The sequence below is a fragment of the Streptomyces justiciae genome, from assembly GCF_015163075.1.
GTDB classification, from domain to species: domain Bacteria; phylum Actinomycetota; class Actinomycetes; order Streptomycetales; family Streptomycetaceae; genus Streptomyces; species Streptomyces justiciae.
In genome coordinates this window covers 1-225,193 of record NZ_JADDXU010000005.1, presented here as the reverse complement: position 1 = coordinate 225,193, position 225,193 = coordinate 1, and the positions used below count along the sequence as shown (strand labels likewise).

The window sequence follows — 225,193 nt, the reverse complement described above, 5'->3', positions numbered from 1 at the left end:
CTCGTCCTCCTCTTGCTTGAGCACGATCCGCAGGTAGTACGCGGTGATGGCCAGCAGGATCAGGATGGTCAGGACGGCGATCGCGGCGCCCATGCCGTAGTGCTGGTTGCCGACGCCCTCGATGTAGGCGTAGACGGGCAGGATCTCGGTGAGCCGGTCGGGGCCGCCGCCGTTGATGGTGAAGACCTGCACGAACGCCTTGAAGATCCAGATGACCTCCAGGAAGGTCGTGGCGTAGAGGAAGGGGCGCAGGAACGGGAGCGTCACGGTGGTGAAGCTCTTCCAGGCGCCCGCGCCGTCCAGGGCCGCGGCCTCGTACAGCTCGCCGGGGATCGTGGTCGTGGCGGCGTACAGGTTGATCGCGACGAAGGGGATCGACTGCCAGACGATCAGCACGGTCACGACGAAGAACGTCGACAGCTGGCTGCTGGTCCAGCTGTAGTCGGCCATGGAGTGCCAACCGAGCTTGTCCAGGACCCAGTTGACGACGCCGAAGCGCTGGGCGAAGAGCCACTGGTAGACGGTGGTCGCGGCGACCACGGGCATCGCCCAGGCCAGCACGAGCCCGACCATCAGGGTGACCCGCATCCGCTTGCCGAGGCGGGCCAGCAGCAGGCCGACCAGGGCGCCGAGGAGCATGGTCAGGACGACGTTGACGGCCGTGAACAGGATCGAGCGGCCGGTGACGCGCCAGAAGTCCTCGCCGGTCAGGGCCTGCTTGTAGTTCTCGATGCCGTTCCACTCGGTGACATGCTGGATCAGCTGTCCCATGTTGAGGTTCTGGAACGACAGCAGAAGGTCCTTCAGCAGCGGCCAGCCGAGCAGCAGCACGGTGGCCGCGCAGGCCGGCAGCAGCAGGAGGTACGGGGCGAGCGCGCCCGCGCGGGACGCCGGTCGCTGCTCACCGGGCCCTCGCTGGTCCGGTTTCGTCACGTCCACCGGACCGGAGGGCGGCCGTTCGGTCTGCACGGTCATGCTCGCGTCTCTCTACTCGACCTACCGGAAAGCGGGGCGGGGACCGTCGGCCGGCCCCCGCCCCGTCGCCCTTACTGCTGCTGGGCGAGGCGCTTGTTGAACTCGCTCTCGACCTGCTTGGCGGCCTCGGCCGGCGTCTTGCCGTTGAGGACGGCGGTCATGTACGTCTTGACCGGGTTGGGGGCGTTCTCGACCGCGGCCCACTCCGGGATCAGCGGCGTCGTGCCACCGCCGGCGGCGGCCGGCGCGGCGGCCTCGGCGACGGCGTTGCCCGTCAGGTTGGTCTGCAGCGACTCCTTGTTCGGGATGACGCCGTTGAGCTTGGCCAGCTCGCCCTCGTACTTGTCGGACAGGGCGATCTTCAGGAACTCGTTGGCGAGCGCCTGCTTCTTGCTGCCCGCGGCGACCGCGAGGTTGGAGCCGCCGAGGAAGACACCCTCGGGCTTGTCGGCCGTGGCACCGGGGATGGTGAAGTAGCCGATGTCCGACTCGATCTTCTTGTTGGCGGCGATCGCCGTGCCGGCCTCCCAGCCCATGCCGATGAAGGCACCGACGTTGCCCTTGGCGAAGACCTCGGCCTGCTGCGGGGTGGCCTCGTCCTTGTCCTTGGGGGCCTTGGACAGGGCCTGGAACTTCTTGTAGGTCTCCATGGCGGCGGCGACCTTCGGGTCGTCGAGGTTGGAGACGTACTTGTCGCCGTCCTTCTTCACCAGCTCGGCGCCCTCACCGATGGTGAGACCGACGAAGTGGTACCAGTTCTGGCCGGGCAGGTAGATCGGCTCGGCCTTGGTCTTCTCGCCGATCTGCTTGAGGTCGGCGTAGAACTCGTCCCGGGTCTTCGGGGTGTCCTTGATGCCGGCGTCGGCCCAGACCTTCTTGTTGTAGATGACGACGCGGTTGGCGAAGTACCAGGGCGCCGCGTACTGCTTGCCGTCGTAGATGGAGGACTTGTTCAGGGACTCGGTCCAGTCGGCGCCGATCGACGACTTGAGGTCGGCGAGGTCGGCGAGGCCGCCGGTCTTGGCGTAGGCCGGGGTCTGGGTGTTGCCGATCTCGAAGACGTCCGGCGGGTTCTCCTCGGACAGGGCGGTGGTCAGCTTCTGCTGGATGCCGTTCCACTGCTGGATCTCGAACTTGACCTTGGCCTTGGTCTTCTTCTCGAAGGCGGCCTGCACGTCCTTCTGCCACTGGTCCGGCGAGGAGCCGTCCATGACCCAGACGGTGAGGGTCTGGCCGGCGTAACCGTCCGCCCCCGCCTTGTCACCACTGTCGCCGTCGTCGCCCCCACACGCCGCGACGGAGACCAACATGGCCGCGACACCGATCGCGGTAATCAGCTTGCGCTTCACGCCATCCTCCTCAGGATGCCCACACCCCCCGCCCACGAAGCTGGGGCCCTGGACCAATGGTGTAGACCAGTACCGGGAGCTTGGACCAGACCACGGGGCCTGTCAAGGGTGTCCGAACCGGCTCTGACCAGCCGTTATCCGACCTACATATGCAGGAACCTTTAAGTAAGAAGCCAGCGAAAACAGTGCTGTCGGAGTACTGTCTTCCACTAGACCACTTGAGGCTATGGACTAGACCAAAAGAGTCGGCGACGGTATACAGAGGGGATCACGATGTGATCCGCATCCGGAGCCGGGAAGGCAGAGGCATGAGCACCGAGGTCAGCAGCGCGGAGAACGAGGGTGGGGCGACCGTCCGTACCGCGCGCGTGCCCAAGTACTACCGCCTGAAGAAGCACCTGCTCGACATGACCGAGACCCAGGCGCCCGGCACCCCCGTCCCGCCCGAGCGCACGCTCGCGGCCGAGTTCGACACCTCGCGCACCACCGTGCGCCAGGCCCTCCAGGAACTCGTCGTCGAGGGCCGCCTCGAACGCATCCAGGGCAAGGGCACGTTCGTCGCCAAGCCCAAGGTCTCGCAGGCGCTGCAACTCACCTCTTACACCGAGGACATGCGCGCCCAGGGCCTCGAACCCACCTCCCAGCTCCTCGACATCGGCTACATCACCGCCGACGACCGCCTCGCCGAACTCCTCGACATCACCGCCGGCGGCCGGGTGCTGCGCATCGAGCGGCTGCGCATGGCGAACGGCGAGCCGATGGCCATCGAGACGACGCACCTCAGCGCCAAGCGCTTCCCGGCCCTGCGCCGCTCCCTGGTCAAGTACACGTCCCTCTACACGGCGTTGGCCGAGGTCTACGACGTCCATCTCGCCGAGGCCGAGGAGACCATCGAGACCTCGCTGGCCACCCCGCGCGAGGCCGGCCTGCTCGGCACCGACGTGGGCCTGCCGATGCTGATGCTCTCCCGCCACTCCTTCGACAAGGACGGGGAGCCGGTGGAATGGGTGCGGTCGGTGTACCGGGGGGACCGGTACAAGTTCGTGGCGCGGCTCAAGAGGCCCGTGGACTGAGGGCCTTGCACTGGTGCACGCGGTGTAGCGCAACCGCGCATCCTGCTCTACGTTCCTCCCGTCTCCGTATGGACGGGAGGACCGCCCTGTGCGTACCGCGAACGTCCGAACCACCGTCATCTGGACCCTCGTCGCGCTGGTCGGAGCCACCGGCTGGGCCGTGCTCGCGCTCGCCCGCGGCGAGGACGTCTCCGCCGCCTGGATGGTCGCGGCCGCCCTCGGCTCGTACGCCATCGCCTACCGCTTCTACGCGAAGTTCATCGCGTACAAGGTCCTCAAGGTCGACCGGACCAGGGCCACCCCGGCCGAGCGCCTGAACAACGGCATCGACTTCCACCCCACCGACCGACGGGTCCTCCTCGGCCACCACTTCGCGGCGATCGCCGGCGCCGGACCGCTCGTCGGCCCCGTACTGGCCGCGCAGATGGGCTACTTGCCCGGCACGATCTGGATCATCGCGGGCGTCGTCTTCGCCGGCGCCGTCCAGGACATGGTGGTGCTGTTCTTCTCCACCCGCCGCGACGGACGCTCCCTCGGCCAGATGGCCCGCGAGGAGATCGGCCCGTTCGGCGGCGCGGCGGCCCTCATCGCCGCCTTCGCCATCATGATCATCCTGCTCGGGGTGCTGGCGCTCGTCATCGTCAACGCCCTCGCCCAGTCGCCCTGGGGCACCTTCTCCATCGCGATGACGATCCCGATCGCCCTGCTCATGGGCTTCTATCTGCGCGTCCTGCGGCCCGGCCGGGTCAGCGAGGTCTCGCTCATCGGCGTGGCCCTGCTGCTGCTCGCACTGATCGCCGGGCGCTGGGTGGCGGAGTCGTCCTGGGCCGACACCTTCACGCTCGCGCCCTCGACGCTGGTCGTCTGGCTGGTGGCGTACGGCTTCATCGCGTCGATCCTGCCGGTGTGGATGCTCCTGGCGCCCCGCGACTACCTCTCCACCTTCATGAAGATCGGCACGATCCTCCTGCTGGCGCTGGGGGTCGTGATCGCGCTGCCCACGCTGAAGATGGACGCGGTGACGGACTTCGCCTCGCGCGGCAACGGCCCTGTCTTCGCGGGGTCGTTGTTCCCCTTCGTCTTCATCACCATCGCCTGCGGAGCTCTGTCCGGCTTCCACTCGCTCATTTCGAGTGGCACCACGCCGAAGATGATCCAGAAGGAGACGCAGGTCCGCATGATCGGCTACGGCTCCATGCTGATGGAGTCGTCGGTGGCGATCATGGCCCTGGTCGCGGCGAGCATCATCGACCCGGGCCTGTACTTCGCGATGAACGCGCCCTCGGGAGCCATCGGCACCACCGTGCAGGAGGCGTCCCGGGTGGTGTCCGGCTGGGGCTACTCGATCTCCCCCGACGACCTGGCCCGCGCCGCCGAACGCGTCGAGGAATCAAGCCTGTTGTCCCGCACCGGCGGTGCGCCCACGCTCGCCATCGGCGTCTCGGAGATCTTCTCCAAGGTCACCGGCGGGAGCCTGCGCGCCTTCTGGTACCACTTCGCGATCATGTTCGAGGCGCTGTTCATCCTGACCGCGCTGGACGCCGGCACCCGCGTGGGCCGGTTCATGCTCCAGGACATGCTGGGCAATGTCATCAAGCCCTTCAAGAACATCAGTTGGAAGCCCGGCCTGGTCATCACCAGCGCGCTCGTGTGCGGACTGTGGGGGTACTTCCTCTGGGTGGGCGTCCACGAACCGCTCGGCGGGATCAACCAGCTCTTCCCGATCTTCGGCATCTCCAACCAGCTGCTCGCCGCCGTCGCCCTGGCCGTCTGCACCACGCTGCTGGTGAAGTCCGGACGCCTCAAGTGGGCCTGGATCACCGGCATCCCGCTCGTCTGGGACGCCACCGTCACGCTGACCGCGAGCTGGCAGAAGGTGTTCTCCAGCGACCCCAAGGTCGGCTTCTTCAAGCAGCGGTCGGTCTTCCAGGACGCCATCGACCGGGGTGAAGTCCTGCCGCCCGCCAAGAACATGGACGACATGCACACCGTGGTCACCAACTCCACGGTCGACGGCGTCCTCACCGCGGTCCTCGCCCTGCTGATCGTGGTGGTGATCGCCGACGCGCTGCGGGTCTGCGTACGGCATGTACGGCGCCCGGCCCTCTCGACGCTGAGCGAGGCGCCGTACGTCGAGTCGAAACTCGTCGCCCCGGCCGGGCTGTTCCCGACCCGGGAGGAGAAGGAGGAGGCACGCCATGAGGTCGGCACTCCGGCGGGCGGTTAGGGGTGTGCGCTGGTACGTGCGGGAGCTGACCGACGAGTCGGCGTACGACCGCTATGTCACGCACGTCCGCCGGGACCACCCGCAGGCGGACGTGCCGACCCGGCGGGAGTTCGAGCGGATGCGGACGGACCGGCAGGAAGAGGATCCACGGCAGGGCTTCCGCTGCTGCTGACCCCTGCTGTTGACACCGATGTCGGACCTTCACCGAATCGACATACCGATATGCGGACGAGGTCTTCCACTCCTGTCACACCGTGACCTAGATTGCCTGCGCGTTACACGGTGATCAGTGATGAGGGGATCGGAGCCGCCGCATGTCATCAGATTCGCCCGAGGCCAGACCACCGGTGGTGACACCCGTCCGCGTGGTCATCGCCCTCTGCCTCTTCGCGCCCTTCGTGGCGATGCTGTGGGTGGGGTCGTACGCGAAGGTCGACCCGGCCTTCATCGGCATCCCGTTCTTCTACTGGTACCAGATGCTGTGGGTGCTCATCTCCACCGCGCTGACGATGACCGCGTACAAGCTCTGGCAGCGTGACCAGCGCGCCCGTCGTGGAGGTGCCAAGTGAACGACGGCGTGAACGGCGTCGCGCTCGGCGTCTTCATCTTCTTCTTCCTGGCCGTCACGGTCATGGGCTTCCTGGCCGCGCGCTGGCGCAAGGCCGAGAACGAGCACAGCCTCGACGAATGGGGCCTGGGCGGACGGTCGTTCGGCACCTGGGTCACCTGGTTCCTGCTCGGCGGCGACCTCTACACCGCGTACACCTTCGTCGCCGTTCCGGCGGCGATCTACGCGGCGGGCGCGGCCGGCTTCTTCGCGGTGCCGTACACGATCCTGGTGTACCCGCTGATCTTCACCTTCCTGCCCCGCCTGTGGTCGGTCTCGCACAAGCACGGCTATGTGACGACCTCCGACTTCGTGCGCGGCCGCTTCGGCTCCAAGGGCCTGTCGCTTGCGGTCGCCGTCACCGGCATCCTCGCGACCATGCCGTACATCGCCCTCCAACTCGTGGGCATCCAGGCGGTCCTGGACGTCATGGGCGTCGGCGGCGGCGAGGACACCAACTGGTTCGTGAAGGACCTGCCGCTGCTGATCGCGTTCGGTGTGCTCGCGGCGTACACCTACTCGTCCGGCCTCCGCGCCCCCGCGCTGATCGCCTTCGTGAAGGACACGCTGATCTACATCGTCATCGCGGTGGCGATCATCTACATCCCCATCAAGCTGGGCGGGTTCGACGAGATCTTCGCCAAGGCGGGCGAGGCGTACAGCCAGACCAACCCGGCGACGGGCGCGCCACGCGGTGCGCTGGTGCCGGGCGAGCCGGGCCAATGGACGTACGCCACACTGGCGTTGGGCTCCGCGCTCGCGCTCTTCATGTACCCGCACTCCATCACCGCGACGCTCTCCTCCAAGAGCCGTGAGGTGATCCGCCGCAACACCACGATCCTGCCGCTGTACTCGCTGATGCTGGGTCTGCTGGCGCTGCTGGGCTTCATGGCGATCGCGGCCGGAGTCAAGGTCACCAACGGCCAGTTGGCGATCCCGCAGCTCTTCGAGAACATGTTCCCGGCGTGGTTCGCGGGCGTGGCGTTCGCGGCCATCGGCATCGGCGCGCTGGTCCCGGCGGCGATCATGTCCATCGCGGCGGCGAACCTCTTCACCCGCAACATCTACAAGGACTTCATCAAGCCGGACGCGACGCCCGAGCAGGAGACCAAGGTCTCCAAGCTGGTGTCCCTGCTGGTGAAGGTCGGCGCGCTGGTCTTCGTCCTCACCATGGACAAGACGGTCGCCATCAACTTCCAGCTCCTGGGCGGCATCTGGATCCTCCAGACCTTCCCGGCCCTGGTCGGCGGCCTGTTCACCCGCTGGTTCCACCGCTGGGCACTGCTCGCCGGCTGGGCGGTCGGCATGGTCTACGGCACGATCGCGGCGTACGGCGTCGCCTCGCCCACGCAGAAGCACTTCGGCGGCTCGTCGAAGGAGATCCCCGGCATCGGCGAGATCGGCTACATCGGCCTGACGGCGTTCGTCCTGAACGTGGTCGTGACGGTGGTCCTGACGTTCGTCCTGAAGGCCTTCAAGGCCCCGGAGGGCGTGGACGAGACCAAGCCCGAGGACTACACGGCGGACGCGGGAGACCCGGGAGTTCAGGTCGAGCTTCCCCCGGCAACTGCTGGCGCCGCTCACTAGAGGCGCCTAAGGGGCGCGGGGCTGTATCAATTTGCGGCTCCGCCGCGTGGGCGCGACCAGCCACAGCGAACCCGCAGCGGGCCGCCGACAGCAACACCAACGGCGGCCCGCTTTTCGTGCACACTCACCCGCATGGACATACTGATCCGCCCGGCCGACCCCACCGAGTACGAAGAACTCGGCGAGATCACCGCCCAGGCCTACCTCCAGGACGGCCTCCTCACCTTCGGCGAGAGCGACTGGTACCTCGGCGAACTCAGAGACGTGGCCAAGCGAGCGTCGACCTCCGAGGTCCTGGTGGCCACCCAGGGCGATGAACTCCTCGGCGGCGTCACGTACGTCCCCTCCCCCGGCCCCATGACCGACCTGGCCCGCACGGGCGAGGCCGAGATCCGCATGCTGGCCGTCGGCCGCGCCGCCCGCGGCAGAGGCGCCGGCGAGGCCCTCGTCCGCGCCTGCATCGACCGCGCGAGAAACGCGGAACGCACCGGCATCGTTCTGTCGACCCAGCCGAGCATGCACGGCGCCCACCGGATCTACGAACGCCTCGGTTTCCGCCGCGCCCCGGAACGCGACTGGCACCCGATTCCGGAGGACCCCGACTTCACTCTCCTCACCTATGAGTTGACGCTCTGAAGTCGCCGCGACACAACATCTAGGGGTGCCACCCGAACCCGGCACAAGATGTATGCTCATGCTCGCTGTCGTCGCAGGGGAATCCGGTGCGAATCCGGAACTGTCCCGCAACGGTGTACTTGTGCGTGCCTTGTGCGTGTACGGGAGTCAGTCCGAGGACCTGCCGACAGCGTGCCCAGGCCACCGTGGCCCGGGTGCCATGACGTCCGGGCCTCGTGGAGTGGGCCGGTGGACGCGACGCCGCGTGCGCTCGTGCTGCCCCCCGCTCTCCGCCAGGCCCCCGTGCCGAGCGAGGGAGAGCCCCCACGTGACCATCGCGCCAGCCGATCCGGCTTCAGCGGTCCAGGCGGAGAACGACGGTCCCGGTACCGCCCTGTTGCGGACCCTGACCGAGCTGACCGCCGACCTGCCCGACGCCGACCCCGGACGGGTCGCCGCCGCCGCGCTGCGCGGCCGGTCCGGCCGGGCGGACTCCGATGGCGGCGCGGAGCTGCGCGAGCTGGCGACGGAGGCCGCCGCCGGGCTCATCTCCGAGGACCCCGCCTACTCCCGGCTGGCCGCCCGGCTGCTGACCATCAGCATCGCCGCCGAGGCCGCCTCGCAGGGCGTCACGTCCTTCACGGAGTCGGTCGAGGTCGGCCACCGCGAGGGCCTGATCGCCGACCGTACGGCGGAGTTCGTACGGGTGCACGCTGCAAGGCTCGACGCCCTGATCGACCCGGCCGGTGACGACCGCTTCGGCTACTTCGGCCTGCGTACGCTCCACAGCCGCTACCTCCTCCGGCACCCGATCACCCGCCAGGTCATCGAGACGCCCCAGCACTTCATGCTGCGCGTGGCGGCGGGCCTCGCCGAGGACGACACGACCCGCGCCCTGGACGAAGTCGCCGCGCTCTACGGGCTCATGAGCCGCCTCGACTACCTGCCGTCCTCCCCCACGCTCTTCAACTCCGGCACCCGGCACCCCCAGATGTCGTCCTGCTACCTCCTCGACTCCCCGCTGGACGAGCTGGACTCCATCTACGACCGGTACCACCAGGTGGCGCGGCTGTCGAAGCACGCCGGTGGCATCGGACTGTCGTACAGCAGGATTCGTTCGCGCGGCTCCCTCATCCGGGGCACGAACGGGCACTCCAACGGCATCGTGCCGTTCCTGAAGACGCTGGACGCGAGCGTCGCCGCCGTGAACCAGGGCGGCCGGCGCAAGGGTGCCGCCGCCGTCTACCTGGAGACCTGGCACTCCGACATCGAGGAGTTCCTGGAGCTGCGCGACAACACCGGTGAGGACGCCCGGCGTACGCACAACCTCAACCTCGCGCACTGGATCCCGGACGAGTTCATGCGCCGCGTGAACGCCGACGCCGAGTGGTCGCTGTTCTCCCCGGCCGACGTGCCCGAGCTGGTCGACCTGTGGGGCGCGGAGTTCGACGCGGCGTACCGCAAGGCGGAGGCGGCCGGTCTCGCGAAGAAGACCATCCCGGCCCGTGACCTCTACGGCCGCATGATGCGCACCCTCGCGCAGACCGGCAACGGCTGGATGACCTTCAAGGACGCCGCCAACCGCACCGCCAACCAGACGGCGCTGCCCGGCAATGTCGTCCACTCCTCCAACCTCTGCACGGAGATCCTGGAGGTCACGGACGACGGCGAGACGGCGGTCTGCAACCTGGGGTCGGTGAACCTGGGCGCGTTCGTGGTCGGTCAGGAGATCGACTGGGAACGGCTGGACGCCACCGTCCGTACCGCCGTGACCTTCCTCGACCGCGTGGTGGACATCAACTTCTACCCGACCGAGCAGGCGGGCCGCTCCAACGCCAAGTGGCGTCCCGTGGGCCTCGGCGCGATGGGGCTCCAGGACGTCTTCTTCAAGCTGCGGCTGCCCTTCGACTCGCCCGAGGCCAAGGCCCTCTCCACGCGGATCGCAGAGCGCATCATGCTCGCCGCGTACGAGGCCTCCACCGACCTCGCCGAGCGCAACGGCCCGCTCCCGGCGTGGGAGAAGACCCGTACCGCCCAGGGTGTCCTGCACCCCGACCACTACGACGTGGAGCTCTCCTGGCCGGAGCGCTGGGCGGCGCTGCGGGAGCGGATGGCCACCACGGGCCTGCGCAACTCCCTGCTCCTCGCCATCGCGCCCACCGCCACGATCGCCTCGATCGCGGGCGTCTACGAGTGCATCGAGCCGCAGGTCTCGAACCTCTTCAAGCGCGAGACCCTGTCCGGCGAGTTCCTCCAGGTCAACTCCTACCTGGTGGCCGAGTTGAAGAAGCTCGGTGTGTGGGACGCGCAGACCCGGGAGGCGCTGCGCGAGTCCAACGGCTCGGTGCAGGGCTTCACCTGGGTCCCGCAGGACGTCCGTGACCTGTACCGCACGGCGTGGGAGATCCCGCAGCGCGGCCTCATCGACATGGCCGCCGCCCGGACCCCGTTCCTGGACCAGTCGCAGTCCCTGAACCTGTTCCTGGAGACGCCGACCATCGGCAAGCTCTCCTCGATGTACGCGTACGCCTGGAAGCAGGGCCTGAAGACGACGTACTACCTGCGCTCGCGCCCGGCGACGAGGATCGCCCGCGCGGCCCAGGCCCAAGCAACTGTCCCCGTCCAGCAGGTGACTTCGGAAGAAGCGATCGCCTGCTCCCTTGAGAACCCCGAGTCCTGCGAGGCCTGCCAGTAATGAGTTCCACCGAGAAGAACCTGCTCGACCCGGGCTTCGAGCTGACTCTGCGTCCCATGCGCTACCCGGACTTCTACGAGCGCTACCGGGACGCGATCAAGAACACCTGGACCGTCGAGGAGGTCGACCTCCACTCGGACGTCGCCGACCTGGCGAAGCTGTCCCCGGAGGAGCAGCACCTGATCGGCCGGCTGGTCGCGTTCTTCGCGACGGGCGACTCGATCGTGGCGAACAACCTGGTGCTGACGCTCTACAAGCACATCAACTCCCCCGAGGCGCGCCTGTATCTCTCCAGGCAGCTCTTCGAGGAAGCGGTGCACGTCCAGTTCTATCTGACGCTTCTCGACACCTACCTCCCCGACCCGGAGGACCGGGCGGCGGCGTTCGCGGCGGTGGAGAACATCCCGTCCATCCGCGAGAAGGCCGAGTTCTGCTTCAAGTGGATCAACGAGGTCGAGAAGCTGGACCGCCTGGAGTCACAGGCCGACCGCCGCCGCTTCCTGCTCAACCTGATCTGCTTCGCCGCGTGCATCGAGGGCCTGTTCTTCTACGGTGCCTTCGCGTACGTCTACTGGTTCCGCAGCCGGGGTCTGCTGCACGGTCTCGCCACCGGCACCAACTGGGTGTTCCGCGACGAGACCATGCACATGAGCTTCGCGTTCGACGTGGTCGACACCGTCCGCAAGGAGGAGCCGGAGCTCTTCGACGACCGGCTCCAGCAGCAGGTCACGGACATGATGCGGGAGGCGGTCGAGGCGGAGCTCCAGTTCGGCCGCGACCTGTGCGGTGACGGCCTGCCAGGCATGAACACCGACTCGATGCGCCAGTACCTGGAGTGCGTCGCCGACCAGCGCCTGACCCGCCTGGGCTTCGCCCCGGTGTACGGCTCGGAGAACCCCTTCTCCTTCATGGAGCTCCAGGGCGTCCAGGAACTGACGAACTTCTTCGAGCGCCGCCCGTCCGCGTACCAGGTCGCCGTGGAGGGCACGGTCGACCTGGACGAGGACTTCTAGGACGGGATCCGTAAGGGCGCGTGGTACGTCTCATCGCTGAGGAGGCCATGCCATGCGCCGTTCGACCTTCGCACCTGCCGCACTGCTGACGTTCGTGCTGGCCGGGTGCGGCAGCCAGGCCGGAAGTGACGGGAGCGACGGCAGCGACACGATGTCGCCGTCGCCGCCCTCGTCCTCCTGTACGACCGCGTCGGAGCTGAACGCCTCCGACAGCGGCGACACGGTGTGCCTGGCGGTCGGCGACACGGTCCGGGTCGGCCTGGACGGCACCAAGTCGCGCCCCTGGAAGCCGGTCACCACCGAGGGCACCGGCCTGGAGGCCGGCAACAGCGGCATCGTGTTGCTGCCGGGCGACGCGAACGCCGCGTACCAGGCGGTCTCGGCGGGCACGGTACGGCTCACTTCGTCCCGCCCGCTGTGCGCCACCGAGACCGGCAAGGTGTCCTGCAAGGGCGTTCAGGACTGGTCGGTCACCGTGGTGATCACTTCAGGGTGACCGCGTCCCCGGTCGACACGATCCGAGCGGTCGTCGTCGTGCCGGGGAAGTACCAACGCCAGCTGCCCGCCGAGGTGACGGTGACCTTGGTGCTGAGCTTGCCTGCGTCGCCCGTCTTCACGGTCTTGACCGTGCTGTAGTGGGCGGCGCCGGCCGGCCGGTACTGGAGTTTGACGTCCTGCCCGGTGAAGCCGTGGTACTCCAGGTTCTCCCAGTTGGCGCGCGTCAGCTTGCCGTTGATGGTGAGCTTGGCGCCCTTGGCGACGGGCTCGGGCGTGGCGTCCGTGGTGAGCTTCGAGGCGCGCTTGACCTTGTACTGGGCGATGTTGTCGGAGATCCAGTAGTCGCCGTCGTTGGCCTTGACCGTGGCGTTGACCTGCCAGACGCCCGCGACCTTGTTGCTGTCGATGTCGTCGCTGTCGGCGATCCAGCCGGGGTCGACCGTCATCGTGCCCGTGCACACCGAGGTCGTCGCGCTCTTCTTCACACAGGACGAGTCGCCGTCCCAGGTGATGAAGCCGTAGCCGTTGGACCTGTTGAACGTGCTGAGATCCGTGATCTTCTTGACGCCCGAGTCGTCCTTGATGGTGATCGCGATCGGGTACTTGACGGTCCTCGCCACCCCGATGATCACGTTGCCGCCGCCGTTGACGACCGTCTTCGTGACCCGGATGTCACCCCGCCCCTCGGCGTGTGCCCCGGTGGCCGCGACCAGCACGAGCGCTGCCGCCCCGCCCGCCACGGCCCATGTTCTGTGTCTCATGATCCTCCCCTGTTGGTGCAGGAGAGGTTATGCCTCCTTGAGCTGGCGGTCGATCCGGCGCTCGTGGGCCCATCCCACGAGGCCCGGGGCCGCGAGGAGGGCGAAGACGATCAGCAGGGTCAGGTATCCGATGAATGCGTCCATGAAGTAAGCATCATGGATGGCTGATGCCCCTGACAGTGGCAGGACTGCCGTACTACCTCGATTTACTGCCACTTCCGAGGCACACTGGAAGCATGCTGAAGAACGTGGCCGCTGTCCTGCTCGACGGAGTGCATCCCTTCGAACTCGGGGTCGTCTGCGAGGTGTTCGGTATCGATCGCAGTGACGAGGGGCTCCCGACGTACGACTTCGCCGTCGCCTCGGCCGAGGGGCCGACGCTCGGTACCCATGTCGGCGGGCTCAGCGTCTCCACGCCGTACGGCCTGGAGCGGCTGGAGGAGGCCGACCTCATCGCCGTACCGGCGGGGGCGGACTACGTCGTACGGGACTATCCGCCCGAGCTGCTCGACGCCCTGCTCCGGGCCGCCGACCGGGGCGCCCGGGTCCTCAGCGTCTGTTCCGGCGTCTTCGTGCTCGGTGCCGCCGGGCTGCTCGACGGGCGGCGGTGCAGCGTGCACTGGAAGCAGGCCCGCGAGCTCGCCCTGCGCTGCCCCCGGGCGGTCATCGAACCCGACGTGCTGTACGTCGACGAGGACCCGGTGATCACCTCCGCCGGCACCGCCGCCGGCATCGACGCCTGTCTGCACATCGTGCGGAAGGAACAGGGCACCGAGGTCGCCAACAAGATCGCCCGGCGGATGGTCGTACCGCCGCACCGGGACGGCGGACAGGCGCAGTACATCGAGCGGCCGTTGCCGAAGGACCCCTGCGACACCGTCGGCGAGGTCCTCGTGTGGATGGAGCAGCACCTCGACGAGGAGGTCACCGTCGAGCAGCTCGCCGAGCGCGCGCACATGTCGCCGCGCACCTTCGCCCGCCGCTTCCAGCAGGAGACCGGGACCACGCCCTACCGCTGGGTCCTGCGGCAACGCGTGCTGCTCGCCCAGCGGTTGCTGGAAGGGACGGACGAGACGGTGGACGCGGTCGCGGGCCGAACGGGGTTCGGCACCGCGGCCGCACTGCGCCACCAGTTCGTACGGGCGCTCGGGACCACCCCGAACGCCTATCGCAGGACGTTCAGGGGCCCGGAAGCGGCCTGATCACCTGAGGACCGGCCGCAGCAGCAGCTTGTGCGGACGGAGCGTGATGCCGACCCGGGTCCCGTCGTTCGACCCCGCCACCTGCTCGAAGCGGTACTTCGTGGCGAGCGCCGCCGTGATCAGGCTCAGCTGCGCCATCGAGAAGTGGTCGCTCGGGCACTTGCGGTTGCCGACGCTGAAGGGGCTCATGGCGTATTTCGGCACCTCCTTGACCCGTTCCGGAAGCCAGCGGTCGGGGTCGAAGTCCAGGCTGCCCTTGTACGACTTCGGATCGCGCTGGACCGCGTACGGGCTGTAGACGATGTCCGCACCGGCCGGAATGCGGTAGCCACCGAGTTCGGTGTCGGTGACCGCGCGGCGCGTCAATATCCACACCGCGGGACGCAAACGCATCGCCTCGACGACGACATTGTTGGTGTGCCGCAGCGAGCGAACATCGTCGAATGCGACGGGACGGCCGCCGGTTACGGATTCGACCTCGTCGCGCACCCTGTCCGCGTGTTCCGGATGTTCCGCGAGGACTTGGAGCAGCCACATGATCGTGGACGCCACCGTTTCGCTGCCCGGGGTGACTATGGCGACGACCTGGTCGTGGATCTCCTGTTCCCCGATGGGGTCGCCATTGTCGTCCTTCGCCTCCAGCAATGCTGTCAGCAAATCGTCCGGCTTTTGACCAGATGCACGGCGCTCGGCGATGATCTCGTCGACCAGGAGATGCAAATCGGCCAGGGCCGCGTTGAATTTCCGGTTGGGCGGCAGCGGCAGGTTGTACAGCGGCCCGAGAGGGACGACCATCCGCCGGTACATCCCGCGGAAGACGGTGGCGAGGGCGACGCAGAGCCGCTCCGCGCGTTCGTCCATGAAGTCGCCGCGCAGCAGACAGCGGGCGGCGATGCGGACGGCGACCCGGAAGGACTCGGTGGTGCAGTCGATGGTCTCGCCGGGCTGCCAGCGCTCGGTGAGCGCGTGCGCCTCCTCCTCCATGATCGGACCGTACCCGGGGATCGCGTCGAGCCGGAAGGCGGGCTGGATGGTGCGCCGCTGACGCCGGTGCCGCGGGCCGTTGGCGGTGGCCACGCCCTCCTTGCCGAGCAGGGCCTCCAGGGACTCCCACAGCGGCCCGGCGATGACGAAGTCGGGGTTGAGCGCGAGGGCTCCGGTGAGGTCCGGCGTGGTGGGCGCGTACACCTCCTTGGGGCCCAGTTTGAGGCGTACGACGTCGCCGTGGTCGCGCAGCTGGGACATGAAGGCCAGCGGGTCGCGCAGCAGCTTCAGGCCGTGTCCCAGGAGGGGGACGCCACCGCCCGCGAGGGGTGCTTCACGCAGCGCGGACTCCGGGGTCGCCGGCGCTTCGGGGCGTACGGACTCGACGGTCATTTCTCACCTGCCGCTTCGTTGTTGACGTACGGGGGCGTGGACCGGTCGTCCCAGCTGTCGACCGTGTAGCGGCCGGACTCGTGGTGGAACCAGTAGACGGTGCTGAACCAGTTGCGCATATTGCCGACGCAGGCCCGCACGGTGTGGCTCAGCTCTTTTCCGCGGACCGTTCCGTCGACGAGCGAGTCTGCGAACCTCAGTGCGTCGTTCTCGGCGACGAGGAAATCGTCGATGCATTCCTCGACGCGTCGCCTGACTTCCCGGACCGCCTGTTTGAGGCTCAGCCCCTCGTGTTTGATGAGGCTTATCCCGAGATTGTGGACCTCGTCGCCCGCTATTTCCTTGGGGAGTGAGCAGAGGTCGTTGTACCAGGCGGCGAATTCCTGGCTCAGCAGCGCCGCCCGCTGATAGGCCGGGTGTTTCCGTACCCGGTCCGGGAGTTCCTGGCCCGCGCACGGCTCCAGGAGATCCGTCCAGATCCAGTGCGCGAAAGTGAGGCGGCGCAGTGCGAGGTATTCCTCGACGGTCGGCACGACGCCTTCGGTGCGGTTGTGGAATTCCCGGTCGTACGCCTCGATCACCTCGTGGAAGTGCCGGGCGAACCGCGTGTTCCACGACCCCGGCAGGAACGAGTAGAGCCGGACCATGCTGTCCGCGAACCCGGCGACCAGCGGATCCTCGTGGTGCAGATGGTCCTCGGGGGAGTCGAGGGCCGCGTGCAGCCGGAACCTGAGCTGCCGCCAGGCCTCGGTCCGGCCGTGGACGATGTCGCGGTCGTGCCGGTCGTCCCAGACGAAGAACCACGCGCTGTAGTCCGCTATCGCCTGGAGGACCTCGTCGGGGGCGCCCAGGTAGTAGCCCGCCATGAGGTCGGTGTAGCAAAGACCGTCGGCATATTCCTCCACCTTGTCCGCCGGCATGAGCCGCTTTTCCAGCAGCCAGGTGCGTGTCTTCTCCTGGAGCTGGGGCCAATACGGGTGGAGTTGCCGGGGAAACGCCGCCTCGATCACCGGGAGTTGGAGCGAGGGTGGGACCGCGACCGCTGTCGGTGTCGATGTGGTGCCGTGTGAGAAAGCATGCACGAACTAACCCCTCTCAGCCGCCAGTTGCGCACGCCCCTCCCGCTGTACCGGGCGTGCGCCGTTGCGTATCCCCGCACTTCCCATTCAGCACCACAACTGACCGATCTGGGAACGGATTTGCACCATTCACTACCCCACAGTGCCGAGAATCTCCCCTTGTGTGACTGATTCTGGATCAGTAAGGGAGCACAAGCGATCGAACGTGCGACGGACAGACGAACGGCGCCTGTTCGGGAAGGGGTTCCTGAACAGGCGCCGTACGGAGGGGACTTGTGGGGCCCCAGTCGGTCTCAGTCGTTCGCGACGACAGGGTAGCGAGGCTCGTTCTCGGCCATCTGCCGCAGCGCGTCCTTGCGTTCACGCTTGGAGAGCCGGTCGATGTAGAGGTACCCGTACAGATGATCGGTCTCGTGCTGCAAACACCGAGCGAAGTAGCCGGTGCCGCGCACCTTGATCGGGTTGCCCTTCTCGTCCTGCCCGGTCACCTCGGCGTAGTCGGGGCGCGCGAGCGGCGCGTACGCGGTCGGCACCGACAGACAGCCCTCGTTGCTGTCGTCCAGGCGGCGCTTCTCGGCAGGCAGGTCGACGAGCTTGGGGTTGCAGACGACACCGACGTGCCGGGTGCCCTCGTCGTCCATGCAGTCGTAGACGAAGACCTTCAGATCGACACCGATCTGGTTGGCGGCCAGGCCCACGCCCTCGGCGGTGCGCTGCGAGGCGAACATGTCCGCGACCAGCTGGTCCAGCTCGGCGCCGAAGTCGGTGACGTCCTTGCACTCCTTGTGCAGGACGGGGTTCCCGACGACGGTGATGGGCCGCGAGGTGCCGCGCTCACGCCAGCCGTTCTCGCGCTCCTCGGCGTCCTGGGTGTCGATGACGAAACCCTCGTCGTCCACGGGAAGCACGCCCACGTGCTGCTGATCGGTGTCCTGCTGCGCCATGACCGACGATGCCTTCCTAAACCAAAACAGGGGGTTGATGCTGATACAGGGTAAGGGGAGCTGGCTTTTAGGGGCGCGGGGAACTGCGCGACCAGCCACAACGGACCCGCAGCCGAAAGAAGTCAGCACACCTCTTCAAGATCACGCCAGTCCCGAGAGTCAGGGCTGTCGGCAACCCACCCGTCCAACAACCCCCGCACCAGCGAAGCCGGCGCAGCCACCCCGCACTCCCGCTCCGGCACCCACAGCTGCCCGTCCGTCCGATGCCCCAGCGGCCCCGGATGCCCCGGCTCACTGTGATCGTGCGGGTCGAGATGCTCACCGTCGCCCTCATCGGACGGCATCCGGGACTCCGAGCACATCCGGCACAGCAGCCGCACCGAGGACGACCAGTCCTCCGCCGCGAACCCGGCGTCAGCCGCGAGCTGCTCCAGCGCGTCCCGATCCGCCTCCGTGGCGGCCTCCAGCAGCACCACCCACGTCGGCACCGGCGAAGGCGCCCACAGCTCGATCTCGTCGAAGACGGGATAGGAGTGCCCGGCGGCGGTCGTCCGCTCCCCGTGCGGCACCCCGTCGTGCAGCACGACCTCACCCCACCGCCGCCCGGACGACGGCAGCGGGATCGACAGCACCTCGACGCGCGCGGGGTCGAGACGGCGGCCCCAGACCACTTCCGCCTCACCCTCCGGCGACAGCCGTACGGCCGCACTGCCGAGGTCCATGCCGACCGGCTCACCGGAGTCGGCCGCCCCGCCCGGCACCCGCAGCCCGTACGCCTGCCAGGCCCGCCGGGCCAGCGGCCAGTCCTGGAGCGCGGTCGCCGCGATGCCGACGTTCCACCAGTCGGGTGCGCCCGCCTCCCGGTCGAGGAGGGCGACGGCACGCAGCCCCGCCGCCCGCGCCTGCTCCCAGTCGTGCCGGAACTTGTGCAGCAGGGCGAGGTTGAACCAGGACTCGGACAGCCACGGTTCCAGATCGGCGGCGCGCGTCAGCAGCGCGCCCGCGTCCTCGTACCGACCGTCGCCGATCAGCGTGAACGCGCGGTCGGTGGCCTGCCGCCAGGAGGCGGAGGGCCGGTGCCGTCCTTTGCCGAAGATCCTCACGATTCCCGCCTGCCAGTTGCCCTCAGTGACCTCGCCACTGCCCCCGGAATCCCTCTCCTTCGCATCCAACCACGTGCGGCTGGAAGGGCGCTCATTACCCATGGGTTACCCAGCCCGGGGCAGGGTCAGACAGTCTCTCGCCAGCACCCTGGCCAGCGCCTCCACCACGTCGGGCGCATGGTCCCCCGCGGTGGCCAGCCGTAGTTCCTCCAGTGCGGTGAGCGGCCCGCCGGGCCCGGCGTCCCGCGCCTTCTCCTCGTACGCGTTCACCGTCCGTACGATCCGGGCGGCGACCGGCTGCTGCCGGTACGGGTCGGCCTGCCGCTCCACGACCACGGCGACGGCCCCGTCCACCCCGGTCTGCCGTACGACGGCCCCGCCGAGCAGCGCGATGCGCCGCTGCTCCTCGGCGGGCAGGTCGGCGGTGGCCCCTGCCGGTACCGGGTCGACGAGGCTGAGCTGTCCGATGTCGTGCATCAGGGCCGCGTACTCCAGGACGGTGAGGTCCCGCCCGGACAGCCCCAGGTCCCGGCCGACGGCCCGGCTGAGGGCGGCGACGCGGCGGGCGTGTCCGGCGGGGGTGTATCCGGCGATCTCGGTGGCGCGGGCGAGGGAGGCGATCGTCTGCCGGTAGGTGGCGCGGACGGCGGCGTACCGCCGGAAGGACAGCTGGGTGAGCAGCAGCGGCACGCAGAAGACCGGCAGCGCCCACAGGCCCACGACGGCGACCGCGAGCGCCATGACCGCGCCGGTCGCGCAGACGGCGGAGCCGATGCCGAGCAGCGCCCGCAGCTCGTCCCGGAGCAGCGGGCCGAAGGGCCAGCGCGTGCGGGAGTGCCGCAGGGCCGCGGCGAGCACGGCGTCGCACAGCGCGGTGAGGGCCAGCAGCGCGATCAGCAGCAGCGCGTACGCCGGTCCGTCCCAGGCGGTGAACACACCCTGGTTGTAAAGGGGTTGGAAGCAGACGGCGGCGAAGCCGGTGCTGAGCACGCGCCGCGAGAGATGGTCCAGCGTCCGTCCGCCGCCCCGCCAGATGTGCGGCACGCTGCCCAGCAGCCCGGCCGCGACGACGACGGCGACCACCTGGGCCACCCCGTGCTGCGTGGCCCGCCCGGCGTCCGCCCCGAGCAGCGCGTACGACAGCGCCCCCGCGGCCCCGAGCGGCGCGGCCTCCCTGACCTGGGCGCCGGTCCACCGGGTCAGCTCACCGACGACGATCAGCACCCCGAAGGCGACCGCGACGCCACGCTCCTCCAGGCCGGTCCAGAGGGTGACGCCGAGGGAGACGGCGGCGAGGAGGGCGGCGGAGGTGTGGACGAGGGTCAGCAGGAGCGGCGGCCGGGTCACTCGCGTCGGCGCGGCGGCCGAGGCAGGCCTTGTTGCCGTACCCGACGCGGAGGCGCTCATCGCCGTACCCGGCACATCAGGCACACCCGGCACCGACCCGCTCATCGCCGCACCCCTGGCCGACTGCCCTCCGGCCGCCGCGGTCCCGGCAGCCGTGTCGCCTCGTCCGCGGTCACCGCGGGATGCCAGCCGTGCCGCCCCAGCGCCCGGACGAGTGCCGTCACCATCCGCGGGTCGAACTGCGTCCCCGCACACCGCTCCAGCTCCTCCAGCGCCGTGCCCACGGGCCGCGCCCTGCTGTAGGACCGGGTGGACGTCATCGCGTCGAAGGCGTCGGCGACCGCCACCACCCGAGCCGACTCCGGGATCTGCGCCCCGACCAGCCCGTACGGGTACCCGCTGCCGTCCAGCCGTTCGTGATGGTGGAGTACGGCGGCCCGCGCCTCCCCGAGGAAGGAGATGCCCCGCACCATCTCGTGCCCGTACTCGGGGTGCAGTTCGATGATCCGGCGTTCCTCGGGCGTCAGCGGCCCGTCCTTGCGCAGCAGCCGTGTCGGGACGCCCAGCTTGCCCACGTCGTGCAGGATGCCGGCGAAGCGGAGGACCTCGATGCGGCCCTCGTCCATGCCCAGCTCGCGGGCGATCATCATGGAGGCCTGGCCGACGCGTTCGCTGTGCCCGCGCGTGTACTCGTCCTTGATGTCGACGGCCTGGACCAGCGCGCGGATGGTCGCCTGGTGGGCGGCCCGCTCCCGGTGGTACTGCGCGAACGCCCACCAGGACACGCACATCGGCAGCAGCACGAGCAGCGCGGCGACGGGCCCGAAGGGGCTGCGCCACAGGACGGCCATCATGAGCCCGGCGAGCCCGTGCACGGCGATCGGCGCGAGGGATCGTACGAACAACCCCTGCCAGGCCAGCCGTGCCGGCACTCCTTCGGCGAGCGTCAGGATGCCGCCGTCGAGCACGGTCAGCACCACGCAGAAGACGACGACGGCCGCCCCCGCCGGGACGAGCGCGTAGGGGAAGTCGGAGCTGACGACGGCGTCGCGGCCGCCCAGCGCCCAGTGCACCCGGGACGCGGCCCAGGCGGCGACGGCGAGTTGGGAGGCCCGCCAGATCCGCCGCAGCAGGCGGGGCCGGCGCGCGACCGGGGCGAGCAGCGCCCCCGGCACCGCGACGAGCGCGGCGGCGGGCGGCGGCAGCAGGAAGGCCCCGGCGAGCAGCACGGGATAGAACGAGCCGGAGAGCCGCTCGCCGCCGGCGTAGAGGACGGCGAGCAGGGCCACCACCCACCACGGGGCGCGTACCGACGGCAGCAGATGCAGGCAGTAGAGGGCGGCGAGGGCCACACCACCGACGTACACACGTGCCCGTGCGGGTACCGCCTCCATACACCCCTCCCCGGGCACGCGCTTCCAGCAGGGGAGCCTAGGGCGGTGAGGGGGAGGTCCGCGGGCTTATGACCCGCGGATTAGCACGTTCGAGTGACGACCGTGCGTTCAGGATTCCTGCGGGGCGGCCGGTGCGGCGGCGACGTCGTGGTCCGGCACGGACTGCCCGGAGCGGATCAGGTCGAGCCGCCCGAGGACCTTGGCGCGCAGGTCGGTGGGGACGTCGTCATGGCCGCAGCAGCGCTTGACCAGCTTCTTCACGGCCTCTTCGAGCCCGTACTTCTCCAGGCACGGCGAGCACTCCGTGAAGTGCTGCTTGAACTTGTCGCGGTCGACGTCCGGCATCTCGCTGTCGAGGAACTCGTAGAGATGGTCGAGTACCTCACTGCAGTCCGTCTCGTGCGGCTCTCCGCAGCTCATGAGCCCGAACCTTTCGCTTCGTTCGACTCTCCGGCGCCGGCCGGGACCAGTCCGCGCTCACGCGCGTAGTCCTCGAGCATGCCGCGCAGTTGACGGCGGCCCCGGTGCAGCCGGGACATCACCGTACCGATGGGTGTCCCCATGATGTCCGCGATCTCCTTGTAGGCAAAGCCCTCAACGTCCGCCAGATAGACGGCGATGCGGAATTCCTCGGGGATCGCCTGGAGTGCTTCCTTCACGTCCGAGTCGGGCAGGTGGTCCAGCGCCTGCGACTCGGCGGAGCGCAGACCGGTCGACATGTGCGACTCGGCGCGCGCCAGCTGCCAGTCCTCGATCTCCTCGGCCGCGGAGCGCTGGGGTTCACGCTGCTTCTTGCGGTACGAGTTGATGAACGTGTTGGTCAGGATCCGGTACAGCCAGGCCTTCAGGTTGGTGCCCTCGCGGAACTGGTGGAAGGACGCGTACGCCTTGGCGTAGGTCTCCTGCACCAGGTCCTCGGCGTCGGCCGGGTTGCGCGTCATGCGCAGGGCGGCCGAGTACATCTGGTCGAGGAATTCGAGCGCGTCCCGCTCGAAGCGCGCGCTGCGCTCCGCCGTGGACTCCGTGCTCGTGCCCTGGCCCTCGGGCTGCTCCGCCTGGCCGTGTTCGGTCCCTGCGTCGGTACCGGGAACCGGACCCACCTCCTCAAGTTTCTGGGCAGCATCGAAGCCGATGCCACCAGAATCGGAGGATAGACGACTACCCGTGCCCGCCGCGCCTCGAATAGGCGTGGTCTTGCCCGCGTGCAGCACCGTCCAGTCCAGGTCAGCGCGGCTGCTGCGGGTCGGGCAGAAGGTCGAACCCATGCGGCGGACTTCCTCTCCTCAGACGTGTGAGCACTTCTGTCCCGCTCAACAGAGGTCCGCCGCGCAACATTCCCGGCCCTTTACCCGAGTGACTGGACCCACTTCAAGACCGCGTCCGTGATGACCGTCACGGCCTCGTCCTGACCGATCTCCGCCCGCTTCGGCACCGCGAATCCATGATCGCCGGACGGCACCTCGACCAGCTCGTAAGCGCCACCGGCCGGGAACTCGTCGGGCTTCCCGAAGGGGTCGTTCCCTCCCTGTACGACGAGAGTGGGCACCCCCGAGCCCAGCAGCTCCTCGGCACGCGACTTCTCCGGCTTGCCCGGCGGATGCAGCGGGAAGCTGAGGGCGAGCACCGCGGCGGCGCCCAGCTCCACGGCCGTACGGCAGGCGACCCGGGCCCCGGCACTGCGCCCGCCGGAGATGACGGGCAGCCCAGGCTTCGCGACCGCGGGCCAGATCCCGCGCCAGCCGATGTCGAGGGTCTTGGGCGCGGGCGCCAGCTTCTTGCCCGCCACCCGCCAGGGCTGCTCGACAAGGGCGACGGTCACGCCGTGGCCGGGAAGGGCGTGCGCGAGGGCCTGCAAGTCCCGCGCCTCGATCCCACCGCCCGCCCCATGGCTGACGGCGAGCACGAACCGCGCCTTCTTCGTGGCCTTGTGCCAGGTGATGCGGGCGTCCCCGGCGTCGGTGCTGACGATCTCAGTGGTGGTCACGTCAGAAGAGTGTGCCCTCCTCGGGCCCCTCCAGCTCCTTCAGCAGCTCCGGCCCGTTGTTGCGGACATTGCTGACGGCGGTGGAGACGGGGTAGGCGCGCATGAGGCCGGGCGGGGGCGGCGCGAGGAGAGAACGCAGGTCCTCGACATCGGTACGGGACGGGTCCAGCCAGGAGTCCCAGCGGTCCGGCGTCAGCATCAGCGGCATCCGGGGGTGGATGTCGGCGAGGGCGCGCGGCCCGTCGGCGGGGGCCACGGCGAGCGGGCCGGTCTCGGCCTCGGTCGTGATCACCGAGCAGGTCACCCACCAGGCCTGCGGATGGTCGTCGGGCAGCGTCTTGTCCCGCCAGAACTCGTACAGCCCGGCCATCGCGAACACCGACCCGTCGGCCGGCAGCACGAAGTACGGCTGCTTGCGCGGCCGCTTCTTCTTCCCCTCTACCTCCAGCTCCCGCTCGGCGGCGGCGGTGACCCACTCGTAGTAGCCGTCGGCGGGGATGATGCACCGGCGCGAGGAGAAGGCCCGCTTGTACGACGGCTTCTCGTGGACGGTCTCGGCGCGCGCGTTGATCATCCGGGCGCCGCCCTCGGGGGTCTTGGACCAGCTCGGCACCAGTCCCCACTTCAGCTTGCGCAGCTGCCGAACCGGGCGCCCCGTGACGGAGGAACTAGTAGATGCAGCGTCGGCGTCCTTAAGAGGACGGTCGAGGACGGCGTAGACCTCCTTGGTCGGGGCCACGTTGTAGTCGGGGGCGAGGGTCTCCTCGGGTTCCCACTGCTCGATCTCAAAGATTCCTGCGAGATCCTCGGGCCTACGACTCGCTGCATACCGTCCGCACATACGTGCCACACTGCCAGACTCCGTACGACGAGAGGGAGCCACCGCCGAACATGGACACCAGTACCGCGTCCTCTCTCTGGGACGAGCTGATCGGCACCCAGCCCGACCCCGACCTGTGGGTGGTTCTGGCCACCATGGTCGCGGCGCTCGCCATAGTCGTCCCGCACGCCCTGTGGCGTATCTCGCGCAACGCCATCACCATCGCCCACGAGGGCGGCCACGGCCTGGTCGCCCTGCTCACGGGCCGCACGCTGACCGGCATCCGCCTGCACTCCGACACCAGCGGCCTGACCGTCAGCAAGGGCAAGCCGTACGGCATCGGCATGATCCTCACCGCCTCCGCCGGCTACACCGCTCCCCCGCTGCTCGGCCTCGGCGGCGCCGCCCTCCTGGCCGCCGGCCGCATCACCCTCCTCCTCTGGGTGGCCACGGCCCTCCTGGTGGCGATGCTGGTGATGATCCGCAACGCGTACGGCGCCCTGACGGTGGTCCTCACGGGCGGCACGTTCGTGGTGGTGTCGTGGCTGGCGGGCCCTCAGGTGCAGGCGGCGTTCGCGTACGCGGTGGTGTGGTTCCTGCTGCTGGGCGGGGTCCGTCCCGCTTTCGAGTTGCAGGCGAAGCGAGCGAGGGGCGGCGCGGGCGACTCGGACGCGGACCAGCTGTCGAGGCTGACGCATGTGCCGGCGGGGTTGTGGTTGTTCCTGTTCCACGCGGTGAGCCTGTGTTCATTGATAGGCGGCGGCAGGTGGTTGCTGGAGGTGTGATGCAGGCCCGAAGGGCCGCATCACAGGGGCGCGGGGCTGTATCTAATAGCGGCTCCGCCGCGGGGCGCGACCAGCCACTACGGCGGCGCACCCGAAAGACCACCCCCCACTAAAGTGGACCCCATGGCTTTGAACCCCGCAGAAACCGCCCTCTGGCCCGCCCCCCACGCGCGCGGAGCCGTCGACGCAACGGTCCACGTCCCGGGGTCGAAGTCCGTCACCAACCGCGCCCTGGTCCTCGCGGCCCTCGCCTCAGAGCCCGGCTGGCTCCGCCGCCCCCTCCGCTCCCGCGACACCCTCCTCATGGCAGCCGCCCTCCGCGAGATGGGCGTGGGCATCGAGGAGGGCGTGGGCCCCGACGGCACCGGAGAGACCTGGCGCGTCCTGCCGGCAGGCCTCCGCGGCCCGGCCACCGTGAACGTCGGCAACGCCGGCACCGTCATGCGCTTCCTGCCTCCCGTCGCCGCCCTCGCCGACGGCCCCGTCCGTTTCGACGGTGACCCGCGGTCGTACGAGCGCCCCCTGAACGGCGTCATCGACGCCCTCCGCGTCCTCGGCGCCCGTATCGACGACGACGGCCGTGGCGCGCTGCCGTTGACGGTCCACGGCGGAGGCGCGCTGGACGGCGGCCCGGTGGAGATCGACGCGTCGAGCTCGTCCCAGTTCGTGAGCGCGCTGCTGCTCTCCGGCCCCCGCTTCAACCAGGGCGTCGAGGTCCGCCACGTCGGTGCCAGCCTCCCCTCCCTCCCCCACATCCGGATGACCGTCGACATGCTGCGCGCGGTCGGCGCCCAGGTGGACACCCCGGAGTCGGGCGGCGAGCCGAACGTCTGGCGGGTGACGCCGGGCGCGCTGCTCGGCCGGGACCTGACCATCGAGCCGGACCTCTCCAACGCCCAGCCGTTCCTGGCGGCGGCCCTGGTGACCGGCGGCAAGGTCGTGATCCCGGACTGGCCGGCCCGCACCACGCAGCCCGGTGACAGGCTGCGGGAGATCTTCACCGAGATGGGCGGTTCCTGCGAACTCACCGAGTACGGGCTGGTGTTCACCGGTTCGGGTGCGATCCACGGCATCGACGTCGACCTGAGCGAGGTCGGCGAGCTGACCCCGGGCATCGCGGCGGTCGCCGCCCTCGCTGACTCCCCCTCGACCCTGCGCGGCGTCGCGCATCTGCGGCTGCACGAGACGGACCGGCTGGCCGCGCTCACCAAGGAGATCAACGAACTCGGCGGTGACGTCACCGAGACCGCCGACGGCCTCCACATCCGCCCGCGCACCCTGCACGGCGGCACCTTCCACACCTACGAGGACCACCGCATGGCGACGGCCGGAGCGATCATCGGCCTCGCGGTCGAGGGCGTCCAGATCGAGAACGTGGCGACGACGGCCAAGACGCTGCCGGACTTCCCCGAGCTGTGGACCGGGATGCTCGGGGCTTAGGGACCACCGCCATGCGCCGCTACGGCAAGCACACCGACGAGGACGACATCCGCTCCCGCCCCAATCGCAAGGGCAACCGGCCGCGTACGAACATCCGCCCGAAGCACGAGGACGCGTCCGAGGGCATGGTCCTCACCGTCGACCGGGGCCGGCTGACCTGTCTGGTCGAGGACCGGATCGTGATGGCGATGAAGGCCCGCGAACTGGGCCGCAAGGCCGCGATCGTCGGTGACCGGGTCGCCATCGTCGGTGATCTCTCCGGTCAGAAGGACACCTTGGCCCGGATCGTCCGCATCGAGCCGCGCACCTCGGTCCTGCGCCGCACGGCGGACGACGACGACCCGTACGAGCGGGTGGTCGTCGCCAACGCCGACCAGCTCGCCATCGTCACCGCCCTCGCCGACCCCGAGCCCCGCCCGCGCCTCATCGACCGCTGCCTGGTCGCGGCGTACGACGGCGGCCTGGAACCGCTCCTGGTCCTGACGAAGTCGGACCTCGCCCCGCCGGACAAGCTCCTGGAGCTGTACGGCGATCTCGACATTCCCTACGTCGTCACCAGCCGCGAGGAGTTGGAGAACGGCGACGCGGCGGACCGGGTGCGCGAGCAGCTCGACGGCAAGATCACCGCGTTCGTCGGCCACTCCGGCGTCGGCAAGACGACCCTGGTGAACGCGCTGGTCCCGGTGGAGCGGCGACGACTGACCGGTCATGTGAACGCCGTGACCGGCCGAGGCAGGCACACGACGACGTCGGCACTGGCCCTGCCCCTGGCGGGGGACGACGGCTGGGTGATCGACACCCCGGGCGTACGGTCGTTCGGCCTGCACCACGTCGATCCGTCCCGGGTGATCCACGCGTTCCCGGACCTGGAACCGGGAACCGAGGGCTGCCCGCGCGCGTGCAGTCATGACGAGCCGGACTGCGCGCTCGACCAGTGGGTGGCGGACGGCCACGCGGACCCCGCCCGCCTCTACTCACTGCGCCGGCTGCTGGCCACGCGGGAGCGGAAGGAAGGCGACTGACCTCCGCGTTGTTTGTGGGCCCGCGAGTCCGGTAAGTGCATAATCGCACCGAGCCGGACCGGCCGGACATACGGGAGGACAGCACATGGCGTGGCTGCTGGTGGTGGTGGCCGGGTTGCTCGAGACCGGATTCGCCGTGTGTCTGAAGCTCTCCCACGGCTTCACCCGGCTCTGGCCCACGGTCGCGTTCTGCATCTTCGCCCTCGGCAGCTTCGGTCTGCTGACCCTGTCCCTGAAGAAGCTCGACGTGGGCCCGGCGTACGCGGTGTGGACGGGCATCGGCGCGGCGGGCACCGCCATCTACGGCATGATCTTCCTCGGTGACCTGGTCTCGACCTTGAAGCTCGTCTCGATCAGCTTCGTCATCGTCGGCGTGATCGGCCTCCAGCTGTCGGGCTCGGCGCACTAGACCACCGGCTGCCGGTGCAGCGCGGCGCGCACCAGGTCGGTGACGCCACCCTCCCCCGGCGGTGCCGACACGCAGGAGATGGCGAGCCGTACGGCGAGTTCGCAGGAGCGGGCCAGTTCGGCGGTGTCCGGCTTGGCGGCGCCGGGTCCGCCCAGCACCGCCACGGCGCGGTCACGCACCAGCGCCACGAAGTCGCCGGGTGAGGGCAGCGGGCCGTCGGCCCGGCGCTGTGCCGGTACCGCGGATGAGGACGGGACCGCGGTCAGCGTCGGCGTGGGCAGCCGCTCGCTCCAGCAGCCGGTGAGCATGGCCCGTACGAGCGCGTTCTCGCGGGCGGTGGCGGCCGTCCACTCGGCGGTGGCGGTCAGCCGCTCACGGGGGTCGGTGTGGGTGGCGAGGGCGCGTTCGACGCCGGCGAGATACCCGTCGGCCTCCCTTCTCACGAGCGCGCGAGCCAGCCCGTCCTTGCTCCCGAACTCGTTGTACAGCGTCTGCCGGGACACTCCGGCCGCCGCGGCGACGTCCACCATCCGCACGGCGGACCACGGCCGGCGCGCCAGCGCCGTGTACGCGGCGTCCAGCAGAGATTCCCTCGCTGCAGGCATCATCGCCTCCTAGGGGAGCGGCTCTGCGCCCAGATTTGACGCGCGTGGGGGCACTGTCAAGGGTTCGCGGACGCGCCGGGGGGCGCGCACACGGTCACCTGCCTACCCGGCTGTCCACACTCCGGCCCCTGTAGCCCCGTACCACCCCCGGCAGATACCGTTCGTCGCATGCCGGACTACCTCGACGACCTCCGCTTCGCCCATGTCCTCGCCGACGCGGCCGACGCAGCCACCATGGACCGCTTCAAGGCCCTCGACCTCAAGGTCGAGACGAAGCCGGACATGACCCCGGTGAGCGAAGCGGACAAGGCCGCGGAGGACTTGATCCGCACCCAGCTCCAGCGCGCCCGCCCGCGCGACGCGATCCTGGGCGAGGAGTACGGCGTCCAGGGCACCGGCCCCCGCCGCTGGGTCGTCGACCCGATCGACGGCACCAAGAACTACGTCCGCGGCGTCCCCGTATGGGCCACCCTGATCTCCCTGATGGAGGCGGGCGAAGGCGGCTTCCAGCCCGTCGTCGGCGTGGTCTCCGCGCCCGCACTCGGCCGCCGCTGGTGGGCCGCGAAGGGTTACGGCGCCTTCACCGGCCGCAGCCTCTCCTCGGCCTCCCGGCTGCGCGTCTCCCAGGTCGGCAAGCTGTCCGACGCCTCCTTCGCGTACTCCTCGCTGAGCGGCTGGGAGGAGCAGGGCCGGCTGAACGGCTTCCTGGACCTGACCCGCGAGGTGTGGCGCACGCGCGCGTACGGCGACTTCTGGCCCTACATGCTGGTCGCCGAGGGCGCCGTCGACATCTGCGCCGAGCCCGAGCTGTCCCTGTGGGACATGGCCGCCAACGCGATCATCGTCACCGAGGCGGGCGGCAGCTTCACCGGCCTGGACGGCCGCCCGGGCCCGCACAGCGGCAACGCGGCCGCGTCGAACGGGCTCCTCCACGACGAGTTGCTGGGATATCTCAACCAGCGGTACTGATCGCCGGCGCCCTCCCCAGCGAAAAGCGCAGATGAGCGCGTGCGCCCTCAATTGGCCGCACGCGCCCCCTTGTTGACCCGCGCTTTACCTGCGACTCTGAGAGGACCCTCATTTGTGAACTTGTGAACCACTGAACAAACCCGGTGGTTCCTCAGGAGGTGACTCCGCACCCATGCTCGTCCGCGACGCCATGAGCACAGTCGTCCTCACCATCGGCCCCACCCACACCCTGCGCCAGGCAGCCGCCCTGATGTCCGCCCGCCGCGTCGGCGCGGCCGTGGTCCTCGACCCCGACGGCACCGGCATCGGCATCCTCACCGAACGCGACGTCCTCAACGCCGTGGGCCTGGGCCAGAACCCGGACACCGAGCCCACCCACGCCCACACCACCACCGACGTCGTCTTCGCGGCGCCGTCCTGGACCCTGGAGGAGGCGGCGCGGGCGATGGCCCACGGCGGCTTCCGCCACCTCATCGTCCTGGACCGGGGCGAGCCCATCGGCATCGTCTCGGTGCGCGACATCATCCGCTGCTGGGCACCGGTACGACAGCAGATGACCCTCTCCCACTGAGCGCCAGATTAGACAAGGTCTAAAATCACACCCATTCGCGACCTGGTCCCCTTCTGTTAGGCTGGCGCGTATGAGTGACCTTCTGGAACGGCTGCGCGGACGTGGATGGCGGATGACCGCGCAGCGGCGCGTCGTGGCCGAGGTCCTCGACGGCGAACACGTCCACCTGACGGCCGACGAGGTCCACTCCCGGGCCGTCGCCAAGCTGCCCGAGATCTCCCGGGCCACCGTCTACAACACGCTGGGCGAGCTGGTCTCGCTCGGCGAGGTCCTCGAGGTCGCCACCGACAAGCGCGCCAAGCGCTACGACCCCAACGCGCACCGTCCACACCACCACCTGGTCTGCGCCCAGTGCGGCGCGATCAAGGACGTCCACCCCAGCGGCAACCCGCTGGCCGACCTCCCCGACTCCGAGCGCTTCGGCTTCAAGGTCTCGGACGTCGAGGTGACGTACCGCGGCATCTGCCCCAACTGCGCGGCGGCGTAAGCAAGCCCGCACAAAGCCCCGGCGCCCTCTGTGGCACCGGGGCTTTGTGCTGCCTACAGGCTTCCTGAATCTGACGGACCGTCATATCGTCGTGCGACACCCCCACTCCGCGCCACACAAGGAGCACCCGTGGGAGATCCGCACCCAGAACCCGCCGCCGAGAACCGGCACTCACCGCATCCGAAGCTCCACGCCACCGCCCTCACCCGCACCTTCGGCCGCCCGCCGCGCACGGTCGACGCCCTCGGCCCGCTGGACCTCACCGTCGCCCCCGGCGAGTTCGTCTGCCTGGTCGGCCCCTCGGGCTGCGGCAAGTCGACGCTGCTGCGCATCGCCGCGGGCCTGCTGCGCCCGAGCACGGGCACCCTGGAGATCCGCACGTCCACGGCCCGCCCGGCCGCCATGATCTTCCAGGACTACGGCATCTACGACTGGAAGACGGTCCGCGCCAACGTCCGCTTCGGCCTCGACATCCAACGCGTCCCCCGCCGGGAGGCGAACGCCCGCGCCGACTCCTGGCTGGCCCGCCTGGGCCTGGCCGACTTCGCCGACGCCTACCCGGCCACCCTGTCGGGCGGCATGCGGCAGCGCGTGGCGATCGCCAGGGCGCTGGCCGTGGAACCCGAACTCCTGCTGATGGACGAGCCGTTCGCGGCGCTCGACGCCCAACTCCGCGTGATCCTCCAGGACGAGCTGCTGGAACTCACCCAAGCCCTGCGCACGACCACCCTGTTCATCACGCACAGCCTGGAGGAGGCGATCGTCCTCGGCGACCGGGTCCTGGTGATGTCCGCCCGCCCGGGCCGCGTCATCGCCGAGCACCGCCCGCCGTTCCCCCGCCCCCGCACCGGCGACATCCGCGACAGCCCCGCATTCACGTCCCTGAAGAGCGAGTTGTGGGACCTGCTGCGCAAGGAGGCGGTACCGGCATGACGACGCTCGCCCCCGACCGTGAGTCGGTACTCGTCCGCGCCCCGGGCCCGCGGGAACTCCACCCCGTACGAACCCACCGCCGCCGAAGGGCCGTTGAACTGTCCCTCGCGGCGGCCGTCCCCCTGCTCCTGATCCTCCTCTGGCAACTGGCCGCCACCCAGTCCTGGATCGACGCCCGCGTCTACCCGGCCCCGTCCACGATCTTCGCCGACGGCTGGGACCGGGCAGCGGCGGGCGACCTGTGGCCGGATGTCTGGGCCACTCTGAAACGCGTCCTCGCCGGCTACGCACTGGGCACCGCGGCCGGCTATCTGCTGGGCCTCCTGATGGGCTCACTCTCCCTGATCCGGGCGGCCCTCGAACCCCTCCTGGACGCCCTGTACGTGGTCCCGAAACTCGCTCTGCTGCCGATCTTCCTGAACATGTTCGGCCTCGGCGAGGGCCCGCAGGTCGCCCTGGTGGCGACGACCGTCTTCTTCTTCGTCTGGATCTCGACGATGTCCGCGGTCATGGCGATCCCCTCCGGCCACCGCGACGCCGGCCAGGTCTTCGGCGCCTCCCCCTGGCAGATGTTCCGCCACGTCCTGCTCCCCGCCTCCCTCCCGGCCGTCCTGGTGGGCGCGCGGATCGCGGCGGGCGTGGCGGTCCTGGTGATCGTCGCCTCGGAGCAGATCGCGGCGACGAACGGCCTGGGCCATCTGATCTTCGACTCACGGGCGCTGTTCCAGAACGACGTGATGTTCGTGGGCATCGTGTGCGTGGCCGTGCTCGGTGTCGTCTTCTCCGAACTGGTGCGGGCGGTGGGCCGGTTGCTCACACCGTGGGCACCGCGGGACCGCGGACGGGGGCAGTCATGAGGAAACGTACGTGTACGGCGGTGGTGGCGGCGCTCCTCATGGCGTCGGCCTGCGGAGGATCGCCGTACGACTCGGACACGAAGCCGAAGACCAACGCGGGCAACCGCACGATCGGCCCGGTCGAGGGCTGCGGTGACACGGCGTGGACGGACCCCGCCGACCTCTCCCCGACCCGGGAACCGGCCCGCTGCCAGCAGGGCGCGCCGCCCGCACAGCCTCTCGCCGAGCCGCGCAAGGTGACCATCGCGACGGGCACGCTGAGCGCGGAGTACGTGGCGCCGCTGCAAGTGGCCCTCGAAAAGGGCGAGTTCAAGAAGGAGGGCCTGGACGTCACCCTCAAGGTCCTCCCCACGCCGGACGCGCTCCCCCTCCTCGCCAAGGGCGACATCGACGCGGTCTGGGCGGCGCCCGAGGCGGCCGTGATGAACGGCATCCGCGGCGGCTTCGACATCAAATGGGTCGCGGGGAACTTCTCACCCGACCCGGAGTCCAAGAGCGGCCTGTGGGTGCGCCTCAAGGACGGTGAGACCGCGGACAGCGTGTCGATGGCCGACCGCAAGCTGGGCACGATGATCGGCAAGGGCTCCGTCATCGCGTACCCCATGGAGAAGGCCCTGGAGCGGCACGGCGGCGCCCTCGACGAGATCACCTACCAGCAGCTCGGCTCCGCCGACGTCCTCACCGCCCTCCAGAACGGCGGCGTCGACTCCGCCTGGCTCCTCGACCCGGTGTGGCGTAAGGTCGACGACAAGCCGGACTACGCGTTCCTGGGCGGCCAGCCCGCCGGTGAGCCGCTGGGCGGCATGCTGTACGGCCGCAGCCTGCTCCAGGACGACGTGGACGCGGGGGTGGCGGTGCTGCGGGCGTACATCCGCACGGTGAACTCGTACTTCGCCACGGACTACAAACACGACGAGGCGTTCGTCACATACCTGGCGAAGCTCCTGAAGACGGACCGCAAGATCCTGGAGTCCACCCCACCCCTGCGCATGGACTGGGAGATCCGCAAGGGCACGACGGACCGCCTCCAGGCCGCGTACAAGGCCCAGGGCGTGATGGAGGGCGAAGCGCTACCGGAGTCGAGGACGGTGGACCGGTCCCTGTACGAGGAAGCGGTGGGCCACACTCCGTGAAAACACCTAGGGCCGGAACCCTTTCGGATTCCGGCCCTAGGCCTTCAGTAGCGGGGACAGGATTTGAACCTGCGACCTCTGGGTTATGAGCCCAGCGAGCTACCGAGCTGCTCCACCCCGCGTCGGTGAAATGAACACTACGTCAACGGCGAGGAGAGAGGCAAATCGGTTATCGACCGCCAGCGGTCCTTCCGCCGGCGGCGCCCACCCAGCAGCGGCCGTCAGCTGCCGTAGCTGCGGGCAGTCGTGCCGCTGGGGCGGCACGGGTGGGCGCAGCGGCACCCCGCCAGCGCGGGCAAGCGAAACGCCTCCGACAGCAACCCCCACCCAGCCGCACCCGTCACGCCGACAGCTCCTCCCGCAACGCGTCCCGCAATCTCGCCGCCCGCTCCGAAACCTCCCCCGGCCCCAACGACACGGCCCGATCAGCCCACCGCTGCCCCTCCGCCAGCTCCCCCCGACGCGCGTAGACCAGGGCCAACCGCAACGCCGCCCGCCCATGCCCCGCATCAGCGGCCCGCGTCCACCACACGGCAGCCTCCGGCTCACTCCCCTCCCGAGCCAACAGCAGCCCCAGATTGAACGCCCCGTTCCGCGACCCCGCCTCCGCCGCCTCCCGGTACCACCGAGCCGCCTCCACGACATCGCCCCGAGCCGCCGCGAGCATCCCCACCCGCACCTGCGCCCGCCGATGCCCCTGAGAGGCCGCCCGCTCGTACCACTCCTCGCACTCGCTCTTGGTCAGGTGCACGGACTCCCCCAGCTCGTGCGCCGGCGCGGGCGGCCGCCGCGCGTCGAGCACGGTCGCCAGCCGGTACGCCGCCTCCGCGCTGCCCCCGCCTGCCGCGCACCGCAGATGCCGTTCCGCCTCCGGCTCGTCCCCGTCCCGCAGCCGCGCGATCCCGACCTGGAGCGCGGCCTCGGTGTGCCCGGCGGCGGCGGCCCGCTCGTACCAGCGCAGCGCGACGGCGTCCTCGCCCCGCCCGGCGAAGAGGATGCCCAGGTTGAACGCGGCGTCCACGCTCCCGGCCTCGGCCGCCTTGGAGAACCACGGCTCGGCTCCGGTCGCGTCGCCGACCTGGAGCAGCAGGATCGCCAGCGCGTTCGCCGCCTCGCGGTGCCCGGCGTACGCGGCCCGCCGGTACCACTGCTCGGCCTGCGCGGTCCGCCCCTGCTCGGCGCAGAGCAGCCCGAGGTTGTACGCGCCGTTCACGTCCCCGGCGTCCATCGCGGCCCGGTACCAGCGCTCGGCGGTCTGTGTCTCGCCCCGCTCGGCGTGCAGCGCGCCCAGCGCGTTGGCGGCGTTGCCGTCGCCGTCCTGCGCGGCCCGCAGCCACCACACGGCGGCGCTCTCGGTGTCCCCAGCGTCGCGCAGCAGGAACCCGAGCGCGCAGGCGGCCCGGGCCTCGCCGTCCTTGGCGGAGGTCAGGTACCAGCGCCCGGCCTCCTTGAGCTCGCCGCGCTTCTCGAGGATCGCGCCGAGGTACAGCGCGGCCCGCTGGTGTCCGCGCGCGGCGGCCTGCCGGTACCACTGCTCGGCCTCCGCGGCCTGCGCGACACCGTTGTCAGCCCCGTCGTCCCCCTCGTCCGCCACCTGTCGGTCGAGAGCGCGCGCGAGCCGGTACGCCGCCTCGCGGTGCCCCCGCTCGGCCGCGGCCCGCATCCAGTGGCCGGCCCCGGCGTCCCCGCGGTGCTCCAGCAGGTCGGCGAGCGCGTACGCGCCCAGCGCGTGGCCCTGTTCGGCGGACTGCTGGAGCCAGTACTCGGCGGCGGGTTCGTCGCCCCGCTCGCGGTGGTGGCGGCCGAGCGCGTGCGCGGCCGCGGCGGAGCCGGCGACGGCGGCGATCCGCCACCAGCCGGCCGCTTCGTCGGCGTAACCGCGCTGGTGGAGAAGGACACCCAGGTTGTTGGCGGCGGCGCGGTCGCCGGCGGCGGTGGCGGCACGCAGTTGGGGTTCGGCTCCGTCGAGATCACCGCGGCGCAGCAGCATGGCCCCGAGGACGCTCATCGCCTCGACGTCGCCGGCTTCGGCGGCGAGCCGCTGACGTACTTCCTCGGCAGCCTCTTCGGCGCCCTCCACCGCCCCGTCACGGTCGGAGGGCTGCACAAATCGCCCTGTCTCGTACAGAGTTGCCTTGTCCCCCATAACATCCATCGTCGCACCACCTGCAACCTGGGTACACCTGGTATACCGCAGCCAGTGAGGTCACTTCAGCGTTTTGTCGACATGCCCACAGAGAGACAAGTCAAACACAGTTCCCCCAACTCCCCACGGCGGCACGTCCATCACTCCCTCCGGCACACGCGTTCGTAGACCGTTCGCACATCACGAAGGCCCGGATCCTTGATCAGGATCCGGGCCTTCGTCTTCAGTAGCGGGGACAGGATTTGAACCTGCGACCTCTGGGTTATGAGCCCAGCGAGCTACCGAGCTGCTCCACCCCGCGCCGTTGTGCGGCAACCGTACCACGGCGCGGGGGCGGTCATTCGATCAGCTGTTGATCAGCCGTCGACGGACCGTTGTCCAGCGGTTGTTCAGCCGCTGGGACTGCTGCTCGGACTCGGACTGGAGCTCGGCTTGGAACTCGGACCGGAGCTCGGACTCGCGCTGGGCTTCGGGGTCGTCTTGTCCGCCTTGGACTGCGCGTCCTCGGCCCGCTGGAGCGCGTCCTCCAGATCCTTCTGCGCCACGCCGTACGCCTCCCAGTCGCCCTTCTTCAGGGCTTCCTGGCCGTCCTCGAAGGCCTTCTGGGCGTCGTCCAGGGCCTGTTGGACCGTCGGGTTGTCGGAGGTGGGCGGATTCGTGGTGCCCCCGCCCTCGTCCTCCGGTGGCGTGGTGGTCTGGCCCTCCGCTCCGAAGACCTTGTTGAGCGCCTCGTCGAGGGTGTCCTCGAAGGCGGTGTTGCCTCCGTAGGTCACCAACACCTTGCGCAGCAGCGGGTACTTCAGTCCACCACCGCGTACGTAGACCGGCTCCACGTAGAGCAGTCCTCCGTCGAGCGGCACCGTCAGCAGGTTGCCGTACTCCACCTTGGAATCGCCTCTGTTGAGGAGGCTGATGGTCTCGGCGATGTTCTGTTCGGAGTTGAACTGGGCCTGCACCTGTTTGGGACCGCTGACGGTGGTGTTCGTCGGCAGTTTCAGGATTCTGATCTTGCCGTAGTCGCTGGTGCCCGCCTCGGCGTCGACCGCCATGAACGCACTGAGCTGGTCCCGGCCGTTGGGCGTGAACGTCGTCGTGAGCGAGAACGCCTGTGCCTTCTGGTCCGGCATCTTCATGCTCAGGTAGTACGGCGGCACCGCGTCGCCCGAGGTGTTGGTCGGGTCGTCCGGCACCTGCCACACCTCGGAGCCGGACAGGAACGTCGTCGCGTCCTTCACGTGGTACCGGCTGAGCAGCTCGCGCTGGACCTTGAACAGGTCCTGCGGGTAACGCAGATGGGCCATGAGCGACTGCGAGATCTCGCTCTTGTCCTTCACCGTGCCCGGGAACGCCTTCATCCAGGTCTTCAGGACCGGGTCCTTGGTGTCCCACTGATAGAGCTTGACCTGGCCGGTGTACGCGTCGACGGTCGCCTTCACCGAGTTGCGGATGTAGTTGACCTGGTTCTGCTGGGCCACCACCGCGCGCGAGTTGTTCGTCGCGGTCAGCGAGTCGGCCGTGGTGTCACCGAGGGTCGTACGCGAGGAGTACGGGTAGCCGTTCGTCGTCGTGTACGCGTCGACGATCCACTGGATCCTGCCGTCGACGACCGCCGGGTAGGCGTCGCCGTCGATGGTCAGCCAGGGGGCGACCGCCTCGACGCGCTCCTTCGGCGTGCGGTTGTACAGAATCCGCGAGCCCTCGCCGATCGCGCCGGAGTAGAGGATCTGCGGCTCGCTGAACGCCACCGCGTACGCGGCCCGGTTGATCGGGTTGGAGAGGTTGACCCCGCTCTTGCCGGTGTAGGTGAAGGTCTTCTCACCGCTGTCGTCGGAGTAGTCGATCTCCTTCTGGGGACCGCCGACGATCGAGTACTCGGTCGTCTTCTCGCCGTAGTAGATCCGCTGCTCGTACGTCCCGAGGTCACCCTCGGAGGGCAGGTCGGACTCGGTGAAGACCGGGCGGCCCTCGGAGTCGGCGTCGGTGCCCTTGGCGGCGACCACGCCGTAGCCGTGGGTGTAGCGGAAGTGGTCGTTGATCCAGTTGTTCTTCGGAATGCCGTTGAGGTTCAGCTCACGCAGACCGATGACCGTGTCCTGGTCCTTGCCGTCCTTGCTGTAGCGGTCGACGTCCAGGTTGGTCGGGAACGCGTAGTAGTTTCGGATCTGCTGGAGCTGCTGGAACGTCGGGGAGACGACGTTCGGGTCGACGACACGGATGCTGGCCGCGTCGGCGACGTCGTCGCGCAGCTTGGTCTTGTCCTGCGTCTTCGACGTGCCCTCGTACTCGTTGACCTGGGCGTCGTCGATGCCGTAGGCCTCACGGGTCGCCTTGAGGTTCTTCGTGACGTACGGCGCTTCCTTGGCCTGCTCGTTCGGCTGGACCTGGAACTTCTGGACGATCGCCGGGTACAGGCCGCCGATGAGGATCGCGGAGAGCACCATCAGGCCGAAGCCGATGACCGGCAGCTGCCAGGTGCGCCGCCACAGGGTGGCGAAGAACAGCAGGGCGCAGATGACGGCGATGCAGAACAGGATCGTCTTGGCCGGCAGATAGGCGTTGGCGTCGACGTACCTCAGGCCGGTCCAGTTGTCGGTCGCCTTGAAGTCGCTGGACTTCACCGCCAGGCCGTACCGGTCCAGCCAGTAGGCCACCGCCTTCAGGGCGACGAAGATGCCGAGCAGCACCGACAGATGCCCGGTCGCGGCGGCCGTGGCACGCGCGCCCGGGGAGGTGATCCTCAGCCCGCCGTACAGGTAGTGGGTCAGCGCGGCGGCGATCACGGACAGGATCGCGGCGGCGAAGCCGAAGCCGAGCAGGAACCGGTACCAGGGCAGGTCGAAGGTGTAGAAGGAGATGTCGAGCTTGAACTGCGGGTCCTTCTCGTGGAAGGAGACGCCGTTGACCCACATCAGCCAGGTCCGCCACTGGCTGGACGCCGAGGCGCCGGCGATGAGGCCGACCAGGGCCGTGATCCCGAGCAGCAGCCACTTCTTGTACGGCGCGATGCCCATGCGGTAGCGGTCGAGGTTCTGCTGCTCCATCGACATGGCGCTCAGCGGCGGCCGCAGCCGGTGCGCCAGCCAGATGTTGAACCCGACCGCCAGGGCCATGAGCAGACCGAAGACGAAGAACAGCCCGATCTTGGTCCACAGGGTGGTCGTGAACACGGACGAGTAGTTCACCGACCGATACCAGAGCCAGTCGGTCCAGAACCCGGCGAACATGGTGAACGCCATGCCGAGTACGGCAAGGACGCCCAGCGTCATGAGCAGGGTCCGGACACGCCGGGACGGGCGGCCCACTCTCATCCGCGGCCCCGTGGGGCCTCCGCCGCGGTCCGGCATCTGGAAAGCCAAGGTGCGCACCTCGAAGTTCGCTGTTGGTCCGTCAGGCCCGCGTGTTCACGGGCCGTCCGTGGGCCACGTGATCGTAGGCCCTCACCTATGCAACTTACTCACGCTTTACTCGGTTCCCGATTCCGGCCATGAACGAGGCAGGATTGTGACCATGTCCAACACTCCTATGGCAGCGAGCCCCCTGACCCGGGCCGTACTCGAGATCGACGAGTACGTCTCCGGCCTCGGCTGGGACCAGCCCGCTCGCCTCTTCGCCCTCGTAGACACCGCGCGACTGCGAGCCCAGGAACCTGCCCTCGCGGCCCAGCTCGGCCTGGAGGACGAGCAGGAGTCCTCCGGTCTCACCCCGATCGAGCAGGAGGAGATCCCGGCGGGCAAGCCGCTCGACGAGTTCCTCGGCACCATCGCCTGGCCCGACGCGGTGGCCGGCTGCGCCCTGACGGTGGAGCGCCTCATGCTGCCCCCGTCCGCCGAGGCACAGGTCCCCGAGGGCCTGAGCGACAAGAAGCTCGCCCAGTGGGTCGCCAAGCACCCCGACCGCCAGGAGGTCCGGATGACGGTCGCGGTCCTGCGCGACGGCACCCGCGACTCGGCCCTGCGCCTGCGCGAGAAGGACTCCCCGACGGAGGTCCTCACGGGCGGCGCCCTGGTCCCGGGCCTGGCGGAGGCACTGTCGGCGACGTTCGAGGACTGAGGTCCTTCGGTACGACGACGAGGGCGCCCCCGCGGTGGGGGCGCCCTCGTTCACGTACGCGCGTGTGCCGGTGCCGTCAGCCCTTGGTGGTGCACTTGGGAAGGTCGGCGGTGTCTCCGGACCGGATGTCCTTCAGCGCGCCGAGGGCGTCCTCGATGGTGTTCACCTTCACCAGGGTGAGCCCGCTGGGGGTGTCCTTGGCGGCGGAGGCGCAGTTCTCGGCGGGCGTCAGGAAGTACTGCGCGCCCTTGTCGCGGGCGCCGACGGTCTTCATCTCGATGCCACCGATGGGGCCGACCTTGCCGTCGTCGTCGATGGTCCCGGTGCCGGCCACGAACTTGCCGCCGGTGAGGCTGCCCGGGGTGAGCTTGTCGTAGATGCCGAGGGAGAACATCAGACCGGCGCTCGGGCCGCCGACGTCGGCGAGCTTGATGTCGATGGTGAACGGGAAGGTGTGGTCGGTCCCGGCGGTGATGCCGACGATGGCGCGCTTCTCGAGCTCGTCGTCGGACTCCTTGGTCGTGATGGTCACGTCCTGGGTCTCCGTCGCCGTCTTGTTCTCCTTCTCCGCGGCGGCCTGCTCCTTGGCGGGCACGATCGTGAAGGTGACCTTCTCGCCGGGCTTGTGCTTGGTGACCAGCTCGGCGACGTCGGTGGGCTCCTTGACGGCGGTTCCGTCGACGGCCTTGATGACGTCACCGGCGTGCAGGACGCCCTCGGACGGGGAGTCCTTGGCGACCGTGGAGACGATCACGAACGACTTCACCGGGATGTCCAGCTCCTTCAGGGCGGCGACCTTGGCGCTCTCCTGGGACTGGCTGAACTCCTCGGCGTTCTCCTGGGTGGACTGCTCCTCGGTCTTGCCGTCCGGGTAGAGGGTGTCGTGCGGCACGACCTTGTTGTCGTGCGCCAGCCAGCCGTAGACGGCCTCGACGAGGTTCATCTTGTAGTCGGCGCTGGTGACCCGGACGGTGGTCATGTTGAGGTGCCCGCTCGTGGCGTACGTCTTGCGCCCGGAGATCTGCAGCACCGGCTCGCCGTCGTGCTCGCCCAGGGTGTTCACCGTCGGCCCCGGGGACATCTCCGAGTAGGGAACGGGGATGAAGACTCCCGCGCAGAGAAGCGCGATCAGCATCAGGGTGGAGGCGAGCATCGTCGCGGTGCGGCGTGGCATGGAACGACAGTACGGGACGCCCCTGTCAGCGTCCCGTCAGGGCTGCTTCTCCATGGCCCTGCGGAACCGGGCGTACCCGTCCAGCTCGGGCCCGTCGCTGCGCACCTTCCGGGTGCGGTTGGCCCAGCTTCCCCACAGACCGGCACCGATCGCAGCCACAAGCGGAATCAGCAACCAGGCGAGCGCCGCCATGCCGACCTCCCAACCCCAGATGAGCGACCGCAACTGACTGATCAGCAGATTAACCATCCGCACTGACAACGCTCACGTGCGGGGGGCGGTTACGCAACTGGAGGGAGTGGCAGGTGGGATGAGCGAGGGCTCAGCAGGCGCCGACCCATTCCTCGGTGCCGTCGGAGAACTTCTGGTGCTTCCAGATGGGCACTTCGTGCTTGAGGTCGTCGATCAGCTTCCGACAGGCCTCGAAGGCCTCACCCCGGTGCGGACAGGAGACCGCGACGACGACGGCGAGGTCCCCGACGGACAGATCCCCGATCCGGTGCACCGCTGCCAGTGCCCGCACCGGATACTCCGCGACGACCTTCTCCGCGATCCGCCGCATCTCGGCCTCGGCGCTGGGGTGGCACGAGTACCCGAGCTGATCGACGTCCGCTCCCCCGTCGTGATTGCGCACGGTCCCCACGAACAGCGCGGTACCGCCGGCGGCCTCGTCCCCGACGGCCTTGAAGACCTCGTCCAGAGAGAGGGACGTCTCACGAATGGCGATGAGCTTGATCGGCTCCTCGCCGGCCTGCTCACCGGGATGGTCGTAGGTGGTTCCCATGACCCCATCGTGCCTCACGGGCGGGAACAGGGGGAATAGCGCTATCGCCCGGCACGCGCGTGTACGGCTTTGGAGCCTTCTACAGGGGCCGCCCTCAGATCCGCCGCCGCGCCTTCCGAGCCCGCCGCACCACAGCCGCCGCGCCGAGCAGGGCCACCGTCGCGCCCGCCGCACCCGCGGCCGTCGCGTCCTTGCGCCCCAGTCGCCGCCCGGCCACCGTGTGCCGCCCGGAGACCTCCTCCAGCAGCTCCGCGAGAACCTCCTCGTTGGTCCACTGCGGCCGCCACCCGGCGTCATGCAGCCGGCTCCCGCTGACCACCCACGGGTACATCGTGTACGCGAGATCCCCGGCAGGCGACGGCGTCAGCCCGATCCGGTGCAGCCGAGCCGCCGCCCCCAGCGCGACCGCCGACGGCAGCTCCATCCGCCGGATCCCGCTGAGCTCCTCGACCTCCTCCTGCTCCAGCCACCCGTCGCAGCCGACCGCGAGTTCACCCTCGACCTTCTCGAGAACGGCGTACTCCAGGGCACTGCACAGATCCTCGACATGGCAGAACTGCCAGGCGGGCCGCGACCCGGCGACGACAAGCAGCCGAGGCGACTCGAAGTACCTGGTCAGCGCGGTGTCGGTGCCTCCCACCAGCACAGCGGGCCGCACCACGGTGACATTGAGACCGGGGTGCGCCCGAGGCGCCCTCCGCGCGAGCCGCTCGATCTCCAGCAGGTCCCCGACGCCGGTCGCCTCCGCGGTCGCCCGCAGCTCCGCGTCCTCCGACAGGGGCAGCTCGTTGTCGTCCAGCGCCCCGTAGACCATGGCGGACGTGCACAGCACGACCCGGTGCACCCCGGCCGCCGCGGCCGCGGTCAGCACGGTCTGTGTCCCCCGCACGTTGTACGCCGTACGCGCCGCCGCGTCCGTCTCCAGGTCGAGATCCAGCGCCAGATGCACGACCACGTCCGCGCCGCGCAGCTTGTCGGCGATCGCCGGGTCCCGCACGTCGAGGATGTGCCACTGCGCCGCGGCGCACTCGCCGCGCCGCTCGTCGATGGCGATGACCTGCTTGATCTCGCCCGAGGCGGCGAGCCGCTCGGTGAGCAGCGCGCCGATGCCGGCCGCGGCACCGGTCACGGCGACGACCGGCCCGCGCACACCGGGATTGGTTGACTGGTTTCGCGCTGCGCGAACCTGTGGATCAGGGGAACTCACCGGGCGTCTCCAGCGGTTGTCTTCAGTACGAGCGCGAGTGACGCGTACGTACCAGGTGGCATCCATCCTGCCGCAGGCCGCGAGTCGGCGGAGCACCGAGGCCCGAACCGCCGGCGGTGTCTACGCTGGGTGGTGTTATCGGGCAGTCGCGCCGCCGGGACACCGGTGGCCTTACCAGCCGAGGAATCCCGTGAGTGACACCCCATTCGGATTCGGCCTTCCGCCGGAGGAGCCGGAAGACGGCGACGAGGGCAAGAAGAAGGACCAGCAGAGCGGTGGTGGTCAGGGCCCGGCCAACCCGTTCGGTTTCGGCGGGCTGCCCGGAGCCGGTGGCTTCGGTGGCCCCGGCGGTCCTGGTGCCGACAATCCGTTCGCTGCCATGTTCGGTTCACTGAACCCCAACGACCTGGGGGCCGCATTCCAGCAGCTGGGCCAGATGCTCTCGTACGAGGGCGGTCCGGTGAACTGGGACATGGCCAAGCAGATCGCCCGCCAGACGGTCTCCCAGGGCACCGCTGACGGCACCAAGGACGCGAGCGTCGGCCCCGCCGAGCGCACCGCGGTCGAGGAGGCCGTCCGCCTGGCCGACCTGTGGCTCGACGACGCCACGTCCCTGCCGTCCGGCGCGGGCTCCGCCGTGGCCTGGTCCCGCGCGGAGTGGGTCGAGGCGACCCTGCCCGCGTGGAAGGAGCTCGTCGACCCGGTCGCCGAGCGTGTCGGCACCGCCATGGGCGATGTCCTGCCGGAGGAGATGCAGGCCATGGCCGGCCCGCTGATCGGCATGATGCGCTCGATGGGCGGCGCCATGTTCGGCACGCAGATCGGGCAGGCCGTCGGCGTGCTCGCGGGCGAGGTCGTCGGCTCGACCGACATCGGCCTGCCGCTCGGCCCGGCCGGCAAGGCCGCGCTGCTGCCGATCAACATCGGGGCGTTCGGCAAGGACCTGGGCGTACCGCAGGACGAGGTGCGGCTGTACCTCGCCCTGCGCGAGGCCGCTCACCAGCGTCTCTTCGCGCATGTGCCGTGGCTGCGCTCGCATCTGTTCGGCGCGGTCGACGGCTACGCGCGCGGGATCAAGGTCGACACCGCCAAGCTGGAGGACGTGGTCGGCCAGTTCGACCCGCAGAACCCCGAGCAGCTTCAGGACGCGCTCCAGCAGGGCATGTTCCAGCCGGAGGACACCCCGGAGCAGAAGGCGGCCCTGGCCCGTCTGGAGACGGCTCTGGCGCTCGTGGAGGGCTGGGTCGACGCGGTGGTCCACGCGGCCGCGAAGCCCCGGCTGTCGTCGGCGGACGCGCTGCGCGAGACGCTGCGCCGCCGTCGCGCCTCCGGCGGCCCGGCCGAGCAGACGTTCGCCACGCTGATCGGCCTGGAGCTGCGCCCGCGCCGACTGCGGGACGCCTCCCGTCTGTGGGCCTCGCTCACGGACGCGCGCGGTGTCGACGGCCGGGACGGCCTGTGGGCCCACCCGGACATGCTGCCGACCGCCTCCGACCTGGACGACCCGGACGGCTTCGTGCACCGCGAGCAGCTGGACTTCTCCGAGCTGGACAAGATGCTCGGCGAGGCCGCGGAGAAGCCCGACCTGCGCAAGAAGGACGAGGACGAAAAGGGCGACGACACCGAGTGAGCCTGTACGACGACGCGGTCCTCGTACTGAAGAGCTACGAGGACCAGGCCGAGCTGCGCCAGACCTATCTGGACCATCTGGCGTCCCACCCGGACGGCATGTGGAAGGCCTGCGGGGACGGGCACATCACGGCGAGCGCGCTGGTGATCGACCCGTCACGCGGGCGTGTGCTGCTCACCCTTCACAAGAAGTTGCGGATGTGGCTCCAGATGGGCGGCCACTGCGAGCCGGCGGACGACACGCTGGAGGCGGCGGCACTCCGCGAGGGCACCGAGGAATCCGGCATCCCGGGTCTGACCCTGCTGCCGGGCGGCCCGGTCCGTCTGGACCGCCACCACACGCCGTGCGCGTGGCACCTCGACGTCCAGTACGCGGCCCTGGCCCCGGCCGATGCCGTGGCGGCGATCAGCGACGAGTCCCTGGACCTGCGCTGGTTCGCCTACGACGAGGTCGCGGACGTGGCGGACGAGTCGGTCGTACGACTGCTGGAAGCGACGCGCGCGAGGCTGTGACGCCGGGACATGCGTAAGGGGCGCCCGTAATGGCGGGCGCCCCTTACGTCTGCTTTCCGGACGGTCAGCTCCAGACGTTGCCCTGGTTCTGGCCGCGTGCCCCCTGCTGCCCCATCCCGTACTGGGCGGCGAGACCGGAGCCGATCTGGGCGTTCTGCGGCGGCAGCAGCTCGCTGGGCTGGACGATCGCGTAACCGCTGCCCATGAAGCTGAGCTCCCAGCCCTCACCGGTGTTGCCGCGGCGCCGGAACACCCCGGTGGAGTGCGTCTGGGCCTGCATCTGGACACGCAGCGAGGTCGACCAGGCGACGATCGCGTCGGCGTCGCAGTTGACGTACTTGTCCGGGGTGACCTGCATCATCAGCGGCATGCCGGAGGTCATGAGGGCGACCTTGCCGCGGCCGGTGATGTTGAGCTGGTACTTCCCGGAGCCGGAGATGCCGTAGAGGCTGTCGACGGCGATGACCTCGTGGTGCAGCGAGGAGTCCATGGCGAGGACGTAGGAGCTGTCGACGGTGAGGCCGTCCTGCTCCACGTCCACGAGGTGGACGTGCTGCTTGAGGTTGGCGAGGTAGACCGTGCCCTGCCCGTGGCAGCGCATGAGGTCCAGGCCCTCGCCGGTACGCGCACGCGCGCGTCCCTGCTGGTTGGACTGGTACTCGGCGTCGAACTCCATCAGCCCCTGGTAGGCGACCATCGTGCCCTTGCGGGCGAGGATGTCGTCGTGCCCCTCCAGGGTGACGCGGAGCATCTGCTTGTTCTGCAGACTCCAGCGGTCCTGGGTCTGCTGGTCGTTGTAGGTGAAGATCGGGCTCTGCATGGCGTTTCTGGCTCCCCCTCAGCCCCGGACCCGGAGACGGTCGGTGCTGTCCTCGCTGGGCTGGACGACGACGATGCCCTGGCCGGAGAAGGCCATCTGGTAGGCCTCACCGCTGCCCCGGCCGATGAGCGACTGCGCCTTGAAGCTGCGCTTGCCCTTGACCTTGAGGTTCGGCGACCAGGCGACGAGCGCGTCGGGGTCGACGTACGTCTCGTCCTCGCCACCGCCGCAGTCGACGACGATCGGCTTGCCCCGGGAGGTCAGCGCGACCCAGCCCTGCCCGGAGATCTTGGTGTTCCACAGGCCCTGTCCGGCGAACTTGGCCAGGCCCTTGACCCGCTCCACGCCCCACTGGAGGTGCGCGTCGAAGGCGAGCAGGTTGGTGGCGTTGACGGAGATGCCGTCGCCGTTGAGGTTGATGACGACGACGTTGGCGCCGTAGTCGGCGAGGTAGAGCAGTCCGTCGCCGGTGCACTTCATCAGGGGGGCGCCCTCGCCGGTCATCCAGTCCTTGGCGATCTGGCGGACGGCCGGCGGGTTGGGCTCGTACTGGACGAAGCCCTCGTAGGCGACCATCGAGCCCACGCGCGCGAAGAGGTCGTTGCCGGTCTGCATGGCGACCTTCAGCATGTGGTTGCCGTGGTTCTCCATGCGGGCGGTGACGGGTGCGGGGGCGTAGCCCGCGAGCGGCTGGTTCATGACGGGCTCCCTCAGATCTCGTACGGCTGGACGACGATGAAGTTGCCGGGAGCGGCCCGGAACTGGAGATTGACGCTCTCTCCGGTGTCGCCGGGGTAGGCGTTGCGGCGCATCCGCACCTGGCTGGAGACGATCACCTGCGCGGCGGACGACCAGGCGACCACGGCGTTGGCGTCGGCGAACGTCGTGGGCGTGACCGGGAGGACCACGGGCGTGCCGTGGGTCTTCACGACGATCGTGCCGGTGCCGGTGAACTGCATCGTGAACAGCGCGCCGCCGGGGATGCCGTGGCCCTCGATGCGACGGACCTCGTACTGGAGGCTCTCGTCGAAGGCGAGGACGTTCTCGGCGGAGACGCAGATGCCGTCGCCCTGGAGTTCGATGGGGTGCAGCATCGTGGAGTTCTCGGCGAGGAACACCTGGCCCTGGCCGGTGCAGCGCATCAGCTGCATCTCCTGGCCGGTCGCGTTGCCCACGATCCGGCCGGCGAAGCCGGCGCCCTTGTAGCTGAAGTCGACCTTGCCCTGGTAGAGCACCATGCTGCCCTGCCGGGCGAGGACGGGCTGGCCGCCGATGCCGAGGTCGACGCGGACCATCTTCTTGTTCTGCTGCGTCCAGCGCTGCCCGGTCGGCGTCTCCTTGAACTGCTGGAGCGCGGCGGCGACTCCGGGCGCCTGGGGCGCACCCTGCGGGACGCCCTGAGGGGCGCCGTAGGGGGCCTGCTGGCCCGGGACCTGGCCGTACGGGGGCTGCTGACCGTAGCCGGGCGGCGGGGCCGGCTGGCCGTAGCCGGGCGGCGGGGCCGGAGCGTGCGGCGCCTGCGGGGCCTGGGGCTGGCCGCCGTAGCCGGGGGGCAGGGGAGCGGTCTGGCCGGGGGCACCCTGGCCGTACGGCTGCTGCGGCTGGCCGTAGGGCGCGGCGGGCGCGGGCGGCGGGGGCGGCACCGGGGCGGCGCCGGGCGGGGTCATGGGCGCGACGATGGTGGGCTGGGCGTGCACGTTCGGCGCGGGCGCCGGGGGCGGGGTGGCGCCGGGCGGGGGCGCGTATCCCTGCGCCGGCTGCGGGGCCGGGGCGGGCGCCGGGGGCGGGGTCGCTCCGGGCGGCGGCGCGAAGCCCTGGGCGGGCTGCGGGGCCGGGGCGGGCGCCGGGGCGCCGAAGGCGGGCGCGGCGGCGGCCTGGGGCGGCGGGGCGAACCCGGGCGCGGCACCGGCCTGCGGCTGCTGCGGGGCGGGAGCGGGGGCCGCGGGGGCCTCCTCCTCCATCACCTCGCCGCCGAAGTTCTTCAGCAGCGCTTCCAGGCCGCCGTCGAAGCCCTGTCCGACCGCGGCGAAGCGCCAGACGTCCTTCAGGTAGAAGTCGCCCAGCATCACGGCGCGTTCGGTGGAGAACTCCGAGCCGTTGAAGGAGTAGCGGGCCACCTCCTCGCCGCCGGCCACGATCCGGAGGTATCCGGGGGCGACCTGCGACATCTGCCCGGCGCCGTCGATCGTCGCGGTGAACGACAGCTTCTGGATCTGCGCCGGGATCCGGTCGAGGGTGACCCGGAAGGACTCCGTGTCGCCCGCCTGGGCGCCCAGGAGCTGAATGGACTCCTCGGGGGACTTCGGCTGGTTGAAGAAGACGAAGTACCGGTCGTCCGAGAGCCGTTCGTCGGCGTCGAGACCGAAGCAGCTGATGTCGAAGCTCAGTCCGGGGCCGGTGATCTGCACACCTACGTACAGATCGGTGCCCGCGGTGAGGTCACTGACCTTGGCCTTGTGGCCGCGTTGGAATTCCCTGGCCATGCGTAACGACCGTCCCCCATCCAAGTGCGAGTGCGTCGCGCCAGGCTAACGGCAAACTCTGGGAGTGGACGAAGTCGGTACAGACCCGGTACACAATCCCTCGCCCGGGCGCGCTCAGGGACGCGGATCACTCCCCGCGCGCGCCCGGCACATGCGGCAGCCGCTCGGCGGCCACCACCCCTTCGAGGTAGCCCCGGGCCCGCTCGGTCCGCGGGTACGCCTCCAGGAGCCGCCAGAAACGCGGGCCGTGTCCCGGCACGAGCAGATGCGCCAGCTCGTGGAGCAGGACGTAATCGACGACGTACTCGGGCATGCCCTGGAGCCGGTGCGAGAGACGGATGCTGCCCTCGGAAGGGGTGCACGAGCCCCAGCGCGTGTTCTGGTTGGTGACCCAGCGCACCGACTTGGGCCTGGCGCGGCCGCCGAAGTACTGCGCCGACAGCCGCTCGGCACGCTCGGCCAGCTCGTCGTCGCCGAGCAGCCGCTTGCTCTCCTGGGCGGCGAGTTTGTCGAGCATGACGCTCACCCAGCGTTGCTCCTCCGCCTCGGACATCCGGGCAGGGATCAGCACGACGGTGCGATCGCCCTCGCGGTACGCGGAGACCGTCCGGCGTCGACGAGCGCTCCTGCGCACCTCGATCGCGGTCGCCCCCGAGCCGCTCGGCGGCTGGCTCGTCGTGCTGCGCTGTGGTGTTCCGGCACGGTGCAGTGGGTCGGCGGACACGCCCCGACGTTACCCGCTGTACATGGCGGAAGTCCCGACTCCGGGACGGTTCGGTTCCGATCCCCCACCATGCGTCTGATTTGTACGACGAATATCCCCCGCCTGTGGACAACTTTCGGCACGGTCCGTCGCGTCCGGGCATGCTGGCACTCGCCGCCGGAGCCGTGGCCGACCACCGCAGGGCTCCGGACGGTGCACGGGTTTTTCGGGATTGCTCATATCCATCCGTTTCTGTTCCACGAGGGCTACGGGGGCCTGTCATGCAGTCGAGGACTTCGCCGGTTCCGATGTCGAAGAAGGCGCCGGTACGGGCCGCGGAGAGCGCGGCGGTTCCTGAGGCGGGGCCGCCGCCCGTGCGGATCCCGCTGGTGCCGCTCCTGAAGCCCGCGCTGCGCCGCGGCTGGCGTGACCTCAACACCGTGCAGTTCGGCATGACTCCGGCGCACGCGATGACGCTGGGCCCGATGGACACGGCGACGGGCAGCTTCCTCGAACTGCTCAACGGCACCCGCGGCCCGGCGCTGCTGCGCGAGGAGGGGCGGCGGCTCGATCTGCCGGAGAGTCATGTCGACGGGCTGCTGGAGCGGCTGGCGCGTGCCGGGCTCCTCGACGACGCGCGGGGCGGCAGCCCGGCCGTGGAGAGCCTGCGGCGGAAGAAGAAGCTCCTCGACCGGCTCCGCCCCGACCTGGCCTCGCTGTCCCTGACCACGTCCGAACCGGGCGAGGCGATGGAACTGCTGGCCATCCGCCGCACGCTGCGCGTCCAGGTGCGGGGCGCGGGCCGGGTCGGCGCGGTGCTGGCCTCCCTGTTGTCGGCCGCCGGGATCGGCGAGGTCGACGTGCGCGACGGCGGCCATGTCGAGCCGTGGGACGTCGCACCGGGCGGGCTGCCCGCCGAATCCGTCGGCGCCCGCAGGGACGAGGCCGCCCGGCGCGCCGTACGCCACTGCGCACCGGACAACCCGCTGCGCCGCGGTCCGCAGTCACCGCCCGAAGACGGTGACCCCGGCTTCTCCCTGGTGATCCTCGCCCCGCGCGACGACGTCTCCGTCCACGCACCGCCGGCGGCCGACACGTTCGTCGGCTCCGGTACGCCCCACCTGTACACCGGTGTCGTGGAGGGAACCGGTGTCGTGGGCCCGCTCGTCCTGCCCGGCGAGACGAGTTGCGCGGGCTGCCTCCACGAGTGGCGCACCGACCGGGACCCGGCGTGGCCCCGGCTGGTCGCCCAGTGGCGGTCGGGTGCGCGGCGGGTGCGCCGAGTGCCGCCCTGCGACCTGGCGCTGGCCACCACGGTCGCCGGGCTGGCGGCGGCGCACGCACTCGCCTTCCTGGACGGCCGGGTACCGTCCAGTGCCGGTGCCCGGTGGGAGGTTTCGCTGCCCGCCCTCAACTGGCACGCGCGGCCGGTCTGGGCGCATCCCGCATGCCCGTGCGGGGCCGCGGAGAAAGGTAAGGGAGAACACACCTCCACTGCCGGGGAGTCGCACGAGACAATGACGGAACAAGGGCCGTCGAAGGAGTCACGCCGCAAGGCAGCCGCGGCACGGCCGGCTGGGACCTGGAGGGCGCATGTCTGATCTTCCCCGGAAGGCGGTCACTCGGACCGCCAAGCTCGCCGCGCTCCCGCTCGGCTTCGCCGGCCGGGCGACCTGGGGGCTCGGCAAGAGAATCGTCGGGGAGTCCGCGGAGATCGTCGGCCGTGAGCTTCAGCAGCGCACCGCCGAGCAACTGTTCAAGGTGCTCGGCGAGCTCAAGGGCGGCGCGATGAAGTTCGGCCAGGCCCTGTCCGTCTTCGAGTCGGCGCTGCCCGAGGAGGTCGCCGGCCCCTACCGGGCGGCCCTGACGAAGCTCCAGGAGGCCGCGCCTCCGATGCCGACGCGCACCGTGCACGGGGTGCTGGAGGAGCGGCTCGGCGAGAACTGGCAGGAGCTGTTCCTGGAGTTCGAGGACAAGCCGTCCGCGGCGGCGTCGATCGGCCAGGTGCACCGGGGCGTGTGGCACGACGGCCGGGAGGTCGCGGTCAAGGTGCAGTACCCGGGCGCCGGCGACGCGCTGCTGTCCGACCTGAACCAGCTGAGCCGTTTCGCCCGTCTGCTGGGACCACTGATTCCGGGCATGGACATCAAGCCGCTGATCGCGGAGCTCAGGGACCGGGTCTCGGAGGAACTGGACTACGGCCTGGAGGCACAGGCCCAGCAGGTGCACGCCGAGGAGTTCGCGGACGACCCGGACGTGGTGGTGCCGGCGGTGGTCCACCAGTGCGACCAGGTCCTGGTCACCGAGTGGATCGACGGTGTCCCCCTGTCCGAGATCATCTCGGACGGCACCCAGGAGCAGCGCGACCGCGCCGGCCAGCTCCTGGCCCGGTTCCTGTTCTCCGGCCCGGCCCGCACCGGCCTGCTCCACGCCGACCCGCATCCCGGCAACTTCCGTCTGCTGCCCGGCGGCCCGGACGGCGAGGAGGACTGGCGGCTGGGAGTGCTGGACTTCGGGACCGTCGACCGCCTGCCGGGCGGCCTGCCCACACCCATCGGGGACTCGCTGCGCATGACGCTCGACGACGAGGCGGAGGCCGTCTACGAGCTGCTGCGCGAGGAGGGTTTCGTCAAGGACTCCATAGACCTGGACCCCGACGCCGTCCTCGACTACCTCCGGCCGATCATCGAGCCGGCCCTGGTGGACGAGTTCACCTTCACCCGCGGCTGGATGCGCAGTCAGGCGGCCCGCATCGCCGACATCCGCTCCCCCGCCTACCAGTTGGGCAAGCAGCTCAACCTCCCGCCGGCGTATCTGCTCATCCACCGTGTGACGCTCAGCACGATCGGTGTCCTGTGCCAGCTGGGTGCGACGGTCCGGCTGCGCGAGGAACTGGAGGCGTGGCTGCCGGGATTCGTGCCGGAGGAGGACGCTGCCGAGGAGCCGGCGGCGGAGGCGTGAGCGGGGCTACCACCAGGCCGAGTCCAGCCGCCCCTCGATCGCCCTGAGGTTCTCCCGCGAGCAGGCGTCGCAGAAGTACTGGCGGACGCCGTTCTCCACGGAGCAGGTCCAGGTGGGCCGGGGGCCCTCGGCGGTGGCGCCGCAGCGGGCGCACACGAGGGTCTCGGGCTCCGGGGCGGAGCCGCCCTGGTCACTTCCGCAGGGATGACTCGTCACGCGGCGACGATAGCGCCGTGCCGGGGAAGGCCGGGCGCAACGCACCGTCCCCGTCGGAACCCGGGCGCAACGCGCCGCGGGGGCCGGTCCGTTCGGACGGACCGGCCCCCGCGGGGAGCATTCGCCTCCCGGAGTCGGGGGAGGCCACCGCTTCAGGTGGTGGTGGTTACTGCATGACCGCGATGGCCAGCGCACGGCGGGCACGCATCGAGGCGCGCTCTGCCCTGCGCTGCATCCGGCGCGCGGCCGCCAGGCTCACGGCCCGGCGCTCCTGCTGCGCGGCGTGCAGTCGCTCGTGCATATGCGCACGTGCCAGGGCTTCTGGTTGGAGTTGCATCTCTCGGGTCCTGTTCTGGCGCAAGTCGGTCGCGCCAACGGTGGTGAAGTCTGGAATCGCGGAGCCGGCGGGCTCGGTGGTGGACGGCTTCATCGGGGCCTGCTTCTTGGGGTCGTGCGTGAGGGGGCGGTCGATCGTTCCTGCGGTGTTCATGCTGTGACCGGGTTCTTGCGCGGGCGGCCACGCGGCCGCTTCCGGGCGACGACGACGCCCTGGACGAACAGCTCGCCACCCCAGACACCCCAGGGCTCACGCCGCTCCTTGGCGCCGGCGAGGCAGGCCTCCATCAGCGGGCAGGTGCGGCAGAGGGACTTGGCGTACTCGACGTCGGCCGGCGACTCGGCGAAGAAGACCTCCGGGTCGTAGGAGCGGCAGGGGACGGGTACGCCGAGGTTCTCGATGGCGTCGTCGAGCGCGGTGAGCGCGGTGAGCGGGGTCAAGGTGGAGTCCTCCGTGAGGCCGGGCTTGGGGATCGCTTCTGAGGGCGGTACGGACGGGGCGTGCGCTTCGAGTTGCACGGTTGGTCTTCCTCGTCTGGTCGGTCCGGCCCTGTTGGACCGGTAGTCGGCTTGGTACCGGGTTCTTTTCTTGTCCCGAGGCCCCTTCGCTCCGTCATCCCCGTTGGGGGAAAACAGAAGGGCCGCGGATCCCGGATGGGGTTCCGCGGCCCTGAAGGCGCCGGCCTGAGTCGATCAGGCTGGATCACTCCAGGGTTCTGGCCCACGGAAGGCCCACATCAGGTGGTGCTGCGTTGCCTGCTTCCGGCTTCCGGCACCGGCCGCCGTAAAGGCATAGGCGTGCGCCTGTCCCTCTACTGCTTCCAGTGCCTTCGTCGGTCGCTCATTGCGCTCACGAACGGGGAGACCCGCGAGAGACACGGAGGACGCCGGGCCGGCGACACGAATGCCGGACAGACCGGTGCCCTGGTTCGAGACGGCGAGCATGCACAGGGAGGCGACGACCGAGCGATCGGTCATTTTCGCGGTGAAGCTGGCGTTGATGCTGGTCACTGGACTCGCCTCCTCTCGGCGTCTCGGGGGGACTGGGGTGAACCAGTCCTACGGATATGTAAGTACAGCATGGAAGAGGGCCCTCAGAGAAGGCCTCCGTTCCAATGCCTAAGAACCTATGGGGATTGCCGGGGCATGCGCAAACTATTTTTTCGACGAGTTCGCCTCAGTCCCCAACTTCTTCCGTCGCGGGGTCCTGGCCTGCGCAGATGGCCAGAACATCGGCTCCGTAGCGGTCGAGCTTGCGCTTGAGGACGCCGGGAATCCGCGACAGCTCAACCGGACTGCTCGGCTCCGTCTCGGCGATGGCCATCAGGGTCCGGTCCGTGAAGACACAGAAGTCCGGCTGGCCGCTGAGCCGGGCCTGGATACCGCGCCACTCGCGCAACCGCTCGTAAAGACCCTCGTCCATGTCGGAGGGGCAGTCCTCGCAGCGCATCAGCTTCATCTCGCCGGCGTCGGTGAGCGTGCGTCCGCAGACCCGGCAGCGGGCGGGGGTGCGCTGGGTCCGGCGCGGCACGACGTCCGCCCCCGCGCCGCCCGTGAAGCCCCGCTCGACGCCCCCGGAGCCCGCGGTGGTGATCCGCCCTGCCGTCATGACCGAGCCGGGGCGCAGTCCGTCGAGGAAGCGGCTGGGGCGGCGGTTGGGGCGACCGCCGGGCGACCGGGACAGCGCCCAGGAGACATGGAGGTGTTCGCGGGCGCGGGTGACGCCGACATAGAGGAGGCGGCGTTCCTCCTCGATCTGCTCGTCGGTCTTTGCGTAGGTGATCGGCATCATGCCCTCGGCGACGCCGACCAGGAAGACGACGTCCCACTCCAGGCCCTTGGCCGAGTGCAGGGAGGCGAGGGTGACGCCCTGGACGGTCGGGGCGTGCTGGGCGCCCGCACGCTCGTCGAGTTCGGCGACGAGGTCGGTGAGCGTGGCGTCGGATCTCGCGGCGGCGAAGTCCTGCGCCAGGTTCACCAGCGCGGCGAGCGACTCCCAGCGTTCTCTGACCGCACCGGAGCCCGCGGGGGGCTCGGACGTCCAGCCTTCGCCGGAGAGGACGGCACGGACCTGGGAGGGCAGGTCGGGGGCGTCGTCCAGCCGCGCGTCGTTGCCGCCGAAGCGGGCCGCGCCACGCAGGTTGACGATGGCTCTGCGCACTTCGGGGCGGTCGAAGAACCGCTCGGCACCGCGCAGCTGGTAGGGGACGCCTGCGTCGGCGAGGGCCTGTTCGTAGGTCTCGGACTGGGCGTTGGTGCGGAACAGCACGGCGATCTCGGCGGCCTGGACGCCGGCGGCCAGCAGTTCGCGGATACGGCGGGCGGCGCCCTCGGCCTCGGTGGGCTCGTCGGTGTACTCGGTGTAGACGGGCTCGGGGCCGGGGGCGCGCTGGGAGACCAGCTCCAGCCGGTGGTCGGCGGCACGGCCGCTGGCCTGGGCGAGCAGGCCGTTGGCGAGATGGACGACCTGGGGGGTGGAGCGGTAGTCGCGGACCAGCTTGACGACGGTCGCACCGGGGTGGCGGGTACGGAAGTCCAGAAGGTGGTCGGGAGTTGCTCCTGTGAACGAGTAGATCGTCTGGCTGGCGTCGCCGACGACGCAGAGGCTGTCGCGGTCGCCGAGCCAGAGTTCCAGCAGCCGCTGCTGGAGGGGGCTGACGTCCTGGTACTCGTCGACGACGAAGTGCTGGTACTGGGCGCGGACCTGGTCGGCGATGTCGTGCCGGTCCTGGAGGACGGCGACCGTGAGCAGCAGGACGTCCTCGAAGTCGATGACGGCGCGCTCGCGCTTGAGGTCCTCGTAGGCGGTGTAGAGCTGGGCGATCTCGGCGGGGTTGCGGGGGGCCTCGCGGCCGGCCTTGGCGGCGGCGAGGGCGTAGTCACCGGGGACGGTCTGGGTGACCTTGGACCACTCGATCTCCGCGGTGACGTCCCGCAGCTCTCCGCGGTCGAGGCGGATGCGGCAGGCGGCGGCCGCGTCGGCGACGAGCTGGATCTTGCGGTCGACGAGCCGGGGCATGGAGCCGCCGACGGCCTTCGGCCAGAAGTACTGGAGCTGGCGCAGGGCGGCCGAGTGGAAGGTCCGGGCCTGGACCCCGGCGGCGCCGAGCTGGCGCAGTCGGCCGCGCATCTCGCCGGCGGCGCGGTTGGTGAAGGTGACGGCCAGCACACTGGAGGGCTGGAGGATGCCGGCGCGCACTCCGTAGGCGATGCGGTGGGTGATCGCCCGGGTCTTGCCGGTCCCGGCGCCGGCCAGCACGCACACCGGGCCGTGCAGGGCGGTGGCCACCTCGCGCTGCTCGGGGTCGAGCCCTTCGAGCACCGCGTCGGCCGAGTCCGGTACCTGCGGGAAGAGGGTGGAGTGCGTTGCTGCTGTCACACCGCCATGCTGCCAGGTCGGCGGAGACGGCTGTGCCGGTTGTCCACAGGGAGGGGCTCGCAGTCGTACTAATGCGGCAGGCGTCACGTGCGGGCATACCCCGGGTGGGAATGGTGACCCGGTCGCGTACGTTTCCCCACTGGACGACCTCTCCCCCCGAGCCACCAGAGGAGCGCGCGAGACATGCAGGGCACTGTGACGATGTACAGCACGACGTGGTGCGGTTACTGCCAGCGGCTGAAGAAGCAGCTGGACCGCGAAGGCATCGCGTACACCGAGATCAACATCGAGCAGGACCCGGCGTCCGCCGCGTTCGTGGAGAAGGCGAACGGCGGAAACCAGACGGTTCCGACCGTGCTGTTCGCCGACGGTTCGACGCTCACGAACCCGTCGCTGGCCCAGGTGAAGCAGAAGATCGCCGCCTGAGCGGACGGACGACGAAGGGGCCGCTCCCCGGCTGGGAGCGGCCCCTTTCGCATGCTCAGACGCTGCGCGTCGGCAGCGGCTTGCCGTACCAGAGCTCGATCAGACGGGCCGCGATCGAGATGCCGTACGGCGGCAGGACCTCGCCGGAGTCGAAGGCGGCGCCCAGCTCGTCGCGGGAGAACCAGCGGGCCTCGCTGATCTCGTCCCCGTCGACGTTGACCTCGGTGGAGGTGGCGCGGGCCAGGAAGCCGAGCATCAAGCTGGACGGGAACGGCCAGGGCTGGCTGGCGACGTACTCGACCTGGCCGACGGTGATGCCGGCCTCCTCGAAGACCTCCCGGCGCACCGCCTGCTCGATGGACTCGCCGGGTTCGACGAAGCCGGCGAGCGTCGAGAAGCGGCCCTCGGGCCAGTGGACCTGGCGGCCGAGCAGGATGCGGTCCTCCTCGTCGGTGACGGCCATGATCACGGCGGGGTCGGTGCGGGGGTAGTGCTCGGCGCCGCAGGCCTGGCAGCGGCGGATGTGTCCGGCGGCGGCGATGACGGTGCGCTCGCCGCAGCGGGAGCAGAAGCGGTGGGTGCGCTGCCAGTTCTCCAGGCCGACCGCGTGCACCATGAGCCCGGCGTCGCGCGGGGACAGCAGCAGGCCGGCCTCGCGCAGGCCCGCCGCCCGCGCGGACTGGTCGATACGGCCGGGCAGGGTGTCCTTCTGCAGGGCGAAGTAGCGGACGCCGTCCTCGTCGATGCCGAGGAAGTAGCGGTGGGCCTCGGTGAGCGGGGCCTCGAAGGCGGGCGTCATGACGAGTTCGGTGCGCCCGTCAGGCGTCTCGTCGATGAGGACCTGACCGCCGGAGACCACGAAACAGCGGGTCGTGGGGTGGCTCCAGGCCGCCGCGAGCCAGGCCTCGTCGAGCCGGTGGTGGGCGGCCCGGTCGATGCCGCTGGGGGCGGTGAGCGAGATGGGTCGGTCGGCGGTGTGGTCGGTCCAGGTGGTCACGGGTGCTTCCAACTCCCCCGGTGGAACGGATTGTTTCGGCGGGCGGTTCGGCGGGACGGACGGGGTTCAGGGCACATGGCGCCAGTGCTCCGCCAGGTCGCCCCACAGGTACGCGGTGGTCTCGACGCCTTTGAGGAGGAGGTCCAGCTCGACCTTCTCGTCGGGCGCGTGCCAGCCGTCGGACGGGACGGAGATGCCGAGGAAGAGCACGGGAGTGCCGAGGACCTCCTGGAGGTCGGCGGCCGGCCCCGAGCCTCCCTCGCGGGTGAAGCGGACGGGCTTGTCGAAGGCGCGGCCCATGGCGCGGACGACGGACCGCAGGGCCGGGTGGTCGAGCGGGGTCAGGCACGGGCGCGTGCCCCCGCTGAACGTGATCTCGCACCGGATTCCGGCGGGCACCTGCTGGGCCGCCCACGCACGGACGAGCTTCTCGATGTGGTCGGGTTCCTGCCCGGCGACGAGCCGGAAGGACAGCTTCACCATCGCGGAGGACGGGATGACCGTCTTGCTGCCGGCGCCCTGGTAGCCGCCGCCGATGCCGTTGACCTCGGCGGTGGGGCGGGCCCAGATGCGCTCCAGCGTGGTGTGCCCGGCCTCGCCGTGGGTGGCGTACGACTTGGCGGTGCGCAGCCACTGCTCCTCGTCGAAGGGCAGTTCGGCGAAGAGGGCGCGCTCGCGGTCGGTGAGTTCGACGATGCCGTCGTAGAAGCCGGGGACGGCCACGCGTGCGTGCTCGTCGTGGAGGGCGGCGACCAGGCGGGCGGCTGCGGTCGCCGGGTTGGGCACGGCGCCACCGAAGGAGCCGGAGTGGATGTCCTGGTCGGGGCCGTACAGCTGGATCTCGCACTCGGCGAGGCCGCGCATGCCGGTGCAGACGGTGGGGGTGTCCTCGGACCACATGCCGGTGTCGGAGACGATCAGGGCGTCGGCGACGAGCCGCTCCGCGCGCTCCTCGACGAGGGCGCGGAAGTGCGGGGAGCCGGACTCCTCCTCGCCTTCGATGAGCAGCTTGAGGTTGACCGCGGGGGTCGTACGGCCGGTGGCGGCGAGGTGGGCGCAGACGCCGAGTGTGTGGAAGAACACCTGGCCCTTGTCGTCGGCCGCCCCGCGCGCGTAGAGGCGGTTGTCGCGGACGACGGGCTCGAAGGGTTCGCTGTTCCAGCCGTCGGCCAGGGCGGCCGGCTGCACGTCGTGGTGGCCGTAGACGAGGACCGTGGGCGCTCCGGGGACGTCGGAGGGCCACTCCGCGAAGACGGCGGGGGCGCCCGGGGTCTCCCAGACCTCGGTGGTCGGGAAGCCGGTCTCGGTCAGCTTGGCGGCGAGCCAGTCGGCGCTGCGGCGCACGTCCGAGGCGTGGTCGGGCTGGGCCGACACGGAAGGGATGCGCAGCCACTCGGCGAGGTCGTCGAGGAAGACGGCGCGGTGCTGCTCGATGTACGCACGGACGGCGCTGACGACGCTGTCAACGGGATGGCTCATGGTCACGAGCCTATCGGCCCGCACCGACATCCTCGGTGGGCGGTTCCTCACAGTTTGCTTGCGCGGAGGGCTCGTCCAGCAGCAGTCGCTCGAGCGTTCCCCGCGCGGGAAGGTCGTCCGGCCGTACGACCTCGCCGCTGCGGACGTACACGAACGCGGCCGAGACCGACTCCAGGGGCACGTCCTGCTGCTCGGCCCAGGCGAGCCGGTACAGGGCGAGCTGGAGGGGGTCGGCGCTGTGGTCGCGGCCGGTCTTCCAGTCGACGATCTCGTACGTCGTCCGCCCGCCGTCGACCGACTTGTAGACGGCGTCGATACGGCCGCGCACCACGCGTCCGGCGATGGCGAGCTGGAAGGGGGCCTCCACGCGGTGGGGGGTGCGGTGGGCGTACTCGGTGCGTTCGAAGGCGTCCTTGAGGGCTTCCAGGTCGCGTTCGTCGTCGATGTCGGTCTCGTCGCCGCCCGGCAGTTCCTCCGGTCCCAGCATGGGCAGCGTCAGCTCCTCGAAGCGGGCTTCCACCCAGGCGTGGAACCGGGTGCCCCGGCGCGCGGCCGGTTGCGGGGGGCGCGGCATGGGGCGCGCGAGTTCCTGCGCGAACCCGTCCGGGTCCTCGGCCATCCGCAGGAGCTGCGAGACGGTGAGCGACGCGGGCAGGGGTACGTCAGTGACGGCCTCCCGCGCGCGCAGGAGCTCGCCGGTGAGGGCGTCGAGGTCGCGGTCCCAGGAGGCGAGGGTGCGGGCCTCTTCCGGGGTGAAGGGGTCCGGTTCGGGCTCGGCCGGGTGCGGCAGCGCCTGCGGGGCCTCGGCCGGGGGTTCCGGGGCGGTCGCCTGGTGCGGGACCGTGGGGCGGTCCGTGGTCCAGGAGTCCCAGTCGTCCGGGTCGTCCGCCGCCAAGGGGGCCTCTTCGTCGGGGACTTCGTCGTCCTCGGGCGGTGGCGGCCAGTCCGGGTCCTCGTAGTCGTCCGGGTCGGGCGCGTGCCCGTCCGCGCGGGAGGCGAGGCGCTCCAGGTGGGCGAGGACCGTCTCGGCGGCGGCGCGGCGGCGGGCCAGGGACGTGTCGTCCAGGGGCAGCGGCCACACCTGGTCGACGGTGGCCTGGCTCAGGGCCGGGTTCTCCTCGTCCTCGGCGGGCTCGTCGGCCCAGGCCTCGATCTCGCCGAATCCGGCCTCGCAGTGGTCGTGGAGGGCCTGGAGGAAGTCGGACGGGCCGCGGGGCTTCTTCTGGGCCGGGCCCCACCAGTGGCCGGAGCCGAGGAGCAGGGAGCGGGGGCGGGTGAAGGTGACGTAGCCGAGGCGGAGCTCCTCGGTGTGCTGGTGGTCCTTCATGGCCTCCTGGAAGGCCTTCAGCCCCCGGGAGTCCCAGGCCTCGACGTCGGGCAGGGTGGCGGCGTCGCCGCGCAGGTCGTGCGGCAGCACCTTGCCCTGGGCGGTCCACTTCTCGCGGCCCTGGGTGCTGGGGAAGGTGCCGGTGACCAGGCCGGGGACGGCGACGACGTCCCATTCCAGGCCCTTGGACTTGTGCGCGGTGAGCACCTTGACGGTGTTCTCGCCGCCGGGGAGGGCGTTGTCGAGGCCCTTCTCGTACTGGGCGGCGGTGCGCAGGAAGCCGAGGAAGGCCAGCAGGGTGGCCTCGCCGTCGCCCGCGGCGAAGGACGCGGCGACGTCAAGGAAGTTGGAGAGGGTCTCGCGGCGGCGGGCGGCCAGGGCGTGCGGGGACGCCGACAGCTCGACTTCCAGGCCGGTGACGGCGAGGACGCGGTGCAGGACGTCCATCAGCGGGTCCGCGAGCGAACGGCGCAGGTCGCGCAGTTCGGTGGCGAGCCGCGCGAACCGCACGCGCGCGTCGGGCGAGAAGGGCAGGCCGTCGTCCTCGTGCTCGGTGTCGAACGGCAGCTCCAGGAAGGTGTCCAGGGCGTCCGCGAGCGATATCACCTCGGCCGGGTCGACCCCCTCGACGGCCTCCGCGAGCCGCCGGTCCCGGTCGTCGCCGGCGTCCACGCGCGCGTGGGAGACCAGCATGCGGGCGCGGCGTCCCAGGAGGGCGAGGTCGCGCGGGCCGATGCGCCAGCGCGGGCCGGTCAGCAGCCGGACCAGGGAGGCGTTGGCGCCGGGGTCCTGGAGCACTTCGCAGACGGCGACGAGATCGGCGACCTCGGGCAGGTGCAGCAGGCCGGAGAGGCCGACGACCTCGACGGGCACGTCCCGCGCGACCAACGCGCCCTGGATCTCGGCGAAGTCGGTCGCCGTGCGGCACAGGACGGCGATCTCACCGGGCGCCTTGCCGGTGTTCACCAGGTGGGCGACGGAGTCGGCGATCCAGTCGATCTCCTCGGCATGGGTGCGCAGCAGGGCGCAGCGCACCAGGCCGTCGCGTTCTGCGCCGGGGGCCGGGCGGAGGGCCTCCACGCCCGCGTGCATGGCGCGCAGGGGTTCGGCGAGGCCGTTGGCGAGGTCGAGGAGGCGGCCGCCGCTGCGGCGGTTCTCGCTGAGCGCCTGGCGGGTGGCGGGGCGGCCGTCGGCGTGGGCGAAGTGCTCGGGGAAGTCGTCGAGGTTGGCGACGGAGGCGCCGCGCCAGCCGTAGATCGCCTGGCAGGGGTCGCCGACTGCGGTCACGGGGTGTCCGGTGCCGCCGCCGAAGAGGCCCGCCAGGAGGATGCGCTGGGCGACCGAGGTGTCCTGGTACTCGTCGAGCAGCACGACCCGGAACTCGTCGCGCAGCACGCGCCCCACCTCGGGGATCTGGGCGAGTTCGGCGGACAGGGCGATCTGGTCGCCGAAGTCGAGCAGGTCCCGCTCGCGTTTCGCGGCCCGGTAACGGCCCACCAGTTCGGCCAGTTCGCGGCGGGCCGCGGCCGCCTCGGGGACCTTGCGCAGGTCCGCGTTGGTGAGCTTGGCGCCCTGGAGGGCGAGCAGCAGCTCGGCGTCGTACGCCCGCAGCGCCTCCGGTCGTACGAGGTGCTCGGAGAGCTCGGCGTCGAGGGTGAGGAGGTCGCCGACGAGGTCCGGGAAGGAGCGGGTCAGCGCCGGGTAGGGGCCGGGGGCTTCGCGCAGCACGCGCGCGGCGAGCTGGTAGCGGGTGGCGTCGGCGAGGAGCCGGGAGGTCGGTTCGAGGCCGATGCGCAGGCCGTGGTCGGTCAGGAGGCGGCCGGCGAAGGCGTGGTACGTCGAGATCACCGGCTCGCCCGGTGGGTTGTCCGGGTCGATGACGTCGGGGTCGGTGACACCCGCCTTGATGAGCGCCTTGCGGACGCGCTCGGCGAGTTCGCCGGCGGCCTTGTTGGTGAACGTGAGGCCGAGGACCTGTTCGGGGGCGACCTGGCCGGTGCCGACCAGCCACACCACGCGGGCCGCCATCACCGTCGTCTTGCCCGAGCCGGCACCGGCCACGATCACCTGCGGGGCGGGCGGCGCGATGATGCAGGCCGTCTGCTCCGGGGTGAACGGGATGCCGAGGAGCTCCTTGAGCTGATCGGGATCGGTGATACGGGCGGGCATGTCGGAGAGGCTAGCGGCGGCCACTGACAGTCGAGGACGAATCGCCCCTCGGTTCGGAAGACGCGCAGGTCAGCACGTGTGGTGCGACTCGTCACAGCCGTAGGGTCACTCGACCACGTGGCGCCCTTCGGGCCGTGCGCTGCACGACGCCTGGAAGGCGCAGTGGGTGCAGTGCTGGCCGGTGGTCGGGGTGAAGCGCTCGTCGAGGACCTTCCCGGCCGCCGTGGCGAGCAGGTCGCCGACCCACTCCCCCGCCGTGCCTTCGATGGGGTCCTGAGCTTGCACCTTGGGCAGCGTCTCGCCGCCGTCCCGCTTGGCGGCGCCCTGGCGCAGCTGGACGAGTTCGGCGCCGCCCGGCTCGGGGCGCACTCCGTCGAAGGCCTCGTCGACGGCGCCCTCGCGGACGGCGAGCTGGTAGACGGCGAGCTGCGGGTGGTGCTCCACCTCGCGCGCGGTGGGCGCCTGTTTGCCGGTCTTGAAGTCGACGACATAGGCGCGGCCTTCGCCGTCCGCCTCGACGCGGTCCATCTGGCCGCGGATGCGCACCTCGTAGTCGCCGGCTTCGAGGGTGACGTCGAAGTCGTGCTCGCTGGCGACCGGGGTGCGGCCGGTGCGGTCCATGACGTGCCACTTCAGGAAGCGTTCGAGCGCCACGCGCGCGTTCTCCTTCTCCTGCGCCGACTTCCAGGGCGCGTCGAAGGCGAGGGCGTTCCACACGGAGTCGAGGCGCTCCATGAGGACGGCGAGGTCGGCCGGGGTGTGTCCGGAGGCGACCTCGTCGGCGAGGACGTGCACGACGTTGCCGAAGCCCTGGGCGACCGTGGCGGGCGCGTCGGCCTTCACCTCGCGGCCCAGGAACCATTGCAGGGCGCAGGTGTTGGCGAGTTGGTCGAGGGCGCTGCCGGAGAGCACGACGGGCTGGTCGCGGTTGCGCAGCGGCACCTTGGACTCGGTCGGCTCGAACATGCCCCACCAGCGGTAGGGGTGGGCGGAGGGGACGAGCGGGCGGCCGTCCTCGTCGGTGAGGGCGGCGAGCCGGGCCAGGCGGCGGGCGGCGGCCTCCCTGAGGGCGTCCGACACGCGCGGGTCGACGGTCGTGGCGCGGAGTTCGGCGACGAGCGCGGCGACGGACAGGGGGCGGCGTGGGCGGCCGGTGACGTCCTTGGGTTCGACGCCGAGCTCGGTCAGGAAGCGGGAGGGCTGGTCGCCGTCGTCAGCCGGGGCCTTCACCGCGGTGACGACGAGGCGCTCACGCGCGCGTGTGGCGGCGACGTAGAACAGGCGGCGTTCCTCCGCCAGGAGCGCTCCCGGAGTGAGTGGTTCGGCGAGGCCGTCGCGGCCGATACGGTCGGCCTCCAGGAGGGAGCCGCGGCGGCGCAGATCGGGCCACAGACCCTCCTGGACGCCCGCTACGACGACCAGGCGCCACTCCAGTCCCTTGGAGCGGTGCGCGGTCATCAGGCGGACGGCGTCGGGCCGTACGGCACGCCGCGTGAGGGTGTCGGCGGCGATGTCCTCGGCGTCGATCTCCTCCAGGAAGTTGAGCGCGCCCCGGCCCCCGCTGCGCTCCTCCGCGCGGGCGGCGGTGGCGAACAGCGCGCATACGGCGTCCAGGTCGCGGTCGGCGTTGCGGCCGGCCGCGCCGCCGCGCCGGGCGGCCCGCTCCAGGCGGCTGGGCCAGGGGGTGCCGTTCCACAGGTCCCACAGCGCCTGCTCGGCGCTGCCGCCGCCCGCGAGGCGCTCACGGGCCTTGCGCAACAGCGCGCCCAGGCGCTGGGCGCCGCGCGCGTAGGCGGGGTCCTGCACGGCCAGCCGCTCCGGCTCCGCCAGCGCCCGCGCGAGCAGCTCGTCGGAGGGCGGCGGAAGGGGGTTGCCGGCGGCGCGCTCCTCGTCGCGCAGCGCACGGCCGAGACGGCGCAGGTCGGCGGCGTCCATGCCGGCGAGGGGGGAGGTGAGGAGGGCGAGGGCGGTCTCGGTGTCGAGCCAGCAGGGTCCGGGCACCTCCGGACGGGCCTCGTCGTCCTCAGGACGGGCCTCGTCCTCCTCGTCCTCGGAAAGAGTCCCGTCGGGCCGCGTCCCGGCTTCCGCCGTCGCCACCGCCCGCAGTGCCGTCAGCAGCGGCGCCACCGCCGGTTCGTGGCGCAGGGGCAGGTCGTCGCCGTCGATGTCCAGCGGCACGCCTGCCGCCGTGAGCGCCCGGCGCACCGTGGGGATCGTGCGCGACCCGGCACGTACCAGGACGGCCATCTCGCCCCAGGGCACGCCGTCCTCCAGGTGCGCCCGGCGCAGGATGTCGGCGATGTTGTCCAGCTCCGTACCAGGCGTCGGATACGTGAAGACCTCGACGCGGCCGCCCTCCCGGACCGGGGCGAGCTCGCGATGGGCGCGGACCTTCTCCGCGGGCAGCCGGGTCAGCGGCATGCGCTGGGTCAGCAGACGGGTGGCGGTCAGCAGGTCGGCGCCGGAGCGGCGTGAGGTGCGCAGGACCTCGACGGGCGCGGGGCGGCCGTCCGCGCGCGGGAAGGCGTGCGGGAAGTCCAGGATGCCGTTCACGTCGGCGCCCCGGAAGGCGTAGATCGACTGGTCGGGGTCGCCGAGGGCGACCAGGGTGCGGCCACCGCCGGCGAGGGCGTGCAGGAGCCGCACCTGGGCCGGGTCGGTGTCCTGGTACTCGTCGACGTACACGGCGTCGTACTGGGCGGCGAGCCGCCCGGCGACCTCGGGGCTGTGGGCGAGGAGCACCGCGCGGTGGACGAGTTCGGCGTAGTCGAGGACGCCCTGGAGGTCGAGGACGTCGAGGTACTCGGCGAGGAAGGCCGCGGCGGCACGCCAGTCGGGGCGGCCGATGCGGTGGGCGAAGGCGTCCAGGGCGCCCGGGTCCAGGCCCAGCTCGCGGCTGCGGGCGAGGACCGCGCGGACCTCGTCGGCGAAGCCGCGGGCGGTCAGGCAGGCGCGCAGTTCGTCGGGCCAGCGCACGTGCGCGAGGCCGAGGCGCTCCAGGTCGGGCTGGCCCGCCAGGAGTTCGCGTACGGCCACGTCCTGCTCGGGGCCGGACAGCAGCCGCAGCGGCTCCACGAACAGGTCGCTGTCCTGGTGGGCGCGGACCAGGGCGTAGCAGAACGAGTGGAACGTGGTCGCCTGCGGCGCTCGGGCGGCTCCTATCCGCAGCGCCATGCGGTCGCGCAGCTCGACGGCCGCCTTGCGGCTGAACGTCAGCACCAGCACGCGCGCGGGGTCACCGCCACGGGCGATCCTCGCGGCCACGGACTCGACGAGGGTGGTGGTCTTGCCGGTGCCCGGACCTGCGAGGACGAGCAACGGGCCGCCCTTGTGCTCAACCACGGAGCGCTGTGCGGCGTCCAGAGGAGGGGGATCCACTCGGGCCGGCGGGGTACGCACCAGTCGGTAAGCGCCACGGTTCCCCTGGCGCACCTGGGGGTGCGGCAGGCGCCTGGTGGAGGAAGAGGAGCTCACGTGGTTCGCCGGTCCTGGTGGGTGTGCTGGTTGGCTGTCCGCCGTGCGTGCAGGGCGGTGATCGCGGGGTGAGCGGGGCGCGTGCAGCCGACGCTACGCCGACGAACGGATCGGAAGCAGGGCTTCCGCTTCTTCCCTCGGGGCACTCGCGGCACTCGCGACACGTACGTCCCTCGCCCCACGAACGTACGTCATGCCACGGACGTGCCCCTGTTCCCCCGTACGGATCACAGGCTCCCCCTGGGCCGGTCCGATGGCGGAAGCTGTCAGGTGTGACCCTCCGCGCGTTCGCCGCCGTCCCAGCGCGCCCGTTTCATGTCCAGGCGCGGCATGTGGCCCTCGGCGGCCCTGCTCGCCGTCTTCAGGGGCGTGCCCTCGTCGCGGTAGTGGCCGAGGGCCCGCTGCTCGTGGCCGGGCAGAAGCACGCCGTCCGAGCGGACGACACGCCACCACGGGACGGCTCCTCCGTAGAGCGCCATCACACGGCCGACCTGGCGCGGGCCGCCCTCCTCCAGCCACTCCGCGACATCGCCGTACGTCATGACGCGCCCGGGCGGGATCAGTTCCGCGACCTCCAGGACCCGCTCGGCGTACTCCGGCAGCGCGTCCGGCGGGACGTCCTGCGGCAGGCTCTCGTCACTCATCCGCCCCATCCTGCCCCACCCCACCGACAATGTGACGCGCTGGCCACCGCGGGTGACCCTCGCCCTGGGGCGGCGCTTCCGGCAGACTGTGCGCCCCCGCGTTTGCACCCTGATGCCCCCGTGTGTCGGTGGAGCATGCCACCATCGTGCGGGCGGTGACCGGTGATACGAGATCAAGAAGAGACGATGAAGCAACAGGGTGTGCACCCGGAGGGCGCGGAGAGCACCTCTGACGCTTCGTCGCGTCCGGGCACCAGGGACGCGGACGACGCGTCCACGACCAGCGACGGTTTCGACGACGAGGTCCACGCCGACGAGGTCGAGGGCGACGAACCCCTCCTCCCCGCGCGCGTGCACCGTCCGTCGGACCTCATGCGGCTGCTGGTGGGCGTACTCGCGGTCGCCGTGCTGCTGGCGATCGCCGCGTTCGCGCACGGCACGACCTCGGGCCTCGAACAGGACATCAACAAGGGCACCGGGCAGGCGCCCGACCTGCTCATCAAGATCGCCGGGCTGGCCTCCAGCATCGCGATCCTGCTGGTGCCGGTCGCCTTCGCGATCGAACGGCTGATCAAACGCGACGGACTGCGCATCGCCGACGGCGTGCTCGCGGCGGTCCTCGCCCACGGTGTGACTCTCGCCACCGACCTCTGGGTCGCCAAGGCCGCCCCCGACTCGATCCAGGAGGCGCTGACCCAGCCCTCCCCCGGCGACATCCACGCCCTCACCGACCCGGTGCACGGCTATCTCGCCCCGGTCATCGCGTACATGACCGCAGTCGGCATGTCCCGGCGGCCCCGCTGGCGCGCGGTGCTGTGGATCGTGCTGATGCTCGACGCCTTCTCGATGCTCGTCACCGGCTACACGACGCCGTTCTCGATCATCCTGACGGTGCTGATCGGCTGGACCGTCGCCTACGGCACGCTGTACGCGGTCGGCTCGCCCAACGTCCGCCCCACCGGGCGCACGCTGATGGCGGGCCTCCGGCACGTCGGCTTCCACCCGGTGAGCGCGGCCCGCGAGGAGGCCGCGGAGACGCCGGAGACCGGCGACCGCGGCCGACGGTACTTCGTCACGCTGGAGGACGGGCCGCCGCTGGATGTCACGGTGGTCGACCGGGAGCAGCAGGCCCAGGGATTCTTCTACCGCGCGTGGCGCAATCTGACGCTGCGCGGCTTCGCCACCCGCAGCAGCCTGCCCTCCCTGCGCCAGGCCCTGGAGCAGGAGGCCCTGCTCGCCTACGCGGCGATCGCGGCCGGCGCCAACGCGCCCAAGCTGATCGCCACCTCCGAGCTCGGCCCCGACGCCGTGATGCTCGTCTACGAGCACACCGGCGGGCGCACCCTCGACTCGCTGGCGGACGACGAGATCACCGACGACCTGCTGCGGGACACCTGGCACCAGGTCCGCGCCCTGCAGTCCCGGCGGATCGCGCACCGCAGGCTGGTGGGTGACGCGATTCTGGTGGATCGTTCCGGCACGGTGATCCTCACCGATCTGCGCGTCGGCGAGATCGCCGCCGGTGACCTGCTGCTGCGCATGGACATCTCCCAGCTGCTGGTGACGCTCGGCCTGCGCGTGGGCGCCGAACGCGCGGTGGCCGCCGCGGTGAACGTGCTCGGCCCCGACGCCGTCGCCGACTGCCTGCCGATGCTCCAGCCCATCGCGCTCAGCCGCTCCACGCGCGCGACGCTGCGCACCCTGGCCCGGGAACGCGCCCAGCGCGAGCGCGACGCGATCCTGGAGGCCTCCCGGCAGGCCAAGCAGGCCAAGCTCGAAGAGGCCCACGAGGACGCCAAGCCGGTCCTCGACAAGCCCGACAAGAAGGCCGTACGCGCGGAGGCGCGGGCCGAGAAGCGGGCCATCGACGAGGCCCTGGAGGAAGCCCGCGAGGACGACCTGCTCACGCTGATCCGCCACGAGGTGCTGCTGATCAGGCCGCAGGCGCCCGTCGAACCGGCCCGTCTGGAGCGGGTGCGGCCGCGCACGCTCATCAGCTTCATCGCCGGTGCCATCGGCGCGTACTTCCTGCTGACGCAGCTCACCCACATCGAGTTCGGTCCGCTCATCCAGAACGCCGAGTGGGGCTGGGTCGCCGCGGCCGTGCTGTTCTCGGCGGCGAGTTACTTCGCGGCGGCGATGTCGTTGCTGGGGTTCGTGCCGGAGCGGGTGCCGTTCCTGCGGACCGTCGGGGCGCAGGTCGCCGGGTCGTTCGTGAAGATCGTCGCGCCGGCCGCGGTGGGCGGGGTCGCCCTCAACACGCGCTTCCTGCAACGCGCGGGTGTGCGGCCCGGCCTGGCGGTGGCCAGTGTCGGCGCCTCGCAGCTCTTCGGGCTCGGCTGCCACATCCTGATGCTGCTGTCCTTCGGCTATCTGACCGGCACCGAGAAGACGCCGTCGCTGTCGCCGTCCCGGACGGTGATCGCGGGTCTGCTGACGGTGGCGGTGCTCGTTCTTGTCGTCACCTCGGTGCCGTTCCTGCGGAAGTTCGTCGTCACGCGCGTGCGCTCGCTCTTCGCGGGTGTAGTGCCGCGCATGCTCGACGTGCTGCAGCGGCCGCAGAAGCTCTTCACCGGCATCGGCGGCATGCTCCTGCTGACCGCGTGCTTCGTGATGTGTCTGGACGCCTCGATCCGGGCCTTCGGCACCGAGGGCTCCTCGATCAGCATCGCCAGCGTCGCCGTCGTCTTCCTCGCCGGCAACGCGCTCGGTTCCGCGGCTCCGACGCCGGGCGGCGTGGGCGCGGTGGAGGCGACCCTGACGGTCGGTCTGATCGCCGTGGGCCTGCCCAGCGAGGTTGCGGCACCCGCCGTGCTCCTCTACCGGCTGCTGACGCTGTGGCTGCCGGTGCTGCCGGGCTGGCTGGCCTTCAACCACCTGTCCCGCAAGGGAGCGCTGTAGGTACGCGCGCGTGTCTCGTACGAGGGGCCACGCGCGCGTACCTCGTACGGCCCGTGCCCCGAGCGGGTCGCCCAGCTCGACCGCAGGATGGGAAGCATGCCGAACCCTCCCCGCCTGCGGGCCGCTGCCCTGACCGCCTCCGCCGTCCTGCTGTCCGCCGTCCTGGCGGGCTGTGGTGACGACTCCAAGGATCAGGATCTGACGGCCCAGAAGCTGAGCTGGAAGGACTGCCCGGCCCCGTCCACGGCGGAGGGCGGCGGTGACGCCCCGTCACCTCTGCCCAACGGCGACGAATGGCAGTGCGCCACCCTCAAGGCCCCCCGCGACTGGGCCGAACCCAAGGGCGACACCATCGATCTGGCGCTGATCCGGGCCAGGGCGAGCGGCGACGAGAGCAGGCGGATCGGCTCCCTGATCTTCAACTTCGGCGGCCCCGGCGGCTCGGGCGTGACCACGCTGCCCGCCTTCGGCGAGGACTACGCGAAACTGCGCACCCGCTACGACCTGGTGAGCTTCGACCCGCGCGGGGTGGGCCGCAGCGCCCCCGTCGAGTGCCTCGACGACCTCCAGCTCGACGCGTACTTCCAACAGGACGCCACCCCCGACGACGCCACCGAGCGCACCAAGCTCCTGGACAACACCAAGGAGTTCAACGCGGCCTGCGAGGACAACTCCAAGAAGGTGCTGCCGCATGTGCGCACCACGGACGCGGCCCGCGACATGGACCTGATGCGCCAGGTCCTGGGGGACGACAAGCTGCACTACTTCGGCATCTCGTACGGCACCGAACTCGGCGGCGTCTACGCCCACTTGTTCCCCAAGCGGGTGGGCCGGGCCGTCTTCGACGCCGTCGTCGACCCGACCGAGGACTCCGAACAGGGCTCGCTCGGGCAGGCGAAGGGCTTCCAGCTCGCGCTCGACAACTTCGCCGAGGACTGTGTGTCGAAGACCGAGGACTGCCCGATCGGTGACACCGCCCAGGACGTCAAGAACCGGATCGCCAAGCTGCTCAAGGACCTCGACCGCACGCCGATCCCCGGCGTCGGCCTGCGCAAGCTGACCCAGACCGCGGCGACCAGCGGCATCGCGCAGTCGCTGTACTCGCAGGACTTCTGGGAGTACCTCACCGAGGGCCTGGACCAGGCGTACGACGGTGACGGCAGGATCCTGATGCTGCTGGCCGACTCCATGAACGGGCGCAACGAGGACGGCACGTACAGCAACCTCACCGCGGCGAACATCGCCATCAACTGCGCCGACGACAAGGCCCGGTACACCGAGGACTACGTCGAGCAGAAGCTCCCCGAGTTCCGGTCCGCCTCCCCGATCTTCGGCGACTATCTGGCCTGGGGGATGGTCAGCTGCACCGACTGGGCCGTGGCGGGCGCCGCCGACCACCCCGACGTGAGCGCGGCCGGTTCGGCGCCGATCCTCGTGGTCGGCAACACCGGCGACCCGGCCACGCCGTACGCGGGGGCACGGAGGATGGTGGACGCGCTGGGCGCGGGCGTCGGCGTCGAGCTCACGTACAAGGGCCAGGGGCACGGTGCGTACGACAGCAAGAACAAGTGCGTGCAGGGCGCGGTGAACGGATATCTGCTGGACGGGAAGGTGCCGGCGGCGGGGACCGTCTGCTCCTGACCTCGCGCACCCTGACTTCCGCGCACCCGGCTCTCCTGCCCCGCGACTCCCTCACACCGGGAAAAGTGCAGGTCAGAACGTTATCCACAGGCCTCGGCGGTCGTCGTGTGATCCGCCTACCATGGCAGGACCGCCATCCGCGGCACGGTGCGGACGGCCTGCAAGGGGGGACCTCGATGACGCGTTTCGTACGGTGGACGGCCCTGGCCGCCGCCGCGGCACTGCTGGTGGGGGGCTGTAGCGGTGGCTCGTCCGACGACGGCAAGGGCGACGGGGAGACCGGCGCGGCCAGTCCGTCGTCGAGTTCCTCCGGCACCGCGGCCGCCGCACCGCTGCCCTCCTCACTGACGTCGCAGAAGCTCGACTGGAAAGGCTGCGAGGGCACCTCCGACTCCCCCGCGCCGAGCAGCGAGTGGCGGTGCGCGACCCTCAGGGTGCCGTTGGACTGGGCGAAGCCGGAGGGGAAGACGATCGGCCTCGCGCTGATCCGCGCCAAGGCCCGCGGCGACGACCGGATCGGCTCGCTGCTGTTCAACTTCGGCGGCCCGGGCGGCTCCGGCGTGTCGATGATGCCGCTGTACGGCGCGACGGTGTCCGCGCTGCGCGAGCGGTACGACCTGGTGAGCTGGGACCCGCGCGGAGTCGGTGGCAGCGAGGGCGTCCGCTGCCGCAGCGACAAGGACATCGAGTCTGCCGAGTCGATCGACGCCACGCCCGACACCGCGGCCGAGGAAGCGGCCTACTTCCAGGACGCCACCGCCTTCGGCAAGGGCTGCCAGCGGACGGCCGGCGAGCTGATGGCACACGTCTCCACCACGGACACGGCTCGCGACATGGACCTGATGCGCCAGGTGCTGGGCGACCGGAAGATGCACTACTTCGGCATCTCGTACGGCACCGAACTCGGCGGCGTCTACGCCCATCTGTTCCCGAAGAACGTGGGGCGGCTGATCCTCGACGCGGTCGTCGACCCGAGCGCCGACACGGTCGGCCACGCCGAGAACCAGACCCGTGGCTTCCAGCGCGCGCTGGACGACTACCTCAAGTCGACCGGTCAGGACCCGAAGCAGGGCACACAGAAGATCGCCGCGCTGCTGAAGGACCTCGACGCGAACCCGCTGCCGACGGGGACCTCGCGCAAGCTGACCCAGACGCTCGCGGTCACCGGCATCGTGCTGCCGCTGTACAGCAAGGCCAGTTGGCCAACCCTGACCAGCGCCCTGGAGGCGGCTGAGGACGGCGACGGCTCGGAGCTGCTGACGCTCGCCGACGGCTACAACGAGCGGGACGCCTCGGGCCACTACGGCACGACCACCCACTCCCAGCGGGTCATATCGTGCTTGGACGACAAGCAGCGGCCGACCGCCGCGGAGACGAAGAAGCTGCTGCCGAGCTTCGAGAAGCTCTCGCCCGTCTTCGGGGCGTTCCTGGGCTGGGACACGGCGGGCTGGTGCCACGACTGGCCGGTGGCCGGGCAGTGGGACACCCCCGAGGTGAGCGCGCCCGGCGCGGCACCGGTCCTCGTGGTCGGCAACACCGGCGACCCGGCCACCCCCTACGAGGGCGCCCGGAAGATGGCGGACGAACTGGGCAAGGACGTCGGTGTGGTCCTCACCTGGAAGGGCGAGGGACACGGGGCGTACGGCAGCGGGAGCGACTGCGTCGACTCGACGGTGAACGCGTACCTGCTCAAGGGCACGGTGCCGAAGGACGGCAAGGTCTGCTCATGACGACGGCGGGGGCCGCGCGCACCTGTGGTGCAAGCGGCCCCCGCCGTACGGCAGACCTTCGGTCAGTAGACCGGCTTGTGCGGCTCGATCTGGTTGACCCAGCCGATCACGCCGCCGCCGACGTGCACGGCGTCCGCGAAGCCCGCGGACTTCAGCACGGCGAGGACTTCCGCACTGCGGACACCCGTCTTGCAGTGCAGGACGATCTTCTTGTCCTGCGGCAGGCCCTCCAGGGCGGTGCCCATGAGGAACTCGTTCTTCGGGATCAGCTTGGCGCCGGGGATCGAGACGATCTCGTACTCGTTGATCTCGCGGACGTCGATGATCTCGATGTTCTCGCCGTCGTCGATCCACTCCTTGAGCTGCTTCGGAGTGATCGTCGAGCCGGCGGCCGCCTCCTGGGCCTCCTCGGAGACGACGCCGCAGAAGGCCTCGTAGTCGATGAGCTCGGTGACGGTCGGGTTCTCGCCGCAGACCGCGCAGTTGGGGTCCTTGCGGACCTTGACCTGGCGGTACTGCATCTCCAGGGCGTCGTAGATCATCAGGCGGCCGACCAGGGGCTCGCCGATGCCCGCGAGGAGCTTGATGGCCTCGTTGACCTGGATGGAGCCGATGGACGCGCACAGCACGCCGAGCACGCCGCCCTCGGCGCAGGAGGGGACCATGCCCGGCGGCGGGGGCTCCGGGTAGAGGCAGCGGTAGCAGGGACCGTGCTCGGACCAGAAGACCGAGGCCTGGCCGTCGAAGCGGTAGATCGAGCCCCAGACGTACGGCTTGTTCAGCAGCACGCAGGCGTCGTTGACCAGGTAGCGGGTCGCGAAGTTGTCCGTGCCGTCGACGATCAGGTCGTACTGGCTGAAGATGTCCATCACGTTGTCGGCCTCGAGCCGCTCCTCGTGAAGGACCACGTTCACGTACGGGTTGATGCCGAGGACGGAGTCGCGCGCGGACTCGGCCTTGGAGCGGCCGATGTCGGCCTGGCTGTGGATGATCTGGCGCTGCAGGTTCGACTCGTCGACCTCGTCGAACTCCACGATGCCGAGCGTGCCGACGCCCGCCGCGGCCAGGTACATCAGCGCCGGCGAGCCCAGGCCGCCGGCGCCCACACAGAGCACCTTGGCGTTCTTCAGCCGCTTCTGCCCGTCCATCCCGACGTCGGGGATGATCAGGTGGCGGGAGTACCTGCGGACCTCGTCTACGGTGAGCTCGGCAGCGGGCTCGACCAGGGGTGGCAGCGACACGGGGACTCCGTTGGTCGGTCAATCATTACGGTTGTTCTCCCCGTAACACTGCCATGGCCTTTTTCATTCCGAGACACCCGTCCCGATCCGCGAGACGATTTCGTCCCAGTAGCCGGGCATCGTCTCCCATGGGTCGGTGCGGCCGCCGCGGTCCGTGCGGTCGGTGAAGTAGATCGTGGCCGCGCCCTGCCAGCGCGCGATGCGCAGGGCCTCGTCGAGGTGCGGTCCCGGCACGCCGTGGACGAAGTGGCAGAAGCGGTCGGGCGGATAGTCGGCGGTCCACTCCGCCACCTGCGACCAGCGGTAGTCGCTCCACGGGCCGGAGAAGGTGACCAGCTGGTCCGCGCTCTCGGCGTAGCCCGGGTAGGGGTGGGTGCCGTGGCCGAGGACGACATGGGCGTCGTCGCGGATCGCGCGGAGCGTGGTGACCGTGCGACGGATCTCGGGGAGCGAGGTGCGTTCGGTCGGGCAGCGGTCCAGGAGGAAGCCGTCGACCTTGTACCAGTCGAGGTAGCGCTGCGCGTCGGAGACCATCTCGCCGAACGACCGGGCTCCGTACGTGGCGTCGATGTGACCGAGCACACGGATGCCCGCGTTGCGCAGGCGCCCGGCCGCCGCCAGACAGTGCGGGTCGGGGCGGCTGCCCGGGCCGTCGGCGACGTTGAGGACGACCCAGTGCAGAGGCGCGGTGCGGGGCCGGGTGAGTTCGGCCCACTCGGCGGGGGCGACGAGGGGGTGGGCGAAGCCCGGGATGCCGAAGCCGGTGTGGAGGCCGGTGGCGTGGGTGGTGGTGTGCGTACTGGTCAGATGCGGCATGCCGCCTCCATCCAGATGTCCGCGAGGGACTCTTCGAGGTTGATACGGGGGCGCCAGCCGAGGCGGTCGCGGGCGGTGCGGACGTCGGCCTGCTGCCAGCTGCCGCAGCCGTCGGGGTACGGGTAGGCGACCGGGGCCGCGTGGTCCGGCTCGGAGCGGGGGTGGCCGATGGTGGCCCGCAGGGGCGGACCGGGCGGGCCGTCGAGTTCGTGGAGGGCACCGCCGTAGCCGGCCACGCGCGCGAGGATCGCGGCGGCGTCACGGAGGCGGACGGCACGGCCGGAGCCGATGTTGATGACGCCCTGCGCGGCGGACAGGCTCGCGGCGTGCACGGCGCGGGCGACGTCCCGGACGTCGATGAAGTCGCGCTGGGCGCCGAGGCCGCCGAGCTTCAGCTCGCCGTCGCCGGACTGCATCGCGCGGCGCATGGCCTCGGCGAGGCGGCCGAGGGGGGAACCGGCGGGGGTGCCGGGGCCTGCCGGCGAGAAGACGCGGAGGACCACCGCGTCCAGGCCGGAGCCGAGGACGAGTTCCGTGGCGGCGAGTTTGCTGACGCCGTAGGGGCCGCCGGGGCGGGGGACGGCGTCCTCGGCGGTGGAGCTGCCGGGTTGGCTGGGGCCGTACTCCGCGCCGCAGCCGATCTGGACGAGCCGCGCGCCGCAGCCGCTGCGGCGCAGCGCCTCGCAGACGGTTGCCACGGCGACCGTGTTGTGGCGGGTGAGTTCGCGGGCGCCGCCCCTTGTGGCGCCGGCGCAGTTGACGACGACGCCGGGGTGGACCGCGTCGAGGAAGCGGGTGAGTGCGCCGGGGCTGCCGGACGCGAGGTCGAACCGGACGTCCGCGTCGTCGCCGCGGCCGAGCGCGGTGAGCTGGACGGCCGGGTCGGCGAGGAGGCGGTCGGCCACGAAGCGGCCGAGGTAGCCGTTGGCTCCGATCAACAGGACCCTCATCGTGCTGCTCCCGGGGCCTCGTGGTCGGGTCGGGAGGTGATCATCTGGTGCTCTCCTTCAGCGAGGGGGGCGGCCTCCGGGCTCCGGTGGGGGGCGGGGGTGTCTGCGGGGGCCTGGGCGGGTGGATGGGAGTGCGGGGGCGCGGGGCGTGTTGTGCGGTGCCGGTCCGCGCTGGATCGCGTTGTGCGGTGTCGGTTCGTTGTGGGTCGGGGCCGCGCCGGGGGGTGTCCGTCCTCGGAACGGCGCGGAATCGGGCGTTCAGATAAGGCGCCCGTGTTGACGCGCCAACCGCTGCGGGCGGACACCCCCCGACACGTCCCCTTCCCGCCGTCGCGCGCTGCGGGTCCGCGGGGGTGCGCGTTCGGTCCCGGCGCTGTGTGCACGGCCGGCTCACCACTGGAGGTCCGTCGTGGCGTGGGCCGAGGCTCGGGTGAGTCTGCGGGTTGCGTGGAGGAGGAGGGTTGCCGCTCCGACACCGCATGCGAGGGTCGGGACGGCGCCCGGGCCCCAGGTGTCCACGAGGGTGGTCACCGGCGTGCCCAGGGCGTCGCAGCCGGGGAGGCGGGACGCGAACGTCGTGGCCAGGGCTGTTGCTTGGGCCGTGGCGGTGACCGTGAGGACCAGGGCGGGGGCGTGGGTGAAGCCGTGGGTCGTGAGGAGGCGGGAGAGGTAGAGGAGGGCGCCCAGGGTCATCGTCTGGGCGTACGGGGCCGGTTCGTCCAGGGCCGTCGCCGTCAGGGCCAGTAGGGCCGCCAGCGTGGACAGGTAGAGGGCGAACGCGCCCAGGAGGAGCGGGTGTACGGCTGCGGCGAAGTCCTCCAGGCCTCGGCTGGCCGTCAGTTTGCGGCGGGCCCGGGTGGTGAGGAGGTGGGCGGTCCAGGCCGCGGGCGCCAGGGACAGGGCGAGGGCCAGGGCGGGGGCGCCCGCGGTGGGCCAGGTGGCGTCCGTGGTGCCGGTCGGGAGTGTGTCGGGGCCGCCGGTGATGGCTTGTCGGAGCAGGCCGTCGCCGAGGAGGGCGTAGGCGATCAGCCAGCAGGTGAGGGTGCGGGTTCGGGGGTGGGTGGGGTGGGTGGTGCTCAGGGGGCCTCTCGTCAGTGCCGCGCGTAAGGCCAAGGCCACGGCGAGGGTGCCGACGGCCGCTGTGATCAGGCGGGGTCGGCCGTCGGTGAAGTGGATGCCGGTGAGTGTCGCCGCGGACAATGCGCCCGGCAGGAGGGTGAGCAGCGCCCAGTCGGCGCGAGTTCGGGGTGGCTCCGGGGGTGCGGCCGGCGCCGGGGAATCGCCGTCCCGGGAGGCGCGTGCGTACATCTCCTCAGCGAGTGAGAAGACGTCGCGGTGGCGGAAGCGGGTCGCGGTGCGGTCGGTGACGCCGTGGGCCTCCAGGCCCGCCGCGATCTCCAAGGGGTCAACGGCTCGTTCGCACAGTTCGCGGTGACGGTGCATCAGGGCCTTGACCGGGTCCGCGGCTGTTCGGCGTGGGGTGGGGGTGCCTTGTGACCTGCGGGGCGTGGTCCGGGGAGGGGTGGCGGTCGTGGTTCGGTGGGCGGCTGCGGGTGCCGGCTTGTCGGCCGGGGATGCTTCGTCGACCGCCGGCGTGCGGGCCGCGGGTCGTCCCGGCTCCGACGTCAGCCATTCCTCCGACCGCGCGTCCCACGCCCCAGGGCTGCCCGGAGTGCCCGGCCGGTCCAGTTCGCCCAAGTCGCCCACGCCACCCAGGTCGTCCAGTTCGCTCATCGCGCCGCCTCCGTCGCGGGCAGCGGCGTGTTGGCGCGGACCGGTGGGCCCGCCGCCCAGCCGGGGCCGCCGCGGGCCACCACGCGGGCGGCGGGGCCGGTCCAGCGGCCGGGCATGTGGGCCTCGGCGGGGACGGCGAACGGGCGGGGTTCTCCCGTGGTGTCGTCGAGGACGACCCGGCGGACCGGGTGGCGCGAGACGATCTCCAGGTAAATGCTGTGAAATGCCGTGATGTTCTGTTCGACGGTGAACAGCTCGAGGGCGCGGGCGCGCGCCGCGGCGCCCAGGCGCGCACGGCGCTCGGGGTCGCGCAGCAGCGCCACGCACGCCTCGGCGAGCGCCCGTGGATTGCGCGGCGGTACGACGAGCCCGGTGCCGCCGATCACCTCGACCACCGCGCCGACGTCGGTGGACACCGTCGCGCGGCCGCAGAACATGGACTCGACCAGGCTGATCGGAAAGCCCTCGACCACGCTCGACAGGACGGTCACCGCGCCGGACGCGTACGCCTCGGCCGGGCTCGGGATGTCCGGGCCGCCGATCTCCTCGAAGGACACCGGGTTGTCCCCGACGGCGTGCAGCCCGTCCGCCTCGTCGGGGAAGAGCTGCGCGGCGAGCGCCTTGCAGTGGCCGAGGTAGGCCGCGCCCTCGCTGCCCGCGGGGACGCCGATGATCCGCAGCCGGGTCTTCGGCTCCTCCTTGCGGACCTCCGCGAAGGCGTGGAGGAGGGAGATCAGGTCCTTCGTCGGTTCCACGCGGCCGACCCAGGCGAGCGTGTCCGGGTCCGCGCACTCCGGGGACTCGCCGACCTCCGCGAAGCGGGTGGCGTCCATGCCGGGGTAGACCGTACGGATCTTGTCGCGGTCGGCGCCGCAGCGTTCCTGCCAGCGGCGGGCGTGCGCGTTGCCGGGGGTGATGACGGCGGCCCGGGCGTAGACCTCCGCGGCGAGCCTGCCGTGGAAGGCGGCGAGCAGGGCCCGTACCGAGGGAGAGGCCTCGGTGGCGGACAGGTGGTGGGTGCGCAGCTGGACGCCGTACTCGGTCACCAGCAGCGGTACGCCGGAGAAGTGCCGGGCGAGCAGGCCGGGGAGCGCCGCCGGGCCGCCCGAGGCGGCGTGGCAGAGGTCGACCGAGCCGAGGCCGTCGTCCTCGTACCAGTCGAGGGTGAGGGGGCGCAGGGCGCGCTCCAGATGTCCGGCGACGGCGAGCAGGTCGGGGACGCGCGCCGCGCGGGCCGCGCGAGGGGCGCCCGGCGTACGGCAGGCGCGCTCCAGGGCGCGTACGGCGGTCTCGGAGCGGAGCGCCCCGCTCAGGCCGCCCTCGTCGCGGGCGAGTTCGGCGAGGCCGTACAGCGCGCTGCCGAAACGGTCCGCCTCAGCGGTGGACGCCTCCTCGGAGGGGCCCGCGCAGAGGACGGCCGCCAACTCGCCGTAGTGCTCGGCGAACCGTCGGCGCGCGCGGCGCCCGTGGGCGATCCCGTCGTCCTCCACGGTCCACAGGGGGGCCGTCCGGACGCGGCTGACCTGCGGTGGCAGGGTGACCCAGCCCTCGTCCTCCTGCCGCCGGCTGCGGCTGAGCGCGTAGATGTCGAACTCGTGTTGATCGAGCCCGCGCACGAGCCGGTCGCACCACAGCCTGGCGTCACCGCTCACATACGGATAGCCACCCTCCGTAAGCAGTCCGATGCGCACGAGTACACCCCCGATCTCCCGTATGGGGAGCCGCCGTTGACCCGGCGGCTCGCAGCGGGACGAACGTATGCGGACAAGGTGGTGGTGCGACGGACGGTTGTCCGTCGCACCACCAAAAGGGGTGAACGGTCGTAACTTTCCCGTGCGGGTCGCGTTCGATCGCGCTACGAGATCAAGGAGTTACGTTACGTCAGGCAGCGGCCAGTTCTCGACGTGCGGCTCTGCGCCGGGCGGCCACCTCGGGGTCGAGTGCCGGTACGGCGGCCAGGAGTTGCTGGGTGTACGGGTCCTGGGGGTGGTCGTACACCTCGTCGGCCGGCCCGGACTCGACGATCCGGCCGCGCCGCATCACGGCCACGCGGTCGCTGACCTGTCGTACGACGGCCAGGTCGTGCGCGACGAACACGAGCGCGAGTCCGAGTTCGCGCTGCAACTCGCCGAGCAGGGCGACCACTTGGGCCTGTGTGGTGACGTCGAGCGCGGAGACGGGCTCGTCGCAGACGATGACGCGCGGGTCGGCGGCGAGCGCCCGCGCGATGCCCACGCGCTGGCGCTGTCCGCCGCTGAACTCGTGCGGATAGCGGTCGTAGTGCGCCCCTTCGAGCCCTACGCGCTCCAGCAGTTCCGTCACGCGCCCCCTGATGCGCGTCTCGTCGCGCTCGCCTCGCGCGCGGAGCGGGTCGGCGATCGACTCGCCCACACTGCGGCGGGGGTTGAGGGAGGAGACGGGGTCCTGGAAGACCATCTGGACGTCGGGGCGTACTCCGCCGCCCGGCTTGATCTCCCCGGCCGTGGGCTCCAGCAGCCCGACCAGCATCCGGCCGAGCGTCGTCTTGCCGCTGCCGCTCTCCCCGACGACGCCGAGGGTCTCGCCCCGCCGGATGGTCAGCGAGACGCCGTCGACCGCTGTGAAGGCCTTCTTGCCCCGCCCGAACTCGCGCCGGAGGCCCGTGGCCTCCAGGACGACCTCGCCGGCCTCGCCGGTGGCTGCTCTGCGCGCGTCCACGCGCGGGACAGCGGCGAGCAGTTCGCGCGTGTACGTCTCCCCCGGCGTCCCGAGCACCGTGCCGACCGGACCGTGCTCGACCGCCCGCCCGTGCCGCATCACCAGTACCTCGTCGACGCTCTCCGCCGCGACGCCCACGTCGTGCGTGACGAGGAGCAGCCCCATCCCGGTCTCCTCGCGCAGCGTGTGCAGCAGGTCGAGGATCTGGGCCTGGACGGTGACGTCGAGCGCGGTGGTCGGCTCGTCGGCGATGAGCAGGTCCGGCGTGCAGGCGAGCGCCATGGCGATCAGCGCGCGCTGGCGCATGCCGCCGCTGAACTCGTGCGGGCGCGAACGGGACCGCCGTGGCGCGTCCGGAATTCCGACCCGCTCCAGCACCTCCACCGCACGCGCGCGTGCAGCTCGTCGCGACACGCGCGCGTGCACGCGGTAGACCTCGGCGATCTGGTCGCCGATCGCGTAGTACGGGTCGAAGGACGACAGGGGGTCCTGGAAGACCATCGCGGCCTTTCCGCCGCGCAGCCGCCGCAGCTCCTCGTCCGACGCCTCTTCTACGTCGATGCCGGCGACCTCGACCGAGCCGCCGACCCGTGCTCCCGTCCCCCGGTGCAGCCCCAGCAGGGCCGAGGCCACCGTGGACTTGCCGGAGCCGGACTCGCCGACCAGGGCGAGCGCGCCGCCCTGTTCCAGCCGGAAGGAGAGCCCGTCGACGGCCCGGAGAGAGCCGAACTCGACCGTCAGGTCGCTGACGTCCACGAGGCTCATGCGAGCACCACCCGTCGGTCGGCCACCGCGTACAGCACGTCCGCGACGGCGTTGGCGAGGACCACGAAGAATCCGATGACCAGGACCATGCCGACCACGACCGGAAGGTCGACCACATTGACGGCATGGACCAGTTCCTGTCCGATGCCGGGCAGGCCGAACAGCGTCTCGGTGAGCACCGCGCCGCCGACCGCGCTGCCGAAGTTGTTGGCGTTGAGCGCGATGACCGGCGCCAGCGCACCGCGCAGCGCGTGCCGTCCGATCACCGACCGCTCCCCCACGCCGTACGCGCGGAAGGTGCGGATGTGGTCGTCGGCGAGCGTCTCCAGCATCGACGCGCGCGTGAGGCGGGCGAACGCGGCGGCCTCGATGAGGGCGAGCGACAGCCAGGGCAGCAGCAGGTTCCACGCCCACTGCTCGGGGTCGTCGGTGAGGTTCACGTACTGCGGGAACGGCAGCAGTTGGAGCTGTCCGCAGACGACGATCATCAGGACCAGGCCGATGACGAAGACGGGCGTGGCCACGCCCGCGAGCGTGACGCCGGTCAGCAGCCGCTCGCTGAGCCGGCCGCGCCGCCAGGCGGACAGGACGCCGGTGCCGACGCCGAGGATCAGCCACAGCACCATCGCCCCGAACACCAGCGACAGGCTGACCGGCAGCTTGTTCAGGATGAGCTGGGTGACCTGCTGGTCGCTCTGGTACGACAGCCCGAGGCAGGGCGCGGAGCAGTGCTCCACGGAGGTGCCGGTCGAGTAGTCCTGGCCGGCGACGAGGCCCTCCAGGAAGTGCCAGTAGCGCACGTACAGGGGGTCGTCGAGCCTGAGCTGCTGGGCGACCTGGTCCACCTGTTCCGGCGAGCAGCGCGGGCCGCAGGTGATCTGGGCGACGTTGCCGGGGGTGACGTAGAAGACGACGTAGACGATCACCGAGATGGCGAGCAGGGTGACGACGGCGCCGAGCACGCGGCGCAGCAGAAAGCCCGTCATGCCTTGGCCTCCCTCTTGCGGCCGGTGCCGACGCGCAGCCGGGACGCCGCGCGCGGGTCCAGGGCGGTGCGTACGCCGTCGCCGAGGACGGTCAGGGCGAGGACGGTGAGGAAGAGCGCGCCGGCGGGCAGCAGCAGGTACTGCGGGGCGGCCTGGTACCAGACGTCGGCGGCGGTGAGCATCTGTCCCCAGGACGGCGTCGGCGGCTTCACACCGACGCCGAGGAAGGACAGGGCGGCCTCGGCCGAGATGTTGGACGGCACCAGCAGTGCCGCGTACGTGATGATCGGCGCGGCGATGCCGGGCAGGAGCTCGCGGCGGGCGATGCGCCAGGTGCCCCAGCCGCTGAGCCGGGCCGCGGCGACATGGTCGAGCTGCTTGAGCGTGAGGGTCTGGGCGCGCACGATCTTGGCGATGGTGCCCCATCCGATCAACCCGATGACCAGCGCCACCAGTACAGGTCGCGGGAAGCTCGACGGGACGATCGCGAGCAGTGCCAACGACATGATCATGAGGGGCAGGGCGACGATGACGTCCGTGAACCTGCTCAACAGTTGATCAACCCATCGACTGCCGAGCGCGGCCGATACACCCACGACCACGCCGATCAACACCTGGACGATCGTGGCGGCCAGCGCGACCCCCAGCGAGACCCGGGCGCCGTACACGAGCCGTGCGAACAGGTCGCGTCCGGTCTGCGGTTCGACGCCGAGCCAGTGGTCTCCGCTGATGCCGCCGAGCGAGCCGATGGGCACGCCTCCGCGCGCGGAGTCCACCAGGGACGAGTGGTACGTGTTCGGGTCCTGGCCCTCCAGCGCGGTGAGCAGGGGCGCCGCGAGGGCGACCAGGACGAGCAGCGCGACGACGCCGGCCGCGACCATGGCGGCCCGCTGCGCCCGCAGCCGCCGCCAGAACTGACCAGCCCCCGAGACCCCCGGGACGGCTGCCCCGGGGGTCTCGACGGCGACAAGTGCCTCGCTCATCGGGTTACTTGACCGCGACCTGCGAGATGTCCAGCACACCGGTCCAGTCGCTGATCACGACGTTCTTGATGTCCTTGCCGACGAGTCGCTTGTAGACCGGGTGGAACAGCGGCACGGTCAGCGCCTGCTCACCGATCTTCTTGTCCAGTGCACCCCACCTCTTGGCGGCAGCGTCAAGGTCGGTCAACTTGTTGATCGCGTCAATCTCGGCATTGACCGACTTGTCATTGAGCAGGCCCGAGTTGAAGTTCGCGCCGTCCTTGACGATCTGACGGCCGTCGAAGATCGGGGCGAGGAAGGGACCGCCGGAGGGCCAGTCGGCACCCCACGCGGAAAGGAAGAAGCCCGGCTCGGTCTTCACGTTGTGGACGGTGTCCGAGTAGTTGTTGTCCTCCAGCCCTTGGAGCTTGACCGTGATGCCGGCCTTCTTGAGCGCGTCCTGGATCGCGGTCGCGATCTCGGGGCTGGTCTTGAAGTTCTGGGCGTTGTTGTGGGTCAGCGTGACGGTGAGCCCGTTGGGGTAACCGGCCTCCTTCAGCAGTTCCTTGGCCTTGGCCGCGTTGCCGGAGTCGCCCGCCGGGAACAGGTCGTAAGGCTCGTACCCGAAGGACTTCTGGTTCGGCAGGAAGGTGGTGGCGGCCTCGGCGAGCGAGGACCCGCCAGCGGCGTTCACGACCGACGAGCGGTCAATGGCGTACGAGATCGCCTGCCGCACCTTGACGTTGTTGAACGGCTTGACGGTCGGGTTGAACGCTATGTAGTTCGTGTAGCCGAAGTGCCCGGTGCCGACCCGCGCGGCGAGCTCCTTGTCGCCGGTCACCTTGGCGAGTTCGGCGGGGCCGAGGTTGGTGTCCGTGGTGACCGCCGCCGAGTCCGCACCCTGAGACGCGGACAGCCGCTGGTTGATCACCGAGGCGTCGAGCCCGGACCTGACGTCGATCTTGTCCGGGTACGCCTTGCGCTCCGCGTCCGTCGAGGCGGACCAGTGCGTGTTGCGCTCCAGGAGGACGGTCTCGCCGTCGTTCTCGTTCTTGACCACCTTGTAGGGGCCGGACGAGACCGGGTGCTCCTCGTACTTCGTGCCGGTGTCCTTGGCCTTCGGCACGGGCGCGAACTGCGTCTGCGTGGCCAGGAAGGGGAACTCGCCCTCGGGCTTGTTCAGATGGAAGACGATGGTCCGGTCGTCCGGCGTCTCGATCGCGTCGAGCCCGCCCTTGTCCTTGTACGGCCCCTGGTAGTCGGCCGCGCCGACCAGCCAGTCCCGCAGATAGGGCGCCCCGCCGGACAGCTCGGGCGCGAAGGAGCGCTCGATGCCGTACTTGATGTCGGCCGAGGTGATGGCGGTGCCGTCCTCGTACTTGAGGCCCTTCTTCAAGGTGTACGTCCACACGGTCGCGTCCTTGTTGGGGCGCCCGGTGTCGGTGGCGAGGTCGGGGACGACCTTGGCGCCGGCCGCGCCGCTCTCGCGGTTGCGGGTGGTGAGCGTACGGAAGACGAGCGAGGGCACGTTGCCGCCGCCGGAGGTGTACAGCCGGGCCGGGTCGAAGTCGGTCTGCGGCTCGGAGTTCAGGACCGTGAGGGTGCCGCCCTTGTGGGGCGTGGAGTCGCCACCGGAGCTCTTGGCATCGTTGTCCTCGGGGCCGCAGGCGGCGGCGCCCGCGGCCAGTACCAGGCTTACGGATGCCGCGGCCACGCGGCGCGCGATGACGGACGGTTGACGCATCGGAGACGACCTCTCGAAGGATGATTCGCCACATCTCGGATGACGAGACGGTTGGACGAAGGGTGAGACGAAAGTGAACAGACGTCTGCCCGGGCGTCAGGTCGTCGAAAAACGCGAGCGACAGCTCACGGGAGGAGAAAGAGATCGCGACGCGAACGCCAGAGGGCGGACGTCAGCGACAGTGAATGTCGGCCACGCACAACGCGGTCACGCCGATGAGCGCCAGCTCGATGGCGGCGCGAACGGAGGCGTGGGAGGACGACATGCGCAGAAAATTAGTACGACTTTTCTGCGCATGTCAACGTGACCTGTGGGGCGTCTGTCAACTCCCGGGATACGGCCAGGGGTTGGGCAGACAGTGGATTCCGTCGTGGTCCAGGAACTTGGTCTGCTGCTGCATGACCGGGGCGAGTTCGCCGTCCTTGTCGCAGGTCACATGGTGGTTGCCCAGCCGGTGGCCGACCTCGTGATTGATGAGCATCTGCCGATAGGCGTGAATCTGATCACCGTAGGTCTTCGAGCCCTGAGCCCACCGGTACGCGTTGATCATCACGCGTTCGGTGGCGGCCGAATCGCAGGACACGTTGTCCACGGTCGTGTCCAGACCGGACTTGGCGCACCACTTCGCGGTCGTCCCCGGACTGGCGAGCGTGATCACGAAGTCGGGCTTGCCGGAGTAGATGCGCTCGAAGGTACGGGCGCCCCTGTGGGCCCAGCTCCGGTCGTCGTTGAGCGTCTTCTGCACCGCCTCGGCGAACAACTCCGCGTCGAGCCCGAGCCCCTGCTCGACGTCGACCCGGTAGGTGTACTTCTGCCCACTCCCGGGCGCCTTGGCGACGCCCTTGACCGCGTCGAACTTCCCCGACCCGGCCAGCCCCGCAGCGAGCGCGTACTTCTTGTCCATCTTCTGCTCGTACGTCAGCGTCGCCACGCTCGGCGCCGACGACGGCGTCGGCCGCCCGTCCCCGCGCGAGGCCGAGTCGCGGGCGTCCCGCGCCTGGTCGGTGGCCGACTGCGACTGTACGTCGGTGTCGTCCCGCCGGTCGGCGACCTGACCGGCGACGACGACGGCCAGCACGGTCGTGACGGCGGCGGCCGCGATCCCGGTGAATGTCCGCCCCTTGCCGCCCTTGCCGCGCACGGGTTCGCCGGTGGGCGCCGCGTCCTCGCCGACATCGACGCCGGTACGGGGTTCCGGGACGGTCTGCCAGTCGCTGACGGAGGCGTACGGGTCCGGGGCCGCGGAGGGATGAGCCGTACGGCGCGAGAACGCGGGGTCCTGATCGGTACGCGGCGAGAACAGATCGACGTCCTCGTCCCCGAAGGCGTCGAGATAGTCCTGCCGGGGACCGGCCTGCCGAGGCCCACCGGGAGGCGCCTGCCGCTGCCGAGGCAGGGTGACACCGGGCCCGGCGCTCACACCACGCGCCCCCAACTCACCCCATCCACCCCCGCCTTCACGCTGCTCGGGGTGCCCGCCTCGCACCCTGGGGGTGCCGTGCGCGGGAGTACCACCGACGGGGAACCGGGGGACGCCGTGGGCGGGAGTGCCATCGGGAAGCCGAGGGACGCCATGAGCCGGCGTCCCGTCCGGAAGACGCGGAACTCCGCGAGCAGGCGTGCCGTCGGCAAAACGCGGCACCCCACGCGCGGGCGCGCCATCCGGGAGCCGCGGCACTCCACGCGCGGGCGTCCCATCCGGAAGACGCGGGACTCCACGCGCCGGAGTTCCATCCGGAAGACGCGGCACTCCACGCGCCGGAGTTCCGTCAGCCAACCGCGGCACACCGCGCGCAGGCGTCCCCTCCGGCGGCCGTGCCCCCTGCGCGACCCGGTAGACCGGGTCCCCGTACACCGAAGGCCCACCCGCCGCAGGCATCCCCTGCCACGGCGCAACCCCCTGCTGTTGGCCAGCGCCCGGTTGTTGAGCCGGCGCACCCTGTCCCTGCGGCCCCGGGGAACCCACGTCCCCCCGACCGCCACGCCTTGCGGCTATGTCCGCGGAGTCACCCTTGGGGGCGGGCCCGCGGCGGCTGTGGCGTCCCACCTCGCGCCTCAGCTCCCCGCACTCGAAGACTCGACAGCGCCACCACCGGAGCCGTCACCCGAACCCAACACCCCGTCGACACCTTCAGGGACACCACCCGTACCTGACACCCCGGCAGCACCCTCGGGAACACCATCCGAGCCCGGCACAACATGAGCCCCCTCGGGAACACCATCCGAGCCCGGCACAACAGCAGCCCCCTCGGAGACACCGTCCGAACCCGACTCTACGGCAGCACCCGCCAACTCTCCCCGGCTCGCAAGGAGTTCACCGAACGCCCGCGCCACCGTCTCCGGGTACTCCATCATCGCCACATGCCCCGCGTCCGGCAGGCTGAGGAGGCGGGAGTCACGGAAGGCGCGCGCCGCCTTCTGGGCCATGCGGTAGCCGACGAGCTGGTCGCGGCCGCCGTAGACGAGGAGCGTGGGCGCGAGGACCCGCTCGGCCTGGCGCCACAGCGCGTGCTGCCCGCCCAGCGTGTACGCGTTGACGATCCCGCGCGCGGAACGCGTCATCGCGTCCCAGAAGTACGGCAGTTGCTGCCGCCGCTCCATCTCCTCGACGGCGTGCCGGAAGCCTTCCGGCGACACGCGCGCGGGATCGCCGTAGCAGAGCGCCATGACACCGCGGACCCGCTGCTCGGCCGTCCAGTCGCGGCTGAGCCGCGCGAAGAGCGCCGTGACCCCCGGCAGCGCCAGCAGCGCCGTCGGCACGGCGGTGCGCTGCACGCGGATCTCCGGGAGCGCCGGCGAGACCAGGGTGAGCGTACGGACGAGGTCCGGGCGCACCGCGGCGACCCGGGTCGAGACCGCGCCGCCGAGCGAGTTGCCGAACAGGTGGACCGGCCCGCGGCCGGAGGCGTCGAGATAGCGAATCACCGCACGCGCGTGTGCGGTGATCGAGTAGTCGCCGTCGTCCGGCGGCGGCGAGTCCCCGAAGCCGGGCAGATCGACGGCCTCACCGTCGACCACGGCCTCCAGCTCCTGCATCAGCGCCGACCAGTTCTGCGAGGAACCGCCGAGGCCGTGGACGTAGAGCGCGGGCGGCAGCCCCTCGCGCGCGGGCGGTCGCGACCGCACCGTCAGCGTGATCCCCGGCAGTCCGACCGACCGCAGCCGCTCACCTTCCGCGACCCTGACGGCCGCCACCTTCGGAAGAACGTTGGTGGCCGGCACGAACGGCAGCTCGGTCGAAGACATGCGGCAATGTTACGAGACGATCACGCACTGGTTCATGTGTTCGCCGTCACAAGGGGCACTCGTATCCCAGCTCGCGCCCGGGGAAGACCACGCACAGAGCACGCGCGCATCGCATAGCGCCCGAATCGGGTGTCTCCTAGGCTCGTACGCAGGGCACCCGGATGTGGCCCCCTGCTTGCCCAGGGACGTTCTAGGAAGGGAGCCCGCCATGGCCTACGACCCCAGCGACCCCGACACCTTCGAGAACGGCGACCCCGCCGAGCTCGACGTCGAGGCCCCCGAGAACGACGCCGCCGAACAGCACACGGACGTCACCGCCGACCGCGACGATCCGCTGGAGGGCGTGGACCCCGCGCGGGCCAACGAGGCCGACCTCGTCGAACAGGCCCGGGTCGTCCGGACCGACGAGGACGACTACCGCTGACGCGCCCACCGACCCACGGTGAGCAGGAGCGGTGCGTGCGCTGCCCGCCCGATCCCTCTTTGAAACCTTTGCACGGCTTTCGCCATCGTCCGGTACGTGAAATTCTGCGCTCGCACCGCGCACACCACGGTTACCGAAAAGTACGATGGCGGCGCGGCGCACACCGCAAGTGGACGACTTATGGGAGGCGGCGTGACAGCCATCGAGCAGACAGAGGCGGCACGCCCGCGAGGCACGCGCCTGCCGCGCCGTGCCCGACGGAATCAGCTGCTGGGCGCCGCACAGGAAGTCTTCGTGGCGCAGGGCTACCACTCGGCCGCGATGGACGACATCGCCGAGCGCGCCGGCGTCAGCAAGCCGGTGCTCTACCAGCACTTCCCGGGCAAGCTCGACCTCTACCTCGCGCTGCTGGACCAGCACTGCGAGGCACTGATCGGTTCCGTACGGCACGCGCTCGCGTCGACGACCGACAACAAGCAGCGCGTACGGGCGACCATGGACGCCTATTTCGCGTACGTCGAGGACGACGGCGGCGCCTTCCGCCTGGTCTTCGAGTCGGACCTCACCAACGAGCCCGCGGTCCGCGAGCGCGTCGACAAGGTCACGAACGAGTGCGCCGAGGCGATCACCGACGTCATCGCCGAGGACACCGGCCTCTCGCGCGCGGAGTCGATGCTGCTGGCCTCGGGCCTGGGCGGCCTCGCCCAGGTCGTGGCCCGCGCGTGGCTGCACAGCGACCGCAGCGTCCCGCGCGAGCAGGCGGTCCAGCTGCTGACCTCGCTCGCCTGGCGAGGCATCGCCGGTTTCCCGCTGCACGGCACCGAGCACCACTGATCCGCCCGGGGACATTTGTTCCCGCCCGCTGTTCGCTCCTGGCGTTCTTGCGCGGAGCGTGTACGTCCCCTCACCGGGCTAATGTGTGCTGGGTACGGCGCGGAAGGTCGCGCACTTCACTGACCGTCGGAGGGACATAGCCGTGGAGGTCAAGATCGGCGTGCAGCACGCGCCCCGCGAGATCGTTCTGGAGAGCGGTCAGAGTGCCGAGGAGGTCGAGCGCGTGGTGGCCGAGGCACTCGCCGGAAAGTCGCAGCTGCTGAGCCTCACGGACGAGCACGGCCGCAAGGTCCTGGTCCCGGCCGACCGCCTGGCCTACGTGGAGCTCGGCGAGCCGGCCCCGCGCAAGGTGGGCTTCGGCGCGCTGTAGGCAGATGCATGAGGAAGGGCCCGGCGACCTGAGGTCGCCGGGCCCTTCGTCGTCGTACGAGCAGAACCCGCGCGAACTTCCTCAAGATTTTTTTCTCCACATATGGAGCACAAGTCGCGCACAGAGGAGGATTGCATTCCGCAGGTCACGGGTATGACGGGCTACGACCGTGATACGCAGCGTGGCCGTGTGGGAGGGACCCTCGATGATGTTGCTGGAAGCGCTCGGCTCCGCTCTGCTCGGTCTCGTCCTGGCGGCCGCCGCCGCGCACCGCCTGGCTCACCGCCTGCCCGCCCGCTCCCTGGTCCTCGCGACGGGAGTGGCCGGCTCCCTCTTCGGCGCCTTCGTGACCCACAGTGCCCTGGGCGCAGGCAATGTCCTGCTGACCCTGATCGGCGCGACGGTGGTCTCGATCGCATCGGTGTCCCTCCTGCTCCGCCCGGCACGCAGACTCCGCCGCCGATCAGTAGCGGCATAAGTTCTGGCGCCGCCTGAGGCAACGCCCCTGAAGGGGCGCGGGGAACTGCGCGACAAGCCACAACGAGCCCGCAGCCACCGTCCGACAGAAGACCCCCGCCCCTTGGGCGCTACGCCGCCAACCCCAGCGCAGCCATCCGCTTGGTGTGCGCCTCAGTGATCCGCGAGAACATCCGCCCCACCTCGGCAAGATCGAACCCGTCGGCAACCCCACCGACGAGCATCGTCGACAGCGCATCCCGGTCGGCGACAACCCGCTGCGACTGCGACAGCGCCTCCCCCATGAGACGCCGAGCCCACAGAGCGAGACGCCCACCCACGCGCGGATCGGCGTCGATCGCGGCCCGCACCTTCTCGACGGCGAACCCGGCATGCCCCGTGTCGTCGAGCACGGCGAGCACCAGCTCACGCGTGTCCGAGTCCAGCCGCGCCGCGACCTCCCGGTAGAAGTCGCTGGCGATCGAGTCGCCGACGTACGCCTTGACGAGCCCCTCCAGCCAGTCCGAGGGCGCCGTCTGCCGGTGGAAACCGTCGAGCGCGGCGACGAACGGCTCCATGGCCTCCGTCGGCTCGGCGCCGATCTCGGTCAGCCGGTCGCGCAGCTTCTCGTAGTGGTGGAACTCCGCCGACGCCATCTTCGCCAGCTCCGCCTTGTCCGCCAGGGTCGGCGCCAGCTTGGCGTCCTCCGCGAGCCGCTCGAACGCCGCGAGTTCGCCGTAGGCGAGCGCGCCGAGGAGGTCGACGACCGCGGCCCGGTACTGGGGCTCGGCGGAGGCCTGGGCCCAGTCCTGGGCGGCCACTCCAGTGTGCTCGGCGGATGCGTCAGAGGTGTTGTCAGGCGTCGTCATGAAGCGCACAATAGTCCGCTCGCCGACCCTCGGAAGTCCCTGGTCAATCAGTGTGACGACGACTACGTGACCAAATCGGCCATCGCATGTGCGCGTTTCCGGGGTATGGTGGTAATGCGCCTGCTGAGTACGTGCGTCTATGACGACGCCGTATTCGACGGGCCGCACGTATGAGGATGCCCGGTCGGTGGCCCGATCGGCTCCGACCTGACAGCTCTCCTCGCCCGTACGGCACTGTGCGTACGGCATCCGGAGGGACCCTCAGCGGTTCGAGCGCTAGAGCGTCGGCAGAGGTCCCGTGCCATTACGGCTGGTCCGTAAGGCAGTCGACGTCCCCAGCACGGTCTTTAAGAGACCCCCGAGCTCGCCTCGCACCGCGTACACAGAAGAGGCAGCACCCTGACTACGACGTTCAGAGATCTCGGAATCCTTCCCGAGACCGCCGAGGCCCTCGAGGCCGTCGGCATCATCAACCCCTTCCCCATCCAGGAGATGACGCTCCCCGTCGCCCTTTCCGGCACGGACGTCATCGGCCAGGCCAAGACCGGCACCGGCAAGACGCTGGGCTTCGGCCTCCCGCTCCTCGAGCGCGTCACCGTCCCCGCCGACGTCGAGGCCGGCCGCGCCGCCCCCGAGGCGCTCACCGACGCCCCGCAGGCCCTCGTCGTCGTCCCCACGCGCGAGCTGTGCACGCAGGTCACCAACGACCTGCTGACCGCGGGCAAGGTCCGTAACGTACGCGTCCTCGCCATCTACGGCGGCCGCGCCTACGAGCCCCAGGTCGAGGCCCTCAAGAAGGGCGTCGACGTCATCGTCGGCACCCCGGGCCGGCTCCTGGACCTCGCGGGCCAGAAGAAGCTCAACCTCAAGCACATCAAGGCGCTCGTCCTCGACGAGGCCGACGAGATGCTCGACCTGGGCTTCCTGCCCGACGTCGAGAAGATCATCGACATGCTGCCGGCCCGCCGCCAGACCATGCTGTTCTCGGCGACCATGCCGGGCGCCGTCATCGGTCTCGCCCGCCGCTACATGTCGCAGCCCACGCACATCCGCGCCACCGCGCCGGACGACGAGGGCGTGACGGTCGCGAACATCTCGCAGCACGTGTACCGCGCGCACAACATGGACAAGCCCGAGATGGTCGCGCGCATCCTGCAGTCCGAGGGCCGGGGCCTCGCCATGGTCTTCTGCCGCACCAAGCGCACCGCGGCCGACCTCGCCGACCAGCTCAAGCAGCGCGGCTTCGCCTCCGGCGCGGTCCACGGCGACCTCGGCCAGGGCGCCCGCGAGCAGGCGCTGCGCGCCTTCCGCAACGGCAAGGTGGACGTCCTCGTCTGCACCGACGTCGCCGCGCGCGGCATCGACGTCGAGGGCGTCACGCACGTCATCAACTACCAGTCCCCCGAGGACGAGAAGACGTACCTGCACCGGGTCGGCCGCACCGGCCGCGCGGGCGCCAAGGGCATCGCGATCACCCTCGTCGACTGGGACGACATCCCGCGCTGGCAGCTGATCAACAAGGCGCTGGAGCTCAACTTCAACGACCCGCCGGAGACGTACTCCACCTCCCCGCACTTCTACGAGGAGATGAACATCCCCGCGGGCACCAAGGGTGTTCTGCCGCGTGCCGAGCGCACCCGCGCCGGGCTCGACGCGGAGGAACTCGAGGACCTGGGCGAGACCGGTGGTCGTGGTGGCCGCGGTCGCGGTGACCGGAACGACCGCAGTGGCCGTGGCGGTCGTGGCGGCCGGGACGAGTCCCGTTCCGCCGACAGCGAGCGTTCGTCGTCCCGTACGCCGCGTCGCCGCCGCCGTACGCGCGGCGGCACCGCGCTGGACGGCACGTCGGCGCCCGCCGCCGAGGCGACCGCGCCTTCCGCGGACAGCGCGGTGACCGAGGACGCTCCCGCGACCCGCACCCCGCGCCGCCGTCGCCGTACGCGCAACGGTGCCGCGCCGGAGCAGGTCCCGGCCGTGGCCGTGACGCCCGAGGCCACGCCTTCGGAGGCCGCCGAGGCCGCCGTGGAGACGGTCGAGGCCACGGAGACGAAACCGCGCCGCCGCCGCACCCGCAAGACCGCGGAGCCGGTGGCCACCGAGGCCGTCGAGGCCACCGAGGTCATCGAGGCCACCGAGGTCATCGAGGCCGCCCCGACGGTCGCCGCCGAGCCCGAGGCCCCCGTCGCCGCACCGCGTCGCCGCACCCGCAAGGCCACGGCAGCCGCCGAGACCGCGGTCGACACCGCCGAAGCCGTCGAGGCCAAGCCGCGCCGCCGCACCCGTAAGGCTGCGGAGCCGGTGGCCGTCGAGGCTGCCGAGGTCGTCGAGGCCGCCCCGGCGGTCGCCGCCGAGCCCGAGGCTCCGGCCGCCGCGCCGCGTCGCCGTACGCGCAAGACGGCTGCCGCCGCGGAGGCCGCGGTCGACACGGCCGAGGGCACGGAGGCCAAGCCGGCGGTACGCCGTACGCGCAAGGCCGCCGCTACGACGGAGACCACCGCCGAGGCCACCGAGCCGAAGCCGCGCCGGACCCGCAAGACGGCCGCCGCCGCTGCCGCCGAAACCGCCGTGGACACGGCCGAGGCCGTCGAGGCCAAGCCGCGCCGCACGCGGAAGACCGCCGCTGCCGCCCCGGACACGGCCGAGGCCGTGGAAGCCAAGCCGCGCCGGACCCGCAAAACCGCCGCCGCCGCTGCCGAGGCCGCCGTCGACACCGCCGAGGCGGCTGAGGCCAAGCCGCGCCGCACGCGGAAGACCGCTGCCGCCGCCGAGATCCCGGCCCAGGCCGTGGAGGAGGCGGAGGCGAAGCCGCGTCGTACGCGCAAGACGGCTGCCGCCGCCGAGGCCGCGGTCGACACGGCCGAAGGCGCGGAGGCCAAGCCCAAGGTTCGGCGTACCCGCAAGGTTGCCGCTGCCCCCGTCGAGACGGCCGAGGCCGTCGAGGCCAAGCCGCGTCGGACCCGTAAGGCTGCCGCCTCCGCCGAGATCCCGGCGCAGGACGGGGAGGCCAAGCCGAAGGTGCGGCGTACGCGTAAGGCTGCGGCTGCTTCGGAAGGCTGAGCGCGCGTTTGTCAGTGACGGCCCGGTCCACCGTGTGTGGGCCGGGCCGTCGGCATTCTGCGGAGCAAGGGGGTGCAACGGTTCTTGTGCGGCTGCGGGCCGTGGGGGTTGGTCGCGCAGTTCCCCGCGCCCCTGACCGGCACCACCCCATCCGGCGCTGTCCACTCCCGCCGGATAGCCTCACCCCATGAGCCGTCCCCCCTCCTTCACCCCGCCCCCCGGCGCCCGCGCCCGCTCCCTGCGCACCTCGCGTGGTGAGTTCGCCGTCGTCGACGCCCCTGTGGCTGAGGGTGTCCAGGCGCGTGGGACCGCCCTGCTGCTGCCCGGGTTCACCGGCAGCAAGGAGGACTTCAACCCCCTGCACGTGCCCCTCGCGGCGCGTGGGTACCGTACGGTCGCCGTGGACGGGCGGGGGCAGTACGAGTCGGACGGGCCCGCGGACGACGAATCCGCCTATGCGCAGGACGAGTTGGCGAAGGACGTGCTCGCTCAGGCGGCGGCCATTGGGGCGCCCGTGCATCTCGTGGGGCACTCGCTCGGCGGGCAGATCGCGCGGGCCGCCGTGCTCCTCGACCCCACGCCCTTCCGTTCCCTGACCCTCATGTCCTCGGGCCCCGCCCAGATCTCCGGCTCCCAGCAGCAGCGCGTCAAGCTGCTCCGGGACGCGCTCGCCGTGATGAGCATGGCGGAGGTGTGGGACGCGATCCAGGCCATGGAGCCGCCCGAGGAGACCGACACCGGCGAGCTCGACGAGGGGCTCGACGACCGGGACGATCTGCGTCGGCGCTGGCTGGGCAACAAACCCGCCCAACTCATCGCCACCGGCCGCCAGTTGTGCACCGAGCCGGACCGGGTCGGTGAACTGGCCGCCGTACCGCTGCCGTTCCATGTGCTGTCGGGGGCGCACGACGACACCTGGCCGGTGCCTCTCCTCGACGACATGGCCGTACGACTCCACGCGCACCGCACGGTCGTCGTCGGCGCCGAGCACTCCCCCAACACCGACCGCCCCCTCGAAACGGCCCGCGCGTTCGCCGACTTCTGGGACAGCACGCTCGGCGAAGGCTAGTACTGCGTCTGCAGGTGCTCCCAGAACCCGTCCCGCAGCGCGCGCCTCAGGTCCGCCTGCCCGCGCAGGGAGTACTGGAGCAGCCCCTCCGCCTCCACCAGCAGGTCCTGGTCGACCGAGCCGGGCAGGTAGGGGTGGCCCGGCAGCAGCTCCACCAGGGCGTCGCGGCCACGTGCCGCCAGCCACTTCGCCGCGATCTGGGCGCCGACGAAGCGGACGTCCTCGCGGGCGGGCCGGTTCACCGAGGCCTCGTACGCGGCGGCGGTGCGGCGGGCGACGTACGGCTTGAAGAAGTCGAGGTCGAGGACGCGCTGGCTGTCGACCTCCCAGAGCAGCGGCTCGGCCTGGTTGCGGCCCTCGGGGGCCTCGATGCCCCAGAGGTGGACGCGGGCGCCGTAGCCCTGCGCGGCCTCCACCGCCGACACCAGGTCCTCGTCGCCGCCGAGCAGGGCCGCGTCGCTGATCGCGCGGTGCCGGGCGAGGGACTCCAGGTCGGAGCGGATCAGTGAGTCGACGCCCTTCTGCTGGTTGTTGGCGTTGAGGTTGCCCAACCGCACCTTGACGTCCGGGAGTTCGGCGATCGACTGCTGCTCGGCGGTGTGGATGCGGCGCCTGGCGCCGTCGTACCAGTAGACCCGCAGCAGTCTGCTGTCCGCGAAGATCGTGCGGGCCCGGTCGATGAGCGCCTCGATGAGTCCCTCGGCGTCGAGGTCGAAGGCGCGGCGGTCCTCCGTCCCGGCGACCAGACGACCCGCGGCCGCGTAGAGATACCCCGCGTCCACGAAGATCGCGTGGGTCGAGGGCGTCTTCGCCACCTCGGCGAGCATGCGCTGCAACAGCTCGTTGGTGTGGTCGATGCGGGCGCCCAGCGCCTGAAGGTCGTCGTTCATCGCCACCATTGTCCCGGCGGTCACGCTGCGAACACAACCGGTCCCGGTCAGTCTCATACGGACCGCTTACCGGTCAGTAGTTAGTCGTTCGAAAAATTTCTTTAGCGTAGGGAATGTTTGTAACACGCAGCCCGTTAGCTACTGACGTACGCAGATGTTCTCCTCAGGAGGATGACCAGACGAAGGGAGAAGCCCATGCGCTTCGAAATCATGCGACTCGACGATGTCGACGGTACCCCCGTGGACAGCACCGTCGTTGACGCCGCCTCCGTCAACCGGATCGTTCAGCAGGCCGCCGCCATCGGACAGCGCCTCTGGATTCGCCCGGCCGACACCACGGCCTCATAACCAACACAGCTTCAGAGCCCCCGTACGGCAACGATGTCGTACGGGGGCTCTGCGCTTTCCGGCTTTCCCAAGTAGCGGTACGGAGCTCAGCTCCCCCGGATCACCAGCGTGACCCCGTTGATGATCTGCTGCACGGCGATCGCGGACAGCATCATCCCCGCGAGCCGTGTCACCAGGACGACCCCGCCGTCCTTGATGACCCGGATGATCAGCAGCGAGTACCGCATGACCAGCCAGAGCACGACGTGAATGGCGAGGATCGCCACCCACACCGACACCTGCGTGGCGACACTGTCGGCCTTCTGCACGGCGAGGATCACGGACACGATCGCCCCCGGCCCGGCCAGCAGCGGCATGCCCAGCGGCACCAGGGCGACGTTGACGTCCTTGGTCTGCTTGGGCTCGTCGGTCTTGCCGGTTAGCAGGTCCAGGGCGATCAGGAGAAGCAGCAGTCCGCCCGCGATCATCAGCGCGGGGACGGAGACATGCAGGTAGTCGAGGATCTGGTGGCCGAGGAGGCCGAACACCGTGATCACCCCGCCCGCGACGCAGACGGCCTGGAAGGCCATCCGCTTCTGCACCTTGCCGGGCCGGCCGGCGGTCAGGGCGAGGAAGATCGGGGTGATCCCGGGGGGATCCATGATGACGAACAGGGTCAGGAAGAGAGAGCCGAAAACGGCAGCGTCGAACACAGAAGCGCCTTGCGAGAAGAAAGAAGAAAAGATCAGGGGAACTTGAGGGCGATCCCTCAGACCCCGCCGGTCCCCGGCACCGGGAACGCACCCGTCGCCCGCCGGGTGATCTCCCCGTACACCTCGGGGTCGGTCCGGAACTCGCCGAGGGTCACCGTCTTGCGGCTGCCGTGGTAGTCCGAGGAGCCGGTGACGAGCAGCCCCAGGTCGGCGGCGAGCCCGCGCAGCCGGTCCCGGGTCTCCGGGTCGTGGTCCATGTGGTCGACCTCGATGCCGTCGAGCCCGGCCGCGGCCATCTTCGCGATCGCGGCCTCGGGGACCGTACGGCCGCGCTTGCTGGCGCCGGGGTGGGCGAAGACGGTGACCCCGCCGGCGGCCTTGACCAGCCGGATCGCCTCGAAGGGGTCGGTCTCGTGCTTCTCCACGTACGCCCGGCCGCCGTCGGCCAGCCAGTCCTCGGTGAAGGCGTCGCTGACGGTCGGTACGACACCGAGCTCGACGAGCGCGGTCGCGACATGCGGCCGGCCGACCGAGCCGTCGCCCGCGATCCGCGCGACCTGCTCCCAGGTGACGGGCACGCCCAGCGCCTGGAGCTTCGCGACCATGCCGCGCGCCCGCGGCACCCGGTCATCCCGCACCAGCTCACGCTCGGCGAGCAGCTCCGGCTCCTCGGGGTCGAAGAGGTAGGCCAGCATGTGCATGGAGACGCCGTCGATACGACAGGACAACTCGGCCCCGGTGACGAGCGTGAGCCCCTCGGGCAGCGCGGCGATGGCCTCGGCGTACCCGCGGGTGGTGTCGTGGTCGGTCAGCGCGACCACGTCCAGCCCGGCGGCGGCAGCATTGCGCACCAGCTCAGCCGGGGTGTCCGTACCGTCGGACGCGGTGGAGTGGGTGTGCAGATCGATACGCACGACGCGAACTCCAGGCGGTGAGGGTACGAAGGGGACGCTCAAGGATAACCGGATTTTCGAGCACGACTGTCACACCCGAAACCTGTGAGTGACCTTTACACAGTCGTACCCAAGGGCCGCGGGGAACTGCGCGAGCAACCACAACGAGACCCGCAGCCGCCGAACCGCAGCAGCCCCCGTCCCTCAGGCGCTACGGCTTCAGCAAGCGCGGCGACAACGCCCCACAGGGAACCAGCTCCACCTCGGCCCCCGCGTCCCGCAGATCCGTCAGCACCAGTTCGTCGTACATGAGCAGCCCCGACTGCTCGGGCCACACGACCGCCCACAGCCACAGCCCGAGCGCCTCGCCCGCGAAGACGGCCCGGTCGTCCGGCGTGCCGGAGACATGCCACAGCGGGGTCGGCCGGCCGGCCGCCAGCACCTTGGCCTGGGGCGGCTTCTCGACGCTCATGTACGGTCCCGGGTCCGGCCCGTCGATGCCCGCGTAGCGCGCGCCGAGGCCGACGCCGAGTTCCTCGGCGACGAGGATCAGCTCGCCGAAACCGCCGAGCGGTCCGGGCCCCGAGCAGGCCACGGCCGTCGCACGTCCGCCACTGCGGTCGTCACCGGCACTGCCGACGCCCGTGAAGAGCCAGCCGACCGGCAGCGGCCACGGCATCCACACCGGCACCTGCGTGCGATGCACCACGACGCCGAGGGCCTCGACGCTGGGCGGGATCACGGGCTGCAGCGGGTGCACGGTCCCGTGCACATCGCACTGCCAGGAATCGGCGAAGAGTCCGGGAGCCCTGACCCGGCCACCACACTTCGGGCAACTGGGTTCGCCCCTCATAGGGCCCCACGGTCCTACCCCTGCCCCGTCACGTCAAGGACGATCACCCGTCCGGGCGGAACCGTTCACCGTACGGAACTAGATGTAGCTTGCATTAATTAGCCGCCCTAACTTACTATGTGCATACAGCAACCATCTCGACAGTCGTTCTCACCGTCATCGGAAAGAGAGAAACCATGGACGCCCTCGACGCGGGAGCGGGCAGCCTCCTGCGACAGCCCAAGGCGGTCTGGGCCACGGCCGGTGCCTCCGTCGTCGCCTTCATGGGCATCGGACTCGTCGACCCGATCCTGCCGTCCATCGCCCAGGGCCTCGACGCCACGGCCAGCCAGGTCTCGCTGCTCTTCACGTCGTACTTCCTGATCACCGCGTTCGCGATGCTGGTCACCGGCTGGGTCTCCAGCCGCATCGGCGGCCGCAAGACCCTGCTGCTCGGCCTCGCGTTCGTGGTCGTCTTCGCGGGTCTCGCCGGTACGTCGGGCTCGGTCGCCGAACTCGTCGGGTTCCGGGCGGGCTGGGGGCTCGGCAACGCCCTGTTCGTCTCGACGGCGCTCGCGGTCATCGTCGGCGCGGCGGCGGGCGGGAGCGCCGCCGCGATCCTGCTGTACGAGTCCGCGCTCGGCCTCGGCATGGCGTGCGGCCCGCTACTGGGCGCGCTGCTCGGCGACGCCAGCTGGCGCTACCCGTTCTTCGGCACGGCCTTCCTGATGGCGGTCGGCTTCCTGTGCATCACGGTGTTCCTGAAGGAGCAGCCGAGGCCGGCCCGGAAGACCTCGCTGCTCGACCCCGTGAAGGCGCTCGGCCACGGCGGCCTGGCCTCCGCCGCCGCCTCGGCGTTCTTCTACAACTACACGTTCTTCACGGTGCTGGCCTTCACCCCGTTCGTGCTGAACATGACGCCGTACAAGTCGGGTGCCGTGTTCTTCGCCTGGGGCGTGCTGCTCGCCGTCTTCTCGGTGATCGTGGCGCCGCGGCTCCAGGCGCGGTTCGGTTCGCTGAAGGTGCTCGGCGGCTCGCTCGTCCTGCTCGCCGTCGACGTGCTCGTCCTCGGTTACGGCAGTCACACCACCGCGATCGTCTGCACGATCCTGTCCGGCGCGTTCATCGGCGTGAACAACACCGTCTACACCGAGTTGGCCCTCGGCGTGTCGGACGCCCCGCGTCCGGTCGCCAGCGCGGGCTACAACTTCGTGCGGTGGTTCGCGGCCGCCGCGGCGCCCTACTTCGCGCCGAAGATCGAGGAGTGGACCGACATCCACGTCCCGTTCGTGGTGGCGGCGGTCACCGCGCTCGCGGGCGCCGCCGTGGTCGTCGTACGACGCACCGCGCTAACTCGTGAGGCGGAGGAGCTGGAGGCGAAGCACGCCGCCGAGGACGGTGTGGCCGTCTTCGTCAACTGACGGTTTCCGGCCACCACTTGGTGAGCTTGCTCACGCGAGGATCACTCCAGCGGGACGGACTTCCGGGACGGGTCTCTGAGGTCCGTCCCGTTCGTCAGCCAGCGCTCCTGGAGGGCCTGGGCGCCGTGCACCCGCTTCCAGGCGGCCTCGTTCGGGGTCATCGGGAGCAGCGGCAGGAACTGCACCGGGTCCATGGGCTCGTCGAGCTCCAGGTCCTCGACCAGACCTCCCGGTTCGGCGACCAGAACCGAGGTGAAGGGGGCGCTGGGCCACAGCGGCTCGCCCACGTCGAGGGAGGCGCCGGGGGCCACGATCACGCCCTCGACCTGCGGCGACGCGGCGAGGACGGCGAGCGCGCGGAGCACCTTGTCGGTGTCGGCGAGGCCCGCGCGGACCGAGAGGAACAGCTCCGCGCGGGGGCCCTTGACCGGGTCGGCGAGCATCGCGGTGGGGTCACCCATCGGCGCCGCGGACATGCCGAGCGTGGCGTAGCGGACGATGTCGCCCTCGTGGAAGCGGAGCACCTCGATGCGGTCCGTGCCCAGGAAGGTGACCGCCGCGCGGGCGTCCGGCTCGCCCAGCGCGGTACGCAACCGGGCCTCGACCAGAGGAAGAACATCAGCCATGCCGCGAGCATAGAACTCGTCAGTACCGGGCAAAGCAGCGCCTTGACACTTCAGTCGGCTGATACTCTTGCCCGGTCGTTCGGGGCAGCACGCAGAAGCGTCGCGGTCGAGTCCCGACGCCATGAAAATCCCCTGCGAGGGGAACTCCCCTACGGGGAATGGACGTCCCTTACGAGGGACCGGCCGGAGGAGGTGGGGCTGTCATGGATCGAAGTCACCCGTGCAGTACCACTCGCTCTTCCGCCCGCTGATGTAGCTGATCCGGATTCCGGCTGACCGCCGCCTCTCTTTCACGCTCGCGTCTTCATCGGAAGAGCACTTCGTCTCGATCTGCCTGATCTGTCTGATTCGAATCAGCATCTGTATCAGCAACGAAGCCTGCCCCCGCAATGGTGCGGTGCTCCCCGCTTTGTGGACGTGCCAAACATCCGCAGTCAGGACGTCCTCATTCCGGGCAGTTCCACCCGTTGAAGCGGCCTTTCGTTGCCTGTCGCGAAGGAGCCTGCCATGTCGATGATCCGCGACCTGCGCGCCGTCGTCCGCCCGTCCCGCCCCTCGCTCCGCAAGGGCGTGCGCATGGACAGCGGTGCGTACGACACCACCCGCGACCCCGGCACCCCCTCGGCCGTCGTCGACTGCGCGGTCTACCGCGACGGCGCCCGAGTCGAGACGCCGACGCCGCTGACGCCGCACGAGGCGATGCGTCAGGTGCGCCGCGACGGAGGCTTCGTGTGGATCGGTCTGCACGAGCCGACCGAGGCCGAATTCGCCGGTATCGCCAGCGAGTTCGGGCTGCACCCGCTGGCCGTCGAGGACGCCGTCCAGGCCCACCAGCGGCCGAAGCTGGAGCGCTACGACGACTCGCTGTTCACCGTCTTCAAGACCATCCACTACGTCGAGCACGACCGGCTCACCGCCAACAGCGAGGTCGTCGAGACCGGCGAGGTCATGTGCTTCACCGGACGGGACTTCTTCATCACCGTCCGGCACGGCGGCCAGGGTTCGCTGCGGGCACTGCGCCACCGCCTCCAGGACGACCCCGAGCTGCTCGCCAAGGGCCCCTCGGCGGTGCTGCACGCGATCGCGGACCATGTCGTCGACGGCTACATCGCGGTCGCCGACGCGGTGCAGGACGACATCGACGAGGTCGAGACGGACGTGTTCTCGCCGGGCCGCAAGGGCTCCCCGCGCGGTTCCGACGCCGGCCGGATCTACCAGCTCAAGCGTGAGGTGCTGGAGTTCAAGCGGGCGGTGTCGCCGCTGCTGCGGCCCATGCAGCTGCTGAGCGAGCGGCCGATGCGGCTGATCGACCCGGACATCCAGAAGTACTTCCGGGACGTCGCCGACCACCTCGCGCGCGTGCAGGAGCAGGTCATCGGCTTCGACGAGCTCCTCAACTCGATCCTCCAGGCCAACCTCGCGCAGGCGTCCGTCGCGCAGAACGAGGACATGCGGAAGATCACCTCGTGGGCGGCCATCATCGCCGTACCGACCATGGTGTGTGGCGTGTACGGCATGAACTTCGACTACATGCCCGAGACGCACTGGAAGTACGGCTACCCCGTGATCATGATGATCACCGGTGTCATCTGCCTCGGCATCCACCGCACTCTGAAGCGCAACGGCTGGCTGTGACACCGCCTGGATAGGCTGCCCCTATGACAAGCGAGCTGCTCGACCAGGCCCTCGTCGAGGAGGCCACGAAGAAGTCCGGCCTCATCTGGGTCAGGGGTCCCGAGGGCCCCGCCCGGGCGCTGTGGCACGTGTGGCACGAGGGTGCCGCGTGTCTGGTCGGCGACGGGCCGGGCGAGCAGCCGCTGCCGGGGCTGACGGACGGCGGTGCCGCCGAGGTCACGGTCCGCAGCAAGGACAAGGGCGGACGGCTGGTCTCCTGGACGGCGAAGGTCGTGGAGCTGCCGTCCGGGTCGGAGGCCTGGGAGGCGGCCGTCGCCGAGCTCAAGGGCAAGCGCCTCAACGCGCCCGACGGAGAGGCGATGCCGGAGCGCTGGGGGCGGGAGTGCCGGGTGCTGCGGCTGGAGCCGACGGGGGCGACCGGGCCGCTGCCCGACGGCGACCTGGCCACGGCTCCGGTACCGACATCCGCGACGACCCGTCAGCCGATCCCGGCGGGCCTGCCGCGCCTGCTGTTCAAGAAGAAGCGGCGCGGCTGATCACGACGGCAGCTGCTTGCCGTAATCCACCGTCTCGTCCTTCGCCGGCGCCGCCAGCTCGAAGGGCTTGCCCCAGCCGGAGAAGGTCAGCGTGCCGGCGCCGCCCGCGCGTTCCAGGCGGAGCGGGTACGGCTTGCCCTCCAGGGAGACGTCCAGGGTGCCTCCGGAGCCGTCGTCGCCCGTGATGCGGATCGTGCGGGTGCCCGACTGCTCGTGGTGGCCGTCGGTCGCGAGGTCGCCGTGGAGCGTCAGCAGGCTCGACAGCAGGACGTCCTTGTCGGTGAAGCCGCTGAACTTCTTGTACGACGGGTCGCCCTGAGGCACCTTCACGAACTTGCCGTCGAGCTTGTCGGCGGCGGCCGTGTCCGAGCCCTTGTCGTCGCCCTTGCCGTCCTCATGGCTCCAGAACTCGGCGTCGGCCTTGAGGAAGAGCTTCTCCCCGATCCGCAGCAGCTTGAAGGTGGCGCCCTCGGCGGTCACCGAACCCGTGCCGCCGTCGGCCTTCAGGCTCATGTCGAGTTTGTAAGTGCGCCCACTGGTAACCACGGTTCCGGAGAGACGCACTGTCTCCGCCGACTCGGCGGCCGCCCGGGTCTTCGTCTGGATCTGGTCGGCCGGCAGCTTGCCGACGCCGTTGGTGCCCGCGTCGGGGTCGTCACTGGTGCACCCCGTCAGGCCCGTTCCCGTCACGACCAGGGCGCACATCGCGCCCAGCAGTCCCATCCGGCGGGTACGGACCTGGGGAATCGCAGTCACAGGTGGGGCGCCTTTCCGACGTGGGTCCATCAAGCGGCGTACCGCAGGGTACCGGGGCCCTGCGAGCCGAGCGGAGCCAGTCCGTCCGGACCGCCCACCAGGGCGTCCGCGATCGGGACGGGCTAGCCTGAAGCCCACTTGGACGGACAATTCACAGGGAAAAGGGAAAGGAGGCACGGCGATGGCAGGGGGCGCCCCCAGGATCTTCGTCTCGCACCTTTCCGGCGTCGCCGTGTTCGACCCCAACGGCGACCAGGTCGGCCGGGTGCGCGACCTCGTCGTCATGCTGCGCGTGGGGCGCAAACCGCCGCGCGTGCTCGGCCTGGTCGTGGAACTGTCCACGCGGCGCCGCATCTTCCTGCCCATGACCCGGGTGACCAGCATCGAGTCCGGCCAGGTCATCACCACCGGTGTGCTCAACGTGCGCCGCTTCGAGCAGCGGCCCACCGAGCGCCTCGTCTTCGGCGAACTCCTCGACCGGCGCGTCACCCTGGTCGAGACGAAGGAGGACGTGACGGTCCTGGACGTGTCCGTGCAGCAGCTGCCGGCCCGCCGGGACTGGGAGATCGACAAGGTCTTCGTCCGCAAGGGGGGCAAGGGCGGCGCGTTCCGGCGCAAGGGCGAGTCGCTGACCGTCGAGTGGTCCGCCGTCACCGGCTTCTCCCTGGAGGAGCACGGACAGGGCGCCGAGAGCCTGCTGGCCACCTTCGAGCAGCTGCGCCCCGCCGACCTCGCCAACGTCCTGCACCATCTCTCCCCCAAGCGGCGCGCCGAGGTCGCCGCCGCCCTCGACGACGACCGGCTGGCCGACGTGCTCGAGGAGCTGCCGGAGGACGACCAGATCGAGATCCTCGGCAAGCTCAAGGAGGAGCGGGCGGCGGACGTCCTGGAGGCCATGGACCCGGACGACGCGGCCGACCTGCTCGGCGAGCTGCCGACGGAGGACCAGGAGCGGCTGCTGAGCCTGATGCAGCCCGCCGACGCGGCCGACATGCGGCGCCTGATGTCGTACGAGGAGCACACCGCGGGCGGTCTGATGACGACCGAGCCGATCGTGCTGCGGCCCGACGCCACCGTCGCCGACGCCCTCGCGCGCGTGCGCAACGCCGACCTCTCCCCCGCGCTCGCCGCCCAGGTCTACGTCTGCCGCCCGCCCGACGAGACGCCGACCGGCAAGTACCTGGGCACGGTCCACTTCCAACGGCTGCTGCGGGACCCGCCGTACACCCTGGTCAGCGCGATCATCGACGACGACCTCCAGCCGCTGGACCCGGACGCGGCGCTGCCGGTCGTCGCCGGGTTCTTCGCGACGTACGACATGGTCGCGGCGCCCGTGGTCGACGAGGCCGGGTCGCTGTTGGGGGCGGTCACCGTGGACGACGTACTGGACCACATGCTCCCCGAGGACTGGCGGGAGACGGAGTTCCACCTCGACGAAGAAGAGGGCGGGGTGGCTGCTCATGGCTCCTGAGCGCGAGGCCGCCCGCGAGCGCACCCCCAGCGGCGCCACCGCCACCACCCGCCCGCGCACCCGCCTGGACCAGCCCCGGCCGCCGCGGCGCCGGCTGCTGCCCGAGTGGGACCCGGAGGCCTTCGGGCGGCTGTCGGAGCGCATCGCGCGCTTCCTCGGCACGGGCCGGTTCATCGTCTGGATGACGGTCGTCATCATCGCGTGGGTGCTGTGGAACGTGTTCGCCCCCGGCGACCTGCGCTTCGACAACTACCCCTTCATCTTCCTCACCCTGATGCTGTCGCTACAGGCTTCCTATGCGGCGCCTCTCATCCTGCTCGCGCAGAACCGGCAGGACGACCGCGACCGCGTCAACCTCGAACAGGACCGCAAGCAGAACGAGCGGTCCATCGCCGACACCGAGTACCTGACCCGCGAGATCGCCGCCCTGCGCATCGGCCTCGGCGAGGTCGCGACCCGCGACTGGATCCGCTCCGAGCTCCAGGACCTGGTGAAGGAGCTGGAGGAGAGACAGGACGGGCACGGTGTATTCCCGGCAGAACGGTCAGCGGGACGTGACGCAGACGACCGCTGAGGGCTTTCCAGGGCCCCTGTGTTCAGCCGTACCATCGTCCTTATGGCTAGCGAAGACGCGGTGCGCGAGGCACTGGCGACGGTGAACGACCCCGAGATCAACCGCCCCATCACGGAACTCGGGATGGTCAAGTCGGTCGACATCGGCGCGGACGGGGCGGTCGCGGTCACCGTGTACCTGACGGTCTCCGGCTGCCCGATGCGCGAGACGATCACGCAGCGCGTGACGGACGCGGTCGCGGCCGTGGAGGGCGTCACCGCTGTCGACGTCACGCTCGACGTGATGAGCGACGAGCAGCGCAAGGAGCTGGCGACGGCCCTGCGCGGCGGCCAGACCGAGCGCGAGGTCCCCTTCGCCAAGCCGGGCTCGCTCACGCGCGTGTACGCGGTCGCCTCCGGCAAGGGCGGCGTCGGCAAGTCCTCGGTGACGGTGAACCTGGCGGCGGCGATGGCGGCCGACGGTCTGAAGGTCGGTGTCGTCGACGCCGACATCTACGGCCACTCCGTACCGCGCATGCTGGGCGCCGAAGGGCGCCCCACCCAGGTCGAGAACATGATCATGCCGCCGTCGGCGAACGGCGTGAAGGTCATCTCCATCGGCATGTTCACCCCGGGCAACGCCCCGGTCGTGTGGCGCGGCCCGATGCTGCACCGCGCGCTCCAACAGTTCCTCGCGGACGTGTACTGGGGCGACCTGGACGTTCTGCTCCTCGACCTCCCGCCGGGCACCGGTGACATCGCGATCTCCGTGGCCCAGCTGGTCCCGAACGCCGAGATCCTGGTCGTGACGACCCCGCAGCAGGCCGCGGCCGAGGTCGCCGAGCGCGCCGGCTCCATCGCCGTCCAGACCCACCAGAAGATCGTCGGTGTGGTCGAGAACATGTCGGGCCTGCCGTGCCCGCACTGCGACGAGATGGTCGACGTCTTCGGCACCGGCGGCGGCCAGACGGTCGCCGACGGCCTGACCCGCACCACGGGTGCCACGGTCCCGGTCCTCGGCGCCATCCCGATCGACGTCCGCCTGCGCGAGGGCGGCGACGAGGGCAAGCCGGTCGTCCTGAGCGACCCGGACTCCCCGGCGGGCAAGGCCCTGCGCGACATCGCGGGCAAGCTCGGCGGCCGCCAGCGCGGCCTGGCGGGCCTGTCCCTGGGGATCACCCCGCGCAACAAGTTCTAGCTTCGCCTACGACGACGGGGGCGCCCTCCAGACGAGAGGGCGCCCCCGTCGTCGTACCGCTACGCGTACTCGCCGATGTCCTTGATCATGGCGAAGCCGAGCCCGTACGCGCTCATGCCTCTGCCGTACGCCCCCACGTGCACGCCCTCCGGGGTCGAGCCGGCGAGCACCCAGCCGAACTCGGACTCCCGGTAGTGGAAGGGCGTGGGCACGCCGTCCACGGGGAGCGACAGCGTCGACCAGTCGGAGCCGTCGAGGTCGTCGGCCAGCGCCCACGCCGTCTCGGTCTGCTGGTCCAGCCAGTCGTCGCGCAGGGAGTGGTCCATCGAGCCGGGCCAGGTGAAGGAGAGCAGCCCCACGCCCGCGAGCCACGCCGCCGAGGAGACCGACGTGGCCTCCAGCAGACCCGTACCGTCGGCGCTCCGCCGGGAAGGGTTGGCCGCGACGGTGACCACCACCGCGAACTTCTCCTTGTCCTCCGAGGCCTCGTTGCGTACCGAGGGCTCGTCACCGTGCCCGATCGAACCGTGCTCGACGGCACCGTCGGCCGCCGTTCCGACCTGCATCAGCCACCGCGGCCCCGTGAAGGCCTCGTCGAGGCCGTACCACGGGAAGGGCGCCTGCAGGTAGCCGTCGACCGTGCGCCGGGCGGAGGGGACCTGTTGTCCGCCCTCCGTGGCCGGCGCCTGCGCGACTGCCTGACTCGTCGTCTCCATGTGCCCGGACGCCTCCTCGTTCCTCGTCGGACCGGACGGCCCGCCCCCCTTCGGGCGACTCGTCCGGTCCGCACAACAACTCGGCAGCATAGCCACCCCACCGGGACCAGCAGCGAAACCGCCGGGTGCGCGGGGCGTCCGGAGGTCCGGTTCAGGCCGGGGCATGGCCTCGCACGGGTATGAAACGCATCACACGCGCCTCACATATGACAGAGCCGCACATCACTGACGTGCGGCTCCGGGAGGTGCGGGGTGGTGTCGCTCAGGTGGCGTCCGCGTCGAAGATCGGCCTGTCGTCCTTGCCGTCGTCGTCCTTCTTGGTCATGTCGATACGGCCGCCGGAACCTCCGGAGGAGGACGAGGAGGAGGACGACGAGGAGTCCGAGTCGCGGCCGTGGACCGCGTCCGTGACCTCGGCCATCTCCTTCTTCAGATCGAAGCCGTTGCGGATCTCCTTGAGCCCCAGCTCGTCGTTGTCCAGCTGCTTGCGGATGAACGTCTTGGGGTTCAGGTCCTCGAACTCGAAGTCCTTGAACTCGGGACCGAGCTCCGAGCGGATGTCCTGCTTGGCGCTCTCCGAGAACTCGCGGATCTTGCGAATGGTCCGCGTGACGTCCTGGATGAGCTTCGGGAGCTTGTCCGGACCGAAGACGAGCACGGCGAGGACAACGAGCGTCACCAGCTCGAGCGGTCCTATGTCATTGAACACCTGAAGCTCCTTGCGATGTCCGGGCCGGGTCCACGGTACCCGGCGATCCGGTACGACCGGTACTGTCCCGAGCCCCCCGAGTGCACGCGCATGAGCGGTTTTGTGGGTTGTTTGCCATGTGGGACGGGGTTTCCGGGCGCGACTATGAGGTTTCTGTCAATCGCTCGGCGGCCCCCGTCCACTCAGTCGCCGTCCGACGAGCCGAGCACCAGGGAGATGGTCAGCTCCTTGCCGCCGCGCTCCACGGTGAGCTCCAGCCGGTCGCCCGGGCGGTGGGCGCGGGTCTTGACGATCAGCTCCTCGCCGGAGTGGACGCGCTGGCCGTCGACCTCGGTGATGACGTCGCCCGCCTTGATGCCGGCCTTGTCGCCGGGGCCGCCCGCGTTGACCGCGGCGCTGCCGTCGTTGCCCTTGGTGCCGACGCGGGCGCCGTCGCCGGAGTAGTCCATGTCGAGCGTGACGCCGATGACCGGGTGGGTCGCCTTGCCCGTGTTGATCAGTTCCTCGGCGACGCGCTTGGCCTGGTTGACGGGGATGGCGAAGCCGAGGCCGATGGAGCCGGCCTGGCCGCCGCTCTCGTCGGAGCCGCTGTCGGCGGAGCGGATGGCGGAGTTGATGCCGATCACCCGGGCCTTGGAGTCGAGCAGCGGCCCGCCGGAGTTGCCGGGGTTGATGGGCGCGTCGGTCTGCAACGCGTCGACGTAGGACACGTCGCTGCCGTCGCCGCTCTCGCCGCCGGCCGTGATGGGCCGCTCCTTGGCGCTGATGATGCCGGAGGTGACGGTGCCCTCCAGGTCGTAGGGGGCGCCGATGGCGACGACGGGGTCGCCGACCTGGACGTTGTCGGAGTTGCCGAGCGTCAGGGGGGTGAGCCCGCTGACGCCGCTGACCTTCACCACGGCGAGGTCGTAGCCGCTGTCCCGGCCGACGACGGTGGCCTTGGCGGTGTCGCCGCTGTGGAAGGTCACCGATATCTCGCCGTCGCCGCCGGCGGGTTCGACGACGTGGTTGTTGGTGAGGATGTGGCCCTGGTCGTCGAGCACGAAGCCGGTACCGGTGCCGGACTCCTCGGTGCCGGTGACATGCAGGGTCACGACGCTGGGCAGCGCCCGCGCCGCGATCCCGGCCACGCTGTCCGGAGCCCGCCCCGCAGGCTCCGCCGCGGCCTGCGGCAGCTCTACGTCCCCCACGCCGCCGTTGCGCTCCAGATACGCCCCCACGACCCCGCCGACGCCCCCTGACACGAGCGCGAGCAGCACAACGGCCCCGACGAGCACCTTCCTGGCCCGCTTACGCCGCTGCTCCTTGGAGGGGACGGCGGCACCGTTCTGCTGGAAGGGGGTCTGGAGCTGATGCTGGACGGGCGTCTGGAGGGGGGTGGGGGCGGCGGCCCAGGGGTCGTAGTTCTGCCAGGGGTTGGTGGGGGGTGGGGTGGGGCCGGGTGGGACGGGAGCAGGGGCCGGGGCGGGGGCCGAGACCGGGGCTTGGGTGGGGCTGTGGTGCGGGGCGGGGGTGCCGTGGGGCTGGGTAGGCGCGGCGGCCGGGAGGGTGCCTTGCGTCGGGGCAGGCGTGGCGGCGGGGGTTCCGTGGGACGGGGTCGTCGCCGGGTGTTGGACCGGTGGGGCGGGGGCCCAGGGGCCGGGTTCGCCGTAGGGCGGGGTGCTGTAGGGGTCGGGGTCGTGCAGGGGCTTGGGGCGCTCTGCCTCGGCCTCGGGGGCCGACGCGGGGTGCGCGTCGGCGTCGGTGTCTGCGGCGGCGTCTGTCGGCGACGCGTCGGCGGGGCGGTCCAGCTCGAAGTCGCCGGAGACGTCGGAGGCGCCGTCGCTCGGCGGCTCGTGCCGGTCCGACGCGTCCTGCGCGTCCTGCGCGTCCTGCGCGTCCTGCGCGTCCTGCGGTGAGCGCAGCTCGAAGTCCCCCTCGGGGCAATCCCGTTCGGAGTCGTCCACGGGTGAGGCGTCCTGAGGTCGCCTCAACTCGTAGTCGCCTTCCGGCAGGGCCGCGTCATCACCGCCCGCACGGCTCCACCACTTCGCCTTCGTGGGCTTCCCCTCGTTCATGCTCTCCCCACAGCCGGGGCCCGTCCGGCACGGCGGACCCCACTCACCCACACCTCTCAGGCACATCGCCTCGATGGCACGGCCCGAGCTGCCGGACAGGACACGGCACGGCTCTCCCTGGATTCAACCAGGTTCACCGGCCGACGCGCAGACGCCGGTCAGCCGGTGGGGCCGGAGGAGGTGGAAGGAGAAGAGGTCGCGTCGGGGACGGGCGCGGCGAGAAGGGCGGGCGGGGTGAGGTCCGGGGCGGTGGACCACGAGGTCAGCGTCAGCTGGGGAGTGGTGCTGAGCGGACGTATCAGCGGGGACATCGCGGCCGCGCCGGCCACGACGGGTGTCGTCAGCGAGTGCGCGACCGGTTGGGCCGGTACGCCGGGTACGAGCGGGGCGGACGCCTCGGTCGGGGCGGACCCGGTGTCGTCGATCCGGGACTGACCGGCGGCGAGCAGCGGGCCCACCGCACGGCGGCGCTGGCTGTCGGGCGTGGCCGCGGCCCCGGTGCCCTGGGAGCGGGCCGGGGTCACATTGCTGCCGCCCGAGCCACCGCGCGCGTCGGTGTCGGCCGGGACGCCGGTCGTGACACCGCCCAGCGCGATCGCGGCCAGCGACACCGCGCCGGCGGCGACGAACGCGAACCGCATGCCGCGGGACGCCGTCCGCTCGGCCTCGTGCCGGCTGACGTCGTGGATACGGAAGCCGCCGCGGTCGATGCCGGCCGGGAGGACCGAGCCGTGCGAGCGGGCGGGGACGTAGTCGAACTCGAAGCGCTCGCCACGCTTCACTCCGAAGACCCCGGCGGTCCCGGGTCGTTCGGCGAAGCCGTCGGGGAAGCCTCCCCCGAACGGCGAGCCACCGCCGTCGTCCGTGCCACCTCCTCCGGGCAGCCCCTGAAGTCGCGCCAGGAAACTCTCGGACGGGGGCGGCGGGGCCGCCTCCGCGAAGACGTTCTTCAGTCGGCGCTGGGCGTCGGCCTCGGCCTTGCACTTGGCGCAGGTGGCCAGGTGGGCGAGGACGCGCTCGCGCGTCTCATGACCGAGCTCGCCGTCGACCAGCGCGGCGAGTCGGTCTCCCAGATGCTGCTCCGCGAGATGCCCTTTGGCGGGATTGGGCCGTGATCCACTCACGCGGTCGCGCCCCCTCCCCCCAGAGCGGCGACGCGGGGCACGAAGGAGCGGCGCTCCTTGCGGGCCTCCGGAGAGCGGTGCGCGAGGGCCTTGCGCAGCTGGGAACGGCCACGGTGGATACGGGAGCGGACGGTGCCGAGCTTGACGCCGAGGGTCGCGGCGATCTCCTCGTACGACAGTCCCTCGATGTCGCACAGCACGACCGCGGCGCGGAACTCGGGCGCCAGGGTGTCGAGGGCCTGCTGGACGTCCGCGTCGAAGTGGGCGTCGTTGAAGACCTGCTGGGGGGAGGGCTCGCGGCTGGGCAGGCGCTCGGCCGCGTCCTCGCCGAGGGCGTCGAAGCGGATGCGCTGCTTGCGGCGCACCATGTCCAGGAAGAGGTTGGTGGTGATGCGGTGCAGCCAGCCCTCGAAGGTGCCGGGCGTGTAGGTCGACAAGGAGCGGAAGACGCGGACGAAGACCTCCTGGGTGAGGTCCTCCGCGTCGTGCTGGTTGCCCGTCAGGCGGTAGGCGAGCCGGTAGACCCGGCCGCTGTGCGTGCTGACGATCTCCTCCCACGTCGGAGGAGTCCACGCCTGCCCGTCCGCGTCGGTGGAGAAGGTCGCGGTCTGGCTGTACTCGTCGTGGCTGGGGTCAGCAGCGGTGTCGTTCACGGATTTCGGCCTGCCCGCCGATCCGAGGAAGCGCCGCAGCACTCCTCCGCGATCCACAGGCGCAGCCGCACCTCCCCTGTCGGCTCTGGTGGTGTCCAGTGGAGCCCCTACCATAGCCACCTCGCCCGTTAGCTCCGGATAAGCGGTTTTACGAGAATTTGATCTGGGCTGATACCGCTCGTACGGCTGCGTCACCGCCCGCTCGGGGCCCTGTCCGCGCCCCTGCTCCTCATCGTGATCCAACTGTGTCCCCCCGGGTGCGTCTCCACCCCTCTAAACGCCCGGTCCCATCAGCAGGTTCCCGCCCCCAACGGATACAGTCACGCCCAGGCAACCACGGGGACAGGAGAGGGTCATTACCGGCAACCGGCAGACGAGCTGGGCGTTCGCCGACGCCTATGTCGCCGAGGACGAAGCGCTGCACTGGGCCCGCGACCGGGCCCGTGAGGCAGGGCTGCGCTCGGTGTCGCCCGGCGCGGGTGCGGCACTGCGGTTGCTGGCGGCCTCGGTGGACGCCAAGGCGGTCGCCGAGATCGGCACCGGTACGGGAGTCTCCGGCATCCATCTGCTGCACGGCATGCGCCCCGACGGCGTCCTGACGACCGTCGACCCCGAGCCGGAGCACCAGCAGTTCGCCCGTCAGGCCTTCCGCGCCTCCGGCTTCGCCAGCAACCGGGCCCGCTTCATCCCCGGCCGTGCCCTCGACGTCCTGCCCCGGCTCGCGGACGCCGGCTACGACCTCGTCTTCTGCGACGGCGACCGCCAGGAGGTCATGGACTACCTCGCTGAATCGTTGCGCCTGCTGCGACCGGGGGGCCTCGTGGTGTTCGAGGGGGTCTTCGCGCACGGCCGGACGGTGGACTCCGGTCCGCAGCCGACCGAGGTGCTGCGGCTGCGCGAGCTGCTGCGCGCGGTGCGGGAGAGTCCGGAACTGGTGCCGTCGTTGCTGCCGGTGGGTGACGGGCTGCTGTGCGCGGTCAAGCGGTAGTACCGGCCCTGAGGCGGTAAACAGCGACCCCGGCACCGCATGCGATGCCGGGGTCACCGAAAGGGTATGGTCGCTTCCGCGTCAGCCGACGACCTTCTTGAGGGCGTCGCCGAGCGCGTCGGCCTCGTCAGGGGTCAGCTCGACGACGAGCCGACCGCCGCCTTCGAGCGGAACGCGCATGACGATGCCCCGCCCCTCCTTGGTCACCTCGAGCGGGCCATCGCCCGTCCGCGGCTTCATGGCCGCCATGCTCGTTCCCCTTCCTGAAACCAGCTCATCGTCAAAGCCGACGGCCCTGGGAGGGCACGCGTGCAGCGTGAGACACGCGACACCGGCATCGAACACATTGCTTCCAAGCCATTATCCCGCATCTCAGGACCCGATGACCAACATCAGTCGGCATCGCTTGGGCAACGCGCGCGAGCAAAACCACTCAATTCGGCGATGTGACTGCGATACTGCGCGGCCGTGCACATGTTCGGCGACAGAAATCGGCCGCGGATTCTTTGACGCAGGTCACACGTCCGTTCCGGTCCCTGGGCGGTGATCTCCGCCATGCTGTCCTACTGAACCCGCAAGTAACCCGCAAGGACGCAGGAGGGGACGCACCATGGCCGACACCGTGCTCTACGAGGTGAGCGACGGACTCGCGACGATCACCATCAACCGGCCCGAGGCGATGAACGCGCTGAACATCGCGACGAAGGTCGCGCTGCGGGACGCGGTCCAGGCCGCGGCCGGTGACGACGCCGTACGGGCCGTGCTGCTGACCTCCGCCGGGGAGCGGGCGTTCTGTGTGGGGCAGGACCTCAAGGAGCACATCGGGCTGCTCGCGGAGGGCTCGACGTCCGTCATGAGCACGGTGAAGGAGCACTACAACCCGGTCGTGCGGGCCCTGACGGAGATGCCGAAGCCGGTGGTGGCCGGGGTGAACGGCGTCGCGGCCGGGGCCGGGTTCGGGCTGGCGCTCGCGGCGGACTACCGGGTGGTCGCGGACACGGCCGGGTTCAACACCTCGTTCGCGGGGGTCGCGCTGACGGCGGACTCCGGGATCTCGTGGACCCTTCCGCGGGTCGTGGGGCCCGGGCGCGCCGCAGACCTGCTGCTCTTCCCGCGGACGATCAAGGCCCAGGAGGCGTACGAGCTGGGCATCGCGAACCGGCTGGTCCCGGCGGGTGAGCTGCGCGGTGAGGCCGAGAAGGTGGCGCGGGCGCTGGCCGAGGGGCCGACGGTGGCGTACGCGGCGATCAAGGAGTCCGTCGCGTTCGGGTTCTCGCACTCTCTGGCGGAGACGTTGGAGAAGGAGGACGAGTTGCAGACGCGGGCGGGGGCGTCTGAGGACCATGCGATTGCTGTGCGGGCGTTCGTGAACAAGGAAGCGCCTAAGTATCTGGGGCGCTGAGGGTTCAGCTCCGCCTGGCCGAACAGTCGGCCAGGTGGTCGTTCACCAGGCCGCACGCCTGCATCAACGCGTACGCCGTCGTCGGACCTACGAAGCGCAGGCCCTTCTTCTTCAAGGCCTTCGACAGCGCCGTCGACTCCGGAGTGATCGCCGGGACCTCTCCCACCGTCTTCGGAGCCGGGCCCGGCGTTTTCGGGGCGTGGGACCAGATCAGGGTGTCCAGGTCGCCCGGCGCCCAGTCGGCCAGCACGCGCGCGTTGGCCAGGGTCGCCTCGATCTTGGCCCTGTTCCTGATGATGCCCTCGTCCAGCAGCAGCCGGTCTCTGTCGGCGTCCGTGAACGTCGCCACCTTGGCGATCTCGAAGCCCGCGAAGGCCGCGCGGAAGCCCTCTCGGCGGCGCAGGATCGTGATCCAGGAGAGGCCGGACTGGAAGGCCTCCAGGCAGAGGCGCTCGTAAAGGGCGTCGTCGCCGTGGACCGGGCGGCCCCACTCCTCGTCGTGGTAGGCGATGTAGTCCTCGGTGGACAGGCCCCAGGGGCAGCGCAGACGGCCGTCCGGGCCGGCGAGGGCGGTTCCGTCGCTCACTGGTCCTCCTGGGCGGGCTTCTCCATGGAGACGTGGGAGGCGTGCGCGCCGTGGGCGGCGGCCTGGGCGCCGGCCAGGGCCGACTCCAGGTCGGCGATGCGCGCGTCGCGCTCCGCGAGCTCGGCGCCGAGGCGGGCGAGGGCGTCGTCCACGTCGGACATGCGGTAGCCGCGCGCGGCGAGCGGGAAGCGGAGGCCCTCGACGTCGGCGCGGTTGACCGGGCGGTCGTACGGCAGGGGGTCCTGGAGGCGCTCCGGGGCGGCCTCCGGGAGCGGGCCCGTCTCGCCGCCGCCCACCACGGCGAGTGTCACCGCGGCGACCACGACGGCGAGCGCGACGACGAGGAACAAGAACATGACCATCGCTGTGGGCCCCCACGCTCGGTGAAAGTGTCGGACTCTGTGTCGGAGTCGAATGTGTCAGAGTCCGATCGTGCCATGCGAGTCTGACAGTTAGGGTCGCAGGCGGCCGTAGGCCGACGACTTGCCAGGACGTACTAGGAGAGGTCACAGGGGATGCTCAGGCTGGGCAGGCGGGAATTCGAGCCGCACGAGCCGGTGATCATGGCGATCGTGAACCGGACCCCGGACTCCTTCTACGACCAGGGCGCGACGTTCCGCGACGAGCCGGCCCTCGCGCGCGTGGAGCAGGCGGTGGCCGAGGGGGCCGCGATCATCGACATCGGCGGGGTCAAGGCCGGGCCGGGCGAAGAGGTGTCCGCCGAGGAGGAGGCGCGGCGGACGGTCGGGTTCGTGGCGGAGGTGCGGCGGCGGTTCCCAGACGTCGTCATCAGCGTGGACACCTGGCGGGCGCCGGTCGGTGAGGCCGTGTGCGAGGCGGGGGCGGATCTGCTGAACGACGCCTGGGGCGGCGTCGATCCGGGGCTCGCGGAGGTGGCCGCGCGGTACGGGGTCGGGCTGGTGTGCACGCACGCGGGCGGGGCCGAGCCTCGTACGCGGCCGCATCGGGTGACGTACGACGACGTCATGGCCGACGTTCTGCGGGTGACCGTGGGGCTGGCCGAGCGGGCCGTGGCGCTGGGGGTGCCTCGGGAGTCGGTGATGATCGATCCTGGGCACGACTTCGGGAAGAACACGCGGCACAGTCTCGAGGCGACACGGCGGCTCGGGGAGATGGTCGAGACGGGGTGGCCGGTGCTGGTGTCGTTGTCCAACAAGGATTTTGTGGGCGAGACGCTGGACAAGCCGGTGAAGGAGCGGGTGATCGGGACGCTCGCGACGACGGCGGTCTCGGCGTGGCTCGGCGCGCAGGTCTACCGCGTGCACGAGGTCGCCGAGACCCGTCAGGTGCTGGACATGGTGGCGTCGATCGCGGGGCACCGGCCCCCGGCGGTCGCCCGCCGGGGACTCGCCTGACCCGTTAGCGCCCCGCCTCCTTCGAGACCAGCGCCACCGCCTCGTCCACGTCGTCCGTGACGTGGAAGAGGAGGAGGTCCTTCTCGGAGGCCTTGCCCTGGGCGATCAGGGTGTTCTTGAGCCAGTCCACCAGGCCGCCCCAGTAGGCGCTGCCGAAGAGGACGATCGGGAAGCGGGTGACCTTCTGGGTCTGGACGAGGGTGAGGGCCTCGAAGAGCTCGTCGAGGGTGCCCAGGCCGCCGGGCAGGACCACGAAGCCCTGCGCGTACTTCACGAACATCATCTTGCGGACGAAGAAGTACCGGAAGTTCAGGCCGATGTCGACGTACGGGTTGAGGCCCTGCTCGAAGGGGAGCTCGATGCCGAGGCCCACCGAGATGCCGTTCGCCTCGCAGGCGCCCTTGTTGGCCGCCTCCATCGCTCCTGGACCGCCGCCCGTGATCACCGCGAAGCCGGCCTCGACCAGGCCTCGACCGAGCTGCACGCCCGCCGCGTACTCCGGGGAGTCCGCCGGGGTCCGCGCCGAGCCGAACACGCTGATCGCGGGCGGGAGTTCGGCGAGCGTGCCGAAGCCCTCGATGAACTCCGACTGGATGCGCAGGACCCGCCAGGGGTCGGTGTGGACCCAGTCGGAGGGGCCGCCCGCGTCCAGGAGCCGCTGGTCGGTGGTGCTGGCCGTCACCTGTCCACGCCTTCGGAGGACCGGTCCCAGGCGCTGCTCCGACGGTGGCTGCTTCTTCCCCTCGGGGTTGCCGGTAGCCATGTGCGCTCCCTCCATTAGCGGGTGGTTCCGCTTCAGCGTAGATCCACGCCGGTTACGGAGGGGGGACATGTGCGTGTCCGCCGTGAAGCCTTACGGCCTCATGCCGTCAGCCACGCCCGCAACCGCTCCTCCGCCACCGGGATCAGGGACGCCTTCACGCGCTCGTCGACCTTGTGCGCCAGCAGCGGGTTGCCGGGGCTGTAGTTGACGGCCGGGATGCCGAGGCGGCTGAAGCGGGAGACGTCGGTCCAGCCGTACTTGGGGTGCACCTCGCCGCCCACGGCCTCCACGAAGGCCGCCGCGGACGGGTCGTTGAGGCCCGGTCGGGCCCCGCCGGTGTGGTCGTCGACGACGAACTCGTCCACGCCGCAGTCGGCGAAGTAGTCGCGCACGAAGGCCTCGGCCTCCTCCTCGCTGCGGTCGGGCGCGTAGCGGAAGTTGACGGTGACCGTGCAGGCGTCCGGGATGACGTTGGTGGCCACACCACCCTGGATACCGACGGCGTTCAGGCCCTCGTGGTAGCGCAGACCGTCCACCACCGGCTGCCGGGGCTCGTACTCCGCGAGCTTGGCCAGCACGCGCGCGGAGGCGTGGATCGCGTTCGAGCCCATCCACGCGCGCGCGGAGTGCGCCCGCTCCCCCTTGAACTTGAGCAGCACCCTGAGCGTGCCCTGGCAGCCGCCCTCCACCTGGCCGTCGGTGGGCTCCAGCAGCACCGCGAAGTCACCCGCCAGCCACTCGGGGTGGGCCTCGGCGACATGTCCCAGGCCGTTGAGGTGGGCGGCGACCTCTTCGTTGTCGTAGAAGACGAAGGTGAGGTCGCGGTTGGGGGCCGGGACCGTCGCCGCGATGCGCAGCTGGACGGCGACGCCGGACTTCATGTCGCAGGTGCCGCAGCCCCAGAGGTAGCCGTCCTCGTCGAGGCGGGAGGGGACGTTGTCGGCGATGGGGACGGTGTCGATGTGGCCGGCGAGGATGACCCGCTCCGCGCGGCCCAGGTGCGTGCGGGCCACGACGTTGTTGCCGTACCGGTCGACCGTGAGGTGCGGCAGGGCGCGCAGCGCGGTCTCGATGGCGTCCGCGAGGGGCTTCTCGGTGCCGCTCACCGAGGGGAAGTCGACGAGCTGCGCGGTCAGCTCCGCAGCGTCCAGCGTGAGGTCAAGCGGGGTATCGGCCATGCTCCCGACCCTAGCGCCCGGGCCCTCTCGGCCGTCGTCCACACCCGGCTGAGGCACCACAGAGCCCTCCAGTACCTTGTACGGATGCCAGAGCCGTCACCCGCTCCACGACGCCGTCGTCGTGGCCGCTTCCTCCGTTTCATGGGGGCCCTCGTGGTCCTGTGTGCCGTCGCGGGCTATCTCGTGGTGCAGTACGTCACCGGGGGCGCGGACGCGCCCGGTTGCAAGGTCGTCTCGGGCAAGGGCGACGGGGCGGAGTACGAGTTCACGCCGGAGCAGGCGGTGAACGCGGCGACCATCACGGCCGTCGGCACCGGGCGGGGGCTGCCCGAGCGGGCGGTGGCGATCGCGCTGGCGACCTCGATCCAGGAGTCGGGGCTGCGCAACATCACCCACGGCGACCGGGACTCGCTCGGCCTGTTCCAGCAGCGGCCGTCGCAGGGCTGGGGCACGGAGAAGCAGATCATGGACCCGGCGTACGCGGCGGGGAAGTTCTACGAGCATCTGGTCAAGGTCTCCGGCTACACGAAGATGCCGCTCACCGAGGCCGCCCAGCGGGTGCAGCGCAGCGGCTACCCGGAGGCGTACGCCAAGCACGAGCCGGACGCGACGCTGCTGGCCGCCGCGCTGACCGGGGCCTCTCCGGCGACGCTGACCTGCGACGGGCGGCAGGCCGCCACACTGACCGCCGGTCCGGACGGGGTGCGGGACGCATTGGTGAAGGACTTCGGGCGCGACGCGCTCGACACGGCCGCCGAGGACGTGGCGAAGGGGGCGAAGGCGTCGTCCGCCGCCACCGATGACGCGGCCGCGGAGCGAACGCTGGTCGTGCCGGTCACCGCCGACGACTCCGCGGCGAAGCGCACCACGCGGCAGCGCGGCTGGCAGCTCGCGCACTGGGCGGTGGCCAACGCCTCCGCCCTCCACATCCAGAGCGTCGGTTACGCGGGCCGGCAGTGGACCGCCGGGAACACCCAGAGCGAGTGGCGGACCGTAGAGGGCGCGGGTGCGGGCGGGGCGGAGAAGGCCGCCGGGTCCGTACGGATCGTGACTGCTCAGTAGTACGGGCCGTCACTCGCAGGGGTTACGGGGGCCCGCCGCGGACGCGGGTGTGCGCAGGTTTTCGTCACCTCACCCTCGTATCCGCGAAATCCCTTGAGAACACCGGGCTGTAAGGATTCGGCGGACTTTCGGATCGGGCGTCTTTTGCCCGTTTTTATCCGCAGCCGATAATGCGACGCATTGCCAACTCTTTACGTTGGCCGTCCGCAACCTTCGCGGGCTTCGAGCGGTAGTCACTGCGTCCGAGCCCGGTGATCAACTGCCGGGAGCGGTTGGACACTTCCTCGTTCTCTCCCGTCAAAGGAGCATCATGTCCCTCCCCCTGACCCGCAGGATCGCCCGTGCCGCGCTGCTCGTCGCTGCGGGAGCGGCAGCCGGGGTCGGTGCGGCCGGCTCCGCCAGTGCGGCCCCCGCCGAGCTGCCCGCGACTCCGAACCTGGGCGGTCTGACCGCTCTGGACGGCGCGAGCGTCGGCAACAGCGTCGACGGTGCCACGCAGAACGTCACCAAGATCGCGGGCAACACCGGCGGCAACGCGGTCAAGAAGGCGGTGCCGACGGCGGGCAAGACCGGCGGCAAGGTCGCGAAGAAGGCGGCCCCGGCCGCGCAGCAGACGGCCGGTGACGCGGCGGGCTCCGCCGGGGACATCCTCGGCGACACCACCTCCACCGCGACGAAGGGCGGCCTGCCGACGGACTCCCTCACCAAGGGCGGGCTGCCCGCGGCGGACTCGCTGCCGGTGAAGTCCCTGCCGCTCGGCTGAACTGCCTGAAGCAAGCGATGGGGCCCGGGGTTCTCCCCCGGGCCCCATTGCTTTGTCCCGCGGTTACAGGCGCTCTACGGCCGCCCGCACCCGTTCGTCCGTCGCCGTGAACGCCACGCGTACGTACGTCTTGCCCGCCTCGCCGTAGAAGTCGCCCGGCGCCACGAGGATGCCCAGCTCGGCCAGGTGGGCGACGGTGTCCCAGCAGGACTCGTCGCGGGTGGCCCAGAGGTAGAGGCTGGCCTCGCTGTGCTCGATGCGGAAGCCGTGCTTGACCAGCGCCTCGCGCAGCGCCTCGCGGCGGGCCGCGTACCGCTCGCGCTGCTCCTGTACGTGGGTGTCGTCGCCCAGCGCCGCGACGACCGCCGCCTGCGTCGGGGCGGACGTCATCATGCCGCCGTGCTTGCGGATCTCCAGCAGGGGGCCGAGGACGGCCGGGTCGCCCGCCAGGAAGGCCGCGCGGTACCCGGCCAGGTTGGAGCGCTTGGAGAGGGAGTGGACGGCCACGATGCCGTCGTACGAGCCGCCGTTGACGTCCGGGTGCAGGACCGAGACGGGGTCGGCCTCCCAGCCGAGCTCGAGGTAGCACTCGTCGGAGAACAGCAGCACGCCGTGCTCCCGGGCCCAGGCGACGATCCGGGTCAGCTCCGCCTTCGACAGGACCTTGCCGGTCGGGTTCGACGGGGAGTTGAGCCACAGGAGCTTCAGGCCCTCGGGGTCCAGCTCGGTCGGGTCGTCGTAGACCTCGTAGTCGGCGCGGGCCAGCCGGGCGCCGACCTCGTACGTCGGGTAGGCCAGGCGCGGGTACGCGACCTTGTCGCCGGGGCCCAGGCCCAGCTGGGTCGGGAGCCAGGCGACCAGTTCCTTGGAGCCCACGATCGGCAGGACGTGCCGGTGGGTGACCTCACGGGCGCCCAGGCGGCGCTCCAGCCAGCCGGTGATCGCGTCGCGCAGCGCCGGGGTGCCCCAGACCGTGGGGTAGCCCGGGGAGTCCGCCGCGTCGATCAGGGCCTTCTGGATCAGCTCGGGGACCGGGTCGACCGGGGTGCCGACGGAGAGATCGACGATGCCGTCCGGGTGGGCTGCGGCCGTCTTCTTGTACGGCTCCAGCTTGTCCCACGGGAAGGTGGGGAGGCGGTCGGAGACTGCGGACACGGGGACTGGCTCACTTTCTGGTACGTACGGCAAACGCCTCGGTCCCGTACGGCGATCAGACGTGATCTGGCCGTACGGGACCGAGGCGGCACGAAGACTGCGGGCCGCTTGTGCGCTTACGCCTGGGGCGGCAGCGCGGCGATGAAGGGGTGGTCCCGCTCGATCAGACCCAGCTTGCTGGCGCCGCCGGGGGAGCCGAGCTCGTCGAAGAACTCGACGTTCGCCTTGTAGTAGTCCTTCCACTCCTCCGGAGTGTCGTCCTCGTAGAAGATCGCCTCGACCGGGCAGACCGGCTCACAGGCACCACAGTCGACGCATTCGTCCGGGTGGATGTACAAGGACCGGGAGCCCTCGTAGATGCAGTCGACCGGGCACTCCTCGATGCACGCCTTGTCCTTGACGTCGACACAAGGCTGCGCGATGACGTAGGTCACGCTGTCGTTCCTCCTCGATAGGGCGCTGGCGGGCCTCCATAGGCTCCGCCGCCTGGCGCGCGGGAGCGCGGCGTCGTCGATGCCCGCCCCTAGTATCTCCGTTCTTGGGCATGATCCGAACAGGAGGGGTGAACTGACCTGTGGAAATCTCTGCGACGGGGCGCCTTGAGGTCCGTATCACCGCAGCTGACGTGGGTAAACGGGTCTCCGTACGCCGCTTGAACGATCCTGGGGTTCCGGGTGAGAAGTTCACCGACACGGTGGGTGTTCTCGCATCATGGGACACCGGTGTGCTTCGGATCACACGGAAGGACGGCGAGACTGTCCGCATCGCGGAATCCTCGCTGGTCGCGGGCAAGGTCGTGCCGAGCGCCCCGGCCCGTCGCCGGGGGCCCTCCGCCTCGTACGCGGAACTCGCCCACGTCTGCACGCGCGCGTGGCGGCCGGTGGAGAGCGAGCGGCTCGGCGAGTGGGAACTGCGGGCCGCGTCCGGCTTCACCCGGCGGGCCAACTCGGTACTGCCGATCGGCGACCCCGGCATGCCGCTGGACGACGCGCTGGAGGCCGTACGGCGCTGGTACGGCGCTCGCGGGCTGCCCGCGTACGTGCAGACCGCGACCGGCGCCGAGGGCACGCAGGAGCTGCTGTGCGCGGAGCTGGAGCGGCGCGGGTGGGTGCGCGAGGTGACGGCCGAGCTGTGGATCGGGGCGCTGGCGCCGATCGCCGACCGGGCCGAGGGCGCCGGGGTGGAGCTGTCCCGGGACGTGGACGAGGCGTGGCTCGCGCGGTACCAGCGCAAGGGGGTGAGCGAGGTGGCGCTGAAGGTGCTGGGGAGCGGGCCTTCGGTGTGGTTCGCGAAGGTGCCGGGGGACGGCGATGTGCCCGCCGCCATCGGGCGGTGTGTCGTGGACGGGCGGTGGGCGTCCTTCGCCGCGGTCGAGGTCGATCCCGAGCAGCGGCGGCGCGGGCTGGCCACCGAGGTGATGGCCGCGCTGGCCCGGCGGGCGCTCGACGAGGGCGCGTCGGCGGCCTGGCTCCAGGTCGAGGAGGAGAACGCGGGGGCGCGGACGCTGTACGCCGGGATGGGCTTCGGGGCGCATCACGCGTACCACCACTACCGGGAGCCGGCGACTGCCGGCGACGGCCGGTAGCGATCGCTGTGAGAGGGCACGAGCCAGCTATGCGTCTGCCGCATCCACCGTCCCCGGAACGCTCCGCCGAACTGCGCCGGCGGTTCGCCGAAGAGGCCCGCTCCGAGCGGCCCGACCTGTCCGCGCTGTGTCTGCTGATCGGCGCGGAGGCGGACGGCGGCCTCGACGAGGCGGGCATCGACGCGGCCCAGATCGAACTGGACGACCTCGCCGGGCGGCTGCCGTTCCGGCCGGGTGGGCCGCGGTCGTGGGCGGTGGCGCTGCGGGAGCTGCTCGGGGAGCGGTGCGGGTTCCGCGGCTCCGCCGCGGACTATCAGCGGCTGGAGTCGTCGTTGCTGCACGAGGTGCTTCGGCGGCGGCGCGGGTTGCCGATCCTGCTGTCCGTGGTGTGGATGGAGGTGGCTCGGCGGGCCGGGGCGCCGGTGTACGGGGTCGCTCTTCCGGGGCACTTCGTGGTGGGGTTCGGGGCCGCGGAGGAGCAGGTGCTGGCCGATCCGTTCGACGGGGGGCGGGTGCTGGCCGGGGCGGACGCGGAGTTGTTGGTGGCGGGGGCCACGGGGGCGGCGCTTGATCCGTCCATGTTGGCGCCGGCCGATCCGTTGGATGTGGTGCTGCGGATTCTCAACAACGTGCGGGCTTGGGCTGCGGCTCGGCCGGAGCGGTCGGATGTGGCGCTGTGGGCTGTTGAGTTGTCGTTGCTGTTGCCCTCGCATCCGGCTCGGTTGCGGTATGAGCGGGCTCAGTTGCTTGTCGAGCGGGGGGATTTTCTTGTGGGGGCCTCTGAGTTGGAGGCCTATGCGGAAGTGGTGGGGGCTGTGGATGAGGGGGCTGCTGAGCGGGTGCGTCGGCAGGCTCGGTCGGCTCGGGCGATGTTGAACTGAGTTCGCCGTAGGGGCTTGTGATGGTGGGTGGGTGCGGGTGCGTTGTGGCTGGTCGCGCCCACGCGGCGGTAGCCGCAAATCGATACAGCCCCGCGCCCCCAAGACAAAAGCCTCTACAGCCAGCCCTTTTCTCTCGCCAGCCGCGCTGCCTCTGCCCTGTTCCTCACCGCCAACTTCTGGATTGCCGTCGAGAGATAGTTGCGGACCGTCCCCTGCGACAAGTGCAGCTTCGCTGCCAACTCGGCGTTCGTGGAGCCGTCTTCCGCCGCCCGCAGGACCTCGCGCTCCCTGTCCGTCAAAGGGTTCGCGCCCTCCGCCAGTGCCGCTGCCGCCAGCGTCGGGTCGATGACCCGCTCCCCCGCCAGTACCTTGCGTACCGCCTCCGCCAGTTGGGCGGCCGGGGCGTCCTTGACCAGGAACGCGTCGGCGCCTGCCTCCATGGCGCTGCGGAGGTAGCCGGGGCGGCCGAAGGTGGTCAGGACGACCAGCTTGACGTCCGGCAGGGCCTTGTGGACCTGGGCCGCCGCCTCGATGCCGGTCATGCCGGGCATCTCGATGTCCAGGAGGGCCACGTCGACGGCGTGGGTCTGCGCTGCGGCCAACACCTCGTCGCCCCTGGCCACTTGGGCGACCACCTCGATGTCGTCCTCCAGGCCGAGGAGGGCGGCGAGGGCCTCGCGGACCATCGACTGGTCCTCGGCGAGGAGGACCTTGATCGTGTGGCTCATGCCCCGGATCCTACGGGCGTCACCGCGCCGGCGGGCACTCGGGCGAGCAGGCGGAAGCCGTGCTTGGTGCGGCCCGCCTCCAGGGTGCCGCCCGCCTTCTCCAGGCGCTCGCTCAAGCCGGTGAGGCCGTTGCCGGGGCCCTTGCCGGAGCCGCCCGAGCCGTTGTCCTCGACCGAGAGTTCCAGCACCGGGCCGTCGAGGGTCTGGCGGCGCAGCACCTCGACCGTGCAGCGGGTCGCGCCGCTGTGCCGTACGACGTTGGTGACCGCCTCGCGCAGCGCCCAGGCGAGGGCGCTCTCGCTCTCCTCGGGGATGTCCCTGAGGTCGGGTTCGGCGCATACGTCGGCGATGACCGAGGCGGCCGTCAACGCGACCTGGGCGCCCGCGAGTTCCTCGGGCAGTCGGGGCCTGCGGTAGCCGGTGACGGCCTCGCGGACGTCCACCAGGGCCTGGCGGCTGACCTGTTCGATGTCGGCGACCTGCTGGGCCGCCTTGTCGGGGTGGTCCGGGAGCATCCGGCCGGCCAGTTCGCTCTTCAGCGTGATCAGGGAGAGGGAGTGCCCGAGGAGGTCGTGCAGGTCACGGGCGAGACGCAGCCGCTCCTCATTGGCGGCGAGCTGGGCGACCGTGGCGCGGGCCTTGCGCAACTCGACGGTGGTGGCGACGAGTTGCCGGATGCCGGTCATGGAGTAGCCGACCAGGAGCACCACCAGGAACAGGCCCCATGCCTCGTCCAGGTCGTGGGCGTGCCAGCCCGCCAGCATCATCGCGGCGGTGGTGAGCGGGATCGCCCAGTAGGCGGTCCGCAACGGGAAGACCACCCCGCAGGTGACCGAGACGTACACGAACAGGCCGAGCCATTCGCTGCCGAAGCCGAAGGCCAGGGCGAGTCCCAGCGCCCAGAAGGTGGCAGCCAGGACGGTGATGATCCCGCCGCGGAAGGGCCGGCCCATGGTGCGGAAGACCAGGGTCAGATAGAGCCCGACGAAGGCCACGAGGCCCGTCCAGCCGGCCGCCGTGGCCGCGGTGGTGTGGTGACCGTCGGCCAGGTCCCGCACCGGGGAGGCGAGAAAGACCAGCCAGGGCAGGACCCACACCAGCTTCCGGATCACCTCGCCCCGGTTGCGGGGTGGCCGGCCGATCCGGATCAGCCGTTCCGCCCGCGCTTCCTCGTCGGGCCGCAGATCGTCCGTCATCGCACTCACGCCTTCAGCGTGTCCTTCCGGTACAGCCAGGCCGCGCCGCCGGTGAACAGGGCGAAGAAGACGGCGAGGACGGCGATGTCCTTGGCATGGGGGGCCTGGCTCTGCTCGATCGCCTGCCCGAGGGCAGCGTACGCGTGCGTGGGCACCCACTTGGCGATGTCCTGGAGCCAGGACGGGAAGGTCGTCGTCGGCATCCACAGACCGCCGAGGATGGACAGCCCGAAGTAGGTGATCATCGTGATCGGCCGGACCGCGTCCCCGCTCGCCAGGTACCCGATGGCCACCCCGAGCGCGGCGAAGACGAGGCTGCCGGCCCAGATCGCGCCGGTGAGCGCGAGCCACTGCCAGGCGTCAAGGCGTACGTCCTTCACGGCCGCGGCGACGACGAAGACGACGATTATCGAGGGCAGGCTGACCACGGCCGCGCTCGCCGTCTTCGCGAGGACATAGCCGCGCCCGGGCAGGGTCGTCAGCCGCAACTGCCGTACCCAGCCGCTCTCCCTCTCCTTGGCGATGCGCTCGCTGTTGCCCATCAGCACGGCCGTCAGGGCTCCGAAGGAGGCCATGGAGACCATCATGTAGGTCGGCAGGGTCAGACCCGTGCCGTCGACCTTGTCCGTGCCGTCGGCGCTGCCCGCGATGAGCAGGAAGAGGAGGGACGGGTAGAGGACCGAGAAGAACAGGAACTTGCGGTTGCGCAGGGCGCGGTTGAGTTCCAGCTTGATCAGGCTGTTCATGACGTACGGGCCTCCTCGGCCTCGGTGATGGCGACGAAGGCCTGCTCCAGGCCGAGCCCGGCGACTTCGAGGTTGCGGGGGTAGAGGCCGAGGCCGTAGAGGGCGTGGACGGTGGCGTCGGCGTCGGAGGACTGGATGCGGACGGTGGTGCCGGAGACGTCGAGGCGGGCCAGGAAGGGCAGGGCGCGCAGGGCGGTCTCGTCGATGTCGGTTTCGTACAGGTCGAAGGAGATCCTGCGCGCCCCCGCCTTCGCCTTGATCTCGGCGGCCGTTCCGTCGGCGAGCAGCCGGCCCCGGTGCAGCACGAGCACGCGGTCGGCGACGGCGTCGGCCTCTTCGAGGTAGTGGGTGGCGAAGAGGACCGTCCGGCCCTGGTCGGCCTGTTCGCGCATGGTGGCCCAGAAGGCCTGGCGGGTGGTGACGTCCATGCCGGTGGTCGGCTCGTCCAGGACGATCAGGTCGCTGTCGCCCGCGGTCGCGAGCGCGAAGCGGACGCGCTGGGCCTGGCCGCCGGAGAGCTTGTTGACCTTGCGGTCGGCGATCTGGGTGATGCCGGCCCGGGCGAGGACGTCGGAGGCCTTGTACGGCTTCGGATGCAGGTCGCAGGCCAGTCCGACGATCTCGGCGACGGTCACCTCGTCCATCAGCCCGCCGCTCTGGAGCATCGCGCCGACCCGCCCGGCGACAATCGCCTCACGCGGGCTGGTGCCGAAGAGGCGGACACTGCCGCTGTCCGCCTGCTTGAGGCCGAGCAGCAGGTCGAGCGTGGTCGACTTGCCGGCGCCGTTGGGGCCCAGCAGGGCCACGGTCTGTCCGGGGTGGAGGCTCAGTGTCAGGCCGTCGACGGCCCGGACCTCGCCGTACGCCTTGCTCACCTGGTCGAATGCGACCGCTGTCGTCGTCATGTGATCCAGAGTGGCGTTCGGGGGCCTCGGACGGCAGTGTCGGCGGTCCTGACTGCCGGATGACAGATGTCATGGGTGCGAGCCGCTTCAGGTGCCGCCGGTGCGGATGGGTCCAGTGCGGGCACCGGGAAATCAGTGGCGTGGACACGCCAGGGCCGGTTACCTTGGCCGCCGCTCGGCCCGACCAACCGTGCACCACCACAGGGGGTAACTGTGAAACGCAGGATTCTCGCCGGCTTCGCCACCGCCATGCTCACCGTGGCCGGTCTCACCTTCGCCGCTCCGGCGCAGGCCTCGACATCGAGTGACGCCTCCGTCCAGGCGATCAACTGCCACGCCAAGGAAAGCGTCCGTATCCGGCAGTCCAAGTCGACCGGCTCGACCGCGCTCGGCCTCTTCCCGAAGGGTGCGGGAGCGGAGTGCGGCGGCGCCTCCGAAGGTGGCACCTTCACCGCCTGCGGCTACACCGACGGGTACTTCTGGATCGCGATCAACTACCAGGGGATCAGGGGGTACGTGGCCCTGTACTGCATCACGCGTCCGTGACCGCGGTCGTATGAGTCGTACGAGAACCGAGAAGGCCCGTCCTCACCGGACGGGCCTTCTTCGGTGTGCGGGACGATACGCCGTCAGCTGGGGTTCGTGTCGATGACCCCGGTGCGCTCCGCCGTGGTCGTGCCGCGCAGCACCTTGCGCAGCACCGCGACCACGTCCTCCGGGCGGACATCGCGCTCGCCGGTGGCGGTCTTGACCTTCACTCCGTCGAAGGTGGCGCCGTACGCCTCCTTCAGGGCCTTCAGGTCGTACGTCTCCACGAGCTTGCCGTCGACGGCCTTGACACCGAGGATCTTCGGCAGCGACAGCGCGCCCAGCGGGATGCTGTGCGCCGCGTCGGTCTGGACGATGACATTGCCGGACATCGCGGGCTTCGCGAACTCCTTCATCATCCGGTCGACCTCGGCGTTCGAGATCGTCGGCTGCTTGGTCGTCGTCGGGAGCGTGATCGCGCCGGCCGAGCCGGTCTCCACCTGGGTGCGGTACGCCTGTTCGACCGACGCCGTCGACTTGGCGACGTCGATGCCCTTGCCCGCCTTGCCGTAGACGGCGACGGCCTTGCCGTTCGTGAACTTGATCGTGCCGTCGGTCGCCGAACCGGAGCTGCCGGAGGCGTCCTCCAGGGCCGCGGTGAGCTTCTCCTCGTCGACCGGCATCTCGGGCTCGATGACCCGCTGGCCGCCGAAGAGCGAGCCGATCACGGAGACCGGGTTGTAGTCGCTGGTCGCGGCCTTGCTGACGGTGGCCTGCATGTCGAACTGGAGGCCGGCCTGGTCGGGCTGGAGCTGGACCGTCTTGCCGTCCACCGACAGCTTCAGCGGCTGGTTCACCTTCTTGTCGAAGGCCGCGTCGAGCTTCTTGACCGCGTCGTCGCGGGTGCCGCCGCCGATGTCGACGCCGAGGACCGTGGTGCCCTTGGGGACGTCGGAGTGGTTCATCAGCAGGCCCGCGCCGTACGCGCCGCCGGCGATGACGACCACGCCCACGGCGACCAGGGTCAGCTTGCTGCGGCCCTTCTTCTTCGCCTTCTTCTTCGACGACGACGCCGGCACGTTCTGCGCGACCGGCTCGGGCAGCTTCGGAGGCGTGTGCGGCAGCGGCCCGTCGGTGGGGGCGCCCGGCCCGAACGGGGAGTTCTGGGCGGTGGGCGGCACGACCGGGATACCGCTGGTGACGGTGTGCCCGGAGACGTTGTCCGGCGGGGTGCCGTAGCCGGGGGTGCCCGGTTCGGGGGCCGGCTTCTGCGGGGTGAGGATCGCGGTGTCGTCGCTCAGGCCGCCGCCGGGGCCTCGGCCGGGGGCGCCGCCCTGCGGGCCGCCGTGAGGGCCGGCTCCGGGTCCGCCGGGGCCGGTTCCGGGGGGCGCTCCGACGCCGGGGCCCGCGAGGCCGGCGGAGGCGTTGGACGCGCCGGGGCCACCGGGGCCGCCCGGGCGGCGGTGACCGCCGGGAGCACCGGGCCCACCAGGACCACCCACGCCACCAGGACCGCCGAGCGCACCCGGTCCGCCCGGTCCGCCCGGGCCACCCGGGCCACCCTGCGGGCCGCCGACCGGCGGTACGACCGGGCCGTCGCCGGTGACCGGGCCGCCGGTCGGGCCCGCGGGGCCCTGCGGGCCGCCGTAGCCGCCCTGGCCGCTGAAGTCGTTGGGCCCGTTGAAGTCGTTGGCGGGCGGGAAGCGGTGCGAGCCCGTGGAGCTGTTGAAGTCGTCGTGGCCGCCAGGGAGGCCGGCCTGGGCGCCGTAACCGTTCTGTCCCGCTTGGCCGTTCTGACCGTTCTGGGGGCCCTGGCCGTTCTGCGCGCCGCCGTTGTCCGAGAAGTACGGCAGGTCGTCGCGCCGCGGCTCGCCGCCGGGGCGTGCACCGCCCAGCGGGCCCGCCGCCAGCGCCTCGGTCACGTCGAAGGAACCCGTGCCGCCGCCGTGGCCGGGCGCGACGGGGCCGCCGGTCGCGCCGGGCAGGCCCGCGCCGTTGGTGGAGCCGGAACGGGAGCCGCCGGGCACACTCATGGAGCCGACCACGCCACCGGGACGCCCGGCACCGGGCCGCGCACCACCGGAAGCACCACCAGAAGCACCAGCGGGAGCGCCACCGGCCGGAGCCCCCGGCGCGGCACCGGACCCGTTCGGCGCGGGCGCCGAACCTCCGGGCAGACCGGCCCCGTTGGTCGCGCCGCCGCCCTGACCGCCCTTGGCGGGGCCGGACTTGCGCGGGGCGAACCAGTCGCTGGTCTTCTCCTCGGCGGACGGAGCCGGCTCGGCGGGAGCCTCGGCCATGCCGTTGCCGGCCGCGCCGCCCGCGGCAGGCGCGCTCGGCGCCGGGGTCTCGGCCGTGGTGTCACCCGTGGTGCCCTCGGCGTCCGCGACGGGCGTCCGCACGACGACCGGCGGGATGGGCCGCGACCCGGGGATGTTGATCCGGATCCGGGTCGTCAGCGTGGTCTCGGTCTTGCGCTCATCGGACTGCGCGGCCGAACGGCCCGCGTCCGTACCGTCGTCGGAAGCCATGGGGGTCCCGTAGGGCGGCGTGCCCGAGGGGTATGCGGCTCCGCCGCGCCCGTTGGGCCCGGAGGACGGACTGTCAGTTTCACGACTCAAGGCAGGTTCTCCCGGTTGGCTCCACCGCCCGTGTCGACCTCAGTGCTTCGGGCGGCTCGGCGGCGCGCACCACCATACTGGCCACTTCTGGCCCGTATCCCACGACCGCTGGGGAAACCCACACCGGACTCGCACGTCCCTGTCGCGGCGAAGTGGTACGTCACTTGCCAAGTCGGACGGCGTCGCCGTCCGGTTGCCGCCCCACGCCGAGCGTGGCGCAGATCACAGCCGTAGCCATGCCACCGAGCAGGAAGAGGTACGAGCCGGCTCCCGCGCCGAAGAGGAAGTCGCCCTCGGGGCGGCTGGCGGTGAGCAGGATGACGGCGAGCACCCAGCCGCCGGCCGGTGCGACGGCCCCGCCCCGGCCGCCGACGGCGCGCGCACCGCCGAGGCAGAGCCCGGCCTCGCCCGCGAGGGCGAGCAGCAGGCCGCCCGGGAACCACCCGGACTGCACCAGCGATCCGGCGGCGCCGACGACCGCGCCGAGCAGGAAGAGGCCCAGGTAGACGAGGGCCCGTCCGGCGGAGGGGGCCTTGAGGGGCTGGGCGAGCATCGATCCGTGGTCGTTCATGAGATGTCCCCGGTGCCGGCGAAGAGATCGGTCTCCAGATCCCCGGGTACCCGTTCCCCACGGACCAACTCGTAGTACTCGGTGGCGAAGAGGGGCTGGGCGAGGTCGTTGGAGAGCACGAAGTACGGTGCGGCGACCGTGATCTGGGTGGCGTGCGCGGCCATCGCGGCGGCCTTGGCGGCGGCGTGGGCGGTGCCGTCGATCGCGGTCGTCACCCGCTCGTCGTCCACGACTCCCGGTACGTCGTCCAGGACGCCCTCCTTGGTGAAGGGCAGGCCGGGCAGGTCGTCGTGGAGGCGGGCGAAGGCCTGTTCGCCGACCGTGCGCGGCACGCGGTTCCAGTAGACCTTGGGGATCGTCCAGCCCGCTTCGGCCGCCAGGTCCGCGGCACGCATGGCGACGCGGTGGGCCTGGATGTGGTCGGGGTGGCCGTAGCCGCCGTTCTCGTCGTAGGTGACGAGGACGTGCGGACGTACCTCCAGGATCACCCGCACGAGATGGGCGGCGGCCTCGTCGACGTCCGCCTGCCAGAAGCAGGCGGGGTCGTCGTTGTCGGCGAGGCCCATCATCCCGGAGTCGTGGTAGCGGCCCGCGCCGCCGAGGAGACGGAAGTCCTCGACGCCGAGTTCGCGCATCGCGGCGGTGAGCTCGCCGAGGCGGTACTCGCCCAGGGCGGCGCCGGAGAGGTGCCGGAGTTCCGGGGGGATGACCTCGCCGTGCTCACCGAGCGTGCAGGTGACCAGGGTCACCCGGGCACCCTCGGCCGCGCAGCGGGCCATCGTCGCGCCGTTGTTGATCGACTCGTCGTCCGGGTGCGCGTGCACCAGGAGGAGGCGCCGGGCGGGTGGTTCCGTCATGGGACCACCCTAAGGGCCGTCTCGGGAGGGGTCAGAACTTGATGCTGCCGATCATCCCCGCGATGTTCGTCGTCAGCTCGCTGATCGTCGGCGCCATGGTCGATGAGGCCAGGTAGAAGCCGAGCAACATGCAGACGATCGCATGTCCGGCCTTCAGTCCTGACTTCTTGATCAGCAGGAAGACGATGATCGCCAGCAGCACCACCGCCGAAATCGAGAGTGCCACGGCGGCTCACCTCCAAAGATCCCAAGAGCGCGGGGGGTTCGGACCAGGGGGGCAGATAAATCCATACGACAGCCAGCGGGTTCATACCCACTATGCGCTAGTGATCATAACTATCCGTACTCGCGCATCGGTCGGCGCACGGACGCACAAGGGGGCGTATGGCCAATATGGTCGGGGCATGACGACGACGTCCGACTCCTTCCCTCGCCGGCACGCCCGCACCCAGCGCTTCACGCTCGGCGCGCCGCGCGCGTTCACCGTGGCTCCCGACGGTTCCCGTGTCGTGTTCCTGCGCTCGTCCTCCGGTACGGACCGGGCGAGTTCGCTGTGGGTGCTCGATCCCGCGGACGGCGGGGAGCGCGTGGCGGCCGACCCGCGCGCCCTGCTCGGCGGGGCCACGGAGGATCTGTCACCCGAGGAGCGGGCGCGCCGCGAACGCAGTCGTGAGGGCGGGGCCGGGATCGTCGGCTACGCCACCGACTCGGCGGTGGAGTTGGCGTCTTTTGCCTTGTCAGGGCGGCTGTTCGCGGCGGAGCTGCGGGCCGGGACGGCGACCGAACTCCGGGTCCCGGGACCGGTGATCGACCCGCGCCCCTCCCCCGACGGCCGGCTCGTCGCGTACGTCGCCCAGGGCGCCCTGCGGGTCGTCGGGGCCGCGGGCGAGGGTGACGTGGCGCTGGCGGAGCCGGAGTCGGAGCACATCACCTACGGTCTCGCCGAGTTCATCGCGGCCGAGGAGATGGGCCGGTCACGGGGGTTCTGGTGGTCGCCGGAGTCGGACCGGCTGCTGGTGGCGCGCGCGGACGACACGCCGGTACGGCGCTGGTGGATCTCCGACCCGGCCCATCCGGAACGTGATCCACAGCACGTGCCGTATCCGGCGGCGGGGACCGCGAACGCCGACGTACGGCTGTACGTGATCGGCCTCGACGGGACGCGCACGGAGGTGACGTGGGACCGCGCCCGCTACCCGTATCTGGCGCATGTGCACTGGTCAGCGGCGGGTGCGCCACTGTTGCTGGTCCAGGCGCGTGACCAGCGCAGTCAGCTGTTCCTGGCCGTGGACACCGAGTCCGGGGCGACCCGGATGGTGCACGCGGACGAAGATCCAGTTTGGCTTGATCTTTTCCCAGGGGTGCCCTGCTGGAGCCCGTCCGGGCGGCTCGTGCGGATCGCGGACGAGGGCGGCGCGCGGGTCCTCGCGGTCGGCGAACGTCCGCTGACCGGGCCGCAGTTGCATGTCCGTGCGGTGCTGGACGTGTCCGACGACGACGTCCTGGTCTCGGCCTCGGCCGGGGAGCGGGCGGCGGAGCCGGAGACCGGCGAGGTGCATGTGTACCGGGTCAACGAGCTCGGCGTGGAGCGGGTCTCGCAGGAGCCGGGGGTGCACTCGGCGGTGCGGGCCGGGAGCGTGACCGTGCTGGTCTCGGCGACGCCGGGGCGGGCCGGGTCGGTGGCGCAGGTACTGCGGGACGGGAAGCAGACGGCGACGATCACCTCGTACGCCGAAGATCCCGGTATGTCCCCGCGCGTGACGCTGACCGAGGGGGGCGCACGGCGTATCCCGTGCGCCGTGCTGTTGCCTCGGGACCACCAAGAGGATGGTCGTCTTCCGGTTTTGCTCGATCCCTACGGGGGACCGCACGGGCCGCGGGTCCTGGCGGCCCACAACGCGCACCTCACCAGCCAGTGGTTCGCCGACCAGGGGTTCGCGGTCGTGGTCGCGGACGGGCGGGGTACGCCGGGACGCTCGCCGGCCTGGGAGAAGGCGATCCACCACGACTTCACGGTGTCCCTCGACGACCAGGTGGAGGCGTTGCAGGACCTGGCGACCCGCTACCCGCTGGACCTCGACCGGGTCGCGATCCGCGGCTGGTCGTACGGCGGCTGGCTGGCGGGGCTGGCGGTCCTGCGCCGCCCCGACGTCTTCCACGCGGGGATCGCGGGGGCGCCGGTGACGGACTGGCGGCTGTACGACACCCACTACACGGAGCGGTACCTGGGTGACCCGCGGACCTCACCGGAGTCGTACGCGAAGAGCTCCCTGGTGACGGACGAGGGCCTGTCCGCCCCCGCCGAGCCGCACCGCCCGCTGATGATCGTGCACGGCACCGCCGACGACAACGTGGTCTTCGCCCACGCCCTCCGCCTCTCCTCGGCCCTGCTGTCCGCGGGCCGCCCGCACGAGGTGCTCCCCCTGTCGGGCGTGACCCACATGACCCCGCAGGAACAGGTCGCGGAGAACCTGCTGCTGCTCCAGGTGGACTTCCTGAAGCGGTCGCTGGGGCTGCTGTAGCGGGCCGGGGTACGGCAACGGGCCGGGACGACATGGCGCGTCCCGGCCCGTTTACGGCACCCGCACGGCCGTACGTTGTTCAGACTGACGCGTCCGTATATCGGGATCGGGTCAGTTAAGTTGCCTGCGTGTTAACGCAGTTGGTGGGCGTTTGTGCGGTTATTCCCGGCCTTTTGCAAGATCATCCGGTGGCTCCTCCGGGGGGACCACCTGCTTCTCCTCCGCGAAATGACAGGCCGAGTCATGGGCCGCGGGGCCGGAGGTGAGACGGAACTCGCTGGGGATCGCCAGGGCCGGCACCTCCAGGGCGCAGCGTTCCTGGGCCTTCCAGCAGCGGGTGCGGAAGCGGCAGCCGGAGGGGATGTTGGTGGGTGAGGGGACGTCTCCGGCCAGGATGATGCGTTCGCGGTGTTCGCGGGCCTCCGGGTCGGGGACCGGGACGGCGGAGAGCAGGGCCTGGGTGTAGGGGTGGGTGGGGTGGTCGTAGATCTCCGCGTCCCGGCCGATCTCCACGATCCGCCCCAGGTACATCACGCCGACGCGGTCGGAGATGTGGCGGACGATGGAGAGGTCGTGGGCGATGAAGACGTAGGAGAGGTCGAACTCGTTCTGCAGGCGGTCCATCAGGTTGATGACCTGGGCCTGGACGGAGACGTCGAGCGCGGAGACCGGTTCGTCGGCGACGATCACCTCCGGGCGCAGGGCCAACCCCCTTGCGATGCCGATGCGTTGGCGCTGGCCGCCGGAGAACTGGTGCGGGTAGCGGTTGATGTACTCGGGGTTGAGGCCGACCACGTCCAGGAGGTCCTGGACCTTCCTGCGCCGGTCGCCCTTGGGAGCCACCTCGGGGTGGATGTCGTACGGCTCCCCGATGATGTCGCCGACCGTCATGCGGGGGTTGAGCGAGGTGTACGGGTCCTGGAAGACCATCTGGATGTTGCGGCGCACGGCTTTCAGGGCCCGGCCGGACAGCTTGGTGATGTCCTCACCCTTGTACTTGATCGACCCGGCGGTCGGCTGCTCGAGATTGACCAGCATCTTGGCAACAGTTGACTTGCCGCAGCCGGACTCCCCCACGATCCCGAGGGTCTCCCCTTTGTTGAGCGTGAAGTCCACACCGTCAACGGCCTTGACCGCACCGACCTGCTTCTTGAACAGGATGCCCTGGGTCAACGGGTAGTGCTTGACCAGCCCGCTCACTTCAATGATCGACTCAACCATTGAGGCACTCCCTCCAGAAGTGACAGGCGCTCGTACGGTCCTCCGACACCTCGTACAGCGGGGGTTCGTCCGTCCTGCACACGTCCTGGGCCATCGGGCAGCGGGGGTTGAACGCGCAACCCGGCGGGATGGCCATCAAGTTGGGCGGCAATCCCTTGATCGCGTACAGCTCCTGACCCTTCTGATCAAGACGGGGGATGGAGTCGAGGAGACCGCGCGTGTAGGGGTGCGCGGGCGCCTTGTAGATGTCGTGCACGGGTGCCTGCTCGACGATCCGCCCCGCGTACATCACCGCGATCCGGTCGGCGACGTCGGCGACCACGCCGAGGTCGTGGGTGATGAGGATGAGCCCCATGTTGTACTCGCGCTGCAACTCCGCGAGCAGGTCCATCACCTGGGCCTGGACGGTGACGTCGAGGGCGGTGGTGGGTTCGTCGGCGATGATCAGGGCCGGCTCCAGGGCCAGCGCCATCGCGATCATGATGCGCTGGCGCATGCCGCCGGAGAACTGGTGCGGGTACTGCTTGACGCGTTCCTTGGCGGCCGGGATGCGCACCCGGTCCATCAGCTCCACGGCCTTGGCCCGCGCGTCCTTCTTCGACATGCCGCGATGCACGACGAACATCTCACCGAGCTGGTCGCCGACGGACAGCACGGGGTTGAGGGACGACAGCGCATCCTGAAAGATCATCGCCATCTCGGCGCCACGGACCTTCCGCCGCTCCTCCTCCTTGAGCTTCAGCAGGTCCTTGCCCTGGAAGAGGATCTCACCGCCCGCGATCCGCCCCGGCGGCATGTCGAGGATGCCCATGATCGCCTGAGCAGTCACGGACTTCCCGGACCCGGACTCCCCCAGCACGGCAAGGGTCTCCCCCGCGTCAACCGAGTAGTCGACCCCGTTGACGGCCTTGGCGACCCCGTCCCGCGTCTTGAACTCCACATGCAGATCACGCACTTCCAGGAGCACGACTCACCTCACCTTCGGATCGAGGGCAAGCGCGCCGCGCCGCCGATACGGTCGTCGTCGGGGTTTGCGGACAGTCGCCCCTGCCGAGGAAGGCGCCGGAGGCGGCGAGATGCGCGTCGCCCGGACCAAGCCCCGCGCGACAGCACGAGCTCACATGCACTCCCGCCCGTGGCCCTGCCGTCCACCACGCACTGCACCCGTCGCGACCCACCCGCCATGGCGTCGGCTCGGGAGGCCTCGCGCCCAAGATCCTGACGCACGAGATCCTCGCGGACCGTGGCCGCCGGGACGCTGCCCGGCCGGGGGCGAAGGCACCCGGCCTGCTGGGGGAGGCGGGCGCGCCGCCGGTTCTCCGCGCCCTCAGCTTCGGGTCGAGGGCGTCGCGGACGAGGTCCTCGCGGACCGCGAACGACGATACGGTGACCGGTCGGGCGGGGCCGTCGACGCCGGGCCGACCGGGGAGAGCGGGCACCCCACACCCATCCGGCACCCTCACGACGCCCGGCACCCTCACGACGCCCGGCGCCCTCACGACGCCCGGCGCCCTCAGGACTCGCGGCGCCTTCAGGGCTCGCGGCGCTTCCATGGCGCGCGGCCCCCTCAGAGCTCCACACACCCTCAGACCTCCACGCATCCCCAGAACTCCACGCACCCCCACGACTACCTGCACCCGCACGCCCTCACCTCAGCTTCGGGTCGAGGGCGTCGCGGACTGCGTCGCCGAGCATGATGAAGGCGAGGACCGTGAGGGCCAGGGCGCCGGCGGGCCAGAGGAGCATGTGGGGGGCCTGGCGGATGTAGGCGGAGGCCGCGGAGATGTCGATGCCCCAGCTGACGGTGGGGGGTTTGAGGCCTACGCCGAGGTAGGAGAGCGTCGCCTCCAGGGCGATGTACGTGCCGAGCGCGATGGTCGCGACCACGATCACCGGGGCCACCGCGTTGGGGGCGATGTGGCGGAGCAGCTGGCGGGAGTTGGAGGCGCCCAGCGCCTTCGCCGCGTGCACGTAGTCGTTCTGTTTGGCCGTGATGACCGAGCCGCGCGCGATGCGTGAGATCTGCGGCCAGCCCAGCAGCACCATGAAGCCGATCACCGGCCAGACCGTGTTGCTGGTGACGACCGAGAGCAGGACCAGGCCGCCCAGGACCACCGGGATCGCGAAGAACACGTCGGTGATGCGGGACAGGATCGAGTCCCAGAAGCCGCCGAAGAAACCGGCGAGGCCGCCGAGGACCGAGCCCAGGATCGCGACCCCGAGCGTGGCGCAGACGCCGACCGTGACGGACGTACGGGCGCCGTAGACGGTGCGGGTGTAGACGTCGCAGCCCTGGCCGTCGAAGCCGAAGGGATGGCCCGGTTGCGAGCCCTCCTGTGCTTTGGCCAGGTCGCACTTGAGCGGGTTGCCCGACGCGATGAGGGAGGGCCAGAGGGAGATGACGACCAGGAAGAGGATCACCAGGCCCGAGATGATGAAGACCGGGTTGCGGCGCAGGTCCCGCCAGGCGTCGGACCAGAGCGAGCGGGGCTTGCCCTGGGGGCCGCCCGCCGGGCCGGGGCCCTTCTCCAGGGTGTTCGCCTCGCTGACGGCCAGGTCCATGGCACCGCCCATGCCGGTCCCGGCGATCGCGCCCTCGGGCTCCTGAGGTTCAGGCATAGCGGATCCTCGGGTCGAGTACGGCGTACAGGAGGTCGACGAGCAGATTGGCGACCAGGAAGACCAGCACCAGGACGGTGACGAAACCGACCACCGTCTGGGTGTTCTGGCGCAGGATGCCCTGGTAGAGCTGGTAGCCGACGCCGTGGATGTTGAAGATCCGCTCGGTGACGATCGCGCCGCCCATCAGGGCACCGATGTCGGTGCCGATGAAGGTGACGACGGGGATGAGTGAATTACGGAGGAGGTGGCGGGTGATGACCCTGCGCCTCGGCAGGCCCTTCGCCACCGCCGTACGGACGTAGTCGCTGCGCCGGTTCTCCGCGATCGACGTCCGGGTCAGCCGGGTCACGTACGCCAGCGACACCGACGCCAGCACCAGACCCGGCACGATCAGTTCGCTGAACGTGGCGTCCGAGGACACCGACGGTTTGATCCAGCCCCATTCCACGCCCAGCAGCAGCTGGAGCAGCAGGCCGGTGACGAACGTCGGGACCGAGATCACGACGAGCGTCAGCATCAGGACCGAGGTGTCGACGGGCTTGCCGCGGCGCAGGCCCGTGACGACACCCAGCGTGATGCCGATGACGATCTCGAAGAGGATCGCGACGATCGTCAGGCGGATCGTCACGGGGAACGCCGTCGACATCAGCTCGGTGACCTTCTGCCCGTTGAACGCGGTGCCGAAGTCGCCGGTGAAGACGTTCCCCATGTAGGTCAGGTACTGCTGCCAGACGGGTTTATCGAGGCCGAACTCCTTCTTCAGCTGCGCGGCCGTGGCGGGGTCGCACTGCCGGTCGCCGCACAGGCCCGCGATGGGGTCGCCCATGACGTTGACCATGAGGAAGATGAGGAGCGTGGCGCCGATGAACACCGGGATCATCTGGAGCAGACGCCGGACGACGTAGCGTCCCATGGCGGGTCAGCTGACCTTGATCTCGTTGTAGACCGGGACGCTGAACGGGTTGAGCTTGACGTTGGACAGCCGCTCCGAGTAGCCGGCGCTGCCGTTCTGGTACCAGAGCGGGATCGCGCCCATGTTGTCTCGCAGCACCTTCTCCGCGTCCTGGAACTTGGAGACGGCCTTGGCGGTGTCGGTCTCGGCGTTGGCCTCGTCGACGAGCTTGTCGAAGTCCTTGTTGGACCACTTGCCGTCGTTGGAGGAGGCGTTGGTGTAGTAGAGCGGCTGGAGGAAGTTCTGGATGAGCGGGTAGTCCATCTGCCAGCCGGCCCGGAAGGGGCCGCTCATCTTCTTCTCGGTGATCTGGTTGCGGTAGTCGGCGAAGGTGCCGACCGGGTTGCCGACGCAGGCCTTGTCGTTGTCGAGCGCGTTGTTGATGGAGTTGCAGACGGCGTCGACCCACTGCTTGTGGGAGCCGGTGTCCGCGTTGTACGTGATCTTGACCTGGCCGCCGGGGAGGCCGCCGCCCTCCTCGATGAGCTTCTTCGCGGCGTCGGGGTCGTATTCACAGGCGTCCCCGCACAGCCCCTCCTTGAAGCCGCCGGCCTCGCCGAGGACCGGGGAGGTCCAGTCGGAGGCGGGGGTGCGGGTGTCGTTGAAGATGGTCTTGGTGATCTGGTCGCGGTTGATCGCCCGGGACAGGCCCGTGCGGACCTTCTCCATCCCGGCCTTGTTCCAGTTCTTGTCGTAGAACGGGAAGGCGAGCGTCTGGATGATGCCGGCCGGGGTGTTGAGGTACCGGTCGCCGAGGTCGGACTGGACGTTCTTGAGCTGCGCGGCCGGGATGTCGTCGACGAGGTCGAGGTTGCCGGCCATGAGGTCGGTGTAGGCGGTGTTGTTGTCGGTGTAGACCTTGAGGGTCACGCCGCCGTTCTGCGCCTTGTCGTCGCCGTGGTAGCCGTCCCACTTCTTCAGGCTCATCTGGGAGCCCTTGGTGTACGACTCGATGGTGTACGGGCCGTTGCCGACCGGCTTCTTCAGCCAGCCGTCGTGGTCGGTGAAGAAGGCCTGCGGGAGCGGGGCGTAGGCCGGGTAGCCGAGGGTGTCGGGGAAGGTCGAGAACTTCTGGTTGAGCTTGACGGTGAAGGTCAGGTCGCCGGTGACCTTCAGCCCGGAGAGGGTCTGGGCGGTCTGCTTGCTGCCGTCCTCGGGGTGGACCTTGTCGTAGCCGTCGATGTACCCGAAGAAGTACGCGTTCTTCTGGTTGTTCTTGAGGCTGGCCCCGTAGTTCCAGGCGTCGACGAAGGACTTGGCGGTGACCTTCTCGCCGTTGGAGAAGGTCCAGCCGTCCTTGACGGTGACGGTGAAGTTCTGCGAGTCGCTCGTCTCGATCTTCTCGGCGAGCATGTCTTCGGCCTTGCCGGTCTCCGGGTTGTACTTCTTCAGGGACCGGAAGATCATGTCGAGCACCTTGCCGCCCTGCACCTCGTTGGTGTTGGCCGGCTCCAGCGGGTTCTGCGGGTCGCCCCAGGAGGAGCTCAGCGTCGCGCTGCTGTCGCCACTGCCGCCGCCGCTGTCGCTGTCCCCACCTCCGCAGGCCGTCGCCGCGAGGGCTACCGCCGCCGCGCATGCGGCCCACTTGGCGTGCGTGGCTCCACGCATGGAGTGCCTCCTGATTGACTGCGCTGATCCGTTAACGGCAAATATCGACGTAAATCAGGCAAACCGCACACGTATTGAGCCCTTTAGGGGAACGTGCGGAGACCTCCGGGATGCCCTCCCGGGAAGGTCCGACCTCTGCGGCAGTGGATCTTGCGTGTAGGGCGCAATGGATCTTCACCATCCGATGCAGAACCGTTGGATTGCGACCCTCCTATGTACGGATTTCGACACCTCGCAGTCCGCATATCGAACTCATTGCCCGATTGGGGCAGTTGGCCCGATGTAAAACACGGATCGATCACGAGGCGCTACACGCGTAGCTACAGATTGGTCAAGTACAGGCAAAGAAAGTAAAGAGAAACCCAAGTCGACCGAGAATTTATTGACCTTGAATGAATTGCGTTGAAAAAGTCCGGCGTAGCCCGTAGGGGAGTGCCCTGCGGAGTCATCAGACCCTCCCTTGGGCCAGGAGCACCATGACCCCCCCAACTCCATCGGCGGCTGCCCCGCTTGAGGTGACCGAAGAGAGCGCAGAGAAGTCGATCACTTCTCCCTCTCCGAAGGCCAACGAGAGCCGCTCACCCGGGCAGCTCGCCTGGCGCCGGTTCAAGCGCGACCGTACGGGCGTCATATCGGCGTGCATCGTGATCTTCTTCTTCACGATCGCCATCGCCGCTCCGCTCATAGCCAAGCTGTACGGGAAGAACCCGTACGACCAGTACGGCCAGGACGCACCGATCGGCACCCTCTTCAACGAGTCCGGCTACCCCATCAAGCCCAACGGCGGCATCGACGCCGACTTCTGGTTCGGCCTCGAGCCGCAGATGGGCCGCGACGTCTTCACCTTCCTGCTCTACGGCATCCGGACCTCGCTGATGATCGCCACGATCACCACGCTGCTGGTCACGGTCATCGGCGTCGTCGTCGGCATCTCCGCCGGCTACCTGGGCGGAAAGACGGACTACCTCGTCAGCCGGGTCATCGACATCGTGCTGTCGTTCCCCTCCACCCTGTTCTTCATCGCCTTCACGCCCGTCGTGTACGGCCTCTTCTGGGCCGCCGACGAGGAGATCCCCGCCTGGGGACGCGGCGTCTGCCTGGTCGTCCTGCTGACGGCCTTCGGCTGGGCCTCCATCGCGCGACTGCTGCGCGGCCAGGTACTGGCCCTGCGTGAGCGCGAGTTCGTCGAGGCCGCCAAGGTGACCGGAGCCTCACCGACCCGGATCATCTTCAAGGAACTGCTGCCCAACCTGTGGACTCCGATCCTCATCCAGTCCACCCTCGCCCTCCCGGCGTTCGTGACCGCGGAGGCGGGCCTCGCCTTCCTCGGCGTCGGCATCCAGGACCCGACCCCGGACTGGGGCGTGATGATCCAGCGCGGTGCGCAGTTCTACACCGACGACATCACCTTCATGATCTTCCCGGGCGTCTCGATGATCATCTTCGTCCTGGCGTTCAACCTTCTCGGCGACTCGGTACGCGACGCACTCGACCCGAAGTCCAAGCGCTGAGTTCCCCGGCCCGGACACAGTCGTCCACCGGCCGTCAGCGGCAGCACGTCTCTCTCATCCATCACGTCTAGGCAGGTAGCCATGTCCTTTTCCCGCAGAAACTTCCTGATCGCCACCGGTGTGGCGGCGGGCGCGAGCACCGTTCTGAGCGCGTGCAGCAGCGGCAACGCCGGCGGTTCCGGCAGCAAGACCCCGTCGGTCGAGAAGGGCAAGGCCGCCGAGATCGCCATCGGCACCGCCACCGACTCCAAGGGCCCCGCCCCGGAGATGCCGGGCGCGCGCAAGGGCGGCACGATCTACACGCTCGACCAGATCGACTTCGACCACCTGGACCCGGCGCAGATCTACTCCTCGTACACGGGCGCCGGTTCGGTCCTGTTCCTGCGTGGTCTGACCGGCTACCGCGTCGACTCCAAGGGCAACACCACCCTGGTCGGCGACCTCGCCACCGACGCCGGCACCGTCAAGGACGGCGGCAAGACCTGGTCCTTCACGCTGAAGGACGGCATCAAGTGGGAGGACGGCAAGGACGTCACCATCGACGACGTCCGCCACTCCTTCGAGCGCCTCTTCGCCGACTTCGTCACCGAGGGTCCCCGCTACCCGCAGAACTGGCTCGAGGGCGGCGACAAGTACAAGGGCCCGTACGACGGCAAGCACCTGTCCTCGCTCGAGGTCGACGGCAACACCATCACCTTCCGCCTCAAGGAAGCCCACGCCGACTTCCCGTTCATGCTCGCCATGCGCGGCTTCGCGATCGTGCCCAAGGCCAAGGACACGAAGAAGAAGTACGACCAGCGTCCGTACTCCTGCGGCCCGTACAAGATCGAGTCCCGCAGCATCGACAAGTCCCTCACCCTCGTGCGCAACGAGCACTGGGACGCCAGCCTCGACCCGTGCCGCAACGGCTACCCGGACAAGGTCGTCATGCAGTTCGGCTTCCAGTCGCTGGCCTCCACGGACCGCTACATCGCCGACTCGGGCAACGACCAGTACGCGCTGTCCCTGCTGAACGAGGTCGCCCCCGAGCGCGTCACCAAGGTGCTCGGCGACGCCACGCTGAAGCAGCGTGTGCTCACCCAGGTCGACACGACCTGCTACTACTTCCCGATCAACATGACCCGGATCAAGGACGTCAAGGTCCGTCAGGCGATCAACTGGGCGTGGCCGGCGCAGCAGCTGAAGCAGCAGCGTGGTGGCTCGCAGGTCACCGCGACCGCGACCACGATCATCTCCCCGCTGACCCCGGGTCACGAGGACTTCGACCTGTACGGCAAGAAGACCAAGCCGACCGGTGACCCGGAGAAGGCCAAGGCGCTGCTGAAGGAAGCCGGCAAGGAGGGCCAGAAGCTGGTCATCGCCTTCCAGCAGTCCGACCGCGCCGTCAAGGAGGCCGTCACCATCAAGAACGCCCTCACCAAGGCGGGCTTCGACGTGGTGACCAAGCAGGTCGACAAGACGACCTTCTACTCCGAGATCAGCCAGCTGGACAACCAGTTCGACCTGTTCGCCGCGGGCTGGGGCCCGGACTGGCCGGCCGGTTACGCCGTCATCCAGCCCTGCTGGGACGGCAGCCAGATCGCCGACGGTGGCGTCAACTGGTCGCAGCTGAACGACACCAGCGTCAACAAGGCGATCGCCGCCGCCACCGCGATCACCGACGCGGACAAGGCCAACGCGGCCTGGGGCGCGATCGACAAGCAGATCATGACGCTCGCGGCCTGCGTCCCCGACTACAACCCGATCCGTAACTACTTCTACGGTTCGAAGGTCGGCGGCGTGGTCTACAACTCCGGTGACACCTGCGTCGCCCTCGGCAAGGTCTTCGCGAAGGCCTGACGCTTTCCCGGGGCGGCGGTCCGACCGACCGCCGCCCCGGCCCCGTCCAAGCCCGCTCCCCACACCCCGGCGACGGCGCCCCGTCCGGAAAGTCTCACCCCATGTTCCGTTTCCTGGTCCGCCGAGTGCTCGGCGCACTCGTGATTCTGCTGATCATCAGCGCCGTCACCTTCTTCCTCTTCTACGCCATCCCCCGTGACCCGGCGCGGATGGCGTGCGGCAAGGTCTGTCCCGACGACCTGCTGGCACAGGTGCGGCAGAACCTCGGCATCGCCGACCCGATGCCGGTGCAGTACTGGCACTGGCTCCAGGCCATCTTCGTGGGCCGGGACTACGTGGGCGTCGGGCACTGTGACGCACCCTGCTTCGGCTACTCTTTCAGCAACAACGTGAACGTGTTCGACACGATCATGGAGCGGCTGCCCACCACCATCTCGCTCGCCATCGGCGGCGCCTTCTTCTTCCTGCTCATCGGTGTCGGCACCGGCATGCTGGCCGCGCTCAAGCAGGGCAAGTTCCTCGACAAGGCCGCGAGCTCGTTCTCGCTCATCGGCTCGTCGATGCAGATCTACTTCGTCGGCTACATCGCGATGTTCTTCCTGGTCTCCCAGCTCCATCTGCTGGACCAGCCCTCGTACACGCCGTTCACCGAGAACCCCGGCGCCTGGTTCTCGGGCCTGCTGCTGCCCTGGCTCGTGCTGTCCATCATCTTCACGGCCAACTACACCCGTATGACCCGCTCCCAGCTGGTGGAACAGCTCAGCGAGGACTACGTGCGCACGGCCCGGGCCAAGGGTCTGTCCCGCAGCTCGGTCTTCTTCCGCTTCGCCTGGCGCGGTGCGATGGGCCCGATCGTGACGATCTTCGGCATCGACATGGGCACCCTGATCGGCGGCGCGATCATCACCGAGTCCACGTTCAGCATCCAGGGCCTGGGCGCGCTCGCCGTCCGCTCCGTCGACGACAGCGACCTGCCCATGCTGCTCGGCGTCACCATGATCGCGGCGGCCGGCATCGTCTTCGCCAACATCATCGTGGACGCCGTCTACGCCCTCATCGACCCGCGCATCCGGCTCGCCTGATCCGGTCCCCCTCCAGCTACCCCCCGGCATGACCCCCAGGAGCGTCCCCGTGACGAGCACCGATCAGCAGGCCTTCCTCTCCGTCAGGGACCTGAAAGTCCACTTCTCCACCGAGGACGGCATCGTCAAGGCCGTCGACGGTCTCTCCTTCGACCTCGAAAAGGGCAAGACCCTCGGCATCGTGGGCGAGTCCGGCTCCGGCAAGTCCGTCACCAACCTGACGATCCTGGGCCTCCACGACCGGCACCGCACCGCGATCGACGGCGAGATCCTGCTCGACGGCAAGGAGCTGACCACGGCTCGCGAGTCCGAGCTGGAGAAGCTGCGCGGCAACAAGATGGCGATGATCTTCCAGGACGCCCTGGCCTCGCTGTCGCCGTACCACACCATCGGCAAGCAGATCGGTGAGACCTACCGCAAGCACACCGGCGCCTCAAAGTCGGAGGCCCGGAAGCGGGCGATCGAGATGCTGCGGCGGGTCGGCATCCCGCAGCCGGACATGCGGGTGGACGACTACCCGCACCAGTTCTCCGGCGGTATGCGCCAGCGCGCCATGATCGCCATGGCCCTGGTCTGCGACCCCGAGCTGCTGATCGCCGACGAGCCGACCACCGCGCTCGACGTGACGGTGCAGGCCCAGATCATGGACCTGCTCAAGGACCTCCAGCAGGAGTTCGGCACCGCGATCATCTTCATCACCCACGACCTCGGGGTCATCGCCGACATCGCGGACGACGTGCTGGTGATGTACGGCGGCCGGTGTGTGGAGCGGGGTACGAAGGAGGAGGTGCTGCGTACGCCGCAGCACCCTTACACGGTCGGCCTGTTGAGCTCGATGCCAAGCCTGGACGGCCCGGTCGACGTACCGCTGTCGCCGATCCCCGGCTCGCCGCCCTCGCTCCTCAACCCGCCCTCCGGCTGCCGCTTCCACCCGCGCTGCGCCTTCGCCGAGAAGGTCCCCGGCGGACTGTGCTCCACCGAGCGCCCGCTGCTGAAGGTCGAGGCCGGCCGGGGTTCCGCCTGCCACCTCACGCTGGACCAGCGCCAGGAATTCTTCGCCGACCTCGCCGCGACCCGGCACTGACGTAACTGAGACGGGACTTCACCATCATGAGCAACACGAAACCCCTCCTGGACGTCACCGGCCTGACGAAGCACTTCCCGGTCAAGGGCGGTTTCCCGATCCGGCGTACGGTCGGCGCGGTGCAGGCCGTCGACGGCCTCGACTTCCAGGTGAACGAGGGCGAGGCGCTCGGCCTGGTCGGCGAGTCCGGCTGCGGCAAGTCGACGACCGGCCGCCTGATCACGCGCCTGCTGGAGCCCACCGGCGGCAAGATCTCCTACCGCGGGCAGGACATCACACACGCGGGCCGCAAGGAGCTGGCGCCGGTCCGCTCCGAGATCCAGATGATCTTCCAGGACCCGTACGCGTCCCTGAACCCCCGCCAGACGGTCGGCAAGATCATCTCGGGCCCGATGGAGATCAACGACATCAACCCGGAGGGCGGCCGCGAGAAGCGGGTCCGTGAACTCCTGGAGATCGTCGGCCTCAACCCCGAGCACTACAACCGTTTCCCGCACGAGTTCTCCGGCGGCCAGCGCCAGCGCATCGGCGTGGCAAGGGCGTTGGCGCTCGAACCGAAGCTGATCGTGGCGGACGAGCCGGTCTCGGCCCTGGACGTCTCGATCCAGGCGCAGGTGGTCAACCTGCTCCAGAAGGTCCAGCAGGAGCTGGGCATCGCGTTCGTCTTCATCGCCCACGACCTCGCGGTGGTACGCCACTTCTCGCAGCGAGTCGCCGTGATGTACCTCGGCAAGATCGTCGAGATCGCCGACCGCGACGACCTGTACGGCAACCCGCGCCACCCCTACACCAAGGCGCTGCTGTCGGCGGTGCCCGAGGCGACGGTGGACGAGACCCCGGCCCGCGAGCGCATCCGCCTCCAGGGCGACGTCCCCTCCCCGCTGAACCCGCCGTCGGGCTGCCGCTTCCGCACCCGCTGCTGGAAGGCAACGGAGAAGTGCGCGACCGAGGCACCCCCACTGGTCCAGGTCGAGGGCAACAAGCCGGGCCATCTGACGGCCTGCCACTATCCCGAGACGGAGGGAACCGTACCGACCCCCCGCCTCTCCAAGGACCCGGAGGTCGCGGCCTGACACGCCCCTTTTCCGTCAGCTGCTGCCTTGCGGAGCGGACTTTCACGGCCCATTGACCCGAGCCCTTGAACGTCCGGTCCCGGGAACGAAGGCCCGCGCTCACCCAAGCGCGGGCCTTCACCCAATCCGCCGCCGGCCGTCTCTCTCGGGGCCGGCTCGTGGGCAACAGGCTCAACCGCAGCGGCGGCGGCCTGACAACACCGTTCTTACAGACTGAGCGGGAGTGGGTCCTGTTTCCAGAGCCCATGCTCAGTCGAACGCCCCGAACGGTGTTGGGCGTTCTGGTCCACCGCGTTCTCGCCACGCCCGGCGCGCACGGATCGTGCCCATGGTCCGGAGATGCGGGGGCGGTTTCCCTCACGTCCTGGGACATGCGCATCAGCCTGGACGGTCCGATGCCCCGCACGATCACTCTGGTCGTGCGGGGGCGGTGCCGTCCGTCGCCGGATCGGATGCCCCAGGGCGCGCCTGCCGATCGCCACGGCAGCAGCGTCGTGGCGAGTGGTCTTCCTGTTCTTGCTGGCGAGAGGCCGCTGCCAATGCTGGGCGCCCCACTTACTGGTGTAGGCCGGGTCGACGGCGACGATGGGGACGCCGAGTTCGGCCGCCATTGACGCCAGCCGAGCTCGCAGCCTGGCCACAGGCATGCCGGAGATCAGCTTGCGGAAGGTTTTGCGGCGACCGTGTTTCTCGCGCGTGGTCTCCGCAGTGAAGTCGAGGTCTTCTAATGCGATCGCCACGCCCTGCCGGCAGGCCCAGTGCAGCAGCCTGATCAGAGCGTGCCGAATCTGCGCGTCACGATGGCCGGCGGTGCCGGTGAGGTCATAGCCGAACCGGAGCGGTTCGCCGACAGGGTTGCCGTGTCTGTCCAAGCGCCAGGCGGCAAGGTGGTCGGCGTTGGTGTCGACTCCGATCAGACCGCTTGCACGGACTGTGGCGAGCGGCACAACCCGGGCTGGAGGGAGAGCCCATGACGCCGTCAGATACCAACGGCCTCGCGTGACGTCCTCGTGGATGCGGTACGCGACGGAACGGTTGGAGGCGACCCGATCACGCCACTGGTCTCCCCGGTGTGCGAACGCCACGCGGGCGGTGAGGACGTAACGCCTGCACGAGGCGTTGGCCAGGTGCGCAAGTGGCGCGGGAAGCCTGATGCTGACTTCGCCATCGGGGGTCACGCGAATGGTCTCGTTGCCGTACCGTTTGCCGGTCTCGCCGTCTGCACGGAGGAAGCGGCGCTTGGCCAGCCATTCCTGTCGCCACTCGGCCTCGGTGAGACCGGCTGCATCGAGGTGGTGCCGAGCGGTCAGAAGCCGTTTCCCACCGCGCACCACATGTACGACCCCAGCCTTCCAGTCGGCTTCTGCCGCCTCCAGCCGGTCCTGGAGGACGTGCAGTCGGCGGGTTTTGGCAAACCACTCCTGCTTGCTGTGGTAGCCACCCGGAGCGTGCTTCGTGCCCTTCTCCCGGAGCGGCAGGGCCAGGCGGTGCGTGATGGTGCGCACCCCGGCTTGCAAGCTGTGGATGTGCGCGAGGAGCCCGCGCCGGGCGAGTGCCCACTGGTCGTGCGTGCCCTTCGTGATCGACCCGGACCAACGCGAAGAGGACTCTTGGGTGAGGGCACGCTTTCGCTCAGCCCAGTCCTTCGCGTCGTGCTCCAGTCTGGCCTCGCACCGCGCCTTCAGATCGCGGGCAGCGAGCGAGCCAAGGTGGTCACCGACCAGCCTGAGCACGTTCTCGTCATCGGCTGTCAGGCCCTTCAGCCGGTCCCGGATGGCGATGCCGGTGGGGCCGGGCACAACGAAAGGCGCTGCTACCTCCCTTGTTCTGCCCATCTGCCCACCCCGCCTGCTGCGTAGCTGTCCGCCCGCCTTCCCCAACGACCACGATCAGCGATGGTCACGCATTCGATGGTCGAACTTTCGCCCCAAAGGCAGCGCGCCGCTGCGGCCTCAGACAGGCCCATCAAGCCCGAAGACGGTCCCGAACGGGTCGACGAGCTGGCAGATACGTCGGTCGCCGTCGATGTCGAGCGGGCCCCGGTGATGCGTGCAGCCCTTGTCCAGCAGGTCGCTTCGGACGGTGTCCACGCTCTCCACGGACCAGTAGACGACGGGGCTGCCGCCACGGGGGTTGCGGGTGGCGTCGGCGGGGTGGAAGCCGAGTTCGATCTCGCCGACGTCCACCCACGCGTAGACGGAGGCGCCGTCGTGGTCGACATGGACGGGCGCGTCGAGGGTGTCGGCCCACCAACGCGCCGAAGCCTCGGGATCGTCCGCGAACACCATCACCGTCCGCACGCCCCGGAACATCACACCCCGGTCTTCCCGTCCACCAGTTCCCGCACGATGTCCAAGTGGCCGTTGTGACGGGCCGTTTCCTCGATCAGGTGGAGGAGGATCCAGCGGAGGTCGACGTGGCGGCCGTCGCGGATGGGGCGTTTCGCCTGGGTGTCGAGGTCGTTCGTCGCCACCAACTCGCGGTAGCGGGCGGACTGTTCCTCGTAGTCGCGCAGGACGTCCGCGAGGGGCATGTCGACGGCGATGCGCATCTCACGGTCGGGGTCCTCGTCGGTCCAGGGGACCTCGCCCTCCTCACCGAGGAAGACCGCCTCGAACCACCAGTACTCGACCCAGCGAAGGTGGTTGATCAGGCCGGACAGGGTCATCAGCGGTGAGCCCGGCAGCGGAGCCTTGACCGCGTTCTCCGCGGAGACGTCCTCGCACTTGGCCAGCGCGGTGGCCCGGGTGTAGTCGAGGAAAGTGGTGAGCTGGGTGCGTTCGTCCCAGGTGGCGGGGGTATCGGTTCGAGTCATCGAGGACGAGCTTGCCGTCCCGGGGGCCGGATCGCGAGCCAATTACCCGCCCCCGGCGACCAGTTCCGCCTCGAACCCGTCCCCGTCCTCCAGATACGCCGCGTAGTGCTCCTCCCCGCCGGCGTACGGATGCCGGTCCGGGAAGAGGAGGGTCCAGCCGTGCCCCGGCGCCTCCGTCACCAGGGCGTCCAGCTCCCCACGGCTCGGTACATGGAACGCCAGGTGGTTCAGGCCGGGCCGCATGCGGTCGTGCCGGGTGTCCGTCAGCGCCGGGGACTGTTCCAGGACGACGTACGTCTCCCCCGTACGCCAGCTGCGGCCGGCCGCCCAGTTCTGGTACGGCTCCCAGCCCAGCCGCTCCAGCAGCCAGCCCCAGGACGTCACCGCCCGCTCCAGGTCCGGCACCCACAGCTCGACGTGGTGCAGCAACTCCCGCTCCCTCCAGGGTGATGGAGGCCTGATCCTGTCACGCCGTCCGGTGGCCTGTGGGACACTGCCGCGATGGTCGATCGCTCGTTCGCGGATCTCTCGCTCGCCGCGCTGTACGACTCCCTGCACCCCTGGGGCCCGGGCGACGACTTCTACGCCCGTCTCGTCGGGGGCGCCGCCGCCGTCCTCGACGTCGGCTGCGGCACCGGGCGGCTGCTCGCCCGGGCCCGGGCCGCGGGGCATCGCGGGCGACTCGTGGGGATCGATCCGGCCGCCGCCATGCTCGTACAGGCGCGGCGGCGGGAGCCCGGCGTCGAGTGGGTGCTGGGCGATCTGCGGTCGCGGGTCTGGTACGGGGAGTTCGACCTCGTCGTGATGACCGGGCACACCTTCCAGACACTCGTCACGGACGAGGACGTACGACAGGGCCTGCACGCCGTCCGGGACGCGCTGCGCGCCGGGGGACGGTTCGTCTTCGACACGCTGAATCCGGCCGCCCGGGCGTGGGAGGGCTGGGGTCCCGAGCACATCCGCGAGGGCGCCGACGCCGAGGGCTCGGTCGCGTGGATGTGGCAGGAGGTCTCCTACCCCGTCGTCGGCGACCGGGTCACCTTCACCGAGACCTACGAGGGCGTCCGCTGGACGCAGCCGCAAGTCAGCCGCACCACCCTGCGCCTCCTGGACCCCGCCCGCCTGACCCGCTTCCTGCACGAGGCCGGCCTGACGGTCGTGGAGCAGTACGGCGACTGGGGCCGGGGACCGCTGACCCCCGCCGCCCCCGAGATCATCACCGTGGCGGAGCGCTACTTCTAGTCGCCCGTCCCCTCCCCCAGCTCCTCCTCCAACGCCGCCAACGCCGGATCCAGCACGATGTCCTCGTCCCGCGCCTCGATCGTCGGGTCCTCCGGGAAGTGGCAGGCCGTCAGATGGCCCTCGTGGTTCCCGGAGATCCGGACCAACGGCGGTTCCTCCGCCGCGCACTTGTCCTGCGCCTTCCAGCACCGCGTCCGGAACCGGCAGCCGGACGGCGGCGAGATCGGCGACGGCACGTCACCGGCCAGCCTGATCCGCTCCCGCCCGTTCGCCTCCGTCTCCTCCGCGAGGTTCACCTCGGGCACCGCGGAGAGCAGGGCGTGGGTGTAGGGGTGCCGGGGGCGGGTGTAGATGGACTCGCGGTCGCCGACCTCGATCACCTTGCCGAGGTACATGACCGCGACGCGCTGCGAGAAGTGCCGTACGACCGCGAGGTCGTGGGCGATGAACAGGAACGCGATGCCCAGCTCCTGCTGCACCTTCTGGAGCAGGTTCACCACCTGCGCCTGGATCGACACGTCGAGCGCCGAGACCGGCTCGTCCGCCACGATCAGCTTCGGTTCCAGGGCCAACGCCCTTGCGACACCGATACGTTGACGCTGGCCGCCGGAGAACTCGTGCGGGAAGCGGTTGTAGTGCTCGGGGTTGAGGCCGACGATCTCCAGGAGTTCACGGACCCGCTTCTCGCGGCCGCCCTCCGGGTTGATGTCGTTGATCTCCATCGGACCCGAGATGATCTTGCCGACCGTCTGCCGCGGGTTCAGCGACGAGTACGGGTCCTGGAAGATCATCTGGATCTCGGAGCGGATCGGCGCCAGCTGCTTGCGGCTGGCATGGGTGATGTCCTTCCCGCGGTACGAGATCGTCCCCGCCGTCGGCTCCAGCAGCCGTGTGATCAGGCGGCCGGTCGTCGACTTGCCGCAGCCGGACTCGCCGACCAGGCCGAAGCTCTCGCCGACGTGCACGGTCAGGTCGATGCCGTCGACGGCCTGCACCGCGCCGACCGTACGCCGGATCGGGAAACCGCCCTTGACCGGGAAGTGCTTGGTGAGCCCCTCGACCACGAGGAGCGGGTCACCGGACGAAGCGGCGGCCGCCTCGCGCGGGGCCGGGAGGACGAGGTCCTCTTTCATGACGTGTCCTCCTACGACTAGCCCAGGCTGGGCTTGATCTCCTCGATGAAGATGGTTCGCTTCTGCTCCGCCGTCAGGTGGCACGCGGACGCGCGGTCCGGGGCCAGCAAGGGGCGTTCGTCGGTGCAGCGGGTGCCGCCGACCCGGTCCTGGAAGGTGCAGCGGGGGTGGAAGCGGCAGCCCGACGGGGGGTTGAGGAGTGAGGGCGGGGCGCCCGGGATGGGGGCGAGCGGGGCCGCGAGGTCAGAGTCGAGGCGCGGCATTGAGTTCAGTAGGCCCCAGGTGTACGGGTGTTGGGGCGAGCGCAGGACCTCGTTCGTCGTACCGCGTTCGATCGCGCCACCCGCGTACATCACCATGATGTCGTCGGCCATGTCGGCGATGACGCCCAGGTCGTGGGTGATGAAGATGATCGCGGAGCCGAACTCCTGCTGGAGGTCCTTCAGGAGGTCGAGGATCTGGGCCTGGACCGTCACGTCGAGCGCGGTGGTCGGCTCGTCGGCGATCAGCAGGTCCGGGTCGCAGACCAGAGCCATGGCGATCATCGCGCGCTGGCGCATACCGCCGGAGAACTGGTGCGGGTAGTCCTTCGCGCGTTCCTTGGGGTTGGGGATGCCGACCTTGCCGAGCATCTCCACCGCACGGTCCCAGGCGGCCTTCTTGGAGGCGCCGGTGTGCTTCATGAACGGCTCGGCGATCTGCCGGCCCACGGTGTAGTACGGCGACAGCGCGGTGAGCGGGTCCTGGAAGATCATGGCGACCTTGTTGCCGCGCAGCTTCTCCAGCTCGTGCTCCCGGGCGGTGGTCAGCTCCCGCCCCTCCAGCAGGATCTCGCCCTCGACGGTGGTGAACTTCGGGTTGTGCAGCCCGAGGATCGTCAGGTTGGTCACGGACTTGCCGGAGCCGGACTCGCCGACGATGCCGAGGGTCTTGCCGCGCTCCAGGTCGAAGGAGAGTCCGTCGACGGCGCGGACCATGCCGTCCTCGGTGCGGAAGCTGACGTGCAGGTCGCGCACCGAGAGGAAGGCGCCCGCGTCGGACGGGACGGGTGCCCCGGCCTCCTTGGTCAGAGTGGTCACGACAGAGCTCCTAGGACAGCCGCACGCGCGGGTCGATGAAGGCGTAGCAGGCGTCGACGACGATGTTGCAGAGCAGGATGACGGCGGCCGCGAACAGCATCACGCCGAGCAGCAGCGGCAGATCGCTGAACTGCACCGACTCCACCGCGAGCCGTCCGAGGCCGGGCAGTCCGAAGGTGTACTCGGTGATGATCGCGCCGCCGAGCAGTGAGCTGAGGTCGATGCCGAGGATGGTGATGATGGGGATCAGCGAACCACGCCAGGCGTAGCGGAAGAAGACGTAGCGGCCGCTCATTCCCTTGGCGCGGGCGGTGCGGACGTGTTCCTCCTGGAGCTGTTCGATCATCGAGGAGCGTGCCATACGGGTGTACTGCGCGGCGAAGATCGTGGAGAGCACGGCCCAGGGGATGATCAGCCCGGTGAACCAGGCGGCGGGGTTGTCGGTGAGCGGGGTGTAGTCCGGCTCGTCGAAGATGTGGGTCTGGTAGACGAGGATCGCCAGCGCCAGCGGGCCCAGGAAGTAGATCTGCATCGAGCTGAGCACCATGGACCCGGCGGTGAACGACTTGTCCACGAGGGTGCCGCGCTTCCAGGCGGCGAGCAGTCCGGTGCCGAGTCCGACGAACAGGAAGACGACGGTGGCGCCGGCCGCGAGCGAGAGGGTGAGCGGCAGTCGGTCCATCAGGGTCGACCAGACCTGCTCGTTGGTGTGGTACGAGTACCCGAAACACGGGGCGGGGCAGGGGCCCTGGGCGAAGTCGTCGCGTCCGGTGACCAGCCCGGACAGGAAGATCCAGAACTGTTCCGGGATCGACTTGTCGAGCCCGAGCGTGTGGTGGATGTTGGCCAGCGCGTCGGGCGTGCAGGTCTTGCCGCACATCAGCAGCGCCGGGTCGCGGGGCATGCCGAAGAAGAGCAGGAAGGCGACCACGGTCAGCAGGACCAGGATCACGAGTGAGCCGAGGATCCGGCGGAAGAGGAAGCGCAGCATCTCAGTGGCAGCTTTCGGGCGAAGCCTGGGCGGCGCGGTGCGCCCCGCCATGGGAACGGGGCGGGGCGCACCGGACGCCGCTTGGACGGGTTACTTCACGAAGAGCCTGCGCGGGTCGACGCCACCGATGACGTCGTCGTACGCAAGGCCACCGATCTTGGACCCGGCGATCTGGGTCTGCTTGTAGTACGCCGTCGGGATGTTGGAGACGACGTCCTTCACGATGTACTCGTTGATCTTGTTCCAGGCCTCGGCGGCCTTGATCGGGTCGGTGATGGTGTTCGCCTTGTCGATGTCGGCGTTCACCTTCGGGTCGTTGATGTGCGAGTAGTTCGAGGAGCCGTCCTGGATCTGGCGGCCGTCGTACAGCGGCGGGATGACGGTCGAGGCGCTCGGCCAGTCGGCACCCCACGCGGTGTGGAAGATGTCGTAGTTGTTCTTGACCTTGCTGACCTGGTCGTAGTAGGTCTCGGCCGGGATCTCCTGGCGCTGCACGTCGAAGCCGGCCTTCTCCAGGCCCGCCGCCATGGCGGTGGAGTACTGCTGGCCCTCGGGGGTGTTGATGTAGCCGAAGGTGAGCTTCAGACCGGTCTTGCCGGCCTTCTCCAGCAGGGCCTTGGCCTTGGCCGGGTCACCGGCGGGCTTGGCCTTCTTGCCGAACGGGTCGAACTTGGGGTCGTAGCCGGAGACGGTCGGGCTGATCAGACCGCCGGCGACCTCCATCGCGTCGGTGCCGCCGAAGGCACGGACGAACGGCGTGATCGGCAGGGCGTAGGCGATGGCCTCACGGACCGTCTTGTCCTGCATCTCCGGCTGGGACAGGTTGATGTTCATCTGGCCCACGTACGGCTGGTAGCCGGAGACCGTGCGGTTCTTCAGCGCGGCGTCGTTCAGGACCTTGGTCAGGTTGCCCGCGTCGACCTGGTTGCTGAAGCTGATCGCCGTCGCGTTGGTGCCGGTGTCGTCGAGGATGGCCTTGGTGGAGTCCTCGAACTGCTTGTTGAACTCGATGTTGAACTGGTCGACGTACTGGTGCCGGACCGCGTCGGTCTTCGGGTCCCAGTTGGTGTTCTTGACCAGCGTCATCGTCTTGCCGGACTTGAACTCCGAGATCTTGTAAGGACCGGAGGTCATCGGGGCCTTGTCGTACTTGACCTTGGTGTCCTTCTCGGCGGACACGATGGAGTAGCCCGCCATGGCGAGCGCGTACGGCAGGTCGGGCTTGGCCGACTTGAACTTGAAGACGATGGTCTTGTCGTCGGGCGTCTCCAGGACGGTGTCCGGGAGGTGCTTGCCCTTGTAGGGGCCGTCCGGGAGGAGCTTGCGGTACTCGGTGCCCGGGGTGTCGGCGAGCCACTGCTGGATGTACGTCGGGCCGTTGGAGATGAACGGCGCGAAGAGCCGCTCGAAGGTCTGCCGGACGTCCTTGGCGGTGATCGTGGAGCCGTCGGCCCACTTGATCCCGTCCTTCAGCGTGTACTTCCAGGTCTTGCCGCCGTCCGTGGTGGTACCGCTGTCGGTGGCCAGGTCGCCGACGACCTCGTGCTTCTTGCCGTCGTCGCTGGTCGCCTTGTACGCGGTCAGTCCGCGGTGGATCAGCTGCGAGAGGGCCATCTCGTCGGAGACGTAGATCTGGCCCGGGTCGAGGTGCGCGAAGCTGTCGCGCTGGAGCACCGTGACGGTGCCGCCGGCCTTGGCGCCGGCGATCTCGGCGGCCGGGCCCGTCGAGGCCTTTTCGTCGCCGAAGGAGATGCCGGCCTGCTGGCGCTGGGCGTTCTCCTTGTCCTGGCCGTTGTTGTCGCTGCCTTTGCTGCCACCCTCGCTGCAGCCGGTGAGCACGAGAGCCCCCGCCGCCAGCAGTGAGAGCGCGGCGTACGCGTGGCGTCCACCCTTACCCATCACTCAGATTCCACCCATCTTGTGTCACCGTTGCGAAATGAAGTGCGAACCGGGCCCGGTGGGAGCCGTCGGTCTCTGTCGGGCGGAGACGCCCACAACTCGTCGGTCAGCGCGCCGTCTTGGGATCGAAGGCGTCCCTGACCGAGTCCCCGAGCAGGTTGAACGCCACGATGAAGACGATCATCGAGATGCCCGGGAAGAACATGTAGGTGATGTCGTTCTGCATCACGAGTTCGGTCGACGCCTTGGAGAACATCTGCCCCCAGTCCGGCGTCGGTTCGACGAGTCCGACCCCGAGGAAGGACAGACCGGCCTCCGCCGTCACGAAGGCGGGCAGCATGTAGGTCGACTGCACCAGGATCGGTGTGACCACGTTGGGCATGATCTCCCTGCGAATGATGCGTACCGGGGACGCCCCGCTCACCTTGGCGGCCTCGATGAACTCCCGTTCTCGCAGGGCGAGTGTGGTGCCGCGCAGGATGCGGGCGAGGCTCATCCAGCCCAGGAACCACTGCACGGCGATGAGGGCGACGACCCGGACGTACACCGGCGTCTCGTCGCGCGGGCTGACGAACAGCGAGACCACGACCGGCATGCTCGCGATGAAGAACAGCTGGGCCGGGAAGGCGAGGAGGAAGTCGATGACCCGGCTGATCAACTGGTCGGACTTGCCGCCGAGATAGCCGGCCGCGACGCCCAGGATGATGCCGGTGAGCACGGTCGCGACGGTGACGGCGAGCGAGATCATCAGGGAGTTGCGGATGCCGTAGAGCAGCTTGGTGAAGACGTCGTAGCCGTTGCCGGGCTCCAGGCCGAACCAGAACTCGCCGCTGATACCGCCGTTGGGCTGGAGGGGCACACCCGCGCTGTCGAAGAGTTCGGGGCGTTCGTCGGCGAACACCGTGTACGGGTCCTTGCCGTAGAGCTTCGCGATCAGGGGGGCCGCGAGGCCGATCACGAAGAAGAAGATCACGATGTACGCGGAGACCACGCCGGTGCGGTCGCGCTTGAAGCGGATCCACATCAACTGCCCGGGAGAGCGGCCTTCGAGCTGCTTGGCCTCCTCGGGCTTGGTCTTCGGCTGCTGGTCGCCGTCGACGACGACCGAGGTCCCGCCGCCTTCGATGTCGATAGGACTGGTCACAGTTCGCCCATTTCACAGGTGTGGGTGTGCCGAACCGGCGACCGGCACGAGGGTGTGCGATCGCGGGTCGGATCATGAAGAAGCGTCAGCGGCGTGCCACGGCACACGGAAGAAGCCGCAGCCGGACGCGCGTAGGGGCGGAAGCGGAGCTCCTCAGAGCCGATCGCCGCACGCTGGGGCGGAGTTGACGCAACTTGCGGACGCTGTGACCCACCTGGTGCTTGTGACACCGCGCATGGGACTCCTCCTCATGACTCCACGTGTTCACCAACAGGAGGGGGTACATGCCTTTCCTCCGACACCCCTGACGGAGGGTCAGGCACCCCCTGGTGCTCGTGAGTCGGCGCCGTCCCCACGGCGCGAGACCCATTGACCCGAGCGCTACGCGGCTAACTATCTGCCATGAGCCAAGTACCGACCACTGTTCTTAAATCTCAATTCAGTCACAGCTGGCCCGTACATCTTCCAAAATCTGGACAAACTGTCTGGTGCAAGAAGGCCGCGAAACGGACGTGTTACATGGGTATCGGGCGAGGATCTCCGCATTACGGACATCCTTCACCGCCCGTCCACAGGAACCTGACTGAAAACGAGTTGCAAAAAGCCCGGGCACCCCCAAGAAGGGGGCACCCGGGCTCAGGAACTGATCGGCGATCAGCCGTGCTTGGCGCGGCTCGCGGCGCGGGCGCGCTCGCGGGCGTCCAGGTTCACCTTGCGGATGCGAACCGCCTCCGGGGTGACCTCCACGCACTCGTCGTCGCGGCAGAACTCCAGCGACTGCTCCAGCGACAGCTTGCGCGGCGGGACGATCGACTCGGCGACGTCAGCGGTCGAGGACCGCATGTTCGTCAGCTTCTTCTCCTTGGTGATGTTGACGTCCATGTCGTCGGAGCGCGAGTTCTCGCCGACGATCATGCCCTCGTACACCTCGGTGCCCGGCTCGGTGAAGAGCACGCCGCGCTCCTGGAGGTTCGTCATCGCGAACGCGGTGACGGCACCGGCGCGGTCGGCGACCAGGGAGCCGTTGTTACGGGTCTGGAGGGTGCCGAACCAGGGCTCGAAGCCCTCGTGGATGGAGTGTCCGATGCCCGTACCGCGGGTCTGGGTCAGGAACTCGGTCCGGAAGCCGATGAGACCACGCGACGGCACGACGAACTCCATGCGCACCCAGCCGGAGCCGTGGTTGGACATGTTGTCCATGCGGCCCTTGCGGACGCCCATGAGCTGCGTGACGGCGCCCATGTGCTCCTCGGGCACGTCGATCGTCATGCGCTCGACGGGCTCGTACGTCTTGCCGTCGACCTCCTTGGTGACGACCTGCGGCTTGCCGATGGTGAGCTCGAAGCCCTCGCGGCGCATCTGCTCGACCAGGATGGCGAGCGCGAGCTCACCACGGCCCTGGACCTCCCAGGCGTCGGGACGCTCGGTCTCCAGGACGCGCAGCGAGACGTTACCGATCAGCTCGCGGTCCAGGCGGTCCTTGACCTGGCGGGCGGTGACCTTGCGGTCCTTGACGGCCGCCTTGTTGTCGGCGCCCTTGCCCGTGCCGCCACGGCCGACCAGCGGCGAGGTGTTGGTGCCGATGGTCATGGAGATCGCGGGCTCGTCGACCGTGATCAGCGGCAGCGGGATGGGGTTCTCGGTGTCCGCGAGGGTCTCGCCGATCATGATGTCGGCGATACCGGCGACGGCGCAGATGTCACCGGGGCCGGCCACCTCGGCGGGCTTGCGGGTGAGCGCCTCGGTCATCAGCAGCTCGGAGATGCGCACGTTGCTGATGGAGCCGTCACGCTTGATCCACGCGACCGTCTGCCCCTTGCGCAGCTCGCCCTGCTCGACGCGGAGCAGCGCGATACGGCCGAGGAAGTTGTCGGCGTCCAGGTTGGTGACGTGGGCCTGGAGCGGGGCGGCCTCGTCGTAGGTCGGGGCCGGGATGTGCTCCAGGATCGTGGAGAAGAACGGCTCCAGGCTGTTGGAGTCGGCCGGGACCGTGCCGTTCTCCGGCTTGGTCAGCGAGGCGATGCCGTCACGGCCGCAGGCGTAGACGATCGGGAACTCGATCTGCTCCTCGTCCGCGTCCAGGTCGAGGAAGAGGTCGTACGTCTCGTTGACGACCTCGTCGATCCGGGAGTCCGGACGGTCCGTCTTGTTGATGCACAGGATGACGGGCAGACGCTGCTGGAGCGCCTTGCGCAGCACGAAGCGGGTCTGCGGCAGCGGGCCCTCGGAGGCGTCGACGAGGAGGACGACACCGTCGACCATCGACAGACCGCGCTCGACCTCGCCACCGAAGTCGGCGTGGCCGGGGGTGTCGATGATGTTGATCGTGATCGGCTCGCCGCCGTCCTTGGGGTGGTACTTCACCGCCGTGTTCTTGGCGAGGATCGTGATGCCCTTCTCACGCTCCAGGTCGTTCGAGTCCATCATGCGGTCGTCGACGCCTTCGAGCTGGTGCGCGGCGAAGGCGCCGGCCTGCTTCAGCATGCCGTCGACGATGGTGGTCTTGCCGTGGTCGACGTGGGCGACGATGGCGACATTGCGGATGTCGTGGCGCGTGGCCATAGTGCGGCGTACTCCCGGAGTGGTGTGGAAGGGGCCTGCGCGTACGTCTGTGTGACGCGGACCCTGCCGGGCTGTACATGCCACGGCCTCACCCCATGGTACGTGGGATTGACAGGGGCGGCCTCCGGGGGCGGTTTCAGGCCTCCTGAGCAGCCTTGGAACCGGTCGGACAGCGGAGGGCGGCGGCCTCCCGGCCGCTCTCGCTCGGTGCGGCCTCGGCGCAGGGCCGGATGTCGGAGCCGATCTCGTCCCAGGTGCGCACATGCCCCTTCACCGGCTCGACGTCCTCACAGGTGTACGTGAAGTCGGCGTCGACGAGATCGACGTAGCTCCAGGCGTAGTAGGCACCCTTGTGGAGCGCCGTCCCCTCCACGTACGAGTCACCGTGCCGGGTGTCCACCACCCCTCGCGCGCCGACCTTCGACTCGTCGACGTCCAGGTGCTCGTCCAGCGCCGCGAGCACCCCCGATGCGCCCGCGCCGGGCGGCACGGGGCTGACCGTCCGGTTGTAGACGACCGTGTCGATGACCTCGAGCTGGGCCTTGTAGGACGCCGTCGGCCTCGCGATCGTTATGGGGCCGGCGAGCTTGGTCACCTTCTGGGTGCGCTCGATGCCCGACCAGGTGTACTTCCCGTCCGTGCAGGATCCCGCCCGCGTGTCCGAGTCAGCGCACGCCGTCAGCCCCGCGGCGAGGGCGACCAGCGCCGCCCCCGCCCCCCACATCCGTCTCCGCATGTACATGCTCATGCGGAGAATGATCTCCTACTTCTCTGTGGGGCTCGCCGAGGGGCGGGCCCCCTTCTTCAGGAAGCCCATGTCCTCGTAGACCGGTGTCTGGAAGCCGAAGGCGCCGGCGTTGGCGATGTTCTTGCGCGCGGCCGTCAACTGGGGCCGCTGGTACAGCGGGATCGAGCCGGCGGCGGCCCAGATCCGGGAGTCGGCCTTGCGGATCAGGCCCCGGCTCTCGCCCTCGTCCAGCGTGGAGACGGCCTGGTCGAAGAGCTGGTCCACCTGGTCGGTGCCGACCCGGGTGTAGTTCTGCTCGACGTTCAGGGAGCCGTCGGCCGCCGGGACCGGCTTGGCGTAGATCGGGCGGGCGTCGGTGGCGGGGAAGGCGGACGCGGGCCAGGAGTACAGGGCGAGGTCGAACTGGCCGGACGCGATGTGGTCCTTGAAGTAGCTCTCGTCCGCGACCTTGGTGATCTCGGTGCGGATGCCGACCTTCTGGAGCATCCCGGAGATCCGGTCGGCCACCGTGCGCAGGGTCTGCGAGCCGGGCCCGGACGGCAGCACGAAGCGGAGCGTGAGGGGCTTGCCGTCCTTGGCGAGCGCCCCGGCCGCGGCGCCGGCGGGCGCGGCGGTGCCCCGGGGGGCGTAGGCGCCGGGGGCGCCGCCCTGCTTGAGCTTGTTCGTGTACTGCTTGCCGTCCTGTGCGAGGTGCTTGGAGCCGTCCCCGCTCTCCTGGTGCTTCTTGGGGTCCTGCCTCTTCTCCCGGTCGGCCTCGCGCGGCGCCTTGTCGTCCTCGCCGACGATGTACGTCCCGTCCTCGGACTCCTCCTCGTCCGAGGAGGCCTTGTCGGCCTTGGACCCGGCGGCCTTCTCGCCCTTCTTCTTCTCCTCCTTCAGCGGGCCGCCCGGCACCCAGCCGGCGTCCGCGAGGAGGGCCTGCGCCTCGGCGGTGTCCTGGCCGCCCAGGGCGCCACTGTTGTCGGCGTAGGCGGCCTGCCCGGCGAGCGCGAGGTGGCTGCCGACCGGCTCGGCGGGCAGGCCGAGCGGGGTGAGCACGACCGAGGCGAGGGCCTCGCGGTCGATGGCGCGGGCCACGGCACGGCGGACCCGCTCGTCGGCGAGCGGCCCCTCGGCGCCGTTGAGGGCGAGCTGCGTGTAGGCGGGCTCCAGGGAGCGGCGCACCTCGAAGCCGCCCAGGGCCTGCTGCTGGCGGGCGTACGCGGAGATCTCCTTGCGCTGCTTCTCGCGGGCGCTGATCTCCTCGTCGGCGGCCTCCTCGTCGGTGCCCTTGGCGACGGCCCAGGAGCGCAGGGAGTCGGCGGCGCTGAGGTTGCTGCCGGGGCCCATCAGCGGGGTGGCGCTCTGCTTGCCCTTGGCGGCGACGGTGATCCGCTTGACCGCCTCGGGGTCGATCTCGGCCAGGTCCAGTTCGCCCGCGGCGAGTGCGGCGGCCCGCTTGTCGCGGGGTACGGCTCTCAGCACGATCTCGTTGAGCTTGGCGGGGTGGCCCCACCAGCGCGGGTTGCGGGCGAGGGTGACCTCGTCGTCCTTGCGGTCGACCTTCTGAAGCGCGAAGGGACCGGCGGTGACCTTGAGCTTCTTGCGGGCGCTGTCGTTGAAGGAGTCCGGGGTGCCCATGACGTCCTTCGGGTACAGCGGGGAGAACAGCGACTTCCAGTCGGCGTACGGCCGCGCGAAGGTGACCTTGACCTCGAGGTCGTTCTTGCCGCGCTCGATCTTCTCGATGCGGTCGTACCCGGCGTTGCGGGCCGTCCAGTACGCGGTGTCCTTGCCGGACAGGGCGCGCCACTGGGCGGCGAAGTCGGCGGCGCCGATCTCGCGGCCGTCGCTCCAGACGGCCTGCTGGTTGAGCTTGTACAGCACGACCTGGCGGGGCTCGGTCTCGACGACCTCGGCCTTCTCCAGGTAGTCGGAGTCGAGCTGCGGGCGTCCGTTCGCATCCAGCCGGTACATGGCCGGCAGGACGGCCTGGGCGACGCGGGTGGTGGTGGCGTCGGCGTCCGACTGGAACGTGTTGAGGGTGTCCGGCACGGAGTCCACGGCCCAGCGCAGGGTGCCGCCGTCGGCGACCAGGGAGCGGTCGGCGAACCCGATGTCCGACGCCGCGAGCGGCTTGCCGGCCGGGTCCTCGGAACTGCACCCGGAGAGCAACGGGACCGCGAGCGCGCCCGCGCTCAGAAACGCGACCGAGCGCATCACCGCGCGCAGTGCGACGCCGTCGTGGGACATGCCGTCTACCTCCGGGGGTGCGCCGCCTGGTTTCGATCACGTTTGGCGGTATATGGAGCTGATCAGATGTATGCGGCCACTGAAGAGGAAAGGGTTCGGCAGGCGACGGCGACACGGCGGGGACGGCCCGGAAGCCCACCCGTGCGGCGCAATGGGCGGCGCGCGAGGGGCGCGCACGGAGGCTCACGATCCGCCAATCCATGCACGTCCCTTCACATGGGCCGGTGTGACGCGCAACACTCGCAGGCGCACATGAACGTTGCCGCCCGAAGTGAGGTCACGTCATGGCCCTGCACGACGAACTGGCGTCAGCCCAGCGCTGCCTCGACGAACTGCACCGGTATGTGAAGCGCCTGGAGCAGCAGCTCGGCAGCGGTGGTCTGGAGATGCGCCGCGTCCGCGTCGACACCGACCGCCTGCGCGAGAGCCTCGCCCTGCTCAGGGACGCCGATCCCGCGCTCGCCCAGTCGAAGCGGCCCGATCTCGTCTCCATCCCCGACACCCCGTACGACAACACCCTGTGGACGGACTCGGACGACGAGGGTCTCGGCGCCCGCGACCGCCACGCCCCCTGAACCCGACCGGAGTCATGAGTTGGCCACTGGTACGGAACCTCATCTGAACAGCGGCGGCGTACGGTCCGGTACGCGCGCCGCGATCACCGCCCCTCATCTGCGGACCGACCGCTGGTGGCTGGCGCCCGCGGTCACCGCCGCCGGGCTGCTGGCCTTCGTCGTCTACTCGACGTGGCGGGCCTTCGCGGACACGGACTACTACGCGGCGCCGTACGTCTCCCCGTTCTACTCGCCCTGTCTGGCCGAGCGGTGCGAGACAATGCGCTCCGGGCCCAACTGGGAGATCTTCGGCGGCTGGTGGGGCATCTCCCCCGCGATCCTCATCCTGATCTTCCCGCTCGGCTTCCGCCTGACCTGCTACTACTACCGCAAGGCCTACTACCGGGGCTTCTGGGCATCCCCGCCGGCCTGCGCGGTGGCCGAGCCGCACAAGAAGTACACCGGCGAGACCCGCTTCCCGCTGATCCTGCAGAACATCCACCGGTACTTCTTCTACGCCGCGATCGTCGTCGCCGGGATCCTGACCTACGACACCGTGCTCTCGTTCCGCAACGAGCACTACGAGTGGGGCCACATGGGCCTCGGCACCCTCGTGTTCCTGGTCAACATCACCCTGATCTGGGCGTACACCCTCTCCTGCCACTCCTGCCGGCACATCGTCGGCGGGCAGCTCAAGCACTTCTCCAAGCATCCCGTGCGCTACAAGGCCTGGCAGTGGGTCGGGAAGCTGAACGCCCGTCACATGCTGCTGGCCTGGGCGTCGTTGGTGAGCGTGGCGCTCGCCGACTTCTACGTCTACCTGGTCGCCTCCGGCGCCTTCGACGATCCGAGGTTGTTCTGATGTCCGTGGTCGACCGCCAGGAGTGGGACGTCGTCGTGGTCGGTGCCGGGGGCGCCGGACTGCGCGCCGCCATCGAGGCGCGCGAGCGTGGCGCCCGTACGGCAGTCATCTGCAAGTCGCTGTTCGGCAAGGCGCACACGGTGATGGCCGAGGGCGGCATCGCGGCGGCGATGGCGAACGCCAACGAGCACGACAGCTGGCAGGTGCACTTCCGCGACACCATGCGCGGCGGGAAGTTCCTCAACCAGTGGCGGATGGCCGAGCTGCACGCCCAGGAGGCCCCGCAACGCGTGTGGGAGCTGGAGACCTGGGGCGCGCTGTTCGACCGCACGAAGGACGGCCGGATCTCCCAGCGCAACTTCGGCGGCCACGAGTACCCGCGCCTCGCGCACGTCGGCGACCGCACGGGCCTGGAACTCATCCGGACCCTCCAGCAGAAGATCGTCTCGCTTCAGCAGCAGGACCATCGCGAGACGGGCGACTACGAGTCCCGGCTCAAGGTCTTCCAGGAGTGCACGGTCACCCGGGTTCTCAAGGACGGCTCACGCGTGAGTGGCGTCTTCGCCTACGAGCGCGAGTCCGGCCGCTTCTTCGTCCTGGAGGCGCCGTCCGTCGTCATCGCGACCGGCGGCATCGGCAAGTCGTTCAAGGTGACGTCGAACTCGTGGGAGTACACGGGCGACGGCCACGCGCTGGCCCTGCTCGCGGGCGCGCCGCTGCTGAACATGGAGTTCGTGCAGTTCCACCCGACGGGCATGGTCTGGCCGCCGTCGGTCAAGGGCATCCTCGTCACCGAGTCGGTGCGCGGCGACGGCGGGGTGCTGCGCAACTCCGAGGGCAAGCGGTTCATGTTCGACTACATCCCGGACGTCTTCAAGGAGAAGTACGCCGAGTCGGAGGAGGAGGGTGACCGCTGGTACGAGGACCCGGACAACAACCGGCGTCCACCGGAGCTGCTCCCCCGCGACGAGGTGGCGCGCGCCATCAACTCCGAGGTGAAGGCGGGCCGCGGCTCCCCGCACGGCGGCGTCTTCCTGGACGTGTCCACGCGCATGCCCGCCGACGTCATCAAGCGCCGACTGCCGTCGATGTACCACCAGTTCAAGGAGCTGGCGGACGTCGACATCACCGCGGAGGCGATGGAGGTCGGGCCGACCTGTCACTACGTGATGGGCGGCATCGCGGTCGACTCGGACACCGCGGCGGCCCGCGGGGTGCCGGGGCTGTACGCGGCCGGTGAGGTCGCGGGCGGCATGCACGGCTCCAACCGGCTCGGCGGCAACTCCCTGTCCGACCTGCTGGTGTTCGGCCGCAGGGCGGGCCTGCACGCCGCCGAGCACGCGGCCTCCCTCGCCTTCGAACGCCCCGCGGTGGACGACGACCAGGTCGACTCGGCGGCGGCGGAGGCGCTGCGGCCGTTCTCGGCGGAGGGCCCGGCGCCGGGCGAGGAGGACGGCCGCCCGCCGGAGAACCCGTACACCCTCCACCAGGAGCTCCAGCAGGCCATGAACGACCTCGTCGGCATCATCCGCCGCGAGGCCGAGATGGCGCAGGCCCTGGAGAAGCTGGCGGAGCTGCGGGTACGGGCCCGACGCGCCGGAGTCGAGGGCCACCGCCAGTTCAACCCGGGCTGGCACCTCGCGCTCGACCTGCGCAACATGCTGCTCGTCAGCGAGTGCGTGGCGCGGGCGGCGCTGGAGCGCACCGAGTCGCGCGGCGGCCACACCCGCGAGGACCACCCGGCGATGGAACGCAAGTGGCGCAACATCAATCTGCTGTGCCGACTGACCGACCCCACGGGCGGGTTGGCGGCCACGGACCCGGTCCGCGGTCAGATCGCCCTCACCCGGGAGACCACCGACCCCATCCGCGCCGACCTGCTCGCCCTCTTCGACAAGGAGGAGCTGGTCAAGTACCTCGCCGAAGAGGAGCTGTACGAGTGAGCAGCTACAAGGCCCAGTTCAAGGTGTGGCGGGGCGATGTGCAGGGCGGCGGCCTGGAGGACTTCACGGTCGAGGTCAACGACGGCGAGGTGGTCCTCGACATCATCCACCGCCTCCAGGCCACCCAGGCCCCGGACCTCGCCGTCCGCTGGAACTGCAAGGCGGGCAAGTGCGGTTCGTGCTCGGCGGAGGTCAACGGGCGGCCCCGGCTGATGTGCATGACCCGCATGTCGGTGTTCACCCGCGAGGAGACGATCACCGTCACCCCGCTGCGGGCCTTCCCCGTCGTCCGCGACCTGGTGACCGACGTCGGCTTCAACTACGAGAAGGCGCGCGAGGTCCCGGCGTTCGTACCGCCCGCGGACCTGGGTCCCGGCGAGTACCGGATGATGCAGGAGGACGTGGACCGCTCGCAGGAGTTCCGCAAGTGCATCGAGTGCTTCCTGTGCCAGGACACCTGCCATGTGGTCCGCGACCACGAGGAGAACAAACGGGCGTTCGCGGGCCCGCGCTTCCTGATGCGGGTCGCGGAGCTGGACATGCACCCGCTGGACGCGGCGGAGGAGTCGGGCCTCGACCGCAAGACCACCGCCCAGGACGAGCACGGCCTCGGCTACTGCAACATCACCAAGTGCTGCACGGAGGTCTGCCCCGAGGGCATCAAGATCACGGACAACGCGCTGATCCCGCTGAAGGAGCGGGCGGTGGACCGCAAGTACGACCCGCTGGTGTGGCTGGGCTCGAAGATCAGGAGGAGGTCCTCATAGCGAGCCGCTGCACATAGAGCCCGAGCGCGAACACCACCATGCCGGCCATCGCGTACGGCACGTGCTCCATGCTGGGCCCGCTCAGCGGTCCGAGGAACAGGAAGGTGCCGATCCCGGCCTGCCCGATCAGCGTGCCGTACCCCCACACCCGGGGCCGGGCCACCTTGGCGCGTCCGCGCCCCGGGAGCAGCCACCCGGTGGTGACGGCGGCGCCCCCGATCACCAGCCCGGCCGTCAGGACGAGGACGGCCGCGATCACCAATATCCCGTGCACGCCGATCATCGTCGCACCAGGTCGAGGACCTGGACCAGGTTGTGCTCGGCAATACCGCGCATGAATTCCGTAAAGGGAAAGTCTCCGTCGAGCAGCCGCAACGGCCCGGCGACCAGGGACAGCCGCATGGCGAGCCGGTAGAACCGCAGCCGGTCCTCGTCGAGGCCCGGGACGCGGAGGGCCTCGTAGCTGTCCCCGAACCGGATCTCCAGGAAGACGTGCTCCCACTCCACGTCGAAGTAGAGCAGCCCTTCGATGTCGATGAGGGCGAGCTCACCCGCCGGGGTCAACAGGACGTGATCGGGCCCGAGTTCACCGTGGATGAGGGTGTGACGCCGGCGCGGCCGGACCTCGGCGGCCAACACCTTTACCCGCTCCTGGAGTTGCTCCCGCACGGCGGCAGCGCGCGGCTCCCGCCGAGCCACCTCCTCCACGTCACGCAGGGCACCCTCCAGAACCCGCTGCGCGCAGGAAGTCCCGTACGAGGTGCCACCGTTGTCGACGAGGGCGACCTTGCCGAAGCGGGGGCCGGTGTGGGCGTGCAGGGTGTCGAGAAGGGCCGCCAGCCGGTCCAGCAGGGCCGGGTCGCGGGGCAGGGCCGCTTCCAGACTGTCTCCGGGGAGGTCCTCGACGACCGCCTGCCGGGCCTCGGCGTCGACGTGCAGCAGCCGGGGCGTCCGCACGCCGGCGGCGGCCAGGCGGTCGTGTGCCGCGGTGAAGAGGTCGAGGCCGGTGCCGTGGGAGAACGGGTCGCGGAGGTCGGAGGGGCCCGCGTCCCAGTAGTCCTCGTCCGGCGACCAGACGTACGCGATCGCGCTGAAGCCGTCGTCGAAGGTCAGCCGGTAGACGCCTTTCTTGGTGCCGCCGTGCAGCCGGGTGGCGGCGGCGAGGGTGCGGCCGCCTCCGACGGCGGCGCGGGCGAGGGGGGCGAGGTCGGCGCGGGTGAGGGGCGTGCGGGTGCCGGTCATCCGCCCGATCCTGGCACCCGGCCCCGACAGCCGCAGCCGGATTTCGACGCACCCAGCCCACCCAGTCCCCTCACTCCTCTCTTCCCGGTCGCGCCCTCGCATTCCTGCTCATACGCTCCGAAATGTGACGTCATCCTTGATACGGGGCCGGCCGCGGCGGGCGACCTCGCACATATCCGTGCGGGTCGTGCACGCCCTGCTGGGTGTGCTGATCGGCGTGCTGTGGCTGGTGCTGCCGGGGATGACGACCGAGCACCGTGTTCCGGCGGCGGACGGGCGCGCACAGGCGGCGGTCGCACAGGACGAGGAAGGGTCGTCCGCGGCGGACCTGGTGCTGCCGCTCGTGGCGGTGGGCGCCGCGGTGGTGGTGGCCGGATACGCCTACGTACGGCGGACGCGGCGGGCCCGCACCCGGACCACCCCCGGCGGTGTTCCCGCCCCGGTCGCGGCAGCGCCACCGCTCGCCGAACTGGACGAGCAGGCGCGGTTGTTGCTGGTGGCCGCCGACGACAGTGTCCGCACCAGCCGTGAGGAGCTGGGCTTCGTCGAGGCCCGGTTCGGGGAGAGCGCGGTGGTGTCCACCGTCCTCGCCCTGCGGGGCGCGGAGGCCGAGCTGCGGGCCGCCTTCCGGATGCGGCAGCAGTACGACGACGGCGTACCGGAGGAGGCCTCGGCCCGGCAGCACGCGCTCGCCGGGATCGTGGGCCGCTGCGAGGAGGCCGGGCGGCGACTGGACGAGGCCGCGGCCGGCGTCGACCAGCTGCGCGGCCTGGAGCAGGGGGCGGGTGAGGCACTGGGGCTGGCCGAGACGCGGTTCCGGGCGCTCACCGGACGTACCCAGGCCGTCGAGGCGCTGCTCGCCGATCTGACCGCCCGGTACGGCCCCGCCGCCGTCGCCGAGGTCACCGGATACGTGGAGCAGGCCAAGGACCGGCTCGTCTTCGCCACCCTGCGCCTCAACCAGGCCCGCCAGGCCGGCGACCTCGCCGCCCACGACCGGGCCGCCCTGCATCTGCGCGCGGCCGAGGGCGCGATCGCCCAGGCCGCCGTCTTCCTCCACGGCGTCGAACGCCTCGGCACCGAGCTCTCCGGGGCCGCGGCCCTGGTGCCGGCCGCGCTGACCGGCGCGGAGGCGGAGATCGCGCGGGCGCAGCGGTCTTCGGCGGCCCAGGTGCCCGTCGGCGAGCTGCGGGCCCGGATTCTGCATGCGGACAACGTGCTGGCCTTCGTACGGGACGAGGTGGCGAGTGGGGCTCCGTACGACCCGCTCGACGCCCTGCGTCGGATCGTGCGGGCGGTCGCGCCGCTCGCCGCGGAGCCCACGGCCGGGGTGCTGGGGGCCGCCGCCGCGCTGGCGGGGAGGGCCGCCGTGGCGGGGGCGGACGACTTCGTCGCGACGCACCGGGGCGCGGTGGGGGCCACGGCCCGCACCCGGCTGGCGGAGGCGGCGCGGTTGCTGGGCGAGGACCCGGTGGCCGCCGACGCGCTCGCCGTCGAGTCCCGTGACCTCGCCGAACAGGACGTCCGCGTGCACGGCAACCCCGTCGCCGGAGCGGCCGAACACGAGAGCGGGGGCGCCGGGGCGGTGCTCGGCGGCATCCTGCTGGACGACGGAGCAGCGGCAAGCTTCGGCGGCCCGCGCGGCCGGGGGCGCCGCGCCCAGTCCAGCTCCAGCCTGCCCACGGACGTCTAGAACAGGCTCAGCAACGCCTCCGCCGGGTCCGTCAGGCCCGTTTCGCCGTCCGGCAGCGGGAGTTCGAACCACACCGTCTTTCCGCGCGGCGTACGGCGGGAGCCCCAGGCCGCGCTGAGCAGGCCGACCAGTTGCAGGCCCCGGCCGCCCTCGTCGGTGTCGCGGGCGCGGCGGCGGCGCGGCTGGACCAGGCCGGAGTCCCAGACCTCGCAGACCAGGGTGCGGTCGAGGAGGAGCCGCAGTCTGATCTCGCCCTCGCCGTATCGCAGCGCGTTGGTCACCAGCTCGCTGACCAGCAGTTCCGTGGTGTCGACCAGCGGTTCCAGGTCCCAGCTGAGCAGCTGCCCGCGCGCGTACTCCCGCGCCCGGCCCACGCTGCGCGGCTCGCGCGGCAGGGTCCAGTCGCCGACGGAGTCGACGGGCAGGCCCTGGACGCGGGCCATCAGCAGCGCGATGTCGTCCTCGCCGTGGTGGGTGTCGAGGGTGTTGAGGACGTGGTCGCAGACGTCCTCCAGGGGGCGGGCCGGATCGGTCAGCGCCCCTACGAACGCCTGGAGGCCCTCGTCGAGGGGGTGATCGCGGCTTTCGACCAGTCCATCCGTGTAGAGCGCGAGCAGGGCGCCCTCGGGGAGTTCGACCTCGACCTCCTCGAAGGGCTCCCCGCCGACGCCGAGCGGCATGCCCGGCGGGACGTCGAGCATCAGCGCCGCCTCGCCGGGTTCGACGAGGACGGGCGGCAGATGACCGGCGTTGGCGAAGGTGCAGCGGCGGGTGACCGAGTCGTAGACGGCGTACACGCACGTCGCCAGGTACACCTCGGACAGGTCGGCCTCGCGGGGCCGACGCGCGGCCCGGGTGGCCTGCTGGACCCCGCCGGGCGCGCCCAGCCCGCGCGCGATCTCGTCCAACGCGCTGAGGACTTCCGCCGGTTCGAGGTCGAGCAGGGCCAGGGTGCGGACGGCGGACCGGAGTTCACCCATCGCCACGGCCGCGCGCAGCCCGCGCCCCATGACGTCCCCGACCACCAACGCCGTACGGTGCCCGGGCAGTTCAATGACGTCGAACCAGTCGCCGCCGACCTCGCTGGGCCGGTCGGAGGAGGAGTTGCCGGGCCGGTAGCGGCAGGCGATGTCGAGGCCGGAGGCGACCGGGTCGCCGGGCGGCAGCAGGGACCGCTGGAGCATCAGCGCCCGCTCGTGCTCCCGCCGGTACAGCCGCGCGTTGTCGATACAGACCGCGGCCCGCGCCGCCAGCTCGACGGCCAGCTCCCGGTCCCGGTCCCCGAACGGCTCGCTGCCCTTGGTCCGCGCGAACTGCGCCAGGCCTACGACGGTGTCGTGGGCGACCATCGGCACGGCGAGCGTGGACTGCACGAGGCCGCCCTCCTCGGCCGGGATGTACTGCGGGCGGGCGGTGCGCAGGGCGTCCGCGCAGGGCGAGTTGAAGGGGTAGTGGTGGACGGCGCCGACCGCTATGGGCGGGCCCGAGCCGGCGAAGGGGGCGTCGGAGACGGCGCTGGCGAAGGCGACCCGGCGCAGTTCGGCGCTGCCGTCGGCGAGCCCGGGCGGGGTCTCGTCGCCGGCGAGGAGGCCCTGGTAGAGGTCGACGGTCGCCAGGTCGCAGAAGCCGGGGACGACGACGTCGAGGAGTTCGCGGGCGGTGGTCTCCAGGTCGAGGGAGTTGCCGATGCGGGCACCGGCCTCGTTGAGAAGGGCGAGATTGCGCCGGGCGGCGGCGGCTTCCCGGGCGGCCTGGCGGCGGGCGGTGATGTCGATGGCGAGCCAGGCGATGCCGATGGGGCGCCCGGAGCCGCTGTGCACCCGGTAGAGGTTGACCGACCAGTGCCGGCGGTCCTCGGAGCCCGGCACGAAGCCCGTGACGTGCATGTCCGTGATGGAGTCGCCGGTGTCCAGGACCCGGCGCAGGGTGGCCGCCACCCGCTCGGCCTCGGGGCGCGGCAGGTAGTCGTGGACGCCCTTGCCCCGGTGGTCGTCCGGTGTCCCGCCGAACACGGTGGCGAACCGCTGGTTGGCGCGGCGCACCCGCAGGTCGGGGTCGATCAGCAGGAAGCCGAACGGAGATTGACCGAAAATCGACTGCGAGGCGGCGAGGTCGGTCTCGATGCTGCGCAGGGTGCGGACGTCGACGACGATGCAGACGGCGGCCTTCGCGCCGTCCTCGGTCCGCGTCGGCATGACATAGACCTCGGCGAGACCCTCGGTCCCGCGGGTGCCGTCCTCGCCGTCCGGGGCCCGGAACGGGACGACGCCGGTCCACTCGCGGCCGTCGAGGATCTCGGCCATCTTGCGCTGGCCGATCTCGCGCCGGTCCGGGTCGATGAACGCCTCGATGGGGTCCATGCCGACCGCCTGCTCGGCGGGAATCCCGAAGACCTGCTCGGCGCGCAGGCTCCACTGGTCGACGAGACCGTCGGGGCCGATGGAGAAGGACGCGACCTTGATGTAGTCGTAGATCGAGCCGGGCGGACTGCTCTGCCACATGGCGTCACCCTGTGGGGCCACGGCCTCACCCGCGGCCTGTGACCTCGCGCCGTCCGACGGGTCCTCGGACTCCGTGGCCTTCGCTGGTATCTCGCTCACGCGAACCGTCCCCTCCAGCTCACCGCGCCCGGCACCGGTCACCGGCAGCGGCTGCCCGCAGTATCCAGCACTACGGCGCCGCACAACACGGTGTTCACGATCACAGCACGGTCCCAGCGTTTTTTGGACCGCACCGCGACAACACTTCCAGTCTTCTAACCAGCCAACACGCAGTCGAATCACGCGCTCCGACAACCGCCAGTGGCCTGAACCAGACGGTGGACAGTGCGGGCGCACGCGTACAGCCCGTACGCCCCCGGTGCGCTGCGGCGTTCACCGCCGCGTTCACTGCGGCACCGCGAGCTCGAACCACACCGTCTTCCCGGACGCGCCGGGGCGGGTGCCCCAGCGGCGCGAGGAGTGGGCGACCAGCTGGAGACCCCGTCCGCTCTCGTCCTCGGGCAGCGCGACGCGCTCGCGGGGCGGGTCCGGGAGCGGGTCGGAGACCTCCACCAGCAGGACGGCGTCGAGGCCGGTGGGGCGGACGAGGCGGACGCCGATCGGGCCGGTGGCGTGCCGCAGGGAGTTGGTGACCAGCTCGCTCACCAGCAGGGCGGTGAGGTCGGCCATGCTGTCGAGGTCCCAGTCACGCAGTCGTCCGCGGACGGCTCCGCGGGCGGCGCGTACGGCGCCGGGGTCCGCGGGGAACGACCACTCGGCGCAGTCGCCTTCGGTGTCGATCACGCCGATCACTTCCCAGGCCACACCCATGTCCGGTTTCGTGGGGTTAATGGGCACATACCCGATATCCGGTGGGGATTACCGTGTGGCGGGGCGCACTGTGGTGCGAACGGGGGTACGCCGGGCGCCTAAGAGCTCGGGGTGCCTGGTTGTCGGGCGGGTGCGGGTTCGTCGTGGCTGGTCGCGCAGTTCCCCGCGCCCCTAGGTGAGCGACCTGGTCGCCACTTCTCTGACTGCCGGGATGTCCTGGTCCAACCACGGCACGTCCCACAGCTCATCCCGGCTCAACCAGCGGAGTTCGTCATGGTCCTGAAGGGGCTTGGGGTCCGGAGAGCCGGGCAGCAGGCGAGCCGTCCAGACCTGGAGGACGTACGGAACCCGAAGGGGCCACTCGCCCGGGACCCGGTCCCCCACCTCCGTCTCCACCCCCAGCTCCTCGCGGAGTTCTCGCACCAGGGCGGCCTCCGGGGACTCGCCCGGTTCCACCTTGCCGCCCGGGAGTTCCCAGCGGCCCGCCAACTCGGGTGGGGCGCTGCGGCGGGCGGCCAGGAGGCGGCCTGCGTCGAGGAGGGCGGCTCCTACCACCAGGGTGCGTTCGGTCATGGGGCGGAGCCTACGGGAGGCCGGGGCTCGGTCAGTTGCGGGTGGCGTCGCCGTTCTGGCCGATGCGTTCGACCCAGTACAGCTGCTTGTGGCCGCGGTCGTCGAGGCTGTCGGCGATCTTCTGGGCCTCGGCGCGGGTGGCGTAGCGGCCCACGCGGTAGCGGTTGCCGTTGTCGTCCTGTCGTATGACGAGCCAGGGAAGAGTGATCGTGCTGTCGTTCATCGCCCCCCACTGCTCCTTCCCGACAACGCCCCGCCCGCTAAGGAAACCGCAATCCGCATATGCCCGAGCCTACGCCTAACCTTTACGCAGCGAATACGCCTTTTCACAAAGAGGTACGCAACCGGCCAGAACGAGGGGGGCGTGCGGAGGCGAACGCGCCGTGCGCAGGGGTCGATGCGTCCGGTCAGAGGCGTATGCGCGCGTAGGGGGCCACCTGCGAGAACGGCCAGAATCCAACGGCGTTCGAAGGGGCGGCTGTTGACCCGGCGTCCGGGGCAACAGCCGTAAAGGTGTGCGCTACTTCACCGGAAGGTGGTACGCGACCCGGTAGCGGTCGGCCGGGATGACCACGTCGGCCGTCTCCACGGGGCGGCCGGAGGCGTAGAACGTGCGGTGGACGACCACGACGACATGGCCGGGGACGCCGCCCAGGGCGAGGAGTTCCTCGGCGAGGCCGGGGCGGGCGCCGACCTCCTCGGTGACGTTGTCCACGATCACGTCGATGGCCGCCATGCGCTCGACGACGCCCATGCCGCCCAGCGGGCCCTCCTCGGGGAGCATCACCGGGGTGCGGCCGGTGACCGCGAGGGGTTCCCAGGAGGTGGAGAGCATCATCGGCTCGCCGTTGTCCCGGTAGACGTACTTGGTGCACATCACGCGGTCACCGGGGCGGATCGCGAGCCGCTCGGCGACGGCGACGCTGGCCTCCGCCTGCCGGCTGCTGGACTCCCAGGTGCCGCGCGCGTCGCCGTCCGCCTGCTCCTGGCGGAAGGGCGTGGCGCCGCCGTCCGGGCGGAAGCCGGAGCGGGCGACCCTGCGGGGCACCGGGCGCTCACGGACGTACGTCCCGGAGCCGGAGCGGCCCTCGACCAGGCCCTCGGCCATCAGCACCTTGCGGGCCTCCAGGGCGACGGTGTCCGAGACGCCGTACTCCTCGCGGATTCTGGCCTGGGAGGGCAGCCGGGTGTGCGGTGGCAGCGAACCGTCGACGATCTTCTTGCGGAGATCACCCGCGACACGCAGATACGCCGGCTGCTCACCGAAAGTCACTGGCCGCTCCCATCAGGTTGTACAGACAGCAACAGCGTGGCAACCGTGGGTTGAGCCATGCAAGCAAAGGCCAGAGAATCACTCGATGTAGTGACATGTGGCCCCGGCGGGCTTTACGCAGGCACTTTCTCCCCGCTATAGCGGCGATCACACATCGAGCTCGCCCGCGTCCCCGCCGCCGCCTCCGCCCTCGTAGTCCTCGTCGTACGACGGCACCGTGGTGGCCAGGCCCAGAGCCTTGCGGGCGGTGACGGTGGTGTCGCCGTCGATGTAGTCGTACCCGGCGTCGTAGTGCTCGTAGTACGCGTCGACGTTCTTCGCGGCGGCGGCCTTCTCCCACTCCTTGCGGGCCGCGTCCAGGTCGGCGGCGAGGTCGCTGATGGCCCCCACCTTGCCTCCGGGCCAGGAGCGGGCGCGCAGCGCCTCGGCCTGCTCGCCGAGGGCGGTGCCGACCTCGCCCGCCCACTTGCGGTTCGCCGACAGGTCGTCCTCGGCGTAGTCCACGGGCTCCTCGTACAGCACCCGGTCCAGCGCGTTGGCCGACTTCAGGAAGGCGATCTGGTCCGCGTCCAGGTTGGTGGCGTCGTTGCGCAGCGAGCCGGTCAGGCTCTTCTTCTCGTCGACGTCACCGAAGACGCAGGTGATCTCGCGGTCGCCGAAGGTCCAGCTGTCCTCGGACGGCACGAGGTAGTACACGTCCACGTTCTCCGGTACGGCCCACGCGTCCATCGCGTAGTCCTCCTGGAGGGCGTAGCACTTGTCGTCGGCCATGTCGGTCACCTCGTCGTCGCCCGGGAAGGAGCCCGAGGGCAGGGTGACGACGGCGAACACCTCGCCGTGGTGGGCGCCGGTGCAGGGCACCTCGTCGACGTCGTAGGCGTCGCCCTGGAGGGAGCCGGTGCCCGAGTCGAAGCAGTCGCCCTTGGCGAGCGCGTAGGCGGTGCCCTCGCCGCGCGCGGCGTCCTTGAAGCCGTCCACGGCGTCGGACACGACCCCGGTCGACAGCGACACCGTCCACAGCACGAGCCCGACGACGGACAGCACGGAACCGGCGATCGCCATCCCCTTGCCGCGTTCGCCCTTCTTCTTGATCTGCGCGAGCGCGATCAGCCCCAGGACCAGCCCGACCGCAGGCAGGAAGCAGAGGATGCCGAGCACCAGGGCGGCGATGGCGACGCCGTTGACGGGCACGGGCTGCGCGTATCCGCCGTAGCCGTAGCCCCAGGGCCCTGGCGGGGTGAAAGGACCCGGCGGGTACGGCCCATGGGGCTGGTGGGGGCCGGGAGGCGGAGGTATGGACACGGGTACCGTGCTCCTGGTTCGGACTGGGGTGGCGAACTGTCGTACGACTGGGCGCATGGTAAGCGCAGGGTGAGCGGGGGCGGAACAGTGGTCACGAATGCCACGATTCAGGCGGTCAACGGGCTGACCGCGCGGTGGGCGGGGGCTTCCGAGGGCGGGACGGTCTTCTCGGCGGCCGGTGTCTGGCCGCTGCTGGCCTTTCTGGCGGACGGGGCGGACGGGGCCGCCCGGGCGGAGCTGGCCGAGGCCGTCGGTATGCCTGCGGATCGATCGGCGTCCGCCGCGCGGGAGTTGCTGGAGGCCATGGGGCGGATGCGCGGCCTTGACTCGGCCCTCGGGCTGTGGACCAAGCGGACGCTGGAGCTGCGGGAGCGCTGGGAGGCGGGGCTGCCGGCGGAGGCGCACGGGGTGCTGACGGGGGACAAGGCCGCCGACAAGGCGGCGCTGGACGCGTGGGCGGCGAAGCGGACAGGTGGGCTCATTGAGGGGATGCCCGTACAGGTGACGCCGGACACCGAGATGGTGCTCGCCAGTGCGTTGGCGTTGCGGACGGAGTGGTTGCGGCCGTTCGAGGACTGGCCGATGTGGCCGGAGACCGGACCGTGGGCGGACCGGAAGCTGGCCGGGCTTTACCGCCGTAGCGCCCTGCTCGACCGGGTCGGCGTCGCGGACACCGCGGCCGGGCATGTCACCGAGCTGAAGGTGTACGGCGACAACGCGATCGACGTGCATCTGCTGCTCGGCGAGGAGGGGATGACGCCGGGGCAGGTGCTGGGGGCGGGAGTGGACATCCTCGCGCGGCGGGTGACCGTCCTGCCTGGGCCGCAGTTGCCCTACGGGGAGGTGGGGCCGGGGCTGAACGTGGTGAAGGTGCGCTCCGCCGAGCCGAAACCGCCGACGCTGAACGTGGCGACGGTCGGCTTCGACATCCGCGCCCTGCACGACCTCCTGGAACTGCACAAACTCTTCGGCCTCACCACCGCCATGGACACGAGCCGGGGCCACTTCCCCGACATCAGCGCCACGACCCCGCTGGCCGTCGAGTCGGCCAAGCAGTCCGCCATGGCGCGGTTCACCGCCCTGGGGTTCCGCGCCGCCGCGGTGACCGCGTTCGGCGCGGTCGCGGGCGGCGTCCCCCAGCTCCGCTGGATCACCACCAGGGTCAACGCCCGCTTCGACCGCCCCTTCGGCTTCCTCGCCGTGCACCGGCACTCGCGGCTGGTGTTGTCGGCGGGCTGGGTCACGGAACCGGCGGAGCACCCTGAAGAGCCCGAGTACGACGAGGACTGACGAACGCCGACCCGCGGTGTCGAGGCTGCCCTCAGTCGTCGAACGCCGTCGCCCTCGCGTCCTTCTCCCAGGGCGTGATGTCCTCCCTGACCTGGTCGAGGTGGCCGAGGACCGCCGTGACGCCGTCGTCGCCGAGAGGGAGGCGGAGCGGGGTGCGGTCGGAGCGGAGGGCGGCCAGGATGAGGGCCGCGGCCTTGGCCGGGTCGCCGGGCTGGGTGCCGTCGCCGCCGGAGACGAAGCCGCGGGTGCCGCTGACCTTGGCGTAGACGCCGGAGTCCGCGCTGACGCCCGCCCGGTCCGTCTCGAACAGCGAGGTCCGGAAGGAGCCCGGCTCGACGATCAGCACCTTGATGCCGAACTCCGCGACCTCGTCCGCGAGCGCCTCGGACATGCCCTCCAGCGCGAACTTTGTGCCGCTGTACGCCGAGAAGCCCGCGAAGGACATCTGCCCGCCCATGCTGCTCATCTGGACGATCGCGCCCGAGCGACGCTCACGCATCGAGGGCAGTACCGCGCGCACCAGCGCCGCCGGGCCGAAGACATGCACGTCGAACAGCGCCCGCAGTTCGTCCTCGCCGGTCTCCTCAAAGGCGCCGACGTGCGTACGGCCCGCGTTGTTGACCAGGACGTCGATCCGGCCGTGCCGGGCCACCACGTCCTGTACCGCCGCCTCGGCCGCGGCTGTGTCGGCGACGTCCAGGCGCAGCGCCTCCACCTGGTCGGGGTGCGCGGCGACCAGGTCGTCCAGCGCCTCGGGGCGGCGGGCCGCGCCCACGACCACGTCGCCGTCGGCGAGGGCCGCCTCCGCGATGGCCCGCCCGAAGCCGCTGCTCGCGCCGGTGATGAGCCACACCTTGTTCATGACTGCTCCTGCTCGCTTGCTCTCGGTCCGTCTTCCGTGAAACAGCTTGCGGCCGTGGGTGGTTGCCCGTCCAAGACCCGTGGTGATAACCGATGGCTATGACGACGGACGTTCATCTGCGGGATCTGCGCTACTTCCTCATGGTGGCCGAGGAACTGCACTTCACCCGTGCCGCCGAGCGGCTGTACGTGTCCCAGCCCGCGTTGAGCAAACAAGTACGGGCCCTTGAGCGACAGTTGGGCGTCGAGCTGTTCCGGCGCGACCGGCACGGCGTGGCGCTCACCGGGGCGGGCGAGGCGCTGCTGCCGTACGCCCGGCGGGTGCTGGACGGGTGGGCGGAGGGGACGGCGGCGCTGGACGCGGTCCGGGCGGAGGGGCGCAGCACCCTCACCGTGGGGATGAGCACCAGCCCCGGGCGGGGTGGGCTCCTCCCTGCCATCCGTTCCCGCTTCACCGCCGCCCATCCGGAGGCGACGGTGCGGCTGCGCCAGGTGAGTTGGGAGGACCCGACCGCGGGGCTGGCCGACGGGGACGTCGACGTGGCCTTCGTCTGGCTGCCGCTGCCGGACGCGGAGCGGTACGCGTGGACGGTGGTCGCCGAGGAGCCCCGCCTGATCGCGCTCCCGGAAAGTCATCCGCTGGCGTCCCGCGCCGAGATCGACTTCGCCGACCTCGCCGACGAGCCGTTCCTCGCCCTGCCCGAGAGTGCCGGTCCGCTGCGCGACCACTGGCTCGCCCTGGACTCCCGCGCCGGCCGCCCGCCCCGCGTCGGCGCGGAGATCGCCGGCACGGAGGAGACGTACGAGGCCCTGGTCGCGGGCCTCGGCGTCTGCCTGGTGGCCGCGGGCAACGCCCCGTTGATCACGCTGGGCGGGGTGGTGACCCGGCCGGTGCGCGGGGTGTCGCCGAGCCGGTATGCGCTCGCGTGGCGGCGGGAGGGGTCTGCGGGGGTGCTGGTACGGGGGTATGTGGAGGCGTGCCGGGAGGTGGCGGGGCGGCAGCGGCGGCAGCTCAGTTGACGCTCAGCCAGATGTGGGGTTCGGTCTCTTCCTCGTCCGGTTCGGGGCGGCCCGGCGCTACGGGGTCGTCGTCGTCGGCGGGCGCGCCACCGGGGTTCGGGGTGCGGTGCTCCTGGATCGGGCGCGTCAGATGCATGACGTATGCGCTCCTCTCTGTCTCCTCGGTCTCCTCTGTCTGCGGTCCCATGTCCAGCCCCACCGCGCAGACATAGCCGCCGGGGAGCCGGTGCGCGGTGAACACGCCGGGGGTGTACGGGGTCTGCGCGACGATCGGCCCCCGCGTCGCCTCCCGGCGGCGGAAGCCCACGTGTCTCATGCCTGCCCGCAGGCCCTCGCCGGTGAGCTTCGTGGCGGCCTCCTTCAGCGCCCAGAGAGCCGCCCTGGACTCGATGCCGTGCGGCGCCGGAGGGAGGGCGGAGATCTCCGCCGGGGTGAGGTAGGCGCTGTCGGGCAGGGCGGCCACCCGGGAGATCGCCTCCACATCGACGCCGACGCGCCCGCCATGGGCCACGGCCGCGACCGCGTACCGCCCGCTGTGCGCGAGGCTCAGCGACAGCCGCGGTCGCCCCACGACGTACGGGCGGCCTCGGGCGTCCCGGGTGAGCCGGAGGCCGGTCCACGGGGTGCCGAGGAGACGGGCGGCGCCCTGGAGCGCGATCCAGCGGGCCAGCACCGAGCGGGTGCGGTCGTCGGGGCGACGCAGCCGGGCGACCCGTTCCCGGTCGTCGACGGAGAGCCGGGGCAGCACAGCCCGGGCCGCCGCCTCGGCCCCGGGGGTGTGGAGGTCGTAGGCGAGGACGAGGGGACTAGGGGGTCGGGGCGGGGTGTTCACGCTGCCCTCGGGCTGTCGGGACGTCGTACGGTCGCCGGGGCGTAAGGCCCAGGCCGAGACGCACGCGAAGGCGGCAGGGGTGCTGGCGGCTCTGGGCGTACGACCGGGTCCCTCGCCGGGTCCAGGTCGGGCTCCTCCTCGCTCGGCGGGGTGTCCGTGATGCCGGGGGCGAAGATGCTCAGCGCGCCCACCAGGGGGTGTTCGAGGTCGGCGAGGGTGGGCGGGGGTAGGTGCAGCGTCATGGTTGCCGTCCCTCGCCGTCTGTCCGCCTGCGCAGGCACTCCTCGGCGAAGCTCAGTGCCCGCAGGTGGTACGACCGTGCCGCCCACCCCAGGCTGATGTTGTGGCCGGCGTCGGGCTGGTGGTCGATCCGGACCCGGGGTGCCGCGTCGAGCCGGTTCCGCAGCCGGGCGAGCGTCGGCGCGTCCCGGCGCCACCAGGCCTCGTGCTCGGCGAACGTGAACCGGACGGGAACGCGCACCCGCCCGGCCAGCGCCGCGAACTCCTCCGGCCACCGGGCGGCGTCCGCCAGCTCGCGCTCCGGCGGCGGGGCGACGACCGCGAGGCCGGCCTGGAACGTCCCCGGCGGATACAGCCGCAGGGGACCCCAGTTGAGCTTCCAGCTCCCGGCCCGCGTACCCGGCGCGGTGGGCGGGACCAGGTACTCGTCACCGCAACCGGACACGTCCAGCCCGAGCAGCCCCGGCACCCTGCAGTCCGCCGCCATGCGCAACGCCGGTTTGCTGCCGAAGGAGTGGCCCAGCAGGAAGATCCCGGCGCCGGGTGCGCAGAACGCCGACAGACTGCGCAGTGCCGCAGACAGGGTGGCCGCCTGGTCCACCACCCCTTGGCCGTACCGGAGTTGCCCGGCCGAGGCGCCGTACCCGGGGCGGTCGACGGCCACCGCCGCGAAGCCGAGTTGCGCGGCCAGGGCCAGCAACGACGTCTCCGGGTGGGCCGGGCCGTCGAAGTACGCCGCGCTCATCCCGGCCCCGTGCAGGGCGACGACCGTCGCCCTGGGCGGGACATGCGTGGGCAGGGCGAGGCGGGCGGAGAGCGGGATGCCGTCCGCGTCCAGGGTGATGAGCCGCCGGTCGACCACCGGCGCCGGGGGCGGCGGGGCGGGGGGCGCCGTGGTCACGGCCGGCCTTCCCTGCCGGACCCCGAAGCCCCGCCGGACCCCGCCGTCCCGGCCAGGCCCTCCGCGTACGCCTTCGCGATCGTCAGCGTCGCCATGCTGTTGGTGCTCAGGGCGGTGCGGACGTACTCGATCGCGTCCTGCACCGTCGCACCCGACCCCAACACCTGCTCAATAGCAGCCGTGTTGACCGTGAACGTGTGCTGCGAGGACGCGTCGACCCCGCCGCCCCTCGGCGTGAAGGTCCAGCGGCCGGTGTGCAGGGTGATCAGGGCGGGCAGGGTGATCTGCTTGTAGACGATGCGGTCGGGGGCCAGCCCCACGCGGTACGACTTCGTGGTGTGCGTGGAGCCGTCCTTGGACAGCGTGTCCATCTCCAGGGTCTGGAGCCCGGGTTCCGGCTGGTCGAGGCGGACCGTGACGACGTGCGGCAGGCGCTCGGTCCACAGGTGGGCGTCGTGGATGAAGTCGTAGACGTCGCTCGCGGCCCCCTTGATGTGGACCGTATCCTCGAAGGAGCAGGTCAGTTCGTCGGTGGCGGCCTTCGACTCGGCGAGTGCCTTCAAGGACTCCAGTTCGGCGCGGGAGTTGCGGTCCACGACCTCTTCGACCCAGGCCAGGTCGGCTTCCTCGACGGCCCGGAAGTCGTGGCCGAGGCGGACGAGGGCCTCGCCGGAGGGCAGGTCCTCGATCTGCCAGCTACCGCCCATGGCGGCCACGGGCGGTGCGCTGACCTCCTGCCGGAAGGTGATGCGCAGCCCCGTGGGGTCGAGGGTGCGGTGCGAGGTCCAGTTCTTGACGGTGTCGCCGGCGGTCGCCCAGATGCGGATGCGTTCCTCACGCTCACCGCCCTCCAGCCGGTCGACGTGGATGTTCGGCGGGAACAGCTGGGGCCAGTCCTCCGCCTGGGCCAGCAGACGGTAGACCTCCTCGGCGGGCGCCGCGATCTTGATCTCGTGCTGGGACGTGCGCAGTTGGGACGGCATGGGGGCTCCTCGGGTGGGAACGGGCGGGCCGCGGTCAGAAGTTGCCGAGGCCGCCGCAGACGTTCAGGGCCTGGGAGGTGATGGACGCCGCCAGGTCGGAGGCCAGATAGCCGACCAGACCGGCCACTTCCTCGGGCGTCGAGTAGCGGCCGAGGGGGATCTTGGCCTGGAACTTCTCCAGGATGGCGTCTTCGGACGCGCCGGAGAGCCGCGCGTAGTTCTGCCGTACGCGCTCGGCCATGGGCGTCTCGACATAGCCGGGGCAGACGGCGTTGACGGTGATGCCGGTGGGGGCGAGTTCGTTGCCGAGCGCCTTGGTGAAGCCGACGACGCCGTGCTTGGAGGCGGAGTACGGCGCCCCGAGGACCACGCCCTGCTTACCCGCGGTGGAGGCGATGTTGATGACACGGCCGCGGCTCTTGTCCCGCATGCCGCCGGTGGTGAGAACCTCCCGGGTCAGCCTGAAGACGCTGTTGAGGTTGGTGTCGACGATGTCGTCCCACAGTTCGTCGGTGAGGTCGGCGGTCACCCCGCCGCCGCTGATGCCCGCGTTGTTGACGAGCACGTCGACCGTCCCGTACCGGTCGACGGCGGCCCGGACGTAGCCGCGTATCGAGTCCACCGAGCGGACGTCGAGGACCGCGCCGTCCACCTCCAGGCCCTCCTCCTGGAGTCGCTTGACCGTGGTGAGCACCTTGTCCTCGGTGCGTGAGCCGATGAAGACGCGGTGGCCCTGTGCGGCCAGCAGCCGGGCCACGGCCAGGCCGATTCCACTGGTCGCGCCGGTCACGAGGGCGACGCGCCGCTCCTGCTGTGTCGTTTCTGTCATGTCTCCGCGTTCCCTTCAGGCGGCCGGTGCGACGAGGTGGTCACCGACGGCGTCGATGAACGCGCGCGGTGTGGTGGCGTCGCCGATGACGGACTCGTCGAGGTCGATGCCGTACTCCCGCTCGATGCGGCTGGCGGTCTCCAGCAGGGCGAGCGAGTCGTAGCCGATGTCGCTGAACTCGGTGTCGAGGACGTCCTGGGCGTCTCCGTCGAGGCCGCCGCCCTCGGGGGCGCCGGAGCCTTCGAGGAGGATGCGCTTGAGGTCGTCGAGGGTGAACGTGGGCTGGGACATCAGGTATCTCCTAAAGGTCCTGAAGGAGGGTCACGAACGGAAAAGGGGAGGTCAGGAACGGACGACCATCGCCGAGTTGAAGCCGCCGTGGCCGCGGGCCAGGACGAGGGCCGTGCGCAGCTCGGCGGGGCGGGCCTCGGTGCCGACGAGGTCGAGGCCGTAGTGGTCGGCGGGGTCGGTGTGGACGGTCGGCGGGATCAGGCCCTCCCCCATCGCGAGGAAGGCGGTGGCGAGATCCAGGGCGGCGGCACCGGCGTACAGGCGGCCCGTCATGGTCTTCGGGGCGGTGACCGGGACGCCCCGGTGGCCGAAGACCTCGACGAGCGTCTCCGCCTCGATCCGGTCGAGTTCGGGTTCGGCGGCGGCGTCGGCGAAGACGACGTCCACGTCGGAGGGCGCCAAGTCGGCGTCCGTCAAGGCCAGTTCGATCGCCTTGCGCAGGCCAGGTTCGCGGCCGTCGAAGGTGGCGGCGTACCCGGCGATCTCGCCGTACACCCGGGCCCCGCGGGCGCGGGCGGCGTCGGCCGCCTCCAGGATCAGCAACGCGCCGCCCTCGCCCGGCACATGACCGGCGGCCCGCTCGTCGAAGGGCAGATAGGCGCGGCCGGGATCGTCGGCCGTGCTGAGCCGGCCGCTGGTGTGCAGTCCGACCCAGCCCCAGGAGCACAGCAGGGCGTCGACGGCTCCCGCGACCACCAGCGAGGTGCCCTTGCGGATCTGCCGCCGGGCCTGCGCCACCGCGTCGAGGCCGCCGGCCTGGTCGGTGACGACGACACCGCTGGGGCCCTTCATGCCGTTGCGGATGGAGATCTGGCCGGTGTTGACGGCGTAGAACCAGGCGAAGGACTGGTACGCGCTGACGTACTCGCCGCCCTTGCTCCACAGGCTCTTCAGCTCGTGCTGGCTGAACTCGAAGCCGCCCGCGGAGCTCGCCGTGATGACGCCCATGTCGAAGGCCGGCAGGTCGGCGGGGCGTACCCCGGCGTCCGCGAGCGCCCAGTCCGCGGCGACCAGCGAGAGCCGGGTGACCTGGTCGGTCTGCGGCAAGAGCCGGCTGGGCAGATGCTCCTCGGCGGTGAAGCCGTCGATCTCGCCGGCGAGCTTCGCCGGGTACGGTGCCGCGTCGAAGCGGGTGAGCGGGCCGATGCCGCTCTTGCCGACGCGGGTCGCGCTCCAGTAGTCCTTCGTGCCGAGCCCGTTGGGGGCGGTGATCCCCAGGCCGGTCACCACCACTGAGGCCGTCATGCCGCCGTCCTTTCCGGTCGGGCCAGCACCATCGCGCTCTGGAACCCGCCGAAGCCGCTGCCGACGGTGAGGACCGTGTCGACGAGCTGGTCGCGGGCGGTCAGGGGCACGTAGTCGAGGTCGCACTCCGGGTCGGGCGTGTGCAGGTTCGCGGTCGGCGGTACGACGTCGTGGCGGATCGCGAGGACGGACGCGGCGATCTCGATGGAGCCGATCGCGCCCAGCGAGTGCCCGACCATCGACTTGATGGAGCTGACGGGGGTGCGGTACGCGTGGTCGCCGAGGCTGCGCTTGAACGCGGCGGTTTCGTGCCGGTCGTTCTGCTTGGTGCCGGAGCCGTGCGCGTTGATGTAGTCGATCTCCGTGGGGTTCATGCGGGCCTCGTCGAGCGCGACGGTGATCGCCTCGGACATCTCGGCGCCGTCGGGGCGCAGGCCGGTCATGTGGTACGCGTTGCTGCGGGTGGCGTATCCGGCGATCTCCGCGTGGACACGGGCCCCACGGCGTCGCGCGCTCTCCAGTTCCTCCAGGACGAACACCGCCGCGCCCTCGCCGAGGACGAACCCGTTACGGGTGCCGTCGAAGGGGCGGGAGGCGTGCTCGGGGTCGTCGTGGCGGGGCGTGGTCGCCTTGATCGCGTCGAAGCAGGCCATCGTGATCGGCGAGATCGGCGCGTCGGTGGCACCGGCGACCATGACGTCCGCGGTGCCCTCCCGGATGAGTTCGACGGCGTACCCGACCGAGTCGAGCCCGGAGGTGCACCCGGCCGACACCACGCTGCTCGGCCCCTGCGCCCCCACGGCGCGGGCGACCTCGGCGGCGAAGGAGCTCGGCACGAAGTGGTTGTAGAAGAACGGGTCGGCGTAGGCGTGGTCGACCAGATCGAGCCGGCCGCCGTCGCTGACGGCGCGGTAGTCCTCGTCGAGGCTCATGGTGGCGCCGACGGCGCTGCCGATGGTGACGCCGATCCGGTACGGGTTCAGCGCCCCGGTGTCGAGCCCGCTGTCGGCGACGGCACCGCGCGCGGCGACCACCGCGAACTGCGCGGCCCGGTCCATGCGCCGCACCTCGTGCGGGGTGAGTCCGTGGGCGTACGGGTCGAAGTCGATCTCCGCGGCCACCCGGGAGCGGAACTGCGCCGGGTCGAAGAAGGTGATGCCGCGAGTGGCGGTGCGGCCCTCGCTGAGCAGGGACCAGAAGGCGTCGGTGCCCACCCCGCCGGGCGCCAGCACCTCCATCCCGGTGACGACCACGCGACGCCCGCTCATACGGCGGCCTGCCAGCTGTAGAAGCGCGTGGCCATGGCGTCGGAGGGCGAGCGCCAGGTCGCCGGGTCGAAGACGGTGATGTACGGCAGCAGGTCCTGCTGGATCTGTACGAACCGCGGGTCCAGCTTGGCCTGTTCGATCAGCCGGCCGCCGTCGGCGGACTCGAAGTCCTGGATGTGGAAGTACAGGCCGTCGCAGGCGAAGAGCTGGCGGCGCCGGGTGCCCATGGTGTGCGGCAGTTCGGTGCCGGTGTCGAAGTCGGCGAACAGCTTCGCGACGGTGTCGAGGTCGGACTCGTCGAGCCGGGCCACGATCATGGTGCTGTGCATCCGGTGCGGGCCGGCGACCGGCTGTCCGTGCCACGCGTAGAAGCGGGTCGCGACCGTCTCCGCGGGGGTGGCGGCGGCCGGCTCGTGGGGCTCGGCGTGGTCCTGCATCTGGACGTACACGCCCTTGTACTCGAAGAGTTGGCGGCGCAGGAGATTCCCGGCGCCGGACGGATCGGCGTCCGATTTCGCGAACTCCTCGGCAATCTGTTCAGCGCTTCCGGGTTTGATCCGGGCCACTATGACACTGCTGTGCATATGTCCTTCTCCGTAACGGGAAGCCGTTGATGAGTTCGAGTCTTCCGAGGCGCAATACAGGTTTCAATACGGGCAAGTTCAGGTCTTGTCAGAGGTTCGTCAGAAGATTTCAGGAAAGTGGCACGGACGCCTTTCGGTGCGCAGCATCACTTCCATGACAGATATCGAGGACTTCATTCGGCTCCAGGCTCTGGTGGCCCGTTTCGCGCGCGCGGTCGATCTGCGCGACCACGAGGCGCTGTCCGCGCTGCTCGTCCCGGACGTGACCATGGAACTGCTGCCGGACATCCGGATCGAGGGCCGCGAGGCGCTGGCCGGCATGCTCCGCGACGACCTGGTCTGGGCGACCACCATGCACTCCATGGCGAACGTGCTCCCCGAGCTCCACGGCGACCGCGCGACCGTGCACGCGAACGTCACCGCCGTGCACGTGAGCCCGGGCGGCCCCGGCAAGCACTTCGACCTGGGCGCCCGCTACACCTTCACCGCCGTGCGCGAGGAAGGGAGTTGGCTGTTGTCCCGGATCGGGATCGAGCCCGTGTGGACGACCGGCGACGACCACGGCATGCACGACCACTGACCGTCCTACGAAAGCCGCGCCGGCCCCTCTGCCGAGAGCAGGGGAACCGGCGCGGCTTCTCCGTGGGGGGAGCCTTGGGGGTCAGTCCTGTGCGACAGATCAGTCCTGTGCGATGGATCAGTCCTGTGCGATGGACAGGGCTTTCGCCGGGCAGATGAAGACCGCCTTGTGGGCGGCGGCCTCGTCGGTGCCCCGCGGCCGGTCGATCAGGACCTTGACGAGCCCGTCGTCGTCCTGGTCGAAGATCCTCGGGTCGGTCCGTACGCACTGTCCCGCGCCGATGCAGCGGTCGTGGTCCTTCTCCAGTCGCATGGCGCTCTCCTTCACCAGGTCACGGGCAGTTCGTAGAGGCCGTAGACGAGGGCGTCGCTCTTGAAGTTCAGCTCCTCGGCGGGCACGGCGAGCCGGAGGTCCGGCAGCCTGCGGAACAGCGTGTCGAAGACGACCTGGAGCTCGACGCGGCCGAGGTTCTGGCCCAGGCACTGGTGGGGGCCGTACCCGAAGGCCACGTGGTGGCGGGAGTCGCGGGAGAAGTCCAGCTCCTCCGGGTCGTCGAAGACGGCGGGGTCCCGGTTGGCGGCGAAGGTGGAGGCGATGACGGCCTCGCCCTTGCGTATCAGGACGCCGCCGATCTCGACGTCGTCCATCGCCAGCCGGTGCGCGCCGAAGTCCGGGATCGTGTAGAAGCGCAGGAGTTCGTCGACGGCCTTGGGGGTCTTCGACGGGTCCGCCTTGATCACGTCGAGCAGTTCCGGCCTGGTCAGCATCGAGAACACACCGAGGTTGATCATGTTGGCGGTGGTCTCGTGGCCGGCCAGCAGCACCAGCAGGCAGAGGCTGGCGAGTTGGGGCCGGTCGATGCCGCCGTTTCGCCGCTGGAGCTCGATCTGGCGGCTGAGCAGGTCGTCGCCGGGGTTGGCGATCTTCTCCTCGACGAGCTTGTCCATGTAGGCGCGCAGCTGGACGGAGATGTTGATGCGGCCCTGCTCGTCAGTGGTGCGGCGGAGCAGGACCTCGGCCAGCTCCATGAAGTACTCGTGCCCCTCGTAGGGCATGCCGAGGATCTCGGAGACCACCAGCGAGGGCACCGGCAGGGAGAAGACCTGGTTGAGGTCGACGGGCCGGGGCAGCTTCAGCATCTCGTCGATGAAGTGGTCGACGATCTCCTGGATGCGCGGCTTCATCGCGGCGACACGGCGGACCGAGAACTCGCTGATGACGGGCCGCCGGGCCTCCGCGTGCTCCGGGTCGTCGAGGATGATCATGAAAGGTGCGTGCTTGGCGAGGGCCGCGTTCTGCCCGGGGACCACGACCGGGAAGTCCTTCTTACGGCGGTCCGAGCTGAGCTTGGGGTTCGACATCACGGCCCGCACGTCGTCGTACTTGGTGACCAGCCAGGCCTTTCCGCCGTCCGGGAGGACCACCTGGCTGACCGGCGCCTCCTCCCGGAATTTCGTGTAGACCGGCGGAATGGCGAAAGGGCACGTGCGCTGAATGGGAAAGCTGACGAGTTCACTGGTCTCGTCGATATCGGTGTTCGTCATGTCACCCCTCGTTCGGAGTTTCCGCTTCCTGCGGTCCGACGATAACGAGGGAAATTACATGGACGGGTTCAGCGAACGTCAATTCAACGGCAATGTACTGTCAGCGCATGCTGCGGAGTTTGAAACCGACCCCGCGGACGGTGACGATCCATTCCGGTCCGCCGAGTTTGCTGCGCAGACTGCTGACATGGGTGTCGACGGTACGGCGCGACCAGGACTCGCCCCAGACCTTGCGCATGATGGACTCCCGCGAGATCACCTGCCCCGGGGCGCTGGCCAGCAGGGCGAGCAGATCGAACTCCTTGCGGGTGACCGGCACCGGCCGGCCGCTCATCTCGACCTCGCGCGAGTCGCTGTCGATCCGCAGGGGGCCGTGTTCCAGCACCGCCCCGCCGTCGGCGTCCGGGTCGGTGTGCGGCCTGCGGCGCGCGCGGCGCATCACGGCGTCCAGCCGGGCCATGAGCTCGCGGATGCCGTAGGGCTTGATGACGTAGTCGTCGGCGCCGGCCTGCAACGCGAGCACGCAGTCGAGTTCGGAGGCGCGCGAGGTGACGGTGATGACGGGGATGTCGCCGGCCATCCGGATCTCGCGGCAGACCTCGAGGCCGTCCAGATCGGGCAGGTCGAGGTCGAGCAGGACGAGGTCGGCGGTCTCGAACCAGGCCAGTGCCTCGGCGCCGGAGTCGACGGCGTCGACATGATGGCCGTGTCGTTCGAGTGCCTCGGTGAGGGTCGCGCGGTCGGCCCTGCTGCCTTCGACGACCAGGATCCGCCAGGTGTCCGCGAAGTTCCGGACGGGTGCCGGCGATGAGGTCGCCGCACCGGTTCGGCTGCCGAAGGTCGCTCGGGCCGCCGTACGGTGCTCGGTGTCGTGGGTTTCGAGTATCTCTGGTCGAGAACTCGCTTTCACTTGTGCTGATCGCATAAATGCCCACCCAACTCAGTCCGGCGGGTTGCCGGTCTTCCATATCAGTTCGAACGAAAGACGGGAAAGGCGCCAGCCCCGCTCGGTGCGCACCGCGTCGCCGGTGACACAGGTGCCCGACACGTAGTGCGGTCGTATCTCGCCTTCTCGCTCGTGGTGCACATGCACGGACGTCATGTTGGCGCGGAGCGTCGCCCGGTCCCCGGAGACGCTCACGACCGACGGCGTGTTCAGATGGTGCGTTTCGGCCCACATGGCCAATGCTCGCCGGTGGTATTCGGCGAGTCCGTCGATGCCGGTGTGCCGACTGACCGGGAATTCGATGACCACGTCGTCGGAGAACAGCTCGGCGGTCCACTCGTCATCGAGTTTGTCGTAGTCGAGCCCGAGGACATAGCGATCGAGAAGCTCACCTATTTCAGCTTTTGACCATCTCGCGTCCACGATTCCACCCTCCAGCTTCCCCCTTGGTCACGCAAGCACAACCGTAGCCATGTGAGTGGCTTCACCACGGATCGATTCCTTCACGAAACCACAGGGGTTCGTTAATTTTCCTTGACGTTCTGCGGACATCGAAAAACGAATGCCCCCAGCGGTACCGGGCCCGGGCACAGCCAGCGTACACGAGTCGAAGTCACATCGGAATCAGAGTTGCTCTTTAATTCTTACGACTCCACATTCAGACTGGCTCGCGTGATCGGTACGGTCTCGGGGTGATCATGTGCGGAGGGGACAACGGGCAGGTCACGCAGCAGTCGGCGCAGTTTCCGGCTCTCCGCGGCGGCGTCCGGGTGGGAGGGGCCGGCGAAGTGGACGGTGACGAGGTGGGGGTGGACCGTGGCGAGATCCCGCTTCCACACGTCGAGTACGTGTTCGGCGGCGGCGTCGAGATGGAAGACGAGGCGTCCGTGGCCGTCGCGGTGGCGCAGTTCGAGCCGGCCGGGCGTGCCGCGGACGAGGCGCAGACCGGGGGCGAGCCGGTGGACCAGGTAGCCGAGGAGGATCGGCTCCGTGTCCAGGTGCAGACAGGCCGGGCCGGCCGACGCGGCGCGGATGCCGAGGACGCCCTCGTCCAGGGGCTCGACGTCCCGCGCGTACTCGGTGAGCGCCTCCCCGAGCCGCTGCTCGATGCTCAACTGCCCCGCGCACGCCGCCTCTCCGGCGGTACGGCTCTGCTGTCCGGCCATCGGTTGCCTCATTGTCAGAGGGGGTGGGTCGTACCGACCGGCCGGGCCGACGCTGCTGTCCGGCCCGGCCGCTGCCGCTGTCAGCGGCCTTTCGCGTGGTGCGTCAGGACGCCTCCCATCCGTAGAAGCGGATCGCGTGTCCGTCGGCAGTCGGCTCCTGCGGCGCCAGGCGCGGCAGTTCCTGGAGCACATGGCCGAACCAGATGTCCGTCGCGGCCTTCTGCGCGATGTCCGCGTCGTCGCGCCCTGCGTGGTCCTGGATGTGGATGCACAGGTCCTTAAAGACGAACAGCTGGCGCCGGCGGATGCCCATCAACTGCGCGGTGGCGTCGAAGTCCCGGAAGATCCTGGTGACTTCGGGAATCGCGTCGGTCTCCATCCGGGCGAGGGTGACGGTGGTCTCCGTCGAGCCCGGCGCCCCGGCCGGCTCCCCCTCCCAGGCGTAGAAGCAGGAAGCCGCGGAGTCGGCCGGGGAGTTCCAGGTCTCGGGCTCGTACGGCGTCACGAACGGCTGGAGGTCGACCGAGAGCCTGGCCATGCGCGGGTCGGACTTGACCTTCTCCAGCGCGGCCTGGTCGGACTTCTCGACGAAGTCGTACAGGTGGACCTGGATGCCGTGGTGAATGAACAACTGGCGGCGGTGCAGTCCGATCAGCCCCGGGATCTCCGTGCTGTCGAAGTCCGCGAACAGCTTCGACACCTCGGGGATCGCGTTCCGATCCATCTTCGAGACGGTAACCATGCTGCGCATGTGCATCACTTCCTCGTGGGAGAGTCTCGGTTTGCGGTGCGTTCGGTGACGCTGCTGCCGACTAGGCGACCGGCGCGGTCTCGGACTTGGGCAGCTTGGCCCCGGATTCCGCGGGGCGGCTCTTGGTGGCGACCGCCGAGAGCAGCAGGCCGACGACCGCGATGGCGGCGCAGACGACCAGCAGCAGGTCCATGCCGCTGAGGAACGCCGTCTGGACGTCGTGGAGCATCGAGTGGTCGCCGAGTTTGTCGGCGACGGCCACTCCTGAGCCGACGCCGTCGGAGATCGGCTCACGGTCGAGCGGGCCGAGTTCGGAGTGGTACCGGGTGGACAGCACGGTGCCGAGCACGGCCACGCCGGTGGTGCCGGCGGCCTGGCGCAGCGCCGACAGCAGGGCCGATCCGGCGCCGGCCCGCTCGGGGGTGAGCGCACCGACGGCCAGGGACATGGAGGTGGGCAGCACCAGGCCGATGCCGAGGCCGACGACGACCATCCAGGTGGCGACGAAGCCGTACGAGGTGTCGATGTCGGTCATCGCGCCGAGCCCCATGCCGAGCGCGAGGGCCCCGAAGCCGAGCATCAGCGTCAGCTTGAGACCGATCTTGTCGCTCAGGCCCTCCAGGAAGTTGGAGGCCACCAGCAGACCGCCGATCATCGGCAGCATCCGCAGACCGCTGCCGAGCGAGTCGACGCCGAGCACCGACTGGAAGTACAGCGGGATGGTGAAGAACAGCCCGAACATCGCGAAGGCGTTGATCAGCTGGAAGAACGTCCCCATGCGGAATCCGCGGTCGCCGAAGAGACTGAGGTCGGCGAGGGCGTGTTCCCGGGTGCGTTCCCAGGCGACGAAGCCGATGATCAGCAGCAGGCCCGCGCCGAAGGTCGCCCAGGCGATGCCGTCGCCCCAGCCCTCGTCACCGAAGCGGATCAGACCGTAGGTCAGTCCGACCAGCCCGGCCGCCGAGAGCAGCACGCTCACCGGGTCGATGGGCCGGCGGGTCTGGCTGCGCGTCTCCGGCACCAGCAGGCCCACCGCGAACGCCCCGATGACGACCGTCGGGATGTTCACCAGGAACACCGAGCCCCACCAGAAGTGGTCGAGCAACAGGCCGCCGACGATCGGGCCGAGCGGCATGCCCAGGGTCACCGCGGTGATCCACACGGTGGTGGCGCGGCCGCGCTCCGCCGGGTCCGGGAAGAGCACCGGAATCATCCCCATCGACAGGGACATCAGCACCGACGCCGCGACCCCGAGCAGCACCCGCGCCATGATCAGCTCGCTCGACGACGAGGCGAACGCGCACCAGATGGAGGCGCCGCCGAACAGCACCAGCGCCCCGAACACGAACTTCTTCCGCCCGAACCGGTCCCCGAGCGCACCGGCGGGCAGCATCACGCCCGCCAGCGTCAGCGTGTAGGCCGTGCTGAACCACTGCAGCGCCGCGGTGCCGGCGTGCAGATCACGGGCGAGCGTGGGCAGGGCGATGTTGAGCACCGTCATGTCCAGCCCCACGGTCAGCATCGCGAGTGCGAGTGCGCCGAGGGCCAGCCAACGACGCGTTGCGGTGACTTCCATGAGCTCCCCTCAAATTTTCGAAGTAACTACGAGTTCAGAGTAGATACGAGATTCCTGAACGTGTCAATACCGATGCACTCAGCTTCCGTACTCACTCGCGGATACAGCGCGGCAGAGCAGTGACTTCGCAGGTCAGAGGGGCCACGAGGGGGGAGTCGAGGCTCCCGAGGGGAGGTGCGACGGACCTCGGAAAATGGGGACAAAACACCCGCTACGGCCGCCGGGACGCGCCTCCGACCAGCCGCTTCTCACCGACGATCACAGACAGACCGCGGCCCGGCCCTGTACGCTCACTCAGCGGATCGGCGCCCCTGATGCCGCGCCGAGTACGAGGTCGTTGCGAGAGGGTGCCGGAGTGGCGGGACTGCGAGAACGGAAGAAGGCGCAGACGCGCAAGCGCCTGGCGGACACCGCGTTCACCCTGTTCCGCGAGCGCGGATTCGAGAACGTGACCGTCGCGGAGATCGCCGACGCCGCGGAAGTGGCGGTGAGCACGCTGTTCGCGTACTTCCCCTGCAAGGAGGCGCTGGTCTTCGACGCCGAGGACGAGTACGAGCGCGCGCTGACGGCGGCGGTCCGCGACCGCGCACCCGGAACCTCGATGCTGGACGCGCTGGAGGCGCACCTGGTGCCCGCGGCGCAGCCCGCACCCGACGGTCCGTCCGGCGAGGACTTCGTCGAACTGGTCAAGTCCACACCGGCGTTGCTCGAATACGCCGGCCGGGTGCGGCGGCACTGGGAGGCGAGCCTCGCCGCCACCCTCGCCGAGGAGGCCGGGCTCCCGGAGGGCGACCTGCTGACGACGACGCTCGCCCGTTTCGTGCTGGAGGCCAACTTCCTCGCCACGTACGGCGATCACTCGCCGGAGGATCTGAAGGCCGTCTTCGACCGGCTGCGCCACGGCTGGGCGGACTTCGGCGCCGGCCCGGGGCAGCCGGTGCGGGAATCAGGCCTTGGCCATCATGAATCCGACGCCCCGAACCGAGACGATCAGGCCACGGTCACCCAGCTTTGAGCGAAGATTGCTGATATGCGTGTCGACGGTGCGCTGGGACCAGGAACTCCCCCACACCGCACTGACGATCTCCTCGCGTGAGATCACCTTTCCGGGATTTCGGGCGAGGAGCAGAAGCAATTCGAATTCCTTGCGGGTCAGCCGCGGAGAACGCCCGCCGTATTTCACTTCCCGCTTCTGCACGTCTATGCTCAGCCGCCCCCTTTCCAACAGGGGCGGCGCCTGCCGGCAGGAGGAGACCCGCCGCATGACGGCGCCGATCCGCGCCATGAGTTCGCGCAGTCCGTACGGCCGCGCCAGGTAGTCGTCGCCGCCGGCCCGCAGGGCCAGCACGGTGTCCAGTTCCGAGGCGGCGGAGCCGATGAAGATGACGGGTGTGTCGGCGGTGGCCCGGAGCAGGCGGCAGACATGCAGCCCGTCCAGGTCACGCAGCTTCATCCCGAGCAGGATGAGGTCGTACTCGGTGGCGCGGTCCAGCGCCTCCTGGCCGGTTTCCACGGCCCCGACGTCCTGTCCGCTGCGGGACAGGTCGGCCACGAGGATCTCCCTGCTCGCCGCATCGCTCTCCACGACGAGGATCGTCCACGGGCCCACCTCCCCGGACTTCAGCTCCGGCAGCGCGGACGACACCGCTAAAGGCGAGCCCATAGAAATCTCCCCCAAAATCTCCGCAGGTCTGACTCGATGAGCCTAGCCTCACATGAGCTCGCACCTGCTTCAACGGTTTTCCGGCCGCTCACAGGAAGCGCAACACCGTCTTAACGGCCCCCTCCCCACAACAAAGAACAGCCTAAGGGCGGTTAAAGAAACGATTTAGAGGACAAAGGGCAGGGAAAGCCCACGACATTTTCCGGACACCCCGATTCCGGAAGCGCAGAACATGAAAAGGAATACCCCCTGGCCCACCCGAGCACGAAAACGGGGCCGACCCCGAAGGACCGACCCCGCACCGTCACACCGCCGCTACACGTTGAAGCGGAACTCCACGACGTCCCCGTCCTGCATGACGTACTCCTTGCCCTCCATGCGGGCCTTGCCCTTGGCGCGGGCCTCGGCGACCGAGCCGGTCTCGACGAGGTCCTCGAAGGAGATGACCTCCGCCTTGATGAAGCCCTTCTGGAAGTCGGTGTGGATGACACCGGCCGCCTCGGGGGCCGTGGCGCCCTTCTTGATGGTCCAGGCGCGGGATTCCTTGGGGCCGGCCGTGAGGTAGGTCTGCAGGCCGAGGGTGTTGAAGCCGACGCGGGCGAGGGTGGCCAGGCCCGGCTCCTCGGCGCCCACCGACTCAAGGAGCTCCAGGGCGTCCTCCTCGTCGAGCTCGGCGAGGTCCGCCTCCAGCTTGGCGTTGAGGAAGATCGCCTCGGCGGGGGCGACCAGGGCGCGCTGCTCGTCCTTGAAGGAGTCGTCGACCAGTTCGTCCTCGTCGACGTTGAAGACGTAGAGGAAGGGCTTGGTGGTGAGGAGGTGCAGGTCGTGGAGGAGCTCCTCGTTGCCGGAGCCCTGGACGATGCCCGCCGAGAAGAGGGTGTCGCCCTTCTCCAGGATCTCCTTGGCCGCCTCGACCGCCGCCACCTTCGGAGCCACGTCCTTCTTGATCCGCGACTCCTTCTGGAGGCGCGGCAGGACCTTCTCGATGGTCTGGAGGTCGGCGAGGATCAGCTCGGTGTTGATCGTCTCGATGTCGTCCTTCGGCGAGACCTTGCCGTCGACATGCACGACGTTCTCGTCCTTGAAGGCGCGGATGACCTGGCAGATCGCGTCGGACTCACGGATGTTCGCGAGGAACTTGTTGCCCAGGCCCTCGCCCTCGGAGGCGCCGCGCACGATGCCCGCGATGTCGACGAAGTCGACGGTCGCCGGGAGGATGCGCTGGGACCCGAAGATTTCGGCCAGCTTCGTCAGACGCGCGTCCGGGACGCCCACGACACCGACGTTGGGCTCGATCGTGGCGAACGGGTAGTTGGCCGCGAGCACGTCGTTCTTGGTCAGGGCGTTGAACAGGGTCGACTTGCCGACATTCGGCAGACCGACGATTCCGATCGTGAGCGACACGTTGCGACTTCCCGTACGTGAGAGGAGGAGGACTGAGAGGGCCGATCCACCAGTCTACGGCGTGCCCGGGCCCGCCCTCGCGACCCGTCGAACACTTGGCCAAGGTCGATCCCTCGGCGTGTCTGAAGGGCGATTCTGCATATAAACCGTCCTAAGTTGGTCCAGTGGAGCAACACAGGACGCGACCCCCGCACATCCGAGCACGGCGCGAGACGGCTTCCCTGCCCCCGCAGGCGGCCCGCGGCGGGCGTCCTCCGGCGCGTCCGGCGGCTGTACGACGGCCCGCTCCCCCGGCCGTGCAGGCGGTACGACGCTTTCCCAACCCGCGGCTCACCGGGCTCGGCGGCGGCCTGTTCTGCATCGCGACGATGCTGCTGCTCGGCTGCCTGGACGCCCTGACGTTCGGGTCGCTGACGGTGTACGGCGTGCTGTTCCTGCCGGTGTGCGTGCTGACCGCGGTCTGGGTGCGGCGCAACGACCTGGTCACCGCGCCCGTGGTCGTCCCGATCGCCTTCGCCGCGGGAGTCGTACCCGTCGCCGAGGGCGGGGACGGGCTCGGCGCCCGCCTGATGGGCCTGGTGACCGCCCTCGCCACCCAGGCCGGGTGGCTGTACGGGGGGACGCTGATCGCCGGTCTCATCGTGACCGTACGGAAGGTCAGCCTGATGGCCCGCCGGCGCCGGGCGAACCGCCGGCCCGTGTGAGCTACTGCTTCGCCGCCCGCATCGCCGCTCCCACGATCCCCGCGTTGTTCTGCAACTGCGCCGGGACGATCTCCGCCTTGATGCCCTCGATGTGGGGCAGGAACTTCTGCGCCTTGCGGCTGACGCCGCCGCCGATGACGAACAGCTCGGGCGAGAAGAGCATCTCGACATGGGCGAGGTACTTCTGGACCCGGCGGGCCCAGTGCTCCCACGTCAGCTCGCCGTCCTCCCGGGCCTTGCTGGAGGCGCGCTTCTCGGCGTCATGACCGTGCAGTTCGAGGTGGCCCAGCTCCGTATTGGGGACGAGGACGCCGTCGACGAAGAGCGCGCTGCCGATGCCGGTGCCGAAGGTCAGCAGGATGACGGTGCCGCCGCGGCCGTGACCGGCGCCGAACTCCATCTCGGCGACGCCCGCCGCGTCCGCGTCGTTGACCACCGTCACCGGCAGACCGCCGAGCCGCTCGCTGAACAGGGCACGCGCGTCGGTGTCGATCCAGCTCTTGTCGACATTGGCCGCCGTACGGATCGTGGCACCGCCGGTGACCACGCCCGGGAAGGTCAGCCCGACCGGTCCCGTCCAGCCGAAGTGGTCGACGACCTCCTTCACGCCGTCCGCCACCGAGTCCGGCGTCGCCGGATGCGGGGTGAGCACCTTGCACCGCTCCTGGGCGAGGTCGCCCCTGGCCAAGTCGACAGGGGCGCCCTTGATCCCGGATCCGCCGATGTCCACGCCGAAGATCTGCATGGCCCTACGTTACGACGGACGACAGACAGTCACTCCCCCGAGGTGCCCTTGCGCTCCGCGACCAGCGCCGCGGCCTCCTCGCGCAGATCGCGTCGCAGCTCCTTGGGCAGCGAGAAGGTGATGGACTCCTCGGCCGCCTTCACCAGCTCGACGTCGCCGTAGCCGCGCTGGGCGAGGAACTCCAGGACCTCTTCGACCAGCACCTCGGGCACGGACGCGCCGGAGGTGACACCGACCGTCGTCACGCCCTCCAGCCAGGCCTCGTCGATCTCGCTCGCGAAGTCGACCAGGTAGGCCTCGCGGGAACCCGCCAGCTTGGCGACCTCCACCAGGCGCTTGGAGTTGGAGGAGTTGCGGGAGCCGACCACGATGACCAGCTCGGCCTCGGCGCCCATCTGCTTGACCGCGAGCTGACGGTTCTGCGTGGCGTAGCAGATGTCGTCGCTGGGCGGGGAGATGAGCTGCGGGAACTTCTCCTTGAGCGCGTCGACGGTCTCCATGGTCTCGTCGACGGACAGGGTGGTCTGGGACAGCCAGACGACCTTGGACTCGTCCCGCACCTCCACCTTGGCGACGTCTTCGGGACCGTCGACGAGGGTGATGTGATCCGGCGCCTCACCGGAGGTACCGATGACCTCTTCGTGGCCCTCGTGCCCGATGAGGAGGATGTCGTAGTCCTCGTTGGCGAAACGGACGGCTTCCTTGTGGACCTTGGTGACCAGCGGGCAGGTGGCGTCGATGGTGGCGAGCTTGCCGCGCGCGGCCTCCTCGTGGACGACAGGGGCGACGCCGTGCGCCGAGAACATGACGATGTTCCCGGGCGGCACCTCCTCCGTGCGCTCGACGAAGATGGCGCCCTTCTTCTCCAGGGTCTGCACGACGTACTTGTTGTGGACGATCTCGTGCCGGACGTACACCGGAGCGCCGTACTGCTCCAGGGCTTTCTCGACGGCGATCACGGCGCGGTCCACACCCGCGCAGTAGCCCCGGGGGGCGGCGAGCAGGACACGGCGGCCAGGCGAAGCAGTCATGCGTCCCATCGTAAGGCCGCGCCCGGCGCGTCAAAGATCGCGTGGGCGGCGAGACTGGCCGGGAAGTGTGAAGGGCGGGGAACGCGCGACGACAGGCGACTGGCGGAGGCATCGATGTCCGAGACCGGCACGGCGAACCGAGCGCCCGACACGGGCCATGACCTGCGGCGCAGCCTCGGTTTCCGGGATCTGGTGGTCTACGGGCTGCTTTTCATCGCCCCCATGGCGCCCGTCGGCGTGTTCGGCACGCTCGACGCCAAGTCGCACGGCGCGGTCGCGCTCGTCTATGTGGTGGCCACGGTGGCGATGGCGTTCACCGCTTTCAGCTACGCGCAGATGGTGCGGGTGGTCCCGCGCGCGGGGTCGGTGTACGCCTACGCGCGCGTGGCGCTCGGCAAGGAGGCGGGGTTCGTCGCCGGGTGGATGGCGATGCTGGACTACCTCCTCATCCCGGCGGTGGCCTACCTGTTCTCCGGGATCGCGATGAACGCGCTGGTCCCGGAGGTGTCGCGCTGGGTGTGGACGGCCCTCGCGGTGGTCGTCACGACGCTGCTGAACCTGTGGGGCGTACGGGCCGCGGCCCGGGTCGGGTTCCTGGTGCTGGCGATGGAGATCGTCGTCCTGCTGGTCTTCGTGGTCTCCGCGGTCGTGGTCCTCACGCGCGACGGCGCGGAACGGGGCTGGCTGTCGCCGCTGTCCGGGGACGGCACGCAGGGGGCGTTCGCGCTGTCGGCGGTGATCGGCGCCGTGTCGGTGGCGGTCCTCTCCTATCTGGGCTTCGACGCGATCGCGTCCTTCGCGGAGGAGGTCACGGGCGGTTCGGAGAAGGTGGCGCGGGCGGTGCTCTTCTGTCTCGCGCTGGCGGGTGTGCTGTTCGTGGCGCAGACGTATCTGGTCGCGCTCCTGGAGCCGGTCACCTCCGCCGAACTGGCCGCCGACCCGGGCAAGCAGGGGGCCGCGTTCTACGACGCCGTCGACGTGTCGGTGGGGACCTGGCTGCACGACCTGGTGGCCGTCAGCAAGGCGATCGGGGCCGCGTTCGCGGCGCTGGCGGGCCAGGCGGCGGCGGGGCGGCTGCTGTTCGCGATGGGCCGGGACCGGCGGCTGCCGAGGGCGCTGGCGAAGACGGACTCGGGCGTGCCACGGGTGGCGCTGCTGTGCGCGGCCGTGATCACGCTGGTCGCGGCGGTGTGGGCGGCCCGCCGGGACGACGGCATGGACCACCTGGTGTCGGTGGTCGACATCGGCGCGCTGACGGCGTTCACGCTGCTGCACGCGAGCGTGGTGGGCTGGTTCGCGGTACGGCGGGCCGGCGGCCCGGTGAGCTGGTGGCGGCATGTGGCGATGCCGGTGGTGGGCGCGGCGATCACGATCGCGGTGATCGTGGAGGCGTCCGGGGCGGCGCAGGTGGTGGGGGCGGTGTGGTTCGCGGTGGGGGTGGCGGTGCTGGTCGGGCAGCGGGGGCGGGCGGGCGTCGACGAGTGAGGTCCGCTCGTGGACATGCGCGGGCTCGGCGGGCCGCATCGATGTCGGTGCCTGCGGTTACGCTCACCGGCATGGCTGTGAACACGTCCGCGGAATCCCCCATCCCCGTCGGTGAGGTGTCGCGGCTCATCGGGGGCTGGATCGACCGGCTCGGGGCCGTGTGGGTGGAGGGCCAGATCACCCAGCTCTCCCGCCGCCCCGGCGCCGGCGTCGTCTTCCTGACGTTGCGCGACCCGTCGTACGACATCTCCGTGAGTGTCACCTGCTACCGGCAGGTGTTCGACGCGGTCGCCGACGTGGTGAGCGAGGGCGCGCGGGTCGTCGTCCTGGCGAAGCCGGAGTGGTACGCGCCGCGGGGGCAGCTGTCGCTACGGGCCGCCGAGATAAGGCCCGTGGGCGTCGGTGAACTGCTCGCGCGGCTTGAGCAGTTGAAGAAGGCGCTGGCCGCGGAGGGGCTGTTCGCGGCCGAGCGGAAGAAACCGCTGCCGTTCCTGCCGCAGCTCATCGGCCTGGTGTGCGGGCGGGCGTCGGCCGCCGAGCGGGACGTGCTGGAGAACGCCCGCCATCGGTGGCCCGCCGTCCGCTTCGAGGTGCGCAATGTGCCGGTGCAGGGTGTGCACGCGGTGCCGCAGGTCGTGCAGGCGGTCAAGGAGCTGGACGAGATCGACGCCGTGGATGTGATCATCGTCGCGCGCGGCGGTGGCAGCGTCGAGGATCTACTGCCGTTCTCCGACGAGCAGCTCGTCAGGACCGTCGCCGACTGCCGTACACCGGTCGTCTCCGCGATCGGGCACGAGCCCGACACCCCGCTCCTCGACTACGTCGCCGACCTGCGGGCCTCCACGCCCACCGACGCCGCCAAGAAGGTCGTACCGGACGTGGGCGAGGAGTTCGAGCGGGTGCGGATGCTGCGGGACCGCGCGCGGCGGTGTGTCGAGGGGTTCATCGAGCGGGAGGAGCGCGGGCTCGCGCACGCGCTGGCCCGGCCGGCGATAGAGGACCCGCACCGCATGATCGACGAGCGCGCCGACCATGTGGCCTCCCTGGTCGACCGGACCCGGCGCTGTCTCGGGCACCACCTCGACCGTGCCGAGTCCGAGCTGACGCACACGCACGCGCGCGTGGTGGCGCTGTCGCCGGCGGCGACCCTGAAGCGGGGGTACGCGGTGCTGCAGAAGACCGACGGCCATGTCGTGCGCGACCCGGAGGAGGTCACGGGCGACGAGGTGCTGCGGGCGCGGGTGTCCGAGGGTGAGTTCAGTGTCCGAGTCGACTCTTAGGGTGGGCGCATGACCAGCAGCAAGGTGGATGAGGCGCTCGGCTACGAGCAGGCGCGGGACGAGCTGATCGACGTCGTACGACGGCTGGAGGCGGGCGGTACGACGCTGGAGGAGTCCCTCGCGCTCTGGGAGCGGGGCGAGGAGCTGGCCAAGGTGTGCCGGCGGTGGCTGGAGGGGGCGCGGGCGCGGTTGGACGCGGCGCTGGCCGAGGAGGAGGAAGCGGGCTCCGGGGGCGACGAGGACTCGGACTGAGGTTTCCTGGGTGGTCTGTGAAGCGGATCACCACACCCCGGTTTTTGTTGAAGCTTCAACCTATCTCGCGTAGTGTCTGTCGCGTCAGCCGGTCCGGCACCACGGACCCGACGTACCACCCGAGAAGGTTCCCCGCATGTCTCTCGTTCTTGACCCCACCGCCCAGGACCTGCTGTTCCGCGAGGCCCACACCGCGAACGCCTTCACCGACGAGCCGGTGACGGACGAGCAGGTCCAGGCGATCTACGACCTGGTCAAGTTCGGCCCGACCGCCTTCAACCAGACCCCGCTGCGCATCACCCTGGTCCGCTCCGCCGAGGCCCGCGAGCGCCTGGTGCAGCACATGGCCGAGGGCAACCAGCCCAAGACGGCGACCGCCCCGCTGGTCGCGATCCTCTCCGCGGACAACGAGTTCCACGAGGAGCTGCCGACCCTCTTCCCGGTCTTCCCGCAGGCCAAGGACGTCTTCTTCAGTGAGCGCCCGGCCCGTGAGTCCGCCGCCCGCATGAACGCCGCCCTCCAGGCCGCGTACTTCATCGTCGGCGTCCGCGCCGCCGGTCTCGCCGCAGGCCCGATGACCGGCTTCGACCACGAGGGCGTCCGCAAGGAGTTCCTCGACGACGACCACACCCCGCTGATGGTCGTCAACATCGGCAAGCCGGGCGAGAACGCCTCGTACCCGCGCGCGCCGCGCCTCGCCTACGACGACGTCGTCACGACCGTCTGAGCGACCAGGACGACATGAGGAAGGCCCCCGGCGTGCAGCCGGGGGCCTTCCTCATGTCCGTGTGGTGGCTACTTCGCCTTCAGCGCCTTCGCCATCTGCGCCAGCTGGTCGTAACCGCCCGTGCCCGCCACCACGGTCGTCGCGCCCTCGCCCTCGTGCACGAGCGCGTCGTAACGGCCGCCGTCGTAGCGGGTCCAGGTGCGGCCGCCGATCTCCGCCGTGGTCTTCGTCTCCTCGCCGCCCTGGCTGGCGGTGTCGATGAACGCCTCCGGCTTCTGCGTCGCCGACTGCTCGATCTGGGCGTACTCACCGCCCGGGGTGGAGAAGCCCAGGTGCCAGGACTCCGCGTCGGCGCCGTCGTACCGGACGGAGGTCGCCTTCCAGTCGGCGGACAGGCCCTCGGGCGCGAGCACCGGGTACGAGGCCGCGCGGCGCGCCGTGAGCAGCTCGACGCGGTAGTCGACCCGCTTCACCTCGGGATCGGAGTCGTCGTGCGGGATGAACAGGTAGATGACCCCCGCCATGAGACCGATCAGGCCCAGGGAGAGCACCATGTCCCGGACCGTCTTCTGCTTGCCGCTCTTGCCATACGAACCTGCCACGCCCCCTATCGTCGCAGGTGCCCGGCCCGCTCATCCGTGGGGTCCCCTGCTCATTTAGTCGGACTGACGATAGAGTCGAGGATCGAACCCTCATCCGGCCGTCGTCGTATCAGAAAGGTGCGCCTCGATGACCGAGCATCATCATCTGCCGTCCGAGCTCGAAGTCCCCAGTGAAGCCCCCGACCGCAACCTCGCCCTGGAACTCGTCCGGGTGACCGAAGCCGCCGCGATGGCCGCGGGCCGCTGGGTCGGGCGCGGCGACAAGAACGGCGCCGACGGTGCCGCGGTGCGCGCCATGCGGACCCTCGTCTCCACCGTGTCGATGAACGGCGTGGTCGTCATCGGTGAGGGCGAGAAGGACGAGGCGCCGATGCTCTTCAACGGGGAGCGGGTCGGTGACGGCACCGGTCCCGAGTGCGACATCGCCGTCGACCCGATCGACGGTACGACGCTGACGGCCAAGGGCATGCCGAACGCGATCGCCGTGCTGGCCGCGGCCGACCGGGGGTCGATGTTCGACCCGTCCGCCGTGTTCTACATGGACAAGCTGGTCACCGGCCCCGAGGCGGCCGACTTCGTCGACATCAACGCGCCCGTGTCCGTGAACATCCGGCGGGTCGCCAAGGCGAAGCGGTCCACGCCGGAGGACGTGACGGTCGTCATCCTCGACCGGCCGCGGCACGAGGGGATCATCAAGGAGATCCGGGAGGCCGGCGCGCGGATCAAGCTGATCTCCGACGGTGACGTGGCGGGCTCCATCTACGCGCTCCGCGAGGGCACCGGCGTCGACATGCTGCTGGGCATCGGCGGTACGCCGGAGGGGATCATCTCGGCCTGTGCGGTGAAGTGCCTCGGGGGCACCATCCAGGGCAAGTTGTGGCCGAAGGACGACGAGGAGCGGGCTCGGGCGGTCGACGCCGGGCACGATCTCGACCGAGTGCTGATGACCGACGACCTGGTCGCCGGGGACAACGTGTTCTTCGTCGCGACCGGGATCACGGACGGGGAGTTGCTGCGGGGTGTGCGGTATCGGTCGGAGACGGCGACGACCGACTCGATCGTGATGCGGTCGAAGTCGGGGACGGTGCGGAGGATTGACTCCGAGCATCGGTTGAGCAAGCTGCGGGCTTATAGCGCGATTGACTTTGACCGGGCTAAGTAGGTGAGTGGCGCCTAGTAGCTCGGGGGGTTCTGTGGATGGGCGGCTGCGGGTGCGTCGTGGCCGTTCGCGCAGTTCCCCGCGCCCCTTAGGTGCCTCATCCCCCGTACGTCAAAAAGCGAGGGGCGCTCCCGGTGCGGAGGGAGCGCCCCTTCGGCATGCTGCTGTCTAGCCTGCCTGCGCTATGCGGTCCGTCGTCCTTGCCGCCTTCTTCAGTTCCATGTCGCGGCGGCGCCTCCTCGCCAGGACCACTCGGCGTTCCGCGGCTGTCAGGCCGCCCCAGACGCCGTAGGGCTCGGGTTGCAGGAGGGCGTGCTCGCGGCACTCGACCATGACGGGACAGCGGGCGCAGACCCGCTTCGCGGCCTCTTCGCGGGAGAGGCGCGCCGCGGTGGGTTCCTTGGAGGGGGCGAAGAACAGGCCGGCCTCGTCGCGGCGGCACACCGCCTCGGTGTGCCATGGTGCGTCTTGGTCCCTGTCTCGCACTGGCACCCGCTGAGCCGGAACAACAGCTACCTGCAGGGACGAATGCGGCGGTTGCAGCACGGTCTACTCCTGACGACGGCTTCGCGAGCGAGAGACGATGCAGCAAGGCCTACCCGTTGTACGCGTGCCTATGCACTGAGTTCCGAACCGCTGGATTCCGGGTGGTGCCGCGCGGGATTGTGAGTGGGCTGTGAGTGGACCAACTCCCCTCGGGCGGCGTCGGATTCACAACCGTCAACGGTCCAGGTGTTTGCGCAAACTCCGGTCGACCTTGTGCTGGACGCGATCGAGGATGTCCGCGACGAGCTTGCCACGCCGGGGCCTGCCCTCGATGTTGCCGAGCACGGCCCAGCCGTCCACGTAGACCACCGGGGCCTCGGGGTCGGCCGCGTCGAGGGTGTGCACCTCGAAGTTGCCGAGGACGCCGCCGCCGGTGCCGCGCAGCGACACGTTCTCCGGGACGCGGACCTCGATGCTGCCGAAGACCGAGATCGCCTTGACCACGACCTGCTGGTACTCGAAGAGGGCCTCGCTGAGGTCGATCTCGACGCTGCCGAAGATCGCGTACGCGTGGATGCGGCGGCCCGCGCGCCAGCGGCCCTTGCGGACGGCGGTGCTGAACACCGCGACCACGTTCTCGTCGGGGTCGACCGGGACGGCGCCCGCGGTCGGGCGGTTCGGGGCCACGGCGTACGTCGTCGCCGTCTCCCGGCGGGCGTGCGCGGCCGGCAGGTCCTGGATGAAGACGTCCAGCTCACCCACGGTCTTGGCGGCCAGCACGCCCTCGACCCGCTCGGCGTGCTCGTCGGCGGTCAGGCGGCCCTCGGCGAGGGCCTCGCGCAGGATGTCCGCGACGCGGTCGCGGTCGGCGTCGGAGGCGCGCAGGTCGGTGGTGGCAGCGGGCGGAGTCTGCTTCTCAAGGTCCACGGCAGCAGCGTACCCAAACGCGATAGATCGCGACTAGGCCTGTGGAAAACCCGGTCGCCGCGAACTGAGCCTTACCTCACAAGCTTCCCGCCTTGGACAGGTTCTAGGCTGGTGAGGCCTGCCAACGGAGGCCGGCCGCCGTCGTTCGAGTGAGGAATGGGCTGAGATGCCTGAGTTCGCGTACACCGATCTGCTCCCCATGGGAGAGGACACCACCCCCTACCGGCTGGTGACCTCCGAGGGTGTCTCCACCTTCGAGGCCGACGGGCGCACGTTCCTCAAGGTCGAGCCGGAGGCGCTGCGCAAGCTCGCCGAAGAGGCCATCCACGACATCCAGCACTACCTGCGCCCGGCCCACCTGGCCCAGCTGCGCCGGATCATCGACGACCCCGAGGCGTCGAGCAACGACAAGTTCGTGGCCCTCGACCTGCTGAAGAACGCGAACATCGCGGCGGCGGGCGTCCTGCCGATGTGCCAGGACACCGGTACGGCGATCGTGATGGGCAAGCGCGGCCAGAACGTCCTCACCGAGGGCGGCGACGAGGCGGCCCTGTCGAAGGGCATCTACGACGCGTACCTCAACCTGAACCTGCGCTACTCGCAGATGGCCCCGCTGACCATGTGGGACGAGAAGAACACGGGGTCCAATCTCCCGGCGCAGATCGAGCTGTACGCCACCGACGGCGGCGCGTACAAGTTCCTGTTCATGGCGAAGGGCGGCGGCAGCGCCAACAAGTCCTTCCTCTACCAGGAGACGAAGGCCGTCCTGAACGAGGCCTCCATGATGAAGTTCCTGGAGGAGAAGATCCGTTCGCTGGGTACGGCCGCCTGCCCGCCGTACCACCTGGCGATCGTGGTCGGCGGTACGAGCGCCGAGTACGCCCTGAAGACAGCGAAGTACGCCTCCGCGCACTACCTGGACGAGATCCCGGCCGAGGGCTCGGAGCTGGGTCACGGCTTCCGGGACAAGGAGCTGGAGGAGAAGGTCTTCGAGCTGACGCAGAAGATCGGCATCGGCGCGCAGTTCGGCGGCAAGTACTTCTGCCACGACGTACGGGTGGTCCGCCTCCCCCGTCATGGCGCGTCCTGCCCGGTCGCCATCGCCGTCTCCTGCTCCGCCGACCGCCAGGCGGTCGCGAAGATCACGGCCGAGGGTGTCTTCCTGGAGCAGCTGGAGACGGACCCGGCGCGGTTCCTGCCGGAGACGACGGACGAGCACCTGGAGCAGGACGGGGACGTCGTCAAGATCGACCTGAACCAGCCGATGGAGACGATCCTCGCGGAGCTCACGAAGTACCCGGTGAAGACCCGGCTGTCGCTCTCCGGTCCGCTCGTCGTGGCCCGTGACATCGCGCACGCCAAGATCAAGGAGCGGCTCGACGCGGGTGAGGAGATGCCGCAGTACCTGAAGGACCACCCGGTGTACTACGCGGGCCCGGCGAAGACGCCCGAGGGTTACGCGTCCGGCTCCTTCGGCCCGACGACGGCCGGCCGTATGGACTCCTACGTGGAGCAGTTCCAGGCGGCGGGCGGCTCGAAGGTGATGCTGGCGAAGGGCAACCGTTCCGCCCAGGTCACCAACGCCTGCGACACCCACGGTGGCTTCTACCTCGGCTCCATCGGCGGCCCCGCCGCCCGCCTCGCCCAGGACTGCATCAAGAAGGTCGAGGTCGTCGAGTACGAGGAGCTCGGCATGGAGGCGGTCTGGAAGATCGAGGTCGAGGACTTCCCGGCGTTCATCGTGGTCGACGACAAGGGCAACGACTTCTTCCAGGACCCGGCACCGGCACCGACGTTCACCACCATCCCCGTGCGCGGCCCCGGGCTGGCGTAACCGGGCTTCCCTGAGGCGGGCGCACCCGGGGACAGGTTCGTGACGTAACATCAACTCCCTTTTCGTCACGGTCATTTACTCCAGGTGGGTCCCGCCTCATGTCCGACACCAGCACGCCGCCGCCCGAGCCGAACCCTCGTGCGTCCGCGCTCGCGGACGACGTCGTCGCCACGGTCGTGCCCGAGGCTGCGGGGCTGGAGCGGCGGGCCCGCAATCGGCGGATCGCCGTCAGCCTGGCCTTCACAGCGATGGTCACCGTCCTGGGCGTCCTCGCGGCCAGGGGCACCGACTGGTTCTTCGCCGAGCACGACGCCCGGGTCGCCAGCGAGGCCGACGACAAGATCGACCACGAGGGGCCGGCCTTCACCGCCTCCGTCCGGCTGGACACGCAGGACACCGAGGCGACGCTCTTCGACGTCCCCTTCTCCGCCGCGGACAAGCGGACACTGCTGGGCATGAGCATGGAGGAGGGGAAGCTCCAGCCCTTCATGGCGGCCCACCACGGCCGGGGCGTCTCCTACAGCGACGTCCGCAGCCCCTCCATGGGGATCTCGTATCCCGGGTACTCCGAGGTCTGGCTCATGGACCTCCTCAGCGACCGGCAGGCCGGCCTCGTCATCAACGACCTGCGGGTGAAGGGCCTCAGCTGCACACCGGCCAAGGCCACCACGGCCATCGAGAGGAAGGGCCAAGCGGGCGGCGGCTACGACGGCATGCTCTTCGATCTGACGCGCGCCGATCCCGTCCCGCTCGACACCGCCGCGGACGAGAACTTCGGGAAGCCGTTCTTCGCCCACCGCAAGATCGACCTCGGCAACGGGGCCACTCCGGGCGGACTGCGCATCGAGGTCACCTCCGGGACGGAGGACTGCACCTGGAAGGCGTTCGAGGCCACCTACGTCGACTCCGAGGGCACCCACACGCAGGAGATCACGAACAACGGCAAGGGCTTCACCGTCCACGGCATCTCCGAGCACCGCGAGCAGACGTTCCAGTTGCGCCCCGTCGAACCCTTCGTGACCGAGTGCACGGTCTCCGCGCAGGGCGAGCTCAGCTGCTGAGCCCGTTCGGCCCACGTCCCGGAACAACCTCGGCTTCCCGACCGCTGTACCCGGCATGAGCGAATACCGCATCGAGCACGACTCCATGGGCGAGGTCCGCGTCCCCGTCGACGCCAAGTGGCGGGCGCAGACGCAGCGGGCCGTCGAGAACTTCCCCATCTCCGGGCAGCGGATCGAGCGGGCGCACATCGAGGCGCTCGCGCGGATCAAGGGGGCCGCCGCCAAGGTCAACGCGCGGCTGGGAGTGCTCGACAAGGACGTCGCCGAGGCGATCCAGGAGGCGGCCGAGGAGGTCGCCCGCGGGGACTGGGACGACCACTTCCCCATCGACGTGTTCCAGACCGGGTCCGGCACCTCGTCCAACATGAACACCAACGAGGTCATCGCCACGCTCGCGACGGAGCGGCTGGGCCGGGACGTGCATCCCAACGACCACGTCAACGCCTCGCAGTCGTCGAACGACGTCTTCCCTTCCTCCATCCACATCGCCGCCACCGCCGCCGTCACCCGCGATCTCATCCCGGCCCTGGAGCATCTCGCCGGCTCCCTCGGACGCAAGGCCGAGGAGTTCGCCGACGTCGTGAAGTCCGGGCGGACCCATCTCATGGACGCCACGCCCGTGACCCTGGGGCAGGAGTTCGGCGGGTACGCCGCCCAGGTGCGGTACGGCGTCGAGCGGCTCTACGCCTCGCTCCCCCGGCTCGCCGAGCTGCCGCTGGGCGGGACCGCCGTCGGGACCGGCATCAACACGCCGCCCGGCTTCTCCGCCGCCGTCATCGAGGAGGTCGCCCACGTCACCGGCCTGCCGCTGACCGAGGCCCGCGACCACTTCGAGGCGCAGGGCGCGCGGGACGGGATCGTCGAGACCAGCGGGCAGCTGCGGACCATCGCGGTCGGGCTCACCAAGATCGCCAACGATCTGCGGTGGATGGCCTCCGGGCCCCGCACCGGGCTCGCCGAGATCTCGCTCCCCGATCTCCAGCCGGGCTCCTCGATCATGCCGGGGAAGGTCAACCCCGTCATCCCGGAGGCCGTGCTCATGGTCTCCGCCCAGGTCGTCGGCAACGACGCCACCGTGGCCACCGCCGGCGCCGCCGGGAACTTCGAGCTCAACGTGATGCTGCCGGTCATCGCGAAGAACGTGCTTGAGTCCGTACGGCTGCTCGCCAACGTGTCCCGACTGCTCGCCGACCGGACCGTCGACGGGATCGTCGCGCACCGCGAACGCGCGCGCGAGTACGCCGAGTCGTCACCCTCCGTCGTCACCCCGCTCAACAAGTACATCGGGTACGAGGAGGCCGCCAAGGTCGCCAAGAAGGCGCTCGCGGAGCGCAAGACCATCCGTCAAGTCGTCCTGGAGGGCGGGTACGTGGAGCGGGGGAACCTCACCCTCGAACAGCTCGACGAGGCGCTGGATGTCCTGCGGATGACGCATCCGTAACAACAGACGCCGCCCCGGAGAACCGTGACGCGTGCCGCAGCGTCGTATGCCCGGGGCACCTAATATCTGTGCATGGCAGAGGGTGGAGCGGTGAGAGCAGCGGAAGCGGGTACGTCGGCGTCCTTCTGGGAGCCCGGGAGTCAGATCCTGTGGCGCTACCGGGAGAACGGCGGCGAGCGCTTCCACATCGCACGCCCTGTGACCGTCGTGCGGGACGACCCCGAGCTGCTCGCCGTGTGGATGGCGCCGGGGACCGAGTGCGTGAAGCCGGTGCTCGCCGACGGCACGCCCGTGCACGCGGAGCCGCTGGAGACGCGGTACACCAAGCCCCGTGCCGTCCAGCGCGACCGCTGGTTCGGCACGGGCGTGCTGAAGCTGGCGCGGCCCGGTGAGCCGTGGTCGGTGTGGCTGTTCTGGGAGCCGGGCTGGCAGTTCAAGAACTGGTACGTGAACCTCGAGACGCCGCTGACGCGTTGGGACGGCGGGGTCGACTCCGAGGACCACTTCCTCGACATCTCCGTGCACCCGGACCGCAGTTGGCACTGGCGCGACGAGGACGAGTTCGCGCAGGCCCAGCGTGACGGCCTGATGGACGCAGGACAGGCCGAACAGGTCCTGGCGGCGGGCCGGTCCGCGGTGGAGGTGATCCGGGCTTGGGGCCGGCCGTACGCGGACGGCTGGCAGCACTGGCGCCCCGATCCGTCCTGGGTCGTACCGTTGCTCCCGGAGGACTGGGACCGTACGCCCGCGCACGTGTCCTCATGAGACCCTTGATGCGCCCCCGGGCAACAAACGTAGGATCGTCCTCCGCAAGAGCGCGCGGCGGCAACTACCGGAGCGTGCACTGAGCTTGACCATTCGTCACCGAGGGGCGGCAGGACGTGATCGAGGGGTACGAGGGCAACACGGGCGCGGTCGGACGGTCCGGCCGCGGCACAGGAACAGCCTCTGACCACGCGGGAATTCCGTTCCTGGGGCAGCCAATCCGGGTATCGGCATTTCTGCGGGACGAACTGCACGCGCGGCGCGCAGCCCCCAACGGACGGAATCGACACGCGTGACGGAGCAGCCCACCTCCTTCGAGCGCCCCCAGACGGGCGCCGACCCCGCGGACCCCCGCGGGGCGCTCCTGCGTGCCTCCACGCCCCCGCCTGGCGCCTTACCGGCACAAGCCCGCGCCGGCGAGACGCCTGCCCCCGGATCCGACATGACCACACCGCCGCCCGGCAGCGACCCCGAGCACTCCCAGCCCACGGTCGCCGCCGAGCCCGACACCCACCGGCCGAGGCCCGTGTCCGAGCTGCCCGACGTGATCCCGGCCCAGACCGGGGGCGACTCCGCGTCCAGTGAGCGGCGTACCGGACAGGGCGTGCAGCCCGGCCGGCCCACGCCGATGCGACGGGACGGGGACCGGCTGCGCTTCGTGGGCGCGGCGACCCGGCGGATCGCCCGCGGCATCGACCTCGACGAGATCGTGATGGGGCTGTGCCGGGCGACCGTGCCGACGTTCTCCGACGCGATCCTGGTCTATCTGCGCGACCCGCTGCCGGTCGGCGACGAGCGGCCCACCGGCCCGCTGGTGCTGCGGCTGCGCCGCACGGACCGCATCCCGGAGGAGCGGGACACCGAGGGCGGTTTCGTCTCGCCCGCGCTCCAGCCGGAGCCGACGGAGCTGACCGAGCTGTCGGCGGTCACCGCCGAGCTGTGCGAGGTGCGGGCGGGTGGCGCGCTCGCCGAGGTGCTGCGCGGCGTACGCCCGGTCTTCACGGACTCCCCCGCGGCCCGCGCCGCGCTGCCGGAACTGCTCGGCGAGGGCGGCGAGTTGATCGTGCCCGCCGGACAGCGGGCCATCCTCGCCCCTCTGCGTGGCCGGCGCCGGGTCATCGGTGCCGCGCTGTTCCTGCGCCGCCCGGAGCGCATCGCGTTCGAGCCGGACGACCTCCTGGTCGCCGCCCAGCTCGCCACGCACAGCGCGCTGGGCATCGACAAGGCGGTGCTGTACGGCCGTGAGGCCTACATCGCCGACGAGCTCCAGCGGACCATGCTCCCGGAGACCCTCCCGCGCCCCACCGGCGTCCGGCTGGCCTCCCGCTATCTGCCGGCCGCCGAGACCGCGCGCGTGGGCGGCGACTGGTACGACGCGATCCCGCTGCCGGGAAGCCGCGTCGCGCTGGTCGTCGGCGATGTCATGGGCCACTCCATGACATCGGCCGCGATCATGGGCCAGTTGCGGACCACCGCGCAGACGCTCGCCGGGCTCGACCTGCCCCCGCAGGAGGTGCTGCACCACCTCGACGAACAGGCGCAGCGGCTCGGCACGGACCGGATGGCGACCTGCCTGTACGCCGTCTACGACCCGGTCTCGCACCGGATCACGATCGCCAACGCCGGGCATCCGCCGCCGGTCCTGCTGCATCTGGGCGGCCGGGCCGAGGTGCTGCGGGTGCCCCCGGGCGCGCCGATCGGTGTCGGCGGCGTCGACTTCGAGGCCGTAGAGCTGGACGCCCCGGCCGGAGCGACCCTGCTCCTCTACACGGACGGGCTCGTCGAGTCGCGGCTGCGGGACGTGTGGACCGGCATAGAGCAGTTGCGCGAGAAGCTCGCCGCGACCGCGCAGCTGACCGGCCCTGATCATCCGCCACCCCTTGAGGCCCTCTGCGACGAGGTGCTCGACATGCTCGGCCCCGGCGACCGGGACGACGACATCGCGCTGCTCGCCGCCCGCTTCGACGGGATCGCGCCCAGCGACGTCGCGTACTGGTTCCTGGAGCCGGAGGACGCGGCTCCCGGCCGTGCCCGGCGGCTGGCCCGGCGGGCCTTGTCGCGCTGGGGCATGGAGGAGATGAGCGACTCGGTGGAGCTGCTCGTCAGCGAGGTCGTCACCAACGCGGTGCGGTATGCCTCACGGCCGGTGACGCTGCGGCTGCTGCGGACCGACGTGCTGCGCTGCGAAGTCGGCGACGACGTACCCCAGTTGCCCCGGCTGCGCCAGGCGCGGGCCACCGACGAGGGCGGGCGCGGCCTGTACCTCGTCAACCGGCTGGCGCGGCGGTGGGGGGCGACCCGGCTGAGCACCGGGAAGGTCGTCTGGTTCGAGCTGAACCGCGGGGGCTGACCCCCGCGAGGCGGACACGGAGAAGGGGGCGCCCGGTGAGAACCGGGCGCCCCCTTCTGTCTGCCTGCGGCTACTGCCCCAGCCCCGGATCCACCGGGTCCGTGTCGTCCGCCGGTGGCCTCGTCGTCGGCGTCTGCGTGGGTGTTTGCGTCGGCGTCTGGGTCGGGGTCTGGGTCGGCGTCTGCGTCGGGGCCTCGGTCGTCGGGGCCTCGGTCGTCGGCTCCTGGGTCGTCGGCTCCTCCGTCGGCGTCTGCGTCGCCGTCTGGCTGGGCGTCTGCGTCGGGGTGTACGACGGCTCGACCGCCGCGCCCTGGTCGGTGTCCAGGTCGAACTCGGCGGACGTGGACGTCACGCCGAACATGTACGCCGCCCAGATCTGCGCCGGGAAGCCACCGCCGTTGACGCGGTCGAAGCCGCCGGCGCCGTACATCTTGGCCTGTCCCGGCTTGGCGTGGTTCTCGCCGAACAGGCCGACCGACGTGACCAGGTCGGGGGTGTAACCCGTGAACCAGGCCGACTTGTTGTCGTCGGACGTACCCGTCTTGCCCGCGACCTCCTGGCCGTCGCGCAGCGGGTTGTCGCGGACGGACGTCTTGGCCGTACCGTCGTCGACCACGCCCGTCAGCACGGAGGTCACCGTGTCGGCGGTCTCGCGGCTGATGACCTGCTCGCCGATCGGGTCCGGCATCTCGACCTGACTGCCGTTGCGCTCGGCCGACTTGATGATGGTCGGGGTGACCTTCTTGCCATGGTTGTCGAGGGTGGCGTAGACGCCGGCCATCTGGATCGGGCTCGCGCCCATGGTGCCCAGGGTGTAGGCGGGCAGCGCCTTCAGGTCGCCGGTGTCCATGCCGAGCTTGTCGGCGGTGTCCAGGACCTTGTCCATGCCGACGTCGACGCCCATCTGCGCGAAGACGGAGTTGATGGACTTGTTCATCGCCGTCTGGACGGTGACGTCGCCGTAGTCGGTGTCGTCCTCGTTCTCCGGGTCGAAGGCGATGTCGCTGCCCTCGACGGGACGCTTGCTCGTGCCGTCGTAGATCGTGCTCGCGCTGATCTTGTCGCCGTCCTGGGTCTCGGCGCCCTCCTCCAGGGCGGCGGCCAGGATGACCGGCTTGAACGTCGACGCGGGCTGGTAGTCCTCGCGGTTGGCGTTGTTGTAGTCGTGCTTGACGTAGTCCGCGCCGCCGTAGAGGGCGACGATCTTGCCCGTCTTGGGGTCGACGGACACGGCGCCGGCCTGGATGTTCTTGTCGACCTCGCGCTTGTCCGGGTCCAGCTTGTCGGTGAGCTGGGTCTTGACGGCCTTCTCCAGCTGCGCCTGCTTCTTCTTGTCGATGTTCAGGGTGATGGTCCAGCCACCCTTGTCGTACTGTGCCTGCGCCTCGTCCTCGGTGAGGCCGTCGTTGGCCATCAACTGCTTGATGAGCTGCTGCTTGGCCAGCTTGACGAAGTAGCCCTTCTGCCCCTTGAGCCCGGCCTCGGCCTTGGGCTTCTTCGGAACCGGGAACTCCATGTCCGCGCGCTTGCCGGCGTCCAGCCAGCCCTCCTCGACCATGTTGTCGAGGACGTAGTTCCAGCGGTCCTTGACGAGCTTCTTGCTGTAGTCCGAGGCGACGTTCCAGTCGTACTGGCTCGGCGCCTGGAGCAGCGCGGCGAGGTACGCGCCCTGCTCGACGCTGAGCTGGTCGGCGTCGACGCGGTAGTACGCCTGCGCGGCGGCCTGGATGCCGTTGGCGCCGCGGCCGTAGTAGCTGGTGTTGATGTAGCCCTCGAGGATCTCGTCCTTGGACTTCTGGCGGTCCACCTTGAGCGAGATCACCAGCTCCCTGAGCTTGCGGGTGATCGTCTGGTCCGGGGTCAGGTAGTAGTTCTTGACGTACTGCTGGGTGATCGTCGAACCACCCTGCTTGCCCTTGCCGGACAGCGTGTTGAGCAGACCGCGGGCGGTGCCCTTCAGGTCGACGCCGGAGTCCTGGTAGAAGGTCTTGTTCTCGGCGGCGACAAAGGTGAGCTGCACCTTCTTGGGGATCTTGGCGAGCTCCACGTTCTCGCGGTTCACCTTGCCGTCCCGGACCAGGACGTCACCGTTGCTGTACTTGATGGTGTTGCTCTGGAGCTTGGCGTCGGCGTTCCCTTCGGGAACCTCGACCATCATGTACAGCACGATGAAGGCGCCGATGCCGAGCAGGCAGAAGCCGAGGAACGCGCCCAGGATCTTCTTCCAGGTGAACAGCCTACGTATGAGGCTCTTCTCGGCGCCGACGCTGCCGCTTGTGGCCGCCCGCGACGAACGGCGCTTGGGCGCGGCACGTCGACCGCCGCGCTGCCGCGCTCGTCTTTCTTCCGCTCGTCCCATGGGTCCGTTCCGCTCCGCTTCGTTCATGTGTGCACGTCTGTCACACAGGTTCGCCGCTCAGGTCAGCTCAGAAAGCTAACACCGGGAGATGTGACAAAGGGCGGCCGATCCGGCCTTTTGCGGACGTGACAATCAGCACCCGCCCCTATGGAACCGACGTGCGAAGGGCGTAAAGGGTTGCTCTCGGCGATAAAAGTGATATCACTTGGATAGACCAACGCTAGACAGCCGAAGGACCGGGGGAACCCATGACCACACTCGACGCCACCACCGCCGACGTACCCGAGATGCCCGCCCCGCGCGTGCGGGAGTTCGCCGCGCACAGCATCGGCGGCGGACTCGCCCTGCTGCTCGGCCTGCTGGGGCTGTTCGCCGGTGCCGGAATGATTGCGGGCGCTACGGCGGTGTCGGCGACCGGCGGGAAGTCGGCGCTCATCGTCGGCGGCATCCTGATCGGTCTCGCCGCCTTCCTCGCCATGTGCGGGCTCAACACCGTGGCGCCGGGCGAGGCGCGGGTCGTGCAGCTCTTCGGGCGCTACCGGGGGACGATCCGGCAGGACGGCCTGCGCTGGGTGAACCCCTTCACCTCGCGCACCAAGATCTCCACCCGGGTCCGCAACCACGAGACGGCGGTCCTGAAGGTCAACGACGCCTACGGCAACCCGATCGAGCTCGCCGCGGTCGTGGTGTGGCGGGTCGAGGACACCGCGCAGGCCACCTTCGAGGTCGACGACTACATCGAGTTCGTGTCGACGCAGACCGAGGCGGCCGTCCGGCACATCGCCATCGAGTACCCCTACGACGCCCACGAGGAGGGCGGCCTCTCGCTGCGCGGCAACGCCGAGGAGATCACCGAGAAGCTCGCCCTCGAACTGCACGCGCGCGTGGAGGCGGCCGGTGTGGAGATCATCGAGTCCCGTTTCACGCATCTCGCGTACGCTCCCGAGATCGCCTCGGCGATGCTCCAGCGGCAGCAGGCCGGCGCGATCGTCGCGGCGCGGCGGCAGATCGTGGACGGCGCGGTGGGCATGGTGGAGGCGGCGCTCGCGCGGATCAGCGAGCAGGACATCGTCGAGCTGGACGACGAACGGAAGGCGGCCATGGTTTCCAACCTGATGGTGGTGCTGTGCGGTGACCGTGCCGCGCAGCCGGTCCTCAACACCGGCACCCTGTACCAGTGACCGAGGAGTCCACGCCGAAGGCGCGGCGGCCGCAGCAGCGCAAGCAGGTGCTGCTGCGGCTGGACCCGTCGGTCTACGAGGCGCTGGCCCGGTGGGCCGGGGACGAGCTCAGGTCGGCGAACGCGCAGATCGAGTTCCTGTTGCGCAAGGCCCTCGCGGACGCCGGCCGGCTGCCGGGCGAGGCCAAGCCGATCCCTCGCCGGGGGCGGCCGCCGACGCAGTAGCAGAACCGTGACAATCGGCTCTCACCTGCACCTTCACACCCGTCGCAGCCATCTACACACTCCGCGTATACACACCGGGTATACGCCGTGTGTACAGTCCTCCCCATGTCCATCGGTCACACCCTCCTGGGACTCCTGGAGTCCGGGCCCCGCCACGGCTACGACCTGAAGCGGGCCTTCGACGAGAAGTTCGGTCACGACCGGCCGCTGCACTACGGCCAGGTCTACTCGACGATGTCGCGGCTGCTGAAGAACGGCCTCGTCGAGGTCGACGGCATCGAGCCCGGCGGCGGGCCCGAGCGGAAGCGGTACGCGATCACCGAGGCCGGGATCACCGACGTACAGCAGTGGCTCGCCACGCCCGAGAAGCCCGAGCCGTATCTGCAGTCGACGCTCTACACCAAGGTCGTCCTCGCGCTGCTCACGCACCGCAACGCGGCCGACATCCTCGACTCCCAGCGTTCGGAGCATCTGCGGATGATGCGGATCCTCACCGACCGCAAGCGCAAGGGCGATCTCGCGGACCAGCTGATCTGCGACCACGCCCTGTTCCATCTGGAGGCCGATCTGCGCTGGCTGGAGCTCACCGCCGCGCGTCTCGACAAGCTGGCGCAGGTGGTGGCCAAGTGAACGCGCCCGCGGGTTCCCTGCTCTCCGCCGACAAGCTCTGCAAGACGTACGGCCCGACCGTCGCGCTCGACGGCGCCGAGTTCTCCATCCACCCCGGTGAGGTCGTCGCCGTGATGGGCCCCTCCGGCTCCGGCAAGTCGACGCTGCTGCACTGTCTCGCCGGGATCGTCACGCCCGACTCGGGTTCGATCACGTACAACGGCCGCGAGATGGCCACCATGAACGACGCCCAGCGCAGCGAGCTGCGGCGCACCGAGTTCGGGTTCGTGTTCCAGTTCGGCCAGCTCGTGCCCGAGTTGACCTGTGTGGAGAACGTCGCGCTGCCGCTGCGGCTGACCGGCACCTCCCGCAAGGAGGCCGAGAAGACCGCCCTGACGTGGATGGAGCGCCTGGAGGTCGACGACCTCCGCAAGAAGCGTCCTGGTGAGGTCTCCGGCGGTCAGGGCCAACGCGTCGCCGTGGCAAGGGCGTTGGTGACCAGCCCGCGTGTGCTGTTCGCCGACGAGCCGACCGGTGCGCTCGACTCGCTCAACGGCGAGCGGGTGATGGAACTGCTCACCGACGCCGCCCGGTCCACCAACGCCGCCGTCGTCCTCGTCACGCACGAGGCACGGGTGGCCGCCTGGTCCGACCGCGAGATCGTCGTACGGGACGGCAAGTCCCGGGACATGGAGCGGGCCGTATGAGGCAGTGGGTGCGGGATCTCGCCATGGGGGTCAGGTTCGCGTTCGCGGGGGGACGCGAGGGCTGGGTGCGGGTCCTGCTGACGGCCGTCGGGGTCGGGCTGGGGGTGGCGCTGCTGCTCCTGACGACCGCGATCCCGAACGCGATGTCGGTACGGGACCAGCGGGAGGCCGCGCGGCAGGACATGTCGTACAGCGCGACCCGGCTGAAGAAGGCCGACGACACCCTGATCGTCGGGTACGTCACCACGACCTACCACGACAAGAGCGTGCGCGGCCGGGAGTTGGAGCCCGAGGGGTCCAAGTCGCCGCTTCCGCCGGGGGTTTCGGCGTTCCCGGCGCCGGGCGAGATGGTGGTCTCCCCCGCGCTGAAGAAGCTCCTGGACTCCGCCGACGGCAAGCTGCTGCGGGAGCGGCTGCCCGAGCGGGTCGTCGGGACCATCGGGGAGAGCGGGCTGATCGGCTCGGCCGAACTCGCCTTCTACCGGGGCGCCGAGGGGCTCGAGTCGAAGATCAACGGCGGCAATGTGGACCGCATCGAGCGGTTCGGTACCCCGAGCCCGCCGTCGGATCCGCTGGACCCCGTGCTGCTCCTGCTGATCCTCGTCGTCTTCGCGGTGCTGCTGACGCCCGTCGCCGTCTTCATCGCCGCGGCCGTGCGGTTCGGCGGCGAGCGGCGCGACCGGCGGCTCGCGGCGCTCCGGCTGGTGGGCTCCGACGCCCGGATGACCCGGCGGGTCGCGGCGGGCGAGGCGATGGCCGGGGCCGTGGTGGGGCTGGTCCTCGGCGCCGGGTTCTTCATGATCGGGCGTCAGATCGCGGGCTCCGTCGAGCTGTTCGACTACAGCTTCTTCCCGAGCTATCTCAACCCCTCGCCGCTGCTGGCCCTGCTGGTCGCCGTCGCGGTGCCCGCCGCGGCCGTGCTGGTCACGCAGTTCGCGCTGCGCGGGGTCGTCATCGAGCCGCTCGGTGTGGTGCGGACGGCGAAGCCCTCGCGGCGCCGGCTGTGGTGGCGGCTGCTGCTGCCGGTGGGCGGGCTCGCGATGCTCTACCCGATGATCGGCCAGGGCCGTGAGCGCGGGAACTTCAACCAGTACCTCACCGTCGGCGGCGTGATGCTGCTGCTGGTCGGCGTGACCGCGCTGCTGCCGTGGATCGTCGAGGCGGTCGTCTCCCGGCTCGGCGCGGGCCCGGTCGCCTGGCAACTGGCCGTCCGCAGGCTTCAGTTGAGCAGCGGTACGGCGGCCCGCATGGTCAACGGCATCGCGGTGGCGGTGGCCGGCGCGATCGCCCTGCAGATGCTCTTCGCGGGCGTCGACAGCCAGTACACGCAGCGCAAGAGCGAGCCGGTCAGCGGGTCCGAGATGGCCGTGCGCGTGACCGACGGCAGCCCGATCGCCGCGGCCGAGAAGAAGGTCGCCGCGACCCGGGGCGTCAAGCACGTCTACGACATCTCCGACGGCTACCTCGGCGACTCCCGCACCGACCCCCAGCACTTCGCCCCCGTCTCCGTCGGCACCTGCGCGTCCCTGCGCGAGGTCGCGAAGCTCCCCTCCTGCCGGGACGGCGACGTGTTCGCCCTGAAGGGCGACGGCTACGCCTACGAGACGGCCGACGTGGTCAAGAGCGGCAAGACGCTCTGGTTCGACGACTCCGACGACGACCCGACGACGAAGACGGTCGGCTGGACCGTCCCGAAGGACATCACCGACGCCCAGCCCACGGAGGACTCGGCCCGGATCGGCCGCGCCGGCCTGCTGATGACCCCGGCCGCGCTGCCCGCGGGCGCCGACCGGCTGCTCACCACGGAGCTGTACGTGCGGCTCGACAAGGCGGTGGCGGACGCCCGCGAGTACGTCCGCACCACGGCGACGCGCCTCAACCCGTACGAAGAGCCCAACGAGCTGGTGAGCGTCTCGCGCAACGAGAACTACGCCGCCATCCGCGGCGGCCTGTTCGTCGGCGCCTCGTGTGTGCTGATGCTGATCGGGGCGAGCCTGCTGGTCTCCCAGCTGGAGCAGCTGCGCGAACGCAAGAAGCTGCTGTCGTCCCTGATCGCCTTCGGCACCCGGCGCTCCACGCTGAGCCTGTCGGTGCTGTGGCAGACGGCGATCCCGGTCGGCCTCGGGCTGGTGCTGGCGGCGACGGTGGGACTGACGCTCGGCGTGGTCCTGCTGAAGATGACGGACACCCCGGTGTCCGTGGACTGGGCGAGCGTGCTCCAGATGACGGGCGCGGGCGCCGCGGTCGTCCTCGCCGTCACCCTGCTCAGCCTGCCGCCGCTGCTGCGCCTGATGCGGCCGGACGGCCTGCGCACGGAGTGAGCCGAGGGGGCCTTCCCGACCGGGAGGGCCCCTTTCGCGCGTTCAGAGGCTGTACTCCCGCACCACCCTCCTGACCTGGGCGAACAGCATGCCCACGTTGACCGACTTACGGCACACCACCACGGCCACCACGTCCTGCTGCTCGGTCAGCCGCACGAACAGGTGGGTGAGGTTCTCGCTGTTGACGAGGATCTCCTGGAAGAAGTGGTTGTCGCTGCTGATGCCGCGCCGCTCCTTGAAGACGTCCTCGATCATCACGACAGTGCGGCCCTGGAACAGGTCGAGGGTCGCGCCCGCCAGCAGGTCCAGAACCTCGGGCGGGTGGTTGTCGACGGTCTCGTACGACAGCAGCATGCCCGTGGACATGTCGACCACGCCCGCCGCCACACAGTCCGGGGCGTCGGTGCGGAGGGACTTGACCAGGCCCATCACCTGGTCGGAGAAACCGGGGGTCATACGCTTCGTCGCCATCCCTTCAGACTCCTTCCGCGGCCTTCTCGGCGGGCGCGCTCAGGATCGTGTCGATACGGTCCAGGGCCGGCTGACTGGCCCGGTGCAGCCCGTCCACATCCATGCCCTCGTCTCCGATCACGACCATGAGCGCGGTGTCGCCGACGGCGTAGAAGGCGGCGCAGCCGTGGCTGCCGTAGGTCACCGTGCGGCGCAGGGTGCCGCGGGCGGTCGCGCCGACGGTGCGGCGCGCGAGGCCGAGACCGGCCGCGGCGAGGGCGGCGAGGCCCTCCGGGTCGATCGAGTCGGCGGTGTCGGCCGCGATGAGCAGCCCGTCGGCGGCCGCGACCGCGGTGTCGGTGATACCGGTCACCTGTTCCCGCAGTCCCCGCATTTCCAGAGCTAGAGCTTCGCGATCCATGCAATCAACTCCCCTATTTCTGTTCACATCTGGTCGGCTTCTTCATTTCGGGGCTCCGTTTCGCAGGCGGAAGAACCCTTTCCAGCTCGCTCCGGTCCTTTCCGGGGCGAGTGCTTCGGCGATACCGCTGGCGCCGGGACGTCTGCGGGGCAGTTCGTCGGGCGCTGCGGGCGGTACGGCGCTGACGGGCGGCGCGGCCGCTCTCGATGCCGCGGGCGCCGGCTTCCGCTGCCGGACGCCCTGGCCGTCGGGGGGCGGGCGGACCGGGATGGGGACGGGCGCCTCGGGGCACTCCAGGAGCCCGTCGGCGAGCATGCGGGCCATTTCCACGGTCACGGTGTAGACCCCGCGTCCGGTGCGGAAGGCCAGGTCACGGGCGGTGCTGCGGCCGTCGGCCTGGTCGAGCAGGGCGCGTTGCAGGGGGCTGAGCGGGCCGGGGTCCACGCCGGGGGCGGGGGTCGGGCGCTCACGGTCGGGGCGCAGCGGGTGCGGCAGGGTCGCGAGGGCGGCGAGGCGGCGGGTGGCGTCCTGGAGCAGCCGTACGCAGGTCTCGCCCACGGCGACGGTGGCGAACGGCTCGGCCCCGGCGACGCGTTCACAGCCGTGCACCCGGCCTGCGACGATCGCGAAGGCCGCGTCGTGCAGTGCCATCACGCAGACGACCCTGAGCTGGGCGGCTCCGGCGTGGCCGCGGGCGATCAGCCCGGTCGCGGGCCAGCGCGCCCCGCCCGACTCCCGTACCACCTCGGCCCATTGCTCACCGCTGACCCGCCCGGAGCGCAGCAGCAGCGTCTCCGGGCCGGGCGCCCCGGGACTCTCGGCGCCCACGACCAGCCCGGCCCGCAGATGAAAGGTGCCGCCGGGCACCCCCGCCACCCGCAACTGCCCGCTGAACTCCTCACGCCCGCACCGGTGCAGGGCGTGCGCCAGAACGTCGTAGCCGACGCGGTCGAGGGAGTACCGCATGCCCGCCATCACTCCCCCTGGCATTTCGCACATACGCCTGGCGCGTAGCACTGAGGGGGGTAGGTGTATCAGCCGTAGGGCATATGTCGGGCGGAGTATTCCTACCTGCCTCCACCTGACGCAATTTGAAATTCGCCGCCGCCCAATGCTCTTTGTTCGGCGGTCATTTGAACGATTCTGGGCCTACGCTGCGGGCGGGCTCGGGCGCCACGGTCAGTGTGAGGCTGGAGGCTGAGGTGGTTCTGGGTGAGTCTCGGGCGCTTCGCCTTCGCCCGGGGGCGGGGGCGCTGCCGCCGGGCCCGGCGCGGGGGCGGGTTGTGGGGCCGTCGCTGTCTCGCGTGCGTACGCCCGTAGATAGCCGACCACCGTGTTCGTCACCGCGACCAGCGGTACGGCGACGACCGCGCCGCCGATCCCGGCCACCATGCCGCCCGCCGCGACCGACAGCACCACCGCCAGCGGGTGCACCCGCACCGCGCGGCCAAGGATGAACGGCTGGAGGATGTGGCCCTCGATCTGCTGCACCGCGAGCACCACCGCCAGCGTCATCACCGCCGTGAACACGCCCTGCGTCACCAGAGCCACGACCACCGCGAGCGCGCCCGACACCACCGCGCCCACGAGCGGGATGAAGGCGAACAGGAAGATGAAGACGGCGAGCGGGACGGCCATCGGGACGTCGAGGAAGTAGATGCCGAGGCCGATGAAGATGGCGTCGATGAGGGCCACTATCACCGTGCCGCGGACGTAGGCCGTCAGCGTGCGCCAGGCCCGGGGGCCCGCGCCGGCGACACCCGGCCGCGCCGCCGCGGGGACGAGCTTGAGGGTCCACTCCCAGATGCGCCGGCCGTCGTACAGCAGGAACAGCGTGGAGAAGAACGTCAGCAGGATGCCGGTCAGCGCCTCCACCACGACCTGGACGCCCTCCAGGCCCGCGGAGGTGATCTGGTCGGTGTTGGCGCCGACCGCGTCCGCGAGGTTCTTGGAGATCTGGTTGATCTGCTTCTCGGTGACGTGGAAGGGGCTCTTCAGCAGCCAGTCGCGCAGATCGTCGATGCCGTTCTGGATCTGGTCGGAGAGGTCGTCGATGTTCTCCATGACCTGCCAGGTCACGAACCAGCCGAGCAGCCCGAGGACGACGAAGCCGAAGATCGCGGTGAGCGCGGTGGCCAGGCCGCGCGGTACGCCGTAGCCCTTCAGCCGCGCCACCGTCGGCTGGAGCAGCGCCGTGATGAGCAGGGCCACCACGAAGGCGAGGACGACGAGTTGGACGGCGCTGATGACCCGCATCAGCACCCAGACGGTGCCCGCAAGGACCAGCAGCCGCCAGCCGGCCTCGGCGGCGACCCGTACGCCCCAGGGCACGGCCTGCGCGGGGTCCGGGCGGTGCGCCACGACGGTGACGTGCTCGGCGAGCGGCTGCGGGCGGTCCGCGGGCACGCCCTGAGGTGGCGGCGGCGGCGCGTCGGCCTCGGCCTCCTCGCGCTCGACCTCCGCGCGGCGCTCGTCCAACCGCTCACCCATCTCGCTCAGTCCGGCACCCACCCGACCGAGCCACCGTGGCACTCGCGACATGATCCGTCCTCTTCCCCCGCTTCTCCCCACCACTCCCCCCTGGAGTCGTCGGCTCCGACCGTACATGCAGGGGCTGGACATGGCCGAAGCCCCTCACCGAAAGGACGGTGAGGGGCTCGGAAAGGTTGAGCAGGGTACGGATCGGTACCCGTGGCGGCCTAGTACCAGTGGTTGGCCTGCCAGAAGGACCACGCCTCGCACGGGCTGCCGTAGCGGCTGTCCATGTAGTTGAGGCCCCACTTGATCTGGGTGGCCGGGTTGGTCTGCCAGTCGGAACCGACCGACGACATCTTGGAGCCCGGCAGCGCCTGGAAGAGACCGTAGGCGCCGGAGGAGGCGTTGACCGCCTGGTAGTTCCAGCTGGACTCGTGGTCCACGATGTTGCTGAAGCACTGGAACTGGGCGCTC

General features: G+C 70.3%; 210 protein-coding genes, 2 tRNA genes, 1 pseudogene and 1 riboswitch (1 of these 214 cut by a window edge). Of the genes and pseudogenes, 82 read left to right on the top strand and 131 right to left on the bottom strand.

Annotation, left to right across the window (positions count from 1 at the left end; all coding sequences use genetic code 11):
- Together IQ210_RS16345 and IQ210_RS16340 are read right to left on the bottom strand one after the other, a co-directional pair.
- A protein-coding gene (locus IQ210_RS16345) for a carbohydrate ABC transporter permease (protein WP_194079742.1) crosses the window boundary here: on the bottom strand, positions 1 to 975 show its 5' portion. It extends 6 nt beyond the left edge of the window; the window shows 975 of its 981 coding nt (coding positions 1-975); it begins with the start codon at positions 973 to 975; its stop codon lies beyond the left edge, outside the window.
- A gap of 71 nt (positions 976 to 1,046) precedes the next feature.
- Positions 1,047 to 2,324: an extracellular solute-binding protein gene (locus tag IQ210_RS16340; RefSeq protein WP_194079741.1), complete on the bottom strand. Its 1,278-nt coding sequence runs from the start codon at positions 2,322 to 2,324 to the stop codon at positions 1,047 to 1,049.
- A gap of 308 nt (positions 2,325 to 2,632) precedes the next feature.
- On the opposite strand from IQ210_RS16340, the gene IQ210_RS16335 reads away from it, so the two are divergent.
- The 9 genes from IQ210_RS16335 to IQ210_RS16295 all read left to right on the top strand — a co-directional run bounded on the left by IQ210_RS16335 (position 2,633) and on the right by IQ210_RS16295 (position 12,637).
- A complete protein-coding gene (locus IQ210_RS16335; RefSeq protein ID WP_079309601.1) occupies positions 2,633 to 3,397 on the top strand; it encodes a GntR family transcriptional regulator in 765 nt (254 codons plus the stop codon).
- Between the two features lie 88 nt (positions 3,398 to 3,485).
- Positions 3,486 to 5,624 carry a carbon starvation CstA family protein gene (locus tag IQ210_RS16330; protein ID WP_194079740.1) on the top strand — a complete coding sequence of 713 codons (2,139 nt, stop codon included), beginning with the start codon at positions 3,486 to 3,488 and terminating at the stop codon, positions 5,622 to 5,624.
- Positions 5,596 to 5,796 (top strand): CstA-like transporter-associated (seleno)protein, encoded by a 201-nt coding sequence (locus IQ210_RS16325; RefSeq protein ID WP_194079739.1) that lies wholly within the window; start codon positions 5,596 to 5,598, stop codon positions 5,794 to 5,796. Before IQ210_RS16330 ends, IQ210_RS16325 begins: the two co-directional genes overlap by 29 nt.
- A gap of 142 nt (positions 5,797 to 5,938) precedes the next feature.
- The gene (locus IQ210_RS16320; protein WP_097268840.1) at positions 5,939 to 6,193 is read left to right on the top strand and encodes a DUF3311 domain-containing protein; all 255 of its coding nucleotides are present in this window, start codon (positions 5,939 to 5,941) and stop codon (positions 6,191 to 6,193) included.
- A complete protein-coding gene (gene mctP, locus IQ210_RS16315) occupies positions 6,190 to 7,818 on the top strand; it encodes a monocarboxylate uptake permease MctP (RefSeq protein ID WP_194079738.1) in 1,629 nt (542 codons plus the stop codon). Before IQ210_RS16320 ends, mctP begins: the two co-directional genes overlap by 4 nt.
- Positions 7,819 to 7,950: 132 nt before the next feature.
- Complete coding sequence (locus IQ210_RS16310; RefSeq protein ID WP_194079737.1) at positions 7,951 to 8,454, top strand: GNAT family N-acetyltransferase; 504 nt, start codon at positions 7,951 to 7,953, stop codon at positions 8,452 to 8,454.
- Positions 8,455 to 8,506: 52 nt separating this feature from the next.
- Positions 8,507 to 8,636: riboswitch (cobalamin riboswitch) on the top strand.
- 125 nt (positions 8,637 to 8,761) lie between these two features.
- Positions 8,762 to 11,128, top strand: coding sequence for a ribonucleoside-diphosphate reductase subunit alpha (locus IQ210_RS16305; protein WP_194079736.1), 2,367 nt, complete (start codon positions 8,762 to 8,764; stop codon positions 11,126 to 11,128).
- A complete protein-coding gene (locus IQ210_RS16300) occupies positions 11,128 to 12,141 on the top strand; it encodes a ribonucleotide-diphosphate reductase subunit beta (protein ID WP_194079735.1) in 1,014 nt (337 codons plus the stop codon). Before IQ210_RS16305 ends, IQ210_RS16300 begins: the two co-directional genes overlap by 1 nt.
- A gap of 52 nt (positions 12,142 to 12,193) precedes the next feature.
- On the top strand, positions 12,194 to 12,637 hold the full coding sequence (locus tag IQ210_RS16295; protein WP_194079734.1) for a hypothetical protein: 444 nt from the start codon (positions 12,194 to 12,196) through the stop codon (positions 12,635 to 12,637).
- Here the strand turns inward: IQ210_RS16295 and IQ210_RS16290 are convergent.
- Positions 12,624 to 13,400, bottom strand: coding sequence for a hypothetical protein (locus IQ210_RS16290; RefSeq protein ID WP_228047856.1), 777 nt, complete (start codon positions 13,398 to 13,400; stop codon positions 12,624 to 12,626). The genes IQ210_RS16295 and IQ210_RS16290 overlap by 14 nt on opposite strands.
- A 236-nt stretch (positions 13,401 to 13,636) precedes the next feature.
- Here IQ210_RS16290 and IQ210_RS16285 point away from each other — a divergent pair, with 236 nt between their 5' ends.
- Positions 13,637 to 14,602, top strand: a complete 966-nt coding sequence (locus IQ210_RS16285; protein WP_194079733.1) for a helix-turn-helix domain-containing protein — start codon at positions 13,637 to 13,639, stop codon at positions 14,600 to 14,602.
- On the opposite strand, the gene IQ210_RS16280 is transcribed toward IQ210_RS16285, so the two are convergent.
- From IQ210_RS16280 to IQ210_RS16235, 10 genes are all read right to left on the bottom strand, one after another.
- The gene (locus IQ210_RS16280) at positions 14,603 to 15,979 is read right to left on the bottom strand and encodes a bifunctional albaflavenone monooxygenase/terpene synthase (protein ID WP_194079732.1); all 1,377 of its coding nucleotides are present in this window, start codon (positions 15,977 to 15,979) and stop codon (positions 14,603 to 14,605) included.
- Entirely contained in the window at positions 15,976 to 17,061 is a 1,086-nt protein-coding gene (gene cyc1 / locus IQ210_RS16275; RefSeq protein ID WP_194079731.1) for an epi-isozizaene synthase, read from the bottom strand. Before cyc1 ends, IQ210_RS16280 begins: the two co-directional genes overlap by 4 nt.
- 290 nt (positions 17,062 to 17,351) lie before the next feature.
- Positions 17,352 to 18,002, bottom strand: coding sequence for a peptide deformylase (gene def / locus IQ210_RS16270; RefSeq protein WP_194079730.1), 651 nt, complete (start codon positions 18,000 to 18,002; stop codon positions 17,352 to 17,354).
- A 122-nt stretch (positions 18,003 to 18,124) separates the two neighbouring features.
- Positions 18,125 to 19,105: a tetratricopeptide repeat protein gene (locus IQ210_RS16265; protein ID WP_097268819.1), complete on the bottom strand. Its 981-nt coding sequence runs from the start codon at positions 19,103 to 19,105 to the stop codon at positions 18,125 to 18,127.
- 105 nt (positions 19,106 to 19,210) lie between these two features.
- Entirely contained in the window at positions 19,211 to 20,512 is a 1,302-nt protein-coding gene (locus IQ210_RS16260) for an HD-GYP domain-containing protein (protein ID WP_407699705.1), read from the bottom strand.
- A gap of 41 nt (positions 20,513 to 20,553) precedes the next feature.
- Positions 20,554 to 21,846 (bottom strand): HD domain-containing phosphohydrolase, encoded by a 1,293-nt coding sequence (locus IQ210_RS16255; protein WP_194079729.1) that lies wholly within the window; start codon positions 21,844 to 21,846, stop codon positions 20,554 to 20,556.
- A gap of 108 nt (positions 21,847 to 21,954) precedes the next feature.
- Positions 21,955 to 22,266 (bottom strand): mycothiol system anti-sigma-R factor, encoded by a 312-nt coding sequence (rsrA, locus tag IQ210_RS16250; RefSeq protein WP_194079728.1) that lies wholly within the window; start codon positions 22,264 to 22,266, stop codon positions 21,955 to 21,957.
- Positions 22,263 to 22,946: an RNA polymerase sigma factor SigR gene (gene sigR / locus IQ210_RS16245; RefSeq protein WP_194080002.1), complete on the bottom strand. Its 684-nt coding sequence runs from the start codon at positions 22,944 to 22,946 to the stop codon at positions 22,263 to 22,265. The genes rsrA and sigR overlap by 4 nt, the downstream gene beginning before the upstream one ends.
- A 245-nt stretch (positions 22,947 to 23,191) precedes the next feature.
- Entirely contained in the window at positions 23,192 to 23,830 is a 639-nt protein-coding gene (locus tag IQ210_RS16240) for an alpha/beta hydrolase family protein (RefSeq protein ID WP_194079727.1), read from the bottom strand.
- Between the two features lies 1 nt (position 23,831).
- Positions 23,832 to 24,671 (bottom strand): SOS response-associated peptidase, encoded by an 840-nt coding sequence (locus IQ210_RS16235; protein ID WP_194079726.1) that lies wholly within the window; start codon positions 24,669 to 24,671, stop codon positions 23,832 to 23,834.
- A gap of 50 nt (positions 24,672 to 24,721) precedes the next feature.
- Between IQ210_RS16235 and IQ210_RS16230 the strand changes: the two genes are divergently transcribed.
- The 4 genes from IQ210_RS16230 to IQ210_RS16215 all read left to right on the top strand — a co-directional run bounded on the left by IQ210_RS16230 (position 24,722) and on the right by IQ210_RS16215 (position 28,306).
- Positions 24,722 to 25,435, top strand: coding sequence for a M50 family metallopeptidase (locus tag IQ210_RS16230; protein WP_194079725.1), 714 nt, complete (start codon positions 24,722 to 24,724; stop codon positions 25,433 to 25,435).
- Between the two features lie 123 nt (positions 25,436 to 25,558).
- Entirely contained in the window at positions 25,559 to 26,875 is a 1,317-nt protein-coding gene (gene aroA, locus IQ210_RS16225; protein WP_194079724.1) for a 3-phosphoshikimate 1-carboxyvinyltransferase, read from the top strand.
- 11 nt (positions 26,876 to 26,886) lie between these two features.
- Positions 26,887 to 27,897, top strand: coding sequence for a ribosome small subunit-dependent GTPase A (gene rsgA / locus IQ210_RS16220; RefSeq protein ID WP_194079723.1), 1,011 nt, complete (start codon positions 26,887 to 26,889; stop codon positions 27,895 to 27,897).
- Positions 27,898 to 27,982: 85 nt separating this feature from the next.
- Positions 27,983 to 28,306, top strand: a complete 324-nt coding sequence (locus tag IQ210_RS16215; protein ID WP_126274259.1) for a DMT family transporter — start codon at positions 27,983 to 27,985, stop codon at positions 28,304 to 28,306.
- On the opposite strand, the gene IQ210_RS16210 is transcribed toward IQ210_RS16215, so the two are convergent.
- Positions 28,303 to 28,914, bottom strand: a complete 612-nt coding sequence (locus tag IQ210_RS16210; RefSeq protein ID WP_228047852.1) for a TetR/AcrR family transcriptional regulator — start codon at positions 28,912 to 28,914, stop codon at positions 28,303 to 28,305. The genes IQ210_RS16215 and IQ210_RS16210 overlap by 4 nt on opposite strands.
- 165 nt (positions 28,915 to 29,079) lie before the next feature.
- Here IQ210_RS16210 and hisN point away from each other — a divergent pair, with 165 nt between their 5' ends.
- From hisN to IQ210_RS16180, 6 genes are all read left to right on the top strand, one after another.
- Positions 29,080 to 29,880, top strand: coding sequence for a histidinol-phosphatase (hisN, locus tag IQ210_RS16205; RefSeq protein ID WP_194079721.1), 801 nt, complete (start codon positions 29,080 to 29,082; stop codon positions 29,878 to 29,880).
- 172 nt (positions 29,881 to 30,052) lie between these two features.
- The gene (locus IQ210_RS16200; RefSeq protein WP_194079720.1) at positions 30,053 to 30,451 is read left to right on the top strand and encodes a CBS domain-containing protein; all 399 of its coding nucleotides are present in this window, start codon (positions 30,053 to 30,055) and stop codon (positions 30,449 to 30,451) included.
- A gap of 70 nt (positions 30,452 to 30,521) precedes the next feature.
- A complete protein-coding gene (locus tag IQ210_RS16195) occupies positions 30,522 to 30,938 on the top strand; it encodes a Fur family transcriptional regulator (protein ID WP_059192444.1) in 417 nt (138 codons plus the stop codon).
- A 129-nt stretch (positions 30,939 to 31,067) separates the two neighbouring features.
- A complete protein-coding gene (locus tag IQ210_RS16190) occupies positions 31,068 to 31,871 on the top strand; it encodes an ABC transporter ATP-binding protein (RefSeq protein WP_194079719.1) in 804 nt (267 codons plus the stop codon).
- Entirely contained in the window at positions 31,868 to 32,728 is an 861-nt protein-coding gene (locus tag IQ210_RS16185) for an ABC transporter permease (RefSeq protein ID WP_194079718.1), read from the top strand. The genes IQ210_RS16190 and IQ210_RS16185 overlap by 4 nt, the downstream gene beginning before the upstream one ends.
- Positions 32,725 to 33,861 (top strand): ABC transporter substrate-binding protein, encoded by a 1,137-nt coding sequence (locus IQ210_RS16180; protein WP_194079717.1) that lies wholly within the window; start codon positions 32,725 to 32,727, stop codon positions 33,859 to 33,861. The genes IQ210_RS16185 and IQ210_RS16180 overlap by 4 nt, the downstream gene beginning before the upstream one ends.
- 48 nt (positions 33,862 to 33,909) lie before the next feature.
- On the opposite strand, the gene IQ210_RS16175 is transcribed toward IQ210_RS16180, so the two are convergent.
- From IQ210_RS16175 to IQ210_RS16160, 4 genes are all read right to left on the bottom strand, one after another.
- Positions 33,910 to 33,983: transfer RNA gene (locus IQ210_RS16175), tRNA-Met, on the bottom strand.
- A 218-nt stretch (positions 33,984 to 34,201) separates the two neighbouring features.
- Positions 34,202 to 36,016: a TPR domain-containing protein gene (locus IQ210_RS16170; RefSeq protein WP_194079716.1), complete on the bottom strand. Its 1,815-nt coding sequence runs from the start codon at positions 36,014 to 36,016 to the stop codon at positions 34,202 to 34,204.
- A gap of 218 nt (positions 36,017 to 36,234) precedes the next feature.
- A tRNA-Met gene (locus IQ210_RS16165) sits at positions 36,235 to 36,308 on the bottom strand.
- 88 nt (positions 36,309 to 36,396) lie between these two features.
- Entirely contained in the window at positions 36,397 to 39,351 is a 2,955-nt protein-coding gene (locus IQ210_RS16160; protein ID WP_194079997.1) for a UPF0182 family membrane protein, read from the bottom strand.
- A gap of 163 nt (positions 39,352 to 39,514) precedes the next feature.
- Here IQ210_RS16160 and IQ210_RS16155 point away from each other — a divergent pair, with 163 nt between their 5' ends.
- The gene (locus IQ210_RS16155) at positions 39,515 to 40,057 is read left to right on the top strand and encodes a PPA1309 family protein (RefSeq protein ID WP_194079715.1); all 543 of its coding nucleotides are present in this window, start codon (positions 39,515 to 39,517) and stop codon (positions 40,055 to 40,057) included.
- A 76-nt stretch (positions 40,058 to 40,133) separates the two neighbouring features.
- Here IQ210_RS16155 and IQ210_RS16150 read toward each other — a convergent pair whose 3' ends face one another.
- From IQ210_RS16150 to IQ210_RS16135, 4 genes are all read right to left on the bottom strand, one after another.
- Positions 40,134 to 41,231: a YlbL family protein gene (locus IQ210_RS16150; protein ID WP_194079714.1), complete on the bottom strand. Its 1,098-nt coding sequence runs from the start codon at positions 41,229 to 41,231 to the stop codon at positions 40,134 to 40,136.
- 36 nt (positions 41,232 to 41,267) lie between these two features.
- Entirely contained in the window at positions 41,268 to 41,480 is a 213-nt protein-coding gene (locus IQ210_RS16145) for a hypothetical protein (protein ID WP_194080034.1), read from the bottom strand.
- A 73-nt stretch (positions 41,481 to 41,553) separates the two neighbouring features.
- The gene (locus IQ210_RS16140) at positions 41,554 to 42,015 is read right to left on the bottom strand and encodes a molybdenum cofactor biosynthesis protein MoaE (RefSeq protein WP_194079713.1); all 462 of its coding nucleotides are present in this window, start codon (positions 42,013 to 42,015) and stop codon (positions 41,554 to 41,556) included.
- A 94-nt stretch (positions 42,016 to 42,109) separates the two neighbouring features.
- The gene (locus IQ210_RS16135; protein WP_194079712.1) at positions 42,110 to 43,222 is read right to left on the bottom strand and encodes an SDR family oxidoreductase; all 1,113 of its coding nucleotides are present in this window, start codon (positions 43,220 to 43,222) and stop codon (positions 42,110 to 42,112) included.
- A gap of 190 nt (positions 43,223 to 43,412) precedes the next feature.
- Here IQ210_RS16135 and IQ210_RS16130 point away from each other — a divergent pair, with 190 nt between their 5' ends.
- Both IQ210_RS16130 and IQ210_RS16125 read left to right on the top strand, forming a co-directional pair.
- Positions 43,413 to 44,852, top strand: a complete 1,440-nt coding sequence (locus tag IQ210_RS16130; protein ID WP_194079711.1) for a zinc-dependent metalloprotease — start codon at positions 43,413 to 43,415, stop codon at positions 44,850 to 44,852.
- On the top strand, positions 44,849 to 45,364 hold the full coding sequence (locus IQ210_RS16125; protein WP_194079710.1) for an NUDIX hydrolase: 516 nt from the start codon (positions 44,849 to 44,851) through the stop codon (positions 45,362 to 45,364). The genes IQ210_RS16130 and IQ210_RS16125 overlap by 4 nt, the downstream gene beginning before the upstream one ends.
- A gap of 64 nt (positions 45,365 to 45,428) precedes the next feature.
- On the opposite strand, the gene IQ210_RS16120 is transcribed toward IQ210_RS16125, so the two are convergent.
- The 4 genes from IQ210_RS16120 to IQ210_RS16105 form a co-directional block, all read right to left on the bottom strand.
- A complete protein-coding gene (locus IQ210_RS16120) occupies positions 45,429 to 46,184 on the bottom strand; it encodes an AIM24 family protein (RefSeq protein ID WP_194079709.1) in 756 nt (251 codons plus the stop codon).
- Positions 46,185 to 46,202: 18 nt separating this feature from the next.
- On the bottom strand, positions 46,203 to 46,883 hold the full coding sequence (locus tag IQ210_RS16115) for an AIM24 family protein (protein WP_194079708.1): 681 nt from the start codon (positions 46,881 to 46,883) through the stop codon (positions 46,203 to 46,205).
- Positions 46,884 to 46,894: 11 nt separating this feature from the next.
- Positions 46,895 to 48,667 (bottom strand): TerD family protein, encoded by a 1,773-nt coding sequence (locus IQ210_RS16110; RefSeq protein WP_194079707.1) that lies wholly within the window; start codon positions 48,665 to 48,667, stop codon positions 46,895 to 46,897.
- 127 nt (positions 48,668 to 48,794) lie between these two features.
- Positions 48,795 to 49,391 (bottom strand): M48 metallopeptidase family protein, encoded by a 597-nt coding sequence (locus tag IQ210_RS16105; protein WP_194079706.1) that lies wholly within the window; start codon positions 49,389 to 49,391, stop codon positions 48,795 to 48,797.
- Positions 49,392 to 49,756: 365 nt separating this feature from the next.
- Between IQ210_RS16105 and IQ210_RS16100 the strand changes: the two genes are divergently transcribed.
- On the top strand, positions 49,757 to 50,971 hold the full coding sequence (locus IQ210_RS16100; protein WP_194079996.1) for a TOMM precursor leader peptide-binding protein: 1,215 nt from the start codon (positions 49,757 to 49,759) through the stop codon (positions 50,969 to 50,971).
- Positions 50,964 to 52,331 (top strand): ABC1 kinase family protein, encoded by a 1,368-nt coding sequence (locus IQ210_RS16095; protein ID WP_194079705.1) that lies wholly within the window; start codon positions 50,964 to 50,966, stop codon positions 52,329 to 52,331. The genes IQ210_RS16100 and IQ210_RS16095 overlap by 8 nt, the downstream gene beginning before the upstream one ends.
- A gap of 6 nt (positions 52,332 to 52,337) precedes the next feature.
- On the opposite strand, the gene IQ210_RS16090 is transcribed toward IQ210_RS16095, so the two are convergent.
- The 5 genes from IQ210_RS16090 to IQ210_RS16070 all read right to left on the bottom strand — a co-directional run bounded on the left by IQ210_RS16090 (position 52,338) and on the right by IQ210_RS16070 (position 56,262).
- Positions 52,338 to 52,547 (bottom strand): hypothetical protein, encoded by a 210-nt coding sequence (locus tag IQ210_RS16090; RefSeq protein WP_194079704.1) that lies wholly within the window; start codon positions 52,545 to 52,547, stop codon positions 52,338 to 52,340.
- A 166-nt stretch (positions 52,548 to 52,713) separates the two neighbouring features.
- The gene (locus tag IQ210_RS16085; RefSeq protein ID WP_194079703.1) at positions 52,714 to 53,037 is read right to left on the bottom strand and encodes a hypothetical protein; all 324 of its coding nucleotides are present in this window, start codon (positions 53,035 to 53,037) and stop codon (positions 52,714 to 52,716) included.
- Positions 53,034 to 53,402, bottom strand: a complete 369-nt coding sequence (locus IQ210_RS16080; protein WP_059192459.1) for a WhiB family transcriptional regulator — start codon at positions 53,400 to 53,402, stop codon at positions 53,034 to 53,036. Before IQ210_RS16080 ends, IQ210_RS16085 begins: the two co-directional genes overlap by 4 nt.
- 174 nt (positions 53,403 to 53,576) lie before the next feature.
- The gene (locus IQ210_RS16075; protein ID WP_079311785.1) at positions 53,577 to 53,861 is read right to left on the bottom strand and encodes a hypothetical protein; all 285 of its coding nucleotides are present in this window, start codon (positions 53,859 to 53,861) and stop codon (positions 53,577 to 53,579) included.
- Positions 53,862 to 54,060: 199 nt separating this feature from the next.
- Positions 54,061 to 56,262 (bottom strand): ATP-dependent DNA helicase UvrD2, encoded by a 2,202-nt coding sequence (locus tag IQ210_RS16070; protein WP_194079702.1) that lies wholly within the window; start codon positions 56,260 to 56,262, stop codon positions 54,061 to 54,063.
- Positions 56,263 to 56,445: 183 nt separating this feature from the next.
- Here IQ210_RS16070 and IQ210_RS16065 point away from each other — a divergent pair, with 183 nt between their 5' ends.
- Positions 56,446 to 56,688: a mycoredoxin gene (locus tag IQ210_RS16065; protein WP_059192461.1), complete on the top strand. Its 243-nt coding sequence runs from the start codon at positions 56,446 to 56,448 to the stop codon at positions 56,686 to 56,688.
- A gap of 55 nt (positions 56,689 to 56,743) precedes the next feature.
- Here IQ210_RS16065 and nudC read toward each other — a convergent pair whose 3' ends face one another.
- The 5 genes from nudC to IQ210_RS16040 all read right to left on the bottom strand — a co-directional run bounded on the left by nudC (position 56,744) and on the right by IQ210_RS16040 (position 66,778).
- Positions 56,744 to 57,685 (bottom strand): NAD(+) diphosphatase, encoded by a 942-nt coding sequence (gene nudC / locus IQ210_RS16060; RefSeq protein WP_194079701.1) that lies wholly within the window; start codon positions 57,683 to 57,685, stop codon positions 56,744 to 56,746.
- A 66-nt stretch (positions 57,686 to 57,751) separates the two neighbouring features.
- Complete coding sequence (locus IQ210_RS16055; RefSeq protein ID WP_194079700.1) at positions 57,752 to 59,164, bottom strand: dipeptidase; 1,413 nt, start codon at positions 59,162 to 59,164, stop codon at positions 57,752 to 57,754.
- Positions 59,165 to 59,174: 10 nt separating this feature from the next.
- On the bottom strand, positions 59,175 to 62,660 hold the full coding sequence (locus IQ210_RS16050; protein ID WP_194079699.1) for an ATP-dependent DNA helicase: 3,486 nt from the start codon (positions 62,658 to 62,660) through the stop codon (positions 59,175 to 59,177).
- A 105-nt stretch (positions 62,661 to 62,765) separates the two neighbouring features.
- Complete coding sequence (locus tag IQ210_RS16045; RefSeq protein ID WP_194079698.1) at positions 62,766 to 66,134, bottom strand: ATP-dependent helicase; 3,369 nt, start codon at positions 66,132 to 66,134, stop codon at positions 62,766 to 62,768.
- Positions 66,135 to 66,400: 266 nt separating this feature from the next.
- A complete protein-coding gene (locus IQ210_RS16040; protein ID WP_194079697.1) occupies positions 66,401 to 66,778 on the bottom strand; it encodes an MGMT family protein in 378 nt (125 codons plus the stop codon).
- Between the two features lie 186 nt (positions 66,779 to 66,964).
- Here IQ210_RS16040 and IQ210_RS16035 point away from each other — a divergent pair, with 186 nt between their 5' ends.
- The 3 genes from IQ210_RS16035 (at position 66,965) to IQ210_RS16025 (ending at position 73,050) form a co-directional block, all read left to right on the top strand.
- Positions 66,965 to 69,679 (top strand): lysylphosphatidylglycerol synthase domain-containing protein, encoded by a 2,715-nt coding sequence (locus IQ210_RS16035; protein ID WP_194079696.1) that lies wholly within the window; start codon positions 66,965 to 66,967, stop codon positions 69,677 to 69,679.
- A gap of 96 nt (positions 69,680 to 69,775) precedes the next feature.
- Positions 69,776 to 71,320: an alpha/beta hydrolase gene (locus IQ210_RS16030; RefSeq protein WP_194079695.1), complete on the top strand. Its 1,545-nt coding sequence runs from the start codon at positions 69,776 to 69,778 to the stop codon at positions 71,318 to 71,320.
- A 176-nt stretch (positions 71,321 to 71,496) separates the two neighbouring features.
- Positions 71,497 to 73,050: an alpha/beta hydrolase gene (locus IQ210_RS16025; protein ID WP_194079694.1), complete on the top strand. Its 1,554-nt coding sequence runs from the start codon at positions 71,497 to 71,499 to the stop codon at positions 73,048 to 73,050.
- A gap of 62 nt (positions 73,051 to 73,112) precedes the next feature.
- Here IQ210_RS16025 and moeZ read toward each other — a convergent pair whose 3' ends face one another.
- The 12 genes from moeZ to IQ210_RS15970 all read right to left on the bottom strand — a co-directional run bounded on the left by moeZ (position 73,113) and on the right by IQ210_RS15970 (position 88,191).
- A complete protein-coding gene (moeZ, locus tag IQ210_RS16020; RefSeq protein ID WP_194079693.1) occupies positions 73,113 to 74,291 on the bottom strand; it encodes an adenylyltransferase/sulfurtransferase MoeZ in 1,179 nt (392 codons plus the stop codon).
- A 63-nt stretch (positions 74,292 to 74,354) separates the two neighbouring features.
- Complete coding sequence (locus tag IQ210_RS16015) at positions 74,355 to 75,107, bottom strand: spherulation-specific family 4 protein (protein WP_194079692.1); 753 nt, start codon at positions 75,105 to 75,107, stop codon at positions 74,355 to 74,357.
- Complete coding sequence (locus IQ210_RS16010; RefSeq protein WP_097268743.1) at positions 75,095 to 76,057, bottom strand: NAD-dependent epimerase/dehydratase family protein; 963 nt, start codon at positions 76,055 to 76,057, stop codon at positions 75,095 to 75,097. The genes IQ210_RS16015 and IQ210_RS16010 overlap by 13 nt, the downstream gene beginning before the upstream one ends.
- 390 nt (positions 76,058 to 76,447) lie before the next feature.
- Positions 76,448 to 77,791 (bottom strand): hypothetical protein, encoded by a 1,344-nt coding sequence (locus tag IQ210_RS16005; protein WP_228047849.1) that lies wholly within the window; start codon positions 77,789 to 77,791, stop codon positions 76,448 to 76,450.
- Positions 77,788 to 79,482, bottom strand: coding sequence for a GT4 family glycosyltransferase PelF (gene pelF / locus IQ210_RS16000; RefSeq protein WP_194079691.1), 1,695 nt, complete (start codon positions 79,480 to 79,482; stop codon positions 77,788 to 77,790). The genes IQ210_RS16005 and pelF overlap by 4 nt, the downstream gene beginning before the upstream one ends.
- 190 nt (positions 79,483 to 79,672) lie before the next feature.
- Positions 79,673 to 81,253 carry a dipeptide ABC transporter ATP-binding protein gene (locus tag IQ210_RS15995; RefSeq protein ID WP_194079690.1) on the bottom strand — a complete coding sequence of 527 codons (1,581 nt, stop codon included), beginning with the start codon at positions 81,251 to 81,253 and terminating at the stop codon, positions 79,673 to 79,675.
- Entirely contained in the window at positions 81,250 to 82,239 is a 990-nt protein-coding gene (locus IQ210_RS15990; protein WP_194079689.1) for an ABC transporter permease, read from the bottom strand. Before IQ210_RS15990 ends, IQ210_RS15995 begins: the two co-directional genes overlap by 4 nt.
- On the bottom strand, positions 82,236 to 83,222 hold the full coding sequence (locus tag IQ210_RS15985) for an ABC transporter permease (RefSeq protein WP_194079688.1): 987 nt from the start codon (positions 83,220 to 83,222) through the stop codon (positions 82,236 to 82,238). The genes IQ210_RS15990 and IQ210_RS15985 overlap by 4 nt, the downstream gene beginning before the upstream one ends.
- 4 nt (positions 83,223 to 83,226) lie before the next feature.
- Positions 83,227 to 84,945 (bottom strand): ABC transporter substrate-binding protein, encoded by a 1,719-nt coding sequence (locus tag IQ210_RS15980; protein WP_194079687.1) that lies wholly within the window; start codon positions 84,943 to 84,945, stop codon positions 83,227 to 83,229.
- A 172-nt stretch (positions 84,946 to 85,117) separates the two neighbouring features.
- A complete protein-coding gene (locus IQ210_RS48240; protein ID WP_314207299.1) occupies positions 85,118 to 85,210 on the bottom strand; it encodes an Ms4533A family Cys-rich leader peptide in 93 nt (30 codons plus the stop codon).
- A 57-nt stretch (positions 85,211 to 85,267) separates the two neighbouring features.
- Positions 85,268 to 86,992, bottom strand: a complete 1,725-nt coding sequence (locus IQ210_RS15975; RefSeq protein ID WP_194079686.1) for a DUF3152 domain-containing protein — start codon at positions 86,990 to 86,992, stop codon at positions 85,268 to 85,270.
- 8 nt (positions 86,993 to 87,000) lie between these two features.
- Positions 87,001 to 88,191 (bottom strand): alpha/beta fold hydrolase, encoded by a 1,191-nt coding sequence (locus tag IQ210_RS15970; protein WP_194079685.1) that lies wholly within the window; start codon positions 88,189 to 88,191, stop codon positions 87,001 to 87,003.
- A gap of 208 nt (positions 88,192 to 88,399) precedes the next feature.
- On the opposite strand from IQ210_RS15970, the gene IQ210_RS15965 reads away from it, so the two are divergent.
- The 4 genes from IQ210_RS15965 (at position 88,400) to IQ210_RS15950 (ending at position 90,297) form a co-directional block, all read left to right on the top strand.
- Positions 88,400 to 88,615 carry a hypothetical protein gene (locus IQ210_RS15965; protein WP_194079684.1) on the top strand — a complete coding sequence of 72 codons (216 nt, stop codon included), beginning with the start codon at positions 88,400 to 88,402 and terminating at the stop codon, positions 88,613 to 88,615.
- A gap of 192 nt (positions 88,616 to 88,807) precedes the next feature.
- Positions 88,808 to 89,449, top strand: a complete 642-nt coding sequence (locus IQ210_RS15960; RefSeq protein ID WP_194079683.1) for a TetR/AcrR family transcriptional regulator — start codon at positions 88,808 to 88,810, stop codon at positions 89,447 to 89,449.
- Positions 89,450 to 89,591: 142 nt separating this feature from the next.
- Positions 89,592 to 89,819 (top strand): DUF3107 domain-containing protein, encoded by a 228-nt coding sequence (locus IQ210_RS15955; RefSeq protein ID WP_059192479.1) that lies wholly within the window; start codon positions 89,592 to 89,594, stop codon positions 89,817 to 89,819.
- Between the two features lie 208 nt (positions 89,820 to 90,027).
- Positions 90,028 to 90,297: a hypothetical protein gene (locus IQ210_RS15950; RefSeq protein ID WP_194079994.1), complete on the top strand. Its 270-nt coding sequence runs from the start codon at positions 90,028 to 90,030 to the stop codon at positions 90,295 to 90,297.
- Positions 90,298 to 90,406: 109 nt separating this feature from the next.
- Here IQ210_RS15950 and IQ210_RS15945 read toward each other — a convergent pair whose 3' ends face one another.
- Positions 90,407 to 91,144 carry a ferritin-like fold-containing protein gene (locus IQ210_RS15945; protein WP_194079682.1) on the bottom strand — a complete coding sequence of 246 codons (738 nt, stop codon included), beginning with the start codon at positions 91,142 to 91,144 and terminating at the stop codon, positions 90,407 to 90,409.
- A gap of 492 nt (positions 91,145 to 91,636) precedes the next feature.
- On the opposite strand from IQ210_RS15945, the gene IQ210_RS15940 reads away from it, so the two are divergent.
- Together IQ210_RS15940 and IQ210_RS15935 are read left to right on the top strand one after the other, a co-directional pair.
- Positions 91,637 to 94,201: a DEAD/DEAH box helicase gene (locus tag IQ210_RS15940; protein WP_194079681.1), complete on the top strand. Its 2,565-nt coding sequence runs from the start codon at positions 91,637 to 91,639 to the stop codon at positions 94,199 to 94,201.
- Between the two features lie 187 nt (positions 94,202 to 94,388).
- Positions 94,389 to 95,270: an alpha/beta fold hydrolase gene (locus tag IQ210_RS15935; protein WP_194079680.1), complete on the top strand. Its 882-nt coding sequence runs from the start codon at positions 94,389 to 94,391 to the stop codon at positions 95,268 to 95,270.
- On the opposite strand, the gene IQ210_RS15930 is transcribed toward IQ210_RS15935, so the two are convergent.
- On the bottom strand, positions 95,267 to 96,160 hold the full coding sequence (locus IQ210_RS15930) for an NYN domain-containing protein (protein ID WP_194079679.1): 894 nt from the start codon (positions 96,158 to 96,160) through the stop codon (positions 95,267 to 95,269). The two genes, IQ210_RS15935 and IQ210_RS15930, sit on opposite strands and share 4 nt — an antisense overlap.
- A 195-nt stretch (positions 96,161 to 96,355) precedes the next feature.
- Here IQ210_RS15930 and IQ210_RS15925 point away from each other — a divergent pair, with 195 nt between their 5' ends.
- Entirely contained in the window at positions 96,356 to 96,508 is a 153-nt protein-coding gene (locus tag IQ210_RS15925) for a hypothetical protein (RefSeq protein ID WP_020136747.1), read from the top strand.
- 86 nt (positions 96,509 to 96,594) lie between these two features.
- Here IQ210_RS15925 and IQ210_RS15920 read toward each other — a convergent pair whose 3' ends face one another.
- The 3 genes from IQ210_RS15920 to IQ210_RS15910 form a co-directional block, all read right to left on the bottom strand.
- Positions 96,595 to 97,200, bottom strand: coding sequence for a MarC family protein (locus IQ210_RS15920; RefSeq protein WP_194079678.1), 606 nt, complete (start codon positions 97,198 to 97,200; stop codon positions 96,595 to 96,597).
- A 56-nt stretch (positions 97,201 to 97,256) separates the two neighbouring features.
- Positions 97,257 to 98,114, bottom strand: coding sequence for a PHP domain-containing protein (locus IQ210_RS15915; protein ID WP_194079677.1), 858 nt, complete (start codon positions 98,112 to 98,114; stop codon positions 97,257 to 97,259).
- Positions 98,115 to 98,304: 190 nt separating this feature from the next.
- A complete protein-coding gene (locus tag IQ210_RS15910) occupies positions 98,305 to 98,946 on the bottom strand; it encodes a DUF6758 family protein (protein ID WP_059192484.1) in 642 nt (213 codons plus the stop codon).
- Between the two features lie 176 nt (positions 98,947 to 99,122).
- Here IQ210_RS15910 and IQ210_RS15905 point away from each other — a divergent pair, with 176 nt between their 5' ends.
- Positions 99,123 to 100,346, top strand: a complete 1,224-nt coding sequence (locus tag IQ210_RS15905) for an MFS transporter (RefSeq protein ID WP_194079676.1) — start codon at positions 99,123 to 99,125, stop codon at positions 100,344 to 100,346.
- A gap of 41 nt (positions 100,347 to 100,387) precedes the next feature.
- On the opposite strand, the gene IQ210_RS15900 is transcribed toward IQ210_RS15905, so the two are convergent.
- The gene (locus IQ210_RS15900; RefSeq protein ID WP_194079675.1) at positions 100,388 to 100,972 is read right to left on the bottom strand and encodes a suppressor of fused domain protein; all 585 of its coding nucleotides are present in this window, start codon (positions 100,970 to 100,972) and stop codon (positions 100,388 to 100,390) included.
- Positions 100,973 to 101,479: 507 nt separating this feature from the next.
- Here IQ210_RS15900 and IQ210_RS15895 point away from each other — a divergent pair.
- Positions 101,480 to 102,607 (top strand): magnesium and cobalt transport protein CorA, encoded by a 1,128-nt coding sequence (locus IQ210_RS15895; protein ID WP_109496234.1) that lies wholly within the window; start codon positions 101,480 to 101,482, stop codon positions 102,605 to 102,607.
- A gap of 23 nt (positions 102,608 to 102,630) precedes the next feature.
- Positions 102,631 to 103,143: a hypothetical protein gene (locus IQ210_RS15890; protein WP_194079674.1), complete on the top strand. Its 513-nt coding sequence runs from the start codon at positions 102,631 to 102,633 to the stop codon at positions 103,141 to 103,143.
- On the opposite strand, the gene IQ210_RS15885 is transcribed toward IQ210_RS15890, so the two are convergent.
- Positions 103,144 to 103,899 (bottom strand): hypothetical protein, encoded by a 756-nt coding sequence (locus IQ210_RS15885; RefSeq protein WP_194079673.1) that lies wholly within the window; start codon positions 103,897 to 103,899, stop codon positions 103,144 to 103,146.
- Positions 103,900 to 104,080: 181 nt separating this feature from the next.
- On the opposite strand from IQ210_RS15885, the gene IQ210_RS15880 reads away from it, so the two are divergent.
- From IQ210_RS15880 to IQ210_RS15870, 3 genes are read left to right on the top strand one after another with little or no spacing between them, the layout of a single operon-like run.
- Complete coding sequence (locus IQ210_RS15880; RefSeq protein ID WP_194079672.1) at positions 104,081 to 105,370, top strand: magnesium transporter MgtE N-terminal domain-containing protein; 1,290 nt, start codon at positions 104,081 to 104,083, stop codon at positions 105,368 to 105,370.
- Positions 105,360 to 105,944, top strand: coding sequence for a DUF1003 domain-containing protein (locus IQ210_RS15875; protein WP_194079671.1), 585 nt, complete (start codon positions 105,360 to 105,362; stop codon positions 105,942 to 105,944). The genes IQ210_RS15880 and IQ210_RS15875 overlap by 11 nt, the downstream gene beginning before the upstream one ends.
- Before the next feature lie 42 nt (positions 105,945 to 105,986).
- Positions 105,987 to 107,120: an Mrp/NBP35 family ATP-binding protein gene (locus tag IQ210_RS15870; RefSeq protein ID WP_194079670.1), complete on the top strand. Its 1,134-nt coding sequence runs from the start codon at positions 105,987 to 105,989 to the stop codon at positions 107,118 to 107,120.
- A 59-nt stretch (positions 107,121 to 107,179) separates the two neighbouring features.
- Here the strand turns inward: IQ210_RS15870 and IQ210_RS15865 are convergent, their stop codons facing one another.
- From IQ210_RS15865 to sigE, 5 genes are all read right to left on the bottom strand, one after another.
- Positions 107,180 to 107,836 (bottom strand): hypothetical protein, encoded by a 657-nt coding sequence (locus IQ210_RS15865; protein ID WP_059192492.1) that lies wholly within the window; start codon positions 107,834 to 107,836, stop codon positions 107,180 to 107,182.
- 262 nt (positions 107,837 to 108,098) lie between these two features.
- Positions 108,099 to 108,545: a sec-independent translocase gene (locus IQ210_RS15860; RefSeq protein WP_194079669.1), complete on the bottom strand. Its 447-nt coding sequence runs from the start codon at positions 108,543 to 108,545 to the stop codon at positions 108,099 to 108,101.
- A 182-nt stretch (positions 108,546 to 108,727) separates the two neighbouring features.
- Positions 108,728 to 110,602 carry a trypsin-like peptidase domain-containing protein gene (locus IQ210_RS15855; protein ID WP_194079668.1) on the bottom strand — a complete coding sequence of 625 codons (1,875 nt, stop codon included), beginning with the start codon at positions 110,600 to 110,602 and terminating at the stop codon, positions 108,728 to 108,730.
- Between the two features lie 158 nt (positions 110,603 to 110,760).
- A complete protein-coding gene (locus IQ210_RS15850; protein WP_194079667.1) occupies positions 110,761 to 111,726 on the bottom strand; it encodes an anti-sigma factor family protein in 966 nt (321 codons plus the stop codon).
- Entirely contained in the window at positions 111,723 to 112,421 is a 699-nt protein-coding gene (gene sigE, locus IQ210_RS15845; RefSeq protein WP_079310366.1) for an RNA polymerase sigma factor SigE, read from the bottom strand. The genes IQ210_RS15850 and sigE overlap by 4 nt, the downstream gene beginning before the upstream one ends.
- Before the next feature lie 247 nt (positions 112,422 to 112,668).
- Here sigE and IQ210_RS15840 point away from each other — a divergent pair, with 247 nt between their 5' ends.
- Entirely contained in the window at positions 112,669 to 113,367 is a 699-nt protein-coding gene (locus IQ210_RS15840) for an O-methyltransferase (RefSeq protein ID WP_314207308.1), read from the top strand.
- 81 nt (positions 113,368 to 113,448) lie between these two features.
- Here IQ210_RS15840 and IQ210_RS15835 read toward each other — a convergent pair whose 3' ends face one another.
- Positions 113,449 to 113,616 carry a DUF3117 domain-containing protein gene (locus IQ210_RS15835; RefSeq protein ID WP_003966491.1) on the bottom strand — a complete coding sequence of 56 codons (168 nt, stop codon included), beginning with the start codon at positions 113,614 to 113,616 and terminating at the stop codon, positions 113,449 to 113,451.
- Positions 113,617 to 113,977: 361 nt separating this feature from the next.
- On the opposite strand from IQ210_RS15835, the gene chcB reads away from it, so the two are divergent.
- Positions 113,978 to 114,769 (top strand): 2-cyclohexenylcarbonyl CoA isomerase, encoded by a 792-nt coding sequence (chcB, locus tag IQ210_RS15830; RefSeq protein WP_194079666.1) that lies wholly within the window; start codon positions 113,978 to 113,980, stop codon positions 114,767 to 114,769.
- A gap of 4 nt (positions 114,770 to 114,773) precedes the next feature.
- Here the strand turns inward: chcB and IQ210_RS15825 are convergent, their stop codons facing one another.
- Both IQ210_RS15825 and IQ210_RS15820 read right to left on the bottom strand, forming a co-directional pair.
- Positions 114,774 to 115,355 (bottom strand): DNA-3-methyladenine glycosylase I, encoded by a 582-nt coding sequence (locus tag IQ210_RS15825; protein ID WP_194079665.1) that lies wholly within the window; start codon positions 115,353 to 115,355, stop codon positions 114,774 to 114,776.
- On the bottom strand, positions 115,352 to 115,711 hold the full coding sequence (locus tag IQ210_RS15820) for a DivIVA domain-containing protein (RefSeq protein WP_194079664.1): 360 nt from the start codon (positions 115,709 to 115,711) through the stop codon (positions 115,352 to 115,354). The genes IQ210_RS15825 and IQ210_RS15820 overlap by 4 nt, the downstream gene beginning before the upstream one ends.
- A 159-nt stretch (positions 115,712 to 115,870) precedes the next feature.
- On the opposite strand from IQ210_RS15820, the gene folP reads away from it, so the two are divergent.
- Positions 115,871 to 116,731, top strand: a complete 861-nt coding sequence (folP, locus tag IQ210_RS15815) for a dihydropteroate synthase (protein ID WP_194079663.1) — start codon at positions 115,871 to 115,873, stop codon at positions 116,729 to 116,731.
- A gap of 4 nt (positions 116,732 to 116,735) precedes the next feature.
- On the opposite strand, the gene IQ210_RS15810 is transcribed toward folP, so the two are convergent.
- Both IQ210_RS15810 and dapE read right to left on the bottom strand, forming a co-directional pair.
- Positions 116,736 to 117,494, bottom strand: a complete 759-nt coding sequence (locus IQ210_RS15810; RefSeq protein WP_079310363.1) for an LOG family protein — start codon at positions 117,492 to 117,494, stop codon at positions 116,736 to 116,738.
- A 98-nt stretch (positions 117,495 to 117,592) separates the two neighbouring features.
- Positions 117,593 to 118,672, bottom strand: a complete 1,080-nt coding sequence (gene dapE / locus IQ210_RS15805; protein ID WP_194079662.1) for a succinyl-diaminopimelate desuccinylase — start codon at positions 118,670 to 118,672, stop codon at positions 117,593 to 117,595.
- Positions 118,673 to 118,756: 84 nt separating this feature from the next.
- On the opposite strand from dapE, the gene IQ210_RS15800 reads away from it, so the two are divergent.
- Both IQ210_RS15800 and IQ210_RS15795 read left to right on the top strand, forming a co-directional pair.
- Positions 118,757 to 119,734, top strand: coding sequence for a heavy metal transporter (locus IQ210_RS15800; protein WP_194079661.1), 978 nt, complete (start codon positions 118,757 to 118,759; stop codon positions 119,732 to 119,734).
- 310 nt (positions 119,735 to 120,044) lie between these two features.
- The gene (locus IQ210_RS15795) at positions 120,045 to 120,497 is read left to right on the top strand and encodes an ATP-binding protein (protein WP_194079660.1); all 453 of its coding nucleotides are present in this window, start codon (positions 120,045 to 120,047) and stop codon (positions 120,495 to 120,497) included.
- 63 nt (positions 120,498 to 120,560) lie between these two features.
- Here the strand turns inward: IQ210_RS15795 and IQ210_RS15790 are convergent, their stop codons facing one another.
- Both IQ210_RS15790 and fdxA read right to left on the bottom strand, forming a co-directional pair.
- Positions 120,561 to 121,652 (bottom strand): bifunctional succinyldiaminopimelate transaminase/glutamate-prephenate aminotransferase, encoded by a 1,092-nt coding sequence (locus IQ210_RS15790; protein WP_194079659.1) that lies wholly within the window; start codon positions 121,650 to 121,652, stop codon positions 120,561 to 120,563.
- 116 nt (positions 121,653 to 121,768) lie between these two features.
- A complete protein-coding gene (fdxA, locus tag IQ210_RS15785) occupies positions 121,769 to 122,086 on the bottom strand; it encodes a ferredoxin (RefSeq protein ID WP_010047804.1) in 318 nt (105 codons plus the stop codon).
- A 140-nt stretch (positions 122,087 to 122,226) separates the two neighbouring features.
- Between fdxA and IQ210_RS15780 the strand changes: the two genes are divergently transcribed.
- Both IQ210_RS15780 and IQ210_RS15775 read left to right on the top strand, forming a co-directional pair.
- Entirely contained in the window at positions 122,227 to 123,237 is a 1,011-nt protein-coding gene (locus IQ210_RS15780) for a GNAT family N-acetyltransferase (RefSeq protein WP_194079658.1), read from the top strand.
- 29 nt (positions 123,238 to 123,266) lie between these two features.
- The gene (locus IQ210_RS15775; RefSeq protein ID WP_194079657.1) at positions 123,267 to 124,118 is read left to right on the top strand and encodes a transglutaminase family protein; all 852 of its coding nucleotides are present in this window, start codon (positions 123,267 to 123,269) and stop codon (positions 124,116 to 124,118) included.
- A 113-nt stretch (positions 124,119 to 124,231) separates the two neighbouring features.
- On the opposite strand, the gene IQ210_RS15770 is transcribed toward IQ210_RS15775, so the two are convergent.
- From IQ210_RS15770 to IQ210_RS15755, 4 genes are read right to left on the bottom strand one after another with little or no spacing between them, the layout of a single operon-like run.
- Positions 124,232 to 124,846 (bottom strand): response regulator transcription factor, encoded by a 615-nt coding sequence (locus tag IQ210_RS15770; RefSeq protein ID WP_194079656.1) that lies wholly within the window; start codon positions 124,844 to 124,846, stop codon positions 124,232 to 124,234.
- On the bottom strand, positions 124,843 to 126,042 hold the full coding sequence (locus IQ210_RS15765; protein ID WP_194079992.1) for a sensor histidine kinase: 1,200 nt from the start codon (positions 126,040 to 126,042) through the stop codon (positions 124,843 to 124,845). The genes IQ210_RS15770 and IQ210_RS15765 overlap by 4 nt, the downstream gene beginning before the upstream one ends.
- 5 nt (positions 126,043 to 126,047) lie before the next feature.
- The gene (locus IQ210_RS15760) at positions 126,048 to 126,788 is read right to left on the bottom strand and encodes an ABC transporter permease (protein ID WP_194079655.1); all 741 of its coding nucleotides are present in this window, start codon (positions 126,786 to 126,788) and stop codon (positions 126,048 to 126,050) included.
- Entirely contained in the window at positions 126,785 to 127,693 is a 909-nt protein-coding gene (locus IQ210_RS15755) for an ABC transporter ATP-binding protein (RefSeq protein WP_194079654.1), read from the bottom strand. Before IQ210_RS15755 ends, IQ210_RS15760 begins: the two co-directional genes overlap by 4 nt.
- Positions 127,694 to 127,906: 213 nt before the next feature.
- On the opposite strand from IQ210_RS15755, the gene IQ210_RS15750 reads away from it, so the two are divergent.
- A complete protein-coding gene (locus IQ210_RS15750) occupies positions 127,907 to 128,239 on the top strand; it encodes an SH3 domain-containing protein (protein ID WP_194079653.1) in 333 nt (110 codons plus the stop codon).
- A gap of 83 nt (positions 128,240 to 128,322) precedes the next feature.
- On the opposite strand, the gene IQ210_RS15745 is transcribed toward IQ210_RS15750, so the two are convergent.
- From IQ210_RS15745 to IQ210_RS15730, 4 genes are all read right to left on the bottom strand, one after another.
- On the bottom strand, positions 128,323 to 130,842 hold the full coding sequence (locus IQ210_RS15745) for a peptidoglycan binding domain-containing protein (RefSeq protein ID WP_407699703.1): 2,520 nt from the start codon (positions 130,840 to 130,842) through the stop codon (positions 128,323 to 128,325).
- Between the two features lie 160 nt (positions 130,843 to 131,002).
- Positions 131,003 to 131,413 (bottom strand): DUF6113 family protein, encoded by a 411-nt coding sequence (locus tag IQ210_RS15740; protein WP_194079651.1) that lies wholly within the window; start codon positions 131,411 to 131,413, stop codon positions 131,003 to 131,005.
- Positions 131,410 to 132,270 carry an N-acetyl-1-D-myo-inositol-2-amino-2-deoxy-alpha-D-glucopyranoside deacetylase gene (gene mshB / locus IQ210_RS15735; protein ID WP_194079650.1) on the bottom strand — a complete coding sequence of 287 codons (861 nt, stop codon included), beginning with the start codon at positions 132,268 to 132,270 and terminating at the stop codon, positions 131,410 to 131,412. Before mshB ends, IQ210_RS15740 begins: the two co-directional genes overlap by 4 nt.
- Positions 132,271 to 132,301: 31 nt before the next feature.
- The gene (locus IQ210_RS15730; protein WP_109496262.1) at positions 132,302 to 132,496 is read right to left on the bottom strand and encodes a hypothetical protein; all 195 of its coding nucleotides are present in this window, start codon (positions 132,494 to 132,496) and stop codon (positions 132,302 to 132,304) included.
- Positions 132,497 to 132,674: 178 nt separating this feature from the next.
- Here IQ210_RS15730 and IQ210_RS15725 point away from each other — a divergent pair, with 178 nt between their 5' ends.
- On the top strand, positions 132,675 to 134,792 hold the full coding sequence (locus tag IQ210_RS15725; RefSeq protein WP_194079649.1) for a S9 family peptidase: 2,118 nt from the start codon (positions 132,675 to 132,677) through the stop codon (positions 134,790 to 134,792).
- Between the two features lie 159 nt (positions 134,793 to 134,951).
- Here the strand turns inward: IQ210_RS15725 and IQ210_RS15720 are convergent, their stop codons facing one another.
- From IQ210_RS15720 to IQ210_RS15700, 5 genes are all read right to left on the bottom strand, one after another.
- Positions 134,952 to 136,013, bottom strand: a complete 1,062-nt coding sequence (locus IQ210_RS15720; protein ID WP_194079648.1) for an ABC transporter ATP-binding protein — start codon at positions 136,011 to 136,013, stop codon at positions 134,952 to 134,954.
- Positions 136,006 to 136,980 carry an ABC transporter ATP-binding protein gene (locus IQ210_RS15715; protein WP_194079647.1) on the bottom strand — a complete coding sequence of 325 codons (975 nt, stop codon included), beginning with the start codon at positions 136,978 to 136,980 and terminating at the stop codon, positions 136,006 to 136,008. The genes IQ210_RS15720 and IQ210_RS15715 overlap by 8 nt, the downstream gene beginning before the upstream one ends.
- Before the next feature lie 680 nt (positions 136,981 to 137,660).
- Complete coding sequence (locus IQ210_RS15710; RefSeq protein ID WP_079311995.1) at positions 137,661 to 138,632, bottom strand: ABC transporter permease; 972 nt, start codon at positions 138,630 to 138,632, stop codon at positions 137,661 to 137,663.
- Entirely contained in the window at positions 138,625 to 139,548 is a 924-nt protein-coding gene (locus IQ210_RS15705) for an ABC transporter permease (protein WP_194079646.1), read from the bottom strand. Before IQ210_RS15705 ends, IQ210_RS15710 begins: the two co-directional genes overlap by 8 nt.
- A 6-nt stretch (positions 139,549 to 139,554) precedes the next feature.
- Complete coding sequence (locus tag IQ210_RS15700) at positions 139,555 to 141,195, bottom strand: peptide ABC transporter substrate-binding protein (RefSeq protein ID WP_194079645.1); 1,641 nt, start codon at positions 141,193 to 141,195, stop codon at positions 139,555 to 139,557.
- A 515-nt stretch (positions 141,196 to 141,710) separates the two neighbouring features.
- On the opposite strand from IQ210_RS15700, the gene IQ210_RS15695 reads away from it, so the two are divergent.
- The 5 genes from IQ210_RS15695 to IQ210_RS15675 all read left to right on the top strand — a co-directional run bounded on the left by IQ210_RS15695 (position 141,711) and on the right by IQ210_RS15675 (position 147,784).
- Positions 141,711 to 142,706: an ABC transporter permease gene (locus IQ210_RS15695; protein ID WP_314207251.1), complete on the top strand. Its 996-nt coding sequence runs from the start codon at positions 141,711 to 141,713 to the stop codon at positions 142,704 to 142,706.
- A gap of 81 nt (positions 142,707 to 142,787) precedes the next feature.
- On the top strand, positions 142,788 to 144,545 hold the full coding sequence (locus IQ210_RS15690) for an ABC transporter substrate-binding protein (protein WP_194079643.1): 1,758 nt from the start codon (positions 142,788 to 142,790) through the stop codon (positions 144,543 to 144,545).
- A gap of 101 nt (positions 144,546 to 144,646) precedes the next feature.
- Positions 144,647 to 145,627 carry an ABC transporter permease gene (locus IQ210_RS15685; RefSeq protein ID WP_194079642.1) on the top strand — a complete coding sequence of 327 codons (981 nt, stop codon included), beginning with the start codon at positions 144,647 to 144,649 and terminating at the stop codon, positions 145,625 to 145,627.
- Positions 145,628 to 145,676: 49 nt separating this feature from the next.
- Positions 145,677 to 146,711: an ABC transporter ATP-binding protein gene (locus IQ210_RS15680; protein WP_407699702.1), complete on the top strand. Its 1,035-nt coding sequence runs from the start codon at positions 145,677 to 145,679 to the stop codon at positions 146,709 to 146,711.
- 26 nt (positions 146,712 to 146,737) lie between these two features.
- Entirely contained in the window at positions 146,738 to 147,784 is a 1,047-nt protein-coding gene (locus IQ210_RS15675; RefSeq protein ID WP_194079640.1) for an ABC transporter ATP-binding protein, read from the top strand.
- Positions 147,785 to 147,990: 206 nt separating this feature from the next.
- Here the strand turns inward: IQ210_RS15675 and IQ210_RS15670 are convergent, their stop codons facing one another.
- The 4 genes from IQ210_RS15670 to IQ210_RS15655 all read right to left on the bottom strand — a co-directional run bounded on the left by IQ210_RS15670 (position 147,991) and on the right by IQ210_RS15655 (position 151,028).
- The gene (locus IQ210_RS15670) at positions 147,991 to 149,619 is read right to left on the bottom strand and encodes a transposase (protein WP_194079639.1); all 1,629 of its coding nucleotides are present in this window, start codon (positions 149,617 to 149,619) and stop codon (positions 147,991 to 147,993) included.
- A gap of 117 nt (positions 149,620 to 149,736) precedes the next feature.
- A complete protein-coding gene (locus IQ210_RS15665) occupies positions 149,737 to 150,084 on the bottom strand; it encodes a VOC family protein (protein ID WP_322656377.1) in 348 nt (115 codons plus the stop codon).
- Positions 150,085 to 150,095: 11 nt separating this feature from the next.
- A complete protein-coding gene (locus IQ210_RS15660; protein ID WP_194079637.1) occupies positions 150,096 to 150,599 on the bottom strand; it encodes a DinB family protein in 504 nt (167 codons plus the stop codon).
- A 42-nt stretch (positions 150,600 to 150,641) separates the two neighbouring features.
- Positions 150,642 to 151,028 carry a VOC family protein gene (locus IQ210_RS15655; RefSeq protein WP_194079636.1) on the bottom strand — a complete coding sequence of 129 codons (387 nt, stop codon included), beginning with the start codon at positions 151,026 to 151,028 and terminating at the stop codon, positions 150,642 to 150,644.
- A gap of 72 nt (positions 151,029 to 151,100) precedes the next feature.
- Here IQ210_RS15655 and IQ210_RS15650 point away from each other — a divergent pair, with 72 nt between their 5' ends.
- Positions 151,101 to 151,841: a class I SAM-dependent DNA methyltransferase gene (locus IQ210_RS15650; RefSeq protein ID WP_194079635.1), complete on the top strand. Its 741-nt coding sequence runs from the start codon at positions 151,101 to 151,103 to the stop codon at positions 151,839 to 151,841.
- Here IQ210_RS15650 and IQ210_RS15645 read toward each other — a convergent pair.
- From IQ210_RS15645 to IQ210_RS15610, 8 genes are all read right to left on the bottom strand, one after another.
- Positions 151,838 to 152,974, bottom strand: coding sequence for an ABC transporter ATP-binding protein (locus tag IQ210_RS15645; protein ID WP_194079634.1), 1,137 nt, complete (start codon positions 152,972 to 152,974; stop codon positions 151,838 to 151,840). The genes IQ210_RS15650 and IQ210_RS15645 overlap by 4 nt on opposite strands.
- Positions 152,975 to 152,991: 17 nt before the next feature.
- Positions 152,992 to 154,053 carry an ABC transporter ATP-binding protein gene (locus tag IQ210_RS15640; RefSeq protein ID WP_194079633.1) on the bottom strand — a complete coding sequence of 354 codons (1,062 nt, stop codon included), beginning with the start codon at positions 154,051 to 154,053 and terminating at the stop codon, positions 152,992 to 152,994.
- A gap of 10 nt (positions 154,054 to 154,063) precedes the next feature.
- Positions 154,064 to 155,044, bottom strand: coding sequence for an ABC transporter permease (locus tag IQ210_RS15635; RefSeq protein ID WP_194079632.1), 981 nt, complete (start codon positions 155,042 to 155,044; stop codon positions 154,064 to 154,066).
- A gap of 90 nt (positions 155,045 to 155,134) precedes the next feature.
- Entirely contained in the window at positions 155,135 to 156,943 is a 1,809-nt protein-coding gene (locus IQ210_RS15630; protein ID WP_194079631.1) for an ABC transporter substrate-binding protein, read from the bottom strand.
- 106 nt (positions 156,944 to 157,049) lie between these two features.
- Positions 157,050 to 158,087 carry an ABC transporter permease gene (locus IQ210_RS15625; protein WP_194079630.1) on the bottom strand — a complete coding sequence of 346 codons (1,038 nt, stop codon included), beginning with the start codon at positions 158,085 to 158,087 and terminating at the stop codon, positions 157,050 to 157,052.
- 654 nt (positions 158,088 to 158,741) lie between these two features.
- A complete protein-coding gene (gene typA / locus IQ210_RS15620) occupies positions 158,742 to 160,649 on the bottom strand; it encodes a translational GTPase TypA (protein WP_194079629.1) in 1,908 nt (635 codons plus the stop codon).
- Between the two features lie 136 nt (positions 160,650 to 160,785).
- A complete protein-coding gene (locus tag IQ210_RS15615; RefSeq protein WP_194079628.1) occupies positions 160,786 to 161,397 on the bottom strand; it encodes a hypothetical protein in 612 nt (203 codons plus the stop codon).
- A gap of 15 nt (positions 161,398 to 161,412) precedes the next feature.
- Positions 161,413 to 163,629, bottom strand: coding sequence for an ABC transporter family substrate-binding protein (locus IQ210_RS15610; RefSeq protein WP_194079627.1), 2,217 nt, complete (start codon positions 163,627 to 163,629; stop codon positions 161,413 to 161,415).
- A 284-nt stretch (positions 163,630 to 163,913) separates the two neighbouring features.
- Between IQ210_RS15610 and IQ210_RS15605 the strand changes: the two genes are divergently transcribed.
- The 4 genes from IQ210_RS15605 to IQ210_RS15590 are packed head-to-tail and all read left to right on the top strand — an operon-like array spanning position 163,914 to position 167,755.
- Positions 163,914 to 164,204, top strand: coding sequence for a hypothetical protein (locus tag IQ210_RS15605; RefSeq protein WP_059192539.1), 291 nt, complete (start codon positions 163,914 to 163,916; stop codon positions 164,202 to 164,204).
- 19 nt (positions 164,205 to 164,223) lie between these two features.
- Entirely contained in the window at positions 164,224 to 165,045 is an 822-nt protein-coding gene (locus IQ210_RS15600; protein WP_194079626.1) for a hypothetical protein, read from the top strand.
- A complete protein-coding gene (locus IQ210_RS15595) occupies positions 165,045 to 166,988 on the top strand; it encodes a fumarate reductase/succinate dehydrogenase flavoprotein subunit (RefSeq protein WP_194079625.1) in 1,944 nt (647 codons plus the stop codon). The genes IQ210_RS15600 and IQ210_RS15595 overlap by 1 nt, the downstream gene beginning before the upstream one ends.
- Positions 166,985 to 167,755, top strand: coding sequence for a succinate dehydrogenase/fumarate reductase iron-sulfur subunit (locus IQ210_RS15590; protein WP_194079624.1), 771 nt, complete (start codon positions 166,985 to 166,987; stop codon positions 167,753 to 167,755). Before IQ210_RS15595 ends, IQ210_RS15590 begins: the two co-directional genes overlap by 4 nt.
- On the opposite strand, the gene IQ210_RS15585 is transcribed toward IQ210_RS15590, so the two are convergent.
- Positions 167,736 to 168,029 carry a hypothetical protein gene (locus IQ210_RS15585; protein WP_194079623.1) on the bottom strand — a complete coding sequence of 98 codons (294 nt, stop codon included), beginning with the start codon at positions 168,027 to 168,029 and terminating at the stop codon, positions 167,736 to 167,738. The two genes, IQ210_RS15590 and IQ210_RS15585, sit on opposite strands and share 20 nt — an antisense overlap.
- A 5-nt stretch (positions 168,030 to 168,034) precedes the next feature.
- Entirely contained in the window at positions 168,035 to 168,997 is a 963-nt protein-coding gene (locus IQ210_RS15580) for a phosphotransferase (protein WP_194079622.1), read from the bottom strand.
- Positions 168,998 to 169,121: 124 nt separating this feature from the next.
- On the opposite strand from IQ210_RS15580, the gene IQ210_RS15575 reads away from it, so the two are divergent.
- A complete protein-coding gene (locus tag IQ210_RS15575; RefSeq protein WP_194079621.1) occupies positions 169,122 to 170,690 on the top strand; it encodes a hypothetical protein in 1,569 nt (522 codons plus the stop codon).
- Here the strand turns inward: IQ210_RS15575 and IQ210_RS15570 are convergent.
- The 6 genes from IQ210_RS15570 to IQ210_RS15545 form a co-directional block, all read right to left on the bottom strand.
- The gene (locus tag IQ210_RS15570; RefSeq protein WP_194079620.1) at positions 170,687 to 173,290 is read right to left on the bottom strand and encodes a SpoIIE family protein phosphatase; all 2,604 of its coding nucleotides are present in this window, start codon (positions 173,288 to 173,290) and stop codon (positions 170,687 to 170,689) included. The genes IQ210_RS15575 and IQ210_RS15570 overlap by 4 nt on opposite strands.
- 285 nt (positions 173,291 to 173,575) lie before the next feature.
- Positions 173,576 to 174,001 carry an ATP-binding protein gene (locus IQ210_RS15565; protein ID WP_194079619.1) on the bottom strand — a complete coding sequence of 142 codons (426 nt, stop codon included), beginning with the start codon at positions 173,999 to 174,001 and terminating at the stop codon, positions 173,576 to 173,578.
- 171 nt (positions 174,002 to 174,172) lie between these two features.
- Positions 174,173 to 174,574, bottom strand: a complete 402-nt coding sequence (locus tag IQ210_RS15560) for a (deoxy)nucleoside triphosphate pyrophosphohydrolase (protein ID WP_194079618.1) — start codon at positions 174,572 to 174,574, stop codon at positions 174,173 to 174,175.
- A 31-nt stretch (positions 174,575 to 174,605) separates the two neighbouring features.
- On the bottom strand, positions 174,606 to 174,797 hold the full coding sequence (locus IQ210_RS15555) for an SPOR domain-containing protein (protein WP_079308128.1): 192 nt from the start codon (positions 174,795 to 174,797) through the stop codon (positions 174,606 to 174,608).
- 297 nt (positions 174,798 to 175,094) lie between these two features.
- On the bottom strand, positions 175,095 to 175,847 hold the full coding sequence (locus IQ210_RS15550) for a GntR family transcriptional regulator (protein WP_194079617.1): 753 nt from the start codon (positions 175,845 to 175,847) through the stop codon (positions 175,095 to 175,097).
- 147 nt (positions 175,848 to 175,994) lie between these two features.
- Positions 175,995 to 177,149: a DUF4190 domain-containing protein gene (locus IQ210_RS15545; protein WP_194079616.1), complete on the bottom strand. Its 1,155-nt coding sequence runs from the start codon at positions 177,147 to 177,149 to the stop codon at positions 175,995 to 175,997.
- Between the two features lie 87 nt (positions 177,150 to 177,236).
- On the opposite strand from IQ210_RS15545, the gene IQ210_RS15540 reads away from it, so the two are divergent.
- Complete coding sequence (locus tag IQ210_RS15540; protein WP_322656375.1) at positions 177,237 to 178,439, top strand: serpin family protein; 1,203 nt, start codon at positions 177,237 to 177,239, stop codon at positions 178,437 to 178,439.
- A 31-nt stretch (positions 178,440 to 178,470) separates the two neighbouring features.
- Here the strand turns inward: IQ210_RS15540 and IQ210_RS15535 are convergent, their stop codons facing one another.
- Positions 178,471 to 179,301 (bottom strand): oxidoreductase, encoded by an 831-nt coding sequence (locus IQ210_RS15535; protein ID WP_194079614.1) that lies wholly within the window; start codon positions 179,299 to 179,301, stop codon positions 178,471 to 178,473.
- A 92-nt stretch (positions 179,302 to 179,393) separates the two neighbouring features.
- Here IQ210_RS15535 and IQ210_RS15530 point away from each other — a divergent pair, with 92 nt between their 5' ends.
- Positions 179,394 to 180,320: a LysR family transcriptional regulator gene (locus tag IQ210_RS15530; protein ID WP_194079613.1), complete on the top strand. Its 927-nt coding sequence runs from the start codon at positions 179,394 to 179,396 to the stop codon at positions 180,318 to 180,320.
- Here the strand turns inward: IQ210_RS15530 and IQ210_RS15525 are convergent.
- The 10 genes and pseudogenes from IQ210_RS15525 to IQ210_RS47215 form a co-directional block, all read right to left on the bottom strand.
- Positions 180,313 to 181,068, bottom strand: a complete 756-nt coding sequence (locus tag IQ210_RS15525; protein ID WP_194079612.1) for a 4'-phosphopantetheinyl transferase family protein — start codon at positions 181,066 to 181,068, stop codon at positions 180,313 to 180,315. The two genes, IQ210_RS15530 and IQ210_RS15525, sit on opposite strands and share 8 nt — an antisense overlap.
- A gap of 80 nt (positions 181,069 to 181,148) precedes the next feature.
- Positions 181,149 to 181,394 carry a hypothetical protein gene (locus tag IQ210_RS15520; RefSeq protein ID WP_194079611.1) on the bottom strand — a complete coding sequence of 82 codons (246 nt, stop codon included), beginning with the start codon at positions 181,392 to 181,394 and terminating at the stop codon, positions 181,149 to 181,151.
- The gene (locus IQ210_RS15515; protein ID WP_194079610.1) at positions 181,391 to 182,293 is read right to left on the bottom strand and encodes an alpha/beta fold hydrolase; all 903 of its coding nucleotides are present in this window, start codon (positions 182,291 to 182,293) and stop codon (positions 181,391 to 181,393) included. Before IQ210_RS15515 ends, IQ210_RS15520 begins: the two co-directional genes overlap by 4 nt.
- The gene (locus IQ210_RS15510) at positions 182,290 to 183,276 is read right to left on the bottom strand and encodes an aromatase/cyclase (RefSeq protein ID WP_194079609.1); all 987 of its coding nucleotides are present in this window, start codon (positions 183,274 to 183,276) and stop codon (positions 182,290 to 182,292) included. Before IQ210_RS15510 ends, IQ210_RS15515 begins: the two co-directional genes overlap by 4 nt.
- A 34-nt stretch (positions 183,277 to 183,310) precedes the next feature.
- A complete protein-coding gene (fabG, locus tag IQ210_RS15505) occupies positions 183,311 to 184,105 on the bottom strand; it encodes a 3-oxoacyl-ACP reductase FabG (RefSeq protein ID WP_194079608.1) in 795 nt (264 codons plus the stop codon).
- Between the two features lie 15 nt (positions 184,106 to 184,120).
- Positions 184,121 to 184,396, bottom strand: coding sequence for an acyl carrier protein (locus IQ210_RS15500; RefSeq protein WP_128112061.1), 276 nt, complete (start codon positions 184,394 to 184,396; stop codon positions 184,121 to 184,123).
- A gap of 51 nt (positions 184,397 to 184,447) precedes the next feature.
- A complete protein-coding gene (locus tag IQ210_RS15495) occupies positions 184,448 to 185,641 on the bottom strand; it encodes a ketosynthase chain-length factor (protein ID WP_194079607.1) in 1,194 nt (397 codons plus the stop codon).
- Positions 185,638 to 186,909, bottom strand: a complete 1,272-nt coding sequence (locus tag IQ210_RS15490) for a beta-ketoacyl-[acyl-carrier-protein] synthase family protein (RefSeq protein ID WP_194079606.1) — start codon at positions 186,907 to 186,909, stop codon at positions 185,638 to 185,640. The genes IQ210_RS15495 and IQ210_RS15490 overlap by 4 nt, the downstream gene beginning before the upstream one ends.
- Positions 186,906 to 187,238, bottom strand: coding sequence for a TcmI family type II polyketide cyclase (locus IQ210_RS47220; protein WP_228047887.1), 333 nt, complete (start codon positions 187,236 to 187,238; stop codon positions 186,906 to 186,908). The genes IQ210_RS15490 and IQ210_RS47220 overlap by 4 nt, the downstream gene beginning before the upstream one ends.
- 87 nt (positions 187,239 to 187,325) lie before the next feature.
- Positions 187,326 to 187,493: pseudogene (locus tag IQ210_RS47215) on the bottom strand (TcmI family type II polyketide cyclase); the annotation flags it as partial.
- 154 nt (positions 187,494 to 187,647) lie between these two features.
- Here IQ210_RS47215 and IQ210_RS15480 point away from each other — a divergent pair.
- The gene (locus IQ210_RS15480) at positions 187,648 to 188,073 is read left to right on the top strand and encodes a nuclear transport factor 2 family protein (protein ID WP_194079604.1); all 426 of its coding nucleotides are present in this window, start codon (positions 187,648 to 187,650) and stop codon (positions 188,071 to 188,073) included.
- A gap of 117 nt (positions 188,074 to 188,190) precedes the next feature.
- Here IQ210_RS15480 and IQ210_RS15475 read toward each other — a convergent pair whose 3' ends face one another.
- The 7 genes from IQ210_RS15475 to IQ210_RS15445 all read right to left on the bottom strand — a co-directional run bounded on the left by IQ210_RS15475 (position 188,191) and on the right by IQ210_RS15445 (position 194,056).
- The gene (locus tag IQ210_RS15475; protein WP_194079603.1) at positions 188,191 to 188,385 is read right to left on the bottom strand and encodes a ferredoxin; all 195 of its coding nucleotides are present in this window, start codon (positions 188,383 to 188,385) and stop codon (positions 188,191 to 188,193) included.
- An 11-nt stretch (positions 188,386 to 188,396) separates the two neighbouring features.
- On the bottom strand, positions 188,397 to 189,617 hold the full coding sequence (locus IQ210_RS15470; RefSeq protein WP_194079602.1) for a cytochrome P450: 1,221 nt from the start codon (positions 189,615 to 189,617) through the stop codon (positions 188,397 to 188,399).
- A gap of 100 nt (positions 189,618 to 189,717) precedes the next feature.
- Complete coding sequence (locus IQ210_RS15465; protein ID WP_407699701.1) at positions 189,718 to 190,527, bottom strand: response regulator transcription factor; 810 nt, start codon at positions 190,525 to 190,527, stop codon at positions 189,718 to 189,720.
- Positions 190,528 to 190,557: 30 nt separating this feature from the next.
- Positions 190,558 to 190,986, bottom strand: a complete 429-nt coding sequence (locus IQ210_RS15460) for a nuclear transport factor 2 family protein (protein WP_194079600.1) — start codon at positions 190,984 to 190,986, stop codon at positions 190,558 to 190,560.
- A 221-nt stretch (positions 190,987 to 191,207) separates the two neighbouring features.
- Positions 191,208 to 191,729: a hypothetical protein gene (locus IQ210_RS15455; RefSeq protein ID WP_194079599.1), complete on the bottom strand. Its 522-nt coding sequence runs from the start codon at positions 191,727 to 191,729 to the stop codon at positions 191,208 to 191,210.
- A 103-nt stretch (positions 191,730 to 191,832) separates the two neighbouring features.
- Positions 191,833 to 192,471: a TcmI family type II polyketide cyclase gene (locus IQ210_RS15450; protein WP_228047884.1), complete on the bottom strand. Its 639-nt coding sequence runs from the start codon at positions 192,469 to 192,471 to the stop codon at positions 191,833 to 191,835.
- A gap of 70 nt (positions 192,472 to 192,541) precedes the next feature.
- Positions 192,542 to 194,056, bottom strand: coding sequence for an MFS transporter (locus tag IQ210_RS15445; protein ID WP_194079597.1), 1,515 nt, complete (start codon positions 194,054 to 194,056; stop codon positions 192,542 to 192,544).
- Positions 194,057 to 194,411: 355 nt separating this feature from the next.
- Between IQ210_RS15445 and IQ210_RS15440 the strand changes: the two genes are divergently transcribed.
- On the top strand, positions 194,412 to 195,071 hold the full coding sequence (locus IQ210_RS15440) for a TetR family transcriptional regulator (RefSeq protein WP_194079596.1): 660 nt from the start codon (positions 194,412 to 194,414) through the stop codon (positions 195,069 to 195,071).
- Here IQ210_RS15440 and IQ210_RS15435 read toward each other — a convergent pair.
- Together IQ210_RS15435 and ychF are read right to left on the bottom strand one after the other, a co-directional pair.
- A complete protein-coding gene (locus IQ210_RS15435) occupies positions 195,003 to 195,641 on the bottom strand; it encodes a response regulator transcription factor (protein WP_256785263.1) in 639 nt (212 codons plus the stop codon). The genes IQ210_RS15440 and IQ210_RS15435 overlap by 69 nt on opposite strands.
- Positions 195,642 to 196,034: 393 nt before the next feature.
- Complete coding sequence (ychF, locus tag IQ210_RS15430) at positions 196,035 to 197,123, bottom strand: redox-regulated ATPase YchF (protein WP_194079595.1); 1,089 nt, start codon at positions 197,121 to 197,123, stop codon at positions 196,035 to 196,037.
- A 164-nt stretch (positions 197,124 to 197,287) separates the two neighbouring features.
- Here ychF and IQ210_RS15425 point away from each other — a divergent pair, with 164 nt between their 5' ends.
- Complete coding sequence (locus tag IQ210_RS15425; protein ID WP_194079594.1) at positions 197,288 to 197,827, top strand: DUF6542 domain-containing protein; 540 nt, start codon at positions 197,288 to 197,290, stop codon at positions 197,825 to 197,827.
- A 1-nt stretch (position 197,828) separates the two neighbouring features.
- Here the strand turns inward: IQ210_RS15425 and ppgK are convergent, their stop codons facing one another.
- Together ppgK and IQ210_RS15415 are read right to left on the bottom strand one after the other, a co-directional pair.
- Complete coding sequence (ppgK, locus tag IQ210_RS15420; RefSeq protein ID WP_194079593.1) at positions 197,829 to 198,572, bottom strand: polyphosphate--glucose phosphotransferase; 744 nt, start codon at positions 198,570 to 198,572, stop codon at positions 197,829 to 197,831.
- Positions 198,573 to 198,601: 29 nt separating this feature from the next.
- The gene (locus IQ210_RS15415; RefSeq protein ID WP_194079592.1) at positions 198,602 to 199,612 is read right to left on the bottom strand and encodes a 4-hydroxy-3-methylbut-2-enyl diphosphate reductase; all 1,011 of its coding nucleotides are present in this window, start codon (positions 199,610 to 199,612) and stop codon (positions 198,602 to 198,604) included.
- A 105-nt stretch (positions 199,613 to 199,717) separates the two neighbouring features.
- Between IQ210_RS15415 and IQ210_RS15410 the strand changes: the two genes are divergently transcribed.
- The 4 genes from IQ210_RS15410 (at position 199,718) to IQ210_RS15395 (ending at position 203,347) form a co-directional block, all read left to right on the top strand.
- Positions 199,718 to 201,088: an APC family permease gene (locus tag IQ210_RS15410; RefSeq protein WP_194079591.1), complete on the top strand. Its 1,371-nt coding sequence runs from the start codon at positions 199,718 to 199,720 to the stop codon at positions 201,086 to 201,088.
- A gap of 71 nt (positions 201,089 to 201,159) precedes the next feature.
- Positions 201,160 to 202,368: an exodeoxyribonuclease VII large subunit gene (gene xseA / locus IQ210_RS15405; RefSeq protein WP_194079590.1), complete on the top strand. Its 1,209-nt coding sequence runs from the start codon at positions 201,160 to 201,162 to the stop codon at positions 202,366 to 202,368.
- 9 nt (positions 202,369 to 202,377) lie between these two features.
- A complete protein-coding gene (locus IQ210_RS15400; RefSeq protein WP_194079589.1) occupies positions 202,378 to 202,620 on the top strand; it encodes an exodeoxyribonuclease VII small subunit in 243 nt (80 codons plus the stop codon).
- A gap of 136 nt (positions 202,621 to 202,756) precedes the next feature.
- Complete coding sequence (locus IQ210_RS15395; protein WP_194079588.1) at positions 202,757 to 203,347, top strand: malonic semialdehyde reductase; 591 nt, start codon at positions 202,757 to 202,759, stop codon at positions 203,345 to 203,347.
- A 68-nt stretch (positions 203,348 to 203,415) separates the two neighbouring features.
- Here IQ210_RS15395 and IQ210_RS15390 read toward each other — a convergent pair whose 3' ends face one another.
- A complete protein-coding gene (locus tag IQ210_RS15390) occupies positions 203,416 to 203,949 on the bottom strand; it encodes a DUF4245 domain-containing protein (protein WP_194079587.1) in 534 nt (177 codons plus the stop codon).
- Positions 203,950 to 204,076: 127 nt separating this feature from the next.
- On the opposite strand from IQ210_RS15390, the gene glpX reads away from it, so the two are divergent.
- Entirely contained in the window at positions 204,077 to 205,111 is a 1,035-nt protein-coding gene (gene glpX, locus IQ210_RS15385) for a class II fructose-bisphosphatase (protein ID WP_194079586.1), read from the top strand.
- 165 nt (positions 205,112 to 205,276) lie between these two features.
- On the opposite strand, the gene IQ210_RS15380 is transcribed toward glpX, so the two are convergent.
- Positions 205,277 to 205,654, bottom strand: a complete 378-nt coding sequence (locus IQ210_RS15380) for a WhiB family transcriptional regulator (protein WP_079083058.1) — start codon at positions 205,652 to 205,654, stop codon at positions 205,277 to 205,279.
- Between the two features lie 174 nt (positions 205,655 to 205,828).
- Positions 205,829 to 206,521 carry a DUF1707 SHOCT-like domain-containing protein gene (locus IQ210_RS15375; protein WP_194079585.1) on the bottom strand — a complete coding sequence of 231 codons (693 nt, stop codon included), beginning with the start codon at positions 206,519 to 206,521 and terminating at the stop codon, positions 205,829 to 205,831.
- Between the two features lie 166 nt (positions 206,522 to 206,687).
- On the opposite strand from IQ210_RS15375, the gene IQ210_RS15370 reads away from it, so the two are divergent.
- The 5 genes from IQ210_RS15370 (at position 206,688) to IQ210_RS15350 (ending at position 213,972) form a co-directional block, all read left to right on the top strand.
- Positions 206,688 to 208,355 (top strand): fumarate hydratase, encoded by a 1,668-nt coding sequence (locus IQ210_RS15370; RefSeq protein ID WP_194079584.1) that lies wholly within the window; start codon positions 206,688 to 206,690, stop codon positions 208,353 to 208,355.
- 98 nt (positions 208,356 to 208,453) lie between these two features.
- Complete coding sequence (locus IQ210_RS15365; RefSeq protein WP_194079583.1) at positions 208,454 to 209,416, top strand: hypothetical protein; 963 nt, start codon at positions 208,454 to 208,456, stop codon at positions 209,414 to 209,416.
- A gap of 55 nt (positions 209,417 to 209,471) precedes the next feature.
- The gene (locus tag IQ210_RS15360) at positions 209,472 to 210,857 is read left to right on the top strand and encodes a class II fumarate hydratase (RefSeq protein WP_194079582.1); all 1,386 of its coding nucleotides are present in this window, start codon (positions 209,472 to 209,474) and stop codon (positions 210,855 to 210,857) included.
- Between the two features lie 72 nt (positions 210,858 to 210,929).
- Positions 210,930 to 211,622 (top strand): cytidylyl-2-hydroxypropylphosphonate hydrolase, encoded by a 693-nt coding sequence (fomD, locus tag IQ210_RS15355; RefSeq protein ID WP_194079581.1) that lies wholly within the window; start codon positions 210,930 to 210,932, stop codon positions 211,620 to 211,622.
- A gap of 292 nt (positions 211,623 to 211,914) precedes the next feature.
- Positions 211,915 to 213,972, top strand: coding sequence for a SpoIIE family protein phosphatase (locus IQ210_RS15350; RefSeq protein WP_194079580.1), 2,058 nt, complete (start codon positions 211,915 to 211,917; stop codon positions 213,970 to 213,972).
- A gap of 70 nt (positions 213,973 to 214,042) precedes the next feature.
- On the opposite strand, the gene IQ210_RS15345 is transcribed toward IQ210_RS15350, so the two are convergent.
- Positions 214,043 to 216,331: a transglycosylase domain-containing protein gene (locus IQ210_RS15345; RefSeq protein ID WP_194079579.1), complete on the bottom strand. Its 2,289-nt coding sequence runs from the start codon at positions 216,329 to 216,331 to the stop codon at positions 214,043 to 214,045.
- 248 nt (positions 216,332 to 216,579) lie between these two features.
- Between IQ210_RS15345 and IQ210_RS15340 the strand changes: the two genes are divergently transcribed.
- From IQ210_RS15340 to IQ210_RS15320, 5 genes are all read left to right on the top strand, one after another.
- Positions 216,580 to 217,512: an SPFH domain-containing protein gene (locus IQ210_RS15340; protein ID WP_194079578.1), complete on the top strand. Its 933-nt coding sequence runs from the start codon at positions 216,580 to 216,582 to the stop codon at positions 217,510 to 217,512.
- Positions 217,509 to 217,736 carry a hypothetical protein gene (locus IQ210_RS15335; protein WP_194079577.1) on the top strand — a complete coding sequence of 76 codons (228 nt, stop codon included), beginning with the start codon at positions 217,509 to 217,511 and terminating at the stop codon, positions 217,734 to 217,736. The genes IQ210_RS15340 and IQ210_RS15335 overlap by 4 nt, the downstream gene beginning before the upstream one ends.
- Positions 217,737 to 217,841: 105 nt before the next feature.
- Complete coding sequence (locus IQ210_RS15330; protein ID WP_194079576.1) at positions 217,842 to 218,366, top strand: PadR family transcriptional regulator; 525 nt, start codon at positions 217,842 to 217,844, stop codon at positions 218,364 to 218,366.
- Positions 218,363 to 219,052 (top strand): ABC transporter ATP-binding protein, encoded by a 690-nt coding sequence (locus tag IQ210_RS15325; RefSeq protein ID WP_194079575.1) that lies wholly within the window; start codon positions 218,363 to 218,365, stop codon positions 219,050 to 219,052. Before IQ210_RS15330 ends, IQ210_RS15325 begins: the two co-directional genes overlap by 4 nt.
- The gene (locus IQ210_RS15320; RefSeq protein WP_194079574.1) at positions 219,049 to 221,373 is read left to right on the top strand and encodes an ABC transporter permease; all 2,325 of its coding nucleotides are present in this window, start codon (positions 219,049 to 219,051) and stop codon (positions 221,371 to 221,373) included. Before IQ210_RS15325 ends, IQ210_RS15320 begins: the two co-directional genes overlap by 4 nt.
- Positions 221,374 to 221,415: 42 nt before the next feature.
- On the opposite strand, the gene IQ210_RS15315 is transcribed toward IQ210_RS15320, so the two are convergent.
- The 5 genes from IQ210_RS15315 to IQ210_RS15295 form a co-directional block, all read right to left on the bottom strand.
- Positions 221,416 to 221,844, bottom strand: coding sequence for a hypothetical protein (locus IQ210_RS15315; RefSeq protein WP_079308056.1), 429 nt, complete (start codon positions 221,842 to 221,844; stop codon positions 221,416 to 221,418).
- A gap of 4 nt (positions 221,845 to 221,848) precedes the next feature.
- Positions 221,849 to 222,244 carry a roadblock/LC7 domain-containing protein gene (locus tag IQ210_RS15310; RefSeq protein WP_194079573.1) on the bottom strand — a complete coding sequence of 132 codons (396 nt, stop codon included), beginning with the start codon at positions 222,242 to 222,244 and terminating at the stop codon, positions 221,849 to 221,851.
- Positions 222,245 to 222,286: 42 nt separating this feature from the next.
- Positions 222,287 to 223,210, bottom strand: a complete 924-nt coding sequence (locus IQ210_RS15305; protein ID WP_407699700.1) for a MarR family transcriptional regulator — start codon at positions 223,208 to 223,210, stop codon at positions 222,287 to 222,289.
- A gap of 213 nt (positions 223,211 to 223,423) precedes the next feature.
- Positions 223,424 to 224,785, bottom strand: a complete 1,362-nt coding sequence (locus tag IQ210_RS15300; RefSeq protein WP_194079571.1) for an AI-2E family transporter — start codon at positions 224,783 to 224,785, stop codon at positions 223,424 to 223,426.
- Positions 224,786 to 224,943: 158 nt separating this feature from the next.
- Positions 224,944 to 225,193 (bottom strand): aggregation-promoting factor C-terminal-like domain-containing protein (locus IQ210_RS15295; protein WP_194079570.1); only part of this gene is annotated, 250 nt, incomplete at its 5' end.

Excerpts from the sequence above, each read along its gene's own strand:
- IQ210_RS16335 (WP_079309601.1), top strand. The coding sequence starts at position 2,633 with ATGAGCACCGAGGTCAGCAGCGCGGAGAACGAGGGTGGGGCGACCGTC.
- IQ210_RS16325 (WP_194079739.1), top strand. The coding sequence starts at position 5,596 with ATGAGGTCGGCACTCCGGCGGGCGGTTAGGGGTGTGCGCTGGTACGTG.
- IQ210_RS16320 (WP_097268840.1), top strand. The coding sequence starts at position 5,939 with ATGTCATCAGATTCGCCCGAGGCCAGACCACCGGTGGTGACACCCGTC.
- IQ210_RS16310 (WP_194079737.1), top strand. The coding sequence starts at position 7,951 with ATGGACATACTGATCCGCCCGGCCGACCCCACCGAGTACGAAGAACTC.
- IQ210_RS16300 (WP_194079735.1), top strand. The coding sequence starts at position 11,128 with ATGAGTTCCACCGAGAAGAACCTGCTCGACCCGGGCTTCGAGCTGACT.
- IQ210_RS16295 (WP_194079734.1), top strand. The coding sequence starts at position 12,194 with ATGCGCCGTTCGACCTTCGCACCTGCCGCACTGCTGACGTTCGTGCTG.
- IQ210_RS16290 (WP_228047856.1), bottom strand. The coding sequence starts at position 13,400 with ATGAGACACAGAACATGGGCCGTGGCGGGCGGGGCGGCAGCGCTCGTG.
- IQ210_RS16285 (WP_194079733.1), top strand. The coding sequence starts at position 13,637 with ATGCTGAAGAACGTGGCCGCTGTCCTGCTCGACGGAGTGCATCCCTTC.
- IQ210_RS16280 (WP_194079732.1), bottom strand. The coding sequence starts at position 15,979 with ATGACCGTCGAGTCCGTACGCCCCGAAGCGCCGGCGACCCCGGAGTCC.
- def (WP_194079730.1), bottom strand. The coding sequence starts at position 18,002 with ATGGCGCAGCAGGACACCGATCAGCAGCACGTGGGCGTGCTTCCCGTG.
- IQ210_RS16260 (WP_407699705.1), bottom strand. The coding sequence starts at position 20,512 with ATGAGCGCCTCCGCGTCGGGTACGGCAACAAGGCCTGCCTCGGCCGCC.
- IQ210_RS16255 (WP_194079729.1), bottom strand. The coding sequence starts at position 21,846 with ATGGAGGCGGTACCCGCACGGGCACGTGTGTACGTCGGTGGTGTGGCC.
- rsrA (WP_194079728.1), bottom strand. The coding sequence starts at position 22,266 with ATGAGCTGCGGAGAGCCGCACGAGACGGACTGCAGTGAGGTACTCGAC.
- IQ210_RS16235 (WP_194079726.1), bottom strand. The coding sequence starts at position 24,671 with ATGTGCGGACGGTATGCAGCGAGTCGTAGGCCCGAGGATCTCGCAGGA.
- IQ210_RS16230 (WP_194079725.1), top strand. The coding sequence starts at position 24,722 with ATGGACACCAGTACCGCGTCCTCTCTCTGGGACGAGCTGATCGGCACC.
- aroA (WP_194079724.1), top strand. The coding sequence starts at position 25,559 with ATGGCTTTGAACCCCGCAGAAACCGCCCTCTGGCCCGCCCCCCACGCG.
- rsgA (WP_194079723.1), top strand. The coding sequence starts at position 26,887 with ATGCGCCGCTACGGCAAGCACACCGACGAGGACGACATCCGCTCCCGC.
- IQ210_RS16215 (WP_126274259.1), top strand. The coding sequence starts at position 27,983 with ATGGCGTGGCTGCTGGTGGTGGTGGCCGGGTTGCTCGAGACCGGATTC.
- IQ210_RS16210 (WP_228047852.1), bottom strand. The coding sequence starts at position 28,914 with ATGATGCCTGCAGCGAGGGAATCTCTGCTGGACGCCGCGTACACGGCG.
- hisN (WP_194079721.1), top strand. The coding sequence starts at position 29,080 with ATGCCGGACTACCTCGACGACCTCCGCTTCGCCCATGTCCTCGCCGAC.
- IQ210_RS16200 (WP_194079720.1), top strand. The coding sequence starts at position 30,053 with ATGCTCGTCCGCGACGCCATGAGCACAGTCGTCCTCACCATCGGCCCC.
- IQ210_RS16195 (WP_059192444.1), top strand. The coding sequence starts at position 30,522 with ATGAGTGACCTTCTGGAACGGCTGCGCGGACGTGGATGGCGGATGACC.
- IQ210_RS16185 (WP_194079718.1), top strand. The coding sequence starts at position 31,868 with ATGACGACGCTCGCCCCCGACCGTGAGTCGGTACTCGTCCGCGCCCCG.
- IQ210_RS16180 (WP_194079717.1), top strand. The coding sequence starts at position 32,725 with ATGAGGAAACGTACGTGTACGGCGGTGGTGGCGGCGCTCCTCATGGCG.
- IQ210_RS16170 (WP_194079716.1), bottom strand. The coding sequence starts at position 36,016 with ATGGATGTTATGGGGGACAAGGCAACTCTGTACGAGACAGGGCGATTT.
- IQ210_RS16160 (WP_194079997.1), bottom strand. The coding sequence starts at position 39,351 with ATGCCGGACCGCGGCGGAGGCCCCACGGGGCCGCGGATGAGAGTGGGC.
- IQ210_RS16155 (WP_194079715.1), top strand. The coding sequence starts at position 39,515 with ATGTCCAACACTCCTATGGCAGCGAGCCCCCTGACCCGGGCCGTACTC.
- IQ210_RS16150 (WP_194079714.1), bottom strand. The coding sequence starts at position 41,231 with ATGCCACGCCGCACCGCGACGATGCTCGCCTCCACCCTGATGCTGATC.
- IQ210_RS16145 (WP_194080034.1), bottom strand. The coding sequence starts at position 41,480 with ATGGTTAATCTGCTGATCAGTCAGTTGCGGTCGCTCATCTGGGGTTGG.
- IQ210_RS16140 (WP_194079713.1), bottom strand. The coding sequence starts at position 42,015 with ATGGGAACCACCTACGACCATCCCGGTGAGCAGGCCGGCGAGGAGCCG.
- IQ210_RS16120 (WP_194079709.1), bottom strand. The coding sequence starts at position 46,184 with ATGCAGAGCCCGATCTTCACCTACAACGACCAGCAGACCCAGGACCGC.
- IQ210_RS16115 (WP_194079708.1), bottom strand. The coding sequence starts at position 46,883 with ATGAACCAGCCGCTCGCGGGCTACGCCCCCGCACCCGTCACCGCCCGC.
- IQ210_RS16110 (WP_194079707.1), bottom strand. The coding sequence starts at position 48,667 with ATGGCCAGGGAATTCCAACGCGGCCACAAGGCCAAGGTCAGTGACCTC.
- IQ210_RS16095 (WP_194079705.1), top strand. The coding sequence starts at position 50,964 with ATGTCTGATCTTCCCCGGAAGGCGGTCACTCGGACCGCCAAGCTCGCC.
- IQ210_RS16085 (WP_194079703.1), bottom strand. The coding sequence starts at position 53,037 with ATGAACACCGCAGGAACGATCGACCGCCCCCTCACGCACGACCCCAAG.
- IQ210_RS16075 (WP_079311785.1), bottom strand. The coding sequence starts at position 53,861 with ATGACCGATCGCTCGGTCGTCGCCTCCCTGTGCATGCTCGCCGTCTCG.
- IQ210_RS16065 (WP_059192461.1), top strand. The coding sequence starts at position 56,446 with ATGCAGGGCACTGTGACGATGTACAGCACGACGTGGTGCGGTTACTGC.
- IQ210_RS16055 (WP_194079700.1), bottom strand. The coding sequence starts at position 59,164 with ATGAGCCATCCCGTTGACAGCGTCGTCAGCGCCGTCCGTGCGTACATC.
- IQ210_RS16050 (WP_194079699.1), bottom strand. The coding sequence starts at position 62,660 with ATGCCCGCCCGTATCACCGATCCCGATCAGCTCAAGGAGCTCCTCGGC.
- IQ210_RS16040 (WP_194079697.1), bottom strand. The coding sequence starts at position 66,778 with ATGAGTGACGAGAGCCTGCCGCAGGACGTCCCGCCGGACGCGCTGCCG.
- IQ210_RS16035 (WP_194079696.1), top strand. The coding sequence starts at position 66,965 with ATGAAGCAACAGGGTGTGCACCCGGAGGGCGCGGAGAGCACCTCTGAC.
- IQ210_RS16030 (WP_194079695.1), top strand. The coding sequence starts at position 69,776 with ATGCCGAACCCTCCCCGCCTGCGGGCCGCTGCCCTGACCGCCTCCGCC.
- IQ210_RS16025 (WP_194079694.1), top strand. The coding sequence starts at position 71,497 with ATGACGCGTTTCGTACGGTGGACGGCCCTGGCCGCCGCCGCGGCACTG.
- IQ210_RS16015 (WP_194079692.1), bottom strand. The coding sequence starts at position 75,107 with ATGCCGCATCTGACCAGTACGCACACCACCACCCACGCCACCGGCCTC.
- IQ210_RS16010 (WP_097268743.1), bottom strand. The coding sequence starts at position 76,057 with ATGAGGGTCCTGTTGATCGGAGCCAACGGCTACCTCGGCCGCTTCGTG.
- IQ210_RS16005 (WP_228047849.1), bottom strand. The coding sequence starts at position 77,791 with ATGAGCGAACTGGACGACCTGGGTGGCGTGGGCGACTTGGGCGAACTG.
- IQ210_RS15995 (WP_194079690.1), bottom strand. The coding sequence starts at position 81,253 with ATGAGCCTCGTGGACGTCAGCGACCTGACGGTCGAGTTCGGCTCTCTC.
- IQ210_RS15990 (WP_194079689.1), bottom strand. The coding sequence starts at position 82,239 with ATGACGGGCTTTCTGCTGCGCCGCGTGCTCGGCGCCGTCGTCACCCTG.
- IQ210_RS15985 (WP_194079688.1), bottom strand. The coding sequence starts at position 83,222 with ATGAGCGAGGCACTTGTCGCCGTCGAGACCCCCGGGGCAGCCGTCCCG.
- IQ210_RS15980 (WP_194079687.1), bottom strand. The coding sequence starts at position 84,945 with ATGCGTCAACCGTCCGTCATCGCGCGCCGCGTGGCCGCGGCATCCGTA.
- IQ210_RS48240 (WP_314207299.1), bottom strand. The coding sequence starts at position 85,210 with ATGTCGTCCTCCCACGCCTCCGTTCGCGCCGCCATCGAGCTGGCGCTC.
- IQ210_RS15970 (WP_194079685.1), bottom strand. The coding sequence starts at position 88,191 with ATGTCTTCGACCGAGCTGCCGTTCGTGCCGGCCACCAACGTTCTTCCG.
- IQ210_RS15965 (WP_194079684.1), top strand. The coding sequence starts at position 88,400 with ATGGCCTACGACCCCAGCGACCCCGACACCTTCGAGAACGGCGACCCC.
- IQ210_RS15950 (WP_194079994.1), top strand. The coding sequence starts at position 90,028 with ATGTTGCTGGAAGCGCTCGGCTCCGCTCTGCTCGGTCTCGTCCTGGCG.
- IQ210_RS15945 (WP_194079682.1), bottom strand. The coding sequence starts at position 91,144 with ATGACGACGCCTGACAACACCTCTGACGCATCCGCCGAGCACACTGGA.
- IQ210_RS15940 (WP_194079681.1), top strand. The coding sequence starts at position 91,637 with ATGACGCTCCCCGTCGCCCTTTCCGGCACGGACGTCATCGGCCAGGCC.
- IQ210_RS15935 (WP_194079680.1), top strand. The coding sequence starts at position 94,389 with ATGAGCCGTCCCCCCTCCTTCACCCCGCCCCCCGGCGCCCGCGCCCGC.
- IQ210_RS15930 (WP_194079679.1), bottom strand. The coding sequence starts at position 96,160 with ATGAACGACGACCTTCAGGCGCTGGGCGCCCGCATCGACCACACCAAC.
- IQ210_RS15925 (WP_020136747.1), top strand. The coding sequence starts at position 96,356 with ATGCGCTTCGAAATCATGCGACTCGACGATGTCGACGGTACCCCCGTG.
- IQ210_RS15910 (WP_059192484.1), bottom strand. The coding sequence starts at position 98,946 with ATGAGGGGCGAACCCAGTTGCCCGAAGTGTGGTGGCCGGGTCAGGGCT.
- IQ210_RS15905 (WP_194079676.1), top strand. The coding sequence starts at position 99,123 with ATGGACGCCCTCGACGCGGGAGCGGGCAGCCTCCTGCGACAGCCCAAG.
- IQ210_RS15900 (WP_194079675.1), bottom strand. The coding sequence starts at position 100,972 with ATGGCTGATGTTCTTCCTCTGGTCGAGGCCCGGTTGCGTACCGCGCTG.
- IQ210_RS15895 (WP_109496234.1), top strand. The coding sequence starts at position 101,480 with ATGTCGATGATCCGCGACCTGCGCGCCGTCGTCCGCCCGTCCCGCCCC.
- IQ210_RS15890 (WP_194079674.1), top strand. The coding sequence starts at position 102,631 with ATGACAAGCGAGCTGCTCGACCAGGCCCTCGTCGAGGAGGCCACGAAG.
- IQ210_RS15880 (WP_194079672.1), top strand. The coding sequence starts at position 104,081 with ATGGCAGGGGGCGCCCCCAGGATCTTCGTCTCGCACCTTTCCGGCGTC.
- IQ210_RS15875 (WP_194079671.1), top strand. The coding sequence starts at position 105,360 with ATGGCTCCTGAGCGCGAGGCCGCCCGCGAGCGCACCCCCAGCGGCGCC.
- IQ210_RS15870 (WP_194079670.1), top strand. The coding sequence starts at position 105,987 with ATGGCTAGCGAAGACGCGGTGCGCGAGGCACTGGCGACGGTGAACGAC.
- IQ210_RS15865 (WP_059192492.1), bottom strand. The coding sequence starts at position 107,836 with ATGGAGACGACGAGTCAGGCAGTCGCGCAGGCGCCGGCCACGGAGGGC.
- IQ210_RS15855 (WP_194079668.1), bottom strand. The coding sequence starts at position 110,602 with ATGAACGAGGGGAAGCCCACGAAGGCGAAGTGGTGGAGCCGTGCGGGC.
- IQ210_RS15835 (WP_003966491.1), bottom strand. The coding sequence starts at position 113,616 with ATGGCGGCCATGAAGCCGCGGACGGGCGATGGCCCGCTCGAGGTGACC.
- chcB (WP_194079666.1), top strand. The coding sequence starts at position 113,978 with ATGGCCGACACCGTGCTCTACGAGGTGAGCGACGGACTCGCGACGATC.
- IQ210_RS15820 (WP_194079664.1), bottom strand. The coding sequence starts at position 115,711 with ATGTTCTTGTTCCTCGTCGTCGCGCTCGCCGTCGTGGTCGCCGCGGTG.
- folP (WP_194079663.1), top strand. The coding sequence starts at position 115,871 with ATGCTCAGGCTGGGCAGGCGGGAATTCGAGCCGCACGAGCCGGTGATC.
- IQ210_RS15810 (WP_079310363.1), bottom strand. The coding sequence starts at position 117,494 with ATGGCTACCGGCAACCCCGAGGGGAAGAAGCAGCCACCGTCGGAGCAG.
- dapE (WP_194079662.1), bottom strand. The coding sequence starts at position 118,672 with ATGGCCGATACCCCGCTTGACCTCACGCTGGACGCTGCGGAGCTGACC.
- IQ210_RS15800 (WP_194079661.1), top strand. The coding sequence starts at position 118,757 with ATGCCAGAGCCGTCACCCGCTCCACGACGCCGTCGTCGTGGCCGCTTC.
- IQ210_RS15795 (WP_194079660.1), top strand. The coding sequence starts at position 120,045 with ATGTCCCTCCCCCTGACCCGCAGGATCGCCCGTGCCGCGCTGCTCGTC.
- IQ210_RS15775 (WP_194079657.1), top strand. The coding sequence starts at position 123,267 with ATGCGTCTGCCGCATCCACCGTCCCCGGAACGCTCCGCCGAACTGCGC.
- IQ210_RS15770 (WP_194079656.1), bottom strand. The coding sequence starts at position 124,846 with ATGAGCCACACGATCAAGGTCCTCCTCGCCGAGGACCAGTCGATGGTC.
- IQ210_RS15765 (WP_194079992.1), bottom strand. The coding sequence starts at position 126,042 with ATGACGGACGATCTGCGGCCCGACGAGGAAGCGCGGGCGGAACGGCTG.
- IQ210_RS15760 (WP_194079655.1), bottom strand. The coding sequence starts at position 126,788 with ATGAACAGCCTGATCAAGCTGGAACTCAACCGCGCCCTGCGCAACCGC.
- IQ210_RS15755 (WP_194079654.1), bottom strand. The coding sequence starts at position 127,693 with ATGACGACGACAGCGGTCGCATTCGACCAGGTGAGCAAGGCGTACGGC.
- IQ210_RS15740 (WP_194079651.1), bottom strand. The coding sequence starts at position 131,413 with ATGAACGACCACGGATCGATGCTCGCCCAGCCCCTCAAGGCCCCCTCC.
- mshB (WP_194079650.1), bottom strand. The coding sequence starts at position 132,270 with ATGACGGAACCACCCGCCCGGCGCCTCCTCCTGGTGCACGCGCACCCG.
- IQ210_RS15725 (WP_194079649.1), top strand. The coding sequence starts at position 132,675 with ATGACGACGACGTCCGACTCCTTCCCTCGCCGGCACGCCCGCACCCAG.
- IQ210_RS15720 (WP_194079648.1), bottom strand. The coding sequence starts at position 136,013 with ATGGTTGAGTCGATCATTGAAGTGAGCGGGCTGGTCAAGCACTACCCG.
- IQ210_RS15710 (WP_079311995.1), bottom strand. The coding sequence starts at position 138,632 with ATGCCTGAACCTCAGGAGCCCGAGGGCGCGATCGCCGGGACCGGCATG.
- IQ210_RS15705 (WP_194079646.1), bottom strand. The coding sequence starts at position 139,548 with ATGGGACGCTACGTCGTCCGGCGTCTGCTCCAGATGATCCCGGTGTTC.
- IQ210_RS15700 (WP_194079645.1), bottom strand. The coding sequence starts at position 141,195 with ATGCGTGGAGCCACGCACGCCAAGTGGGCCGCATGCGCGGCGGCGGTA.
- IQ210_RS15690 (WP_194079643.1), top strand. The coding sequence starts at position 142,788 with ATGTCCTTTTCCCGCAGAAACTTCCTGATCGCCACCGGTGTGGCGGCG.
- IQ210_RS15685 (WP_194079642.1), top strand. The coding sequence starts at position 144,647 with ATGTTCCGTTTCCTGGTCCGCCGAGTGCTCGGCGCACTCGTGATTCTG.
- IQ210_RS15675 (WP_194079640.1), top strand. The coding sequence starts at position 146,738 with ATGAGCAACACGAAACCCCTCCTGGACGTCACCGGCCTGACGAAGCAC.
- IQ210_RS15670 (WP_194079639.1), bottom strand. The coding sequence starts at position 149,619 with ATGGGCAGAACAAGGGAGGTAGCAGCGCCTTTCGTTGTGCCCGGCCCC.
- IQ210_RS15660 (WP_194079637.1), bottom strand. The coding sequence starts at position 150,599 with ATGACTCGAACCGATACCCCCGCCACCTGGGACGAACGCACCCAGCTC.
- IQ210_RS15650 (WP_194079635.1), top strand. The coding sequence starts at position 151,101 with ATGGTCGATCGCTCGTTCGCGGATCTCTCGCTCGCCGCGCTGTACGAC.
- IQ210_RS15645 (WP_194079634.1), bottom strand. The coding sequence starts at position 152,974 with ATGAAAGAGGACCTCGTCCTCCCGGCCCCGCGCGAGGCGGCCGCCGCT.
- IQ210_RS15635 (WP_194079632.1), bottom strand. The coding sequence starts at position 155,044 with ATGCTGCGCTTCCTCTTCCGCCGGATCCTCGGCTCACTCGTGATCCTG.
- IQ210_RS15630 (WP_194079631.1), bottom strand. The coding sequence starts at position 156,943 with ATGGGTAAGGGTGGACGCCACGCGTACGCCGCGCTCTCACTGCTGGCG.
- typA (WP_194079629.1), bottom strand. The coding sequence starts at position 160,649 with ATGGCCACGCGCCACGACATCCGCAATGTCGCCATCGTCGCCCACGTC.
- IQ210_RS15615 (WP_194079628.1), bottom strand. The coding sequence starts at position 161,397 with ATGAGCATGTACATGCGGAGACGGATGTGGGGGGCGGGGGCGGCGCTG.
- IQ210_RS15610 (WP_194079627.1), bottom strand. The coding sequence starts at position 163,629 with ATGTCCCACGACGGCGTCGCACTGCGCGCGGTGATGCGCTCGGTCGCG.
- IQ210_RS15605 (WP_059192539.1), top strand. The coding sequence starts at position 163,914 with ATGGCCCTGCACGACGAACTGGCGTCAGCCCAGCGCTGCCTCGACGAA.
- IQ210_RS15595 (WP_194079625.1), top strand. The coding sequence starts at position 165,045 with ATGTCCGTGGTCGACCGCCAGGAGTGGGACGTCGTCGTGGTCGGTGCC.
- IQ210_RS15580 (WP_194079622.1), bottom strand. The coding sequence starts at position 168,997 with ATGACCGGCACCCGCACGCCCCTCACCCGCGCCGACCTCGCCCCCCTC.
- IQ210_RS15565 (WP_194079619.1), bottom strand. The coding sequence starts at position 174,001 with ATGGGTGTGGCCTGGGAAGTGATCGGCGTGATCGACACCGAAGGCGAC.
- IQ210_RS15560 (WP_194079618.1), bottom strand. The coding sequence starts at position 174,574 with ATGACCGAACGCACCCTGGTGGTAGGAGCCGCCCTCCTCGACGCAGGC.
- IQ210_RS15555 (WP_079308128.1), bottom strand. The coding sequence starts at position 174,797 with ATGAACGACAGCACGATCACTCTTCCCTGGCTCGTCATACGACAGGAC.
- IQ210_RS15535 (WP_194079614.1), bottom strand. The coding sequence starts at position 179,301 with ATGAACAAGGTGTGGCTCATCACCGGCGCGAGCAGCGGCTTCGGGCGG.
- IQ210_RS15530 (WP_194079613.1), top strand. The coding sequence starts at position 179,394 with ATGGCTATGACGACGGACGTTCATCTGCGGGATCTGCGCTACTTCCTC.
- IQ210_RS15520 (WP_194079611.1), bottom strand. The coding sequence starts at position 181,394 with ATGACGCTGCACCTACCCCCGCCCACCCTCGCCGACCTCGAACACCCC.
- IQ210_RS15510 (WP_194079609.1), bottom strand. The coding sequence starts at position 183,276 with ATGCCGTCCCAACTGCGCACGTCCCAGCACGAGATCAAGATCGCGGCG.
- fabG (WP_194079608.1), bottom strand. The coding sequence starts at position 184,105 with ATGACAGAAACGACACAGCAGGAGCGGCGCGTCGCCCTCGTGACCGGC.
- IQ210_RS15500 (WP_128112061.1), bottom strand. The coding sequence starts at position 184,396 with ATGTCCCAGCCCACGTTCACCCTCGACGACCTCAAGCGCATCCTCCTC.
- IQ210_RS15495 (WP_194079607.1), bottom strand. The coding sequence starts at position 185,641 with ATGACGGCCTCAGTGGTGGTGACCGGCCTGGGGATCACCGCCCCCAAC.
- IQ210_RS15490 (WP_194079606.1), bottom strand. The coding sequence starts at position 186,909 with ATGAGCGGGCGTCGCGTGGTCGTCACCGGGATGGAGGTGCTGGCGCCC.
- IQ210_RS47220 (WP_228047887.1), bottom strand. The coding sequence starts at position 187,238 with ATGCACAGCACCATGATCGTGGCCCGGCTCGACGAGTCCGACCTCGAC.
- IQ210_RS15480 (WP_194079604.1), top strand. The coding sequence starts at position 187,648 with ATGACAGATATCGAGGACTTCATTCGGCTCCAGGCTCTGGTGGCCCGT.
- IQ210_RS15475 (WP_194079603.1), bottom strand. The coding sequence starts at position 188,385 with ATGCGACTGGAGAAGGACCACGACCGCTGCATCGGCGCGGGACAGTGC.
- IQ210_RS15470 (WP_194079602.1), bottom strand. The coding sequence starts at position 189,617 with ATGACGAACACCGATATCGACGAGACCAGTGAACTCGTCAGCTTTCCC.
- IQ210_RS15455 (WP_194079599.1), bottom strand. The coding sequence starts at position 191,729 with ATGGCCGGACAGCAGAGCCGTACCGCCGGAGAGGCGGCGTGCGCGGGG.
- IQ210_RS15450 (WP_228047884.1), bottom strand. The coding sequence starts at position 192,471 with ATGGTTACCGTCTCGAAGATGGATCGGAACGCGATCCCCGAGGTGTCG.
- IQ210_RS15445 (WP_194079597.1), bottom strand. The coding sequence starts at position 194,056 with ATGGAAGTCACCGCAACGCGTCGTTGGCTGGCCCTCGGCGCACTCGCA.
- ppgK (WP_194079593.1), bottom strand. The coding sequence starts at position 198,572 with ATGCAGATCTTCGGCGTGGACATCGGCGGATCCGGGATCAAGGGCGCC.
- IQ210_RS15415 (WP_194079592.1), bottom strand. The coding sequence starts at position 199,612 with ATGGGACGCATGACTGCTTCGCCTGGCCGCCGTGTCCTGCTCGCCGCC.
- IQ210_RS15410 (WP_194079591.1), top strand. The coding sequence starts at position 199,718 with ATGTCCGAGACCGGCACGGCGAACCGAGCGCCCGACACGGGCCATGAC.
- xseA (WP_194079590.1), top strand. The coding sequence starts at position 201,160 with ATGGCTGTGAACACGTCCGCGGAATCCCCCATCCCCGTCGGTGAGGTG.
- IQ210_RS15400 (WP_194079589.1), top strand. The coding sequence starts at position 202,378 with ATGACCAGCAGCAAGGTGGATGAGGCGCTCGGCTACGAGCAGGCGCGG.
- IQ210_RS15395 (WP_194079588.1), top strand. The coding sequence starts at position 202,757 with ATGTCTCTCGTTCTTGACCCCACCGCCCAGGACCTGCTGTTCCGCGAG.
- glpX (WP_194079586.1), top strand. The coding sequence starts at position 204,077 with ATGACCGAGCATCATCATCTGCCGTCCGAGCTCGAAGTCCCCAGTGAA.
- IQ210_RS15370 (WP_194079584.1), top strand. The coding sequence starts at position 206,688 with ATGCCTGAGTTCGCGTACACCGATCTGCTCCCCATGGGAGAGGACACC.
- IQ210_RS15365 (WP_194079583.1), top strand. The coding sequence starts at position 208,454 with ATGTCCGACACCAGCACGCCGCCGCCCGAGCCGAACCCTCGTGCGTCC.
- IQ210_RS15360 (WP_194079582.1), top strand. The coding sequence starts at position 209,472 with ATGAGCGAATACCGCATCGAGCACGACTCCATGGGCGAGGTCCGCGTC.
- fomD (WP_194079581.1), top strand. The coding sequence starts at position 210,930 with ATGGCAGAGGGTGGAGCGGTGAGAGCAGCGGAAGCGGGTACGTCGGCG.
- IQ210_RS15345 (WP_194079579.1), bottom strand. The coding sequence starts at position 216,331 with ATGGGACGAGCGGAAGAAAGACGAGCGCGGCAGCGCGGCGGTCGACGT.
- IQ210_RS15340 (WP_194079578.1), top strand. The coding sequence starts at position 216,580 with ATGACCACACTCGACGCCACCACCGCCGACGTACCCGAGATGCCCGCC.
- IQ210_RS15330 (WP_194079576.1), top strand. The coding sequence starts at position 217,842 with ATGTCCATCGGTCACACCCTCCTGGGACTCCTGGAGTCCGGGCCCCGC.
- IQ210_RS15320 (WP_194079574.1), top strand. The coding sequence starts at position 219,049 with ATGAGGCAGTGGGTGCGGGATCTCGCCATGGGGGTCAGGTTCGCGTTC.
- IQ210_RS15315 (WP_079308056.1), bottom strand. The coding sequence starts at position 221,844 with ATGGCGACGAAGCGTATGACCCCCGGTTTCTCCGACCAGGTGATGGGC.
- IQ210_RS15310 (WP_194079573.1), bottom strand. The coding sequence starts at position 222,244 with ATGGATCGCGAAGCTCTAGCTCTGGAAATGCGGGGACTGCGGGAACAG.
- IQ210_RS15305 (WP_407699700.1), bottom strand. The coding sequence starts at position 223,210 with ATGCGGTACTCCCTCGACCGCGTCGGCTACGACGTTCTGGCGCACGCC.
- IQ210_RS15300 (WP_194079571.1), bottom strand. The coding sequence starts at position 224,785 with ATGTCGCGAGTGCCACGGTGGCTCGGTCGGGTGGGTGCCGGACTGAGC.